The organism is Caballeronia sp. SL1002, assembly GCF_057814995.1.
Window position 1 is genome coordinate 57672 of the sequence record NZ_JBYMUW010000004.1, and the last position, 230686, is coordinate 288357.

Annotated in this window: 193 protein-coding genes, 3 tRNA genes, 3 rRNA genes and 1 riboswitch (2 of these 200 only partly in view); of the genes, 86 read left to right on the forward strand and 113 right to left on the reverse strand. The window is 62.4% G+C overall.

Annotated elements, in window-relative coordinates; translation table 11 throughout:
* Window positions 1-888, reverse strand: partial view of a hydroxylamine reductase gene (gene hcp / locus AC3D25_RS21780; protein WP_488890551.1) — the 5' portion only. The gene continues 765 nt to the left of window position 1, outside the view; only the first 888 of its 1653 coding nucleotides appear in the window; its start codon is at window positions 886-888; its stop codon lies off the left edge, out of view.
* A 242-nt stretch (window positions 889-1130) separates the two neighbouring features.
* Window positions 1131-2708: a type VI secretion system protein TssA gene (gene tssA, locus AC3D25_RS21785; protein WP_488890552.1), complete on the reverse strand. Its 1578-nt coding sequence runs from the start codon at window positions 2706-2708 to the stop codon at window positions 1131-1133.
* A 272-nt stretch (window positions 2709-2980) separates the two neighbouring features.
* Here tssA and tssB point away from each other — a divergent pair, with 272 nt between their 5' ends.
* From tssB to AC3D25_RS21820, 7 genes are all read left to right on the forward strand, one after another.
* The gene (tssB, locus tag AC3D25_RS21790; protein ID WP_488890553.1) at window positions 2981-3487 is read left to right on the forward strand and encodes a type VI secretion system contractile sheath small subunit; all 507 of its coding nucleotides are present in this window, start codon (window positions 2981-2983) and stop codon (window positions 3485-3487) included.
* Window positions 3488-3516: 29 nt separating this feature from the next.
* The gene (gene tssC / locus AC3D25_RS21795) at window positions 3517-5064 is read left to right on the forward strand and encodes a type VI secretion system contractile sheath large subunit (RefSeq protein WP_488890554.1); all 1548 of its coding nucleotides are present in this window, start codon (window positions 3517-3519) and stop codon (window positions 5062-5064) included.
* Window positions 5065-5246: 182 nt separating this feature from the next.
* Window positions 5247-5900, forward strand: a complete 654-nt coding sequence (locus AC3D25_RS21800) for a DotU/TssL family secretion system protein (protein WP_488890555.1) — start codon at window positions 5247-5249, stop codon at window positions 5898-5900.
* Window positions 5901-5935: 35 nt separating this feature from the next.
* Window positions 5936-7630, forward strand: coding sequence for an OmpA family protein (locus tag AC3D25_RS21805; RefSeq protein WP_488890556.1), 1695 nt, complete (start codon window positions 5936-5938; stop codon window positions 7628-7630).
* Between the two features lie 12 nt (window positions 7631-7642).
* Window positions 7643-8128 carry an Hcp family type VI secretion system effector gene (locus AC3D25_RS21810; protein ID WP_488890557.1) on the forward strand — a complete coding sequence of 162 codons (486 nt, stop codon included), beginning with the start codon at window positions 7643-7645 and terminating at the stop codon, window positions 8126-8128.
* Between the two features lie 109 nt (window positions 8129-8237).
* Complete coding sequence (tssH, locus tag AC3D25_RS21815; RefSeq protein ID WP_488890558.1) at window positions 8238-10934, forward strand: type VI secretion system ATPase TssH; 2697 nt, start codon at window positions 8238-8240, stop codon at window positions 10932-10934.
* Between the two features lie 204 nt (window positions 10935-11138).
* On the forward strand, window positions 11139-11885 hold the full coding sequence (locus AC3D25_RS21820) for a glucose 1-dehydrogenase (RefSeq protein ID WP_488890559.1): 747 nt from the start codon (window positions 11139-11141) through the stop codon (window positions 11883-11885).
* A gap of 64 nt (window positions 11886-11949) precedes the next feature.
* Here the strand turns inward: AC3D25_RS21820 and AC3D25_RS21825 are convergent, their stop codons facing one another.
* From AC3D25_RS21825 to AC3D25_RS21835, 3 genes are all read right to left on the reverse strand, one after another.
* Window positions 11950-12564 (reverse strand): LysE family translocator, encoded by a 615-nt coding sequence (locus AC3D25_RS21825; RefSeq protein ID WP_488890560.1) that lies wholly within the window; start codon window positions 12562-12564, stop codon window positions 11950-11952.
* Window positions 12565-12680: 116 nt separating this feature from the next.
* Window positions 12681-13403 (reverse strand): DUF899 family protein, encoded by a 723-nt coding sequence (locus tag AC3D25_RS21830; protein ID WP_488890561.1) that lies wholly within the window; start codon window positions 13401-13403, stop codon window positions 12681-12683.
* A gap of 26 nt (window positions 13404-13429) precedes the next feature.
* Window positions 13430-14089 (reverse strand): glutathione S-transferase family protein, encoded by a 660-nt coding sequence (locus tag AC3D25_RS21835; RefSeq protein WP_488890562.1) that lies wholly within the window; start codon window positions 14087-14089, stop codon window positions 13430-13432.
* A gap of 208 nt (window positions 14090-14297) precedes the next feature.
* Between AC3D25_RS21835 and AC3D25_RS21840 the strand changes: the two genes are divergently transcribed.
* Entirely contained in the window at window positions 14298-14477 is a 180-nt protein-coding gene (locus tag AC3D25_RS21840; protein ID WP_488890563.1) for a CsbD family protein, read from the forward strand.
* A gap of 227 nt (window positions 14478-14704) precedes the next feature.
* On the opposite strand, the gene AC3D25_RS21845 is transcribed toward AC3D25_RS21840, so the two are convergent.
* A complete protein-coding gene (locus AC3D25_RS21845; RefSeq protein ID WP_488890564.1) occupies window positions 14705-16702 on the reverse strand; it encodes an acyl CoA:acetate/3-ketoacid CoA transferase in 1998 nt (665 codons plus the stop codon).
* Between the two features lie 255 nt (window positions 16703-16957).
* On the opposite strand from AC3D25_RS21845, the gene AC3D25_RS21850 reads away from it, so the two are divergent.
* From AC3D25_RS21850 to AC3D25_RS21880, 7 genes are all read left to right on the forward strand, one after another.
* The gene (locus AC3D25_RS21850) at window positions 16958-18811 is read left to right on the forward strand and encodes an alpha-amylase family glycosyl hydrolase (protein ID WP_488890565.1); all 1854 of its coding nucleotides are present in this window, start codon (window positions 16958-16960) and stop codon (window positions 18809-18811) included.
* Window positions 18812-19151: 340 nt separating this feature from the next.
* Complete coding sequence (locus AC3D25_RS21855; protein WP_488890566.1) at window positions 19152-20657, forward strand: carbohydrate porin; 1506 nt, start codon at window positions 19152-19154, stop codon at window positions 20655-20657.
* Window positions 20658-20695: 38 nt separating this feature from the next.
* Window positions 20696-21817: a YncE family protein gene (locus tag AC3D25_RS21860; protein WP_488890567.1), complete on the forward strand. Its 1122-nt coding sequence runs from the start codon at window positions 20696-20698 to the stop codon at window positions 21815-21817.
* A 42-nt stretch (window positions 21818-21859) separates the two neighbouring features.
* Complete coding sequence (gene efeB, locus AC3D25_RS21865; RefSeq protein WP_488890568.1) at window positions 21860-23149, forward strand: iron uptake transporter deferrochelatase/peroxidase subunit; 1290 nt, start codon at window positions 21860-21862, stop codon at window positions 23147-23149.
* A gap of 56 nt (window positions 23150-23205) precedes the next feature.
* Window positions 23206-24240 (forward strand): iron ABC transporter substrate-binding protein, encoded by a 1035-nt coding sequence (locus tag AC3D25_RS21870; RefSeq protein ID WP_488890569.1) that lies wholly within the window; start codon window positions 23206-23208, stop codon window positions 24238-24240.
* Window positions 24241-25872 (forward strand): ABC transporter permease, encoded by a 1632-nt coding sequence (locus tag AC3D25_RS21875; protein ID WP_488890570.1) that lies wholly within the window; start codon window positions 24241-24243, stop codon window positions 25870-25872.
* Complete coding sequence (locus AC3D25_RS21880) at window positions 25865-26911, forward strand: ABC transporter ATP-binding protein (RefSeq protein WP_488890571.1); 1047 nt, start codon at window positions 25865-25867, stop codon at window positions 26909-26911. The genes AC3D25_RS21875 and AC3D25_RS21880 overlap by 8 nt, the downstream gene beginning before the upstream one ends.
* 785 nt (window positions 26912-27696) lie before the next feature.
* Here the strand turns inward: AC3D25_RS21880 and AC3D25_RS21885 are convergent.
* The 3 genes from AC3D25_RS21885 to AC3D25_RS21895 all read right to left on the reverse strand — a co-directional run bounded on the left by AC3D25_RS21885 (window position 27697) and on the right by AC3D25_RS21895 (window position 32189).
* The gene (locus AC3D25_RS21885) at window positions 27697-29274 is read right to left on the reverse strand and encodes a toxin-antitoxin system YwqK family antitoxin (protein ID WP_488890572.1); all 1578 of its coding nucleotides are present in this window, start codon (window positions 29272-29274) and stop codon (window positions 27697-27699) included.
* 77 nt (window positions 29275-29351) lie between these two features.
* Window positions 29352-30098, reverse strand: a complete 747-nt coding sequence (locus AC3D25_RS21890) for a hypothetical protein (RefSeq protein ID WP_488890573.1) — start codon at window positions 30096-30098, stop codon at window positions 29352-29354.
* A 1251-nt stretch (window positions 30099-31349) separates the two neighbouring features.
* Window positions 31350-32189: an aldo/keto reductase gene (locus tag AC3D25_RS21895; RefSeq protein WP_488890574.1), complete on the reverse strand. Its 840-nt coding sequence runs from the start codon at window positions 32187-32189 to the stop codon at window positions 31350-31352.
* A gap of 129 nt (window positions 32190-32318) precedes the next feature.
* On the opposite strand from AC3D25_RS21895, the gene AC3D25_RS21900 reads away from it, so the two are divergent.
* The 3 genes from AC3D25_RS21900 (at window position 32319) to AC3D25_RS21910 (ending at window position 35348) form a co-directional block, all read left to right on the forward strand.
* Window positions 32319-33200 carry a LysR family transcriptional regulator gene (locus AC3D25_RS21900; protein WP_488891053.1) on the forward strand — a complete coding sequence of 294 codons (882 nt, stop codon included), beginning with the start codon at window positions 32319-32321 and terminating at the stop codon, window positions 33198-33200.
* A gap of 98 nt (window positions 33201-33298) precedes the next feature.
* Window positions 33299-33925 carry a glutathione transferase GstA gene (gene gstA / locus AC3D25_RS21905; RefSeq protein ID WP_488890575.1) on the forward strand — a complete coding sequence of 209 codons (627 nt, stop codon included), beginning with the start codon at window positions 33299-33301 and terminating at the stop codon, window positions 33923-33925.
* A gap of 316 nt (window positions 33926-34241) precedes the next feature.
* Complete coding sequence (locus AC3D25_RS21910) at window positions 34242-35348, forward strand: porin (RefSeq protein WP_488890576.1); 1107 nt, start codon at window positions 34242-34244, stop codon at window positions 35346-35348.
* A 14-nt stretch (window positions 35349-35362) separates the two neighbouring features.
* Here the strand turns inward: AC3D25_RS21910 and AC3D25_RS21915 are convergent, their stop codons facing one another.
* The 17 genes from AC3D25_RS21915 to AC3D25_RS21995 all read right to left on the reverse strand — a co-directional run bounded on the left by AC3D25_RS21915 (window position 35363) and on the right by AC3D25_RS21995 (window position 55377).
* Window positions 35363-36082 carry an oxygen-binding di-iron domain-containing protein gene (locus AC3D25_RS21915; protein ID WP_488890577.1) on the reverse strand — a complete coding sequence of 240 codons (720 nt, stop codon included), beginning with the start codon at window positions 36080-36082 and terminating at the stop codon, window positions 35363-35365.
* Complete coding sequence (locus tag AC3D25_RS21920; protein ID WP_488890578.1) at window positions 36079-36714, reverse strand: DUF6875 domain-containing protein; 636 nt, start codon at window positions 36712-36714, stop codon at window positions 36079-36081. The genes AC3D25_RS21915 and AC3D25_RS21920 overlap by 4 nt, the downstream gene beginning before the upstream one ends.
* Before the next feature lie 94 nt (window positions 36715-36808).
* Window positions 36809-37825: an ATP-grasp fold amidoligase family protein gene (locus AC3D25_RS21925; RefSeq protein ID WP_488890579.1), complete on the reverse strand. Its 1017-nt coding sequence runs from the start codon at window positions 37823-37825 to the stop codon at window positions 36809-36811.
* Between the two features lie 969 nt (window positions 37826-38794).
* Window positions 38795-39109, reverse strand: a complete 315-nt coding sequence (locus tag AC3D25_RS21930; protein ID WP_488890580.1) for an H-NS histone family protein — start codon at window positions 39107-39109, stop codon at window positions 38795-38797.
* Window positions 39110-39377: 268 nt separating this feature from the next.
* On the reverse strand, window positions 39378-40307 hold the full coding sequence (gene rbsK / locus AC3D25_RS21935) for a ribokinase (RefSeq protein WP_488890581.1): 930 nt from the start codon (window positions 40305-40307) through the stop codon (window positions 39378-39380).
* A 123-nt stretch (window positions 40308-40430) separates the two neighbouring features.
* Window positions 40431-41090 carry an HAD-IA family hydrolase gene (locus AC3D25_RS21940; protein ID WP_488890582.1) on the reverse strand — a complete coding sequence of 220 codons (660 nt, stop codon included), beginning with the start codon at window positions 41088-41090 and terminating at the stop codon, window positions 40431-40433.
* A 34-nt stretch (window positions 41091-41124) separates the two neighbouring features.
* Window positions 41125-41919 carry a DeoR/GlpR family DNA-binding transcription regulator gene (locus tag AC3D25_RS21945; protein ID WP_488890583.1) on the reverse strand — a complete coding sequence of 265 codons (795 nt, stop codon included), beginning with the start codon at window positions 41917-41919 and terminating at the stop codon, window positions 41125-41127.
* A gap of 123 nt (window positions 41920-42042) precedes the next feature.
* The gene (araD, locus tag AC3D25_RS21950) at window positions 42043-42732 is read right to left on the reverse strand and encodes an L-ribulose-5-phosphate 4-epimerase AraD (RefSeq protein WP_488890584.1); all 690 of its coding nucleotides are present in this window, start codon (window positions 42730-42732) and stop codon (window positions 42043-42045) included.
* A gap of 7 nt (window positions 42733-42739) precedes the next feature.
* On the reverse strand, window positions 42740-44431 hold the full coding sequence (locus AC3D25_RS21955) for a ribulokinase (protein WP_488890585.1): 1692 nt from the start codon (window positions 44429-44431) through the stop codon (window positions 42740-42742).
* Between the two features lies 1 nt (window position 44432).
* A complete protein-coding gene (locus AC3D25_RS21960) occupies window positions 44433-45467 on the reverse strand; it encodes an ABC transporter permease subunit (RefSeq protein ID WP_488890586.1) in 1035 nt (344 codons plus the stop codon).
* Window positions 45460-46986, reverse strand: coding sequence for a sugar ABC transporter ATP-binding protein (locus AC3D25_RS21965; RefSeq protein ID WP_488890587.1), 1527 nt, complete (start codon window positions 46984-46986; stop codon window positions 45460-45462). The genes AC3D25_RS21960 and AC3D25_RS21965 overlap by 8 nt, the downstream gene beginning before the upstream one ends.
* An 89-nt stretch (window positions 46987-47075) precedes the next feature.
* A complete protein-coding gene (locus AC3D25_RS21970) occupies window positions 47076-48017 on the reverse strand; it encodes an ABC transporter substrate-binding protein (protein WP_488890588.1) in 942 nt (313 codons plus the stop codon).
* A gap of 1309 nt (window positions 48018-49326) precedes the next feature.
* On the reverse strand, window positions 49327-50367 hold the full coding sequence (locus AC3D25_RS21975; RefSeq protein ID WP_488890589.1) for a substrate-binding domain-containing protein: 1041 nt from the start codon (window positions 50365-50367) through the stop codon (window positions 49327-49329).
* A 14-nt stretch (window positions 50368-50381) separates the two neighbouring features.
* Window positions 50382-51602 (reverse strand): SfnB family sulfur acquisition oxidoreductase, encoded by a 1221-nt coding sequence (locus tag AC3D25_RS21980; protein WP_488890590.1) that lies wholly within the window; start codon window positions 51600-51602, stop codon window positions 50382-50384.
* 1 nt (window position 51603) lies between these two features.
* Complete coding sequence (locus AC3D25_RS21985) at window positions 51604-52839, reverse strand: SfnB family sulfur acquisition oxidoreductase (protein WP_488890591.1); 1236 nt, start codon at window positions 52837-52839, stop codon at window positions 51604-51606.
* 31 nt (window positions 52840-52870) lie between these two features.
* Complete coding sequence (locus tag AC3D25_RS21990; protein WP_488890592.1) at window positions 52871-53905, reverse strand: ABC transporter permease; 1035 nt, start codon at window positions 53903-53905, stop codon at window positions 52871-52873.
* Window positions 53902-55377, reverse strand: a complete 1476-nt coding sequence (locus AC3D25_RS21995; RefSeq protein WP_488890593.1) for a sugar ABC transporter ATP-binding protein — start codon at window positions 55375-55377, stop codon at window positions 53902-53904. Before AC3D25_RS21995 ends, AC3D25_RS21990 begins: the two co-directional genes overlap by 4 nt.
* Window positions 55378-55684: 307 nt before the next feature.
* On the opposite strand from AC3D25_RS21995, the gene AC3D25_RS22000 reads away from it, so the two are divergent.
* The 4 genes from AC3D25_RS22000 (at window position 55685) to AC3D25_RS22015 (ending at window position 59156) form a co-directional block, all read left to right on the forward strand.
* Complete coding sequence (locus tag AC3D25_RS22000) at window positions 55685-57100, forward strand: LLM class flavin-dependent oxidoreductase (RefSeq protein ID WP_488890594.1); 1416 nt, start codon at window positions 55685-55687, stop codon at window positions 57098-57100.
* 327 nt (window positions 57101-57427) lie between these two features.
* Entirely contained in the window at window positions 57428-57952 is a 525-nt protein-coding gene (locus tag AC3D25_RS22005; RefSeq protein WP_488890595.1) for an RrF2 family transcriptional regulator, read from the forward strand.
* Between the two features lie 18 nt (window positions 57953-57970).
* Entirely contained in the window at window positions 57971-58639 is a 669-nt protein-coding gene (locus AC3D25_RS22010; RefSeq protein ID WP_488890596.1) for an FMN-dependent NADH-azoreductase, read from the forward strand.
* A gap of 70 nt (window positions 58640-58709) precedes the next feature.
* Complete coding sequence (locus AC3D25_RS22015) at window positions 58710-59156, forward strand: cupin domain-containing protein (protein WP_488890597.1); 447 nt, start codon at window positions 58710-58712, stop codon at window positions 59154-59156.
* Window positions 59157-59177: 21 nt separating this feature from the next.
* Here the strand turns inward: AC3D25_RS22015 and AC3D25_RS22020 are convergent, their stop codons facing one another.
* The 11 genes from AC3D25_RS22020 to AC3D25_RS22070 form a co-directional block, all read right to left on the reverse strand.
* Complete coding sequence (locus AC3D25_RS22020) at window positions 59178-59363, reverse strand: hypothetical protein (protein WP_488890598.1); 186 nt, start codon at window positions 59361-59363, stop codon at window positions 59178-59180.
* 235 nt (window positions 59364-59598) lie between these two features.
* Entirely contained in the window at window positions 59599-59979 is a 381-nt protein-coding gene (locus AC3D25_RS22025; protein ID WP_488890599.1) for a phosphopantetheine adenylyltransferase, read from the reverse strand.
* Between the two features lie 109 nt (window positions 59980-60088).
* On the reverse strand, window positions 60089-61207 hold the full coding sequence (locus AC3D25_RS22030) for an acyl-CoA dehydrogenase family protein (protein ID WP_488890600.1): 1119 nt from the start codon (window positions 61205-61207) through the stop codon (window positions 60089-60091).
* A 17-nt stretch (window positions 61208-61224) separates the two neighbouring features.
* Complete coding sequence (locus AC3D25_RS22035; protein ID WP_488890601.1) at window positions 61225-62565, reverse strand: NAD(P)/FAD-dependent oxidoreductase; 1341 nt, start codon at window positions 62563-62565, stop codon at window positions 61225-61227.
* Window positions 62566-63603, reverse strand: a complete 1038-nt coding sequence (locus tag AC3D25_RS22040; protein ID WP_488890602.1) for a DUF2156 domain-containing protein — start codon at window positions 63601-63603, stop codon at window positions 62566-62568.
* On the reverse strand, window positions 63593-64066 hold the full coding sequence (locus AC3D25_RS22045; protein WP_488890603.1) for a hypothetical protein: 474 nt from the start codon (window positions 64064-64066) through the stop codon (window positions 63593-63595). The genes AC3D25_RS22040 and AC3D25_RS22045 overlap by 11 nt, the downstream gene beginning before the upstream one ends.
* A gap of 10 nt (window positions 64067-64076) precedes the next feature.
* A complete protein-coding gene (locus AC3D25_RS22050; protein ID WP_488890604.1) occupies window positions 64077-64880 on the reverse strand; it encodes a glutathione S-transferase family protein in 804 nt (267 codons plus the stop codon).
* A gap of 26 nt (window positions 64881-64906) precedes the next feature.
* On the reverse strand, window positions 64907-65551 hold the full coding sequence (locus AC3D25_RS22055; RefSeq protein ID WP_488890605.1) for a methyltransferase family protein: 645 nt from the start codon (window positions 65549-65551) through the stop codon (window positions 64907-64909).
* A 16-nt stretch (window positions 65552-65567) separates the two neighbouring features.
* Window positions 65568-66836: a cytochrome P450 gene (locus AC3D25_RS22060; RefSeq protein WP_488890606.1), complete on the reverse strand. Its 1269-nt coding sequence runs from the start codon at window positions 66834-66836 to the stop codon at window positions 65568-65570.
* 53 nt (window positions 66837-66889) lie between these two features.
* Window positions 66890-68710: a fatty acyl-AMP ligase gene (locus tag AC3D25_RS22065; RefSeq protein ID WP_488890607.1), complete on the reverse strand. Its 1821-nt coding sequence runs from the start codon at window positions 68708-68710 to the stop codon at window positions 66890-66892.
* 29 nt (window positions 68711-68739) lie between these two features.
* Window positions 68740-71571 (reverse strand): aminotransferase class III-fold pyridoxal phosphate-dependent enzyme, encoded by a 2832-nt coding sequence (locus AC3D25_RS22070; RefSeq protein ID WP_488890608.1) that lies wholly within the window; start codon window positions 71569-71571, stop codon window positions 68740-68742.
* Between the two features lie 708 nt (window positions 71572-72279).
* Here AC3D25_RS22070 and AC3D25_RS22075 point away from each other — a divergent pair.
* Complete coding sequence (locus AC3D25_RS22075) at window positions 72280-74442, forward strand: hybrid sensor histidine kinase/response regulator (protein WP_488890609.1); 2163 nt, start codon at window positions 72280-72282, stop codon at window positions 74440-74442.
* On the opposite strand, the gene AC3D25_RS22080 is transcribed toward AC3D25_RS22075, so the two are convergent.
* Entirely contained in the window at window positions 74439-75455 is a 1017-nt protein-coding gene (locus AC3D25_RS22080) for a S1C family serine protease (RefSeq protein WP_488890610.1), read from the reverse strand. The two genes, AC3D25_RS22075 and AC3D25_RS22080, sit on opposite strands and share 4 nt — an antisense overlap.
* A 192-nt stretch (window positions 75456-75647) precedes the next feature.
* Between AC3D25_RS22080 and AC3D25_RS22085 the strand changes: the two genes are divergently transcribed.
* Entirely contained in the window at window positions 75648-75887 is a 240-nt protein-coding gene (locus tag AC3D25_RS22085; RefSeq protein ID WP_488890611.1) for a hypothetical protein, read from the forward strand.
* A 47-nt stretch (window positions 75888-75934) separates the two neighbouring features.
* Window positions 75935-76090, forward strand: coding sequence for a hypothetical protein (locus AC3D25_RS22090; protein ID WP_488890612.1), 156 nt, complete (start codon window positions 75935-75937; stop codon window positions 76088-76090).
* Window positions 76091-76106: 16 nt separating this feature from the next.
* On the opposite strand, the gene AC3D25_RS22095 is transcribed toward AC3D25_RS22090, so the two are convergent.
* The 7 genes from AC3D25_RS22095 to cyoA all read right to left on the reverse strand — a co-directional run bounded on the left by AC3D25_RS22095 (window position 76107) and on the right by cyoA (window position 84644).
* The gene (locus tag AC3D25_RS22095) at window positions 76107-77348 is read right to left on the reverse strand and encodes a lipocalin-like domain-containing protein (protein WP_488890613.1); all 1242 of its coding nucleotides are present in this window, start codon (window positions 77346-77348) and stop codon (window positions 76107-76109) included.
* A complete protein-coding gene (locus tag AC3D25_RS22100; protein ID WP_488890614.1) occupies window positions 77348-79918 on the reverse strand; it encodes an ABC transporter permease in 2571 nt (856 codons plus the stop codon). The genes AC3D25_RS22095 and AC3D25_RS22100 overlap by 1 nt, the downstream gene beginning before the upstream one ends.
* Window positions 79911-80591 carry an ABC transporter ATP-binding protein gene (locus AC3D25_RS22105; RefSeq protein ID WP_488890615.1) on the reverse strand — a complete coding sequence of 227 codons (681 nt, stop codon included), beginning with the start codon at window positions 80589-80591 and terminating at the stop codon, window positions 79911-79913. Before AC3D25_RS22105 ends, AC3D25_RS22100 begins: the two co-directional genes overlap by 8 nt.
* Window positions 80592-80795: 204 nt before the next feature.
* Window positions 80796-81143 (reverse strand): cytochrome o ubiquinol oxidase subunit IV, encoded by a 348-nt coding sequence (gene cyoD / locus AC3D25_RS22110; RefSeq protein WP_488890616.1) that lies wholly within the window; start codon window positions 81141-81143, stop codon window positions 80796-80798.
* 1 nt (window position 81144) lies between these two features.
* A complete protein-coding gene (gene cyoC / locus AC3D25_RS22115) occupies window positions 81145-81762 on the reverse strand; it encodes a cytochrome o ubiquinol oxidase subunit III (RefSeq protein WP_488890617.1) in 618 nt (205 codons plus the stop codon).
* Window positions 81762-83753: a cytochrome o ubiquinol oxidase subunit I gene (gene cyoB, locus AC3D25_RS22120; protein ID WP_488890618.1), complete on the reverse strand. Its 1992-nt coding sequence runs from the start codon at window positions 83751-83753 to the stop codon at window positions 81762-81764. Before cyoB ends, cyoC begins: the two co-directional genes overlap by 1 nt.
* Before the next feature lie 3 nt (window positions 83754-83756).
* Window positions 83757-84644, reverse strand: a complete 888-nt coding sequence (cyoA, locus tag AC3D25_RS22125; RefSeq protein ID WP_488890619.1) for a ubiquinol oxidase subunit II — start codon at window positions 84642-84644, stop codon at window positions 83757-83759.
* Between the two features lie 400 nt (window positions 84645-85044).
* Between cyoA and AC3D25_RS22130 the strand changes: the two genes are divergently transcribed.
* Window positions 85045-86637, forward strand: a complete 1593-nt coding sequence (locus AC3D25_RS22130) for a sensor domain-containing diguanylate cyclase (RefSeq protein ID WP_488890620.1) — start codon at window positions 85045-85047, stop codon at window positions 86635-86637.
* Window positions 86638-87309: 672 nt separating this feature from the next.
* Here the strand turns inward: AC3D25_RS22130 and AC3D25_RS22135 are convergent.
* From AC3D25_RS22135 to xylA, 4 genes are all read right to left on the reverse strand, one after another.
* The gene (locus tag AC3D25_RS22135) at window positions 87310-88506 is read right to left on the reverse strand and encodes a sugar ABC transporter permease (RefSeq protein WP_488890621.1); all 1197 of its coding nucleotides are present in this window, start codon (window positions 88504-88506) and stop codon (window positions 87310-87312) included.
* Window positions 88503-90059 (reverse strand): D-xylose ABC transporter ATP-binding protein, encoded by a 1557-nt coding sequence (gene xylG / locus AC3D25_RS22140; protein WP_488890622.1) that lies wholly within the window; start codon window positions 90057-90059, stop codon window positions 88503-88505. The genes AC3D25_RS22135 and xylG overlap by 4 nt, the downstream gene beginning before the upstream one ends.
* Window positions 90060-90123: 64 nt before the next feature.
* Window positions 90124-91152, reverse strand: a complete 1029-nt coding sequence (xylF, locus tag AC3D25_RS22145) for a D-xylose ABC transporter substrate-binding protein (protein WP_488890623.1) — start codon at window positions 91150-91152, stop codon at window positions 90124-90126.
* Window positions 91153-91359: 207 nt separating this feature from the next.
* Complete coding sequence (gene xylA / locus AC3D25_RS22150) at window positions 91360-92694, reverse strand: xylose isomerase (protein ID WP_488890624.1); 1335 nt, start codon at window positions 92692-92694, stop codon at window positions 91360-91362.
* A 265-nt stretch (window positions 92695-92959) separates the two neighbouring features.
* Here xylA and AC3D25_RS22155 point away from each other — a divergent pair, with 265 nt between their 5' ends.
* Together AC3D25_RS22155 and AC3D25_RS22160 are read left to right on the forward strand one after the other, a co-directional pair.
* The gene (locus AC3D25_RS22155; protein WP_488890625.1) at window positions 92960-94186 is read left to right on the forward strand and encodes a XylR family transcriptional regulator; all 1227 of its coding nucleotides are present in this window, start codon (window positions 92960-92962) and stop codon (window positions 94184-94186) included.
* A gap of 18 nt (window positions 94187-94204) precedes the next feature.
* Window positions 94205-95266: an aldose epimerase family protein gene (locus AC3D25_RS22160; RefSeq protein WP_488890626.1), complete on the forward strand. Its 1062-nt coding sequence runs from the start codon at window positions 94205-94207 to the stop codon at window positions 95264-95266.
* 4 nt (window positions 95267-95270) lie between these two features.
* On the opposite strand, the gene rpoD is transcribed toward AC3D25_RS22160, so the two are convergent.
* Together rpoD and AC3D25_RS22170 are read right to left on the reverse strand one after the other, a co-directional pair.
* Window positions 95271-97235: an RNA polymerase sigma factor RpoD gene (gene rpoD, locus AC3D25_RS22165; protein WP_488890627.1), complete on the reverse strand. Its 1965-nt coding sequence runs from the start codon at window positions 97233-97235 to the stop codon at window positions 95271-95273.
* 386 nt (window positions 97236-97621) lie between these two features.
* Window positions 97622-98929 carry an MFS transporter gene (locus AC3D25_RS22170; RefSeq protein WP_488890628.1) on the reverse strand — a complete coding sequence of 436 codons (1308 nt, stop codon included), beginning with the start codon at window positions 98927-98929 and terminating at the stop codon, window positions 97622-97624.
* Between the two features lie 134 nt (window positions 98930-99063).
* Between AC3D25_RS22170 and AC3D25_RS22175 the strand changes: the two genes are divergently transcribed.
* From AC3D25_RS22175 to mdcH, 8 genes are read left to right on the forward strand one after another with little or no spacing between them, the layout of a single operon-like run.
* On the forward strand, window positions 99064-99822 hold the full coding sequence (locus AC3D25_RS22175) for a GntR family transcriptional regulator (RefSeq protein ID WP_488890629.1): 759 nt from the start codon (window positions 99064-99066) through the stop codon (window positions 99820-99822).
* A 9-nt stretch (window positions 99823-99831) separates the two neighbouring features.
* Complete coding sequence (gene mdcA / locus AC3D25_RS22180) at window positions 99832-101511, forward strand: malonate decarboxylase subunit alpha (RefSeq protein ID WP_488890630.1); 1680 nt, start codon at window positions 99832-99834, stop codon at window positions 101509-101511.
* 5 nt (window positions 101512-101516) lie between these two features.
* On the forward strand, window positions 101517-102392 hold the full coding sequence (locus AC3D25_RS22185) for a triphosphoribosyl-dephospho-CoA synthase (protein WP_488890631.1): 876 nt from the start codon (window positions 101517-101519) through the stop codon (window positions 102390-102392).
* 2 nt (window positions 102393-102394) lie between these two features.
* Window positions 102395-102697, forward strand: coding sequence for a malonate decarboxylase subunit delta (locus AC3D25_RS22190; protein WP_488890632.1), 303 nt, complete (start codon window positions 102395-102397; stop codon window positions 102695-102697).
* On the forward strand, window positions 102694-103539 hold the full coding sequence (locus tag AC3D25_RS22195; RefSeq protein WP_488890633.1) for a biotin-independent malonate decarboxylase subunit beta: 846 nt from the start codon (window positions 102694-102696) through the stop codon (window positions 103537-103539). Before AC3D25_RS22190 ends, AC3D25_RS22195 begins: the two co-directional genes overlap by 4 nt.
* Window positions 103536-104357, forward strand: coding sequence for a biotin-independent malonate decarboxylase subunit gamma (gene mdcE, locus AC3D25_RS22200; RefSeq protein ID WP_488890634.1), 822 nt, complete (start codon window positions 103536-103538; stop codon window positions 104355-104357). The genes AC3D25_RS22195 and mdcE overlap by 4 nt, the downstream gene beginning before the upstream one ends.
* Window positions 104354-104980, forward strand: a complete 627-nt coding sequence (locus AC3D25_RS22205; protein WP_488890635.1) for a malonate decarboxylase holo-ACP synthase — start codon at window positions 104354-104356, stop codon at window positions 104978-104980. The genes mdcE and AC3D25_RS22205 overlap by 4 nt, the downstream gene beginning before the upstream one ends.
* Window positions 104977-105903, forward strand: coding sequence for a malonate decarboxylase subunit epsilon (gene mdcH / locus AC3D25_RS22210; protein ID WP_488890636.1), 927 nt, complete (start codon window positions 104977-104979; stop codon window positions 105901-105903). Before AC3D25_RS22205 ends, mdcH begins: the two co-directional genes overlap by 4 nt.
* A gap of 118 nt (window positions 105904-106021) precedes the next feature.
* Here the strand turns inward: mdcH and AC3D25_RS22215 are convergent, their stop codons facing one another.
* Complete coding sequence (locus tag AC3D25_RS22215; RefSeq protein ID WP_488890637.1) at window positions 106022-106348, reverse strand: hypothetical protein; 327 nt, start codon at window positions 106346-106348, stop codon at window positions 106022-106024.
* 354 nt (window positions 106349-106702) lie between these two features.
* Between AC3D25_RS22215 and AC3D25_RS22220 the strand changes: the two genes are divergently transcribed.
* From AC3D25_RS22220 to AC3D25_RS22255, 8 genes are all read left to right on the forward strand, one after another.
* Window positions 106703-107149: a response regulator gene (locus AC3D25_RS22220; RefSeq protein ID WP_488890638.1), complete on the forward strand. Its 447-nt coding sequence runs from the start codon at window positions 106703-106705 to the stop codon at window positions 107147-107149.
* A gap of 277 nt (window positions 107150-107426) precedes the next feature.
* Entirely contained in the window at window positions 107427-110672 is a 3246-nt protein-coding gene (locus AC3D25_RS22225) for a hybrid sensor histidine kinase/response regulator (RefSeq protein WP_488890639.1), read from the forward strand.
* A gap of 104 nt (window positions 110673-110776) precedes the next feature.
* The gene (locus AC3D25_RS22230) at window positions 110777-112315 is read left to right on the forward strand and encodes a methyl-accepting chemotaxis protein (RefSeq protein ID WP_488890640.1); all 1539 of its coding nucleotides are present in this window, start codon (window positions 110777-110779) and stop codon (window positions 112313-112315) included.
* Between the two features lie 73 nt (window positions 112316-112388).
* Window positions 112389-112465 (forward strand) — tRNA-Val (locus AC3D25_RS22235).
* A gap of 223 nt (window positions 112466-112688) precedes the next feature.
* Window positions 112689-113615: a LysR family transcriptional regulator gene (locus AC3D25_RS22240; RefSeq protein WP_488890641.1), complete on the forward strand. Its 927-nt coding sequence runs from the start codon at window positions 112689-112691 to the stop codon at window positions 113613-113615.
* 123 nt (window positions 113616-113738) lie between these two features.
* The gene (locus tag AC3D25_RS22245; protein WP_488890642.1) at window positions 113739-114941 is read left to right on the forward strand and encodes an NAD-dependent formate dehydrogenase; all 1203 of its coding nucleotides are present in this window, start codon (window positions 113739-113741) and stop codon (window positions 114939-114941) included.
* Between the two features lie 71 nt (window positions 114942-115012).
* A complete protein-coding gene (locus AC3D25_RS22250) occupies window positions 115013-115516 on the forward strand; it encodes an HPP family protein (protein ID WP_488890643.1) in 504 nt (167 codons plus the stop codon).
* A 358-nt stretch (window positions 115517-115874) separates the two neighbouring features.
* Window positions 115875-117014, forward strand: a complete 1140-nt coding sequence (locus AC3D25_RS22255; RefSeq protein WP_488888469.1) for an IS481 family transposase — start codon at window positions 115875-115877, stop codon at window positions 117012-117014.
* 535 nt (window positions 117015-117549) lie between these two features.
* Here AC3D25_RS22255 and AC3D25_RS22260 read toward each other — a convergent pair.
* The 5 genes from AC3D25_RS22260 to AC3D25_RS22280 all read right to left on the reverse strand — a co-directional run bounded on the left by AC3D25_RS22260 (window position 117550) and on the right by AC3D25_RS22280 (window position 121376).
* Window positions 117550-118053, reverse strand: a complete 504-nt coding sequence (locus tag AC3D25_RS22260; RefSeq protein ID WP_488890644.1) for a GAF domain-containing protein — start codon at window positions 118051-118053, stop codon at window positions 117550-117552.
* Window positions 118054-118062: 9 nt separating this feature from the next.
* Window positions 118063-118488: a TOBE domain-containing protein gene (locus AC3D25_RS22265; RefSeq protein WP_488890645.1), complete on the reverse strand. Its 426-nt coding sequence runs from the start codon at window positions 118486-118488 to the stop codon at window positions 118063-118065.
* A gap of 70 nt (window positions 118489-118558) precedes the next feature.
* Window positions 118559-118975, reverse strand: coding sequence for a MarR family winged helix-turn-helix transcriptional regulator (locus AC3D25_RS22270; protein WP_488890646.1), 417 nt, complete (start codon window positions 118973-118975; stop codon window positions 118559-118561).
* A 40-nt stretch (window positions 118976-119015) separates the two neighbouring features.
* Window positions 119016-120188: an HPP family protein gene (locus tag AC3D25_RS22275; RefSeq protein ID WP_488890647.1), complete on the reverse strand. Its 1173-nt coding sequence runs from the start codon at window positions 120186-120188 to the stop codon at window positions 119016-119018.
* Between the two features lie 159 nt (window positions 120189-120347).
* Complete coding sequence (locus tag AC3D25_RS22280; protein WP_488890648.1) at window positions 120348-121376, reverse strand: LacI family DNA-binding transcriptional regulator; 1029 nt, start codon at window positions 121374-121376, stop codon at window positions 120348-120350.
* Window positions 121377-121615: 239 nt separating this feature from the next.
* Here AC3D25_RS22280 and AC3D25_RS22285 point away from each other — a divergent pair, with 239 nt between their 5' ends.
* The 7 genes from AC3D25_RS22285 (at window position 121616) to AC3D25_RS22315 (ending at window position 131269) form a co-directional block, all read left to right on the forward strand.
* Window positions 121616-122761, forward strand: coding sequence for an ABC transporter ATP-binding protein (locus AC3D25_RS22285; protein ID WP_488890649.1), 1146 nt, complete (start codon window positions 121616-121618; stop codon window positions 122759-122761).
* An 82-nt stretch (window positions 122762-122843) separates the two neighbouring features.
* Complete coding sequence (locus AC3D25_RS22290; RefSeq protein ID WP_488890650.1) at window positions 122844-124097, forward strand: ABC transporter substrate-binding protein; 1254 nt, start codon at window positions 122844-122846, stop codon at window positions 124095-124097.
* A gap of 83 nt (window positions 124098-124180) precedes the next feature.
* Window positions 124181-125086 (forward strand): carbohydrate ABC transporter permease, encoded by a 906-nt coding sequence (locus AC3D25_RS22295; RefSeq protein WP_488890651.1) that lies wholly within the window; start codon window positions 124181-124183, stop codon window positions 125084-125086.
* An 18-nt stretch (window positions 125087-125104) separates the two neighbouring features.
* Window positions 125105-125956: a carbohydrate ABC transporter permease gene (locus tag AC3D25_RS22300; protein ID WP_488890652.1), complete on the forward strand. Its 852-nt coding sequence runs from the start codon at window positions 125105-125107 to the stop codon at window positions 125954-125956.
* A gap of 29 nt (window positions 125957-125985) precedes the next feature.
* Window positions 125986-127950, forward strand: a complete 1965-nt coding sequence (locus tag AC3D25_RS22305; protein WP_488890653.1) for a beta-galactosidase — start codon at window positions 125986-125988, stop codon at window positions 127948-127950.
* The gene (locus AC3D25_RS22310; RefSeq protein ID WP_488890654.1) at window positions 127935-130400 is read left to right on the forward strand and encodes a beta-galactosidase; all 2466 of its coding nucleotides are present in this window, start codon (window positions 127935-127937) and stop codon (window positions 130398-130400) included. The genes AC3D25_RS22305 and AC3D25_RS22310 overlap by 16 nt, the downstream gene beginning before the upstream one ends.
* Before the next feature lie 97 nt (window positions 130401-130497).
* A riboswitch (FMN riboswitch) is annotated at window positions 130498-130669 on the forward strand.
* Window positions 130670-130762: 93 nt separating this feature from the next.
* The gene (locus tag AC3D25_RS22315) at window positions 130763-131269 is read left to right on the forward strand and encodes a 6,7-dimethyl-8-ribityllumazine synthase (protein ID WP_488890655.1); all 507 of its coding nucleotides are present in this window, start codon (window positions 130763-130765) and stop codon (window positions 131267-131269) included.
* A 52-nt stretch (window positions 131270-131321) separates the two neighbouring features.
* Here AC3D25_RS22315 and AC3D25_RS22320 read toward each other — a convergent pair whose 3' ends face one another.
* The 9 genes from AC3D25_RS22320 to AC3D25_RS22360 form a co-directional block, all read right to left on the reverse strand.
* Window positions 131322-132116 carry a glucose 1-dehydrogenase gene (locus AC3D25_RS22320; protein WP_488890656.1) on the reverse strand — a complete coding sequence of 265 codons (795 nt, stop codon included), beginning with the start codon at window positions 132114-132116 and terminating at the stop codon, window positions 131322-131324.
* A gap of 25 nt (window positions 132117-132141) precedes the next feature.
* Window positions 132142-133620: an FGGY family carbohydrate kinase gene (locus AC3D25_RS22325; RefSeq protein WP_488890657.1), complete on the reverse strand. Its 1479-nt coding sequence runs from the start codon at window positions 133618-133620 to the stop codon at window positions 132142-132144.
* A gap of 34 nt (window positions 133621-133654) precedes the next feature.
* Complete coding sequence (locus tag AC3D25_RS22330; RefSeq protein WP_488890658.1) at window positions 133655-134737, reverse strand: ABC transporter permease; 1083 nt, start codon at window positions 134735-134737, stop codon at window positions 133655-133657.
* A 20-nt stretch (window positions 134738-134757) separates the two neighbouring features.
* Complete coding sequence (locus tag AC3D25_RS22335) at window positions 134758-136278, reverse strand: sugar ABC transporter ATP-binding protein (RefSeq protein WP_488890659.1); 1521 nt, start codon at window positions 136276-136278, stop codon at window positions 134758-134760.
* Window positions 136279-136304: 26 nt separating this feature from the next.
* Complete coding sequence (locus tag AC3D25_RS22340; RefSeq protein ID WP_488890660.1) at window positions 136305-136943, reverse strand: DUF2291 family protein; 639 nt, start codon at window positions 136941-136943, stop codon at window positions 136305-136307.
* 66 nt (window positions 136944-137009) lie between these two features.
* Window positions 137010-137957 carry a D-ribose ABC transporter substrate-binding protein gene (locus AC3D25_RS22345; RefSeq protein ID WP_488890661.1) on the reverse strand — a complete coding sequence of 316 codons (948 nt, stop codon included), beginning with the start codon at window positions 137955-137957 and terminating at the stop codon, window positions 137010-137012.
* Window positions 137958-138023: 66 nt separating this feature from the next.
* On the reverse strand, window positions 138024-138821 hold the full coding sequence (locus AC3D25_RS22350; protein ID WP_488890662.1) for a GolD/DthD family dehydrogenase: 798 nt from the start codon (window positions 138819-138821) through the stop codon (window positions 138024-138026).
* A gap of 43 nt (window positions 138822-138864) precedes the next feature.
* Window positions 138865-139815: a transketolase family protein gene (locus tag AC3D25_RS22355; RefSeq protein WP_488890663.1), complete on the reverse strand. Its 951-nt coding sequence runs from the start codon at window positions 139813-139815 to the stop codon at window positions 138865-138867.
* Window positions 139808-140671, reverse strand: a complete 864-nt coding sequence (locus tag AC3D25_RS22360) for a transketolase (protein ID WP_488890664.1) — start codon at window positions 140669-140671, stop codon at window positions 139808-139810. Before AC3D25_RS22360 ends, AC3D25_RS22355 begins: the two co-directional genes overlap by 8 nt.
* 182 nt (window positions 140672-140853) lie before the next feature.
* Here AC3D25_RS22360 and AC3D25_RS22365 point away from each other — a divergent pair, with 182 nt between their 5' ends.
* The 3 genes from AC3D25_RS22365 to AC3D25_RS22375 all read left to right on the forward strand — a co-directional run bounded on the left by AC3D25_RS22365 (window position 140854) and on the right by AC3D25_RS22375 (window position 144199).
* Window positions 140854-141621 (forward strand): DeoR/GlpR family DNA-binding transcription regulator, encoded by a 768-nt coding sequence (locus AC3D25_RS22365; RefSeq protein ID WP_488890665.1) that lies wholly within the window; start codon window positions 140854-140856, stop codon window positions 141619-141621.
* Window positions 141622-141745: 124 nt separating this feature from the next.
* Window positions 141746-142051: a hypothetical protein gene (locus tag AC3D25_RS22370; RefSeq protein WP_488890666.1), complete on the forward strand. Its 306-nt coding sequence runs from the start codon at window positions 141746-141748 to the stop codon at window positions 142049-142051.
* A 36-nt stretch (window positions 142052-142087) separates the two neighbouring features.
* Complete coding sequence (locus AC3D25_RS22375; RefSeq protein ID WP_488890667.1) at window positions 142088-144199, forward strand: phosphocholine-specific phospholipase C; 2112 nt, start codon at window positions 142088-142090, stop codon at window positions 144197-144199.
* A gap of 87 nt (window positions 144200-144286) precedes the next feature.
* Here the strand turns inward: AC3D25_RS22375 and AC3D25_RS22380 are convergent, their stop codons facing one another.
* The 3 genes from AC3D25_RS22380 to AC3D25_RS22390 all read right to left on the reverse strand — a co-directional run bounded on the left by AC3D25_RS22380 (window position 144287) and on the right by AC3D25_RS22390 (window position 146904).
* Window positions 144287-145627 (reverse strand): type II toxin-antitoxin system HipA family toxin, encoded by a 1341-nt coding sequence (locus tag AC3D25_RS22380; RefSeq protein ID WP_488890668.1) that lies wholly within the window; start codon window positions 145625-145627, stop codon window positions 144287-144289.
* 2 nt (window positions 145628-145629) lie between these two features.
* Window positions 145630-145893, reverse strand: coding sequence for a helix-turn-helix domain-containing protein (locus AC3D25_RS22385; protein ID WP_488890669.1), 264 nt, complete (start codon window positions 145891-145893; stop codon window positions 145630-145632).
* 84 nt (window positions 145894-145977) lie between these two features.
* Window positions 145978-146904, reverse strand: coding sequence for a LysR family transcriptional regulator (locus tag AC3D25_RS22390; protein WP_488890670.1), 927 nt, complete (start codon window positions 146902-146904; stop codon window positions 145978-145980).
* Here AC3D25_RS22390 and AC3D25_RS22395 point away from each other — a divergent pair.
* Window positions 146891-147820: a carboxymuconolactone decarboxylase family protein gene (locus AC3D25_RS22395; RefSeq protein WP_488890671.1), complete on the forward strand. Its 930-nt coding sequence runs from the start codon at window positions 146891-146893 to the stop codon at window positions 147818-147820. The genes AC3D25_RS22390 and AC3D25_RS22395 overlap by 14 nt on opposite strands.
* 210 nt (window positions 147821-148030) lie before the next feature.
* Here AC3D25_RS22395 and cysC read toward each other — a convergent pair whose 3' ends face one another.
* A complete protein-coding gene (gene cysC, locus AC3D25_RS22400; protein ID WP_488890672.1) occupies window positions 148031-148594 on the reverse strand; it encodes an adenylyl-sulfate kinase in 564 nt (187 codons plus the stop codon).
* Between the two features lie 451 nt (window positions 148595-149045).
* Between cysC and AC3D25_RS22405 the strand changes: the two genes are divergently transcribed.
* From AC3D25_RS22405 to AC3D25_RS22415, 3 genes are all read left to right on the forward strand, one after another.
* On the forward strand, window positions 149046-149291 hold the full coding sequence (locus AC3D25_RS22405; protein WP_488890673.1) for a hypothetical protein: 246 nt from the start codon (window positions 149046-149048) through the stop codon (window positions 149289-149291).
* An 82-nt stretch (window positions 149292-149373) separates the two neighbouring features.
* Window positions 149374-150195 carry an NAD-dependent epimerase/dehydratase family protein gene (locus AC3D25_RS22410; protein ID WP_488890674.1) on the forward strand — a complete coding sequence of 274 codons (822 nt, stop codon included), beginning with the start codon at window positions 149374-149376 and terminating at the stop codon, window positions 150193-150195.
* Window positions 150192-151103: an SMP-30/gluconolactonase/LRE family protein gene (locus AC3D25_RS22415; RefSeq protein ID WP_488890675.1), complete on the forward strand. Its 912-nt coding sequence runs from the start codon at window positions 150192-150194 to the stop codon at window positions 151101-151103. The genes AC3D25_RS22410 and AC3D25_RS22415 overlap by 4 nt, the downstream gene beginning before the upstream one ends.
* Before the next feature lie 15 nt (window positions 151104-151118).
* On the opposite strand, the gene AC3D25_RS22420 is transcribed toward AC3D25_RS22415, so the two are convergent.
* From AC3D25_RS22420 to AC3D25_RS22435, 4 genes are all read right to left on the reverse strand, one after another.
* Entirely contained in the window at window positions 151119-152024 is a 906-nt protein-coding gene (locus tag AC3D25_RS22420) for an ABC transporter permease (RefSeq protein WP_488890676.1), read from the reverse strand.
* Between the two features lies 1 nt (window position 152025).
* Window positions 152026-152955 (reverse strand): ABC transporter permease, encoded by a 930-nt coding sequence (locus AC3D25_RS22425; RefSeq protein WP_488890677.1) that lies wholly within the window; start codon window positions 152953-152955, stop codon window positions 152026-152028.
* Between the two features lie 140 nt (window positions 152956-153095).
* Window positions 153096-154433, reverse strand: a complete 1338-nt coding sequence (locus AC3D25_RS22430; RefSeq protein ID WP_488890678.1) for an ABC transporter substrate-binding protein — start codon at window positions 154431-154433, stop codon at window positions 153096-153098.
* Window positions 154434-154485: 52 nt separating this feature from the next.
* Entirely contained in the window at window positions 154486-155544 is a 1059-nt protein-coding gene (locus AC3D25_RS22435) for an ABC transporter ATP-binding protein (RefSeq protein ID WP_488890679.1), read from the reverse strand.
* Window positions 155545-156121: 577 nt separating this feature from the next.
* Here AC3D25_RS22435 and AC3D25_RS22440 point away from each other — a divergent pair.
* The 4 genes from AC3D25_RS22440 (at window position 156122) to AC3D25_RS22455 (ending at window position 158943) form a co-directional block, all read left to right on the forward strand.
* Window positions 156122-157105: a polysaccharide deacetylase family protein gene (locus tag AC3D25_RS22440; RefSeq protein ID WP_488890680.1), complete on the forward strand. Its 984-nt coding sequence runs from the start codon at window positions 156122-156124 to the stop codon at window positions 157103-157105.
* Window positions 157106-157129: 24 nt separating this feature from the next.
* The gene (locus tag AC3D25_RS22445) at window positions 157130-157876 is read left to right on the forward strand and encodes a GntR family transcriptional regulator (RefSeq protein WP_488890681.1); all 747 of its coding nucleotides are present in this window, start codon (window positions 157130-157132) and stop codon (window positions 157874-157876) included.
* Between the two features lie 50 nt (window positions 157877-157926).
* Window positions 157927-158517, forward strand: coding sequence for a flavin reductase family protein (locus AC3D25_RS22450; protein ID WP_488890682.1), 591 nt, complete (start codon window positions 157927-157929; stop codon window positions 158515-158517).
* A 213-nt stretch (window positions 158518-158730) separates the two neighbouring features.
* Window positions 158731-158943, forward strand: a complete 213-nt coding sequence (locus AC3D25_RS22455) for a hypothetical protein (RefSeq protein WP_488890683.1) — start codon at window positions 158731-158733, stop codon at window positions 158941-158943.
* Between the two features lie 791 nt (window positions 158944-159734).
* Here the strand turns inward: AC3D25_RS22455 and AC3D25_RS22460 are convergent.
* The 14 genes from AC3D25_RS22460 to AC3D25_RS22525 form a co-directional block, all read right to left on the reverse strand.
* Window positions 159735-161159: an isoxanthopterin deaminase gene (locus tag AC3D25_RS22460; RefSeq protein ID WP_488890684.1), complete on the reverse strand. Its 1425-nt coding sequence runs from the start codon at window positions 161157-161159 to the stop codon at window positions 159735-159737.
* A 10-nt stretch (window positions 161160-161169) separates the two neighbouring features.
* Complete coding sequence (locus AC3D25_RS22465; protein WP_488891054.1) at window positions 161170-161928, reverse strand: ABC transporter permease; 759 nt, start codon at window positions 161926-161928, stop codon at window positions 161170-161172.
* Window positions 161929-162017: 89 nt separating this feature from the next.
* Window positions 162018-162848, reverse strand: coding sequence for an ABC transporter ATP-binding protein (locus tag AC3D25_RS22470; protein ID WP_488890685.1), 831 nt, complete (start codon window positions 162846-162848; stop codon window positions 162018-162020).
* A 3-nt stretch (window positions 162849-162851) separates the two neighbouring features.
* On the reverse strand, window positions 162852-163886 hold the full coding sequence (locus AC3D25_RS22475) for an aromatic ring-hydroxylating dioxygenase subunit alpha (protein ID WP_488890686.1): 1035 nt from the start codon (window positions 163884-163886) through the stop codon (window positions 162852-162854).
* 45 nt (window positions 163887-163931) lie between these two features.
* Window positions 163932-164912 carry an ABC transporter substrate-binding protein gene (locus AC3D25_RS22480; protein WP_488890687.1) on the reverse strand — a complete coding sequence of 327 codons (981 nt, stop codon included), beginning with the start codon at window positions 164910-164912 and terminating at the stop codon, window positions 163932-163934.
* A 406-nt stretch (window positions 164913-165318) separates the two neighbouring features.
* A complete protein-coding gene (locus tag AC3D25_RS22485) occupies window positions 165319-165603 on the reverse strand; it encodes a cupin domain-containing protein (RefSeq protein WP_488890688.1) in 285 nt (94 codons plus the stop codon).
* A gap of 38 nt (window positions 165604-165641) precedes the next feature.
* Window positions 165642-166823: an amidase gene (locus AC3D25_RS22490; RefSeq protein WP_488890689.1), complete on the reverse strand. Its 1182-nt coding sequence runs from the start codon at window positions 166821-166823 to the stop codon at window positions 165642-165644.
* A 6-nt stretch (window positions 166824-166829) separates the two neighbouring features.
* The gene (locus tag AC3D25_RS22495; protein ID WP_488890690.1) at window positions 166830-167852 is read right to left on the reverse strand and encodes an ABC transporter ATP-binding protein; all 1023 of its coding nucleotides are present in this window, start codon (window positions 167850-167852) and stop codon (window positions 166830-166832) included.
* The gene (locus AC3D25_RS22500; RefSeq protein ID WP_488890691.1) at window positions 167849-168916 is read right to left on the reverse strand and encodes an ABC transporter ATP-binding protein; all 1068 of its coding nucleotides are present in this window, start codon (window positions 168914-168916) and stop codon (window positions 167849-167851) included. Before AC3D25_RS22500 ends, AC3D25_RS22495 begins: the two co-directional genes overlap by 4 nt.
* A complete protein-coding gene (locus AC3D25_RS22505; protein WP_488890692.1) occupies window positions 168916-169812 on the reverse strand; it encodes an ABC transporter permease in 897 nt (298 codons plus the stop codon). The genes AC3D25_RS22500 and AC3D25_RS22505 overlap by 1 nt, the downstream gene beginning before the upstream one ends.
* Before the next feature lie 2 nt (window positions 169813-169814).
* Entirely contained in the window at window positions 169815-170768 is a 954-nt protein-coding gene (locus tag AC3D25_RS22510) for an ABC transporter permease (RefSeq protein WP_488890693.1), read from the reverse strand.
* 46 nt (window positions 170769-170814) lie between these two features.
* Window positions 170815-172470, reverse strand: a complete 1656-nt coding sequence (locus AC3D25_RS22515) for an ABC transporter substrate-binding protein (protein ID WP_488890694.1) — start codon at window positions 172468-172470, stop codon at window positions 170815-170817.
* A gap of 79 nt (window positions 172471-172549) precedes the next feature.
* Entirely contained in the window at window positions 172550-173224 is a 675-nt protein-coding gene (locus tag AC3D25_RS22520; RefSeq protein WP_488890695.1) for a FadR/GntR family transcriptional regulator, read from the reverse strand.
* A gap of 181 nt (window positions 173225-173405) precedes the next feature.
* Window positions 173406-174197: an N-acetylmuramidase domain-containing protein gene (locus AC3D25_RS22525; protein WP_488890696.1), complete on the reverse strand. Its 792-nt coding sequence runs from the start codon at window positions 174195-174197 to the stop codon at window positions 173406-173408.
* A 227-nt stretch (window positions 174198-174424) separates the two neighbouring features.
* Between AC3D25_RS22525 and AC3D25_RS22530 the strand changes: the two genes are divergently transcribed.
* The 4 genes from AC3D25_RS22530 to AC3D25_RS22545 all read left to right on the forward strand — a co-directional run bounded on the left by AC3D25_RS22530 (window position 174425) and on the right by AC3D25_RS22545 (window position 177166).
* Window positions 174425-176389, forward strand: coding sequence for a phosphatase PAP2 family protein (locus tag AC3D25_RS22530; RefSeq protein ID WP_488890697.1), 1965 nt, complete (start codon window positions 174425-174427; stop codon window positions 176387-176389).
* 91 nt (window positions 176390-176480) lie between these two features.
* On the forward strand, window positions 176481-176684 hold the full coding sequence (locus tag AC3D25_RS22535) for a hypothetical protein (RefSeq protein ID WP_488890698.1): 204 nt from the start codon (window positions 176481-176483) through the stop codon (window positions 176682-176684).
* Between the two features lie 75 nt (window positions 176685-176759).
* Window positions 176760-177014, forward strand: coding sequence for a hypothetical protein (locus AC3D25_RS22540; RefSeq protein ID WP_488890699.1), 255 nt, complete (start codon window positions 176760-176762; stop codon window positions 177012-177014).
* A gap of 14 nt (window positions 177015-177028) precedes the next feature.
* Window positions 177029-177166 carry a hypothetical protein gene (locus AC3D25_RS22545; RefSeq protein WP_488890700.1) on the forward strand — a complete coding sequence of 46 codons (138 nt, stop codon included), beginning with the start codon at window positions 177029-177031 and terminating at the stop codon, window positions 177164-177166.
* A gap of 5 nt (window positions 177167-177171) precedes the next feature.
* Here the strand turns inward: AC3D25_RS22545 and oxlT are convergent, their stop codons facing one another.
* From oxlT to AC3D25_RS22560, 3 genes are all read right to left on the reverse strand, one after another.
* A complete protein-coding gene (gene oxlT / locus AC3D25_RS22550) occupies window positions 177172-178458 on the reverse strand; it encodes an oxalate/formate MFS antiporter (protein ID WP_488890701.1) in 1287 nt (428 codons plus the stop codon).
* Window positions 178459-178595: 137 nt separating this feature from the next.
* A complete protein-coding gene (locus tag AC3D25_RS22555; RefSeq protein ID WP_488890702.1) occupies window positions 178596-180215 on the reverse strand; it encodes a gamma-glutamyltransferase family protein in 1620 nt (539 codons plus the stop codon).
* Between the two features lie 166 nt (window positions 180216-180381).
* A complete protein-coding gene (locus tag AC3D25_RS22560) occupies window positions 180382-181167 on the reverse strand; it encodes a GntR family transcriptional regulator (RefSeq protein WP_488890703.1) in 786 nt (261 codons plus the stop codon).
* 121 nt (window positions 181168-181288) lie between these two features.
* Here AC3D25_RS22560 and hpxZ point away from each other — a divergent pair, with 121 nt between their 5' ends.
* Window positions 181289-181666 carry an oxalurate catabolism protein HpxZ gene (gene hpxZ, locus AC3D25_RS22565; protein WP_488890704.1) on the forward strand — a complete coding sequence of 126 codons (378 nt, stop codon included), beginning with the start codon at window positions 181289-181291 and terminating at the stop codon, window positions 181664-181666.
* Between the two features lie 30 nt (window positions 181667-181696).
* On the opposite strand, the gene AC3D25_RS22570 is transcribed toward hpxZ, so the two are convergent.
* The 8 genes from AC3D25_RS22570 to norR form a co-directional block, all read right to left on the reverse strand.
* Complete coding sequence (locus tag AC3D25_RS22570; RefSeq protein WP_488890705.1) at window positions 181697-181957, reverse strand: hypothetical protein; 261 nt, start codon at window positions 181955-181957, stop codon at window positions 181697-181699.
* A gap of 102 nt (window positions 181958-182059) precedes the next feature.
* Complete coding sequence (locus tag AC3D25_RS22575; protein ID WP_488890706.1) at window positions 182060-182860, reverse strand: c-type cytochrome; 801 nt, start codon at window positions 182858-182860, stop codon at window positions 182060-182062.
* Window positions 182857-184482 carry a b(o/a)3-type cytochrome-c oxidase subunit 1 gene (locus tag AC3D25_RS22580; RefSeq protein ID WP_488890707.1) on the reverse strand — a complete coding sequence of 542 codons (1626 nt, stop codon included), beginning with the start codon at window positions 184480-184482 and terminating at the stop codon, window positions 182857-182859. The genes AC3D25_RS22575 and AC3D25_RS22580 overlap by 4 nt, the downstream gene beginning before the upstream one ends.
* Entirely contained in the window at window positions 184472-185047 is a 576-nt protein-coding gene (locus AC3D25_RS22585; protein WP_488890708.1) for a cupredoxin domain-containing protein, read from the reverse strand. The genes AC3D25_RS22580 and AC3D25_RS22585 overlap by 11 nt, the downstream gene beginning before the upstream one ends.
* A gap of 16 nt (window positions 185048-185063) precedes the next feature.
* Window positions 185064-185249, reverse strand: a complete 186-nt coding sequence (locus AC3D25_RS22590) for a hypothetical protein (protein ID WP_488890709.1) — start codon at window positions 185247-185249, stop codon at window positions 185064-185066.
* 15 nt (window positions 185250-185264) lie between these two features.
* Window positions 185265-186500 carry a c-type cytochrome gene (locus tag AC3D25_RS22595; RefSeq protein ID WP_488890710.1) on the reverse strand — a complete coding sequence of 412 codons (1236 nt, stop codon included), beginning with the start codon at window positions 186498-186500 and terminating at the stop codon, window positions 185265-185267.
* Window positions 186501-186549: 49 nt separating this feature from the next.
* Window positions 186550-187227 (reverse strand): c-type cytochrome, encoded by a 678-nt coding sequence (locus AC3D25_RS22600; protein WP_488891055.1) that lies wholly within the window; start codon window positions 187225-187227, stop codon window positions 186550-186552.
* Window positions 187228-187590: 363 nt separating this feature from the next.
* Window positions 187591-189201 (reverse strand): nitric oxide reductase transcriptional regulator NorR, encoded by a 1611-nt coding sequence (gene norR, locus AC3D25_RS22605; RefSeq protein WP_488890711.1) that lies wholly within the window; start codon window positions 189199-189201, stop codon window positions 187591-187593.
* Between the two features lie 119 nt (window positions 189202-189320).
* On the opposite strand from norR, the gene hmpA reads away from it, so the two are divergent.
* Window positions 189321-190502, forward strand: coding sequence for an NO-inducible flavohemoprotein (gene hmpA / locus AC3D25_RS22610; protein WP_488890712.1), 1182 nt, complete (start codon window positions 189321-189323; stop codon window positions 190500-190502).
* Between the two features lie 407 nt (window positions 190503-190909).
* On the opposite strand, the gene AC3D25_RS22615 is transcribed toward hmpA, so the two are convergent.
* The 5 genes from AC3D25_RS22615 to kdgD all read right to left on the reverse strand — a co-directional run bounded on the left by AC3D25_RS22615 (window position 190910) and on the right by kdgD (window position 197151).
* Window positions 190910-192205, reverse strand: a complete 1296-nt coding sequence (locus AC3D25_RS22615) for a replication protein O (RefSeq protein WP_488890713.1) — start codon at window positions 192203-192205, stop codon at window positions 190910-190912.
* A 323-nt stretch (window positions 192206-192528) separates the two neighbouring features.
* Entirely contained in the window at window positions 192529-193386 is an 858-nt protein-coding gene (locus AC3D25_RS22620; protein ID WP_488890714.1) for a ParB/RepB/Spo0J family partition protein, read from the reverse strand.
* A 114-nt stretch (window positions 193387-193500) separates the two neighbouring features.
* Window positions 193501-194679, reverse strand: a complete 1179-nt coding sequence (locus AC3D25_RS22625) for a ParA family protein (protein ID WP_488891056.1) — start codon at window positions 194677-194679, stop codon at window positions 193501-193503.
* Between the two features lie 691 nt (window positions 194680-195370).
* Window positions 195371-196114: a FadR/GntR family transcriptional regulator gene (locus AC3D25_RS22630; RefSeq protein ID WP_488890715.1), complete on the reverse strand. Its 744-nt coding sequence runs from the start codon at window positions 196112-196114 to the stop codon at window positions 195371-195373.
* A gap of 119 nt (window positions 196115-196233) precedes the next feature.
* Window positions 196234-197151: a 5-dehydro-4-deoxyglucarate dehydratase gene (gene kdgD, locus AC3D25_RS22635; protein ID WP_488890716.1), complete on the reverse strand. Its 918-nt coding sequence runs from the start codon at window positions 197149-197151 to the stop codon at window positions 196234-196236.
* Between the two features lie 217 nt (window positions 197152-197368).
* Between kdgD and garD the strand changes: the two genes are divergently transcribed.
* The 7 genes from garD to rrf all read left to right on the forward strand — a co-directional run bounded on the left by garD (window position 197369) and on the right by rrf (window position 205640).
* Window positions 197369-198952 (forward strand): galactarate dehydratase, encoded by a 1584-nt coding sequence (gene garD, locus AC3D25_RS22640; RefSeq protein WP_488890717.1) that lies wholly within the window; start codon window positions 197369-197371, stop codon window positions 198950-198952.
* A gap of 103 nt (window positions 198953-199055) precedes the next feature.
* Window positions 199056-199967, forward strand: coding sequence for a recombination-associated protein RdgC (locus AC3D25_RS22645; protein WP_488890718.1), 912 nt, complete (start codon window positions 199056-199058; stop codon window positions 199965-199967).
* Between the two features lie 340 nt (window positions 199968-200307).
* A 16S ribosomal RNA gene (locus AC3D25_RS22650) occupies window positions 200308-201838 on the forward strand.
* A 61-nt stretch (window positions 201839-201899) separates the two neighbouring features.
* Window positions 201900-201976, forward strand: a tRNA-Ile gene (locus tag AC3D25_RS22655).
* A 53-nt stretch (window positions 201977-202029) separates the two neighbouring features.
* A tRNA-Ala gene (locus AC3D25_RS22660) sits at window positions 202030-202105 on the forward strand.
* A 312-nt stretch (window positions 202106-202417) separates the two neighbouring features.
* A 23S ribosomal RNA gene (locus tag AC3D25_RS22665) occupies window positions 202418-205297 on the forward strand.
* A 230-nt stretch (window positions 205298-205527) separates the two neighbouring features.
* Window positions 205528-205640, forward strand: a 5S ribosomal RNA gene (gene rrf, locus AC3D25_RS22670).
* The 16S, 23S and 5S rRNA genes sit together here with 2 tRNA genes alongside, the layout of an rRNA operon.
* Window positions 205641-205729: 89 nt before the next feature.
* Here rrf and AC3D25_RS22675 read toward each other — a convergent pair.
* The 5 genes from AC3D25_RS22675 to AC3D25_RS22695 all read right to left on the reverse strand — a co-directional run bounded on the left by AC3D25_RS22675 (window position 205730) and on the right by AC3D25_RS22695 (window position 210299).
* Window positions 205730-206473 carry a DnaJ domain-containing protein gene (locus tag AC3D25_RS22675; protein WP_488890719.1) on the reverse strand — a complete coding sequence of 248 codons (744 nt, stop codon included), beginning with the start codon at window positions 206471-206473 and terminating at the stop codon, window positions 205730-205732.
* A 290-nt stretch (window positions 206474-206763) separates the two neighbouring features.
* Entirely contained in the window at window positions 206764-207417 is a 654-nt protein-coding gene (locus AC3D25_RS22680) for an H-NS histone family protein (RefSeq protein ID WP_488890720.1), read from the reverse strand.
* 304 nt (window positions 207418-207721) lie between these two features.
* Complete coding sequence (locus AC3D25_RS22685; protein ID WP_488890721.1) at window positions 207722-209158, reverse strand: AarF/UbiB family protein; 1437 nt, start codon at window positions 209156-209158, stop codon at window positions 207722-207724.
* Window positions 209159-209160: 2 nt separating this feature from the next.
* Window positions 209161-209412, reverse strand: coding sequence for a hypothetical protein (locus AC3D25_RS22690; RefSeq protein WP_488890722.1), 252 nt, complete (start codon window positions 209410-209412; stop codon window positions 209161-209163).
* Window positions 209413-209444: 32 nt separating this feature from the next.
* Window positions 209445-210299: an oxidoreductase gene (locus tag AC3D25_RS22695; RefSeq protein WP_488890723.1), complete on the reverse strand. Its 855-nt coding sequence runs from the start codon at window positions 210297-210299 to the stop codon at window positions 209445-209447.
* Between the two features lie 186 nt (window positions 210300-210485).
* On the opposite strand from AC3D25_RS22695, the gene AC3D25_RS22700 reads away from it, so the two are divergent.
* Window positions 210486-210890 carry a GFA family protein gene (locus tag AC3D25_RS22700; protein ID WP_488890724.1) on the forward strand — a complete coding sequence of 135 codons (405 nt, stop codon included), beginning with the start codon at window positions 210486-210488 and terminating at the stop codon, window positions 210888-210890.
* Window positions 210891-210892: 2 nt separating this feature from the next.
* On the opposite strand, the gene AC3D25_RS22705 is transcribed toward AC3D25_RS22700, so the two are convergent.
* The 3 genes from AC3D25_RS22705 to cobA form a co-directional block, all read right to left on the reverse strand.
* A complete protein-coding gene (locus AC3D25_RS22705; protein ID WP_488890725.1) occupies window positions 210893-212044 on the reverse strand; it encodes a CmpA/NrtA family ABC transporter substrate-binding protein in 1152 nt (383 codons plus the stop codon).
* A 9-nt stretch (window positions 212045-212053) separates the two neighbouring features.
* The gene (locus tag AC3D25_RS22710; protein ID WP_488890726.1) at window positions 212054-212629 is read right to left on the reverse strand and encodes an ANTAR domain-containing response regulator; all 576 of its coding nucleotides are present in this window, start codon (window positions 212627-212629) and stop codon (window positions 212054-212056) included.
* An 87-nt stretch (window positions 212630-212716) separates the two neighbouring features.
* On the reverse strand, window positions 212717-213466 hold the full coding sequence (cobA, locus tag AC3D25_RS22715; protein ID WP_488890727.1) for a uroporphyrinogen-III C-methyltransferase: 750 nt from the start codon (window positions 213464-213466) through the stop codon (window positions 212717-212719).
* Between the two features lie 635 nt (window positions 213467-214101).
* Between cobA and AC3D25_RS22720 the strand changes: the two genes are divergently transcribed.
* The 5 genes from AC3D25_RS22720 to AC3D25_RS22740 all read left to right on the forward strand — a co-directional run bounded on the left by AC3D25_RS22720 (window position 214102) and on the right by AC3D25_RS22740 (window position 223653).
* Window positions 214102-215439, forward strand: coding sequence for an MFS transporter (locus AC3D25_RS22720; protein ID WP_488891057.1), 1338 nt, complete (start codon window positions 214102-214104; stop codon window positions 215437-215439).
* 12 nt (window positions 215440-215451) lie between these two features.
* Window positions 215452-217992 carry a nitrite reductase large subunit NirB gene (nirB, locus tag AC3D25_RS22725; protein ID WP_488890728.1) on the forward strand — a complete coding sequence of 847 codons (2541 nt, stop codon included), beginning with the start codon at window positions 215452-215454 and terminating at the stop codon, window positions 217990-217992.
* Between the two features lie 19 nt (window positions 217993-218011).
* A complete protein-coding gene (nirD, locus tag AC3D25_RS22730) occupies window positions 218012-218359 on the forward strand; it encodes a nitrite reductase small subunit NirD (protein ID WP_488890729.1) in 348 nt (115 codons plus the stop codon).
* A gap of 31 nt (window positions 218360-218390) precedes the next feature.
* The gene (locus tag AC3D25_RS22735) at window positions 218391-222518 is read left to right on the forward strand and encodes a bifunctional nitrate reductase/sulfite reductase flavoprotein subunit alpha (protein ID WP_488890730.1); all 4128 of its coding nucleotides are present in this window, start codon (window positions 218391-218393) and stop codon (window positions 222516-222518) included.
* 148 nt (window positions 222519-222666) lie between these two features.
* Window positions 222667-223653: a LysR family transcriptional regulator gene (locus AC3D25_RS22740; protein ID WP_488890731.1), complete on the forward strand. Its 987-nt coding sequence runs from the start codon at window positions 222667-222669 to the stop codon at window positions 223651-223653.
* Here the strand turns inward: AC3D25_RS22740 and AC3D25_RS22745 are convergent.
* Window positions 223650-224678: a LacI family DNA-binding transcriptional regulator gene (locus tag AC3D25_RS22745; RefSeq protein WP_488890732.1), complete on the reverse strand. Its 1029-nt coding sequence runs from the start codon at window positions 224676-224678 to the stop codon at window positions 223650-223652. The two genes, AC3D25_RS22740 and AC3D25_RS22745, sit on opposite strands and share 4 nt — an antisense overlap.
* A gap of 291 nt (window positions 224679-224969) precedes the next feature.
* Here AC3D25_RS22745 and AC3D25_RS22750 point away from each other — a divergent pair, with 291 nt between their 5' ends.
* The 5 genes from AC3D25_RS22750 to AC3D25_RS22770 all read left to right on the forward strand — a co-directional run.
* Window positions 224970-226115, forward strand: a complete 1146-nt coding sequence (locus AC3D25_RS22750) for an ABC transporter ATP-binding protein (RefSeq protein ID WP_488890733.1) — start codon at window positions 224970-224972, stop codon at window positions 226113-226115.
* 11 nt (window positions 226116-226126) lie between these two features.
* Window positions 226127-228079, forward strand: coding sequence for a beta-galactosidase (locus AC3D25_RS22755; protein WP_488890734.1), 1953 nt, complete (start codon window positions 226127-226129; stop codon window positions 228077-228079).
* Between the two features lie 60 nt (window positions 228080-228139).
* Window positions 228140-229357 (forward strand): ABC transporter substrate-binding protein, encoded by a 1218-nt coding sequence (locus AC3D25_RS22760; RefSeq protein ID WP_488891058.1) that lies wholly within the window; start codon window positions 228140-228142, stop codon window positions 229355-229357.
* A 65-nt stretch (window positions 229358-229422) separates the two neighbouring features.
* On the forward strand, window positions 229423-230349 hold the full coding sequence (locus AC3D25_RS22765) for a carbohydrate ABC transporter permease (RefSeq protein ID WP_488890735.1): 927 nt from the start codon (window positions 229423-229425) through the stop codon (window positions 230347-230349).
* 10 nt (window positions 230350-230359) lie between these two features.
* Window positions 230360-230686: the 5' portion of a carbohydrate ABC transporter permease gene (locus AC3D25_RS22770; protein ID WP_488890736.1), read on the forward strand. 525 nt of this gene lie beyond the right edge of the window; 327 of the gene's 852 nt are visible here — the first part of the coding sequence; it begins with the start codon at window positions 230360-230362; the stop codon falls past the right edge of the window.

The following is a 230686-nucleotide window of genomic DNA, read 5'->3' on the forward strand; positions in this document are numbered from 1 at the left end:
CCAGGCGCCGCCATAGTTGCCCGCCAGATGCGCGTGACGCTTCAGCCCTGGATAACCGTGCGCTGGCAACATTTCGCCATGGGTATAGACGTTGATTCCCGTGCCTTCGGTTTGTTCGAGCAGCGCCTTAAGATCCTTGAGATCATGCCCGGAAATCAGAATGGCCTTTCCCTCGACCGGACCGATATTGACCTCACTCGGCACAGGATTTCCGAACAGCGCAGTTTCACCGCGATCGAGCATTGCCATCACGCGATAATTGAGCCGGCCCACTTCCATCGTCTGTTCGAGCAACGCTTCCGCGTCGCTCTGCCTGCCGGCGAACCAGACCATTTTTTCGTGGAACTCGGCGGCGATCGCCTCGTCACGCTGACCGAGCACATGCGCGTGCTCCATGTAGGCGGCAGCGCCCTTGAGTCCGTAAAGGCCAAGCAGCCGCAGACCGTGCAAGTCTTCGCCGTCGTCTGCGAGATGGCGGTTGAGCGCCCACTCCGCAGCCTGAAATTCCAGTTCGTCGGTCGTATCGGCGAGTTCGATCGCGGCTTGAGGCAAGGCAACGCTCGCCGCGGGATCGATCGCGCGGCAGCGTCGCGCCATATCTTCACGCAGACGCACCGCCTCGCGCGCATACCCGACGATGCGCGGGGTATCGAAATTGACATTGGTCAGCGTCGCGAAGAAGGCGCGCGGGACGAAGGCGTCGATGGCGGGATCGACGATGTCTAGCGCCCGCGCGCGCACGGCCCATGCCGACACGCCTTGCAGCACCGCGATCAGCAAGTCTTGTTGATCGGCCGTCTCGGCAGTCTTCCCGCATACGCCTCGCGAAAAGGAGCAGCCCTTGCCGCTCGCGGCTTGCATCGTTTGTTCGCATTGAATGCAGTACATGGCACGTGCCTCGTTAGTTAGCGTGTGGGACAAAAATTAAGCGACGAGCCAAGATAAGATACTTTCCGCACGCATGTATTCGGTTATTCGACGGCCTTTTGATCTCCCGCATTTTTCTGCAGATTCGAAGTCGTCAAGGCTTCGTGCCGAACAAGTAGCCAAACGAAATTCAATCTCTGCACGCTCAACGTATATATCAGCAAGCGTTTTACGAGCCTCGCTCAGACAGCGTGACTCCATCCTTAAACGAACATCACGGCGCGCGCCGGATCGATCGTAGTCAGTTCGCCCGCCAAAGCCTCGATACGCTGGGCGAGCGCGGGTTTATCGGCGTCCTTGCGATTCATGCGCACCTTCAAAAGCCGCGACAAATGCTGCTTCGCATCGAACGCCAGCGACGGCTCCCAGAGCGCGAGCTTGAACCGCCGGGCGTCGGCGTCGAGCGTCGAAAGCAGATACAACGCCATATCCGGACGATCCGCACGCTCGGCCACGCGCGCCATCACCAGTTGCCGCACGAAGCGTTCTCGCTCACCATCCTGCACAGGCAGGCGCTGGATCCATGTGAAGGCCGCGTCGAGCCCTTGCTGCGAGGCAAGCTCCGCTGCCTGCGCCTCGGTTTCCGCCCAGTCCGTGTTCGCCGATATCGCCGCGACCGGCGCAACCGTCTCGCCCCGCTCGATATCGCGCACCGTCGCATATCGGGCGATCCAGTCAAGCGTGGCGTCGTCCGCGAACGGCGAACCGTCGGAGAATCCGAGGTGTTCCAGACCGGACAGCCGTTCGAGCATCAGCGCACAGTCGGTTGCAACGAGATCGCGCACACGCGCGTACTCGCCGCCCGCCTGCTCCTGCGCGGTGAACGCGTAGTGCTGCAAGTCGAGCCAAAAGTGGTTCGCGCCCTCAGCGAAGGCCGCTTCGACGCGATCCAGCAATTCGGGCCAATGTTTTTGCAACACGAGCCGCTTCAACTGCGCGCGCAATTCAGCGCGCGGCGGCACGAGCCGCGTCTTCCCGCCTGCGTCGCAGGGCGGAACTTCGGTCAGCGTGTCCCAGCGAACGCATCGCATCAATCGATATGCCGCCAGATAACCTTGCGGTTCCGAACGCAGAAACTGCGCCATCTGACGCGCGCGCTCTAGCAGTTCGCGCGCGGAAGACACTTCGGTTGCGGGCGGCAACGCCGATCCGGAAAGTGCGGCGCTCGCAGCGGATTCGGGCGGCGCGCGCTCCGACGCTTGCGGCACTTCGACACGTCCTTCGAAACGGCGAAACAGCGGATCGAGCTCGGGCCGCGCGGCTTCCGGCCAAAGCGCAGTGCGCTTGCTGATCAACGCGAGCGCCGACAGCGTGCGTTCCAGCAAGCCCTCCGATAACCCTTGCACACGGTCGAGCCGATCAGCAAACGTGCTGCCAGCAAGCCATTCGAGCGCGACCTTGCGCGTTTCGACACGCGCGGGCAACAAGGTCTCACCAAAACGGTCGATCAATGCCGACAGCAATTCAAATCCCGCCGCCACGCCTTCCGCGCCGTCGCGGCGCATGCGTCCATATATGTAGTAGACCGCGACGCGCGCGTCCTTCGCCGTGTGTTTCAGCAGCCGCTCGGCCGTGTCGACAATCAGGCTGTCGTTCACGTCGGACAGCTTGGCGACCTCTTCTTTGATCGCCAGGAAATCGTCGTCGTAGCCTGGGTCCAAGCCGGCGGCCGCTCCGTCGCCGATGGGCGCGAGCCACGACTCCCAGTACGACTGAGTCGAACGGGCGAGATCGGACGGCGCGCGCGTGCCGAACAGTGCGTTAAGAAGATTGCCGAACATTGAATCGTCGCCTCCTGTGTCTGGTGACGGCATAATTTTCGCGCGGCGCATGGAAACCGCGGGCCAAACGCGCCGGTTCGTGAAGGCATACAAGTATCGAACATAGCCGCTTTGCGCCTCTCGATTTCAACTGAATTGTCAAATGTCGAAATATATTTCGTACTCCGTATTTCTAGGAAGTTTCGTAGATTCGTGGATTGTCTGGCCGTGATACTTATTAGGGCGAGATGAGCTTTATCACCCCCATACCTAAAAGACCGAAGGAACCGAAGATGGCAGAGAGCTTTCAAAACGAAGTGCCCAAAGCGCGCATCAATATCAAACTCGACCTGCACACCGGCGGTGCGCAGAAGAAGGTCGAACTGCCGCTGAAGCTTCTGGTAATGGGCGACTACAGCAACGGCCAGGATTCCCGCGCGCTCGCCGAACGCGCCAAGGTCGACATCAACAAGAACAACTTCAATTCGGTGCTCGCGGACTACAACCCGAAAGCCAAAATCGCGGTCGAAAACACACTGGCGGGCGACGGTACGGAACTGCCCATCGACCTCGACTTCAAGTCCATGGACGACTTCCGGCCCGACGTCGTCGCGAGCAAAGTGCCGGAACTTCGTGCCCTGATGGCCGCGCGCAATCTTCTGCGCGATCTGCGCTCGAACCTTCTCGACAACGCCACGTTCCGTCGCGAACTCGAAAAAATCCTCAAGGATCCGGCCATGACCGAGCGTCTGCGCGCTGATCTGAACGGCATCGTCCAGACCGCCACTTCCGCTCAATAAGCTCCGTCCACCTTCGAGGAATCGCCCAAATGGCCAAGAACGAAACCCGTGCCCACGAGTCGGCAGCGGCAGATACAGTCGTGCTGGATGCACCCGGCAAAAGCGTGTACGCGTCGCTTTGCGAGAAGATCAATTTGACGCCTGTGACGTCAACGCGCCCCTTCGACTCCTTCCAGAACGCCGATTCCCTGTCCGAGTCGTCGCTAGACGAACGCGTCGCGCAGGCGATGAACGTGTTTCTGAAGATGATCAAAGAGTCGTCGCAGCAAGTCGAGCGGCTTGACAAGAACCTGCTCGATTTCCACATGGAGCGACTCGATCTTCAGATCAGCACGCAGCTCGACGCGATCATGCATAACGATACGTTCCAGCAGATCGAATCGGCATGGCGCGGCCTGAAATTTCTGGTCGATCGTACCGACTTCCGCAAGAACGTCCGGATCGAGGTGCTGGACGTCTCGAAGGACGCGCTGCGACAGGATTTCGAAGACACGCCGGAAATCATTCAAAGCGGTCTTTATCTCCATACGTACATCCAGGAATACGACACCCCGGGCGGCCAGCCGATCGGCTCGATCATCTCGAACTATGAGTTCGACCGTGGCGCGCAGGACATTGCACTGCTTCGCAACATTTCCAAGGTTTCGGCCGCCGCGCACATGCCGTTCATCGGCTCCGTGTCGCCGAAGTTCTTCGGCAAGGACTCCATGGAAGAGGTCGCGAGCATTCGCGACATCGGCAACTATTTCGATCGCGCCGAATACCTCAAATGGAAGAGCTTCCGGGAATCCGACGACGCGCGCTATATCGGCCTGACGCTGCCGCGCTTCCTGGCCCGTCTTCCTTATGGCCCGGAAACGGTTCCCGTGCGCGCGTTCAACTACACGGAAGCGGTCAAGGGTCCGGATCACGACCGTTACCTGTGGGCCAACGCGTCGTTCGCGTTTGCGGCCAACATGGTGAAGAGCTTCACCGATAACGGCTGGTGCGTCCAGATTCGCGGTCCGCAAGCGGGCGGCCTGGTGCCAGACCTGCCCATCCATCTCTACGACCTTGGTACAGGCAATCAGGCAAAGATTCCGACCGAAGTGCTGATTCCGGAAACGCGTGAGTTCGAGTTCGCCAATCTCGGTTTCATTCCGCTGTCGTACTACAAGAATCACGATTTCGCCTGCTTCTTCTCGGCGCATTCGGCGCAGCGGCCGGCGCTGTACGACACCAAGGAAGCGACCGCGAACAGCAGGGTCAACGCGCGTCTGCCGTACATCTTCCTGCTCTCGCGCATCGCTCACTACCTGAAACTTATCCAGCGCGAGAACATCGGTACGACGAAGGACCGGCGCCTGCTAGAACTGGAACTCAACGCGTGGATCAAGACGCTCGTCACCGAGATGACCGACCCCGGCGATGAATTGCAAGCATCACATCCGCTGCGCGAGGCCAAAGTCATCGTGGAGGATATCGAGGACAACCCCGGTTTCTTCCGCGTGAAGCTCTTCATCGTGCCGCATTTTCAGATTGAAGGAATGGATATGAACCTTTCGCTCGTCTCACAGATGCCGAAGGCCAAGAACTAAAGCGGTACGGCAGCGCGGCGACTCAACGTTCACCGCGCAGCCGGGCATTCAATGGAGAGCGCGGCGCGAGCGGCGTAGTCCGCGCACAGAGCCATCACGATGAAAACAGCAACACCGCAGTGGAATGCCGATACGGCGTTCACTCCCGGCGCATCGCCAGAACTGAACCCGGCGCGGCCAACATGAGTGCCAGCGTGAGTCTTTTGCCGGTTGCGTTGCGCGACACGGCGCTGACCGTGGCGACGCTCGCGGACGAAGCCATGCCAATCGAGTTCGCGTCGTTTCGCTCGAAGTGCGATCAACAAGTCGAGCGTCTGCGCAACGAACTGGATGCCGCAGGCCACGCGCCGGATGTTGTCGAGGACGCGCTGTACGCACAATGCGCGTTGCTGGACGAAACGGCGTTGCATCGCCTGCAAGGAACCGACCGCGACGCGTGGGAACGCGAGCCGTTACAGGTGCGCCAGTTTCACACCCACGACGCGGGTGAGGAACTGATTAAGAGGATCGAGAAGCGGCTGGCCGACACTCAGCCAGCGCCTGCCCTGATGAGTATCTTTGCCGCGGTACTAGGTCTGGGCTTCACGGGCAAATTCGTCCTGAACGGCGCGGACGCGCGCGACACGCTAGTGCGTTCGATCGATCAACAACTGGGCGTCGACGCTGATCGCGACATTGCGAGCACGGTGCTGATCGCCGAGGCGCCGGCCCGCCGCCGTTGGTTCGGCCACGTGTCACCGATCGCCTTGGTTGCGATTGCAGGCGTCGTCGCCGCTGCGGTTTATATCGCGCTCGAACAGTGGTTGACCGCTGCTATCGCCCGGCTCGCGAACTAATGGGACGAGACTTGAACGGGTACCCGCACCGGACGATGATCGTCGGAATCGCCGCGTTATCGCTGGTCTGGATCACCCTCTTTTCGCCCTGGCCGTTCGGTTGGGACGTGGCCTGCGCCGTATGTCTGGTGGTAGCCGCGGCTATCGGAATCGCGATCGCAACGCGGCGGTTGCGCGCCCGGCGCGAAGCCACGAGCCTTGTGCTGCAAGCGCTCGACGGCGCGCTCGCGACGTTGCCCGCCGATATTGCGCGCAATACGCCGCTCGTACTAGTCGGCGGCGCGTCTGAGTCGATCGTCAGTCGTGCGCTTGCGAAGGAACTTGTCCGCATCACGGATACCGCCATCTGGGTTCGCGTGGCGGAGCCGGCACGCCTCATGTATCTCGCCGATGCGCTCAAGCGCTGGCGTGACGGCCAGGGTCCGGACGCGTTTGCGTATCTGCTCGACGCGAATGATGCAGCCGATGCAGCAACGCTTGCCGCGAATATCCGGCAGTGGCGCGCCGCGATCGGTGAGGCAGGGCGCGCTATCGCCTATCCATTGCCGGTGTGCATCGGTGTGTACGAAAACGAAGCGAACCCTACCGCCGACGATTGTCCGTGGTTTGGCATTTCAGGCGCGCGAAAACTCGAAATCAACGCTGTTCCGGCTGTGATCGCGTCACAACTGACACAGTACGTCCGCATGGCCGTGCCTGTCGACCGCGAATTGCGCGCCTACCGCGCGGCGCGGCTCGATGCGCTTGCGCGTTGGGCCGGTACTGCCGTTCTTCCGTACTTCACCCGCGTGCAGAACGCCGCGCGGCCCGTTGAAATCGCCGCATTCGGCGTGACGGCGCTCGAAGGCGCGGTCATGCCGGACACGCTTCTTGCGAGATTTATCGCGGAGACGACCGGACTCGGACGGCCGGCCGCGTCAAACCCGGCAAGCGCCACGCCTGGACGCGCGCCACTGCCCGATCCATTGATTCGCGGCATCGCCCCGCAGCCCGTGCGTCGAACATTGCCGCGCGCACTCGCCCACGGCTTCGTCTGGCTCGCGGCGTTCTTTTGTGCGGCGTGCGCGGCATCGGCGTGGCAGAACCAAAAACTCGTCGGGCGGATAAGGGCGCACATGTCGGACTATCGCGCCATCCAGCCCGCGCACGATGCAGCGCGGCTCGACGCGCTGACGATCGTGAAGCGAGATCGCGACGAACTCGACCGTTACGCGCGCATCGGCGTGCCGCCGCGACTCGGTTTGGGCTTTTATCGCGGGGCCGCGTTGCTGCCGGTCGCCAACGCGCTGATCGCCAGTTACGAACCGCCGCCGCCCGATCCGTCGACTATCGAACTCAGCAGCCTGTCGCTCTTCCAGAGCGGCCGCGCGGTGCTGAGTGCGGGCTCGAACCGCGTGCTGGTTGGCGCGCTCGACATGATCAAGGCGCACCCCGACAAGCGCGTGCTGATCGCGGGACACACGGACTCATCCGGCAGTCGCGCGAGCAATCTCGCGCTGTCGGAGGCCCGCGCCGCGTCGGTGCGCGACTGGCTCGCGGATGCGTCGGGCATCCCGCCCTCGCACTTCGCCATTCAGGGCTATGGCGACACTCGCCCTAAAGCCGGCAACGACACGGAAGCGAGCCGCGCGTTGAATCGGCGCGTCGAGATCACGCTCGTTCCCGACTGCCGCGACGATCAGCAAGACAGTGTCACCCCAAAGGGCCACACGGCCTGTTCATTCAACTAGAAGGAGAAAAAAATGGCAATTCCGGCATACATGTGGATCAAGGACGACGGCGGCGCGGACATCAAGGGTTCGGTCACCGTCACCGGCCGTGAAGGCAGTGTCGAAGTGGTCGCGTTCGATCATGGCGTCAACATTCCGACCGACAACAACACCGGGAAGCTCACGGGCACGCGCGTACACAAGCCCGTCAAGTTCACGAAGGAAACCGACGCGGCGACGCCGTATCTGTACAAAGCCGTGACGAGCGGCCAGACGCTCAAGTCGATCGAACTCAAGTGGTACAAGATCGACGACGCCGGCAAGGAAAAGGAATATTTCAACACGATGCTCGACAACGTCAAGGTCGTGGCCGTGACGCCCAAGATGCTCGACATCAAAAACCCGGCCTACGAGAAGCACAACCACCTCGAAGAAATCGAACTGCGCTACGAGAAGATCACGTGGTCGTACAAAGACGGCAACATCATCCATACCGATAGCTGGAACGAGCGCGCTTAAGCGCTTCAGCGCCTTAGTCGCCGATACCGCGAACGCTTGCGCATCGGCTGGGCGCACGAATCCGCAGCACGCGGGTTCGTGCGTTTTTCAATTTTTCTTCGCCCACTCCATGACCGCTCGTGACCTTTCGCCATTCCTGCGCCGCCTGAACGATCACTGCGCCCGCGCGCTCGCCGACGCGGCGAGCCTGTGCGAAACGCGCGCGCATCGCGAAATCGAGATCGAGCATTGGCTGATCAAGCTGCTTGAACTCGGCGAAGGCGATCTCGTCACCATCGTGCGGCGTTACGAACTCGATACCGACGCGATCTGGAACGGCCTTCTTGCCGCGATCGACCGGCTGCCGCACGAACTGCGCGCGAAGCCTTCGCTTTCGCAACGCCTCGGCGCGCTGCTCGAAGCCGCGTGGCTGCGCGCGTCGCTCGAGAACACCTCGGCCGGGATCGAGCCGAAAATCCGTTCGGCGCACGTGCTCGCAGCACTCGCCGATACGCCCCATCTCCTTCGCGCGCCCGGCGCATGGCAGCTGCTCTCGGTTTCCTCGGTCCAGATCGAGCGATTGACGCCGGAACTGGACCGCGTGTCGGTCGAAGCACCCGGTCAAACGGCCGAAGCGCCGGCAAGCGACGAGGAAAACCGCCCAGCGGTGCCGGGCCAGCCCGAATCGGCGGCATTGCAACGGTTCACCATCGACATCACGCAAAAAGCGCGCGACGGCAAGATCGATCCGGTCTTCGGACGCGACGTGGAAATCCGCCAGATGGTCGATATCCTCGCGCGGCGGCGCAAAAATAATCCCATCCTGGTCGGCGAGCCGGGCGTCGGTAAGACGGCGCTGGTCGAAGGGCTGGCGCTCAGGATCGTCGAGGGCGACGTGCCCTCGGCCATTCGCGACGTAAGCGTTCTCACGCTGGATCTCGGCCTGCTGCAAGCCGGCGCAGGCGTCAAAGGCGAGTTCGAGCAGCGCTTGAAGAACGTGATCGAGGCAGTGCAGCAATCGGCCACGCCCATTCTGCTGTTCATCGACGAGGCGCACACGCTGATCGGCGCGGGCAACACGGCGGGCGGCGCGGATGCGGCCAATCTGCTGAAGCCGGCGCTCGCGCGCGGCGAACTGCGTACGATTGCCGCGACGACGTGGTCGGAATACAAGCAATACTTCGAGCGAGACGCTGCGCTCGAACGGCGCTTTCAGATGGTCAAGGTCGACGAACCGGACGATGCCGGCGCGTGTTTGATGCTTCGCGGCCTGAAGGATCGCTACGCGCAGCATCACGGCGTACACATTACCGACGCGGCCATTGTCGCCGCCGTGCGTTTGTCGCGACGGTATCTGACGGGCCGGCAATTGCCGGACAAGGCCGTCGATCTTCTCGACACGGCGGCGGCGCGGGTGAACATGAGCATCGACGCAACGCCTGTGTCCATCACCACGCGCCGCGCCGAGCAGGCGGCGCTGGCGGTCGAGCGCACGGCGCTGACACAGGACGAGGGCGCGACGTCGGTGAGATCGGAAGACCGGCTGGCCGCCATCGACACGCGTCTTGCCGTGCTGAAACTCGAACTGGATCAACTCGAAGCGGCGTTGGCCGAGCAAAGAGAAGCGGCGCGCACTCTATTCGCGCGGCGCACGCAATGGCGCGAAGCCAGGGACGAAGCGGCCCAGCGCGCCCTGCTCCCGTCGATCAAACGGGCCCACGACGCGTTGACGCGCGACGGCCAGGACGCGCTGATCCACGCGGAAGTGGACGAATCCACGATTGCAGGCGTGATCGCGGACTGGACGGGCGTGCCGGTCGGCAGCCTGCTCTCCGACGAACTCGCCACTTTGCTCGAACTGGAATCGCGGCTCGGACGGATCGTGGTCGGTCAGGAAGACGCGCTCGAAGCGCTGGGCAAGAGCTTGCGCGCGGCCAAGGCGGGCCTCAAATCCGACGAAGCGCCGCTCGGCGTGTTCTTGCTGGTCGGACCGTCCGGTGTCGGCAAGACCGAGACGGCGCGTGCGCTCGCGGATCTCATGTTCGGCGGCGAGCGCTCGCTCGTTACCATCAATCTGTCCGAGTATCAGGAAGCGCACACGGTGTCGCAACTGAAAGGCTCGCCGCCCGGCTATGTCGGTTATGGACAGGGCGGCGTGCTGACCGAGGCGGTGCGGCAGCGTCCGTACTCGGTGACCCTGCTCGACGAAGTCGAGAAGGCGCATCGCGATGTGCTGAACTTGTTCTATCAGGTCTTCGATCGCGGCTTCATGCGCGATGGCGAAGGACGCATCGTCGATTTCCGGAACACCGTGATCCTGATGACGTCGAATCTCGGCAGCGAGCAGATCATGGCGGTCACCGACCTCGCCGAAAATACCGCGAGCGAGAGAGGAGATGCGCTTGAACCGGCCGCCGACGACGTTCCAAGCAGCGCGCTGATGGAAGCCATCCGCCCGCAACTCGTCGCGCACTTCCAGCCCGCACTCCTCGCGCGTTTTCAGACCGTCGTGTACCGGCCGCTATCGAGCGAAGCGCTGGCCCGCATCGTGAAAATGAAGCTCGACAAGGTGGCGCGGCGAATCAACGCGAAATTCGGCGTGCCGCTCATCTGCGACAACGCGCTGATTGAGGAACTTGTCCGCGCTTGCCGCCTGCCCGATTCCGGCGCGCGCAATATCGACAGTCTGCTCGATCAGCAAATCCTGCCCGTGCTTTCGCGCGAGTTGCTCGTGCGCGTGGCCGCCGAACAAGGATTGCACGCGATCCGATTGTCGTATTCCGACGCCGACGGTATCTCGGTCGACTTCGACGCGGCCATCGGCTGATCTTCACGACGCGAGCGCTCAGGACGTCTTCTGCATTCGCTTACAAGATTGCTCCGGGGATTATTCGGATTTGCCGTTGAGTCTGTTTGTTCTCAGCACCTTTTTCCCGCGCGCCGGGTTGCGTAGATTGGCTCGTGTTGGACGCGACGCTTGATCGATGGCGCCGCTCCTCGCTCAACACGACATCACTCAAAGGAAACGGTCATGGACAAGCTCAAAGGTAAAGTCGCCGTCGTCACTGGCGCATCGAAAGGTATCGGCGCGGCAATTGCGAAGGCGCTCGCGGCACAAGGCGCGTCGGTCGTCGTGAATTATGCGAGCAGCCGCTCGGGCGCCGACGCCGTGGTTTCGGCGATTCAGGCGGAAGGCGGGAAAGCCGTCGCGGTCGGCGGCGACGTCTCGCAAGCTGCGGACGCGAAAGGCATTATCGATACCGCGATCGAAACGTATGGACGCCTCGACATTCTGGTGAACAACTCGGGCGTGTACGAGTTCTCGAATATCGAAGACATTACGGAAGCGCATTTTCACCGCCACTTCAACGTGAACGTGCTCGGCCTCCTGCTCACCACGCAAGCTGCCGTGCCGCATCTTAGCGAAGGCGCGAGCATCATCAATATCGGCTCGGTCGTGAGCCGTATCACGCCGCCCGGCAGCGCCGTGTACACGGGCACCAAAGGCGCGGTCGATGCGATCACCGGCGTGCTTTCGCGTGAACTCGGCCCGCGCCAGATTCGCGTGAACGGCATCAATCCGGGCATGGTCGTGACCGAAGGTACGCAGGGTGCGGGCTTTATCGGCTCGGATTTCGATACCGCGACCGTCGCCCAGACGCCGCTCGGCCGGCTAGGCCAGCCGCGCGATATCGCGGACATCGCCGTGTTCCTGGCCTCCGACGACGCCCGCTGGCTAACCGGCGAGCAACTTCTGGCCGGTGGTGGTCTGCGCTAAAACGCGCTTGGCGATCCACGAAAAACGGGCGCGAAAGCGCCCGTTTTTTCATGCTGGCAAAACCTTAGCGAATCAGTTGTCGAATGCCCAGACCGACAATCGCCACGCCGCATACGCGGTCAATCCACTTTTTGAATCGGCGATAGCCCGAGGCCATCGTCGCCTGCGACAAAATCAGCGCAACAAAACCGTACCAGCCGCCAGCGGTGATCGCGACCATTCCAAGCATCGCCGAGAATGTTTCGAACGAAACGTGCGCTGGCGTGGCGGCCGAGAATATCGCCGCGAAAAACGCGATGGATTTCGGGTTCGAGATATTCGTCGCGACGCCTTGTAAAAACGCGGACCGCGAGCGCACCGGATTCATGCCGCCATCGCCTTCGCTTATATCGCGCGCCTTGACGATCAAGCGCAAGCCGAACCAGAACAGATAAGCCGCGCCCGCAATCTTCACGGCAAGCGCGAGCCACGGAAAAACGGCGAACACGATCCCGATGCCCAGGATCGCGCAAGTGGCCCAGAACAGGCTGACCACGACAATTCCCGCGACGAGCGCCAGCGCGTCCGAGCGTGTTCCGGACGCGGCTTTGTGCGCGACGGCGACGAAATTCGGGCCGGGGATCATCACGCCCGCCACGTACACGGAGAAAACAGCCACCACAGCAGACGAATCGATCATTCCGGAAACCGTAGAAAGGAAATCGCAAGAGTGTCCGACGCATCGGCCGGACGGCGGACTTCATTCTAGCGGCTTCGTCGATTCCTCGCGGGTCGGCGCCGGGTCGGAAAGCACGCTCAATTCCGGTATTCGAGCTTCGGATACCAGTTCGTTCCGCGACCTTCCGGTGTCATGTCGAGAATCGTCCAGATCGGCATCAAGTCGGGTGCGCCGCGCGGATCCTGTCCCGGATCGGCGGTGGCGAACGTCATCTCACCGCCGTAGAAATGGCGGATCGTGCCGTCGCGGCGCGTGAAGACGTTCAGCGCCGGGTCGTCGGTCTCGCCCTCGCCCTCGCCCTCGCCGATTGCGCGATAGTCGCGGCTGTAGCGCCCGTCGAGGTCGGAATACAGCGTGAGGCCGCGCCAGCCGCGCTCCTTCTTGAACGCGACGAGACGCTCGATGGGCGAGCGCGCCACGACCGCGAGCGACACGCGCTGCCCGACATCGACGGCTTCGCCGTCCCACGCGCTCAAGAGCGACGTACACATCGGGCACGGCCGTTCGCGTTGCGGGCCGAACATGAAACTGTAGACGACGAGCGTGTCTTTATCGCCGAAGAGCGCGGCGAAATCGGCCGGTCCCGCTTCGCCCTGAAAGCGATAATCCGCAACCACCTCGCCGCCCGGCGGCAACGCGCGGCGCTGTTCGGCGACGCGCTCGATATGCCGCCGAAGTTCGATTTCCTCGACAAGCAGCGCATTGCGCGCGCGCCGGTAAGCGTCGCTTTCGTTTGGATAACTCAACGCATTGCGCTTGACGAGTTCGGCGGCAGGCGTGAGAGCGGGAGCTTGCGGCATGATGAGTCTCCTTCTGGGAAAGTGAATCAATCGCGATCGGGCGCGCCGAGCGGGAACAGCGGCCGGTACGGGCGCGCTTCATCGACCGCCCGGACAACCGATGGCCGCGCCAGCAAGCGCTGCCGGAACGCAATCACATGCGAAAACGCGGCATCGATCCGATGCACCCAGTCGGCGTAGAAAAGGAACGGCGCGGCGGCGCAATCGGCGAGACTGAACGCATCGCCCGCCGCCCATTGCCGATCCGCCATCGTGGTGTCGAGCCACGCATACGCCGTGTCGAGCATCGCGCGCGCGTCGGCGACACCGAGCGCGTCGCGTTCGGCTTCCGGCCGCATGCTGTCATAAACGATCTTTTGCACCGGCGTCGAAATGTAGTTGTCGAAGAAGCGGTCCATGCCGCGCACTTCGATCGCGGCGCGCGGATCCTCAGGCAGGAGCCGCACCGGCCCCGCGTGATACAGCCCGAGATGCTCGACGATAATCGTCGCCTCGGTCACGGTGCGCTCGCCGTCCACGAGTACGGGAAAACGCCTGATAGGCCATCGCGCCGCGAATTCCCGCAACGCGTCCGGATTGTCTTCCGACAACATGCGCCACTCGAATGGCGTGCCGTTCTCATAAAGCGCGATCAGCACTTTCTGCGAGTAAGCGGAAATCGGATGGGCATAGAGCTTGAGCGTCATCGTCGGCTACCTGTAAATGCCTGGGTTTCACTGACGACGAACATAAGACGATGAAATCGACATCGCGTAACTAAAAATGCGCGGAATAATCGCGTCGCCTGCTTTCGGGGACAATTCGCACGCCGCCGCAACACGGGCAGGCCCGCATTTTGCATTGAATGAGATGCGGCCGACCTGGCCCACACAACCCGATAAGCGGAGGTTTGCGATGAACAAGGATCAAGTCAAGGGAACTGGTGAAAAGGTTAAGGGCAAGCTGAACGAAGTCGTCGGCAGCGCGACCGGCGACAAGGCTCAAGAAGCCAAAGGCCAACTACAGCAAGGCGCCGGCGAAGTCCGCAAGCAGGTTGGCGACACCAAGGAACAGATCAAGAAAAGCCAGCCGTAAATCGGCCGGGTATCCTGACAACGCAGGGACTGAATAAGTAGTAGCGAGCGCCGGCATTTGCCGGCGCTTTTTCGTGGTCGATCGGTAAAAGCGTTTCGGCCTTGGCGCGCGTCCGTAAGTAATTTCCACTCGACGCGGAACGTCTGTTTCGGCCCTTCCATGAATAAAATCGCGCGGCGTTGTAGCAGTTACACGCGATGCGCGCGATTCATCTGTTGAACCAAATCTCAGAGACGCGCACGCTCGTGCGCCTCGGCTTCCTCAGGACTTTCATAGATATACGGCGCGACGCTTCGCCGCTGAAGCGCCGCGCCCAACTTCATGCGCAGGAAACTGCTGGTTGTGTAGCGCGTGACATCGGCATAGAAGCGTGAGACGAGCGCCGCGACCATCGCGGAGTAATCGTCGAGGACTTCGGGCCGGATCGAAAAATTGTCGTAATTGACCACCGCGTGCGGGCGCGCCGCGCGGCCCGCCAGCTTCGCCTCGACCTCGTGGCGGATCGCGTCGACGTCGTCGAGTGTCGCAACTTCGTGTCCTTCGAAATTGATGAACAGAATATTCTGCACGGCATCGTAGCTAAACCGCTCGCTCAGCTTCAGGCGCAGCAACACGCTGCGCAATCCCATCGGGCCGGGCACGAAAATGCGCTCATCCATCAGGCGCGGCGGCGATTTGATGATGGGCATGAAGCTCATCTGCGCGACGATATCGCGCTCGACATCGATCCCCGGCGCAACCTCCCTCAATTCGAGGCCCGCCGGCGTCAGCGCAAACACGCAGCGCTCGGTGATGTACAGCACCGGCTGGCCGCGCTCGCTCGCATAACGGCCGCTGAACGTGCGATGCTCGACCGCCTCCACGAACTTCCGGCACGTCCCTTCGCGAAGCACTTTGAGCCGTCCATCCTGAATCAGGACATCCAGATTTCCCGCGTTGAAAGTGCCGACAAAGACCACCTTCTTGGCACTCTGGCTGATGTTGATAAAGCCGCCCGCGCCCGCGAGTTTCGGCCCGAACTTGCTGACGTTCAGATTGCCTTCGCGGTCGGCCTGCGCCAGACCGAGAAACGCGATATCGAGGCCGCCGCCGTCGTAGAAATCGAACTGGTAGGGTTGGTCGATGATGGCTTGGGTGTTGGACGCCGCGCCGAAATTCAGCCCGCCCGCCGGAATGCCGCCGATCACGCCCGGCTCGGTCGTCATCGTGAAAAGGTCGATCACCTGCTCCTCGTTAGCGACGCTCGCGATGCCTTCCGGCATGCCGATCCCCAGATTCACCACGCTATTCGCCATCAATTCGAAAGCGGCGCGTCGGGCGATCACCTTGCGTTCGTTCAACGCCATCCCCGCTACCGAACTCGCCGCCACGCGCAATTCGCTGGAAAACGCGGCACTGTACGGCTCGGCGAACGTCTGCCAGTGGTTCTCGGGCTTCGCCAGAACCACGCAATCCACCATGATTCCGGGTATCTTCACCTGACGCGGATTGAGCGTATTCGTTTCCGCGATCCGCTCGACCTGCGCGATCACGATACCGCCGGAATTGCGCGCGGCCATCGCTATCGCGAGCGCTTCGAGCGTTAGCGCCTCTTTCTCCATCGTGATGTTGCCGCTCGCGTCGGCCGTCGTGCCGCGCACGATCGCCACGTCGATCGGCAGCGTCTTGTAGAGCAGGCAATCCGCGCCGTCGATGGAAACGAGGCTCACCAGATCCTCGGTCGTGCGCGCGTTGAGCTTGCCGCCGCCGTGACGCGGATCGACGAACGTGCCAAGCCCAACGGTCGATAAGTGGCCCGGCCGGTGCGCGGCGATATCGCGGAACAACTGCGAAATCACGCCTTGCGGCAAGTTGTACGCTTCAATCGATCCGTCCATCGCGAGACGCTGCAAACCGGGCACGAGTCCCCAATGCCCGCCGATCACCCGCCGCACCAGACCCTCGTGCGCGAGGTGATTCAGCCCGCGCGACTTGCCGTCGCCCTGTCCGCCCGCGTACACGAGCGTCAGGTCGCGGGGATAATCCGCTGCGGAATCCTTCGACTCCAGGAACAATTGTTCGAGCGCGATCGCGATTTCTTCCGCGAACCCGATGCCGACGAAGCCGCCTGTCGCGAGCGTGTTGCCCGGCCGGATCAACCGGACCGCTTCTCGCGCGCTGACGATTTTGCCGCGTGCCGCGCCGCGCGCGGACGTGGGGAACGGATATTGAAACCCTGCGCTCATGGTGTCTCCAGTCCGCGTCTCGAGTCGCGCGATCGCGATGTGTCTGTCTCGCGCATTTCGGCTAGCTTCCACGTAAGCAATCGCTGCGTCTAGTGGGACAAACGGCACGCATCGCCTAAAGTAAGCCGGTACTTCAGGCGCATGGCGGCAGCGTTTGAAGAAACGCCGCACGACAACCGTCTTGCTTATCGAGCGCCGCGCCGCCGCACCGCTTCGGTCCCGGTATGCGTCCACGCGTCGACCTGGAGTGTCCCCATGATCCTGCTGGACGAAGTCGGCGCTCATCCCGAGCGCGGAGCGGCGAACGCGTGGACCGTGCGTTTCGGCATCTACTTGCCGGGCATCACGTTCGACAAAGGCTACCGGGTGAAGCTCCATGTAATTCACGAGAGCGATCAATTCGTCCGCGGCATCGAACCGCGCAGTTTCTGGATGAACTGGACCGGCGGCTCCGAAAACGATCTCTGGACCGTCACGATTCCCGTCGATCGCGATCCCGCGCCGAGTCACTTCGGCAGCGACGGACGCTATCTGTATCGCTATCAATTGATCGGACGCGACGGCAATTCGATTGCCGCATGGTTCGCCGACCCGTTCGCGCGCGAGACCGGACTCGGCACGCTTTCGGTCGTCACGCTCGACGCCGGCGCGCAACCGTTCGCGTGGACCGACGCCGCGTTCGTCACGCCCGAGATCGACCGGATGGTGGTGTATGAAGTCAACGTGCGCGAGTTCAACGAGAACTTCGACGGACTGGCGTTGCAACTCGATTACATCGCGGGACTCGGTGTGAACGTGCTCGAACTCATGCCGGTGTCGAACGTGAAGGAAGAAGTGGAATGGGGCTACACGCCGCTCGATTACTTCGCTCCGGACGAGCGTCTGGGCGGCCCGATCGGCCTCAAGCGTCTGGTCGATGCCGCGCACCAGCGGGGGATCGCCGTGATTCTGGATTCCGTTTATGCGCACACGCATCCCGAGTTCGCCTACAACGTCGTGTATGCGGATTCGGGCGAGCCGAACCCGATGCTCGGGCGCTTCGAAGGCGAATTCTTCGCGGACTGGGCCGGCACCGACTATCGCAAGCAATTCACGCGCGACTACTTTTTCCAGTTGAATGTGTTCTTGCTGGACGAATATCACCTCGATGGTTTTCGCTACGACTTCGTGCCGGGCATGTACGACGGCCCGACCGGATCAGGCTACGCGGATCTTGTCTACGAGACTTATCAGCATTCGCGAACCATCGCGCGCTTTCAAGCCGATAACGCAAGCCGCATCATTCAATGCGCCGAACATCTGCCGGACCCGATCGGCATCCTCTCGAAAACGTATTCGAGTTGCGCATGGCAAAACGCGATGATGGATCTGGCGAACGGAATCGCGCATGGCGGCGGCGTCGCCGAACAGTTCGCGCATCAACTGGATCCGGAATTCCTCGGCTATCCCAACCAGCACGCGTCGAATGGCGACGTCTTTCCGGTCGCGCCGTTTCAGTATGTCGAAACGCACGATCATCCGCGCTTCATCACGCAATTCGGCGCGTCGAATGAAATCGATTTGCTCGGCCAGCACTTCGGCGATCGCAGCCGCTATTACAAGGTTCAGCCGTTCGTCATCGCGCTGTATGCCGGCAAAGGCATTCCGATGCTCTGGCACGGGCAGGAATTCGCGGAAAACTGGGGCCTTCCGGACAGCGGACTCGGGCGCAATCTTCTGGCGCGTCCGCTCCATTGGGAATACTTCTACGACGACGCCGGCCACGCGCTCGTACGGCTTTACCGCAAGATGGGCACCTTGCGCCGCACGCTTCGCGCGCTCGGGAGCCGCGGCTTTTTCTTCTATTACGCCGACCCGGATCATCTGCGGCAGAGCGTGATCGCGTTCCGGCGGCGCGCCGATCCGAACGGCGGCCAGGCCGCCGAGGACGTGCTGATCGCGATCAACTTCTCGGACACGAACGCCACGATATGGCTGCCGTTTCCGCAAGCCGGGCAATGGGCCGAATTGATCGAAGGAACGCAAGGGCCGATAACCGTCACTGCGTCCGATCAATGGATCGGCATCGCGGTGCCGTCCAATTACGGCGTGGTGCTCAAGCTCGTTTGAGAACTCGTCTAGGACGCGCCGGAAGCGGCTACGCGGCATCGCGTCCGCGGGCGTTTTCGCCGTCACCCATCGCATCATTTAAGCGCGCTATCCACAGAATTACCTTACGCCGCCCCGACGAATAAGCGCGCCCATCCTCCATTTTGTTTCCTCTCCGAAAGCATTGAAAAATCAGGCAGTAATGCAAATGCGAATCGTTCTTATTTGTGTTGACCCCGGCACTTTGCGTGAGTACGATTTCATCGCCGGTGGGACATGAACATTGCCCGTCGCGTCTGAAGAAAGTCTCAAGAAGAAAGCGATCGCACGATGCGTTCGCTGACAAAAACAAAGGATTCTGATGAAGCCCGCCCTGTTCATTTTTCGCGGATCGCACGGGCATTCGCTCGCCGCGCCGGCGCAACGGCGCCGGCCCGCGCGGCATCGCGCTTGGCTCAATACGAGCGTGGCGTGTCTCGCGCTCGCGTCGTCTGCGACCTTCGCCGCATCGGCCAATCCCGACGCCACGCCCTCCGACGCACCGGAAGCCGACCTGAACATTCAGGCGCAACCGGCCGGCCAGTGGACCGGCGTGTGGACACGCTCCACCTTGCTCGGCGACATGGGCGGCGTGCGCCCTTGGCTCGGCAAATACGGTGTGACGCTGCAAGCCACCGAAACCTCCGAGTATCTCGGCAACGTGCGCGGCGGTTTGAAAACAGGCGCGACCTACGACGGTCTCACGACGGTCACGTTGGGTGTCGATACGCAAAAGGCGTTCAGTCTGCCGGGCGGCACGTTCAACGTGAGCATGCTGCAGATCCACGGCCGCAATCTCAGCGAGCACAATCTCGGCACGCTGAACACGGCGAGCGGGATCGCGACCGATGCATCCACGCGTCTCTGGGAACTCTGGTATCAGCAGTCGTTCCTGAACAAGCGCGTGGATATCAAGGTCGGGCAACAAAGTATCGACCAGGAATTCATGGTCAGCCAGTACGCGGCCACGTTCATCGGCACGATGTTCGGCTGGCCGGGTCTGCCGTCCTACGACATGCCGTCGGGCGGTCCGGCGTATCCGCTGTCCGCGCTCGGCGCGCGGGTTCGCGGACAGATCACGCCGACGTTGACGGCGCTCGCCGGCGTCTACGACGGCGATCCGCTCGGCAACAATCCCGACAACATGAGCGGCACGAACTTCAACCTGCATAACGGCGCGTTGTGGATCGGCGAGTTGCAGTACGCGATCAACCAGCCGTCCGACGGCGATATGGTCGGGATGCCGCAGAACGGTTTGCCGGGCACCTACAAGGTCGGCTTCTGGTACAACACCGGCAGTTTCGACGATCAGCGTTACGACGCATCGGGCCTCTCGCTCAGCAACGCCAACGCGGGCGCACCGCAATCGCATCGCGGCAATTACAGCTTCTACGCGGTCGCCGACCAGATGGTGTGGCGCCCGGACCCGGACGAATCGCGCAGTGTCGGCGTGTTCGCGCGCGTGATGGGCGCGCCGGGCGACCGCAATCTGGTCAGCGTGAGCGCGAACGTCGGCGTGGTGATGAAGGCGCCGTTCGCGGGCCGCGACAACGACAGCGTCGGCCTCGGCGTGGCGTACATCAAGGTCGGCAATCACGTTCACGACCTCGACCTCGACAACCGCGCGATCACCCCGTCGCCCTACGGCGTGCGCACCAGTGAAACGATGCTGGAAGCGACGTACCAGTATCAGGTCACGCCGTGGTGGATCGTCCAGGGCGACATGCAATACACGTTCAACGCGGGCGCCGGCCAGAATCCGAACGACCCGACGCAAGCGCTGCGCAATACGTTCGTGATCGGCGTGCGCACCAACATCACTTTCTGAGCGGCGTTCGCGTCAAGCGCACGGACCGGGTTATTTCAATGAAACAGATCAAGGCAGGAATCGCAATCGCGGCGCTGGCGGCACTCTTCGGAAGTGCCGCGGCGCACGCGGAGCCGCAGGGTTTCCTCGAAACGCTGCACCGTCACACCACGCTCATCAACACGGTCCCCGACAACGGCGACCAGAACCCCTACGCGCTCGTCGTCGCGCCGGCGTCGGCGGGCACGATCAAGCAGGGCGATGTGCTGATCGGCAACTTCAACAACGCCGCGAACCTGCAGGGCACCGGCAGCACGATCGTGAACTACCACCCGGACACGAAGCAGATGTCCACGTTCGCCACCGTCCCGCGCGATCTCAAGGGATGCCCGGGCGGAATCGGCCTGTCCACGGCGATGACCATGCTCAAGTCGGGCTGGGTGATCGTCGGCAGCACGCCGAGCAACGACGGCACGACCACCACGAAGGGCGCGGGCTGCCTGATCGTGCTGGATTCGAACGGCAAGGTGGCATCGACGATTGTGGGCGAGAACATCAACGACCCGTGGGGCAACATGGCGGTCGTCGACAACGGCGACCACGCGACGCTCTTCATCAGCATGGCGGGCTTCGGTGTCGGCGGCGCGGACGGCAATCCGCCTGTGTTCAAGCAAGCCACGGTGCTGCGTCTCGACCTCGATGTTCCCCAAGGTCAGCCGCCCGTCGTGAAGCAGCAGACGGTGATCGGCAGCAACTTCGGCGCGCAGGCCGACAAGGGCGTGTTCCTCGTCGGACCGACCGGACTCGCGCTCTCGAACGACCAGAAGCTGCTGTATGTATCGGATGCAATCGGCAACCGCGTGACGGAAATCGACGAACCGATGACGCGCGACACGAGCGCGGGCACCGGCCGCCAGTTGACCGCCGACGGCCTGCTGCATCGGCCGCTCGCGATGGTCACCGCGCCCAACGGTCATTTGCTCGTCACGAACGCGCTGAACGGTCAGGTGGTCGAAATCGACCCGCAGACGGGCAAGCAGATCTACGCGCGCTGGATCGATACCGACAAGGCGCAGTCGCCGCCCGGCAACGGCGACCTGTTCGGTATCGCGATGACGCCGGAAGGCGACGGTTTCTATTACGTGCAGGACGATGTCAACACGCTCGTGCTCGCGAAGTAGGCAAGAAGGGCAAGACAGGCGAGACAGGCAAGAGGCAACACCATGACCCACGATCAAGATCCACCGCGCCGGCGCTTTCTGAAGGCCGGCATCGCGGCGGGCGCGACGCTCGGCACGGCGCACGCCGCGCAAGCGGCGCAGACGGCGAAGGCTGCGCTCGTCAAGAACACGCCCGCGTTCATCGACCCGCAGCAGGTGGTCGAGCCGTTTTTCGGCACGCATCAGGGCGGGATCGTGACGCCGCAGCAGAGTCACACGTATATCGCCGTGCTCGATCTCGTGACCGAGAAGCGCGACGATCTCATCGGACTTCTGCACGCGTGGACCGAGGCTTCGGCGCGGCTCGCGCGAGGTGAAACGGCCAAGCCGCTTCCCACCGACGACAAATCCGCGCCCGATTCCGCCGACGTGCTCGGCATGGGCGCAGCGGGCCTGACCATCACGTTCGGGTTTGGGCCGGGCGTCTTCACGTCGGCGGGCAAAGACCGCTATGGCGTGGCGCAGCGCCGCCCCGCCGCGCTGGTCGATCTCCCGCGCTTCAACGGCGACCAGTTGATCCCGCAGAAAACCGGCGGCGACATCCTGATCCAGGCCTGCGCCAACGACGCGCAGGTCGCCTTTCATGCCGTGCGCCAGCTCGTGCGCATGGGTTACGGCGCGGCGCAGGTGCGCTGGGGACAGGCCGGTTTCCTGTCGGGTCCGCGCGGGCAGACGCCGCGCAACCTGATGGGCTTCAAGGACGGCACCAACAACCCGCAGACCTCGCAAGCGCCGCTGATGAACAAGTTCGTCTGGGCGACCGGCCCCGACGCGCCCTGGATGCATGGCGGGACCTACACGGTCGTGCGGCGGATCCGCATCACGCTTGAACACTGGGACAACATGGAGCGCGGGTTCCAGGAGCAGGTCATGGGCCGCGAGAAGTACAGCGGCGCGCCGATCGGCAAGGAGAACGAGTTCGATCCGGTCGATCTCGACGCGGTCGATCACGACGGCAATCCGCAGATTCCCGACAACTCGCACGTCCGGCTCTCGAATCAGGCGTCGAACAACGGCGCGCAAATTTTGCGTCGCTCGTATTCGTACAACGACGGCACCGACTTTTATATCGAACGCTGGCCGCCGTGGCGTCAGGAAATCGAGTATGACGCCGGGCTGCTCTTCATCGCGCATCAGAGCGATCCGCGCACGGGCTTCATTCCGATCAACGACCGCCTTGCCAAGTTCGACATGATGAACCAGTTCACGACGCATATCGGCAGCGGCGTGTTCGCGTGCCCGCCGGGCGCGGCCGAGGGCTCGTTCATCGGCGCGGGATTGTTCCAGGCTTAAAGAAACGGACGCCGGCGAAAAGCGGGCGTTCACGAAGACTCAAGGGAATCATTCAAATGAAAAACACGCGATTCACCCCGCCGCTGCGCCTTCTCGCGCAGCTTTGCAGCGTCGCCGTCGTGACCACGGCCGCCGCGCTGCCGCTCGATTCGAGCGCCGCGACGCTCACGCTCTACAACGCGCAGCACGAACAACTCGTCGATATGCTGGCGAAGGATTTCGAGAAATCAAGCGGCGTCTCGGTCAAGGTGCGCAACGGCGAAGGCCCGGCGATGGCCGCGCAGCTCGTCGCGGAAGGCCCGGCTTCGCCCGCCGATGTCTACTTCACTGAGAACTCGCCTGAACTGATGCTGCTTGCCGAAAAGGGCATGCTGGCGAAAACCGATCCGAAGACGCTCGCCGAAATCCCGACGCGCTACAACGCGCCGCAGGGCGACTGGGTCGGCGTGGTCGCGCGTGAAAACGTGCTGGTCTACAACACGAAGAAGCTCGATGCCGCGCAATTGCCGGCCTCGCTGCTCGATCTGGCGAAGCCGGAATGGAAGGGCCGCGTCGGCATCGCCCCGAGCGACGGCGACTTCCTGCCGGTGGTCTCCGCCGTGATCGCGATGAAGGGCGACGCCGAAGCACTGACGTGGCTCAAGGGCCTCAAGACCAACGCGCAAATTTTCGACGACGACGAAGGCGTGGTCGCCGCCGTCAATCGGGGCGGCGTGGCGACGGGCGTGGTGAACAACTACTACTGGGCGCGCCTGCATGTGCAACTCGGCGACAGCGCGACGCGCAGCGCGATCTATCACTTCGGTCATGGCGATGTCGGCGCGCTCGTGAACGTGTCGGGCGCGGCCGTGCTGAAGTCGAGCAAGAATCAGGACGTCGGCCAGCAGTTCCTCGCGTATCTCGTGAGCGACCGCGCGCAGCAACTGATGGCGAAGAGCCGTATCGGCTATGAATATCCGCTGCGCGCCGGCGTCTCGCCCGATCCGCTGCTCAAGCCGTTCGATCAGTTGAGCCCGCCCGCGCTGACCGTCGAACAACTCGGCGACGACAGCAAAGCAGCCAAGCTCATGCGTCAGGCCGGCCTGCTATAAATGTCCGATGTCGTGAAGGCCGCCGCGGCATCTTCTAGCCGCCCGGCGGCGCCAGGCAGGAAGCGCACGCCGCGCGGCCTCTTCGCGGGCGCGGCGCTCGCCGCGCTGCTCGTGTTGCTGCCGCTCGCCTTCACGCTGTATCGCGCGGTCATGTTCGGCTGGGACGATGCAGTCGAACTGATCTTCCGGCCGCTGGTCGGCGAACTGCTCGTCAATACGCTCGAAATCACGCTCGCCGCGACGCTCGCGTCGGCGTTGATCGGCACGGCAACGGCGTGGTTCGTCGAGCGCACGCGGCTGCCCGGCCGGCGACTTTGGGCCGGACTTACCGTCGCGCCGCTCGCGATGCCCGCGTTCATCACGAGTTATGCGTGGGTCTCGCTGAGCCTCGATCTGCAGGACTTCGAAGGCGCGCTCCTCGTCATCACCACCGCGTATTTTCCGCTCGTCTATCTGCCCGTGGCGGCCGCGCTCCGCAACATGGATCCCGCGCTCGAAGAAAGCGCACGCTCACTCGGATGCGGCCGGTTCGCGGTGTTCATTCGCGTCGTGCTGCCGCAATTGCGGCCAGCGCTCTTCGGCGGAATGCTGCTCGTCGCGCTCGGCGTGTTGTCCGAATTCGGCGCGTTCACGCTGCTGGGCTTTCGCACCTTCACGACGCAGATTTACGCCGAATTCCGCACGAGTTTCGACAGCAGCGGCGCGTCGGTGCTCGCGTGTCTTCTGATCGCGTTGTGTCTGCTGTGTCTTGCGCTCGAAATGCGCGTGCGGGGCGCGGCGCGCTACGAACGCATCGATCGCGGCACGCGCCGCGCCGCGTTGCGCTACGAACTCGGCCCGTGGCGATGGGTGATCGTCGCGGCGTTCGCGGCCTTGAGTATCGTGACGCTGGGCGTGCCGGTCGGCATGATCGGCTTCTGGCTCACGCAAAGCGGCGCAGCGGCCGTGACGCCCGCCGAGGTCTCGCCCGAACTGCTGCTTTCCTCGACGCTCGCGTCGCTTGGCTACGGATTCGTCGCGGCCATCGTGACGACCCTGCTCTGCGTGCCGCTCGCGTTTTTGCTCGTGCGCTTTCCGAGCCGCCTCGCGACGTCGTTCGAACGGATCGTGTTCATCGCGCAGGGCTTGCCGAGCCTCGTCGTCGCGCTTGCCATCGTCTCGCTCGCCGTGCATGCGTTGCAGCCGCTTTATCAAAGCGCGGCGCTCCTGGTCGTGGCGTACGCGATCCTGTTCATGCCGCTCGCGCTCGTCAGCGTGCGCGCCGCTTTCACGCAGGCCCAGCCGCGGCTCGAAGAGACCGCGCGCTCGCTCGGCCTGAGCTGGCGCGAGACGACGCGGCGCGTGCTGCTGCCGCTCGCCGGACCCGGTTTCGGCGCGGCGGCCACGATGGTCTTCATTTCGGTCGCAACCGAACTCAATTCAACCTTGCTGCTTTCGCCGATCGGCACGCGCACGCTCGCGACGCAAGTCTGGAGCGATACGTCCACCCTCGCTTTTGCCGCCGCCGCGCCGTATGCGGCGCTGCTTGTCGGCATCTCGCTCGGCGCGTCGGGGCTGCTGTTCGCGCTGCTCGGCAAATCGGCGGTGCTAGGTTCGCGCTTGGCACCGACTGGACAACAACACAATGAGTGAACTACGCGTCAGCGGACTGGCGAAATCGTTCGATGGGCATCCGGTGCTGCACGGTATCGATTTGTCGGTGGCGCGCAATTCGCTCCTTGCGCTGCTCGGTCCGTCCGGCAGCGGCAAGACCACGCTGTTGCGTCTGCTATGCGGCTTCGAGCGCGCCGACGCGGGCACGATCGAGATCGACGGGCGGCGGATCGCGGGCGATGGCCTGCATGTTCCGTCGGAACAGCGGCGCATCGGCTATGTGCCGCAGGAAGGCGCGCTGTTTCCGCATCTTTCGGTCGCCGATAACATCGTCTTCGGCTTGCCGCGTGCGCAACGCCGGGCGCGCTATCGCGTGGATGAATTGCTGGAACTCGTCGGGCTGCCGGCTTCATTCGGCGATCGCGCGCCGCAGGCCCTTTCCGGCGGTCAGCAGCAGCGCGTGGCGCTTGCACGCGCGCTTGCGCCCGCGCCGACACTTGTCATGCTCGACGAGCCGTTTTCCTCGCTCGATGCCGCGTTGCGTATCGAAACGCGGCAGGCCGTCGCGAATGCGCTCGAAGCCGCGGGCGCGACGGCGGTGCTCGTCACACACGATCAGGCCGAGGCGCTTTCGATGGGCCACGAGGTCGCGGTGTTGTGGCAGGGACGGCTGGTGCAGACGGCGACGCCCGAGGCGATTTATCGGCGGCCGGCGACGGCTGCGCTGGCATCGTTTGTCGGCGATGCGGTCTTGCTCCCGGGCGTGGCGATGGGTCGCGAAGTGGACTGCGAGATGGGACGGTTGGCGTTGCCGGATGGTGCGGTGACGGGCGACGTGGACGTGATGATTCGGCCCGAGCAGATTCGCGTTTTACGCGGCGGCGAGAGGGACGATGGACTACGGGCTGTTGTCGAGGACGTGACGTTTTTTGGGCACGATGCCAGTGTGGGACTCAGGCTTGAGGCGAGTGAGCGGGCTGTGCGTGTGAGGCTTACCGGGTACGGGTTGCCGCGCGTGGGAGAGCGGGTTTCGGTGCGGGTTGAGGGGGACGTGGTTGTTTATCGGCGCGCGGGGTGAGGGGTTGCTTGGTTGGCGCTCGTGTGAACTTGCCTCGCCTTTTCCCTGCTAGCGATGCTTCTTTCTTGCCCGATCGCACATCCCGCATGCGCTGCGCTCGATCGTCGTCGTTCTGGCTTAGCGGAACGCGGCCGTTGAGGTTCGCTTCGAACTCTACCCATGTTTCCTTGGCAACAACCGAACCCCTGGGCGGATAGGCGCTTCCACTGTGAACGCGTGGGTGCCGTGCAGTCGCACCCAATGGCAACGATCCGGCCCGCACGATGCAGTCGATGCAACGGACCGCGCCTTTCGGCAGGCGCCATTTCTCACGAACATAGAGCATTGTTATGAGGCATTTTGCCCGGGACCTTTGCTTTCATCGCAACAGATTCGACATTGCACGAATCCGTACGACTGTCGTGGCCTGCTGCGACGTCGCCTTGCACCAGCCGAAGGCCTTTGTGAAACCATCGGCTGTGCGCGCATAAAGCTAGATCAGATCTGGAAACTCCACCCAGTGTTGGCTAGGCCGGGGATATAAATACTGTCGTGCTGAATAAGGGCTCCGTTCCCGGTGTATTGGGACTGCCCCGTCGAGTGACCCTGCGGATCGTAGTTGTTGGAAAAGTAGGTGCCGTCATTGTTGTACTTGAACTGGGTGAAACCAGTCAGATTGCCGAGTAAATTATAGCGGTCGGCCTCAATCTCACGACCGATACCGTCAAAAAAGTCGTGCTCAGCGAGGCTGTTCGATGAGTATCGGTAGTAGTCGTGGATGATGTTGTTCGAACCAAATGCCCCGATCAGTTCCTGCGCCCCACTGAAAGTGTGTGAAACGTAGCTGTTGTCAAGATTGAAATCGAACTCCTGTTTCGGCGTGCCGTTTGGATTGTAAAAGATATCCTGCGATTTAAAGCCGCTGGCGGTAAAGGCTGCGTATTCGGTAATCTGCCCATTGGTGCCAAACAGCGCCGCGATCTGTGAGCAATCGGCGTTAAATACGTGTGAAGCGTAGCTGCCGTCCAGATTGAAGTCGAGCAACTTGGTAGCCTTTCCATCCGCACCGAGATAAGTATCCTGCACCTGGGACCCGTAGATGTTGAACGCGAGCCGTCGGCACCGAAGTCGTACTTCGTGTAGCTGTTGTCGAGCTTGAAGTCGTATTCCTGTGTGGCCTTGCCGTTAGTGTAGAAGATGTCCTGCGTCTTGAAGCCGCTAGTGTTGAACTTGGCGTACTCGGTCATCTGGCCGTTCGCGCCGTACAACGTCGCTGTCAGCGAACCATCCAGGGCGAAGTCGTACTTCGTGTAGCTGTTGTCGAGCTTGAAGTCGTATTCCTGCGTGGCCTTGCCGTTGACGTAAAAGATGTCCTGCGTCTTGAAGCCGCTCGCGTTGAACTTTGCGTATTCGGTCATCTGGCCGTTCGCGCCGTACACACTGGCAGTCTGCGAACCGTCGGCGCTGAAATCGTACTCGGTATAGCTATTGTCCAGGTTGAAGTTGTACTGCTGCGTGGCCTTGCCATTCAAGCCGTAAAATACGTCCTGCGTTTTGAAACCCGTGTAGTCGAACTTCGCCTGTTCCGTAAGCTGACCGTTGGAGCCGAACAAGGTTGTCGTAACGGCGCCATTCAGTGATATGTCGCCGTTGATCATCAGCCATGTCCCATTCAACAAGGGAACGGCTTTCGTATCAACCGAGCACACAAGCTGGCCATTGACGGTGTTTTCCGTGTACGTGATCATTGGCCCCTGGAGCTTGTTCCAGTCGACGTTCCGCGGATCCATGCCGCAGTGACTGACGATCCACCAGTCGGCGTAGTACTCGGTGTAGGTCAGATACTGGGCGATGGACGGGTGGAGCGTGCCATAGAACTGGCCCGCTGCATCGACCGGTGCGGAGCCGGGCGCGGCGAGCCTCTGAGCCGCGGCGGAGCCAAATAACACACTGTCGACATTGATTCCCATCGACAGCACAAGCTGATTCAGCTGCTGCGTGAGTACGCTGTTTCCATCGGAGTGCATGTGCCCGGCCGCCCCGCCAGTCAGGCCTAACTGGGCGGCCACGATGTATTCGGAGACCAACGCTACGCCTTCGTCCGAAAGTCCGTTCGCAATGGCCAGGTCTGGATTCGTTGCGTTAACCTTGTCTCCAGTACCGCCGGGCAGCATGGCGTGTCCGAGTTCATGCGCCAGCGTGGTGGCGAAAACGTCCGGCGATTCGCTCCATGAAGGATCGAAGGTGATTGCCCTGTCACCTGGATCAGTGCTAACTCCACTGCCAGGAATGCCTTGCTTGAACTGCCATCGATCGGCGTGACCGAACGCATTTAGTTCACCCGCAAAAAAAATCGGAACGGGCCGCAGCTGCCACGATTGCATTATATTGTGCCGTATTGAGTCCAAACCCATCGGCTAATTTATTCAGCGTTTCTTGCGTAAGAGTTACAGTCATTATTTCAGCCTTTTTTATTTTTATTTTTCTTCGAATTCAACAAGGATATTGGAAAGCTCGCCAGCTGGATTAAAATGAATCGTGATGGTTTTTTTGTTTTATCGTCAGCCTGCTGGTATTTCCATTGCTCATTTCCATGAGGCGCGGTTGCGGGAATAACTCTACTGTGCGGAGACGGCATAGCTTGGACATAGACAAACGTTGCCCGGAATATCCGCGTGATCTCATCGAAATCCGGCCCGCCTTCACGCAACCCAAAATTTATGCCGGCTGTAGTCAGTCCGGATTTGTAAATAGTTTTTCCGGCAATCAGTTGAGCGCTCGCCACGAGATTATTCGTGCCCGGTATCTTCACCCATGGGAATATCGATAAGAAATGACTTGATATAACGGAGACTCGACGATCCTCATTTTTTTCATCGGTCCTGGTGATACCCGTGTCTTCCAGGTTGAACGCATCTCTCAAGCTGGCTTCGGTATAAAAGTCGTCGTTCAGCAGGAGGTCGTGATCAAAAATAAACTTGAGATTCTTGACGAATTCAACAGGGGTTTTCGGTCGGTGTATGATTTGGTTCACCTCTTCGTCCAACCGCTGATAAACAGGCGGCGCGATCGGTGCGTTGGCCGATTGGGCATATTTCAGGCTGCTCGACATTGCTGTCGGCATTTCCGCCGGATCAATTTGTTGCGCAAAACTCACGTTGCTTGCCACTGTGGCAGTCACCACCGCAGCTGTTGTTACGGCTTTCATCGGTATTATTCCTCGAAAAGACAGCATTGAACGAACAGCCGAATCCCGAAGTTTTTTCGGTACGCGCAGGCTGCCTAAAAAACATATATAAACTATTTTCAGTTGATAATCCCAATCGGCAGAGCCGCTTTTAGAGTTACCGCATTCATTTCGCCCGATGAGATGCCTGAATTAGTCCTTTCAGTCAACCAGCCCAGTCGTTATTTCCAGTTTTCCGACCTAGGCGTACTCACATCAACGCGCCTGCAGTGGCTGTCCCCACCGAGTGCAGTCGCCCAGTAGCGCGTCAGTCGATGTAATAAACACGACCGATTTACTGCCGTTAATATGCTTCCTTTCTTGATCTCGCATCGAATCTTGAAACGCTGCCCTTGCTCCCGTGCCGACGACCGCGCATCTCGGGAGATCGGACGTGATCTAGATGGATCGCCATGTGGTGTTCGCAGATGAGTGAATCCAGAACCGTTCCGAATGCCGTATGTGGCCTCGGCTTGCGGGGTGTTACTACGGGACGGCTCGAACCGCCAATGACCGTTGCTACCGGACTAAACGAGTAGCTCCTGATATTGGCAAAAATCGCTCCCCTATCGGCAACGACGGCCATATCATTTATTTCCGTTCTCTGTTTTTGAAAAATCCGAATCTGAAAAGACATCCATTAGCGATAAAACTGAAATACGCTCTGTTTCCCTAATTTTTTTAGTATTTCTGTAAGAAAATTCCCGAGAAGATACATGCGGATTGACATATCGATCAACTTCGCCGAATACATCGATTAGATCGTCCGGCTTAACAAAGATCACATCTGGTCGACCTTTAACGGTGCACATGCCGTGAGCAAGGTTATGCCCGATAAAAGCAAGGAAAGGAAGACTGCTTTCATTTCATACCAGGCCACCGATCGGCAGGGCGAACTCAACAGGAGGGGCGGTCTGGATATCACGTGGCACCTATTAATTTACTTGCGGAGTACCAGATGCATTTCCGGCGGAGATGCAGGCAGCGTGTATTTCAGGCTGCTCATCATTGCCGGCTGTACTTCCGGCGAATCGATTGGTTGGTACGACTTAGGCTGCTTACAAACGTAGCCTGTGCGTCTGGCTGATCCGCCGAGTATGTCGTTGAAGTATGAAGAATTGTAAAACTGCAGAACGTAAGTCCTGCCCGCGACAGGGGCAGTGCTAATAGACTGACACGAAAGCTAGTTCTTAAGGATCGCTAACGACAAAGAACGCCCGTCAGCACCCCGGCTCAATGTCCACACCGATCCGCATCGAGCATCCCCGGATCCGGCCGATCCAGCCCATTCAACGCGTCCATCTCATCATCACCCAGCGTGAACCCAAAAACATCGAGATTCTCAGCCTGCCGAGCCGGATCGGCGGACTTGGGCGTCGGCACGAATCCCGACTGCGTGTGCCAGCGCAGCACCACCTGCGTCGGCGTGCGCCCGTGGCGCGCGGCCATCTCAACGATCGCCGGGTCGTTCAGCATGTCGCTGCCGCGCCCGAGCGGGCTCCACGTATTGGTCACGATCCCCTTCGCGCGATGAATCGAAACGATGTCGCCGCGCAGGTGATACGGGTCGAGCTGGATCTGGTTGACGTGCGGCACGATGCCCGTGTCGAACAGCCGCTGCAAGTGCGCCGGCTTGAAGTTCGACGCACCGATAGCACGCACCAGTCCGGCGTCCAGCAGACGCTGAAGGCCGTGGAACGCATCGACATAACGATCCTGATCCGGATTCGGCCAATGCACGAGCAGCAGGTCGAGATAGTCGAAACCGAGCCGCTTGAGACTCGCCTCGCAAGCCTCGCGCGCGCCCTCGATACTGTGCCACTCGCGGTTGAATTTGCTCGTCACGAAGATCTCGGCGCGGCTCACGCTCGACTTGCGGATGCCCTCGCCCACGCCCTGCTCGTTCTTGTAGTTCTCGGCCGTATCGATCAGACGGTAGCCCGCGTCAAGCGCATTCGCGACCGCGACAGCCGATTGCGCATCGTTCATCGGCCAGGTGCCGAGGCCGAGTTGCGGCATCTCGACGCCGTTTGCAAGGGTCACAGTGGGTGCGGGTTTGACGGTAAGTGTCATGTCGGAGGAGTCGTGAGTGGAAGTCTCGACTATCGTACCGTGACGCGCCCCGCTCCGCTCGCACGCGGACGCGTCGCGTCGTAAAATCGGCATCCGATCCACGAAAGCCAAGCGCGGTATTCCGACGTGATGAATCTCATGCACTGGCGGCTGCTCGTCGCCGTCGCCGACTTGAGCAGCGTCTCGAAGGCCGCTGAACGTTGCGGCATCACGCAGTCCGGCGCAAGCCAGGCGATCGCGCAAATGGAGGAGACGCTCGGCCTCCAGTTGCTCGTGCGCGACCGCCGCGAAACGACGCCGACCGCCATCGGCGGCCAGATCGTGGCGCGCGCCCGCGCGATGCTGCGCGAACTCGAAGGCATCCGCGAACTCGCCGGTCAATCCAAAAGCTTGCGCGGCCGGCTGGCGGTGGCGAGCTTCCCCTCGGTGTTTGCGTCGCTGCTGCCCGCCTTCCTGCGCTCCTTTGCGCGCCTTCATCCGGAGATCGATGTCATTCCGCTCGAGGGCACCGACGAAGAAGTCGAAGCATGGCTTGCGGCGGGCGCGGTCGATATCGGCGTTGTGCTGAATCCCGCACCGGTGCGCTCCGCGATGATGCTCGGACGCGACGCCTGGGTCGCGGTCGTGCCGGAACGCCATCCCTTCGCGCAGCGGCCGCGCGCCGCGAAACTCGGGCTGGCCGAACTTGCGAAGGAACCGTTCGTGCTCGCCACGGGCGGTTGCCGGTCGCATGGCCGGCTGCTGATGGAAGACGCGGGTCTCGCGCTCACCGACATCCGCATCACCGTGCGGGACTGGCCGACCGCGTTCGCGCTGATCCGCGATGGAATGGGCGTTTCGCTGGTGCCCGAATCGACGCTGCCGGATGACAGGCAAGGCATGCGCGTAATTGCGCTTGAATGTCCGCACTATCGCGAATTCGGGCTCGTGTGTTCCAGCGCGGGCAGCGAATCGAAACCGGCGCAGGCATTTCTCGATCTGATAAAGAAATCACCTGCCTTCGGGTATTAACGCGCCTGATGCCGTATTGCTGAAATTCTAATTTCCCTTGTGCGATGGAAGCGCTGAAAATCGCGTTCACCGATCACGCCGTCCCAAGGAAAAGCTTGATGAAACTCTATTACGCGCCGAATGCGTGCTCACTCGCACCGCACATCGTGCTTCGCGAACTCGGCCTGTCTTTCGAATTAATCCGTGTCGATAATCGGACCAAGCGAACCGCCGATGACCGCAGTTTTTACGATGTCACGCCCAAAGGCTACGTCGCCGCGCTTCTGCTGGATAACGGTTCGGTTCTGACCGAAGGACCCGCCATCATTCAATATCTCGCCGATCTGAAACCCGAAGCCGGCCTTGCGCCGATCAACGGCACGTGGGAGCGCGTGCGCTTACAGGAATGGCTGAATTTCATTTCGTCGGAAATTCACGCCGGAAGCGCACCGCTATTCAGCGCGGACATTCCCGATTCAATCAAAGCCTTATTCCGGGACAAACTCTGCAAGCGTCTCGATTTTATCGCCGATGCGTTGCGCGAACGGCCTTTCCTGCTCGGCGAAGCGTTTAGCGTGGCCGACGCCTATCTCTACACGGTGCTGACGTGGATGAGCGGCTTTTCGATCGACCTCGGCAATTGGCCGTCGCTTTCCACTTTCATGGAGCGAGTCGGCTTTCGGCCATCGGTCGCGGCGGCGCTGAGCGCGGAAACAACGTCACGCGCGGTTGACGCGCCGCACTAGATCGCACCGAAAGCGTTCACGATTTCTTCGATCGTTTCGCGATCCGGCCGAACCTGCGAATGGCCGGTCAGTGACATGTCGAATAGCTTTCATTCGGCGCGCGCCTCTTTGCGCAATGAATTCTTTGCGCTTGCGAGAATCTTTTAATCGATAATAGAATGAAATTGTGTGAATAAAGAGCGCCGTCGCGCGAAAGAAATACTCGTTATTCCGTCTTGTCCCGCGACATGTCCGTGACTTACCGGAAGTGATTGAATTGCATTAGGGCATCGAAGCCTGAACACCTGCGTGCATAACCACTGCGGATGGGAAAGCGATGAAACTCGGCATCACAATGGCCGCCTGGCTCATGGCGGCGAGTCCGGCGATCTATGCGCAAACCAGCGTCACGCTATACGGCCGTCTCGATGGCGGTGTCGAATATCTGAATCACATCGCGAACGCGAATGGCGGGAGTTCATCGCGATGGAGCGCCGAAGGCGGCGACTGGGGCACCAGCATGCTGGGCTTCAAAGGCACCGAAGATCTTGGCGGCGGCCTCTCCGCACTCTTCAATCTCGAAACCGGCTTGCAGGTCATGAACGGCACGACGAGCGGCGGCAAGATGTTCTCGCGCCGCGCGTTCGTCGGCGTCAATGACGAACGCTGGGGACAACTTCAGGCGGGCCGCAATCTTTTCATCGACAGCGACGGCGTCTGGGCATTCGATCCTTTCGTGCAACAGGCCGTGTCGTCCGCGTCGCTCGTTCGCGGGCGGAACTGGCAGCAAACCAGCAACAACGTCGAATATCACAGCCCGGTAATCGGCGGCTTCGACGTGCAAGGCCAGTACGCATTCGGCAACCAGGCGGGCGGCTTCAACAACGGCCCGGCCGACGACTTCGGCCGCTCCGACGGCATCATGCTGTCCTATCATTCGCCGCTCTTCGACGTGCGCGGCATCTACGACGAACTGCGCGACTCCAACGGCCGCTTCAGCAACATCTTCACGAGTTCGCGCGAGTTCTTCGTCGGCGCGAACGTGCGGGTCGAAAAGTTCACGTTCCAGGGCGCGTACACGCACTATGCGGCGCCCGACACACCGGCCGGCATCGCCGATACCGCCGACCACTATTGGCTCGGTGCGACCTATCAGGCAAGCACGCGCTGGGCGCTGACCGCTGCGGGGTTCTATATCAAGGTCGGCGACGGCGGCGCGGACACGACGCACGACCCGAGCGGCCACGCGATGCTGTACGCGCTCGGCACCACCTACAACCTCAGCAAGCGGACCTTCCTGTACGGCACTGTCGCGTATGTGCGCAACAGCCAGAACGCCACATTCTCGCTATTCGCGACGCCGCGCGGCTCGGATTCGAGCACCAGCCCGCTTGCCGGCGAATCGCAAACGGGCGCGTATGTCGGTGTCCTGCATCAGTTCTAGCGGGGCTTCTGAATTTATTCAGCCAGCGATTTGAACCGGTTAGCCTCGCTGTATTCCGTCAAGCCATTGACCGTCGCGGCGATATCGTGGTCGATCGAAGGTCCGTGCATCGGGAAGATCCGGTCGATCTCGTATTTCTGAATTTTCTTCAGCGCCGAGTAAAGATAGTCGAGCGAAGGCAGATAGCCGGATTTTTCGATCGAAGAAATCATGCCGTCCAGCGCGTTTCCCGATCCTTCGACCGGGCCATAACTCATGAACACGTCCGACGAAAAAAGCGCCTTTAAGCGTGGCACGTAGACCACTAACGAGTCCCATTGATGGACGTGCTTCGTGAAGATCGGCACGATGACTTCGCCGTTTATCGTCACCGGCACTTCATCCTTGAATATCTTCGTTTTGACCGAAAAAATATCCGCGAGCGCGTGCGCGCAAATCGGATGCGCGTAAGCAACTAGCCCCGGACTATTCGACGCGAAGTCGGGAAGCGCGCCCATCTCATCGGCTTCGAAGTGCGGGGCGATCACGCTCTTGACGGACGCAATGTCGATATCGACGCTTTCGAGATTCGCCTTCAATTGCGCGAAGTCCGCCCTCATGCCGGTCGCGACGCACAGGAAGCTGCCGTTGGGCGACTTCACGAAGAACTGGCAGAACGCGAGGTTCAGCTTGTCGATATAGATGCTGTTCCGGTAGACATCGTCAGACAGTTTTTCGATTTTCGAAGCAGTCATGTTTGGGTCTCCCTGGTCGTTTCGAAATGACGAAGCGCAATTTCTCCACGCCTGCCGAACCGTTGCAGATAGGCGCGGACGAAGTTTTCGTCATCGTACAGAAAGGCGATGTCCGTTGGCACCATATTTCGGATGGCAAGCAACGGCACCGGCGCCTGCAGCGGACGAAACGACTTGCTCCACAATCCCGGCTCCTGACAATCCGGGAAAAACTGGCCGAGCATGAAATGCTGTTCGACAAATTTCGGCTTAAGTTGCCGTTGCACGATCTCCACCGCCTCTGCCGCATTGTCGAGTTCGGTCGGGACGATAATCCGCGACTTATAAATATCCCCGCTTGCAGCGTCTTGTCGAAAATCTTCTAAGTGCCTTTCAATTTCTTTAGCCAAAGCGGCGGCGCTTAAGGACGTGTTCTTAAAGAAATCGATGGATCGCTTCGACACCGCTGCGCGCGCAAAGGGACACACGTCGCCCGCCCGTCCGACTTCCGGGTTAGGCGCGCATAGAAATACTTCGATCCAATCAATGACCTTTTTAAAGCGCGGATCTTTAGCCGCTTCTTCAAGTGAAAGACGCTCTGACTCTGATGGCCTGGTTACCATGATCAGCCCCGATCGACGTAAATGGATCAACTAGAAAAGCCCTGCGCGAGAGCGCACGAAGCCCGGCGCCCGCACTGACAATACGGGGCCTAGCCAAACGTAGTGGCGGAGAACGCCGGTTGGTTTAACGGTCGTCCATCTGCTTGATGAGCTGCCCCCATTCACGGTCGTAGCGTTCTGGTGAAATGCGCGCGAGTCCGGCTCCCGGCGTGAACGTCAATTCGCCAAAGAAGATTTCATCGTCGGGCGCGTAGAGATCCACGCGAACGTAACCCAGACCATCGGCAAGCTGGCTAGCGATACGGACCACTTCGTCCCAGTTCGGCAAGCGCGGCGCGGCGACGTGGCTACAGGGATAACCGCCCAGCTCAATGTCCATGCGATTCCATTGCGGATCGTAGAAATCGTGCCGTGGTGAGCCAAAGCGGTCCGAAATTACGCCGGTATAAACAAGCGGGCCGTCCGGTCCTCGTCCGAAGATGTTCAACTTGAAATCCGGTGGTATTTTTCCGCTTCGATCAAGCAACAATTTCTCGAAGAAAATCCGGCGCTCGATCGGCTCGTAATGCCGTTCGCGCGTCGCACGATAGAAATCCTTGGAGAGCCATTCGTCGGCAAGCTGACTGAGCCGCTCGAACGACGTATCCGCCTTGTTCCAGACAACTTCGACAAAGCCACACCCGTGGTTCGCCTTCATGACGAACGATGACGGAAGCGCATCGAACACCTCGCGCGTAAAGACATCCGGAGCGGCAATCAACGGAATCAAGTGCTTCTCGCCGATTTTGCTTTTTACATAGTCCCGAACCAGCAGCTTGTCGGTCAAAGCCGTCCATTTCGGATCCGGATACAAGCAGCGGTGGAGAACGATTTCATTGAAGGTGGAAGGATTCTTGAGATTCGGAAATCGCCCGACCCTTCTCCAATGCAACAGCACCAGCAAAATTCGATCCGGCAGCATCCGCCTCATGCCGCGATTCAGCCTGGCGATGAACGCCTTGCCAAATCCAACCGGAACCTTCTTCGATGCGCTAGCCGATCCCTCGGTAACGCTTGCCCCCGAGCGGCTAGTCCGAACCCCGGACGCGAGCCCTCCTTGTGGCGACCTTGCGCCGTCGCTAGTGCCCACCGGAGTCGTCATTTAATTTTCTCCTTGCAAGTCTGGAAGCCGGGGTCGTCTCTGCTAAGCCGAGCGTCGATAACGGACCTTCTCTGTTTCGCCGTTAAAAGGCGTCTCGATCAGGGCCGCGAGTACTGTGAGGCTGGAGCGAACGTGGATAGCTAAGAGGCGGCTCGCGCTAATCAATTCGCAGCACGCATGCGCGTTTTGAATATAGGCCAGCGTCCCGAGTGTTTGAAAACAAGGAATTCTTGGATCCTTATTAGGCAGCGGTATCCTGTCTAAAAGGAGTCAAGCGCTCTCCGTCAACCGGCCGTAAGGCAAGCTTTGGTCCCAGCGAACGGAAGAGTTTGCCTAAGCGAGTTTCTTGAGTCTTACCTGAACTTACCTGGCCTTTCCTGGTTTCATTTCCTTAGTCCTTCCTTAGCTTTCCGTTCGTCCCGCGTCCTCATGCCTAACATGTGGTGCGGATTGTTTCATCAGTTCTATGTGCCGAGAGTGGCTTAGCGAACGAACGGAGACAAAGATTTAAGCCGCAAATGAAAAAGATGTGTCCAGGTCTTGCTTGAGTAAATCCACTAAAAGAACGCTGCGAATCGGCTAGTCAATCTTGACCGAGCTTTGGCATCCGCTAGCGCTAGGGGCGGTAAATAGAGCCGCACGCTTGATGAGTCAGGGCCTTTCGTTTTGGAGAGAAGCGAGCCCAAGCGAGTGTCTTTCAAAATGCCGTCATGTTCCCGATACGACGCTTTGGCACTCATGCCAAGCGAGTCGCAAAAGCGATCGCGGAACGGAGTCACCGCGTCGCATCTGAACGCTATGCGGCGTAGAAACCGCGCTTTGCCTCGCGCGGCCTGTTCAACTTGGGGATTGATCGCGAACGAGCGTTCGCTGAGATAAGTCGATGAACGACGAAAACGCGGAGCGCAGACGCGCTTATGCAAAGTGAACGCTTGAACAAGCGTTCACCGCAATTAAACCAAGCCGCGTTTAAGCCCGAAACAGCGAAGGCTGAACGAGAAACTCGTCGCGATTCTTTTCCGCGATCCAGTGCGGCGCGCGACCGCGGCCGCTCCATGTCGCACCGGTCGCCGGATCGCGGTATTTGGCGGAAGGCAAAGCCTTCGGGCGTTCGGGCACGTTGGAACCCATCAATTCCTGCAGCGAGATTTTATATTCCCGCATTTTCGTCACGATATCGCGCAGTACGCGATCGGCTTCCTGCTGACGGGCGGTTTCCAGTTGTTGCTCAAGTTGTTCGTGGCGAACGAGCAATTCTTTCAGAGTGGGCGATGTGGATTGCATGTCTTTATGTTTATCGACTTGGCAATGCGACGTGTTTCATCTCAATGGATGAATGCGTCGCCCAAGTCTGATCGAGGTTCAGTAGATTGAAACCGGGGATAGTCGATACCGCTATTGAATGCCGGGGAAAACCCGAACAGTCGAAGTTTCATCGATCAAACGCATTATTCGCGGATCAATGTTGCAGCAGCATACTCCCAAAACACACGCTGCTCAAAAAAACGGCACCGTGAAGCGAGGCCGCGTGTTTCGGCGGCCTCGTAAAAGATCACGCCGAAAGCTCGTGCAAATAAGGAATCGACGGCTGCGCGCCTGCGCGCGTTACCGACAGCGCGGCGGCCGATTGCCCGAACGCGAGCGCCTCGCTGTGACTGCGGCCCGCCGCGAGCGCCGCCGCGAACCCACCGACAAACGTATCGCCCGCCGCCGTGGTATCGACCGCCGTGACGCGCTGCGCGGGAAGAAATTCGGCCGCGCCGTCGCCCTCGGCGAAGCGCGCGAGCACGCCGCGCGAACCCAGCGTGACGATAACGTGGCGTACGCCCGCCTGATGCAGCAGATCGGCGGCGCGTTTGGCGTCGTCGATGGACTCGACTTCGATGCCCGCCAGCGTCGCCGCCTCGATCTCGTTGGCGACGAGATAATCGATCGAAGCGAGCCACGCGCCGGGCAACGGCCCCGTGACGGGCGCGGGATTGAGCACGACCGGCTTGCCGAGACGGCGCGCGGCGAAGAGCGTCGCTTCCACGGCGGCGGCCGGCACTTCCATCTGGCACACGACGATTTTCGCCGCCGCGAGCAGCGCTTCGTTCTGCGCGACGAATTCCGGCGTCACCTCGCCGTTGCTGCCCGCGACGATCACGATGGCGTTCTGGCTTGCGTCGTCCACGACGATCATCGCGATACCGCTCGTCGTGGACGCGCTCGTCGCGACACCCGAGCAATCGATGCCTTCCGCTTCCAGCCCCGCGCGCAGCCGCGTGCCGTTCTCGTCACGGCCGAGACAGCCCACCAGCGCAACGCTCGCGCCGAGGCGCGCCGCCGCGACCGCCTGATTGCCACCCTTGCCGCCCGGCACCGTGCTGAATCCCCGGCCCGTGAGCGTCTCGCCCGGTTTCGGCAGACGCGGCGCGCGCACGACGAGATCCATATTGATACTGCCTACCACCACCACGCTCGCTGCCGGATTCTGTGCCATCGTTTTGAACGGGCGTGCGCGTCGGGCCGAAGACCCGCCGCAGACGCCGCATAAGTGTCAGGAAGCGCTCATGGTATGCATTTCCACCCGCGGACGCCATCGGAAGCGCTACGGACGGGCGCTTCAGGCCACTTTCAGCACGATGTCGTCGCCGTCGAGCGTGGCCGTGATCGAGCGCAGATCGTCGAGATACACCTGCTCGCCGAGCTTGCCCGCCGTCAGCGTCGACGCAATCGCGATCACCCGCGCACCCGCCGCCAGTCCCGCCGCGATGCCGGCAGGCGCGTCCTCGAACACGACACAGCGTTCCGGCGCGATCGAAAGCCCGCGCGCGCCGAGCAGGAAACCATCGGGCGCGGGCTTGCCGCGCTGCACGTCCTCGGCGCTCACGAGCAGCCCGGGCATCGGCAATCCGGCTGCCTTGATGCGGTTCCGCGCAAGCACGCGGTCGGCGGACGTCACGACGGCCCAGCGGTCCGGGGGCAGCGAGCGCAGAAACGCGCCAGCGCCCGGAATTTCGATCACGCCGTCCGTGTCGTCGCGTTCGCGCTGCATCAGCGCTTCTGCGTCAGCTTCGATATCCGCGCCCGGCGGCGCGAGCGCGCGCATCGAATCGATCGTTCGGCGGCCCTGCGTTTCGCGCAGCACGTGTTCGGTGTCGAGACCGTAGCGGTTCGCCCAGTCCGTGTACGCGCGGACCATCGGCGCGTGCGAATTGAGCAGCGTGCCGTCCATGTCGAACAGCAAGGCGGCAACGCGGAATTCAGTATTTTTCAGCAGCATGGCAGGAGCGTACCAGGTCGAAGTGAACGGGATTTCAAGCGGCGATCTGCACATCGACGCCAGCCGCGCGAGCGGCGGCGCGCGCGGCGTCGGGAAGGTCGGTGTCGGTGACCCACACCGGCACGCGCGCGAACGGCACGATCACGGAAAAGCCGCGATGGCCCCATTTCGCGCTGTCGACGATGGCGCAAACTTGCCGGCTCTGCGCGATGGCAGCGTGTTTAAGTTGTGTTTCCAACTGGTTCGAGTTGGTCCAGCCCGCGCTCTCGTCGATCCCGCGCGCGCCCATGAAAAACAGGTCGAAATGCGATTGCGCGATCTGCCCGAGCGCGACCGGCCCGACTGTCGACAAGCCATTGTGATAAAGCTCGCCACCGATCAAATGCACGCTGAACGCCGGATGCCCGGACAATTCGATCGCGATGTTGATACCGTGCGTCGCGATCGACAACTGGTTCACGCCGGGCAAACCCGTCTTGATCGCGAGCGCGAGTTCCATCGACGTCGTACCCGAATCCAGATAGATCGCCATGCCATCGCGGATCAGGCCGGCCGCATGCCGCCCGATGCGCTGCTTCTGCGTCTGTCCTTCGCGCGCACGGAGCGGGTACTCGACTTCCGGATCGACCAGCACCGCGCCGCCGTGAACGCGCTTGAGCAGGCCCTGTTCTTCGAGCGTTCGCAGATCGCGCCGCACCGTCATTTCCGAGAGCGAAAACTGCCGCGCGAGATCGCTCACGCGGCACTGCCCGCCGCTCGACAGCGTCGCAAGAATCAATTCACGCCGATGATCCGCAAGGGCGCCGTCCGGCAGGTTCTTCATTGGCATGGCATTTCCGTTCGACTGTCTGCCCGGACGCGTTGCTTCGAAAAAGCCGTCCGGTTCGGCCGCATTTCACCGGCCGCCGCGCATTCTAAACCGCCGGAATCGCGACGGGCGCAACGAACCGCGTCAAGACTGTCCGTAGTACGCGCCCGCGCCGTGTTTGCGCAGGTAGTGCTTTGCGATGAGCGTGTCCTTGATCGGCGGCGCGCTGGGGTTGATGGCGCGCGTGAGGTACGCCATCTGCGCGATTTCCTCCAGCACGCGGCTGTTGTAGACCGCCTTCTGCGCCGTCTTGCCCCACGTGAACGGACCGTGGCACGCGACCACGATCATCTCGATCTCGTGATGATCCAGCCCGCGCAGCCGCTCGACGATCTGCACGCCCGTCTCGACTTCGTAATCGCGCTCGATCGCGGCGTCGCTCATCGGCTCGGTCACGGGAATGGGCGATGTGAGATGGTCCGCGTGCGTCGTGCCGAACACCGGAATCTCGCGGCACGCCTGCGCCCACGCGACCGCGTACATCGAATGCGAGTGACAGATGCCGCCGATATCGCCGAACGCGCGATAAAGCACCGCGTGCGTCTGCGTATCCGACGAAGGGCGGCCCGCGCCTTCCACGACGCGCCCATCGAGATCGACGATCACCATCGATTCGACGCCGAGCGACTCGTAAGGCACGCCGCTCGGCTTGATCGCGAAGACGCCCGCCTGCGCGTCGAACGCACTGACATTGCCGAAGGTGTAGATTGCGAGACCCTGCTTCGGGATCTCCAGATTCGCTTCGTAGGCTTCGCGTTTCAGTTCGGTGTACATGGTTCGGTCAGTGAGTGCTGGGATGCGCTTCAGAGGTCGCCAGGCGCTCGATCAGCGCACCATATTCCCGATACTGGCGATAGAGCCGGTCGTAGATGACAACCGCTTCGGGGTCGGGCGTGTACGTCGTTTCGAAGCCGGAACCCATGTGACGCTGCGCCGTTTCGACGCTGTCGTGCAGGCCGGCCGCAACCGCCGCGAACATCGCCGCGCCGAGGGCCACGGCCTGATCGGACTGCGCCACGCGAATGTCGAGACCGAACACGTTCGCGACGATCTGCATGTTCAGTGGTGACTTCTTCGCCACGCCGCCGACCGCAATCACCTCGTCGATCCGGATGCCTTCCTCGCGAAATCGTTCGACGATCGCGCGCGCGCCGAACGCGGTCGCCTCGATCAGCGTGCGATAGATTTTCGGTGCGTCGCTGCCGAGCGTGAGGCCAAATAGCGCGCCGCGCAGCGTTTGATCGGCGAACGGCGTGCGGCGTCCGTTCAGCCAGTCCACCGCGACCATGCCGGTTTCCGATGGACTTTCGAGCGCGGCCTGCCGCTCCAGTTCCGGAAGAATCCGATGCATGATCTCGTCGCGCTGGCGCTCGGCGTCGGGCGTGTCGCCGAGCAACGCAAGCGGCCACGCGAGCAATTGACGAAACCACGCGTAGACATCGCCGAAAGCGGACTGTCCGGCTTCCATGCCCGTCATCCCGTCGATCACCGAGCCTTCCACCTGTCCGCAGATGCCGTTCACGACGCGGCCGTCCACATCGGCAGCGGGCGCCATCAAAATGTCGCAGGTGGACGTGCCCATCACCTTGACGAGCGAGTACGGCCGGATGCCCGCGCCGACCGCGCCCATGTGCGCGTCGAACGCGCCCACGCCGACCACCACGTCGGTACTCAAACCCAACGCTTCCGCCCACTCGGGCGTGAGCGTGCCAGCGGCGTTATCGGCCGTATAGGTTTCGCGATACAGCCGCTCGCGCATGCCTGCCAGCAGCGGATCGAGCCGCACCAGAAAGTCCTCGCTCGGCAGGCCGTCGAACGATTCGTGCCACATCGCCTTGTGGCCCGCCGCGCAACGGCTGCGTTTCATCACGCCGGGCGCGGTCGTGCCGGTCAAGAGCGCAGGCATCCAGTCGCAATGTTCGACCCAGCTATGGACGCTTTCGCGCACGACTGGATCGACGCGAAGGACGTGCAGCATGTTCGCCCAGAACCATTCGGCGGAATACGTGCCGCCCACGTAGCGCGTGAAATCCGTGCCGGCCCACCCGTGTGCGAGCGCGTTGATTTCATCGGCCTCGCGCACGGCCGTGTGATCTTTCCATAGCACGAACATCGCGTTCGGATTCTCGCGGAACGGCTCGGTCAATGCGAGCGGCGTGCCGTCGCGATCCACCGCCACCGAGGTCGAACCGGTCGTATCGATGGAAAGACCGCGCACGTTTCGGCGCACCTCGTCCGGCGCGCTTGCGAGCGCTGTGCGCGTGGCGCGCGTCAATGCGTCGATGTAGTCCTGCGGATGTTGACGGAACGCATTGCGATCCGGCTGGCAATAAAGGCCCGCTTTCCAGCGTGGATAGAACTCCACCGCGCTTGCCACCTGAGTGCCGGTCATCGCGTCGACGATCAGCGTGCGGCACGAATCCGTGCCGAAATCCACGCCGATCACGAAAGCGGATTGGTCGAGTGCGCTCATATCAGTTCATCGACCCTTTCTGACGCCATTTGTCGAGGATCACCGCGAGCACGATCACCGCGCCCTTCGCGACGTATTGCCAGAACGAAGAAAGCCCGAGGATGGTCAGCCCGTTATTCATCACGCCGATAATCAGCGCGCCCACGACCGTTCCCCAGATCGTACCGACGCCGCCCATCAGGCTCGTGCCGCCGAGCACGACCGCCGCGATGGCGTCAAGCTCATAGCCGCTGCCCCAGTTGCCGTTCGCGCCGTACAGACGGCTCGCCGACATCGCGCCCGCCAGTCCCGCGAAAAGTCCGCTGATCGAATAGACGAAAAGCAAGACGAGGCTCACGCGGATACCCGTCAGCCGCGCCGCCTGCGGACTGCCGCCGACCGAATAAATATGCAGTCCCAGCACGGTTTTCTTGAGAATGACCCACGACACCAGCACGACGCCGACCGCGATCCAGATCAGCCACGGCACATGCAGGAAGTCGCTATTGCCGATCCATTCGAAGCTAGGAATGTCGTTGTTCAATACCGTCGTGCCATCGGCGAGCAGGTATGCCGCGCCGCGAAACGCCGTCATCGTGCCGAGCGTGACGACGAACGCGTTGATGTTCAGGAACGCGACCATCGCGCCATTGAACGCGCCCATCAGGAGACCCGACGCGACGAACATGGGGATCGACCAGCCGGCCATGTGGCCCATCAGCGAGACCTGCATGCCGAGCACGGCGGACACCGCGAGCATGGAGCCGACCGACAAATCGATGCCCGCCGTGAGGATCACGAAGGTCATGCCGGCCGCGAGCACGAGGTTGATCGCGACCTGGCGCAAGATGTTCATCGTGTTGTCGGCGGTCGCGAAATTCGACGACCCGTCCGCGCTGTAATACACCGTCAGCCCGTAAAACACGATGTAAAGCACGATCAGCACGGGCAACATGCCGAGCCGCTGCAATAGCAGATCGGCAATGAGGCTCTTCTTTTTCGGCCCGGGCGCCGCCGGTTCGGAATCGGCGCGCGTCTGCACTTTAGTTTCAGCCATGGTTGACTTTGTCCTTTGCTTCGACGGCATCTGTGTCGGTGGCGAAATGCATGATGTTTTCCTGGGTGATATCCGCGCCGCTCAGTTCGCCCGTGATCGCGCCTTCGCGCATCACGAGCACGCGGTCGCAGAGGCCGACCACTTCCGGCAGTTCGCTCGAAATCACGATCACGCCGACGCCCGATTCCGCGAGCGCGTTGATGATGTGGTAAATCTCGCTCTTCGCGCCGATGTCGACGCCGCGCGTGGGTTCATCGAGTATCAGCACTTTCGGCTTGATCTCAAGCCAGCGCGCGAGCAGCACTTTCTGCTGGTTGCCGCCCGACAGCCGCCCGACGATCACGTCCGGGTTCGCCACCTTCACGTTCAGTTGCTTGACCGACTTCCCCGCGATGGTTTTGAGCGCGCCGTGATTCACCATGCCGAGACGGCTGTTGCGGCCCGCCACGTTCAGCGTCGCGTTCGTCAGCACCGACAGTTGCAGAAAAAGCCCGAGCCCTTTGCGGTCTTCCGGCACATAGCCGATCCCGAGCGCGATCGCCGCGCGCGGATTCGGCGTCTGCACCGTCTTGCCTTCGAGCAGGATCGTGCCCGACGCTTTCGGGTCCGCGCCGAACAGAAGGCGCGCGAGTTCCGTGCGCCCCGCGCCGACCAGTCCCGCAAAGCCGAGAATTTCGCCGCGCCCAACCGAAAACGAAGCGGGCCGAATTTTCTCGCCCGAGAGATCGCGCACTTCGAGGACCGGTTCGCGCGCGAGTCCTGCTTCGCGCTTGTGCTGATAAAAATCGGCGAGCGAACGGCCGACCATCATCTGCACGACGCGGCCGGAATCCAGCGTGTCGTGCGACAGTTCGCCGACATACGTGCCGTCGCGAAGCACCGTCACGCGGTCCGCGAGCGCGTGAACTTCGGCCATCCGATGACTGATGTAGATGATCGCCAGACCTTCATCGCGCAAACGCCGCACGACGGTAAAGAGATGCTCGGTTTCGCGGTCGGAGAGCGCGGCCGTCGGCTCGTCCATGATGAGCACGCGTCCCTTGTGGATCAGCGCGCGCGCTATCTCGACCTGCTGCTGCTCCGCAATCGACAGGCGTCCCGCGCGATCCGTCGCGCGAAAACCCGCGCCGAGCTGGCGCAACACTTCACTGGTTTCGCGTCGCATCAGCGCGTGGTCGACGAAACCGAAACGCGTGCGCGGCTCGCTGCCCATGAAAACGTTTTCGGCCACCGACAGGTTCGGCGCGATAGCGAGTTCCTGATAAATCAGATTGATGCCGGCCGCGCGGCTGGACGCGGGATCGCGCAGACGCACCGGCATGCCGTCGATGCGGATTTCCCCGCGATCCGGCGAATACACGCCCGACAAAATTTTCATCAGCGTGCTTTTGCCCGCGCCGTTCTCGCCCATCAGCGCATGAATTTCGCCGCGATGGACGTTGAGGCTCATTCCGGACAACGCACGCGTCGCACCGAACGACTTGTCGATGCCGACCATTTGCAGAATCGCACTCGCCATGACTTTTCCAGGAGCGCGCGCACGACGGCGGGCCGCCGTGCGCTTGTGGGTATGACCGTACTTGGCTAGCAGCCTGCTTACATAGCGGCCTAGTTACGCACCCAGCCCTGATACGTCGCGACGTTCGCGCGCGTGATCGGCGGCGTTTCGAGCAGCTTCACCTTTTGCGCGGGCGGCTTGCCGTTGAGCAATCCGTAAGCGATTTCCACGCCTTCGGTCGCCATGCGGTGCGGGTCCTGCGCGGGCGTGACGGCGAACAGCGCCTTCGGATTTTTCAGCTCCTTCTCGCCGTCCGGCGCGCCATCGACACCGCCGATCAGCTTCACGTCCGTGCGCTTCGCCTGACGAATCGCGAGTTCTGCGCCGATCGCGGTCGGATCGTTGATACCGAACACCGCGTCGATCTTCGGGAATGCCGTGAGCAGGTTCGACATGCTGGTCAGCCCGCCGTCGCGGCTGCCGCCGGCGTTCTGGTTGTCGGAGAGAATCTTGATGCCGGGGTTCTTGGCGAACTCGGACTTGCAGCCGGTGACGCGGTCGATGATGGACGACACCGGCGGCCCGTTCACGATCACCACGTTGCCCTTGCCGCCCAATTGTTCGGCGATGTACTTGCAGGACTGCGCGCCGGCCATCGTGTTGTCGGACATGACGGTGGCGTCCGCGCCCTCGGCCGCCACGTCCACCGCGACCACGATGATCCCGGCCTTCTGCGCCTTCTTCACGGCGGGCGCGATGCCTTTCGAATCGGCCGCGCCGAGGATGATCACGTCCACCTTGTTCGCGATGAAATTCTCGATCTGGCCGACCTGCGTGTTCAGGTCGTACTTCGCCGATACAACCGTCACTTTCGCGTTCGGATTGATCTTGTGCGCCTCGTTGGTCGCGCTCTGGCCGATCGCGACGAAGAACGGATTCGCCAGGTCGCCGACGGTCACGCCGACCGATTTCAGCGGCTTGTCGGCCGCCTGAGCGCTCGACGCGAGTGCCAGCAGTGAGCAAGCCGCGAGCGATACGAGGGTCTTCTTCATTTTGTCTCTCTCCGATAAGGAACAGCGTTTAATGACGTGTCGTGGGTGTCGTGGTGCGCGCCTAAAAACCGAACATAATCAAACATTCTCGGACAATAATAAACATAGTCGAACGGGTTGGGAAGTGTTTTTGATGGCGCGGCGCAGCAGCGCGGGTGGCGTGCGGGGCACGGGTGGCGTGCGGGGCACGGGTGGCGTGCGGGGCACGGGGTTCGGTAGGAGGAATGGACGCGGGTGTAGTGCGCTTTGCGCGTGGCTTGAGCTTGGCATGGTTATGCCGCCCGGTCGCGTCGAGCTTTCTTGGAACTTGCTTCGTGTAGGTTTATTAGCTTGCCGCTATACGCGGCAGCGGTCACTTTCTTTGGCTAGCAGCAAAGAAAGTAACCAAAGAAAGCAGCACGGGATTGGGCGCCGTTGGGCGGCTTGGGGTTTGGTTGTTGCTTTGGTTGTTTAGCGCTTTCTGGGAACCTGCTTTCGTGTAGGTCTATTAGCACGCCGCTATGCGCGGCAGCAGTCACTTTCTTTGCTGCTGCAAAGAAAGTAACCAAAGAAAGCAGCACGGGGTTCGGCGCCGTGGGGCGGCTTGAGCGTGGGCGGGGTAAACCGTCTGATGCTCGGGCGCCTTCTGGGAACTTGCTTTCATGTAGGTTTATTAGCACGCCGCTATGCGCGGCGGCAGTCACTTTCTTTGCTGCTGCAAAGAAAGTAACCAAAGAAAGCAGCTTATCCTCCTAAGTGTCCACCTCGAATAGCCTTGCGGATAGGCACGCAAGCTGACTATGGCAACTCGCATTCGTTAGTATTGGCACAGCATCTGTTAGTTCCGTCCTCGCTGCGCTCGGACGACGGGCATATCTAACAACCAGCGGTCGGTTCGGTTCGGATCGGGTCGGGTCGGATCGGGTCGGATCGGATCGGATCGGTTTGGTTTGGTTTGGTTTGGTTGGTTTGGATTGTTTGGTTATGCCTTTCCGGCAGGCACTTCGTGCCTGCCGGGATGGATGAGCGGCTCCACTCTGTCTTGTTGTGCGATGGCCGAATCAGCTTGCGCACCACTCCGGGTTACGGTTCGTGGTGGACACTTAGACGGACAAGCTGCTTTCTTTGGTTACTTTCTTTGCAGCAGCAAAGAAAGTGACTGCTGCCGCGCATAGCGGCGTGCTAATAAACCGACACGAAAGCAAGTTCACAAGAAGCGCGTGCAAACAAAAGCAAACGAGCGCCAGCAAGCAAAAGCCCTGCAAGTTCCCAACAAGCGCCCGCAAACCCCACCCCAACCCCACCCCACCCCACCCCAAGCGCCAGCGCCCTACTCAAGTCCAGCAGAAATCCAACTAGCCTGCACCACGTCAACCTGATTGAACGCCTTGAACTTCTGCCCAAGCTCCGCCACCGTGCGAATATTGTTCTTAACAAGATCGTCGCGAGTAATCAGAGCCGGCTTGATCTCGATCCGGTGCCCCGGGTCCTGGTTCGCCACCAGCAACGCCGCCGCCCGCACCGACACCGCGCCCACCACCGCTGGATTCGTCGCCGCCGTCGCGACCCACGGACTATCGGGCGCGCGGATCGCCTCGATATCGGCGGTGGAAATGTCCGCGCTGTAGATACGCAATTTCGAAGCGTTCCCCGCTTCTTCAGCCGCCAGCTTCGCGCCGCGCGCGAACTCGTCGTAGGGGGCGAAAACCACGCGCACGTCCGGATGCGCTCGATAAGCCGCCGCCGCCTGATTCGCGACCGACTGCGCAATCGGGTTATCGACGGTGCCGAAGCGCGCCGATTCCTTGACCTTCGGATGGTCGCGCTTGAACGCTTGCCACACCGCGTCGCGCCGGTCGAGCGGCGCAAAGCCCGCGACGTAGACATACGCCGCCAAGAACGCGTCGCCGTTATCCTTCACCGCCTGATTCAACAGCAGCGTCGCGAGATCGTGATCGCTCTGCTCGATCTGCGGGACCTTCGGGTTAGCGAGATCGACATCGAATGCGACCACTTTGATGCCCTTGTCGAGCGCGGTTTGCACGACATCTTTCAGCGATTCGGGCAGGCCGTGATTGACGATGATCGCCGCGACGCCCAGATTGATGGCCTGCTGAATCTGATCGCGCTGCTGCGTTGCGTCCTGACGTCCCTCGTAAATGCGAAGATCGATGCCGAGCGCCTTGGCCTGCTTCTGCGCGCCGGCCTCGTAGGCCTGGAAGAAGTCGCCGGTCGAAAGATAGTTGACCAGCGCAATCTTCACGCCGCCTTTATCGAACGGCGCGGGCGCACCCGGCAATCCGCCCGCGTGGGCCTGAATCGCGGCGGCGAGCAACGTCATGGCGATGACTCGCCGGATCGGTTTAAGCATGGTGCGGTCCCTTTTCAAAGCGCGCCATGACGTGGCGGCAACGTGTCGTTGAGGTAATAGTCGCCCACCGCGATGTACTTCCATCGCACCGGATCGTGCAGCGTATGCGTGCGCGCATTGCGCCAGTGGCGGTCGAGATTGTGTTCGGCAAGCGTCGCCTGCGTGCCCGCCAGTTCGATCAGCCGTGACGACGCGGACAGCGCAATCTCGGTCGTGGCCGCGCGCGCTTCGGCCACCGCAATCGACGCTGCCGCGACGGTGTTCGCGTCCGAACGCGCGACCGCACGATCGACGGCACGCCCCGCGCGATCCACAAGCGCTTCCGCTGCGTGAAGATGCAACGCGAGCTTGCCGTAGATCTCCAGCGTCAGCGGATCGTCTGCGGCACGCGCGACGTTCGAATCGATCCACGGCCGCGAACGCTGCGTGACGAACGCGCGGGCATCGGCGAACGCGGCGCGCGCGATGCCGAGATCGACGGCTGCGTGGATCAACTGACCGATCGGTCCGACCGTGGTGGCCCGGTCCTTGAACGCCGATCCATACGGCAATACTGCCGACGCCGGCACGGTCACGCCGTCAAGCACGGTTGAGCCGCTGCCTGTCGTGCGCTGGCCGAAGCCCGACCAGTCGTCGATCACGCTCAAGCCCTCGCGGTCCGCTGGAATGAACGCGACGTGCAGGGTGTCGTCCTCGGCGCGGCAGACGGTCGGAATCCACTGCGCGAACAGCGCGCCCGTGGAGTAGAACTTGCGGCCGTCGATACGAAACGCGCTGCCCTGCGCGCGAATCGTGGTCTTGTAGTCCGCAACGGTCTTCGTGCCCGTCTCCGACAACGCGTTCCCGAAGCGATCGCCTTCCAGCGCGCGTTCGAAGAAAAACGCCTTCTGTTCGGCGTTTCCGTTCACACGCAGCACGTCGAGCATGAAGAAATGGTTCTGCGGAATCTGTCCGAGCGCGGGATCGGCTTCGGCCACGATCGCGATGGTTTCCGCGAGCGTCGAATATGAAACCGCTGCGCCGCCGTACTCTCGCGGCACTGCGATTCCCCACAGTCCGCTCGACGAGTAGTCGTCGATTTCGTCGTAGGGCAGCCGCCGCAATCGGTCGCGCTCGGATGCACCCGGCGCGATTCGTGCGGCGAATTCGCGCGCGATGCCGAGCGCTTCGGCGTCGTCGCGAATACGCGTCGCGTTCTCGGCGACGGGCGCCGCCGTGTAGGTTGCGTTCGTCATGTCAGTTCCAGGGATGGCGAGCCGGCTTGACGCCATTGAGGTAGTAATTCCCCACGAGGTGATATTTCCAGCGCACCGGATCGTGCAGCGTATGCGTGCGCGCGTTGCGCCAGTGGCGGTCGAGGTTGTGCGCGGCAAGCGTCGATTGCGTTCCGGCAAGCTCGAACAGCTTTTCGCTTGCGAGCAACGCAATCTCGGTGGTGAGCACTTTCGCTTCGCCGACGGCGACGGACGCCTTTGCAACGTCCTCTTCGCTCGGCGGCTCGCTCTGCGTCGCGATGCGGTCGAGCGTCGCCGCCGCACGATCGAGCAACGCCTCGGCCGCGTGCAACTGAATATGCAGATTGCCGATTTCCCGCACGACGAGCGGGTCGTCGCTCGCGCGCTCCACGCCGCTGTCGATCCACGGACGCGACCGCTCGCGGACGAACTTCAGCGTATCCGCGATAGCTGCCTGCGCGATGCCCGCGTCGATCGCGGCCTGGATGATCTGCGAGATGGGACCGTTGAGCGTCGGCACATCGGACACGCGATACGCGGGGAATACATGCGACGCGGGCACACTCACGCGATTCGCGATGACTGTGCCGCTCGCCGTGGTGCGCTGCCCGAAACCCGACCAGTCGTCGATCACCTGCAGGCCCGCTGTGTCCTTCGGAATATAGGCGAGCCAGCTTCTCTTGTCGTCATCGAGACCGAGCACCGGCACGTAGTCCGCGAACAGCGCGCCCGTCGAATAAAACTTCGTGCCTTCCACGAGATAGTCCGCGCCGTGCCGCGTGACACGCGTTCTCAGGTCGAGCACGTTCTTCGTGCCCTTCTCCGAGAAGCCGTTGCCGAAGCGCTTGCCCTTCACGATTTCGCCGAAGAAATAGCGCTTCTGCGCTTCGCTGCCGGTCAGTGCGATCACGTCCACCAGTCCGAGATGGTTCTGAGGCAACTGAGCGAGCGAGGGATCGGCCGCCGCGATGATCTTGACGACTTCCGCCAGCGTTCGATACGTAACGCCCGCGCCGCCGTGCTCCTTCGGGACGGTGATCGCCCAAAGTCCCGACTGCGAGAACCAGTCGATTTCCTCGAAGGGCAAGCGCCGTTCGCGATCGCGAACGCTGGCGTCTTGGGCGAGTCTCTCGGCCAGTTCATGCGCGACGCTCAGGGCTTCGGCATCGTCGCGGATCACATGGGCGTCGGGACGCACGGCCGCGGCCTCGGCTTGTTTTTCGATGAGTGCTGACATGCGTTTCCTCGGTTGTAGTGATGGAGCGGCGCTATCGCGGCGCGGTCTTGCCGATACTGAACGTGAACGCAAGCGCCCCGACCAGCAACGCGCCCTTGATGAAATCCTGCATGTAGTAAGGCGCATTGAGCATCGTGAGACCGTTGAGCAGCACGCCCACGAACACCGCCCCCACGACCGTGCCGAGCACGCTCGGACGCTTCACGCCCCACACCGCATAGCCGATCAGCGACGCCGCGACGGCATCGAGCAGCAGCGAATGTCCCGCGCCGACATCGCCCCGGCCGACACGCGCCGCGATCAGCGCGCCGCCGAGCGCCGCGATCGCGCCGGAAGCGACATAGGCCGCCGTCCGGTACCGCGCGGTCGGCGCGCCTGCGAGCCGCGCGGCCGTCTCGTTGCCGCCGGTCGCATAGATCACGCGGCCCCAGCGCGTCAGTTCCATGACCGCGAAAGCAAGCACCGTCACCACCGCAAGCACGATCACGGGCGCGGGGACCAAATCGAGCCAGCGCGCGCGGCCGAGCGCCAGGAACGCGGCGGGAAACGAACCGTCCGCCTCGCTGCCGTCGGGCAGAATCGTGCCGGTGGCAAGCGAGCGGCCGCCGGTCGGAATCAATTGCAAGCCCGCGAGAAGAAAGAGCGTGCCGAGTGTCGCGAGTTGATCGGGTACGCGCAGACGTGTGATCAGCAAGCCGTTCAGAAGTCCCGCGCCGATGCCGAGCGCGAGACACGCGGCAAGCGCCGCGAGCGTGCTGCCGTGCCACGCCACCAGCACGTAAGCAGCCGCCATTTGCGCCGATGCCGCCGTGCTTCCCACCGACAAATCGAACCCGCCGACCGCAAGCGTGATCGTCACGCCGACACCGAGCAAAGCGACGATCGCGGTCGCCTGCAAGATGCTGAAGAGATTGGCGACGCTCAGAAATGCCGGTTCGCGCCACGTAAAACCCGCGCAGAGCAGCACGAGCACGATCAGAATGCCGCCGCGTTCGAGCGACTTTCTGATACTGGCGCGGCCTGTCGAGGGTAAGCGCAATTCTTTGGGTGTAGCGAGCGTCTTCATAGGGCAATGTCGTTGGAGTTATCGATACCGAGACGGTCGAAATGCAGCACGCGATCCGCAACTTCGAGTGCTTCTTCAAGATCGCTGAGGAACACCACGGTCACGCGGTCCGCTGCGTTAGCCCGCAACATATCGACGATTTCAGCGCGCGCGCCCGCATCCACGCCCTGAAACGGCTCGTCGAGCAGCAGCATGCGAGCCGGTTCGGCGTGCCAGCGCGCCAGCACGACCTTCTGCTGATTTCCGCCGGACAAATTGATCAGCCGGTCATCGGGTCCATTGCAGCGGATCGAAAAGCGGCGGATCGATTCCCGCGCCGCGCGCCGTTCGCGTGCGCGATCGATGCGACCGGCGCGGAACCATCGCGAGAGAAATGGAAAGCTCAGCGTGCCCTCGATCGATGCGAACGGCACGCTGTCCGGAAAGAGCGATGTGGCCCAACGGTCTTCGCCGGCGAGGAACACGCCCGCGCGCACCGAAGCCGCCGCCGAGCGTGGACGCCACCTTGCGCCGTTCAATGTCATCGTTCCGGACGCGGCCCGCTCGACGCCATAGAGCGTGCGCGCAAGGCGCGATTTGCCGCCGCCCACCGGTCCCGTGATCGCGACGATCTCGCCGCATCCCGCAGAAAAATTGATCGGCGGGCTGTCGTCGAAGAGGCGCAGATCGCGTGCGTCGAAGCCCTGCTCCGCTTGCTTCGAAGCCGGCGCGCCGGCTTCGCGATGCGCGGGCAATGCACGGCCGATCATCGTTTCGATCGCCGCGTCGAAATTCACTGGCGGCGCGAGATCGGCGACGCGTTTTCCGTCGCGAATCACGACCACGCGGTCCGCCATGCGCTTGAGATCGCCCAGCCGATGCGAGACCAGCAGCATCGCGACACCTTCCGCGCGCAACGTATCCAGTGCCGTGAAAAGACGCTCTGCTTCGCTGGCGGAGAGACTGGCCGTCGGCTCGTCGAGAATGAGTAGCGACGGTTGCGTGGCGAGCACGCGTGCAAGCGTAATCAGTTGCCGCGTGGCGAACGATACGCTTGCCAGCGGCGCGCGCACGTCGATATCGAGCCCGATACGCGCACACATCGCGTGCGCTTCCCTGTAGCGCATCGCGGGCGTCACGAGCCAGCGCGAGGACGGACTGCTGAAACGGTCGAGCAGAAGATTGTCGGCAACCGAAAGCGTGGGCACGACCGCGTCCGCCACGATCTGATGCATGGTCGCCACGCCGCGCGCCTTGGCGTCCTGCGGCGCGCCGGGCGAATACGGTTCGCCGTCGAGCGTGAGCGTGCCCGAATCCCCGCGATAGACGCCGCTCAGAATCTTCACGATGGTCGATTTTCCTGCGCCGTTCGCGCCCATCAGCGCGACGACTTCGCCACGGTGGATGGAGAGATCGAAACGGTCGAGCGCGACGGTCGGTCCGAAACGCTTGGACACCGAGCGTGCGACAAGGACAGGCGCGGGCACGCTCATCGAACCCGTCCTTCGCCGAAACGAATTTCCATCGCTCACCATCCTCTCGATTCACACGCGGGTTAAAGGCCGACAGTGCGTTATACGGAGATGCAGAAGCGCGCGCAAAGAACGAATTTTCGTTTGAATATCACAGACGCAGGGTTCCTGCGCTCCATGTCGATGCAACGTCGGAATCGCAGTTTCAGCGACAGGCCGCTGCGTAACGAAAACGAATATGCAAAGCTGAAAACCTTGGAGCGGCGCGCGCGACGAACGGCTAAATTGCGTGGCAATCGAAACAGCATTGCGCGACGGGACCTTGACCATGAGTAAAACCATTCACTTCAACGCGTTCGAGATGAATTGCGTCGGCCATCAGTCGCCCGGTTTGTGGTCGCATCCGCGCGACCGGTCGTCACAGTACAAAGACCTCGAATACTGGACCGATCTGGCAAAGATTCTGGAGCGCGGTTTCTTCGACGGCATTTTCATCGCGGACGTGATCGGCTATTACGACGTTTATCGCGGCAGCAACTACCACGCGCTCCATCAGGCGGCGCAGATACCGGTGAACGACCCGCTGCAACTCGCCGCGCCCATCGCGATGGTGACGGAGCATCTGGGCATCGGCATTACCGCCTCGACGACGTTCGAGCATCCGTACACATTCGCGCGCCGCTTATCGACGGCCGATCACCACACCAAAGGACGCGTCGGCTGGAACATCGTGACTTCGTATCTGGAAAGCGGCGCGATGAACATCAGCGAGTCGGGCTTGCGCAAGCACGCGGACCGATACGATGTCGCCGCCGAATATATCGAGGTGCTGTACAAGCTTTTCGAAGGAAGCTGGGAAGCCGATGCCGTGGTGCGCGACCGAACCAATCGTGTCTTCACGCGTCCGGAGAAAGTGCATGAGATCGGCCATCGAGGGAAATACTTCGACGTCCCCGGCTATCACCTGTGCGAGCCTTCGCCGCAACGCACGCCGGTGTTGTATCAGGCGGGTGCCTCCGGCTCGGGCAAGCGCTTCGCCGCGCAACATGCCGAATGCGTGTTCGTCGCGGCGCCGACGCGCGAGATATTGAAATCGTATGTGAGCGACGTGCGGCGCCAGGCCGACGAAGCGGGCCGCGATTCATCGAAGCTGCTGATCTATAACCTCGTCACCGTTATCGTCGATGAAACCGACGCGAAGGCGCAGGCGAAGTTCGAGGAGTATCGGCGCTACACGTCTTACGACGGGTCGCTTGTCTTCATGTCCGGCTGGACCGGGGTGGATTTCGGCCAGTACGCGCCGACCGATCTCGTCAAAAAAGTCGAGACCAACGCGATCGTCTCGGCTATCGAGCATCTTGCCGGCGGCGCGAAATCCTGGACGATCGAAGAGTTGGCGGCGTGGGGCGGGATCGGCGGAATGGGACCGGTGTTCGTCGGTTCGGCTGAGACCGTGGCCGATATTCTGCAGACGTGGATCGAGGAGACCGGCGCAGACGGCTTCAACCTCGCCTATGCGGTCGCGCACGAAACCTTCGAGGATATCGTCGCGTATCTCGTCCCCGAACTCCAGCGGCGCGGTGTGTATCGCACGCAATATGCGGCCGGGACTTTACGCGAAAAGCTCTTCGGCGACGGGCCGCTTTTGCCGGCGAGCCACCCCGGCGCACGCTATCGGGATATCGAAGCGTTCAAACGGGAAGATGCCGAAAAGCACGCCGAAAAGCAGGCGCTGAGCGTCTGAGCCCGATCGGGTTATTTCGTCTCGCTGCAGATCCGTCCGCGCGACGGATCTGCGTCCACGCCGCGCGCCCGTGTTTGCGCGCGGATCGCTGGCCGCTTCACATTCTTTGCTAGCCGCGACCGCCATCTCGGCTTATCGCCGGCATTGACGGACCGTCGCGCCTTTCTTTTACTTCCCAATAAAATCCGCCGACAAACGTCACACGTTTGGGCGCGATGACCCATCGATTCCGCGCGCGAAATGCATTGCTTAAAAAACGGGCACTTGCGCGTCGTCCAAAAATCCTTTAAATTCCGAACTACGATACATCGAGTCGGAGTTAAAGAAATGGCACACATCAGCGCGGGCGTCGAATACGGGCTGCACTGCCTGCTGCATCTCGCCACGCCAGCGGACACTTCCCGCGAGGCCAGCGCCAAGGATCTCGCCGAGTTGCAGGGCGTTCCCGCCGAGTATGTCGCCAAGTTGTTCACCAAGTTATCGCGCGCCGGAATCGTCGTCGCGACCGAAGGCGTGCGCGGCGGTTTCAAGCTCGCCCGCCCGGCGAGCGCAATCAGCGTGCTGGACGTGGTCAATGCAATCGACGGTGAAAAAGCGCTGTTCGAGTGCCGCGAGATTCGCGCGAACTGTGCCGTGTTCGACGAGACGCCGCCCGCGTGGGCCACGCGCGGTACCTGCTCGATTCACGCGGTCATGCTCTCTGCCGAAAAGCGCATGAACGAAGCGCTCGCGGCTCAAAGTTTGCACGATCTCGCCACCCGAACCGCCGACAAAGCGCCGGCCGCGTACGGCAAACAAGTGGTGAAGTGGCTCGATCATCGTTCGTCGCGCCGTCGCGGCGAACTTCGCTAATCACTGAAGGAGAAGCACATGAAGGTGTTGCATGTCGATGCGAGCGCGAAGCGCGAGCGATCGAATTCCCGCGCGCTGAGCCGGTTTTTTATCGAACGGCTGCGCGATGAAGGCGTGCCCGTCGAGATCGATTATCTCGACGTCACGGTCGATACCCCGCCGCACGTGACCGAGGCGTTCGCCATCGCGACCTACACGCCGGCGCAGGAACGCACGCCCGCGATGAAGGCGACGCTCGCCGGGTCGGACGCATTGTGCCGCCGGCTGCTCGATGCCGACGCGCTCGTCTTCGCCATGCCGATGTACAACTGGTCGATGCCTTCCGCGTTCAAGGCTTTCATCGATAACATCACGCGTACCGACCTCACTTACGTGAATACCGCGGACGGGCGCATAGTCGGGCAACTCGGACGCCAGAAGGTGCTGTTCATCACCAGTCGCGGCGCGGATCTGCGGCCCGGCACACCGTTCGCCTCGATGGACGCGTTGACGCCTTCGCTCAAGGCGGCCTTCGGTTTTATCGGCGTCGAGCATCCGACCTTCGTCGATGCGCAGCCGTTGCAGTTCTCGGATCAGCAAGCGCGCGCCGATGCGCTCGACCGCGCGCATCGCGATCTCGCGGCAGTGGCGAGTCAGTGGAGCGGCGAATACGCGCTGGATCGACGCGAAGAAGACGCGGTCTCGTAGCACGCGACGTTATGCGTTTCGAAACCTTCGCGCTGTTAATTTCGTTTTACTAATTTTAGGGAGCTTCACCATGAACGTCCGTTCCGTCATCGCAGTCAAGATCGCAGCCGCTTTTGCCGTGACCGCAATTTCGCTCGCTGCCGCGCCGCAAGCCGCGCACGCGGCCGACGCAACACCGGTCAGGGAATCCATCGCGCCCGCGTTCGCGGAAGCCTTGCCCAACGTTCCGGGCAAGACCATCACGGCGCTGGTGGTCGACTATCCGCCGGCGGGCAAATCGATACCGCATCGGCACGGCCAGTCGTTCGTGATCGGCTACGTACTGTCGGGCGCGATCCGCAGCGGCATCAACGGCGGCGAGGCGCACGTGTACCACGCGGGCGAGCACTGGACCGAGAATCCGGGCGTGCATCACACGGTCAGCGAGAACGCGAGCGACACGGAACCGGCCAAGCTCCTCGCGATCTTCGTCGCGGATACGAAGGACACGAAGCTGGTCGAATTCGACAAGAAGTGACCGGTGAGGCGTCAACCGGAATTAACCGGCCTCGCCAACTTCGGCCGGATCGGGCGGCTTCGGCAGATCGCGCCCGCGATCGGGCGGCGCGGGTTCGCTCGCCCCGTCCTTTTGCTCGTCGGTCAGGCGACGATCGGCGGTATTGGGATCGTCGGGCGTTTGCTTCGGCGGCGTGGGAACGGCGGATTCCGGTGCTTGATCGTTCATGGCGCGACTCCGTTTCGTGGTGAATGGGTGACTGTAAGCACGACGCGCGCCTGAACCGGCATCCTCGGAAAAGTGTGTAATAACGCACGCTCGTTCGAGAGTAGGTCGCCGTTGAAGATCGAGCGATCGGCGCAATCGGCGGACGATACTTGAAACCGAATAACGGCATATTCGCCAGTCGAGAATCGACGGCCTTTCGTCATGCGGCTAGTGCGCGCCCGCCGCGTAATACCGTTCACCCGGAAACGTTTTGCCACCACAAAATCGCCGCGCCCGTGGCGAGTATCGAAAGCGCAACGATATCCACGCTGACCACCCGCGCGATCTCCGCGTTGTTTTGGCCGCCTGCGCGCGCAAGCCAGATAAACGAACTCAGGCTGATAAAAGCCGCGACGAACGCCAGCGTACGAAACGCAGGGGTGAACGCCGAATAAACGAGAAACGCGCCTAGCATGCCGAACAACACGGCACGATGACGCAACAAAATCTGCACATTGGGCTCGTCCGCCGCGATGCCGTAGAGCCGCGCCAGTTGCGCCGCGCCGAGCACGCCCGACACCGGCAAAAGATGAATCGCGCCGACGATGATGAGCGACGCTGCGATCAGGCTATTCATGTTCCCTCTGTCAATGTGGGCGACGCTCCGCCACGGTTCTCCGCAACGGGCGTCTGCTTGAAACGGAGTGACGACCTTTTAGGACGCGTCCGGCTTCGCATCGTCGCTTTCAGCCTTTCAGCCAGTCCGCCAGCATCGGTTCGGCGGCCTTGCGGCTCATCGGATGGAACGCGAGGCATCGGCTTCCGGCAAGTAACGTCATCATCTCGGCGTTCTCGATGAACGCGAGGCCGCCCGCGAGTTCGGCTGCCTGCATCGCGCATCGCGCGATGACGCGTTGAACCGCGAAACGGACCATGAGCACGCGCGCAAGGAGCCCCTGGTCGGGCGGCGATGTCTCCATCATGTGAACGGCGCCGTCGAGCGCGGCCTGCGCGCATTCGATCTCGCCGCCGAGTGCCGCGCGCTCGCCCGGATCGACGCGCTCGTCGCGCACTACACGCTCCGCCATGGCGCTCGCCACACCGAGATAGCTCGCCGTCGCGACGATCTCGAACCAGCCCATGCCCTGCACCTCCGCGCTCGCGACGAGCTCGGCCGTCTCGCGGTCGTCCTCAGAGGCCAGCAGCAACTGGTCGGACGTGACGCGCACGTTGTCGAAGCACAACTCGTGGTTATCGGCGGCGGCGAGCAGAGGGATGCGCCAGAATTCCCGCCGCGACACCCCTTGCTGCTGTGCAGGCAGGATCGCCAGCCCGGTGTGTTTCACCGAGCCGGCGCCTTGCAGCGCGACGCCGACCGTGATGATGTCCATGCTGTGCGCCATCGTGCATGGCTTTTTGCGGCCATTGAGCCGGAAGCCCTCTCCATCGGGCGTGAGGTAGACGGTGGAGTCGAGGATACCCGCGCCACGGCGGCCTTCGGCGAACGCCGAGGCGACGAGCATTCCGTCCATCGCGACGTTACGCAGCATCTGGGCGCACGACGGCACGAATGGGGCTAGCGGACTGCAAAAGCTGACCGTGAAGTTGTGCATGGTCAACATCAGCGCCATCGAAGGCGCGCGCGCGCCAATCGCGCGCTGAATGCGGATCCCCTCATACGGCGAGATGCCCTCTCCGCCGAAAGCCTCGGGCACCCAAAGCCGCGGCAGCCGGTGTTGCCGAATGAGCGCCTTCAGCGCCAGAGGGTCTTTCGACTCCATTGCCGTCAAGCCCTGTCGCGCGAGTTCGGCGTCGAGGCCGGGTGCATATCGTTCCAGTATCGAGCGCGAATCGTTCATGAACATAATAGTGTTGTCCTTACTCAAGAGGTCAGTCGGCTCGCGCGTTCAAGCCACGCGAGGTACAGCGGAAGAAAAATGCGTGTCAAAGGTTCGGGCAAGCCCGGCGCGTGGCGCCGAATCCAGGGTCGGGGCGGCAGCGGAACGATCCCCGTCAACATGCCCGCGAGATCCCGGCCCATCGCAAGCGAAAGCGCGACACCATGACCGTTCGACGCACCGATATGCCAGTGGCGGTGCTCGTCGTCGAGCGGCCCGACGATCGGCCACTCGTCGAGCGTGCATCCGAACTTGCCTTGCCAGACCGCGTCAGCGGTCACTGCATGCAGCGTCGGCAGAAAAATCCTCAGTTGTTCAATGAGATTCCGGCCGGCCAAAAGCAGGTCTCTTTCGGTCAGAGCGTTTCGCCCATAACGGTAGCTTCCGCCGATCAGCAGCCTGCCATCGGGCAACGGACGCAGGAAATTGAAGGCTGGGCGGGCATCGAACAGTCCCTGACCCTGACGCCACCCAATGGCCGCGCGCTCATCCGGGGTGAGCACGCGCGTCACTGCGGCGCAAGCCGAGACCGGAATGACAGCGTGACGGAAAAGCCCGAGTTGCCCGACGCGCCCGTCTACCGCCAGCACGACTCGCGACGCGCTCGCCCGAACGGAATCCACCTCGAAAGCGCCGCCGCGCCGGTCAAAACGAGTCACGCGGGCATGCTCGAAGACGCGCACACCAAGATTCAGTGCCGTGCGCTTCAATCCGATACAGAGACGCCCGGGATTCAGCAACGAGGCCGGGAACGTCAGCGCGTTGAATATGCGGCTGGAATCCGGCAGAGCTGCCCGTGCGTCGCTCGTACTGACGAGCGGCACGTTAAACCCGAGCGACCGGTATGCTTCGGCGTGTCTTTCGAGCTTGCGCGCGTCGCGCTCCCTCAGCGCAACCTGCCACTGACCGCACGAATCCAGATCGCAATCGATCCCGTGCTCGCTCGCTAACTTCGCGCCGAAATCCACCGCATCGAGCGAATATTGGTACGCAAGCCGCGCCGCGTCTTCGCCGAGCGAGCGTATTTGAGCGTCGATCGCCGGACCCATCCGTGGCGCACATTGCCCCGAATTCAGCCCGCTCGCGCCGTATCCGATGCGTCCCGCTTCGAACAACACGACGTCGAGCCGCGGCGATATCTTCCTGAGGTGAATCGCCGTCGACAAACCCGCGAGCCCTCCGCCGATGACCGCCACATCGCAACGAACAGGCTCGTGTGGGGGCGGACATGGCTCGTCGACGGGAACGGGAAGCCATATTGTCGATGGCTGCATCGCTTTGGATACCGAACTACATGAGATGAACTGAAGCATGACGGGCATCATTCAGATAGAGCGCGTCAACCGAAGAAACTGCCACAGCCCGCTTAACGTCCCGCCGGGCTGAAACGCGACGTACTCGGGCAAGACGACATCGGGCACCCACTTCATCTTGTACTGCAACTGCGTTTCTGCCGGATAGATGAAGCTGCCGTGCGCCGCCAGTTGCGCGAAGCCCCACGCTGTCATGCGATGCCATGAACCCGGCAGTTCGTGCTCGGGCGCGAGCGACGTCAGCGGCGTGAAGCCGAAGTTCAGCATCGGCGCGCCTTCGGCCTTGAAAATCTCGATCGCGCGGCTGTTGATCAACTCCATGACGCCAGCCGGCGCATCCGGCATCCGGCGGCTCAGGTCGTGCATCCAGCCTGCATAACGGCCGAAACTCGCGGTATAGAGGATGTAGGCCACCGGAACGCGCTCCCGCAAGGCGACGAAAATTCGTCTCAGCGAACGGTCGAGCGCATCGAGTTCGCCCGTCTCGCCGACAAGGAATTCGAGTTCGTGCGTGCCCTTTTCCTTAAGCCACTGACGGTCGATCGCCTCGATCGCGTCGCGGACGCCGGGATCGAGCGCGACATCCGTGCCGAGTTCCGCCACGTCGATCCCGCTGCGGCGCGCACGCGATATCTTGTTGCGCAGCTTGATGAAACGCGTACCCGCGAGACCGAATTTCGCGAGCGTGACGCCGTATGACGCGCCGATCTGATTGACGCGAAAGCCGCGGCGGGCGAACCGTTCGGCATCGTCGCGCAGCATCTGCACCGCCACGACTTGCCTGCGCTCGCTGGCCGCCCAGGCAAGAAAGAGGTCGAGCAATGCGTCGGCCTGTCCCGCCGCCGCCGTGATGCCCGCGACCATCACGAGATGGCGGCGACCCGCCGGCCGGTACGCGATGAAACCTTCGATCCCGTCCGCGCTGAAGCGCAAGGTGTCGCGGTTGATCGCGAGAAGCGCCGACGGATGATCGGCATACGCGCGCAGGACGCGGAAAACATCGTCGCTGGCCGGGTTCGCGAGTTCGGTCCGCCCGGCATCACGACGCATCCTGCCCTCCCGTTACCCGCGACGAACGCAGATAGTTCGCCCGGAACCGCGCGAATTCCGGGTCGGCTGCGGGCTCGAAGCTCACGCCGAACGGCTTGAGGAAGTTGCCGAAGAGCGAGCGGTCGCCGAACAAATGAATCGGGATCGCGAGAAGCGCCCACTCGGGCCGCACGAACCACGTCCACAAGGCCGCCACCAGCACCGCGCACAGCGGGCTATGCATCGTGTTGTACAGCACGTAGTAAGCCGGGCTCAGCGGCCGGCCCCGCGCGCGCCGGAACGCTATTGCGCCGGGAAAGTATCCGATGACGTCGATGTAGGCGAACAGCAGCACGAACACAGGCCATCGGACAGCATCGCGATGCATCACCAGCAGGCCGATGCAGATCGCCAGCCCGGCCAGGTTTTCAAGCCGAAGCAAGCGGTAGGTGGCAGGCGTCTCGAACAGGTTCTTCTGGTCCATCGTTCCCCCGTCAGGCGGTCTGCGCGATCAATCGGCTGAGCGTGGGATGCGCCGCAGCCGAGAGGCTCGTCAGGAGGTTCTGGGTTGTGGCGTCGACATAGCGGACCAGCGCCGGCTGCATCGACGGACGCGTCAGCATGCGCAGGTACCACGAGCGCAAGTGCGGCGTGCCCTCGAACGTCATGAGGTCGCCGAGGCCCAGGTGCTCCGCGCGCATCACGTACGGCAGCACGGCGATATCCGCGAGGCTGAAAGCAGGGCCGGCAAGCCACGCGTGGGAATCCACCAGATGCGATTCCATGCGCTGAAAAAAGCCGCGATGCCGTTCGATGCAATCGGCAATCTCCGGCGCGTCGAGGCCGTTTTCAAGGACGCTCGAACGCCATGCGCGGACGGCGGGATCGGGAATGGCCTGCAACAGGGCGCGCAGGATTTCTGGCGGCTGCTCGTTGAGCATCGGCCGCGCGAATACCGCATAGGTGAGCATGCCCGACGCGTGGTGCAGGTCCCGCTCGACGCACTGATTCCACAGCCGCGCAGTATGGCGATCGATGGCGGATGCGGGCATGAGCGGGAACTGCGGCACGGTCTCGTCGATGTACTCGCAGATCGGCCACGACTCGGCGAATACCTGTCCGTCGTGTTCGAGCACCGGCACCTCGGCACGCGGATTCAGATGCCGGAAGGTTTCGAGACAATGCTCGCCGGCCAGCAGATCGACGATATGGTCGTTCCAGCCAAGATGCTTTTCCGCGAGCGTGATGCACACCTTTTGCGAGGCGACTGAAAACGGCGAATGGTGGAGAGTCAACATGGAAAGCTCACTTTTGGATTGGGGATTTACCAGACGAGCGGAACGAACCGCTTGACACGCCGGCAGTAGATTTCGTATTGATCGCCGAACGTCTGCAACATCAGACCTTCCTCGTAACGGATGCGCCGCACGAATGCCACGATCAGCAGCACGCCCGCCAGCGTGGCGGCGACGGGTGCATGCATGGCGAGGAGCATGCCGACGTAGAGCAGCCACGCGCCCGTGTAGCTCGGGTGGCGCACGAGAGCGTAGGGTCCTGTCGAAATCACCTGCTGCCCGCTCTGCACGCGCACGTGCCAGGTGAAGAAGCGACCGAGTTTCGCCACCGCCCAGGCGCGCAGCAGAGCGCCGGCGAAGGCCGTGCAGATCGCGCCGGTCGCCAGCACATCCCAGCCCATGCTGGCCGGATAGCGCCAGACGACACACTCCGCTACGCCAGCGAGCAGCGTCAGATAGACGGTCCAGACGAGTTGCCTCGCGGTGCCGCGATCTTCGGGCGGCGCATCGCGGTCGAGCGGGTTGTAGGCGGGCTGCGTGATCGACGCCAGCAGACCTGCGCCCACCATCACCCAAAGTTTCGAGAAGGCGAGTGCGCCCGGCTGAAACAGGTAGGCCGGCAAAATGAACACAACGAGCGCGGCGATCAGTCCAGTCAATGATTTCCGGATCATTTTCGATGGCTCCGTGTCACGCGGTCGCGGGCAGCGAACGCAAGCCGCGAAACACGACCGTGCCGGGCAGCCGTTGGGGATCGTCGATAGCAGGCTTCAGATTCGGCAAGCGGTCGAACATCGTTTCGAGCGCCACGGCCGTTTCGACTTCGGCCAGTTGCGCGCCGAGACAAAAGTGCGGGCCACCCCCGAACGACAGCGGATAGCTGTTCCTTCGCGTGATATCGAAGCGATCTGCCTCGGGCCACGCTTCGGAATCGCGATTCGCAGACGCCACGATGCAGAGAATCGTTTCGCCAGCCTTGATGGCGGCGCCGCCCACGTCGACGTCGCAACGCGCCTGACGCGGCGTCATCTGAACGGCAGAGTCGTAGCGCACCATCTCGGTCACCGCATCGGGCAACAGCGCGCGGTCTTTCTTCAGCGCGCGGAGTTGATCCGGATGCCGATACAGCGCAAGCAGGCCATTACCGATCGTGTTGACCGTGGTCTCCTGGCCTGCCACGAACATCATCCGCAGGTTGTCGATGGTCTCGGGCCGGGTCAGCCGCCCTTCCGCTTCGCTCGCGATCAGAAGCGACGTGAGATCGTCGCCCGGTTCGCGTCGCCGTAAATCGATCAGCCACTCGAAGTAATCGCGCGACTGCTCGACCGCCTGGTTCTGCTCGAACAGTTCGATCGGACTCAGCGGCGCGGGTTCGAGCGCGCGCGAACCATTGGCCGTGCGCTGGCGGAATTTCGGCCAGTCTTCTTTCGGCACGCCGATCATCTGACAGATGACCGCGCTTGGAAGCGGAAAGGCGAGATCGAGCATGACATCGAACGACGCCTTCTTGAGCGCCGCATCGATAAGTTCGTTCATCACCGATTGCACGAAGGGCCGCATCTCATCGACACGCTTATGCGAGAAGGCGCGCGCAACGAGACTGCGCAACCGGAGATGCTCGTCGCCGTCCTTCATGACCATCATGTTGCGGGCGGACGAATAGACCGGCTGATCGAGAATCGCAGGACCGAGCCGCTCGGCCATGTTCTCGAAGTAAAAGTAGCCTCGTCCGAAATGCGCGTCCTTCAGCATGTATGCCACTTCGCGATGCCCGCTCGCGATCCACACACCGTGCGGCGACCGGTACATCGGCGCATTGGCGCGCAGTTCCGCGTAGACGCGGTACGGATTGTTGACGTGTTCCGGATGCGGAATGAGCGGATCGAACGACGGCAGGAACGACGCCACGGACGACTCCGCGATGGCGTCACGGGAGTAGCGAATGTTGGAACTTGACATGATGAACTCCGGAAATTGCGGGACGGTTCAGGCGGACGGTTCAAGCGGACGGCTCAAGCGTACGGCTCAAGCGGACGCGCCGATTCAGCGGGCGCGGTTTCGCGCAGGGCGGGGTTTTTCCATTGGGCGATTACAGCGAGCCTTCCTTCGAGAAAGCTCGACCGGCAAGGCCGGCGCGCGAGCTTGCCGCTCGTCGTCTTGGGAATCGTGCCGCTCTCGATCAGCACGAGCGCACCCGGCAGCACGCCGTGCCGCGCGTAGATCGCCTCGCGCATGCGGGCGAAAATTTCAGCCGCGCGTTCGTCCTCGCGTTTGCCGATCTCCTGCACGAACACGAGTTGCTCTTCGTCGCCGACGGTGACCGAAAACGCGATTCCACACGACGGGCGGATAGCTTCATGGCAGAGATCGACCGTGCGTTCGATATCGTGCGGATAGTGATTGACGCCGCGAACGATGATCAGGTCTTTAAGACGCCCGCTCACGTACAGTTCCCCGTCGCGCAGGAACCCAAGGTCGCCGGTGCGAAGGTATTGCGCGTCGCGACCGCTCACGCAGGCATGGAAGGCCGCGACCGTGTCCGCTTCGCGCCGCCAGTAACCCGCCGCGACCGAAGGACCGGCGACCAGGATTTCTCCGACACGGTTATCGGTTAGCGCGAGCCCGGTATCCGGGTCGACGATGACCAGATCGAAGCCCTCCGCCACGTCGCCGCAACTGACCATCGGGAGCGCAGGCGCGGTATCACCGGGCGATACTGCGCGCAGATCGTGTGAATACGCGGCTTCGTCGATCAACAAGGTCCGTGGCGCCTCGTCTCTTCGCTTGCCTGTCACGAACAGCGTCGTCTCGGCCATGCCGTAGCATGGGTAAAACGCCTCACGCGGGAAGCCGACGCCGCCGAAGCGCCGCGAAAATCGATCGAGCGTAGCGGCCCGCACCGGCTCGGCGCCCGAATACGCGAGCGCCCAACTCGACAGGTCGAGCGCATTCAGATCGTCGTCCGCTATCTTTTGGACACAGAGTTCATACGCGAAATTGGGCGCGCCGCTGACAGTGCAGCGCCGCCTGGAAATCTCCCTGAGCCATCGATCGGGCCGGCGCAAGAAGGCCGCAGGCGCCATGAAACTGACCGGGACGCCCGCGCAATACGACCCGAGTAACGCACCCATCAACCCCATGTCGTGATAAGGCGGCAACCACGTCAGATGGTGATCGTCAGGGCGAAACTGCAAGTGAAGGGCGATGGCCCGCACGTTGTGCAACAAGTTGCCGTGCGTCACCATGACGCCTTTGGGCGTACCCGTCGATCCCGAGGTGTACTGGAGGATCGCAAGCGCGTCGCGGTCGGATCGCGGTTCGCGCCACGACATTTCGAGCGAGTCGAGTCCGGCATCGGTCGCAAGCCAGCGCAGCCGTGCAAGCGGTGGCAGCAGTTCGGTCTCGTCGCCGAGTTCTTCGAGCGTGAGACGGGTGGTCAGCGCCGCGGTTGCCGCGCAATCTTCCGCAACGGCCGCGAGCCGGTCGCGCAAGCGCGGATTGAGCGGCGGATAAGCCGGCACGGCCACCATCCCGGCGTACAGGCAACCGAAAAGTGCGCACAGATAATCGAGACCGGCGGGATAAAGCAGCAGCACCCTGTCGCCCGGCTTGCCGCGCGCCTGCAACAGAGCGGCGATCTGCCTCGCGCGGAGGTCGAGCGTCTCATGGTCGATCGGCATGTCCACCGGTTTCGGACCCGAATAATCGATGAACGTGAACGGATGGCTTTGGGGCGTGCGTGCAGCGTGTCCTCGCACTACTTCGACAAGATTCCTGCTCTCATAGGGCCACGCATCGACGCGCAGGGCGAGCGGCTTGGTTGAAACGGACATTTGAAAGGCTTCCTGGAGGTGGAATGTCGTCATGCGAATACGTCCGCCGCTTCGACGAAGCGCGTGAGTCGTGCATCGGTGAGCGGCTTGCCGAAACTTTGCAGTCCGGCGAGCGCGAAGCCGTGCTTGCGCGCGAGTGCCTGCTGAGCCGATATCTCGCCGACGTCCAGCGTATTGCCGATGCTCGTGTTTTCAAAACGGCCTTCCAGCGCGAGAAGCATGGTTTCCGCCATGCACGCGTAGGAGGTTCCGTCGACAAGGCCATACGGGCCGACGCGCGGCTTACCCGGCAGCGCGATGACGCCGCCGTCGATCACCAGCACGTCAGGACGGCGTTCGACGATCGATTCGTGTACGGAACGGGGGCGCGAGATGTCGCAAACGATCGTCCCGGCCCGCCACATATCGGCCTTCACCGCGTCGCCCGGAAAGCTCGTCGCGGTGACGGCGACATCTACGGCGCTGATCGCGCTGCTGTTGCCGGTCAGCACGAGCGCCCCGCATTGTTCCAGCGCCCCGATAAGTGCTGCGGTGTCGACTTCATGCTGCGCAATCTCTTTGATCCGCTGCGCGAGCGAGCCGGGCAGGAAGGGTTCCGTGCAAGGCGCGAGTGCCTGCTCGACAATCGCCTTCGCCACGCCGGCGAGGCGCGCGCGGCCGATGGATGCCTCGTGCGCGGGATTGCCAATCAGGATGAGCCGGGCGGCCCGTCGCGAGAGAAGCACCGCCATGCACGATCCGATGGCTCCGGCCGCGCCGACGATGCCGACGCCGCTCGAATCCCATCGACGATCCATGCGGCGCATCATGAAATCGAGCGCATCGAGACCGGATACGACGGTGTATGAATTGCCGGAAGTCAGGGCAACGTCTGCGTTCAGCAGTTGCGCTCCGCCGCCGCTCACGATCGATGTGTACGCGCCCAGCCCGACGATGCGAGCGCCACGCGCCCGGCCGAGCTCGATGCCCTTGTTCAACACGGCGAGGGCCTCGCGCTGCGAAAGACTGCGCAGTTGCTCCGAAGTGTGCGGAATCATGATGAAGTCGCCGCGCGCACACGTCCCCGTGGCCGATTCGATTTGCATCGTGGAGCCTACGACGGGGTCCATCAGGCCGTCCATGCTGCCGGCGAATTCGACGAGTTCGTCCGGTGCCAGCATCGCGAGACTCGGGTCGTAGTCGGCGTAGCTTTGCGCGTCGAGCGGATGGAGCAGGAACGCAAAACGGCGCGCGTCGCCCGCCGCTGGCTTTGGCGAAATCGCCACGGGCAACCGTGTCGATGCGGGCGGCAAATCTTTGACCGGCCGCCGCCGAAGGATCGCTCGATACAGCTTTCCCGTATCGTATTCAGCCAGCACGTCCATCGCGCGGCCGATAGCGTCCGCCGCCAGGTCGCACTGCTCACGCGTCGCGTTCAGCGGCGGCTGTACACGCAGCACGTCGCCCTGGTTCAACGTGGGCGCGACGCGAACGCCCTCGGCGTTGAGCAGATAGCTCGCGACGAATTGCGCCAGCTCCTTTTGTTGCGCTGCCAGTCCGAGGAAACGCTCTTGCTTGAGCGGCTCGGACGCAAGGCGAATGCCCAGCATGAATCCCTGACCGCAGATCTCGGAGATCAGCAAAGGATGACGTTCCCGTATCTTCTCAAGTCGTCCCTTCAGGTACGCGCCTTCCGTTTTGACATGACACAGCAGTTCGCCGCCGTTCCTCGTCAACAGATCGAGCGTGGCGAGTCCCACGCGCGCGCCGAGTGCGTTGCCCGCGAAAGTCGACGAATGCTTGAGCGCCATTTTTTCGCTGTACGCCGCGTCCGTGCAAAGCGTGGCTGCGACGGGCACGACGCCACCGCCCAGCGTCTTAGATACCAGCAGGATATCGGGCCGCACGCCCTCGTTCTCGCAAACGAACATCGCGCCGGTGCGCCCTAGCCCCGTCTGGATCTCATCGACGACGAGAAGCACGCCATGATGCCGGCACACTGTCTCGACATCGCGCAGGTAACCGGAAGGAGGCACCCGCACGCCGCCTTCGCCCTGAATCGGCTCGACGACGAACGCCGCGTACTGCGCAGCCTGGCCGGCGTGCGGCGCAAGCGCGGACTCCAGCGCCTCGATGCTCGCGTATTCGATGTGATCGAAACCCGGCAAAGGAAGGCCGAAGTGCGTCTGATAGTCGAGCTTGCCCGTTGCCGACAGTGCGCCGAACGTCTTGCCATGAAACCCGTTTTTCGTGGACAGAATGCGCGTTCGGCCGGTCGCGTGGCGTGCCATCTTCAGCGCTGCTTCGACGGCCTCAGCCCCGCTATTGGAAAACGTCACGTAGCGCAGTCCGGGCGGCGCAAGTTCGATAAGGCGTTGCGCGAGCATACCCGCCGACTTCAGGAACGAAGGCTGCGCAAAGATCGGCTCGGCGTCGTCGCGCAACCGCTCGACCGCACTCCAGATTTCAGCCGGATGGTGCCCGAACGGGACCGCGCCGTACTGCGACAGGAAGTCGAGATACTGACGCCCGTCCTCGTCGTACAGGTAAGCGCCTTCGGCTCGCACAAACGTGCGGTCGATTTTGAGTTGCGCAAGCTTGGCGGCGAGATAGGGATTAACGTATTTCTCGAATGGCCGGCCGGTATCGTCCGTTGACGGCCCGCTCGATTGCAGTTCGACGAGCGCTTCGCATAATTGCGCTGAATCGGCAATGCGTTCCAGGAAATTCACTGGAATCGACAGGCCAAGCCATCCCTCCAGCGCTGAAACGAGTTCCGCTCCCGACAGGGAATCGATTCCCAGGTCGGCGAGACTTGACGCGTTGCCATTCCATTCGATATTTAAACTGGCCCGGACATACTCGACCAACCACTTCGCCACTTCTTCTCGTGTTCTTAACACGCTCAACCCCGCTGGATATTACCGCCTTATAGGAACATCCGATCCAGGAACAAGCGCCTTTTTCTGCGCACGGCCTCTCGAATGATTCTCTTTCTCTGCGCCTGTCTCCGGTCTCTCGGTCCGGAAACTTTATTGAAGATACGTATCTTTTATTTCGCATACCGAATCATCTGAGGAAGTCTATTCTGTGTCCGAATATTTGAAACGATGGCAAGTTGACGCACCGCCGAAAATCGACCTTCAATAAACGAATATCCGGTCTACATTATTTCCTTGCACGATCAGTTAATGGAACTTAGTTCCGGGTTTCAGAAAAAGCGAAACTTCAACGAGATCGTCAGATTGTTTGCGACCCGATGAAATCGACTTGTGTTTATCGGCAGAGACGGTCTTGGCCGGGTGCGATTTCGGCGAGGAGGAACGGCGGATCGAACGCCCAGCGCGCGCCTCTCGGATACGCGACGCCTTTCTGGCAGAATGCCGTTCGTTCGGCATGCTGATATGACGATTGGACAAGCCGTTTTTCGGTCGCAAGGATAATCTGCACCGGAGTCCCGGTCTCGTGGCGCGCTGAAGCAGCCAAGCGACCGATACATTCGTCATATCTAAGGTAAATTGAACACGAAACGGCCGGCTATGACACGGCCGTTCACCTGTCTGGACACACGCGCATATAAAGGTTGTCAAATGGGGCCAGCAGACGAAGTGTCGCTCGACTTACCGCCGCCGAGCCGCAATTTCGCGATGATGCGAAAGACGCTGCTCGTGCTGCTGGTGACGTCGGTAGTGGTGCCTATCGCCTGTCTTTTCGGTTACGGGTATTACGACTACCAGCGGCGCATGAACGACGCGGGCGATGTCGTGGACCGCCTCACGCGGGCGTCCGCGGAACAGGCGATGAAAGTGCTCGACCTGAACGCCGAACTCTCCTCGCGCGTGCTCGACCTGCTCGGCCGCAGCAACGACGCGCAGATCACGGCGCGCCAAGGGCCGATTCACGAGCGCCTGCAGGAAATCGTCGCGGCCATCCCGCAGATCGAGGCGATCAACGTGTTCGGCAGCGACGGCGCGATGCTGGCGAGCAGCCGGTATTCGCCGGTGCCCAACCTCTCCGCCGCCGACCGCGATTTCTTCAAGTTTGCCCGGGACCTGCGCCCGGCGACGTACATTTCGCTCCCCGTTCGCGGCAAGCTTTCCGGCACGGACGTCTTTTCGACCAATATCGGCCGAAGCGCGCACAGCGGCGTGTTTCTCGGCGTGCTGTCGGTGGAATTGCGCAAGGCGTATTTCACGGCGTTCTACCGCGAACTGACCGGCGGCGAGCCGTCGGAAGCCGTGGGTCTGTATCGGCGGGACGGCGGACTGCTCGCGCGCTATCCGGCATTCGGGCCCAACTTCGTCGCGACGGCGAACGCGGACATCGAGGCCGCCATCGCCCGCAACGACCACGGCGGGCAGCTCAGGTTCACCTCCAGTGCGGACGGCCTCGAGCGGCTGCTCGCCTATCGCCGCGTCGACGATTACCCGCTCTACACCACTTCCGGCATTCAGATCGCCGCGATCACGGCCAAATGGCGGCATAACCTGGGCGTGATCGCCGCGATCATTTCGGTGCCGTGCATCGCGGTGTGGATCGTCGTGCTGCTCGCGCTGCGGCGTCTTCGCGACGAACAGGCGGCGTGGGAACAATGGCGCGTCGAGATCGGCAAGCGTCTGTCGGCGGAAGCGTCGAACCGTCAGCTTCGGCGCATGGGCGCGCTCGGCAACCTCGTCGCGAACGTCGCGCACGATTTCAACAATTTGCTGATGGTGGTGAATGCGAACGTCGAGCTGGCGCGCCGCAAGCGCTACGACAATCTCGAAAAGGAAGTGCTGGCGGTGAAGCATGCGGCGTCGGCGGCGCAGGGACTCGCGCGCCGCCTGATGAGCGTGGCGCGCAAGCAGCCGCTCAAGAGCGAGCCGCTCAAACCCGGCGTATGGCTACGCGATGTCGCGGAACTCGTCCGAACGTCGATCGGCGAGGAAATTACGCTATCGGTGCGGATCGTCGACGATACCAGCATCATCATGGTCGATCCCGCCGAGCTGGAATTCGCCGCGCTGAATCTCGCGATCAACGCGAAAGACGCTATGCCGCGCGGCGGCACGCTCTTGCTGAAATGCGAGGCGGTGCGATTCCAGACGCCGTACGCCGGCCTCTCCGCGGGCGACTACGTGCTGCTGTCGTTCACCGACAACGGCGAAGGCATGAGCGAAGCCGTCGCCCGGCGCGCGTTCGAACCGCTCTACACGACGAAAATCAAAGGCGCGGGCACCGGCCTCGGTCTGGCGCAAGTGCAGACGACCTGCGAGCAGGCAGGCGGCATCGCGCAAATCGAAAGCACGGTTGGCGTCGGCACGACCGTGCGCCTCTACCTGCCGCGCTACGACGGCGACGAGGAACTCGCGCCCGCCGCCGCGCCCGAAACGTCGCCCGCCGACGACGACGTGATTCCCGGCAACACGTCCGTGCTGCTCGTGGAAGACAACGAAAGCGTGGCCGCGGGTATCGCGGCGGTGCTGGAAGTGCTCGGCTGCACGGTGCATCACGAATTGACCGCCGACAGCGCGCTCGACCTGCTGACCGGAGAACGTCGTTTCGACCTCGTGCTCTCGGACATTCAGATGCCCGGCAAGCTCAACGGACTGGATCTGGCCGAAACGATCCGCCACGCGTGGCCGGCCCAACGCGTCGCGCTGATGACCGGTTACGCCGAGGAACTGGAGCGCGCGCGCCGCGTGGGTATCGTGATTCTCGCCAAACCGTTCGATATCAACGAGTTGCGCGCGATGATCGAAACGCGCTCCTAGGCCGTCTGCTCGACCGGCACCACGATCACGTCCAGCTTTTGCGTATTGCGCAGCAGCGTGACGGTCACGTCGCGCTCGATCCGCGTGGCATCCAGCGTGCGTTGCAACGCGTCGACGCTATCCACGGCAATGCCGTCGATCGCAACCAGCGTGTCGTCGCGCCGGATGCCGGCCTGGTGCGCCGGACTGCCGCTCACGACTTCCACCACCTGCACGCCGCTTTCCGCCGATAACCCGAAGTAGCGCTGAACGCGCCGCGCCACGCTGCGCGTGGTGCCCGCCACGCCGATATACGCGCGGCGCACGCGTCCATACGCGAAGATCTGCATGATCGCCCATTTGGCCGTGTCGATCGCCGTGGCGAAGCAGATGGCTTGCGCGCCCGGAATGATCGCGGTATTCACGCCGATCACTTCGCCCGCCGAATTGATCAGCGGACCGCCGGAATTGCCCGGATTGAGCGCCGCGTCGGTCTGGATCACGTCGTAAATCATGCGGCCCGAACGCGCGCGCAACGAGCGGCCGAGCGCGGATACCACGCCGGTCGTGACCGTCTGCTGAAGGCCGAGCGGGCTGCCCACCGCAATCGCAATCTGCCCGGCGCGCACTTTCGCGGAATCGCCGAGCGTCACGTGCGGCAACGGTTCCGCCGAGCCGATGCGCAGCACGGCGAGGTCGCTATCCGGATCGTCGCCGACGAGATCCGCGTCGAACGTGCCGCCGTCCGCCAGCGTCACGCGGATTCGCGACGCCTGATGCACGACGTGGCTATTCGTCAGCAGATAGCCGTCGGGCGTGAACAAAAAACCCGAGCCACTGCCGCCGCCCGGCTTGCCGTCGGGACGTCGCCGCTCCACCTCGATAAACGCCACGGCTTGCCGGACGCGCTCCAGCGCGCCGATCACCGTGCGCGAGTAGGCGTCGAGCAGCGGGCCGTCATCGAGCAGATTCGGCTGGCCCATTTCGGGCGTCGCGCCCGAGAGATCGTCGATAAAGCGTGGTCGGTTTCCCATGTCGAGCTCCGCGAACGTGTGAGGTTCGAGATGCAGGCTCGCAAGGGCGTTTTCAAGTGGTCCGGCAGCGCCTCGGGGCGGCGTTTCGTCATGCCCGGTGAATTAGGCAGGAAATCCCGTTTTGTTCGTCGAATCGGAAAGTGCGGGGCGGCAGCACACTTCAATCACGCCATCCCAACCAGGAACACCGCCATGTACCGGATCATCGACGAAGCCCCCGAAACCGCCCGCGAGCTTTCCCTCCACGAACTTACGCGCGCGCTTCAACAGGCCTCCGACGACGTTCTTCGTTTCGCGGGCGAGACGCACGCCGCGACGAGCCGCCACGATGAACCGCGCGCACGCGACGCCTTCGACTCGCTTCAGAAACAGCACGCGCTTGCCGAAAACCTGATTGAACGGCTGCTGGCGCTACCCGCCTCGCGCGCCTGACAACACCCGACACTCACTTTTCGCTGAAACCTGCGCTGGAGTTTGACATGAGCACCTTGACCGTATTTCTCTGCATTTGGGCCTTCGTCGCGTTCTGCACGATTCTCGTGATCCGCGGCGCGACTTCGCAGTTCGCCACGCTCGACACACGCGATGCGCTGAACATGAACGATTTCGCGGGCTTCATTCCGGCGGAGAAGTAAGAGAATAAGGCAGGTCTCAACGCGGCGCGCCGCCCAGCTCCAGCGCCTTGTTGTATCCCGTCAGTTCCAGATAACCCTGACCGGCCAGTTTGCCGTCGCGGCTCAACCTGACCGCGCCTTCCCAGTAGACGGCGCCGGTCGATTGCCGCGAATCGAGTTCCTGATCGTCCATCAGGGGATCGAGATGCCAGATCGTGGCGCCCGTCCGGACCGTCGCCGCCACCGGATAGGACGTTCCGGTGCGAGGCGAACGCCACGTGCGCACCGTCGTGAAATCGACCTGCGATGGCCCGAAGTTCGTTACATCCCCGTGCGGCCCGCGCAGCACGGCGTGCGCCCAGACCGCGCCGCCGTTGCGGCCGCGCACCTTGAACGCCATCAGCGCGGAGCCATCGGCGAGATTCGCGCCGAGCCAGTCCCAGCCGAGCGCGTCGGCGCTGAGCACGGTGCTCGACCATTCATGATCGAGCCACGCCGCGCCGCTCACCGGCGTGTCCATCGCGGCAATGACTTCTTTACCTGCGCCCGCCGCGCGCCGCACCGTGCCGGTCACGCGCAATTGCGGCTCGCTGTAGTAATAGCTCGCCTGCGCCGTATCCGGCCCTTTGCGCGAGTATCCGCCGTCGCCCTGGATGAGCGGCGGTTCTGTCGGCGTGAGGGAAAGATGGAGCGCGAAACCGGCGGCGTCGATGGTCGCTTCGTAGTGGCCGTCGGCGGCGCGCACCATTCGCCAGCCGTCGATTTTCGCGTCCGTGTTGCCTTCCGCTGCGTAAGCCAGACCGAAACCCTGCCGGCCGATTTTTTGATCGTGCGCGAGCCGTCCCGCCGCTGGATCGCTGAGCGCGGCATGCGCGATGATCAATTGCGCTGGCGCGAACGCGCTCGGATCGGCCGCGTCGTGACCGGTCGCCGAGCGGAAGAACGTGATCTGGAAACCGAGCGGCGCGCCGTCGGGCCGGGTGAGCCAGCCGGTTGCGTACCACCACTCGGTGCGATACGCCGGATGCGCGCCGGTATCCTGCGGCCATGCGATCGGCCGGCCGGGCACGACGGCGGCGAATTTCGGCTCGGCGGTCGCGTTCGTTGCGTTTGTTGCGTTTGTTGCGTCTGTTGCGTTTGTTGCGTTTGTTGCGTTCGTTGCGTTCCTTGCGTTCGTTGCGTTCGTTGCGTTCGTTGCGCTCGTTGCGCTCGTTGCGTTCGTTGCGTTCGTCGCCGCAAAAGCCGCCAGCACTGCCACCGCTTTGATCCATCGCCGCATCACCAGTCCTCCTTGACGGCCCGCACCGCGTCCAGCGTCACGGCTTTGCGCCCCGCCACCACGGCGGTCGCACACGATGACACGAGCATCACGAACGCCACCGTCGCCAATACCGGCCACGGTACGTGCAGCGACATGCTCCAGTGGAACGACTGCGGATTCACGACGAACACCAGAATCAAGCTGATCGCGAAACCGAGCGCGAAACCCATCGCGATACCGAGCGCGGTCAGCGCGCCGCCCTCCTTCGCCAGAATCGCGAGAATCTGGCCGCGCGTAACGCCGACATGCCGCAGCATCCCGAACTCGCGCGTGCGCGCGAGCGTCTGCGCCGAAAACGTCGCGGCGACGCCGAACAGTCCGATCACGATCGCCACCGCTTCCAGCACATACGTCACGGCAAAACTGCGGTCGAAAATGGTCAGCGTGCGCGCGCGAATTTCGCCCGGCTGCGCGAATTCGAGCGCCGCGCCGAACGGCAACGCGCGCAGCGTCTCGCTCACGCTGTCCGCGCTGCTTTGGCTCGCGACGCTGACCGCGACATCGGTGGCGCTTTCATCGCCGGTCAGCCGCCGATAATCCGCGAGACGAAGCTGGATCGCGCCCGTCTGCCGCACGTAATCGCGCCACACGCCCGCGACGACGAACGTCGGCTGCCCCGCGCCGACCGGCAATTGCACTCTTTGCCCGAGCCGGTATCCATACAGATCGACCATCGCCTCCGAGACCCAGATGGGCGTCTCGCCGCGCTGCCACGCGGTCGGCGGCAATACTGCGCCGGTCATCTGCAGCGTCGCGCCCGGATTCATCGCGTCGATTTCGCGCGCGAGCAGCGCGACGGGCGGGCGCGCCGGATCGAGCGTCAGGCGCGAGGTGCGCGTGAACGCCGCGCGCGCCACGCCCGGCGCGGCGGCCAATTGCTTTTGCTGGTCGAGACGCAGGCCGCCCGTGTCGCCGTTCGGCGCGGCGCGGACGTAGAGATCGGCGGACAGCAGATGCATCAGCCATTCATCGACGGACACGCGGAAGCTCGCCACCATGATCGCCATCGCGACGATCAGCGCGAAACTCGACAACACGCCGCCCATCGCGATGGACGCCTGTCCCGGCGCGTTCGCGAGCCGCGCGAGTGCGAGCGTGGTGGTGGCACGCGCGCGACGCCGACGCTCACGCCGTGTGTAAAAGCGGCTGATCGAGGAAAACAGCAGCGCGGTCAGGCGCGGCATCAGCGCAATCCCGCCGATCAACAGCAACGCGACGGCGAGATAGCCGGGAATCGGAATATCGAAAAGTGGCGGCGTCGCGGTGAGCAACGCCGCGGCGGCGAGGCAGCCGAGCGCGGGCCAGGGTGTCGAAAGCCGCGCGAGCGCGCTTTCCTCGCCGCCCGCCTTGAGCGCGGAAGCGGGCCGCGCGCGCGACGCTTCGAGCGCGGGCGCGAGGCTCCCAAGCGCCGACACGCCGATCCCCAGCACCAAAAACACCGCCGTCGCGAGCGGTTCGAAGCCGACTTGCGGCTGCACGCCCGGAAAATAGCCGCCGCCCAGATCGCTGCCGAAAAATTTCAGCGCGATGCTCGCCATCGCGTAACCGAGCGCGAGCCCGCTCGCCGCGCCGATCACGCCGAGCATCGCGCCTTCGAGCAGCACTTGCCCAAGCAGCCGCCGGCGCGTCACGCCGATCACGCGCAGCATCGCGAATTGCGCGCGGCGGCGGACGACGGCCAGCGCCTGCGTCGAAAAGACCAGAAACGCGCCGGTGAACAGCGCGACGAGCGCCAGCACGTTCATGTTGATACGGTAGGCGCGCGACAATCGGTCGGTGCGGTTTTCGTCGTCGTGGATTTCGGAGACTACGAGCGCCGGGCCGATGCGCGCCGCCAGATCGCGCCGGAACGCGTCCCGGTCCACGCCGCGTTCGAGCAGCAAGTCCACGCGCGACAACTTGCCCACCGCGCCGAAACGCCATTGCGCGGCGGCGATATCCATCACGGCGAGACGCTGACCGGGACGCGTCCGAACGATCCCGCCCGCCACCCGAAGCCGCACCGCCGACGTGCCGCTCTGCAACGTGACCGATTGGCCCGGCACGGTCGAGAGCCAATGCTGCGCGGCGGTCGAGAGAAAGATGGCGTCGGCGGCGAGCGTGTCGTAGGGATGCGCTGCCGAGGGCACGCCGGTCAGTTCGGGCGTCGCGCGGCTCGCCTTGAACACGTCCGTCCCGAGCACCTTCAACGAGGTCGTCCGGCCCGGCACCGTGACGTCGAGATCGAGCACCGGACTCGCCAGCGCGACACCCGGCAGCGCCGCGAGCCGGGGATACCAGCTTTCGTCGAAGCTTGGCTGCGCGCCGCGCACCTGAAGATCCGCCTCGCCCGACAGGCTTTTTGCCGCCGCCGAAAACTCGTTGAACGCCGCGCCGTTGATCAACTGCACGGCGTAGCCGAGCGCCACGCCAAGCGCGATCGTGACGATGGCGACCACGGCGCGCGCGCGATGGCTGCGCAGTTCCGAGAACAGCAGCCAGCGCGCGAGCAAACGCCCGCCTGCGACGCGATTCGACGGCTTAAGCATCGGTGTGCAATGCGCCGTCGCGCAACACCAACGTGCGATCCGCAATGGCGGCCGCCGCTTCCGAATGCGTGACCATGATCGCCGCCGCGTCGTTCGCCTTGATTTCGGCGCGGAACAGCGTGAGCACGTCGTGCGCGGTGTCGGGATCGAGATTACCGGTGGGTTCGTCGGCGAGAATCAGCTTCGGCCGATGCACCAGCGCCCGCGCGATCGCCACGCGCTGCAATTCGCCGCCGGAAAGCTGGCGCGGAAAATCGTCGCCGCGCCCTTTCAGGCCGACCGCCGCGAGCAGATCGAGCGCGGACGATGGCGCAAGGTTGTTCAACAGCAGCGGCAACGCGACGTTCTGCGCGAGCGTCAGATGCGGCAAAACATGAAACGCCTGGAACACGAACCCGAGTTTTTCGCGACGCAGACGCGTGGCGTCGTCGTCCGAAAGGCGCGAAATCGGCGCACCGTCGATCAGCACATCGCCGCTATCGGCCGTGTCCAGTCCCGCGATCAGATTGAGCAGCGTGGATTTGCCGACGCCGGATTCGCCCATCACCGCAACGAACTCGCCCGGCGCGAGCGAGAAATCGAGTTGCGCGAGCACGATGCGTCCCGCGCCATAAGTCTTGCTGAGACCGCGGCATTCGAGCGCGGGCGCGACGCCATCTTCGCGAAAGTTCATTGAGTGCGGCTGGTCGGAGACACGTGGAAACGCGCGCTTCTCATGCGTGCAGCAGGCGCGCGGCGACGAACGCCGTATCTTAACGGGCAATGCGAAGCGGTGCTGGCGGGGCGGTTTTGAAGCGTCGGCGAGAGAGCCGAGCTGGGCGATAAGCAGATCGCCGGCCGTGACGCGATGTCACGGCCGGACAAAGTTAAAGCAGGTTCAACGCGACATCATGTTCATGCTGACGTTGTGCATGACCCAGACCGTGCCGCCGATCAGGATCACCGCCGTCATCACGGTAAAGCCGAACGCCATCACGTTCCACTTCTGCTGCGACGACGCGTTCATGTGCAGGAAACACACGAGATGCACGACGATCTGCACGAGCGCGAGCACGGCGATCACCGGCACGGCGGTGCTCGCCGGCATCCCGTGTCCCATCACGATAAAGAACGACGCCGCCGTGAGAATGACCGACAGCACGAAGCCGATGACATACGAGCCGATGCTGCCGTGACTCGCGCCGGAATGTGCAAGCTCTGCACGATGTGTATTGGAGTTCGACATTTCAGGCCACGCTCGCCAGATAGACAAAGGTAAACACGCAGATCCACACGACATCCAGGAAGTGCCAGAAGAGGCTCAGGCACGTCAGGCGCCGCAAGCTCGTTTCCGAAATTTCAGGCTTGCTCAGAATCTGGAACGCCAGCACGGCCATCCAGACCAGACCGAGCGAGACGTGCAGCCCGTGCGTGCCGACCAGCGTGAAGAACGACGAAAGAAACGCGCTGCGATCCGGCCCGTTGCCTTCCGCGATCAACCCGGCGAACTCGCGCACTTCGAGGCCGATAAACGCGGCGCCCAGCACGAATGTCACCACGAGCCAGAACAGCAGCGACGTCTTGTTGCCCTTCTGCGCGCCGAGCATCCCGAAGCCGAACGTGATGCTGCTGACGAGCAGGATCGCGGTTTCGATCGCGACGCCCTTGATCTCGAACAGGTCCTTCGCCGTCGCGCCGCCCGCGAACTGGTGACTCATCACCGCGAACACGGCGAACAGCGCCGCGAAGATCACGCAGTCGGTCATCAGGTAGAGCCAGAATCCGAACACGCTATGCGATTCGGGATGGTGGTGCTCCGCGTGGTCGTCGTCCGCGAGATTCAGCGGAATGGTTTTCTGCAGCATTACTTGACCTCCAGTGCAATCGACGCGTGCGTGCGCGATTCCTCGATCATCCGCACCGTGTCCGCCGGGATGAAATAGCCTTGATCGTCGCGGTTCGCGTACAGCACAGCCGTCACGAAGATGCCGACCAGCCCGACGATTGCGAGCCACCAGATGTGCCAGATTCCCGCGAATCCGAGCACGAGGCTGAACAGTCCGATGAACATGCCCGCGCTCGTATTCGACGGCATGTGAATGTCCTCGTACTTGACCGGCGCGCCGACGCGGCCCGTTTCCTTCATGTGAGCGAACGCGTCGAGTTCATGGACGTGCGGAATCACGGCGAAGTTGTACACGGCGGGCGGCGAACTCGTCGCCCATTCCAGCGTGCGGCCATTCCACGGATCGCCGGTGATGTCGCGATTGCCCGGCAGATCGCGGTCGCGAACACTGACGTAAAGCTGCGCCAGTTGATGTCCCACGCCGATCGCGATCAGCACCGCACCGCCCGCGGCGACCAGCAGCCAAGGATGCCATGCCGGATTGTCGTAGTGGTTCAGGCGGCGCGTCATACCCATGAAGCCGAGCACGTAAAGCGGCAGGAACGCGAAGCAGAAACCGACCAGCCAGAACCAGAACGCCCGCTTGCCGAGCTTTTCGTTCAGCTTGAAACCGAACGCCTTCGGGAACCAGAAGTGGAAACCCGCCAGATAGCCGAACAGCACGCCACCGATAATCACGTTATGGAAGTGCGCGATCAGGAACAGGCTGTTATGCAGCACGAAGTCCGCGCCGGGAATCGCCATCATCACGCCGGTCATGCCGCCGATGGTGAACGTCACCATGAAGCCGATCGTCCAGAGAATCGGCGCGCTGAATTCGAGGCGGCCCTTGTAGATCGTGAACAGCCAGTTGAAGATCTTCACGCCGGTCGGGATCGCGATCACCATCGTCATGATGCCAAAGAACGAATTCACGTTCGCGCCCGAGCCCATCGTGAAGAAGTGGTGCAGCCAGACGACGAACGACAGCACCATGATCGAGCAGGTCGCGTAGACCATCGTGGTGTAACCGAACAGCGGCTTCTTCGCGTAGGTCGAGACGACCTCGGAGAAGATGCCGAACGCGGGCAGCACCAGGATGTAGACCTCCGGATGCCCCCACGCCCAAATCAGGTTCAGGTACAGCATCGGGTTGCCGCCGGCGGTGTTCGTGAAGAAGTGCATGCCGAGATAACGGTCGAGGCCGAGCAACGCGAGCGTCACGGTCAGGATCGGGAACGACGCCATGATGAGCACGTTCGAGCAGAGCGCGGTCCACGTGAACACGGGCATCTTCATCCAGGTCATGCCGGGCGCGCGCATCTTCACGATGGTCACGAAGAAGTTGATACCCGTGAGCAGCGTGCCGACACCGGAAAGCTGGAGACTCCACAAGTAATAATCGACGCCGACGCCGGGACTGAATTGCAATTCCGATAAAGGCGGATAAGCCAGCCAGCCGGTTTGCGCGAATTCGCCGATCACGAGCGACATGTTGATCAGGATCGCGCTGACCGCCGTCATCCAGAAACTCAGCGAGTTAATGAACGGAAATGCGACGTCGCGCGCGCCGATTTGCAGCGGCACGACGATATTAAACAGACCGACCATGAACGCCATCGCCATGAAGAAAATCATGATGACGCCGTGCGCGGTAAAAATCTGGTCGTAATGGTGCGGCGGCAGATAACCGGGGCCGTGAAAAGCGACCGCCAATTGCGTGCGCATCATGATGGCGTCGGCGAAACCGCGCACCAGCATGACGAACGCAATGACGATATACATCACGCCGATTCTTTTGTGATCGACGCTCGTCAGCCATTCACTCCACAAATAGCCCCATTTCTTGAAATAGGTCAGCGAGATCAGAACCGCCAGCGCCACGACCACCATCAGCGCGCCCGCGCCCATGATGATCGGCTCGTGAAACGGAATATCCGCCCAGCTCAGCTTGCCTAATAGGTTGTCCACGTTTTACCCCTTCGTGTCGCAACGTGGGTCTGCCATGCTGCGAACATTCCCGTTGTTGTACTTTGCAATAATGTTGTTGAAGAGCGCCGGATCGACGCGCGAGAAGTACTGGACCGGCGCCTTCTCGCTCGGCGCGGATACGCCGCCGTAGACGTTCGCATCGAGTTGCTCCGGCGACGCCTTGACTTCCTTCACCCATGCGTCGAAGTCTTCATTCGACGCGGCGACCGCGCGAAATTTCATATCGGAAAATCCTTTCCCGCTAAAATTCGCCGACATGCCCGCATAATCGCCCGCTTCATCGGCGATTAAATGAAGTTTGGTTTGCATGCCCGCCATTGCGTATATTTGACCGCCGAGTTGCGGAATGAAAAACGAATTCATCACGGAATCGGAAGTAATGCGGAAATTAACCGGCGTTCCAACTGGAAACTCCAGTTTATTAACCGAAGCAATACCGAGATCCGGATAAATAAACAGCCATTTCCAGTCGAGCGCGACGACTTCCACGTTGATCGGCTTGACGCTCGATTCAAGCGGCTTATACGGATCGAGCTCGTGCGTGGTTTTCCAGGTAAGAATGGCGAGATACAGGATAATCAGACTCGGCACGAGCCATACGACAATCTCGATCTTCGTCGAATGCGCCCATTTCGGCAGGTACACCGCCGCCTTGTTCGACGCGCGATAGCGCCATGCGAACAGCAGCGTGAGCGCGATCACCGGAACCACGACAAGCAACATCGCGACCGTCGATTCGATGATCAACGATTTTTCGGCGATGCCGATTTTGCCCTTGGGATTCAATACATCCAGATCGCAGCCGGAAAGAAGCAAAGCCGGATATAGCGCCAAATAATTACGAAACCGTGAGAAGGTTCTTACATTCATTCCATATGCCCCGTGGTCGGTATACCTGTCTCCGTCCGATTTTATTTTTGTGATCGGTGGCGAAGGGTAGCGTAATCGCTAAAGTTTATTAAGCACCAAACCGGTAATAATCATTCGCAAATGGGCATCTGAGACTTAATGACGCAGTTTTTCTTTCGTTTGATTATCTGAAACTTTACAAACTTGTTCTGGCTCAAGACATTGTGAAAAAACCTTCGAATCAGGGCGCGCCGCGCAGGACGTCAAAGCGGGGAATTAGCCGAGAACTAGGCCCGTGTTCGGCGGTTTGAAAACGGGCGTCGCCGAGCATCATCAAAGTCCAGTCGCGCCTCGACCGCTGCGACCGCACAAGGCGCGGCGTCCCTTCCCCCGGAGGCTTCGCGCGAAGGCTCAGGATTCCATGGAACCGACCCAGACACATCAGAGACGACGCTCACCGCCTATCTGGTCCGACGCCACACCGGCTCGCGCCCAGCGGCGGCGCGCGCGTCTGCACAAGCTGAGCGGGGCGGTATCGCGCAACCCGCGGCTGGTCGGGATTGCCGGAACAGCCGTCGCGCTGCTGATGATCGCGTTGTCGCTCGCGAGCCTGTATCAGGGCCGCGCCGACGCAATCGCTCACGCGCAGCTGACCTCGGTGAATCTCGTTTCCATTATCAGCAACGACATCGGGCGCAGCGTCGCGCTCTACGACCTGTCGCTGCAGGCCGTGGCTGAAGGCGCGGAAAATCCGATGCTGATGGCGCTGCCCTCGTCGCTGCGCCGTCAGTTCCTCTTCGACCGGGCGACGACCGCGTCGCATCTCGGCGGCGCGTATCTGCTGGATGAGCACGGCCATGTCGTCGCGGAAAACGACCGCGACGTGCCGCAGATCGGCGATTTCGGCGACCGCGATTATTTCACCGTCCACGCGGCGAGTCCCAACGTCGGGCTCTTTATCTCGCGCCCGTTCCGCTCGCGGCTGCGCGGCGGGAGCTTGTCGATCGGCCTCAGCCGCCGCGTCAATGCGCCTGACGGCAGCTTCGCGGGCGTCGCCATCCTTGCCGTTCCCGTCGGCTATTTCAATACTGTGCTCTCGAAGATCGAGACCGGGCCGCACGGATCGGTTTTCATCGTGATGCGCGACGGCACCATGCTTGCGCGCAAGCCGTTCAGCGAAGGCGACGCTGGCATGAACGTCGCGGGATCGTCGACGTTCAGGAACATGGCGAACGATCCATCGGGCAGCTACACGGCCGTTTCGCCGCTCGACCACGTGCGACGCATCTACACGTTTGCGCGGATTCCCAACACGCCGTTCGTCGCCGTCGTGGCGCCGGCCGAGGAAGACACGATCAGCGCGTGGCGGGCGCGCAGCGTGGTAGTGGGCACGCTGACGATTCTGCTCGGCTTGAGTTTCGTCGGCATTTCGTGGGTGCTCGCCTTCTCGCTGCGGGAGCGCACGAAAGCGCAGGCCGAACTGGTGCGGCTGGCGGGCACGGACGCGCTGACCGGCCTGAACAATCGTCGCGTGCTGGACAGCAAGCTCGCGGAGGAATGGAACCGCGCGCGACGTAACGGCACGTACCTGTCGGTGCTTTTCGTCGATGTGGACCGGTTCAAATCCTATAACGACACCTACGGACACAACCTCGGCGACGAGACGCTCGCGATGGTCGCGGACTGTATCGAGTCGGCCATCCGACGACCGAACGACGTCCCCGCCCGTTACGGCGGCGAGGAATTCGTCGTGTTGCTGCCGGAGACGGCGGGCGGCGCGGCGATGAAGGTAGCGGCCGCACTGCGCGCACGCGTCGAGAGCATGGCTATCGAGCATCGCGGAAGCGCGGCGGGCGTGATTACGGTGAGTATCGGCTGCGCGACCGCTTCGCCGCGCAGTGGTGGCGACGCGCTTGGACTGCTCGATTGCGCCGATGCCGCGCTTTATAAAGCGAAGGAAGGTGGGCGGAATCGGATTGAGTCGGCGGCTTGCGGGGAGATGGCGATCGGGTGAGAGTCGCTGGCGCTTTGGGGTTTGGGGTTTGCTGGCGCTCTTTGCTTTTGTTTGCCTGCGCTTCTTGGGAACTTGTATTCGTGTGCGTTTATTAGCGATGCCCCTGTCCGGGGCGGGACTCACTTTCTTTGCTGCTGCAAAGAAAGTAAGCAAAGAAAGCAGCTTATCCATCTAAGTGTCCACCACACATAACCTCGCGGATAGGCGCGCAGGCTGATTCGACTAACTCGCAGTTCAGGGTGTTGGCACAGCACTTGTCAGGTCCATCCTCACTACGCTCGGACGATGGGCATATCTAACAACAGCGGTTGGTTTGGTTTGGTTTGTGGGTTATGCCGTTCCGTCAGGCACTTCGTGCCTGACGGGATGGATGAGCGGTGCCACTCTGTTGTGTGGTGCGATGGCCGAATCGGCTTGCGCACCACTCCCGGTTACGGTTCGTGGTGGACACTTAGACGGTCACGCTGCTTTCTTTGCTTACTTTCTTTGCAGCAGCAAAGAAAGTAAGTCCCGCCCCGGACAGGGGCATCGCTAATAAACGCACACGAAAGCAAGTTCAAAAGAAGCCCAGGCAAACAAAAGCGAGGGGCGCCAGCAAACAAAACCAGTGCAAGTTCTCAGAAAGCCCACGCAAACAAAACCCACCCCAAGCGCCAGCAAAACCAAACCCGTTCATCGCTGATTCGATCCAGAAACCACATCGATCCACACAGCCAAAACCAGAATCCCGCCCTTAACGATCATCTGCCAGTAAGAATCGACATCGAGCATCGACATGCCGTTGTCCAGACTCGCCATCACGAGCGCGCCGATCAGCGCGCCGTACACGGTGCCGGACCCGCCACGCATCGACGTCCCGCCGATAAAGCACGCCGCGATCGCATCGAGTTCCCCCATCGAGCCCGCCGAAGGCGATCCCGCCGCAAGCCGCGCGGTATTCACGAGCCCCCCGAACGCGCACATCAGTCCCATCAACGCGAAGATCGCGAGCTTCACCCGATTGGTGTTCACCCCCGACAGCCGCGTCGCTTCCAGATTCGATCCGACCGCGTAAATGCGGCGCCCAAACACGGTTTGCGTCGCGATGTAAGTGAAGACGCCGAGCAAGCCGAGCAACACGAGCACGGGCACCGGAATGCCGCCGTACCGGTTCAGCGTCGCGACAAAAGCCAGCAAAATCACGCCCGCCGCCACGATCTTCGTCGCGTCCTGCCAAAGCGGGACGACAGGCAACGAATAGCGCTGCCGGCTCTGCCGCTGGCGCACCGTGAGCGCGGCGAGCAGCAGGAACAGCACGACGGCAAGCGTGTCGCCCGCGACGCGCGGCAAATATCCCTGCCCGACGAACACGAGGTTATCGGACACCGGCGCGATCGTCGATCCACCCGTCACGCCGAGCAACACGCCGCGATACGCGAGCATCCCGCCTAGTCCCACGATGAACGATGGCACGCGCAGATACGTCGACCACCAGCCATTGAACAATCCGACGGCAACGCCGAGCACCATGACCGTCGGTACGGTCGCGGCGAGCGGCCAGTGGTACGTCACGTCGAGTATCGCCGCGACGCCGCCGAGCAGGCCCAAGAGCGACCCCACCGACAAATCGATCTCGCCCGCGATGATGACGAACACCATGCCGCACGCGAGCATGCCGGTGATCGACATCTGGCGCAGCAGGTTGGACAGGTTGCGCGGCGTGACGAACGCGCCATCGGTGAGAAAGGAAAAGAATAGCCAGATGAGCGCCACCGCCAAAAGCAACGCGAGCAGTTTGTATCGTGTGAAAAGCTGCTTTACGCGCTGCCCGGATGAATGCGATGCACCGCGCTTGGCGGACTTCGGCGCGGAAGTGAGATCGGGAGTCATGCGACGCTCGCTGAAATAGGTTGGTCACTGAGATCGGCGCCGATCGCGGCGCTCAGGATGTGCTCTTGCGTCAGGCCCTCATTGATGAAATCACCGCGCAGCTGCCCTTCGCCGATCACCAGCACGCGGTCGCTCACGCCGAGCACTTCGGCCAGTTCCGACGACACTACGACGATCGACATGCCGCGCCGTGCAAGCGCAAACATGAGCTTGTAGATTTCGAATTTGGCACCGACGTCCACGCCGCGCGTGGGTTCGTCGAGAATCAGCACATCGGGGTCGGTCAGCAGCATGCGCGTGAGCACGGCCTTCTGCTGATTGCCGCCGGACAGGCCCGATATCGACAGCATCGGATGCGCGGCGCGCACCGATAAACGCTTCATCTCGGTATGGATGGTGTCGAGTTCCGCGGCGGAATCGATACGGCCGCCTTTCGCGAAGCGCGCGAGGACCGCGAGCGTGATGTTCTGGCCCACGCCCAGTTGCGGCACGATGCCGTGCCGCTTACGGTCCTCGGGCACCATGCCGATGCCGGCCGCGATCGCATCGGACGGCGTGTTGATCTTGAGCTGCTTTCCGTTCATCCAGACTTCGGCTTCGCTCAGACCCGGATACGCACCGAAAACGGCCTGCATCAACTCGGTACGCCCCGCGCCGACCAAACCCGCCACGCCCAGAATCTCGCCTTTACGCAGCGCAAAAGACACGTTGTCCACGCGCTTTCGATGCGGGTTCGTCACATCGAAGCAAGTCACGTTGCGCGCCTCGAAAATGACTTCGCCGATCTCATGCGGCTCGCGCGGAAAGAGATTCGTGATCTCGCGCCCGACCATCATCGAGATGATACGGTCGGTGCTGAGTTGCTTCATCGGCTGCGTGGCGACGTGCTTGCCGTCGCGGATCACCGTGATCGTGTCGCAGACGGCTTCGACTTCATCGAGCTTGTGCGAGATATAGACGCACGCCACGCCGCGCTTTTTCAGATCGCGGACGATATCGAGCAGGATGCGAATTTCAGACGCCGTCAGCGACGAAGAAGGCTCATCGAGAATCAGCAGCTTCGCGCGCTTGTTCAGCGCCTTGGCGATCTCGATGAGTTGCTGATGGCCGCCGCCGTAGTTCATCACCGGCTGGGCCACGTTGATACCGTCGATATTGAGGCTCTTCAGCAGTTCGTCGGCGCGCTGATACATGGCCGCATAGTTCATGCGTCCGCCGCTCAACGTAATCTCGTTGCCTAGAAAAATGTTCTCGGCCACCGACAGTTGCGGCACCAGCATCAACTCCTGATGAATGATGACGATGCCGGCGCGTTCGGTATCGCGGATATTCCCGGCAAGTAGCGGCTTGCCTTCCCACAGTATTTCGCCGTCCCATGTGCCATGAGGATAGACGCCGGACAGCACCTTCATCAGCGTGGATTTTCCCGCGCCGTTTTCGCCGCACAAGCCGACACATTCGCCGGGCGCGACGACCAGATCGATCCCGTCGAGCGCGTTCACCCCGGCGAACGACTTCGTGATGCCGTGCATCTCCAGCAGTGATTGCGCCATGCGTGATGTCCCCGATCCATACGCTAAACGCGGACGCCGCAGCCGCGCCGTCCGCGCGCGACGCTTAGTTTCCAGCCAGTTGGGCCGGGGTATAGAAGCCATCCTTGATGACGACATCGACGTTACTTTTGGTGAGCAGCGTCGGCTGGAGCAACACGGTTTCGACCTGTTTCTTGCCGTTGTCGTACTTGGCGTTGAACGCGGGCTTGACGCCCTTCGCGAGATCGACGGACAGCTTGGCAGCCTCGCCCGCGATCAGTTTGAGCGGCTTGTAAACCGTCATGGTCTGCGTGCCGGACACGAGCCGCTTGACCGCCGCGAGGTCCGCGTCCTGACCGGACACCGGCACCTTGCCCGCCATCTTCTGCGCAGCGAGCGCCTGGATCGCGCCGCCTGCCGTGCCGTCGTTCGACGCGACGATCGCGTCGATCTTGTTGTTGTTCGCGGTGAGCGCGTCCTCGGTGATCCGCAACGCGGTCGCGGCGCTCCACTCCGGCACCCACTGCTGCCCGACGATCTTCACGTCCCCGCGATCCACCGCCGGCTTGAGCACTTTCATCTGCCCTTCGCGCAGCATCTTGGCGTTGTTGTCGGTCGGCGCGCCGCCCAGCAGGAAGTAGTTGCCCTTCGGCTGCGCGTCGAACACGCCCTGCGCCTGCAGCTCACCGACCTTTTCGTTGTCGAAGGAAATATAGGCATCGACGTCGGCATCCAGAATCAGCCGGTCATACGATACGACCTTGATGCCTGCCTTGTGCGCTTCGGCCACCACATTGCCGAGCGTCTTCGAATTGAACGGTACGATCACGATCACATCCACACCCCGCGAGATCAGATTCTCGATCTGAGAAATCTGGCGGGCTTCATTGGCATCGGCCGACTGCACCGAGACTTTGGCGCCGAGCTTGGTCGCTGCCGCCACAAAATAATCGCGATCGCGCGACCACCGCTCGACACGCAAATCGTCGATGCAGAAACCAATTTCGGGCTTGTCCTTGCTCGCATGCGCGAGCGTCGACACCATGCTCATGCTGGCGAACATCGCTCCGCAGACGAGCGTACTCACTACCGAGCGGCGCATTGCAGATTTCATGTCTCACTCCATTTTATGGTGACGGCCTGTGTGCTCCTCGATACGCGAGAGTCGGAGCGCCGCCGGGACCTTCGGATGCGCCGCGGATTCGAGTCCGCGGTCTTTTTTTAACTTACTGGGTTAGCTGCATTTTTTACTAGCGTGTGCTGCGCGCACGCTAGACGCAATTGCGAAATCGACCGGATTCGCTAGCGATTTTTACGGCCTTCAACTGTTCTCCCAACGCGGTCCATAGATCGCCTGATTGACGATATTCTCCAGCCGCTCCTGCTGTCCGCTTACATGCCGAGGCGCAATATTGCGCGACGCGGCATCGTCCGCGAGCGATTCGAGCGAATAACCGCCGCTTAGCACCTTGCGTCCGAAATCGGTTTCCCAACCTTCGTAGCGCCGCGCCTTGAACGCGCCGAGCCGATCGTTTTCCACGAGCGATGCCGCACGTTCGAGCGCAATCGCAATCGCATCGATAGCGCCGATATGGCCGTGAAAAAGGTCTTCCGGATCGATGCTCTGCCGCCGCACCTTGGAATCGAAGTTCATGCCGCCCGTGCTGAAGCCGCCGTTGCGCAGAATCTCGTACAACGCCAGCGTCAGTTCTTCCACGCTGTTCGGAAACTGGTCCGTGTCCCAGCCGTTTTGTTGATCGCCGCGATTCGCGTCGATACTGCCGAACACGCCGAGCGCGATGGCGGTCGCAATTTCGTGATGGAATGAATGGCCCGCGAGCGTGGCGTGATTCGCTTCGATATTCACGCGAATCTCGTCCTGCAAACCGAACTGCACCAGAAAGCCGTGGACGGTCGCGACGTCGTAGTCGTATTGATGCTTGGTCGGCTCCTGCGGCTTCGGCTCGATCAGGAGCGCGCCCTTGAAGCCGATCTTGTGCTTATGCTCGACCACCATCGAAAGAAAACGGCCCAACTGGTCGCGCTCGCGCTTGAGGTCGGTATTGAGCAGCGTGTCGTAACCTTCGCGGCCACCCCACAGCACGTAGTTCTCGCCGCCCAGCCGCTGGGTCGCTTCGAGCGCCTGCTGCACTTGCGTCGCGGCGAACGCGAACACGTCGGGATTCGGATTGGTCGCGGCGCCGGCGGCATAGCGCGGATGCGAAAACAGATTGGCGGTGCCCCACAGCAACTTCACGCCGGTGGCGTCCTGCTGCTTCGCGAGGTAATCGGTCATCGACTTGAAGTTGTTCACGTAATCCCTGATGCCGTCGCCTTCGGGCGCGACGTCGGTATCGTGGAAGGTGTAGAACGGCGTGCCGAGCTTCGAGAAGAACTGGAACGCGGCGTCGGCTTTCAGTTGCGCGAGTTCCAGCGCATTGCCGGGTTGCTGCCACGGACGCCCGAACGTGCCGGAGCCGAACATGTCGACGCCCGGCCACACGAACGTGTGCCAGTAACATACGGCGAGGCGCAGATGATCTTCCATGCGTTTGCCGAGCACAAGCCGGTCGGGATCGTAATGACGATACGCAAACGGGCTCTCGGACTGCGGACCTTCGTAACGCACTGCGGGAATGTGATCGAAGTAGGACATGCGCGTCTCCGTTTTAATGTGACGCCATGCTGCCAGTTCGGGTCGCGAACGTGCAATTGCGAAATCCGCCAGCGACGATGGTGATTCTTGGCTTTCGTGCAAGCCGCCTCACAGCCGCACGCGCTTGCGGCCTAGAATAAGCAAGCTGCTTAAAACAAGGCCTGAAGCGAAGACTTAGTTAATGTCTGGCCGCCGGTCAGAACCTTGGGCCAAATCCCAAATCTGGAGACAACGAAGCCTTCGCGGTTTCGTTCAGAGAGAGTCGATGACAAGACCAACCGTCACGCAACCTTCACATCGGATCGCGCTGCTGTTCAACGCGAACAAGGTGTATGACCGCGGGATCATCACGGGTATCGGCAAGTACCTGCTGTCGACGCGCGTCGCTTGGGACCTTTTTCTCGAAGAGGATTTCCGCGCGCGACTGACGGGTATCGAGCGCTTCGAGGGCGACGGCATCATCGCGGACTTCGACGACCCCGCCGTATGCGAAGCGCTCGATCATTGTCCATTGCCGGTGGTCGCGGTGGGTTCGTCCTACGAGAATGCCGCCTGCTATCCCGTCAATCATCCCTACATCGCCACCGATAACGCCAAGCTCGTTTCGCTCGCCTATACGCATTTGATCGGCGCGGGCTTGCAGCGTTTCGCGCTCTACAGCCTGCCGGAGTCGCCGGAGAATCGCTGGGCACAGGAACGCGAACTCGCATTCAAGGCGTTGATCGCGGCGGACGGACTCGACGCCGAAATTCATCGCGGCCATCCGACCAGCGCGCCGGTCTGGAACCAGGCGAGCGCGCAGCTGCGTTCGTGGCTGGAGAGCTTGCCGAAGCCGGTCGGGGTGATCGCGGTGACCGATGCGCGCGCGCGGCATTTGCTCCAGGCGTGCCTGATGTCCGGTATCGCCGTGCCGGAGCAGGTGGCGATCATCGGTATCGACAACGATCCGCTGACGCGATCGCTCACGCGCATTCCGTTGTCGTCGGTCATTCAGGGCACCGAGGAAATGGGCCGCACGGCGGCGCATTTGCTTCATCAAATGCTGGGCGGCGCGCGTTTCGGCGGACGCAGAATTCTGGTGCCGCCGGTCGGTATCAACGTGCTCGAATCGACGCGCCATCAGCCCGTCTCCAGCCCGCACGTGATGCGCGCGCGGCACTATATTCGCCAGTACGGCTGTCAGGGCATCAAGACGGAACAGGTTGCGGATTACGTCGGCGTGTCGCGCTCGTCGCTCGAAGATCACTTCCGCCGCGAACTCGGCTGTACGGTGCATCAGGAGATTCTGCGGCACAAGCTCGAGATCGCGAAGGATCTGCTCGCGCGGCACGACCTTTCGAGCGTCGAGGTCGCGATCCGCTGCGGCTTTACGTCGGTGCAGTACATGTATGCCGTTTTCCGCCGCGAACTCGATTGCACGCCACGCGAGTATCAGGACCGCGTGCGTCCGCCGCTAGCGTCCGTCTCCGCGCAGGACGGCGCGGCTATTTAATTCCCGAAGCTCATCGACATGCACAGCACCGCACGCCACGCACACATCGCCACGCAACGCTGGGGCAACCTGCCCGACGGCGAACCCGCGCGCCTCTTCACGCTGCGCAACGCGCAAGGCATGCGTGTGAACATCAGCGATCTCGGCGCCACGCTCGTGTCATGGCACGCGCCGGATCGCGAAGGCAGGCTCGCCGATGTGCTCCTCGGCCACGACACGCCCGCCGATTATCTGGCCGCGCGCGCGTATTGCGGTGGCACGATCGGGCGCTGGGCGAACCGGATCGCGGGCGCGCGTTTCACGCTCGACGGCGTGACGTATCCGCTCGACCGCAACGAAGGCGCGAACCTGTTGCACGGTGGCGCGAGCGGTTTTCATCGGGCGGTGTGGCACGTCGATGAGGAGGATGGCGTGCTCGTGATGACGCATGAATCGCCTGAAGGGGACGCGGGTTTTCCGGGCGCGCTGATGTGTACGGTGCGTTATTCGCTCGACGACGACGGCGCACTCACAATCGACTACGACGCCGTCTGCGATGCGCCGACGCCGGTCAATCTCACGAATCACGCGTACTTCAATTTATCGGGCGATACGAACGCGGACGCCGACGATATCCGCGGCCACGTCATCGCGATTCATGCGGACACGTTCTTCGAAGTGGATGACGAAATGATTCCGATCACGCGCGCGGGCGTCGCGGGCAATGCATTCGATTTTCGAACGGGCGCGCCCATCGGCGCGCGGCTGGATTGGCCGAACGCGCAATTATCGCGTGCGGGAGGCTTCGACCACTGCTACGTGCTGCGCGGCGACGGGCACCCCGCCGCGACCGTCTACGAGCCCGGCAGCGGGCGCGAGTTGACCGTATCGACGAACGCGCCCGGTTTGCAGTTTTACAGTGGGAATCGCCTGGAAGGCGTGATGGGCCGCAACGGCCGGTCGTATCGACGGCATGCTGGGCTGTGTCTGGAAGCGGGCGGTTTCCCGAACCAGATCAATATGCCCGACGCCGGTAGCGCCGTCCTGCGGCCGGGAGAACACTACCGGCAGACGACGCGCTACAGGCTCGGGCTGCGCTGAAGGATTAACGGTCGCCGAGGAAAGCGACCAGACGGTCCGCGCGGCTCGGATGACGAAGCTTCTTCATCGCCTTGCTTTCGATCTGGCGAATGCGCTCACGCGTCACATCGAACTGCTTGCCGACTTCTTCCAGCGTGTAATCGGTGGACATGTCGATGCCGAAACGCATTCTCAGCACCTTCGCCTCGCGCGGCGTCAGATCTTCCAGCACGTTCTGCACGGTTGCGCGCAGGCTTGCCTGAAGCGCGGCTTCGGCCGGCGACACGGTGTCGCCGTCGGCGATCATGTCGCCCAGGCTCATGTCGCCGTCTTCGCCCACCGGCGTTTCCATCGAGACCGGTTCCTTCGCGATCTTCATGATCTTCTGGATCTTGTCCTCGGGCATTTCCATGCGCGCGGCGAGCGTAGCGGCGTCCGCTTCCTTGCCCGTGCGCTGCAGGATTTCACGCGAGATACGATTCAGCTTGTTGATCGTTTCGATCATGTGCACCGGCACGCGGATGGTCCGCGCCTGATCGGCGATTGCGCGCGTCACGGCCTGACGCACCCACCACGTCGCGTAGGTCGAGAACTTCCAGCCGCGACGGTATTCGAACTTGTCCACCGCCTTCATCAGGCCGATATTGCCTTCCTGAATCAAGTCGAGGAACTGCAGCCCGCGGTTCACATACTTCTTCGCGATCGAAATCACGAGACGCAAATTCGCTTTCGTCATGTCGTGCTTGGCCTGGCGCATCTGGCGCTCGGCGGTCAGCATCTGACGATTGACGGACTTCAGTTCCGGCAGCGGCAGCACAGCGCGCACGCGAATATCGATCAGCTTTTGCTGATGCGCTTCGAGGTCCGGCAGCGCACGGCCGATGGCGTCGCTATACGGCTTCGATTCGGCGGCGAGGCCACGGCCCCATTCCAGATCCGTCTCGTTGCCCGGGAAGCGCTTGACGAACTCGTCGCGCGGCATGCCGCAACGCTCGACCATCAATTGCAGAATCTGGCGCTCGACGACACGCACGTCTTCCACCATCGCGTGGACGTCGGCGCACAGGCGCTCGATCATCTTCGCGGTGAAGCGGATGGCGCGCAATTGCTCGCGCACTTCGTTCTGCGCCGCGAGGAACCCGGCCGACTCGACCCCGCCCGCCGTGTAGGCGAGGCGCATCACTTCGAATTGCTCGGCAACGCTCGCAAAACGCGTCAGGCAGTCTTCCTTCAGCTTGGCAAGATTGGCTTCGTTGGCGGCCGATGCGTTGTCGTCGGCGTTGTCGTCGCCACTGTCGTCGCTCGCGGAGTCGTCCTCGGCGGCGGGCGTGTCGTCTTCGGCGGCGGGGGTACCCTCTTCGCCCAGACCGTCGTCGATCACGCCGTCGACCAGTTCGTCGATCCGCATTTCGTCGTTCGAGACGCGCTCGGCCAGTTCAAGAATGGTCGCGATGGTCGACGGGCACGCGGCGATGGCTTGCACCATGTTCGCGAGACCTTCCTCGATCCGCATCGCGATTTCGACTTCTTCCTTGCGCGTAAGCAGCGTGGCCGAGCTCATTTCGCGCATGTACATGCGCACGGGGTCGGTCGTGCGGCCGAACTCGGAATCGACCGTGGACAGCGCGACTTCGGCTTCTTCGTCGGCCTGGTCGTCGGCCGTGCCGGCTGCGCCGTCGCGCAGAAGCAGCGCGTCGGCGTCGGGCGTCTGCTCGTAAATGGTCACGCCCATTTCGGCGAACGTCCGGACGATGCTTTCCATCGCCGCCGTATCGGCAAAATTGCCCTGCAGGTGATCGCTGATGTCGGCGTGCGTCAAATAGCCGCGCTCGCGACCCAGCTGGATCAGTTCGCGCAGCTGCTGACGGCGCTCGCCCGCTTCGAGGGCGGAATCAACCGGAATCGCGGGCAGTGCGCCCTTGCCAGCCTGCCGTTTCCCGGCCGTCGTTGTTCCCGTGTCCTTCACCGCTCGATTTGCGCCGCTTGCCATACTGCTGCTCCCTGACTGAATGCTTCTGTACCGTCGCCTGGACGAAGGCGCGTGCCATGCCATCGCCGACAAACCGACGTGGCTGTCATATGGCGCTGGTGCATTGGATGATGGATTTGGCCGGGGCAACCGTCGCGTGTTTTGCCTGAGGTTGCCGGGTCCGTGAACTTCGCACGCTCGTCCGAGCGAAAGGGCGACATTCTACATTGTTGGGGCGTCGCTGCCGCATTCGTGTGCAAATACTTCCGCCGATTTTGTCGACTAAAAAATCGGGACAGCCGTTGTGCTGGTCAAACGCGGAAAAATCAGACCGTTAGTTGCGAATTAAGTTAATAAAAATAACCGCATCGCACCATTTCAGTGCGATGCGGTTATTCGGGCGAAGGCTAATCCGGTAATTCTTGCCCTTTGGTTTCCGGCGCGAATGGGATCACCACGAGTCCGACCAGGAAAGCGACTGCCGTCAACGCGATCGGCACGCCGAGCGTCTTCATGTGCAGCACCATCGCGCCGATCCCGAAGTTGACGATCGCGCCGAAGAATCGCCCGACCGACGTACAGAACGCGAAAGCCGTTGCGCGCACGCGCGTCTCGAACTGCTCGGGCAACCACAGGCTGAACAGCGCGAAATTGCCGCCGAAAAAGCCCAGCACGACGAGCAGCGAGATGAACGGCACCAGTCCGTTCGGCAGATAGAACGCCCAGCCGAACGCAAGCGCGATCGACGCCGCCATGCCGACGAAATAGACCGCGAGGGTTTTCCTGCGGCCGATCCGTTCGGCCATCGGCGGCAGGGCGAGACAACCGGCGATCGTGCCGATCGACAGCAGTCCGGTGGCAATCGACGCCATGCGGGCCGCATCCGGCTTCGTCATGCCCGCGCGCGTGGCGAGCTGGATCACCGCCGACGGTTCATACACCGCGCCCGCCCACAGCCCGATGATCGCGACCGTCAGCAGCGTCGCCGCGACGATCGTGCGCCGTTTATATTGCGGCGAGAAAATCGAGCGCAGCGGGCTCGCCTGCTTGACGGCGCCCGCCTCGGCCTTCTGCCACTTGGCGGTTTCCTTCACGCGCATGAGCACCGCAATGGACACGACCACCGGCAGCACGCCGACGAGAAACATCGCGCGCCAGCCGAAGGTCGCGCCGATCGTGTAATTCAGCGCCGCCGCGAGGAAAAAGCCCGCGTAGTAGCCGGTCTGCAGATAACCCGCGCCCATCTTGCGGCGATCCTCGGGCCAAGCCTCGGCCACATAAGTGCCCGCCAGCGCCCATTCCCCGCCGATCCCCACGCCCGCCAGGAACCGGTAGATCGCGAGCGCCCAGACCGAATTCGCGGTCGCCGCGAGGCCGGTGAAGATCGCGAAAGTGAAGATGGTCGCGGCGAGCACCTTGGTGCGGCCGAAGCGGTCGGCGAGCGGCCCCCAGATAAACGACAAGCCCCATCCGACCAGAAACAGCGCGAACAATATCGATCCGGCCAGCCCCACATTCGCGGGCGTCGCGGCGTAGCCCGATTTGGGCAGCAACTCGGTCAGCGCCGGGGCGAGCACGAGCGCATAGATGAACGAATCCATGCCGTCGAGCGTCCAGCCCGCCCACGCGCCCCAGAAGCCGACGATCTGCGAGCGGTTGAGCGGCGTGCGCGACGGTCGCGCGGCGGGTAATGAATGGTCCAGCGAGGTGGGCATGTGGATCTCCATGTCGAAGGGCGCTGTAGGGTTAGCACCGGTTCGGATTGCTCAAACGATCACTGAAATATGACGTCGTTTTATATATAATATTTGAACCAACACGGCCGACAAGCCCGCACTTCTACCTACCCATGGCTATCCATCCTGCTGGACTTCCCGCTGCACCGCCGTTTCGCAACGCGCAATTCGAGCCGCGCCAGAGCACGTCGCGCTATATCGCCGATGCGTTGCGCGTGGCGATCGTCGAAGGCGCGCTGCTTCCGGGCGAGCCGTTGCGGCAGGACGCCATCGCGCGGCAGTTCTCGGTCAGCGCCATTCCGGTGCGCGAAGCTTTCAGACAGCTTGAGAGCGAAGGCTGGGTGACGACCGAGCCGAATCGCGGTGTGTCGGTGAGCCTGCAATCCGCCGACGAAGCGCGCGAGATCTACGAAATTCGCGCGTCGCTCGAAAGTCTCGCGGTCGGCATCGCGATCGCGTATCACACGCCAGAGACGCTCGCGCTATGCCGCACGTTGCGCGACGCGGCCGCGAGCGAGCCGGACCCGGCGCTGTACGTGGTGCGCAACGAGCAATTTCACATGAGTCTCTACGCGCCGGCGGACCGGCCGCGGCTGATGGAGTTGATCGGCGCGATGCATCGGCGCGGCGAGCGTTATCTGCGGCTCAAGTTCGGCATGCCGAGTTTCAAGGGACAGTCGGACGCCGAGCACGAGGCGATTCTCGATGCCATTTGCGCGCGCGATATCGAAGCCGCGCAAACGCTCGTCGCGCGCCATTTGCTGGCAACCGGCGAATTGATCTACAGTTTTCTTTCCGACGCGCAGACCATCGCGCCGTCCACGCAGCCACAGAAGCGCCGGCGCAAGCCCGCGCCCTCTACCGAAAAGTGAAGGCCGCCGATGAACGCACCGAATGCACCGATCGCAACCACGCCGACGCCGCGCCAGTGGAACACCCGGGCGCTCGAAAAATCCCGTCGTTTGAAGGCCATCGAACCGTGGCTCGATGAGCGGATTCTGAAGACGGAGCGCATCGTCGATGCGTTGCATGCGTTGATCGCGCCGGGCGACCGCGTGGCGCTCGAAGGCAACAATCAGAAGCAGGCCGATTTCCTCTCCCGCGCATTCGCGAAGCTCGATCCCTCGCGCGTCCACGATATCCATCTGCTGATTTCGAGCATCAGCCGGCCCGAGCATCTCGCGCTGTTCGAGCGCGGGATCGCGCGCCGCGTCGACTTCTCGTTCGCCGGTCCGCAGAGTCTGCGCGTCGCACAATTGCTTGAAGACGGGCTGCTCGAAATCGGCGCGATCTATACGTATATCGAGTTGTACGCGCGCATGTTCATCGACCTCACGCCGCAGGTCGCGCTCGTCTGCGCGGTGCAGGCCGACCGTCACGGCAACCTCTACACGGGCGCGAATACCGAGGACACGCCGACCATCGTCGAGGCAACCGCGTTCCGTCACGGGATCGTGGTGGCGCAAGTGAACGAGATCGTCGACGAACTCCCGCGCGTGGATATTCCCGCGTCGTGGGTCGATGTCGTCGTCGCGGCCGACAAGCCGTTCGCGGTCGAGCCGCTGTTCACGCGCGATCCGAGGCACATCGGCGAATTGCAGATCCTCATGGCGATGATGACCATTCGCGGCATCTACGAACGCTATGGCGTCAAGACGCTGAATCACGGTATCGGTTTCGATACGGCCGCGATCGAACTGCTTCTGCCGACGTATGGCGAATCGCTCGGACTGAAGGGAAAAATCTGCACGAACTGGGCGCTCAATCCGCATCCGACGCTGATTCCAGCCATCGAAAGCGGCTGGGTGGATAGCGTGCATTGTTTCGGCAGCGAAGTCGGCATGGAGGACTACATCGCCGCGCGCTCCGACGTGTTCTTCACCGGCCGCGACGGCAGCCTGCGTTCGAACCGCGTGTTGTGCCAGCTTGCGGGCCAGTACGGCGTGGATCTTTTCATCGGCTCGACCTTGCAGATGGACGCCGACGCGAATTCCTCCACGGTGACGCTCGGGCGGCTCGCCGGTTTCGGCGGCGCGCCGAACATGGGACACGACCCGCGCGGACGGCGTCATTCGAGCGAAGCGTGGCTTAAGTTGTTGAAGCGCGACGGTCCGAATCCGTCGATTGCACGCGGCCATAAACTCGTCGTGCAGACGGCCGAAACGTTCAAGAAAGGCGGCGAACCGACCATCGTCGATGCACTCGACGCCATCGCCGTAGGTGAAAAAAGCGGCATGCCGATCGCGCCGGTGATGATCTACGGCGACGACGTCAGCCACGTTGTCACCGAAGAAGGGATTGCGTATCTGCATGCGGCGGAAGGCGTGGACGAACGGCGCGCGGCGCTCGCGGCGGTCGCGGGCGTGACGCCGGTCGGCATGCGCGCGAAGCCCGAGAAAACGGAGGAATTGCGGCGGCGTGGCGTCGTCGCGTTTCCCGAAGATCTCGGCGTGCGGCGCGGCGAAGCGAAGCGAAGCTTGCTCGCGGCGCGCAGTATCGACGATCTCGTTGCGTGGTCGGGCGGGCTGTACGCGCCGCCCGCGAAATTTCGTAGCTGGTGAACGCCGTGGCGCTCCCGCTCCTTTTTTCGCGCACGGACGATGCCCCGGCGAGTGCGGCGGCCATCGCGGATTGCGCGACGCAGGCGCTGATCGACGAAGCGTGTCTCACGCCGAAACCCGCACTCGTCGATCAGCGTGGAAGCGGCGCGCATCGCGACCTCGATCTCGATACGATGCTCCGCTCGGCGCGCTCGCTCCAGCCGGCCTTTCTCGCCCTCGCCCGCGCCGCGCGCAACCAAGTGCCTTCACAGGCTTTGCGCGAGCGCTTGGCGCGCATCGGCCGCGACGGCGAAACTGCGATGCTGCGCGCAACCAACGGCAGCAACGCGCATCGCGGAGCGATATGGATCGTCGGCTTGCTGTGCGCTGCCGCCGCGATGCATCCAGCGCACGAGAGCGCGCGAATCGGTGAAACGGCCGCGCAAATTGCGCGATTCGACGACCGCTTCGCGCCGACCAACACAACATCGAGCCACGGCGCGCGCGTATTCAAACGCTATGGTTTTGCAGGCGCGCGGGGCGAGGCGCGCAACGGTTTCCCGCACTTGATCGAAATCGGCTTGCCCGCGCTGCATCGGGCACGGCGCGACGGTCTCAATGAACAACATGCGCGCATCGATACGCTGCTCGCCATCGTCGCGAAACTCGACGACACCTGCCTCATTCATCGCGGCGGCATCAACGCGCTGCGTGCCGCGCAACACGGCGCCGCGCACGTGCTGGCGCTCGGCGGAATTGCGTCGAAGGCGGGACGCGCGGCCTTCGACACGCTCGATCGCACTTTGCTAATGCTGAATGCTTCGCCGGGCGGCGCGGCCGATCTGCTCGCCGCCACGCTTTTTCTCGACACGCTGCCCGCTCATTCCGACGCGAAAGGATAGCCATGGAAACGCTCCGTTACGAATACCCCGCGACCCGAGAGGTCAGGCAACGCGCTCATGTCGGCGTGGTCGGCTCGGGCGACCTGGAAGTACTTTTGTCGCCGTCGGAAACGCCACGCGCCGAGGTCGTCATCCGGACCAGCGTAGACGGTTACGAGCATGTCTGGAAAAGTGTGCTCGACCGCTTTTTCGCGCGCTACGATGCCGCCGCGCGCCTCGAACTGAACGACTTCGGCGCGACGCCGGGCGTCGTCATGCTGCGTCTCGCGGAAGCGGTCGAAGCGAGCGAAGGAGACGCGAAATGAACGCTCACGACAGCTTCATCGCGCGTCACAGCTTTATCGAAATGAACGCGCGCGAGCGGGCGCGCGCACTGCTCGATCCCGGCACGTTTCGCGAATTGCTCGGACCGTTCGACCACCTCGAATCGCCGTGGCTCGCGATGCAGGATGTCGTCTGTCAGTCGGACGACGGCGTCGTGCTTGCGCGCGGAACGATCGGCGGGAAGCCCGCTGTAATCGTCGCGATCGAGCCGGCGTTTCAAGGCGGCAGCATCGGGGAAGTCTCGGGCACCAAGATCGCCGCCGCGCTCGAAATGGCCGCACTCGAATTCGAAGCGGGCCGCGCGATTCGTCCGGTTGTGCTGTTCGAAACGGGCGGCGTGCGTCTGCAGGAAGCGAACCTCGGGCTTGCGGTGATCGCGGAAATTCACGCCGCGATTGTCGCGCTGCGCCGCCATGTGCCGGTGGTCGGCGTGATCGGCGGCATGGTCGGCTGCTTCGGCGGCATGTCGCTCGCGGCCGCGCTCTGCACCGAACTCGTCGTGACGCGTCAGGCGCGGCTCGGCATGAACGGACCGGAAGTGATCGAACAGGAAGCGGGCATCGACGAACTCGACTCCGGCGACCGCAAGCTCATCTGGTCGATGATCGGCGGAGAGCAGCGCGTGGCGGTCGGACTGGCCGATACGCTGGTGGAAGACGACAGCCAGCAGGTTCGCGATGCGATCGTCGCCGCGTTCGAACGCGGCGTGCCGCGCGAACATCGCAGCGAGCGAGTCGAGCATTATCTGCAACGCCTCGCGCGCGTCGATCCGGCCGCGATCGATCCCGCGACATTGCGCCAACTCTGGCAGGGAGACACATGATGAGTGCAGCGCTTACCCGCGGACAAATCTGGTTCGACGCGTTGACGCAAGGCGATTCCGCAGCGTCAGGCGGCCCGATCCGCGCCGCCGACGCCACGCTTGGCGGCAACCCGGCGCGCTTTCTCGCCGTGGTTCCCGATCCGCGCAACCGCTTTCCCCGCGCGACCGATAACGTCGTCGGCCTCGAACAAGGGTGGCTGCTCGCGCGCGCCGTGCGTGAGACGCTCGAACAGGATCGCGCAGCGCCGATCAAGCGTCCGCTGGTTGCGATTGTCGATGTGAAGAGCCAGGCGTACGGCCGGCGCGAGGAACTGCTGGGCGTACATCTGGCCTGCGCGGCAGCCGCCGATGCGTACGCCAGCGCGCGCCTCGCGGGTCATCCGGTGATCGCGCTGATCGTCGGTCCGGCGATGTCCGGTGCGTATCTCGCGCACGGCTATCAGGCGAACCGGATCGTGGCGCTCGACGCGCCCGGCACCGCTGTTCACGCGATGGGCAAGGAAGCGGCCGCGCGTGTGACGCGGCGCACGGTCGAGAGCCTGGATGCGCTCGGCGAGCGCGTGACGCCGATGTCGTATCGCATGAGCGCGTATGCAAAGCTCGGATTGCTGCATGAATTGATCGAAGGCGTCGATGCCGACGCACCCTCGCCCGCCGATCTCGAACGCGTTACGACGTCCCTCGTCGCCGCCATCGACGATGCGCGGCGCGGGCCACCCGATCTCTCGAATCGGCTGGCGTCGGCGGCGGCGCGAGAGACGCGCGCGGGGTCGATTGAAGTGAGACGGCGGCTTGCCGAGCAATGGAACGCGCCTTGAAACCGCATGACGTGCTGCGGATCGAACGCGGCGCGGCGTTTGGCGTGGAAGCCCCGGCGTGGGTCGCGAACGCGCTTGCGCGCGCGCCGTTCGTCGTCGTGCGTCGTGCGGCCTCGCTGAACGGTGCGATTGCCGTGGGTGTGCGCGGCACGTCGCGCGGCGAACGATTCGGCTCGTGGATCGATCCGGGTCTGGTCCGCGAAGTGATCGCGCCCGAATCGCTCGCACGGCACGTGGCGAGGAACGACCGCGCATCGTTGCCCGCGTTCGCCTTGTTCGCCGCAGTGCGCGCCACGCTCGACGCCACCACTTTTGGGTGGGGACCGGGCGGCAGCGTGGGCTTCGAACTGGCAAGCGGCGTCGATACGGTCACGCCATCGAGCGACCTCGATGTGATCTTGCGGGCCTCAAACGCGCTGCCGCACGCACACGCAAGCGAACTCCTCGATGCCCTTTTGCAGCACGCGTCCGACGCCGATGCGCGTATCGACGTGCAGGTTCAAACGCGCGACGCCGCTTTCTCCCTCGCGGAATTCGTCCGGACTGGCGGCCGCGTGATGTTGCGCGACGCGGCTGGCCCGAGGCTCGTCGATAACCCTTGGCATGCGCAAACGCCTCTATGATCGCCTTCCTTTTCCCCGGCCAGGGCGCGCAAACGGCGGGCTTCCTGCACACGCTCGGCGGCGAAAAATCGCATCCGTGCATCCAGTCCACATTGCATGAAGCCTCAGAGGTACTCGCGCGCGACGTGCTGGAACTCGATACCGAAACGGCGCTTGAATCGACGGTTGCCGTGCAGGTATCGCTCTTGATCGCGGGCGTCGCGGCGGCCCGCGCGCTGCGCGATGAAGGCATCGAACCGGATGCCGTCGCGGGACTTTCGGTCGGCGCGTATGGCGCGGCCGTCGTCGCCGGATCGATTGCGTTCGCCGATGCACTGCGCCTCGTCCAGTTGCGCGCCGAGTTGATGGAGCGCGCGTATCCGCGCGGTTACGGCATGCTCGCGATCGTCGGATTCAACGAGCGGGAAGTCGAGGCGTCAATACATGAAGCGGGCGGCGGCGCGTATATCGGCAACCTCAACGGGCCGCGCCAGATCGTCGTGTCCGGTAGCGACGCGGCGCTTGCGAACCTGCAACGCGTTGCCGTCGAGCGTGGTGCGCGACGCGCCGAGCGGTTGGCGGTCAGCGTGCCTTCGCACTGCGTTCTCCTCGACGAAGCCGCGAAGCCGCTAGAGCGCGCTGCGCAAGACATCGCGTTCGCCGATCCTTCCATTCCGTACATCGGCAACAAGGGCGCGCGTCCGCTGAGAAAGGCCGAAGCGATCCGCGACGACCTCGCGACCAACATGCGCTATCCCGTCCGGTGGCACGACGCGACGGTCGTGCTTGGGGAACTCGGGGCGAAGGTCATGCTGGAGTTGCCGCCCGGCCGCGTGCTGACGCAACTGGCCGAAGACGCGCTGGAGAATGTCGCGGCCATCGCGATGGAGGGCACGCCGGTCAGCGCGACCGCGGCGCGCGTCCGTTCGAGGATCGTGGGATAAAACGGCGGTATTTAACGGCGGTATCTAACGGCGGTATCTAACGGCGGTATCTAACGGCGGTATTTTATTTGCGTCGCGGGAAACGTTCGCCGGTTGGCGTCCGGGGTGTATCGAGAATTCAGGCAAGTTCGAACGGCGGGCGCGGAAGCGGGTCGCCATTCACGAATGCGGTCGCGCTGCGAACGGCAAAATCGAATGCGGCTTGTTTATTCGCGAAACGTCCGAGAATGCCTAGAGAAGTGGATTCGCCGTCCTCTTCCAAAATGCACGCCCGTGCGGTAAATGCGCGACCTTCGCGCGTCACCGATGGCTGAATCGCGGCACCGCTGTGGTAAATGACCATTGCATTTCTCTCTGGTTTATATCGATTAGCCGCGACTTTAATGCGAAATAAATAATCGGAGAATAAATAGTAGAAAATGTTACCGTTGCACAGTGATTGCATAATACATACTAAATGCCGCTCCGGCGCAATCTTCTTTGCTGCGTCGCCGCTCGAAGCCTTTCCAGTAAAGGCACGCTCGACATCACGCGATGTTTAGTTGCGTTGTAACAGCGAGCAAAAATGTCCGTTCCCATTTGCCGCCGCGCGTTGAATCGATATTCCGTTCTTCGGATTAGCGCCATCGATTCCGGGCAATCCGGAACATACGAATCGCGCGAATCGCGCGAATCGCACGAATCCAATCCGCCTTTCGTTTCGTATACACCGGCGACAAGAGCGTATTGAACGATCGCGTCGGCCGGGTAATTCCTTTGTACCCGGTTTCACCGGAAGCGCTAACAGTGCGTGGCTAAAGTGACTAAACGCCCACTCATCAATACCGAGCACGAGTTCGCTTGTTGGGATTTTCAGGAGAATCCGCGACCCACCCCGAAGCCGCGCGTCGTCGTGGTTCACCAGGACAAGTCGATCGGTGAATCGCTCGCGCTGCTTCTTGCGCGCGAGGGTTACGAGGCCGTTCACACCGAGGCGATCACCAAGGCGCGCATCTTCGTCAGCCGCTGGAAGCCGCACGCGATTTTGCTGGATACGCGGCTCGACGCCGTGTCCCACTACAGCTTCGCGCGGCAACTGCGCGCCGACGAAACGTCCCGCGAACTCATGCTCCTTGCAATGAGCAATATCTGGCCGTCCGATTCCGTGCCCGCCATGCGGCAGGCAGGGTTCAACGCGCATTGCCGGCGGCCGTGTTCGCTCTGGCGCGTCGTGGACGCGCTCGACGCGTGGTTCAAGCAAGCGTAGCGAAAAACCTGCCGGCCGAATGCTTGCAGTCGGCTTCTACCGCCCGCGCGGCGACGTTATAACCCGGTAATCCCGCCCGTTTCCACGGATCATTCGTGCGCCTGCTCCGGTAGAAAACGCCGTGCGGGACCGCCCGGTAGGCGCGACTGCTGCAGGCGCGTTCGATACAGCCTGGAAACCGCGTTTTCCTCTTTCGGACCCATAAACTGAATGGGTAAAATCTTGGCCGCACCCGCGACTCTCCACCGCTTCGACCGGCACCCAACGCACGCTCGCCATGAACGACCAATCCGTGAACACCCGCCCCAGTCTCGAGTTTCTCGCCGGAGGCGGCGAAATTGCGAAAATCATCGAATCGAGAGACTGGTCGAAGACGCAGGTCGGGCCGATCGGCGCGTGGTCGCCGACGCTCAAGAACACCGTCTCGCTGATCCTGCAGTCGCCGGTTCCCATCGTGACGCTCTGGCACGAAGACGGCGTGATGATCTACAACGACGCCTACTCGGTGTTCGCGGGCGGACGTCATCCGCAATTGCTGGGATCGAAAGTGCGCGAGGGCTGGCCCGAAGTCGCGGACTTCAACGATAACGTCATGAAGGTCGGCCTCGCGGGCGGCACCTTGCGCTACGAGGACCAGCAGCTCGAACTCTTCCGCAGCGGCGTGGGCGAACAGGTCTGGATGAACCTCGACTACTCGCCGATCCTTGATCACGACGGCCTGCCCATCGGCGTCATGGCGATTGTCGTGGAGACGACCGCCAAGGTGCGCGCGGAGCGCTGGCTGAGCGGCGAGCGCGAGCGGCTGCACCGCATGTTCGCGCAGGCGCCCGGCTTCATGGCGATGATGTCGGGGCCGGAGCACGTGTTCGAACTGATGAACGAGGCGTTCACGGAACTCGTCGGCGATCGTGCGCTGATGGGCCGGCCGGTGCGCGAAGTGCTGCCGGAACTCGGCGATCAGGGCTTTTTCGACATCCTCGATCAGGTCTACACGAGCGGCAAACCGTTCTCGGGCGCGGCGCAGTCGATCGTCCTGAACCGCTTGCCCAACGCGCCCGCCGAGCAGCGCTTCGTCGATTTCGTCTATCAGCCGGTGCGCAACGAAGCGGGACAGGTCATCAGTATTTTCGTGCAGGGCACGGATGTTACGGACCGGCTGCTGGCGGAGCGCGCCGTGCACACGAGCGAGGCGAAGTTCCGCAGCTTCGCGCAGGCGATGCCGAATCAGGTCTGGGCCGCCGAGCGCAACGGCCACCTCGACTGGTTCAACGATCAGGTCTACAGCTACAGCGGCGCAGCGTACGGCACGCTCGACGGCGACGGCTGGGCCGCGATCATTCATCCGGACGACCTCGCGGCCGCGGCCGAGCAATGGCGCGATGCCGTCGCGGCCGGCTCCACTTACGACTGTCAGTTCCGGATCCGGCGCGCGGACGGCGCGTATCGCTGGCACCTTGCCCGCGCGCTGCCTATCCACGATGGCGCCGGGGAAATCCTGAGCTGGATCGGCACGAGCACGGACATCGACGATCAGAAATCCACCGCGCGTGCGCTGGAACGTCTGAACAACGCGCTTGAACAGCAGGTTTCGGAAAGCGTCGCGGATCGCGAGCGGATGTGGCGTCTGTCCACCGACATCATGCTCGTCGCCGATTTCGACACGAATATCGTCGCCGTGAATCCAGCGTGGACGCAACTGCTCGGCTGGGACGAAACGCGGCTGCTCGGCCGCTCGTTCATGGACTTCGTGCATCCCGACGACCGCGTGAGCACGCTCGCGGAAACCGGCGGACTGAGCCAGGGCGTGCGGACGTTCAAGTTCGTCAACCGCTATCGGCGGCATGACGGCAGCTACGTGACGCTGTCGTGGAAGGCCGTGCCGGACGAGCGCTTCATTCACGCGGTCGGGCGCGACATCACGGCGGACCGCGAAGCCGCGGAAGCGCTGCGGCGCACCGAACTCGCGCTGCAACAATCGCAAAAGATGGAGACGATCGGCAAGCTCACGGGCGGTGTCGCGCACGACTTCAACAACCTGCTGCAAGTGATTTCCGGCAACCTGCAACTGCTCGCATCGGATGTAGGCGGCAATGCGCGCGCGGAACGCCGTTTGTCGAATGCGCTTGCGGGCGTGAATCGCGGCGCGAAGCTCGCGAGCCAGCTTCTTGCATTCGGACGGCGGCAGGCGCTCGAACCGAAATCGGTCAGGATCGGACGGCTGATCGGCGGTATGGAGGACCTCCTGCGCCGTAGTCTCGGCGAAGCCATCGAGATCGAAACGGTGGTCTCGGGCAGCTTGTGGAACACCTTCGTCGATCCGGGGCAAGTGGAAAATGCCATCCTCAACCTCGCGATCAACGCGCGCGACGCGATGGACGGCGTCGGGCGGCTGACACTCGAAGTCGGCAACGCCTTCCTCGACGACACCTACGCGCGCGAGCACGCTGAAGTCGCGGCGGGCCAGTACGTGGTGCTCGCCGTCACCGATACCGGTTGCGGCATGACGGCCGACGTGCTCGCGCAGGCATGCGAACCGTTCTTCTCGACCAAGCCCGAAGGCAAGGGAACCGGCCTCGGCCTCTCGATGGTCTACGGCTTCGTCAAGCAGTCGGGCGGCCACGTGAAGATCTACAGCGAGCCGGGTCACGGCACGACCGTCAAACTCTATTTGCCGCGCACGCACGACGTGGAAGACGTGAACGTCGTGCCCGAAGCGGGGTCCATCGTCGGCGGCGCGGAGACGATTCTTGTCGCTGAGGACGACGAGCAGGTGCGCACGATCGTGGTCGAAATGCTGACCGAACTCGGCTATCGCGTGCTGAAGGCGAACGACGCGGCGAGCGCGCTCGCCATTATCGACAGCGGCATGCCGATCGACCTGCTGTTCACCGATGTGGTGATGCCCGGCCCGCTCCGTAGCCCCGAACTCGCGCGCAAGGCGCGCGAACGCCTGCCGAATATCGCGGTGCTGTTCACGTCCGGTTACACGGAGAACTCGATTGTCCACGGCGGCCGGCTGGACACCGGCGTGGAACTGCTCGGCAAGCCCTACACCCGCGAAGCGCTGGCCCGCAAGATTCGCCATGTCCTGTCGAACGAGCGGCAGCGCGCCGCCGTTTCCGCGCCGCGCGCGTACCTCGTGTCGGCAGCGCACGCAGTGACGCCGAAGGAAACTGCCGCCGCGCCGCGCCTCAGCATTCTGTATGTCGAGGACGACGACCTGATCCGCGCCAACACCGCTGAACTGCTGGAGGCGCTTGGGCACAGCGTGCATGCGACCGGCGACGGCCAGACTGCGCTCGATCTGCTCGAACACCTGTCCGTCGATGTCCTGCTGACCGACGTGAATCTTCCCGGCATCTCCGGCGAGACGCTCGCGACGCGCGCACGCGCTGCGCGGCCGGATCTGCGGGTCGTATTTGCGTCGGGCGAGAACCACGTCTCCTCGGTCGCCGGGGCGCTGACGCTGCTCAAGCCCTACAATTTGAAGGCGCTCGAAGCCATGCTGAAACTCGTGAAATAGCGCGACAGCGACGCGGATCACGCATTACCGCGGCTTTCCTAGCCTCAAGTTCGCCGTGCAGGGTGCCGTTAAGTAGACTTCAGTTCTACTAGACCGCACTCCTGATGAAGATATCCACCAAACTGGTCGTGCTCGTCGCGACCGCCCTGCTCGGGGTCGCCTGTGTCGTCGCGACCGCGCTTTACTCGCTGGATACTTCGCTTGTCGAAAGCCGCCGCAGTCAGATCGTCAATCTTCTGACAAAAGCGGAACATCTCGTTCAGTACTATCACGGGCTTGAAACCAGCGGCGCGATGTCGCGCGACGATGCACAAAAGGCCGCGAAAATGGCCCTTTCGCAACTCAACGCCGATTCGAAAAGCTACTACTGGGCGACCACGAGCGACAGCATCAACCTCGTGCATCCGAATGCGAGCCTTGTCGGTACGAAGACGAGCGGAAACCGCACGACCAGTGGCCTGACCGACACGCAGGCGTATCAGCAAGGGCTCGCCAACGGCCACTTCGCGCTGGTGGACGTGCTCATCAAGCGCGGGCAAAACGCGCCGCTTGAAGCGAAACTGCAAGGCGTGGTCGCGATTCCCGACTGGGGCTGGTGGATCGGCACGGGCTTCTTCTACGACGACATCAACGCCACGTTCTGGCGCCTCGCCACGACCCTGCTCGCGATCTCGCTGGCGATTTTCGTCGCGGTGGGCGCGCTCGCGTGGACCATGACGCGCAGCGTACGTCGCGCGCTGGGCGGCGAACCGGCGGATGCCGCCGCGTTCGCGGCTCAGATCGCCGATGGCAATTTGATGGCCGAGGTGAAGATCGGTCCGAAAGACCAGTCGAGCCTCCTGTTCGCACTGAGCCAGATGAGGACGAAATTGCGCGGCGTGGTGGAAGATATTCAGCAATCGAGCGAGTCCATCGCATCCGGTTCCGGACAGATCGCGCAGGGCAATACCGACCTGTCGCAACGCACGGAAGAGCAGGCCGCGTCGCTTCAGGAAACGGCGGCGAGCATGGAGCAGCTCACCGCAACGGTCAAGCAGAACGCCGACAACGCGCGCCAGGCGAGCGAACTCGCGCAACTGGCCTCGCAAGCAACCGAGCGCGGCGGCGCGGCCGTCGATGAAGTGGTCGGCACGATGCAGCACATCGCCGATGAATCGCGGCGCATCGGGCAGATCATCAGCGTGATCGAAGGAATTGCGTTCCAGACCAATATTCTGGCGCTGAACGCGGCGGTCGAAGCGGCGCGCGCGGGCGACGAAGGCCGTGGCTTCGCGGTGGTCGCGGGCGAAGTGCGGACGCTCGCGCAACGGAGCGCCACGGCGGCGAAGGACATCAAGGAGTTGATCGGATCGTCGGTGACGAAGGTGGACGACGGCACCGGCCAGGTGGCGGTTGCGGGCGAACGCATGCGCGAAATCGTGCAGTCGATCAAGCGCGTGAGCGACATCATGGGCGAAATCGCGGCGGCGTCGATCGAGCAGAGCACCGGCATCGAGCAGGTCAATCAGGCGGTCTCGCAAATGGACGAGGTGACGCAGCAGAACGCGGCGCTCGTGGAAGAAGCGGCAGCGGCGGCGGCCTCGCTCGACGAACAGGCGGAACGTTTGCGCGATGCGGTCAAGGTGTTCCGCATCGCCGGATGATTCAGGCGTTTTCGCGCTCTCGATATTTGGGCTTGTCTTGCCGGCGCGGAATCTCTATAATTCGCGCCTCAGTAGGCTCGTAGCTCAGCTGGTTAGAGCACCACCTTGACATGGTGGGGGTCGTTGGTTCGAGTCCAATCGAGCCTACCAACGCACAAAAGCAGTCGTTCGACCAAGATAAGCCGCATGATTTCATGCGGCTTTTTCTTTGCGTCTGCCGTTTGCCGCTCTCGTCTTTACCGCACGTTCCGCACGGTAGCCGTTCACACCCCAAAGATTCCCCCGATAGACGCACCGCAGGTCTCTCGCTATATTCGCAAAGATATAGCGCGCGAGAACGTTGTGTCGCGCAACGCGAAAAACGGGGCGATTCATGTTCATCCGTCAGCTCGAATATCTCGTCACGCTCGCCCGGGAAAAACACTTCGCCCGCGCCGCCGAGGCGTGTCATGTGTCGCAGCCCGCGCTTTCATCGGCGATCCGCACGCTCGAAGCGGAACTCGGGCTGACTATCGTCGATCGGGGCCGACGCTTCGTCGGCTTTACCGAAGAAGGCGAGCGCGTGCTCGGCTGGGCGCGGCAGACGCTCGCATCGCTACAGAACATGCGGCACGACGCATCCGCTGCGCAGGTGCGGTTGATCGGTACGTTGCGCGTCGGCGCGATCCCGACCGTCATGCCGGTCACCTCGCGCATTTTCGCGGCTTGCATGAGCGAGCATCCGCAGATCCGCTACGAAGTGCGCTCGCTGAGTTCGGACGCGATTCATCGCCAGTTGGACGAGCTCGAACTCGATGTCGGCCTGACGTATCTCGACGGCCACGTTCAGGCAGGTTTCAGCGTCATGCCGCTCTACGCCGAGCGCTATATCCTGCTCGCACCAACGAAACCCGACGCGCCGCCCGGCGAAACCACGCAGCGCTGGAGCACGCTCGGCGATTTGCCGTTCGGTCTTCTGCCGCCCGCGATGCAAAACCGGCAGGTCATCAACGCGGCGTTTCGCCGTGAGAACGTTCAGCCGACCGTCGTGCTCGAAACCGATTCGCTGCTTGCGCTCCACGCTCACGTTCGTCACGCGGGTCTGTTCAGTGTCATGCCGCACAGCTTGCTGAGCGTTTTTCCCAACGGCGGCGATGTTCGCGCGTCGCGGCTTTCGCCGGAACTGACGCGCAGCATCGGCCTGATCGCGCGTGACCGCAACACGCTCTCGCCGCTCGTCTCGGCGATGTGGCGCTGCGCCGAAAAGCTCGATCTCCAAAGCGAGTTCGACGCGCTGCTTCCCAGCGCAGCCACGCGCTGATAAGACACGGTTATCACCCGATTCCTCCAAACGATTGGACCCGCCGCGCGAGCTTCGAGACACTGGTTCCCGTCGAGACACATCGACGTCAACCTAATCGAACGAAAGTGGAGCGAGACAGCTATGGCCAAGGTTCTTTGCGTTTTGTACGACGACCCCGTCACCGGCATGCCGAAGAAATATGCGCGTGACGACGTCCCCGCCATCACCCAGTATCACGACGGACAAACCACACCGACCCCGAAAGCAATCGACTTCCAGCCGGGCGAATTGCTGGGAAGCGTATCGGGCGAACTCGGCCTGCGCAAGTTTCTCGAATCGCAAGGCCACACGCTGGTCGTCACATCCGATAAGGACGGCCCCAACTCCACGTTCGAGCGCGAACTGGCGGACGCCGAAGTGGTCATCTCGCAGCCGTTCTGGCCCGCGTACCTGACGGCGGAACGCATCGCCCGCGCGCCGAAACTCAAGCTCGCGCTGACGGCCGGCATCGGCTCGGATCACGTCGATCTGCAAGCGGCAATGGAGCGCGGCATCACGGTGGCCGAGGTCACGTTCTGCAACAGCATCAGCGTGGCCGAACACGTCGTCATGATGATTCTCGGCCTCGTGCGCAATTACCTGCCGTCGCACGAGTGGGTCAAGAAGGGCGGCTGGAATATCGCGGATTGCGTCGAGCGCGCCTACGACCTCGAAGGCATGAACGTGGGCACGGTTGCGGCCGGGCGGATCGGCGCGGCCGTGCTGCGGCGCCTGAAACCATTCGACGTCAAGCTGCATTACACCGACCGGCATCGCCTGCCGGAACATGTCGAACGTGAACTCAACGCGACTTGGCATCCGGACGCTGAATCGATGGCGCGCGTGTGCGACGTGGTGACGATCAACTGTCCGCTGCATCCGGAAACCGAGCGTCTCTTCGACGAAAAGATGATCGCCAAGATGAAGCGCGGCGCGTACATCATCAACACGGCGCGCGGCAAGATCGTGGATCGCGATGCCGTCGTCCGCGCGCTGGAATCGGGACAACTCGCGGGTTACGCGGGCGATGTGTGGTTCCCGCAACCCGCGCCGAAGGATCATCCGTGGCGCACGATGCCGAATCAGGGCATGACGCCGCATATTTCCGGCACGACGCTCTCGGCGCAGGCGCGCTACGCCGCCGGCACGCGCGAAATCCTGGAGAGCTGGTTCGCGAACGAACCGATCCGCGACGAATATCTGATCGTCGATGGCGGCAAGCTCGCGGGCGTCGGCGCGCATTCGTATAGCGCGGGCAACGCGACGACCGGCTCAGAGGAAGCGGCGCGCTTCAAGGTCGCTTAGGACCGTTGCCAATGTGGCCGCGTGTTCAGCGTACGCGGCCACGCCGTTTTATTCGCCGAGAAACGATAAAAATGCAAAACGACATGGCAAACGCCGCGCCATCGGCATCGATGGCGCGCGTGAAGGAAGCCGCATTCGGCTTTTCCGGTGGTGCAATCGCGATCGGACTGCTGGCGGGACTTGCCCAGTTGACGGAGAGTCCGCTGGTGATCGCACCGTTTGGCGCGTCGTGCGTCCTGCTGTTCGCTGCGCCCGAAAGTCCGTTTGCGCAGCCGCGCAATCTCGTGCTCGGACACGTGCTCGCCGCGCTGGTCGGCATGGCGGTCTTCGCGCTGTTCGGCGCGGGCGTCTGGCAGATGGCGCTCGCGGTCGGCACGGCGATCGGCGCGATGCAACTGGCGCGTTGCGTGCATCCGCCGGCGGGCGCGGACCCGCTCGTCATCATGCTCGCGGGTGGTGTATCGCCGGGATTTCTGTTCGTTCCGGTGCTCGCGGGTGTGGTGCTTTTGATGCTGGTCGCGCTGGTTTTCAATAACGTGACGCGGCGCGAGCGCTGGCCGGGACGCTGGTCGTAGGGGCCCGGTTTGGTTTGGCTTGCGCCGTTGGTTTGGTTTGCTTGCGCCGTTGGTTTGGTTTGCTTGCGCCGTTGCTTTCGTTTGCTTGCGCCGTTGCTTTTGTTTGCCTGCGCCGTTGCTTTTGTTTGCCTGCGCCGTTGCTTTTGTTTGCCTGCGCCGTTGCTTTTGTTTGCCTGCGCCGTTGCTTTTGTTTGCCTGCGCTTCCTGGAAACTTGTATCCGTGTGCGTTTATTAGCTCTGCCCCTGTCCGGGGCGGGACTCACTTTCTTTGCTGCTGTGTACAGACCGGAGACATAGCTGACAGGTGTACGGAGACATGGTTGACACTTTCGGGTAATCGAACGCCCGAAATCCTCCCATGCCCTGGAACGTAAAAGACACCATGAGTCTCCGACAGGAATTCGTTCAACTCGCCACCCAACGGAGCGTGCCGTTCAGCGAGTTGTGCCGACGTTTCAACGTCAGCCGCCAGACCGGCTACAAGTGGCTTGCCCGCCACTCGACGCAAGGCCTTGAAGGTCTCGTCGATCGCTCGCGTCGTCCGCACGACAGTCCCGCGCGCTCATCCGATGAGATCGTCGCCGTCGTGCTCGACCTGCGCCGCGAGTACGGCTGGGGCGGACGCAAGATCGAGCGTCGTCTGCAAGATCTCGGCCACGCCAATGTGCCCGCACCCTCCACGATCACCGAGATCCTGCGCCGTCACGACCTGCTCCACGCGCCTGAGGACAGACCGCAGCGGCCCTGGCAGCGCTTCGAGCACGAGCATCCGAATGCGCTGTGGCAGATGGATTTCAAGGGCGATTTCCCGACCCTGGAGGGTGGCCGCTGTGCGCCGCTGACGGTGCTCGACGATCACTCGCGCTTTAACATCGTGCTCGCCGCCTGCGGCCGGACAACCACGGAAGTCGTGCAGACCGAGCTCGAGCGGGCGTTTCGCTGCTATGGGCTACCGTCACGCATCAATACCGATAACGGTGCGCCTTGGGGCTCCCCGAGTGCGCCGGGCCAGTTGACCGAGCTTGCGGTGTGGCTGATCAGACTGGGTATTCACGTGAGCTACAGCCGACCGTATCATCCTCAGACGAATGGCAAGGATGAGCGATTTCATCGGTCGCTGAAAGCTGAAGTGCTGGCGCGGCACGTGTTCACGACCCACGCCCACGTGCAGCAGGAGTTGGAACGCTGGCGACAGGTGTACAACACGCAACGCCCGCATGAGGCGCTGGACCTGGCGACGCCGGTGAGCCGCTACCAGCCCAGCCCGCGAGCGATGCCCGAGCATCTGCCAGAACCGCAATACGGGCCTGCCGATGAAGTGCTGCGGGTCAATTCAAATGGCCTGGTGCGTTTCAGAGGCGAGGCGCTGCGTCTGTCGACTGCGCTCAAAGGGCTGTACGTGGCCGCACGTCCAAAGCACGACGAAGACGGCGTAATTGAGTTCTGGTTTGCCCATCAACGCATTGCAAAACTTGACCTGAAAGCAGCAAAACCCTGAACATCAGGTGTCAACGATGTCCTCGTACATGTGTCAACTATGTCTCCGGTCCGTACACTGCTGCAAAGAAAGTAAGCAAAGAAAGCAGCGTGACCGTCTAAGTGTCCACCACGAACCGTTTCCCGGAGTGGTGCGCAAGCTGATTCGGTCATCGCACCGCACTACGGAGTGGAGCCGCTCATTCATCCCGGCAGGCACAAAGTGCCTGCCGGTAAGGTATAGCCGAGAAACCAAACCAACCGACCGCCGTTGTTATATGCCGGTCGTCCGAGCGCAGCGAGGACGGAACTGACGAGTGCTGTGCCAATTCGAATGAATGCGCGCTGACCGAATCAGCCTGCGCGCCTATCCGGCTGGTTATTCGAGGTGGACACTTAGACGGATAAGCTGCTTTCTTTGGTTACTTTCTTTGCAGCAGCAAAGAAAGTGACTGCCGCCGCGCATAGCGGCGTGCTAATAGACCGACACGAACGCAAGTTCACAAGAAGCACGCGCAAACAAAAGCAGAGCGCCAGCAAACCCAAACCACAGTCCGCTAGGGCTTCGCCGGTTCCCACGCAAGCTCAAGGAACAGCGCGCAGAGCGCTTCCATGCCCCGCGCGTCGTCCGCATCGAAACGTCCGATGTTCGGGCTGTCCACGTCCCACACGCCGACCAGACTGCCATCGCGGGCAATCAGCGGAACGACGATCTCCGACTGCGACGCCGAATCGCACGCAATGTGGCCAGGGAACTCGTGGACGTCGTGTACGACCTGCGTCCGGCGCGTTTCGGCCGCCGTGCCGCAGACGCCTTTTCCGAGCGCGATACGCACGCACGCCGGCTTGCCCTGAAACGGTCCGACGACAAGCTCGGCGCCGTCGAAGAAATAGAAGCCCGACCAGTTCAGCCCGGACAGCGCGTGATACACGAGCGACGAAAAATTCGCGGCATTGGCGGTCCGGTCCCGCTCGCCTTCCATCAGCGAGCGCGCCTGGCCGAGCAGCGTTTCGTACTGCTCGGCCTTCGAGCCGTCTGTCGTTTGCACGGTGAAAGACATGGTATGCGCTCAGTCCACGCCGATAATCACGCTCGACGCCTTGAAAATAGCCGATGCGGATTTTCCAGCCGCGAGCGCGAGCCGTTCGACGCTCTCGTTCGTGACGATCGCCGCGATCTTCGCGCCGCCTTGCGCTTCGATAATCACTTCGCTATTGACCGCGCCCTTCGTCACCGACGAAACCGTACCCGCGAAGCAGTTGCGCGCCGAGACCTGACCCGCGCCGACATCCACCATCACGAGCACCGACGAAGCCTTGACCAGCGCAAACGCGGGCTTGCCCGCCGCAAGGCCGAGCGACGCCGCGCTGCCGTGCGTGATGATGGCGACGATTTCGAGGCCATCGTTTGCGCGCAGCACGATTTCGTCGTTTACGGCGCCTGCCGTCACTGTCACGACTTCTCCGGCAAACTGGTTACGAGCGCTGGTTTTCATCTTATCTCCTGGTCTGGGTTGAATCTGGCTGTCTCGCCGTCTGGCGAGATCGAACCACTATTCTACGCAGTTAGTCGAGGTCGATCTGCGGCACGCTGAACGCACCTTCCAGCGAACGCAATTCCGCGCGATGCAGTTCCGCGAGCCGCAGCAAAACCTGTTCGCCAGCCGGTTCCAGATGAATATCGACCTGACGCCGGTCGGTCTCGCTCGGCTGCCGGCGCACGAGTTTCAGCGCCTCGCATCGCGTAATGAGCGCGACGACGCCGTGATGCTGCGCCTGCAGACGTTCCGCCAGTTCGCCGACCGATGCCCACTCGCGCCCCGGAAAACCCTTGATATGCAGCAGCAGCAGATACTGCAAAGGCGTGATGCCTTCGCCCTGCGCCGCCTTTTCGGAGAACCGCTCGAATCGCCGCATCTGATAGCGGAATTCCGAGAGTTGTTCGAATCCGGTTTTGGCGAGTTCGCGCACGCGATGTTTCATCGTGGTCCTGTGAGGGAAAAGGAAAGCCGGTCGCGCGCACTCACGACGCGCGTTCGGCGTCGGCATGCGCCTGTTTATACAGCCCCAAAATCAGATCGGCTTGCGTAATCATCCCGGCGATCCGCCCCCGCGAATCGACCACCGGAATATGGTGATGCCCGGATGCGGCGAAGATCGGCACGAGTTCGGCTATCGACATGGACACGGTGACGGTTTCGACATGCGTGGACATGACCGACGCCACCGTTCGCGCCCCGCGGCCAGGCATCGCGAACCAGCGTTCGAGGCGCGCGGACAGCGCGCGCAGGCCGCCTGCCGCGAGCACCTTGGCCGTATCGGCGCGCGTCACGATGCCGACCACGCCGCCGCGCTCGTCGATCACCGGCAGCGCCTTGATGTTGTGCCGCCGCAGCGTCGTCGCGGCATCGGCGACGAGCGTGTTGCGCGTCACCGATATCGCCGGGCGCGACATGATGTCCTTGCAATTCAGTCCGCTGAACGTGCGTACATACGCCTGCAACTGGATATCGCGCAGCAGTAGTTCGAGGTCGTCGGGATTCACGTCCAGCAGTTCATTGCGACGTCCGAGCACGGTTTCGAGATCGGCGCGCGTGAAGCCGGGGCTGGTCGCGGCCGGCCGCTCGCCCGCTTCTTTGTCGGCGGAACGCGCGGCGTGCGGATAACGATGACCGGTCGCGGCGTGAAAGACGATCGCCAGGCCAAGCAGCGCGAACGATTGCGCCGCGACCGGCATGAGCACGAAACCGAAGCCGAGTGCATGCACGGCTGGGCCGCCGAGCACCGCGGTCAACGCGACCGCGCCCGATGGCGGATGCACGCAGCGCAGCGCGAACATCGCGCCGACGGAAAACGCGACGGCGAGCGGCGCGGCATCCAGCGGGTTCGGAATCCAGCGCGCGCACGCCACGCCGACGATCGCGGAGACGATATTGCCGCCGATGATCGACCACGGCTGCGCGAGCGGACTCGCGGGCACGGCGAACAGCAGCACGGCGGAAGCACCCATCGGCGCGATCAGATACGGAATCGGCCCGACATCGCCGACAAAGAGATGCATCACTCCGCCGGTGAACGAAATGCCGAGCAGCGCGCCGAGACACGAGCGCAGCCGCTCAGGCCATCGGATGGAAACGGGAAGCGGAGCGAAGCGGGACAGCCAGCGGGTCAAGTTGTATCGAGGGTAGCGAAGCATGTATGCGAATGTCTCCCGGCAGGACGGCGCTCGATGCCACGCGGCGCGGAATGCCCGGTTTTCAGGTCACATTCCCTCGCCGTCCTTTTTTGAAATTTGTATGCGATTGTGACATATTTTTGGGAGATAACCGATTGCCGAAGCGTCCCGCCGACGCCCTCAGCCGCCAGGACGCCGAGTAGATTGCCGCACGACCAGCTTGGGTTCTGGAACCTGAACGAGCGGCGGCACACCGTTTTCCGCGTCCGATTGCGGCGACTGAATCAGCCGGATCAGCAAATCCACCGACAGTTCGGCGATGGCCGTCGTGTTGATCGCGACCGTGGTCAGCGCAGGTGTTACCTGATGCGCGAGCTGGATATCGGTAATGCCCACGACCGAGACGTCGTGCGGCACGCGCCGGCCAAGCGTCGTCAGCGCCTGGATCGCGCCGATCGCGAGCAGATCGTTGGTCGCGAGGATCGCGGTGAGGTGCGGCGTGCGCGCCATCAACTGCATGCACGCAGCGTAGCCCGCGTCGATCGAATCGCGTATTTGCAGCACGGCGGCGTTGTCCGGTTCGAGGCCCGCGTCGCGCATGGCGTTGCGAAAGCCCGTGGCGCGCGCGTCCTGCAAACCGCCGCAGCCATCGCCCACCAGCATGCCGATCTCGCGATGCCCAAGTTCCAGCAAATGCCCCGCCGCGAGCGCACCGGCGCGCGCGAAATCCACCGCGACGCACGGCAGCGCGGGCGGCGCTTCGGGATGCTCCCAGAGGCTCAGCACAATCGGCGCGCCGACCGCCGCCGTTTCGCACAGTTCGTTGATCGCGATGTCCGTGTTCAGCACGAGCACGCCGTCGGCAAGCGTTCCAGCGATCTGCGTGAGATAGGCGCGGCCGATTTCGGCGTCGTCGTCGGTATTGCAGACCATCAGGAAAAAGCCCGCGCGCCGCGCCGCGCGTTCGGCGGCGAGCACGAACTCGGGATAGAACGGATTTGCGATATTCGAGAGCATCAGCGCGAGCGTGGACGAGCGCCCTTCCGCGAGCGCGCGCGCGTTCAGATTCGGCCGGTAACCCAGCTCGCGGATCGCGCGCAACACGCGCTCGGCGGTTTCCGGACGGACTTTGTCGCGGTTGCGCAGCACATTCGATACGGTCGCAGCCGTCACCTGCGCGCGCCGCGCGACTTCGCTCAGGGTGACCATTGATTGGAGGATTTCACGTTGTTTTTTTCGAGGGGACGGTTTATCCCAAATTTAGGGAGTCGCAACCAAATGTTGCATCGTGCGGTGCGCGTTGCTAACTTCCGTTAAAACAACCAGGAGACAAGCCAACATGAATTCAAACACCGTATCCAGATTTAAGCGCTTAAATCGCGTAGACGCAAGAGTTTGCCGCTCTTTTTTGCCGCAAAATTTAAGCGCTTAAATCGCGAGGGCGAACCATGTCGGCCATCAGTCTCTCCCGCATCGAGAAATCGTTCGGGCACCACGCGCCGGTGATCCGGCAACTGGATCTCGATATCGCGGAACATGAATTCTGTGTCTTCCTCGGACCTTCCGGATGCGGCAAGTCCACGCTCCTGCGGATCATCGCGGGCCTTGAAGACCCAAGCGCAGGCGAATTGCGGATCGGCGGACGGCCGATGAACACCGTGCCCGCCGCCGAGCGCGGCGTCGCGATGGTGTTCCAGAGCTATGCGCTCTTTCCGCACATGACGGTGTTCGAGAACATGGCGTTCGGGCTGCGGCTCGCCAAGACGCCGAAGGATGTGATCGAGCGGAAGGTGCGCGACGCCGCCGCCATTCTTCAACTCGACGCCCTGCTCGACCGTCATCCGAAAGCGCTGTCCGGCGGTCAGCGGCAGCGTGTCGCGATCGGCCGCGCGATCGTGCGCGAACCCGGCGTGTTTCTCTTCGACGAACCGCTCTCCAATCTCGACGCCGCGTTGCGCGGCCAGACCCGGATCGAAATCGCGCGGCTGCATCAGCGTTTCGCAAAAGCGAGCGTGGTGTACGTCACGCACGATCAGGTGGAGGCGATGACGCTCGCCGACAAGATCGTGCTGCTGCACGCGGGCGCCGACACCGCGAAGCACGGCAGCATCGCGCAGACCGGCGCGCCGCTCGATCTTTATCATCATCCGCGCTCGCGTTTTGTCGCCGGATTCATCGGCTCGCCGCGCATGAATTTTCTCGATGCCACCGTGGAATCGGTCGAGCCGGGCCGCGTCGCCGTCACGCTCGCGCAAAGCCGCGAACGGCTGGTCGCGAACGTCGATGGCGCGCGGCTCAAGCGCGGCGAGAAAGTGACATTGGGCGTGCGTCCCGAGCATATCGGCACGGTTTCAGAAACGGATATGCCCACGCTGCGCTGTGTCGCGACGCTCGCCGAGCGGCTCGGCGAGCACACGTATATCCATGCCGAGTACGACGGCGGCGTGATCGTCGCGAAGGCGCCGGGCGATGTATCGACGCGGCCGGGCGAGCGCATCGCGTTGCGAATTGCGCCGAACGTCTGCCACATTTTCGACGCCGACGGCATTGCGATGTCCCGCACCGTCGATACCACGGCATTGCAGGCTGCTTGAAAAACCCACGCCGGACATAGATCCGGCGGAATCGCCGTCCGTATGATGCGGCCGGCCACCAACGTAGTTCAGGAGACAGAAGATGAACGCAAAACGCTTTCGCAATTTTCCCCGTGTCTGCGCCGCGCTCGCGGTAACGGCCACGCTCTGGACGAGCGCCGCCGTCGATGCGGCCACGCTCAGCGTCAACGTGTCGGCGCGCGGCAACCAGCGCTCGACGTGGCAGGACGCCTTCGACAAATTCAAGAAGGCCAATCCCGACGTCGATCTGAAAGTGACCTACATCACCGAGGAAGCATACAAGGTGCAGATGGGCGGCTGGCTCGCGACCGACGCGCCCGACGTTGTCTCGTGGCATGACGGCGAGCGCATGGCGTACTACGCCGAGCGCGGCCTGCTCGAAGACCTCTCGCCCGACTGGACCAAGAACGGCTGGGGCGACCAGTATGCGTCGGTGAAGGAAGCATCTACGTACAAGGGCAAACAGTACGCCGCGCCGCTCGGCTACGACGCGTATGGATTCTTCTATCGACGCGATCTGTTCGAGAAGGCGGGCGTGAAGGGCGAGCCGAAAACGTGGGACGAATTCCTCGATGCGTGCAAGAAGCTGAAGGCATCGGGCGTCGCGCCGATCGCAGTCGCCGCGCGCGATAGCTGGACGCTCGCCGCGTGGTTCGATTATCTCGATCTGCGCATCAACGGCAACGCGTTCCACCAGAAGCTGATGGCGGGCGAAGTGCCGTACACCGACGCGCGCGTGAAGAAGGTGTACGTGGCGTGGAAAACGCTGATGGATCAGCACTACTACATCGACAACGCGCTCGCCTACGACCTCGATTCCATCGCCCCGTTCCTCGCCAACGGCAAGGCTTCGATGATGCTGATGGGCACGTTCTTCTCGGCAAGCATTCCTGCGTCGATCAAGGCGCAGACCGGCTTCTTCCGCTTCCCGGTGATCGACGCGAGCGTGCCGATGGCCGAAGACGGCCCGGTCAACGTGCTGCTGATTCCGGCGAAGGCGAAGAACAAGGCCGACGCGCGCCGCCTGCTCGCCTTCATGGAAACGCCGCAGATCAACGCCGATCTGGCGCGCGGCTGGGGACAGTTGCCGTCGAACAGCAAGGCAGCGGAACCGGACGATCCCATCTCGAAGGTCGGCTTCCAGACGCTCGCAAGTACGACGGGCGGTATCGCGCAGTTCTATGACCGCGACATGACCAAGGAAATGGCCGACGAAGGCATGAAAGCGATGCAGCAGTTCTATAGCGATCCGTCGCAACTCGACGCACTGCTCGCGCGCCTCGAAACGACACGCAAGCGCATCTACAAGAAGTAAGTACCGCAAGTCCGGCCGGTTCGCGGCCGCAGAAGTACGCGCCGCCGCGAACCCGTTCCAAGCCCATCGACGAGGCTCTTCCCATGTCTGTCACCGCAGCCCGCCCCTTGCCGGCGGCGCAGGGCCGGCGCACGCCTAAAACTGTGCGCCGGCAGCATCGCGCGGCATTTTTCTTTCTTCTGCCCGCGTGTCTGCTGTTCGGCTTATGCGTCGTTTATCCGATCGTGAGCAGTATTTCGCTGAGTTTCTACGACTGGGACGGCATGACGCCGAAGCGCTTCGTCGGCCTCGCGAATTACGTCGAACTGTTCCATGCGGACGTGTTCTACACCGCGCTCAAAAACAATCTGATCTGGCTCGGGTTCTTCCTGCTCGCGCCGCCGCTAGGTCTCGCATTCGCGCTTTACCTGAACCAGCAGATCAAGGGCATGCGGCTCGTGAAGTCGCTGTTCTTCGCGCCGTTCGTGCTGTCGGGCGTGGTCGTCGGTCTCGTCTTTAGCTGGTTCTACGATCCCACGTTCGGGCTTCTGCGCGTGATTCTCGGCCACGGCGTGCCGGTTCTCGGCGATGCCAAGACCGTCACCTTCGGCATCGTATTCGCTGCGCTGTGGCCGCAAACGCCCTATTGCATGGTGCTTTATTTGACCGGCCTCACGTCGATCAACCCCGAGGTCGTGGAAGCCGCGCGCATGGAAGGCGCGAAAGGCGTCCGGCTGCTCTGGCACGTCATCCTGCCGCAGTTGCGCCCAGCCACTTTCATGGCGGTCGTGCTCACGGTGATCGGCGCGCTGCGCAGTTTCGACCTGATTGCGGTGATGAGCGGCGGCGGTCCGTTCGATAGCTCAACCGTGCTCGCCTATTACATGTACGACCAGGCCATCAAGTATTACCGCGAAGGTTATTCGGCGGCGATTGCCGTCGTGCTGTTCGCCATCATGCTCGTCTACATCGTGTTCCATCTGCGCCGCATGCTGCGCGAAGAACGCTGAAATTTCAGGGAGACACACATGTACCCGCTTCCCGTCGAACGATGGTCGCCGCTGAACCGCGCGCTCTACAAAGCATCGCTGCCGATCGCGCTGTTCATCTGGCTCCTGCCGATGCTCGCCGTCCTCGTCACGTCCATCCGCTCGTCGGAGGAACTCACGCAGGGCGAATACTGGACCTGGCCGAAGCATTTCGCGCTCTGGGACAACTACGGCTCGGCGCTGACGCAAACGCCGATGCTCCATTACTTCGCCAACAGCGTGCTCATCACGGTGCCGTCGGTGCTCGGCGCGATCCTGCTCGCATCGATGGCGGGCTTCGCGCTCGCCACCTACAAGTTTCGCGGCAATACGGCTGTGCTCTTCGCGTTTGTCGCGGGCAATTTCGTGCCGGTGCAGATCCTGATGATTCCGGTGCGCGACATGGCGCTCAAGGTCGGCCTCTTCAATACGGTCTGGGCGCTGGTGATTTTTCACGTCTCATTTCAGACAGGTTTCTGCACGCTCTTCCTGCGCAACTTCATCAAGCAGTTGCCGTTCGAACTGATCGAAGCGGCGCGCGTGGAAGGCGCGAGCGAATGGACGGTGTATCTGCGTATCGTGCTGCCGCTGATCCGCCCCGCGCTCGCCGCGCTCGGCATTCTCGTGTTCACGTTCGTATGGAACGACTACTTCTGGGCGCTCTGCCTCACGCAAGGCGACGAGGCCGCGCCGATCACCGTAGGCGTCGCCGCGCTCAAGGGCCAGTGGACGACCGCCTGGAATCTGGTCGCGGCGGGTTCGGTGCTCGCCGCGCTGCCGTCCGTGCTGATGTTCTTCGCGATGCAAAAGCACTTCGTCGCGGGCCTTACGTTCGGCGCCAGCAAAGGCTGACGCCTCACCTCATAAAGAGAGACTTTGTCATGCAGATTGGTGTTTGCTATTACCCGGAACAATGGCCCCGCTCGATGTGGGCGGACGACGCGCGGCGCATGGTCGAACTCGGCATCACGCATGTGCGGATCGCGGAATTCGCGTGGAGTCGCATGGAGCCGCGCGCGGGCGAGTACGACTGGTCGTGGCTCGACGAAGCCGTCGCCGTGCTCGCCGATGCGGGCCTCAAGCTGATTCTCGGCACGCCCACGGCGTCGCCGCCGAAGTGGCTGATCGACGCGTATCCGGATGTGTTGCCGGTTCGCGCCGACGGCACGCGCTGGAACTTCGGCTCGCGCCGCCATTACGATATTTCGAGCGCGCGGTATCGCGAGGAATGCGTGCGGATCGTGACGCAGATGGCCGAGCGCTATGGGCGGCATCCGTCGGTGATCGCGTGGCAGACCGATAACGAACTGGGTTGCCATGAAACCGTCCCGAGCTATTCCAGCGCGGCGCGCGAAAGATTCCATGCGTGGCTTGCGAAGCGTTACGAGACGATCGACGCGCTCAACACTGCGTGGGGTAACGTGTTCTGGAGCATGGAGTACGCAGCGTTCGACTCCATCGAATTGCCGAACCTCACGCCGACCGACGCGAACCCGATTCATCTGCTCGACTTCCGCCGCTTCATGTCCGATGAGGTCGCGAGTTTTCATCGCGAACAGACCGACGTGTTGCGCCGTTTTGCGCCGGACGCCGACGTGCTGCACAACTTCATGGGCTTCTTCACGACCTTCGATCACTACGATTTCGCCGCCGATAAACAAATCGACGTGGCCGCGTGGGACAGCTATCCGATCGCGCGCACCGAGGTGATCGCGCTGCCCGACGAGGACAAGGCCCGCTATGCGCGCACGGGCCATCCGGATGTGTCGGCGTTCGATCACGACCGTTATCGCGCAATCGGTCATGGCCGCTTCTGGGTGATGGAACAGGAAGCGGGACCGGTGAACTGGGCGCCCTACAATCCGGTTCCCGCCGCTGGCATGGTGCGTCTGTGGGCGTTCGAGGCGTTCGCGCATGGTGCCGAACTCATATCGTATTTCCGCTGGCGGCAATGTCCGTATGCGCAGGAACAAATGCATTCGGGCCTGAATCTGCCGAACAACGAACTCTCGCCGGGCGGCTTGGAAGTCGCGCGCGCGGCGAAGGAAATCGCGGAATCGCCAGTGCTGTCGGTGCTGACCGCGCCGCCGCGCGCGCAAGTCGCGCTCGTGTTCGATTACGAAACGCAATGGATGTTCGAGATTCAGCGGCATGGCCGTGACTTCGATTATCAGACGCTCGCGTTTGCGTACTACCGCGCGCTGCGCGAACTGTCGATCGACGTGGATATCGTGTCGGCGCGCGCCGATCTGTCGCAATACAAGCTCGTTGTCGTGCCGAGTCTTGCGGTGATCGACGCGGCCTTTGCCGAAACGATCGAGCGTTCGACGGCGCAATGGCTCTTCGGACCGCGCAGTGGATCGAAGACCAAAGACTTCGCCATTCCCGCCGATCTCGCCCCCGGCGCGCTGCAACGCGTGCTGCCTGCGCAAGTGCTCGAAGTCGAATCGCTGCGCCCGACGCTCAAGCCTGTCACGTCGGTTGGCGGTGTCGAGGGAATCGCGCTGCACTGGCGCGAGCATCTGCGCACGAACGACGATACGAAGACCCTCGCGCGTTTCGAAGACGGCTGGCCTGCGCTCGTTCAGCACGGCCGCGTGCGTTACGTCGCGGCATGGCTCGATCAGCCGCTGACACGTGCTCTCGTCGAACAAGCCGCGCGCGATGCGGGCCTGTCTGTCGCCGTGCTGCCCGAAGGCGTTCGCCTGCAACAGCGCGGCGACGTCACCTTCGCGTTCAACTTCGGCGCGCAAGCGGTGAACGCGCCCGCGCCCGCGAACGCGCGCTTCGTGCTCGGCGGCCCCGAACTCGGCCCAGCCGATGTCTGCGCATGGGTGAACGCGTGAAGGCGCTCGCCGGGGTCGCATTCGCTATGGCATCGGCGCTCGCGGCCACCAACGCGAGCGCGCAAGACACGCCGCGCACGCTGAGCGTCGATGCGAGCACGCCCGCCGCCGCGCCGCGCACCGGTTTTCTTCGCATGGGCACGAGCCGCGCGCCCGACGGCCGCACGATCGGCGTGAACAGCCGCTATCTCACGCGCGACGGCAAGCCGTGGCTGCCCGTCATGGGCGAATTCCACTACAGCCGCGTACCCGAAAACGAATGGGACGACGAGCTCGCGAAGGTAAAAGCGGCGGGCGTGGATATCGTCGCGACTTACGTGATCTGGAGCCATCACGAACGCGAGGCGGGACACTTCGACTGGCAGGGCCGCCGCGATCTACGACGCTTCGTGCAGGCGGCGGCGCGTCACGGCCTTCTCGTCTTCGTGCGGATCGGTCCGTGGGCGCATGGTGAAGTACGCTTCGGCGGCACGCCCGAATGGATCGCGCAGCAGATGCCCACGCGCGCCGACGATCCCGATTATCTCGGCTACGTGCAGCGCTTTTATACGCAGATCGCCGCGCAACTCGCAGGCGAGTTGTGGAAGGACGGCGGTCCGGTGATCGGCGTGCAACTGGAAAACGAGTACAACCTGACGGGGCCGCAGCAGGGCGCGGCGCATATCGCGACGCTCAAGCGGCTCGCGCTCGGCGCGGGTCTCGATACGCCGCTCTACACCGTGACGGGCTGGGATAACGCCGTCTTTCCGCACCGTGAGGTGACGCCGGTGTTCGGCGGATATCCGGACTTGCCATGGGGGACGACGCCCGCGATGTCGCCGCCTAGCGAGGTCTATGCGTTCCGCTTTACGACGCGCGTCGGCGGCGATCTGGGCGCGCAGACGCAGGGCGGCGCAACCGGCGACGCCGATGCTGTCGTCGATGAAACGCCGTTCCTCGGCGCGGAATACGGCGGCGGTCTGCCGACCATGTATCGCCGCCGTCCCGTGCTCGATCCCGACGATATTGCCGCGATGCTGCCGGTTCAACTCGGCTCCGGCGTGAACCTCTACGGTTACTACATGTTCCATGGCGGCCGCAATCCGCCGGGCGACATGCACGGACAGGAATCGACGGCAAGCGGCGGCTGGAACGATCTGCCTATTCTGAATTACGACTTTCAAGCGCCATTCGGTGCCAATGGCGAAGCGCACGCGGTGCTCGGCGAGTTGCGTCCGATGCACGCGTTCCTGAGCGAATGGGGCACGCTGCTCGCGTCGTATCCGGTGCATCGGCCCGATGTGATTCCGCATCACGCCGATGACCTCGCGACCCCGCGCTTCGCCGTCCGCTCAGATGGCGAGCGCGGCTTCCTGTTCTTCAACAATCATGTCCGCCAACATCCGGCGAACGCGCAGAACGGCGTGCGTTTCGCGGTGAAGCTCGCGCATCGCACGATAACGCTGCCGTCCAAACCGGTCGATATCGCGTCGGGCGCTTACTTCGTGTGGCCCATCGCGATGTCGCTCGGCGGCGTCGAGTTACGCTATGCGACGGCGCAGCCTTTCACGCGCTTGGGCTCGCCGGACGGCGACGTGTACGTGTTTCGCGCGGTCGATGGCATTCCGGCCGAGTTCGCATTCGAAGCGAACACCGTGCGGACGATTGCAACATCGCAGGACGCAACCATCGATGGCGCGCGCGTGATCCGCGTGAACGCGGGCGAGTCGCGGGTCGTGACGGCGGCGGACGGCAAGCGCGTGACGCTTGTCGTGCTAGCCGAACACGACGCCGAGCGCGTCACCGTGCTGCCCTTCGACGGCGTGCGGCGGCTCGTCAAAAGCGATGCGGCGCTGTTCGAATCGAATGGGGAGATCGTGCTGAGATCGATCGACGATGCGACGCCCCGCATCGGTTTCTATCCGCCGCTCGACCACGCGCCGCACGCGAACCTGCCGCTCACCGACGAAGCCCGCGACGGCCTGTTCCAGTCCTTCGCCGCGCACGCTCGCGCCCGGCAAATCGAGCCTGTGGTCACCCGCTTGCGCGAAGCGCGCGAAGTGCCGCCCGTCGCGCGCGGCGGCCCGGCGAACGCCGCGATCGAACCGACGCCGGAGACCTTCGGCAAATCGGCCGCGTGGCAAATCGCGATTCCGGCCGATGCGCTGGACAGCTTGAGCAACGCGTATCTCTCGATTCGCTATACCGGCGACATCGCGCGCGCGTTCTCGGGCACGACGCTTATCGACGACGACTTCTTTACTGGCCTGCCCTGGCAAATCGGCCTGCGCAACGTGAGCTTCGATCCGAAGCTGCCTGTCACGCTCACCGTGCTGCCGTTGCGCCGCGATGCGCCCGTGTATCTCGACGCGCGGTACGACCCGCGCCCCACGATGAAATCCGATCAGGCCGCGAGCCTGGAACGCGTGACGATCGTGCCGGAATACGAGGTGAGGATCGCGCCCCGCTGAGTTCAACGAAAGCGGCGTATGCGTTGCACCACGCAATCGCACACCAGCCCGAGCGGATTCGCAGAAATCATGCTAATTTACGATCCGTTCGATATGAACAAGTTCTCGGGGCGGGGTGAAACTCCCCACCGGCGGTAATCGTGTCCAGTTTGCGGCACGTAGCCCGCGAGCGCTCCGCGATGACATCGGAAACACGGTCATCGCGGAGGTCAGCAGACCCGGTGTGATCCCGGGGCCGACGGTCATAGTCCGGATGAAAGAGAACGGGTCGGTGTTTGCACGGCGTTCAAGCCATTGGCGCGAGCGTGCGCGTGCATCGCCGTCCTTCGCCCTGTTCACACAAACAGGCTGGGCTTTAAATCATGACTCAATCCACTTCTCTCGATACTTCCATCACGGCCACGACGCCCTCGAAACCGCGCGCGCGCATTGCATTCGTGCAGGCATGCTGGCACCGCGATATCGTCGATCAATGCAAGACCTCGTTCCTCGATGCCATCCAGGCGCAAGGCTATAGCCGCGACGACGTCGATCTCTACGAAGTCGCCGGTGCATTCGAAATTCCGCTGCACGCCAAGCTGCTCGCGCAGCGTGGCGACTACGCGGCGATCGTCGCGGCGGCGCTCGTGGTGGATGGCGGGATCTACCGGCACGAATTCGTCGCGCATGCGGTGATCGACGGACTGATGCGCGTGCAACTCGATACCGGCACGCCCGTATTGTCGGCGGTCCTCACGCCGCATCACTTCCATGCGGGCGAGGAACACGTGAAGTTCTTTCGCGAGCACTTCGTCGTGAAGGGCGTCGAAGCGGCCACCGCGTGCGCCGATACCATTCGCAAGGTCGCGGCACTGGCAAAAGTGAAATAAACGATGGGTTGAAGAAAAGGGCGCCCTGTCCATGACGTGGCGCCCTTTTGCTTTACGACATGAACATGCCGCCGTCCACGTTGACCGTTTGTCCGGTGATGTACGAGGCGTCGTCGGAGGCGAGGAACGCCACCAGTCCCGCGACGTCCGCGCCCGTTCCGGCGCGGCCCATTGGAATGTTCTTCACCCATTCCGCCATCAGTTCGCCCGGTTTGTAGTCGCCGAGCAGCTTGCCCCACGCTTCGTCGTTATACGACCACATGTCGGTGGTGATGATGCCCGGACAGAACGCGTTCACGGTGATGCCCGTCGGCGCGAGTTCTTTCGCGAGACTCTGCGTGATGCCGAGCACGCCGAACTTGCTCGCTGCATAGTGCGGCGTGTAGACGAAGCCCTGCCGCGCCTGACCCGACGCCGTGTTGATGAGACGTCCCGCCTTGCCCGCGCGCAACATGCGCCCCGCTGCTTCCTGACAGCACAGGAACACGCCCTTCGTGTTCACCGCGAGCACCTTGTCCCAGTCGGCTTCGGTCAGGTCCGGCAGCTTCGCAATCGTGATGACGCCCGCGTTCTGCACGGAGATATCGACCTCGCCGAGCTTGGCCGCTACTTCTTCGTAAAGCGCCTGGACTTGCGCCTTGTCGGTGACGTCGGTCTCGATGCCTATCGCGTCGTAACCCTTCTCGCGCAATTGCGCGGCCGCGTCGTGCACACTCTTTTCGTTCGCCGACACGCACACTTTCGCGCCTTCCTGCGCGAAGCGTTCCGCAATGCCGAGACCGATCCCGCGGCTGCCGCCCGTCACCACGACGACCTTGTTTTCAAACCGTTTCACTGCGTTGCCCACGTTCGTTTCTCCTGAAAAGACTGCTTCAAAGCCGTTCGATCCAGCGCAGCCATTGCGCATGATTGCTCGCTGCGAGCTCAACGCCCGCGCCCGGCTCCACGCGCCGCGAAACCGCACGCTCCGGACTCTCGTGCTCGCTTGCGTCGAGCGTATCGATCAGGCCCAGTTGCAACGCGCCCAGCGCCGCCGCGCCCGCAGCCGATATTTCACTGACGGCGAGCGTGCTGACCGGACGGTCCAGCGTGTCCGCGAGGTACTGCAGCAAGAACGGCCGCTGCACGAGGCCGCCGTCCAGAAACAGTTCGATCAGCGGCACGCCTGCTGCCTGCTCCATCACGGTGATCACGTCCTTGATCTGGTACACGATCGATTCGTACGCCGCGCGCGCGACGTGCTGCCATGAATTCGAAAAATCGAGGCCGACGATCTGCGCGCCGCCCGGATATTTCCAGTGCGGACAGCCGATGCCGGAAAACGCGGGGATCAGAAATACGCCACCGTTGTCGTACTCGGTGAAAGCTTGCTCGGCGGCGGCGAAGGTATCGAAGAGACCGAGCTTTTCCTTAAGGAACGCGGGCGTCGAACCCGCGCTGATGATGATGCCTTCCATTGCATAGTCCACGCGCCGATCGGTCGCGAAACAGAGCGTCGAGATGAGTCCGTGCGCGGGCGGCTGCGGCGTCGCGCCGACGTTCATCATCAGCGACGAACCCGTGCCCATGGTCGCTTTCGCGAGACCGGGCTTGAGGCATCCTTCGCCGACCGCCGCCGCGTGCGAATCGCCGATCATCGCGACCACCGGCAGTGGTTTAGCGAGCAAGCCGCCGAAATCGGTCGCGCCGAAATCGGACGCCGACGGGCGCAATTCCGGCAGACGCAGACCATTCAGTCCGAACGCGGCGATCAGTTCGCGATCCCATTCGAGCGTGTGCAAGTTCAGCAGCATCGTGCGCGACGCGTTCGTGTAATCCGTCCGATACGCGGCGCCCTGCGTCAGCCGATAGAGCAGCCAGCTATCGACCGTGCCGAAGAATGCGGATTCATCGGCGATATGCGCGCGCACGCGCTCGTCGTTCTCGTTGAGCCAGATGAGCTTGGTGCCGGAGAAATACGGATCGATCAACAGGCCTGTCTTTTCCGCAATTACCTTCGCCATGCCCGCTTCCCGCAAACGCGCGCAGATACCGAGCGAACGCTGGCATTGCCACGAAACGGCGGGGACGATCGGCTGGCCGTCCGCGTTCCACAGCACGACCGTCTCGCGCTGGCTCGAAATGCCCACGCCCGCGAGTTCGCTTGCGTCGCCCTCGTAGCGTTCGAGACATTCGGCCACGGCGTCGAGCACCGACCGATACAGCGCGTTCGCGTCCTGCTCGACGAAGCCCGCGCGCGGATGCGTGCACGGCACGGCCGCGAAGCCGCGTGAATGAACGTTGCCGGCTGCGTCGAAGATGAGCGCCTTGGTGCCGCTCGTGCCCTGATCTATCGCCAGAATGGTGTACATGAGGTTTCCGTATGCGTATTCGAGCGCGGTGCGGTCAGGCCGTGAGCGCGACCATGCGCGACTGCAGGCGCTGCTGCAATTGATCGATCACGACCGCGAAGATGATGACGAGTCCCTTGATGACCATCTGCCAGAAATCGCTGATACCGCACATCACCATGCCGTCGCCCAGAATGCTGATCACGCACGCGCCCACCACCGATCCGAACACCGTGCCCCGGCCGCCCATCAGCGCCGTGCCGCCGAGCACGACCGCCGCGATCGCGTTCAACTCGAAGGTCTGGCCGGTGAGCGGGTGCGCCGTCTGCAACTGCGCGGTGATCACAAGGCCGACGAGCGCCGCGCAGAATCCCGAGAACATGTAGACGAAAAGCTTCACGCGATTCGTGCGGATACCCGAGAAGCGCGCCGCCTGCTCGTTGCCTCCGATTGCATAGATGCGGCGTCCGAGCGGCGTCTTGCGCGCGACGAAAATGGTCACGGCGGCCAGCACGATCAAAATCCAGACCGGCATCGAGAGGCCGAGGATCGTGCCGTTACCGATGAATTCGAAGCCCGTGTTGCCGAGCGCCGGATTGCCTTCGAGGTCTGCATAAGTGCTGCCGTTATTCACCAGAAGCGCCGCGCCGCGAATCACGTACAACATGCCGAGCGTCGCGATGAACGGCGCGACGTTGAGCATCGTGATGAGATAGCCGTTGATCGCGCCGATCAGCGCGCCGATCACGCACGCGATCAACGCGACGCCGAACGGGCTGAAGAACACGATGTTGTGCCCGATCTTCACGCCTTCGAGCAGCAGATAACCCGCCGCCATGCCGCTGATACCGACGATCGACCCTACCGATAAATCGATGCCGCCTGTCAAAATCACGAGCGTCATGCCGATGGAAAGGATCGCGACGACCGTGACGTGCTTCGCCATGATCAGCATGTTGCCGGTCGAGAGGAAGTTGTCGGTGGCAAGCGAGAACACGATCACGATCGCGAAAAGCGCGATGAAGATACGCAGCTTCAGGATGCTTACCGTGATGCGCGACGCGACGTAGGCCGCGTGCCGGTTGGGTTTGACTGTCATCGGCGGGAGCGAGGAATCGGTGCTGTTCGGTGTCGTCATGGTGTCTGCCTCATCTCGCCTCAAACCACGGCCGTCGCGGGCGTCGAGGCCCGCACGATCCGTTCGCTGTCGAACTGGGCGCGCTCCATGATCGCGGTGAGCTTGCCGCTCGCCATCACGAAGACGCGGTTGGAAACGGCCATTGCCTCGTCGAGTTCCGAGGTCGCGTAGACCACCGCGATACCCGACTGCGCGAGCAGGCTGATGGTCTTGTAGACATCTTCTTTCGCGCCGACGTCGATGCCGCGCGTCGGCTCGTCCATCAGCAACACTTTCGGCGACGTGAGCAGCGCCTTGCCGATCACCACTTTCTGCATGTTGCCGCCGGAGAGCGAGGTGATCGGTGCATCGACCGAGGACGCCTTGATCGCGAGCCGCTTGACGATATCGTTCGCGGCCGTCAGTTGCGCAACCCGCCCCAACGCGCCGAACGAAAAGCGGCGCGTGAACTTGCCGAGACTCGACAAGGTCATGTTTTCGAGAATGGTCATCAGTTGCACCATGCCCTGCTTCTGGCGGTCTTCCGGGACGAGCGCGATACCCGCGTCGATCCGCTGCGGAATCGAGCGTCCGTCGATCCGCTTGCCCGCCAGTTCCACTTCACCAAGCGCAAGCGGCTGTGCACCGAGCAGCGCTTCGAGCAACTCCGTGCGGCCCGCGCCCATCAGCCCGTAAATGCCGACCACTTCGCCCGCACGCACGGAGAACGACACGTGATCGACCGCGTAGATGCCGTTCGAACGCTTGAGCGCCAGATCCTTTACCTTCAGCACTTCCTGGCCGAGCGCATGTTGCTCGAAGGCGAAGCGCTTCTTCGACGAGCCGACCATCGCCTCGATGATCCACGGAATGTCGATATTCGCAATCTCGTCCTCAGCCACTAGACGTCCGTTGCGAAGCACCGTGATGCAGTCGCCGATCGCCATGATCTCCTCCAGCCGATGCGAGATATAGATCACGGTGACGCCCTGCTCCTTCAACTGGCGAATGATCTTGAAGAGAATTTCCACTTCGGTCTTGGAGAGCGCGGAAGTCGGCTCGTCCATGATGAGCACCTTGATGTGCTTCGACAGCGCCTTCGCGATCTCCACTAGCTGCTGCTGTCCGACATACAGATTGCCGAGCCGCGTGCGCGGATCGAGCGGAATCTGAAGACGTTCGAGCAGCACTTTCGCCTGATGATTCTCGGCCTTCGTCCGGATCACGCCTGAACTCGTCAGTTCGTTGCCCGCATAGATATTCTCGGCGACGGTCATCTCGGGAAAGAGGTTTAGCTCCTGAAAGATGATGCCCACGCCGCAACGTTCAGCGCTGCGCACATCGGTGATATGCACATGCTTTTCGTCGATCCAGATCTCGCCCGCGCTCGCCACTTCCGCGCCCGCCAGCAGTTTCATCAGCGTGGATTTACCCGCGCCGTTCTCGCCGATCAGCACGTTCACCTTGCCGCGCTGCACCTTGTAATTCACGTCGATCAGCGCGGCCGTGCCGGGATAGGTTTTCGACAGCCCGCGCGTCTCGATGACGTGTACGGGGTTCATGGTTCGCGGTGTGTTCTGCACGGCGTTCATTTCCAGGCCACCGGGATCGCGCGGATTTCGCCTGTCGGTTCGCTCCAACTGCTGTACACCGCCGCCACATCCACCGGGTCGCCTACTTTCAGCTTGAGCGACTGATGCACGCGCGCAACCACCAGCTTGTTGAGTTCCTGCCCGAACGCGGCGAATTTGGTCTGGTCGTCGAAGTCGCTGTATTTCACGCCGGGAAAGCCGTCGCGCACGCCGGTGCCGACCACCACCGGCCCGGTCTGCAGCACGATATCCACCGGCGCGCCGTTCGCGGCCTGCGAGAGTTCGACGTAGGCCTTGCCGACCCGCGATGAATCGTCGATACGCGTCACCTTGCCCTGCACGCGAATCCAGAAATTGCACGGAAACGCGGTGCTCTGCCGGAAGCCGTACTGCTTGCACGCGTTGTCGAAATTCTCGGTAAGCGCGCCGACCACCTGGGCCGCCGGTTTGGCGCTCTTGTCCGCGTAGGGAATCAGCTGGTCGGTGAAAATCTTCGTGGCGTCGGGGCCGTGATGCTGACCCTGGCTGCGAATCGCCGCCAATTCGGTATCCGTCACGACATGGCACGCGCCGAGCGCGAACGCGATGCCGGTCAACGCAAGCACCACGCGCGCGGCGGGAATCGGATGAATCATGGCTTCCTCACTTGAATCGACTGCTTGCGAGTGCAGCGCCGCCGCACTCGCCCAACGACGCGCCGCCTACTTCGTGTAGTAGAAGTCCTTGACCTTCGAGGCGTTGTCTTTCGTGATCAGGATGCCGCGGAACAACTGGCGTTCCGGCTCGCCGGTCTTTCCGGTGTTGATGTACTTGTCGAGCAGATCCACACCGTGAATCGCGATACCTTGCGCCTGCAGCATCACCGTCGCCTTGAGCTTGCCCGCGAGGATGGAATCGCGCTCGTCGTTACTGCCGTCGATCCCCATCACCACCACGTCCTTGCGTCCCGCCGATTCGAGCGACGCAATCGCGCCCAGCGCAACCGGTCCGTTGCCGGAGATCACGCCCTTGATCTTCGAATGTTCCTGCAGGATCGAATCCATCGCCTGCTTGCCCGGCAGGAGGGCGCCCTTCGCATCCTGACGCGCGACCATCTTCAGGTCAGGATATTGGTCGAGCACCTGATGGAACGCTTGCGAACGCGTGACGCAATTCTTGTCCGCGAGATTGCAGGTCAGTTCGACATATTCGCCCTTTTCGCCGATCGTCTCGACAAAGCGCTGCGCCACTTCGGTCCCGGCCTGCAAGTTGTTGTGGCTCAACTGCGCGATGGCGATGCCGTCTTTGGGAATCTCGCGGTTGATGAGCACCACCGGCACTTTCTTTTCCTGCGCGCCGCGCACGGTCGCGACGCTGCTGTTCGAATCGGCGTTGTCGAGCACGATGCCCTTCACGCCCTTGCCGATCACGATGTTCACGAGTTCGTTCTGCTTGTTCACGTCCTCGCCGTGCGACAGCACGATGGTGTCGTAGCCGAGCTTTTTCGCTTCGGTCTCGGCGCCTTTCGCTTCGGCGGCGTAGTACGGGTTATCGAGTGCGTTCACGAGAATCGCAATCGTGCCCTTGCTCGCGGCATTCGCGTTCAGAGGCGCCGTCAGCGCGGCAATCGAGGCGGCCACGGCCGCGGACACTGCAAGCTTTTTCCACATGTTGTTGTCTCCTGATTCACTTCTTTCGGATGGTGCGGTCTTGAGCCGCCTGAATGCATTGGTGTGTCAGCAGATCGTGTAGCCGCCGTCGATCATGATGTCCGCGCCGGTGATCATGTCCGCGCCGTTCGAGAGCAGGAACAAGATGGCCGCCGCGATTTCGTCGGTGTAGGCGAAGCGCCCGACGGGGATCGTCTTCTTCATCGCCTCGCCCTTCTCGCCTTCCCACGCGGCCGCGCCCATCGGCGTGAGCACGACAGTGGGCGAAACCGTATTGACCGTGATGCCGCGCCCGGCCCATTCCTTCGCGAGCACCTTGGTCATGCCGATCAACCCGGCCTTCGCCGACGTATAGGCGCAATGCTGGTCGATTGCGACGGTCGCCGCCTGCGACGCGATGTTCACGATCTTGCCGCCGTGCCCGCTTGCGAGCACGAGCCGCGCGAAATGCTTGGCGCACAGAAACGGACCGGTGAGATTCACGCCGATCTGCCGCTGCCATTCGTCGAAACCGATATCCTCGGCGCGCGTGAGCGTGATGCAGCCCGCTGCGTTGACGAGCAGATGCAAGTCGCCGAAATGCGCGTGCGCCGCCTTGATCGCTGCTTCGACTTCCGCTTCGTTCGTCACGTCGCACGAGAACGCCGCCGCGTTTTGCGCGCCGAGTTCGTCGATAGCCGCCGGGACGCGCGCTTCCTCGAAATGCGGATAGAGAATCGCCACCTTCGCGCCCTTGCCGATCAGCGCGGCATTGGTCGCCATCGCGATACCGCCGAGACCGCCCGTCACCACGGCGATCTTGCCGTCGAGCCGGAAGTCGAAATCGACGCCGTGACGCAGCGACATGTCGTATTGAATGCCCATTCGTGTCTCCGTTGTGCTGCTTTTAGCGATTGACGTTTGCGCTCTAGCGCTCGGCCGTGCGATGCGCTCGCACGCTCGCCGCGATACCCGCCGCGTCGATTCCGTAATGCCGGCGAATGCCCTTGCGCGTGCCGTAATGCGCGAACTCGCCTTCGGTGATGCCGAGCATCGTGAGCGGCCGCGACAAGCGCCGGCGTGCCATCAAAACGGCCACCGTCGCGCCGATCCCGCCGTGCAGCGAATGTTCTTCCACCGTCACGATGGCATCGTGACGTTCGATGATCGCGGCGAGCGCGTCGTGATCGAGCGGCCTCAACGACGACAAATTCACGAGCGTCGGATTGATGCCGTCCTCGGCCTGCAGCGTTTCGCACGCATCGAGCGCCTCGCCGACCACCGAGCCGAGCGCGATCACCGCCACGCCGCGACCTTCGATCAGCACATCGGGGCGGCCCGGCTCGAACTTGTAGTGCGCGTCGTGGACGATCGGGAACTTGGCGTTGTCGAGGCGGATATAAACGGGCCCTTCCATCGACGCCGCGTACTCCACCATCTGCGCGGTCTCGACTTCATCGCACGGCGCGAAAATCTGCACGGTGCCGAAGCCGCTCATCACCGAGATATCGTCGATGGCGTGGTGCGTGGACGCGAGCGGTCCATAGGCGACGCCCGCGTTCAGGCCGAGCATCTTCACATTGGTCGCGCTGTAGCAGATGTCGTTCTTCACCTGCTCGTTCGCGCGGCCGACCAGAAAAGGCGCTGCGTTGGCCGTGAAAACCGTGTGGCCGCCGAGCGCGAGACCCGCCGCCATGCCGACCATGTTCTGTTCGGCGATGCCCACGTTCACCACGCGTTCGGGAAACGCGCTCATGTACGCGCCGATTTTCGAAGTGGAAGTGGAATCGGCCACCATCACGATGATGTCCCGACCGGCCGCAGTCATGCGGTTGATCGCGCCTACCGCGCCGTCGCGCAAATCGCCGTACTCACGCATTCTCGAGCTCCAGCAAAGCCTGCTTCAATTGGTCGTCGTCGGGGAACTTGTGATGCCAGGCAGGCACGTTCTCCATGAACGAAACGCCGCGCCCCTTGATCGTGCTGGCGATCAGCACCTTGGGCTTCGGATTCGTGTGGTCCAGGCTTTCGATTAGTTTCCAAATTGCATCGACATCGTTTCCATTGACGTCGTGAACCTCGAAACCGAAAGCGCGAAACTTTTCATCGAGCGGATCGAGATCCATGATGTTGTGCGTGAAATCGGCCAGTTGCAGCCGATTCCGATCCACGATCACCACGAGGTTCGACAACTCGAAATGCGCGGCCGCCATGGCCGCTTCCCAGTTCGAGCCTTCTTCGAGTTCGCCGTCGCCGGTCAGCACGAAGACGCGTCCCGCCGAGCCTTTGCCCGCTGCTGCATGACGCTGTTTCGCCATCGCGAGGCCTGCCGCGATCGGCAGTCCGTGGCCGAGACCGCCCGTGTTCACGGTGACCCAACCCGGCAGTTTCTGTTTGACCGGGTGGCCGGGCAAACGCGAATCGTCCTTTAAATACGTGAGCAACTCGGGCGCATCGAGCCAACCGAGTTCGGCGAAGCACGCGTAGAGACCGCCCACGCCGTGACCTTTGCTCAGGATGAACTCGTCGTGCCACGCGACCGATTTGTCGGCGTTCACGTCGTAGCGCATCACATGGAAATACAGCGCGGCGAGGATGTCGGCTTCGGACATGTCGCCACCGGTATGGCCGCTTTTCGCCGCGGAATTCATCACGCAGATCTTCTTGCGGATCTCTTGCGCACGCCGGTGCAACGGCACGCCGGACTGCCTGAACGGGTTTTGCGGGTTTTCCATTGACCGGTTCCTCTCACTTCCTCTTTGCTTGGCTTTTAGTTTCGTTTTCTTTCTTTAGAAAGTCAACGCCAAGTTTGCAAGGAAAGGGAAAACACCGAGTAACGCAAATCCCACCGACGATTGAGGCACAATAGACGGGTCGCGCGCACAGTGCGCGCGCGGGCTTCGCAAGGAAAGTGGAAATGGATCAGCGGACTAGAACAGAAAAAATACTGGAAATGGTGGAGGCCATGAAGCTGGTCAAGTTGTCCGAGCTTTCTAGCGAATTCGGCGTCTCCATGCCCACCATCCGCAAGGACATCGACGAATTGCAAAAAAGCGGGCGTGTCGAACGGGTACACGGCAACGTGCGGCTCAGACCGGCGCACTCGGATTCGCTTCAGCGGAGCTTCGACGCGGGCGTCCTGCCGAGCAGCCCGGAGAAAGCGTTGATCGGCGCGAAGGCCGCGAGCTTTATCGCGAACGGGGATTCCGTCATTCTCGATTGCGGCGCGACAGCGACGGAACTGGCGCGCAACCTGAGCGGGCGCGAGAACCTGCGGATCGTCACCAACGCGCTGAACATCGCGATCCTGCTCGGCGCCGAGCCGTCGAACCGCGTCATGCTGACGGGCGGCATCTTCAAGGCGGAGACGATTGCCGTGTCGGGCGAGAAGGCGTCCACGTTCTTCGAAGGCATGTTCGTCGACAAGCTGTTTCTCGCGGCGGGCGGCGTCTCGGTCGAATCGGGTATTTCGTATCCGGACTTCATCGATCTGCACGTGAAGCGCGCGATGATCGACGCGGCCGGCTCGGTCTATCTGCTCGCCGATTCGAAGAAGTTCGGCAAGCGCGAGTTCGCCGCGTTCGGCGCGATGGACAAGATCGACTTCCTGATTACCGACACCGGTCTCGACCCCAAGTTCGCCGCGTGGCTGACGGAAAAGGGCATCGAAATCATCTACGCCTGAGACCGCTGGCGCATTCTTTCGCCAAGGTCACATTTCTTACACAGGTAACACCTATTCTTAGCCCCCAACGCGTCAAGGGATCCGGGCTGGGTCCAATCGTGCGTTCAGGACTTCGGAGAATCAGGTGTTCCCCATCTCTATCGAGCGCCCGCTAAAACAGCGGGTACGCCGCTGCTGCATCTGCGTGCTGGTGCTGGCCGTCTGCGCAAACGTTGCCGCTTGCAGCGACGACAGCCCGCCTGACACCCCTTCGTCCGCACGCAACGACGCCCCCGAGGTGCAGTCGCCCCAAGCCGTGAGTTCGCTGCAAAGCTGGGCGCAGCAAGCCACGGCAGGCAGCGGCTCGGCCCACGCCGCCATCCGTAGTTCGCCGCCTTCGTCCCCCGCTTCCGATGCGCTCGCGCCGCCGGTCATCCATACCGTCGAGTGATGCGCTTGTCTTTTCCCCACAGGTGCCATTGAAAACATGACAACGAAAAGTCGACGTGAATTCCTGCGTGCAGCCGCTCAGGCGGCCGGTGCCGCGACCGCGCTCAACGTGATGCCGGCGGGTATCCGCCAGGCGCTCGCGATCCCTGCGCACAACCGCCACGGCTCGATCGAGGACGTCGAGCATATCGTGGTGCTGATGCAGGAAAACCGCTCATTCGATCACTACTTCGGTACGCTGCGCGGCGTGCGCGGTTTCGGCGATACGCGCGCGGTCACGCTGCCGAACGGCAAGCCGGTGTTCAACCAGCCGCTCGCGGCGGGCGCGGGCGAAGTGCTGCCGTTCCGTCCGAGCGCGCCGGATCTCGGCCTGCAATTCCTCGAAGATTTGCCGCACGACTGGACGAGCGGACTCGGCGCGTTCAATGGCGGACGCTACGATCAATGGGTGCCGTACAAAGGCACCACGACAATGGCGTACCTCACGCGCAACGACATCCCGTTCCACTACACGCTCGCCGACGCCTTCACGATCTGCGACGCTTATCACTGCTCGATCAACACATCCACCGATCCGAACCGCTATTACATGTGGACGGGCTACGTCGGCAACGACGGCACCGGCGGCGGCCCGGTGATCGACAATGCCGAAGCAGGCTACGGCTGGTCGACGTATCCCGAAGTTCTGGAGCGCGCGGGGATATCGTGGAAGGTGTATCAGGACGTCGGCGAAGGGCTCGACGCCAAGCATTTCTGGGGCTGGACGTCGGACCCGTTCATCGGCAATTACGGCGATACGTCGTTGCTCTATTTCAAGCAGTATCAGAACGCGCAGCCGGGCAGTCCGCTGTACGAGAAAGCGCTGCGCGGCACGAACGCGCTGGCGGGCGACGGTTATTTCGACATCCTCAAGCGCGACGTCGCGAACAACACGCTGCCGCAAGTTTCGTGGATCGTCGCGCCCGAGGCGTTTTCCGAGCATCCGAACTGGCCGGCGAACTACGGCGCGTGGTACGTCGATCAGGTGCTGCAAATCCTCACGTCGAATCCGGAAGTCTGGTGCAAGACCGCGGTGTTCATCAATTACGACGAGAACGACGGCTTCTTCGATCACCTCGTGCCGCCGTTCGCGGCGGGATCGAAGGCGACCGGAAAATCGACCGTCGATACCACCGGCGAAATTTTCGGCGGTAACGCGCAGTACGCGCCGGGCACGTTCGGGCTCGGCGCACGCGTGCCGATGCTCGTGGTGTCGCCGTGGTCGAAGGGCGGCTGGGTATGCTCGGAAACGTTCGATCACACGTCGGTGATCCGCTTTATCGAGAAGCGCTTCGGACACGGGCGCAATGTGACCGAGACGAACATTTCGCCGTGGCGCCGCGCGATTTGCGGCGATCTGACGTCCGCGTTCGACTTCCGCAATCCGAACGAGGCGCTGCCCGCCCTGCCGTCCACGACCGGCTACGTTCCCGCCGACAAGAACCGTCACAACAGCTACGCGCCGCTGCCGCCCGCCGTGCAGGCCGTGCCGAAACAGGAACCCGGCGTGCGACGCGCGCGAGCGCTGCCTTACGAGTTTTTCGTGCGGACCCACGCAAGCGAACACGATAAGCAGCTCGAAATGGACTTCGTGAACACGGGTGACGCGGGCGCGGCGTTCCTGGTCTACCGCGCGAACAGCACGGACGCGCCGCGCAGTTATACCGTCGAAGCGGGCAAGCGCTTGTCCGACCGTTTGCCGTTCAATCTCGACGGCACGTTCGATTTCACCGTTCACGGGCCCAACGGTTTCTTGCGGCGTATCGCGGGCAAGCCGCAAAAACAAGGCTGGTTCGACGACGACCACGCGGTGCCGCATGTCGCCGAAGGCTACGACGTCGCCAACGGCAACCTGCAACTGCGCCTGAAGAATCTCGGCACGGCGCGCTGCGAGTTCACCATCGTGAACGTCTACGATCCCGACAAGACGATCAAGCGGCGCGTGCGCGGCGGCGACACCGAGGAGGTCTATCTCGACTTGCGAAGCGCGCATGGCTGGTACGACATCACCGTCACCGTGAATACGGATGCGGCGTTTGTCCATCGGCTGGCGGGACACGTGGAAACGGGCCGCGATAGCGCAAGCGATCCGGCGCTGGGTGCGCGATAAGCGAGCTTGGGCTTTACCCGTGAGATGAAAAGCGGCCCTTCGGGGCCGCTTATTTATTGCGCCATACCGGTCCAACGTGCCGAAGGGTTAATCGCGCGGCATAGATTCGAGCAACGCCGCCGACCTTCGCAGACCCGCGAAAATCCGCTCCGCGACGCTCTCGGGAAAATCCGCCGGCAAGTCCGACGCCACCGTATCGATCACGCCCGGCGTCGCCGCGATCACGCGCTGGATCAGCGGTTCAGCGTCCGCGCCGTAGAAGCAGCGCTGCGCGGTCGCGTTGAAGTGCCGGCGCTGAATGTCCTTGAGCAGATAGTGTTTGCTCTTGCCCGTCACGGCCATCGCCAGCTTGGTCTTGAACCACGACCACTGGTTCGCGCCGCCGCCCTCGACCGGCCAGATCGACATGACATCGTAAAGCGGCGTCATGCGGTATCGGCCGCCCGCGAGCAACTGGATGCTGAAATTCTTCGCGTGACCGTCGGGTGCGGCCAGCATCCAGAACAGGATTTGCGCGGCGAGCAGCGTTTCGATATCGCGCTCAGCCGCTTCCGAACCGCGCAGAATGAGCGCGAGATCGGCGATGCCCGGCCCGCCGTCCGCCTCGTATTTACGCAGCGGCGAAAGCCCAAGCGCCTGACAGAAATCTTCTTGCGGCAAGCGCAAAATACGCGGGGCGCCGGGGTCCGGCCGCCGGTCGAAACGTTCGACGCACAGCACGGTCTGCGCGCCGAACCGTTCGATCCGGCTCGCCGCGACCGGCAATCCATAAGCCTTCAGCAGTTCGAGACAGAGCCATTCGTTTTCGACCGATGTCGTCAGATCGGCGCGCTTATTGCCGACAAGTCCGAGCGGCAACTTGAGGATATGCGTGGTGGGCGTCGCGCCGTGCGGACGCATCCACTGGCCGTCGTGATACAGCAGCGCGGTCTTTTCCTGCGCGCCCGCGAGCGAAATGCGGAAGTCGTCCTCGTCCTCTTGCGAACCGAACGCGGCCCGGCTCACCGAGCGCTGCAGCAGCGCCTCGATGTCGGCATCGGACACCGGCGTACCGTCGATCCGTTCCGCGCCCACCGGCGATTCGTCCTCCGCGAGCAACTGCACGGCGCCCACGCAATCCCGCCCGATTGCCTGCAGGAGATCGAATGGATCGGCGCTCGGCGTCCGGAATTTGCTCGCGATGCGCTTGCGAATGGCGTCGCTGTCCGGCAGCAGATTGTCGAAATAGTTGAGGACGCGCTCGCCTCTGAGCGGCGCGTCGTGCGGACCGAACGGCAGCGAGAGCGAGAGCGGACGGCCGACGGACGAGTGCATCCAGTCGGCGTCGTAAGCGAGTTCCATCGCGCTCCGCGCGGGCAGCCGCCATTCGCCGACGCGAACGCCGTTGGCCCAGACGGAGAGCGCGCGTCCATGCGACCGGCGTCCCATGGCTACCACGGCGCGGCGTCGGACGCCGGCGTTTGCGGGTCGGCTTCGCCCGGCTTGGTTTGCACGACGAGTTCGAGCTTGTAGGCGGCGCAGAGCGCAAGCAACTGATCCGCGCGGATGCTCGCCGGGTTTAGCTCCATCGCGGAAATGCGCGCCTGACTCACGCCGACCCGCGCCGCCGCTGCGGACTGCGTGAGTCCGGCGGCGCGGCGGGCGGCGGCCAGGATGTGACCGAGTTGATCGGGCGTGGAAAGAAGCTGGTTCATCACGGCTTACTCGTCGGGCGAATATTTTGATATTACTTGTTTTACGAGTAAATCGCAAATACTTGTTTTACGCGTAAATGTCGACTACTTGTCATGCGAGTAATTTTTCAGGCTCTTGCCGTAGTGCGAACGCAAGACCTCCACGAGTCGTTGCAGCAACGGATTTTGTGCGTCGGGCAAGTATGCGATCGCCGACTCGATCCGAAACTCCGCCTCTTCGCGAAGACGCCGGTAGATCACGCCGTCGCGTGCAATGGACATGAGCGACGACGGGATCAACGCGATGCCCTCGCCCCCGGCGATCAGACTCAGCAGCACATGGTGATCGGCCGGTTCCGGCACGCGTCGCGAATTGAAGCCGTGTTTGCGGAACAGCCGCTCATAGTGATCGTAGTAGCTCGGATTGATTCGTCGCTGCGGCCAAAACAGCGCGTCATGGCCGAGTTCGAGCAGCGAAATGCGCCTGCGCTTTCGCAACGCGTGCCCTTCGGGCAGCGCAACGACCAGTGGGTCATCGAACAGACTTTCGACGCAAAGACCTTCCGTAGCGGATGGCAAGCCGATCAGCGCGGCATCGAGTAAGCCGCGGCGTAGATCCCGTATCGAATGCTGCGAATACTGGCGCTTTTGCGTCAGGCGTAATCCCGGATCCTTGGCTTTCAGCGCGGGTTCGATCCACGCGAACAACGCGGCATCGAGCACGGTCGTAATGCCAAGTCTGAGTTCGGGACGATGGTCGGCGACGTGTTGAGCGATCCGTTCGAACGCGTTGTCGGCTGAAGCGAGGAGCGCACGGGCTTCTGTCAGCAGGTACGTCCCGGCGGAAGTGATCCGCATACCGCCGTCGCCCCGCTCGAACAATCTCGCACCGACGAGCGCCTCGAGCGCCTGAATCTGCCGCGTCAGCGGCGGTTGCGTGATGAACAGACGCTCGGCTGCGCGTCTGAAGCCCTGCTCTTCCGCAACGGCAACGAAATAGCGGAGTTGCCAAAGCTCGATGGACTGGCGCATCGCTCATCCCGATTTGCGTTGTGATACTCAAAGGGTATCACTCCGAAGGCATTGGCGCGACGTTCGGGACATCTCTATCTTGCAGACATCGGCCGCGACACGCGACGCTAACTGGAGCATAAAGATGCATGACGCCGAATCGACTTTGGCACTTGGTCGCCAATTTCTCAAAGCAATCGAACAAACCGACGAACCGTCGATCACGGAAACGTTGAAAGACATCGCGCCCGATCTTGCGCGAATGACGATCAGCTTCGCTTACGGCGAAATCTATTCGCGCCCGGCGCTCGACTTGCGGCAACGCCAGTTCGTCACTGTCGCCGCGCTCGCCGCGATGAGTGGCGCGGAGCCGCAACTGCGCTTTCACATCGCAGGCGCGCTGAACGCGGGCTGTTCGCCGCGCGGCGTCATCGAGTTGATGATTCATCTTGTGGTCTACGCAGGCTTTCCTGCTGCGCTCAATGGTATTGCAGCCGCCAGAGCGGTGTTCAGCCAAAAGCAGGTGGACGTTGCGCCCGTATCGGTTACGCCCGGCACGGCGCGTTACGAAGACGGCATCGCGGGATTGCGTGCCATCGATGGCGTGATCGGCGAGCGCGTGATTGAATCCCTGAGCGATATCGCGCCCGACCTCGGGCGGTTCATCGTCGAATTCGCGTTTGGCGACGTGTACTCACGCGAGGGTCTCGATCTCGTTCAACGCGAATTGATTACCGTGGCGGCGTTATCCGCGATGGGCTCCGCGACGCCGCAATTGAAAGTCCACATGCATGGCTTTCTCAACGTCGGCGGAACGCGGGAGCAACTCGTCGAAGCGGTCACCCAGATTGCTGTATATGCCGGCTTTCCACGCGCTATCAATGCAGCAATTGCGGCGAAAGAGGTGTTGAGCGATCGTGATACCGAAGCGCGGTGAAAGAAAGCCCTGGCAGTCGGTCCCGGTTCGAAAACAGAAATTAGAACTTCGTCGACAACCGCGCCATAAACCGCCGCGCGCCCCGCCGGAAAAATTCCGTCCAGCCGGGCAACCGGAACGCTCGATCCCGCGTTTTTAAACAATGCGATGCGAATCGGGCATGCTGTTTTGCGCAGGAAATCGGGACGGTCCGGCATGGCGGACCCTTGGTCAGATGCGCGCTCGCGCGTAGTCGAGCAGTCCGCACGCACATGCCTCGACGCCGCGCGTCATCGTATCGATGACGAGATCCGGGCGCGCCGGCACTTCGTAAGGCGAGCTCAGACCGGTGAAATCGGCGATCTTCCCTGCAGCAGCCTGCCGATAAAGTCCCTTTACATCGCGCTGGCTGCACACTGAAAAATTCGCGGTCAAGAAAATCTCGAAAAAGCGCGAACCGATAATCCGTCGCGCGTTCTGTCGATCCGCTTCAAACGGCGACACGAGCGCAACGAAGGTCACGACGCCCGCGTTCGCGCACAGCACCGCGACTTCCGCCGCGCGCCGCACATTTTCCGCGCGGTCTTTCGCACTAAATCCGAGGTCCGAACTCAGTCCGTCGCGCAAGACATCGCCGTCGATCACGATGCTCCGTGCCCCTTCCCGCGACAAGCGCTCGCCGACAAGGCCGGCCAGGGTCGATTTTCCAGCGCCGGACAGACCTGTAAGCCAAAAAACGGGCGCGGCTGTTGCAACGGTGGCAACCCGGGTTAGTTGATCGGATACGGCACTCATACGGCCTCGGCAGGAGTGATTAAAAAGCAGGCAAACGTTTGCGCGGGACGATTTCCGCGCGTTCTCTGCTCTTAATTATATCGAGACGATTTGCATTTCCGAAAAACAGGTAAGCGCTGAAAAACAATATTCCTGCCCTTGGGCCCGGCCAACGGCAGAAACTTGATACGACGTCTGACAACTAAAAACCACCGCTTCACGCGTTAATTCTCCATTCATTCCTCATTCTGGATAAAGCAAGCCCCCAATAGGCTAAAGCTTAGCCGATCTTTATCTCGTAAACCCGCATCTCGCCGATATTGAAAGCGGAAGTCATCTGACATACGATGCCGTCTAAGCGGACAACACGTAATGCTTGGTAACCGATCCGCGCTGATCGTGATTTCGACGGCGGGCGTTGTGCCTTGGCGGCTTCGCGCACCACACCTTGTCGGTCACGGTCATTTTTTCGATGTCCGCCGACCTGTTCCCGCGCCGTGAAGTGGCAACCGTCACGGGCCTCGCGAGTTTTTCCGCCGGGGCCGGCAACCTGAGCTTCACGCTCGCGATCGGCGCGCTCGTCGCGACCATCGTCTACGCGCCGTTCTTCGTCGCGCTGGGCTTCGGCGATCTGATCGGCGTGGTGCTGTTGTGGACGCTCGTGCGGCCGGCGCTCGTGAGCCGCCGCGCCGAGATCGCGCAGCCGGCGAACGCGTAGCCGCTAACATATGGATGCAGGCGATAAGGCCGGCGCGCGCGCCGGCCTTATCGTGATTTGAAAACGCTAGAAGGAAGACCACATGAACGACCACGCCAAACCTTTTCACCGCCTGCTGATTACCGGCGCGGCCGGCAATCTCGGCCAGCAACTGCGCGGCGCGCTCGCGGCCTGGGCCGATATCGTCCGCGTGAGCGACCTCGCGCCGATCCAACCGAGCGGCCCGCACGAAGAAGCCGTGCAGGCCGATCTCGCGGATCGCGACGCGGTCCACGCGCTGCTCGAAGGCGTCGATGCGGTCGTCCATCTCGGCGGAATCTCCGTGGAAGCGCCATTCGACGACCTGTTGCAAGCGAACATTCTCGGTCTCTACAACCTCTACAGCGCGGCGCAAAAGCAGGGCGTGACGCGCATCGTCTACGCCAGTTCGAATCACGCGGTGGGCTTCCATCCGGTGACCTCCGTCCTCGGCACGGATTGCGAGATGCGTCCGGACAGCCTGTATGGCGTGAGCAAGTGCTTCGGCGAATCGCTCTCGCGCTATTACTTCGACCGCTTCGGTCTGGAAACCGTGTGTCTGCGGATCGGCTCGTCGTTCGACAAGCCGCGCAATCCGCGCATGCTCGTCACGTACCTGAGCTTCCGCGATTTCATCGAACTCGTGCGCTGCTCGCTCTTCACGAATCGCGTCGGGCACGCCATCGTCTATGGCGTTTCGGACAATCCGGTGAAATGGGTCGATAACACGAACGCGGCGTTTCTCGGTTTTCGTCCGCAGGACAGTTCCGCCGAATTCACGCATCTGTTCCCGCCGAGCGCGCCGGATTCGAATCTCGACGATCCCACGCAGCGCTTTCAGGGCGGACCGTTCGTGCTCGCCGGACCGATGGAGCCGCGTCGATGAGCGCCCCGTTTGCAAGCGGCGTCGAGCGGCTCGAAGCAGCGGGAACGGCGCCGTGCGAAGTGGGCGAAAGCCCGGTCTGGCGCGAGGCCGAACAGGCGTTGTACTGGGTCGATATTCCCGCGCGATCCATCATCCGGTTCGCGATCGAAACGGGCCGCCGCGATGCGTGGCGCTTGCCGGAAAAAGTGGCGTGCATCGCATTCGATCGCAACGGCACGGTGCTCGCGGGCTGCGAAAACGGCCTCTTCGCGGTGACGCTTTCGGATGCACCGGACGCGACCGTGAAGAAGCTCGCCGCGCCGGATTTCCCATTCCCGGATATGCGCTTCAACGACGGCCGCTGCGACCGTCAAGGCCGCTTCTGGTCCGGCACGATGGTGCAGGACATGGCCGCCGCGAACCCGGCGGGCGCGCTGTATCGCTTCGACGCAAACGGCACGCTGTCCGCGCCGGTCGTCGATGGACTCATCACGCAGAACGGGCTCGCGTGGTCGCCGGATGGGGCGACGATGTACTTGTCGGATTCGCATCCGACGCGCCGGCTCGTCTGGGCCTTCGACTACGACATCGCGACCGGCGAGCCGCGTAATCGCCGCGTGTTCGCGGACCTGAACCAGTTTGCGGGACGCCCCGACGGCGCGGCGGTCGACGCCGACGGCTGCTACTGGACTTGCGCGAACGACGCCGGCCGCCTGCTGCGCTTCACGCCCGAAGGCCGTCTCGATCGCGAGATCGCGCTGCCCGTGACGAAGCCCGCGATGTGTGCGTTCGGCGGACGCGAGATGGACACGCTCTTCGTCACGTCGATCATCCCGGCGAACGGCGCGAACGAACACGACGGACATGTGTTCGCGGTGCGTCCGGGCGTGCGCGGTCTGGTCGAAGCCGCGTACGCGGGCGTGCTTTGAAACTCGCGTTGAAGCTTACTTCGCCGCCGCCCGCGCGCGGCGGCGGGTGAGCCACTGCACCACCAGCAATCCCACGATCATCACCGTCAGCGAGAGCGCGGTGGTCATCGTGCCCAGCGCGTAGATCACCGGCGTCGTCACCGACGTGGTCAAGCCCTGAAGTTCGAGCGGCAACGTGTTCTGGTCGCCGATAGCCTGCGACGTCCGCGCTATTTCATCCCACGAAAGCGTAAAGCCAAACATGCCCACGCCGATCACCGAAGGTCCGATGATCGGCAGCACGACATGTTTGAAGCTCTGCCAAGGAGACGCGCCAAGATCGCGCGCGGCTTCTTCGTAAGCCGGATTGAAGCGGTTGAACACCGCGAACATCACGAGCAAACCGAACGGCAGCGTCCACGTCATGTGTGCGCCGAGCGCCGACGTGTAGAGACCCATCGAGGTCGAGTAGCTGTCGGCGAAGGACTGGAAACCCCATGCGTTGGCGAGAAACTTCACGCCGTTGTCGAGCAGCCGGAAGGTCAGGCCAATACCCAGCGACACGATGATCGACGGCATGATGAGACTTGCAACGGATACGTAAAACACGGCTGTATCGCCGCGAAAACGCTTTCTGAACGCCAGCCCCGCCGCGACCGAAAACACCACGGTCAGCACCGTGACGACCGCCGCGAGCCGCACGGAACGTCCGAACGCGGCCCAGATATCGATCTCGCCGATCCCTTGCCGCAACACCGCGAACCAATGCAGCGAGACGCCGCGCATCGGGAACGTGAGGCCGCCTTCAGGGCCTTGAAACGACAGGATGAAGATGGTGATGACCGGGCCGTAGAGGAACAGCACGAAGAGCGCGAAGAGCGCGGCGAGCCAGTAGAAACTCGCCGGACGGCGCTCGCGGTGTTTGAGTCGGATCGCTGACATCTCAAAGCTCCTTGCGGATATCGACGACACGGGTCAGCGCCCACACGATCATCAGCACGACCGCGAGCAGGATGATCGCGTTGGCGGCGGCGGCGGGAAATTGCAGATAACCGGTCTGCACCTGAATGATCTTGCCGACCGACGCGATCTGCTGGCCGCCCATCACGCCGACGGTCAGAAAATCGCCCATCACGATCGTCACCACGAAAATAGAGCCGATCACGATGCCCGTTTTGGAAAGCGGCAGCACGACGTCGCGAATCACTTGCCAACCGCTCGCGCCCGCATCGCGCGCGGCTTCCAGCAGCGAACGGTCGATACGCATCATCGCGTTGAAGATCGGCACGATCATGAAGAACGTGAACAGGTGGACGAAGGCGAGCACGACCGAGAAGTTCGAATAAAGCAGCCATTCGAGCGGCCTGTCGATCAGATGCGCCGCGAGCAAAGTCTGGTTCACGAGGCCGTTGCGGCCGAGGAGCGGCATCCACGAAATCATGCGGATCACGTTCGATGTCCAGAACGGAATCGTGCAAAGCAGGAACAGCACGGTCTGCATGCCCGTCGTGCGGATATGGAACGCGAGGAAATAAGCAATCGTGAATCCGAGCAAGAGCGTAATCGCCCAGACGAGCACGCAGAACTTGAGCGTGGACCAGTACGTCTTGAACGTGACGCACATATCGGTCATCGACGAACAGCCGTCGAAGATCGCCGCGTAGTTCTTGAACGTGAATGCCGGGATGATCTGGTACTCGTTGAAGTCCCAGAAACTCACGATCAGCGTAATCACGAGCGGCACGAGAAAGAACAGCACGAAGGTCAGCGTGAGCGGCGTGGCCTGCAGCCAGGCCGCCGCGCGATAGCGCTTGACCCTTGCCGCGCTCGCAGGCGCAGCAGGCGGTTGCGTGGGAAGCTCGATGGATGCCATTGGCTATACCGGTTAAAAACACTTCTGCGGCGAACGCGCGACCTGCCGCGCGTTCGCCGCGTGCGTTGCATGGCCGCGAATCAGGCTGAGAATCCGGCTGAAAATCCGGCTGCTAATCAGGCTGCTAATCAGGCTGCTAATCAGGCCGCGATGAACTCGTTCCACTTCTGGACCATGTAGATGTTCTCGTCCATCACTGCGTTCCAGCACGCGATCGCGCCCATGCGCTGGGTGTACGAGCCACCGTCGCGAACCGCGCCGGCCTTCTCCAGAAGCTGACCGTCCGGCGCCTTGATGTCCTGCGCCGCGGCCTTCCCTTCGATCCAGTAATCCCACTCGTACGGCTGCATATGCGACTTGGCCGTGTCCAGCACGCCTGCGTAATAGCCCTGACGCATCAGATACGCACCCGCCCAGCCGTCCTGGAACCAGTTGACGAACTCATATGCCGCGTCGAGCTTGCGGCCCTGCAGCGAACGCGGCAGACCGAAGCCCGACGCCCACGAGCGATAACCTTCCTTGAGCGGCTGGAACGTACACGCGACACCCATCGTGCGCACCTTCGTGACCGCCGGCGACCACATCGACTGGATCACCACTTCGCCCGAGGCCATCAGGTTCACGCTCTCGTTGAAGTCTTTCCAGAACGCGCGGAACTGGCCCGCCCGCTTCGCCTCGATCAGCACCTTGATCGTGTGATCGATCTCGGCGCGCGTCATGTTGCCCTTGTCGCCGTACTTGAATTTGCCGCTCGCCTCGATCGCCATCGCCGAGTCCATGATGCCGATCGCCGGAATGTTCAGCAGCGCAGCCTTGCCCTTGAACTCCGGATTGAGCAGTTCGGCCCAGCTGTTGATCGGACGCTTGATGAGGTCGGGACGGATGCCGAGCGTGTCGGCGTTGTAGGTGGTCGGGATCAGCGTCATCCATTCGGTCGGCGTGGCCGAGAACTCCGTGGAGCGCGCGCCCGTCAGGAACATGACCTTCTTCGGCGCGGTGCCCTGATCGCCGATCTTCTTGCCGTTGATCTCGCCGCGCGTGAGCACGGGCGTGATCTTGTCGGCGTGCTTGATCTTCTTCACGTCCATGCCCGCGAGCGTGCCGGCCGGGATCAGTTTCTTAAGCGAAAAGTATTCCGTATCGACGATATCGAAGGAGTTCGGCTGCGTGATGATGCGCTTGGCGACGTCGTCGGTCGTGACCGGGATGTACTGAATCTCGATACCTGTGTCTTCCTTGAACTTCTTCGCGATGTCCGCGCTTTGATTGACTGCCGTGCCGAGATAGCGCAGCGTGATCTTTTCCTGTGCATGCACGTAAGGGAATCCCGCGATACCGGCCACCGCCACCGCGCCCTTCAGAAAGCCGCGCCGCGATACCGCACGGCTCTCGGCGAGGTCCGCGGCGGCATCGACCGCGGCGCTCGCCGTGCTCTGGATCTGGCTCGCGCCCGACGGCTTTTCGTCCTGCTCGTTCATTGCAATCTCCCTCAGTTGAAGTTGTCGTTCAGTGCAACGGAAAGCGGCGCCGTCATGCGGCGAGTGCGTGCGCGTCCTTCTCGTTCCACCAGACCACGACGCGCGATTCCGGCCCGAGCTTGTGCGGGTCGTAGTCGCCGTCGGGCAAGAGCGAAACCAGTTCCGGCGAGCCGTCGAGCGGCGCGAGCGTCATGCGCAGATGCGTGCCCTGATACTCGGCGTCGCGGACCGTGCACGGAATGCCGCCGATCCGGCTGAAGCCGCCGTCGCTCGACGCCGCCTGAACGGGCGTGACGCCGTGCGGCGCGATACGCAGATGGTCGGCGCGCACGGTGAACGCGCGGCCGTTCGCTTCGAGCACGTTGTGACCGCCGAGAAAGCGCGCGACGAATTCGGTGCGCGGCCGGTTGAACACTTCATGCGGTGGCCCGCTCTGCTCGATTCGCCCGTGGCTCATCACGACCACCATGTCGGCCAGCGCCATCGCCTCCTCCTGCGAGTGCGTGACGTGCACGAAGGTGATGCCGAGTTCCTTCTGCCAGCGCTTGAGTTCGGCGCGCATCTGCACGCGCAGGAAAGGATCGAGTGCGGAGAGCGGTTCGTCGAGCAGCAGGCAGCGCGGCTCGTTCAGGAGCGCGCGAGCGAGCGCGACGCGCTGCTGCTGGCCGCCCGACAATTGCGACGGCTTGCGTTCCGCGTAAGCGCTCATCGCGACGAGGTCGAGCAATTCCCCCGCGCGCTTGCGCCGTGCTTCCTTCGCGACGCCGCGCATCTTGAGACTGAACGCCACGTTGTCGAGCGCCGACAGATGCGGGAACAGCGCATAGCTCTGGAACACCATCGCCGTGCCGCGCTCGGCGGGCGCTTCGCGCGTCACGTTGCGATTGGCGATGAGGATGTCGCCTTCGCTGACCGTCTCGTGACCCGCGATCATGCGCAGCGTCGAGGTCTTGCCGCATCCCGATGGCCCGAGCAGACAGCAGTACTGTCCGCCCGGAATGCGCAGGTCGATCGAATCGACGGCGAGCGCGTTGCCGTATTGCTTCGAGACGTGAACCAGTTCGATATCGGCGGCCGTGGTGTGGATCACGCTGGCAGTAGTCTGGCTCATGTACACAGGTCCTTGAGGCGGATTAAGCCCCTTCAACTTCGCATCGATGGCGCGTGGACAAGACCATTGCGGTTCATAAGCGTCGCAATGGACGGACAGCTTGCGTTTAGCGGTATGTCCTGCCTAATGCAAGACACATGCCATTTTTCTTTTCTCAAAGGACAAGCTGCTGGCGCGCGGTGTATTCGCACCGATCACAATGACCTCACCGTTTCGTTGACGATTCGCAACGCGAATCGTCAACGCTTCACGACAGCGCGCACAGCACAAGAGCAGGGCACGCAAAAGCCAAGTTGGGGCACCCGTAGCGCCTGATGCGGCCTGCGAGACATAAAGTGGCCTACGTCCCCCGCTTTCATTGCTTGCGGCGTCGCCGTCAGCGAGAAAATCCAGTGCCGAAGCCAGGACGACTTGGCGCGTAACTTGCAAACGATTCGACGAGCAGATCGTTAGCGATCGGATCACCGCGCGTTGCACGAACACAGTGCGCTTTCGAGCCAGCGCGGGGCACGAGCCGCCAAAACGGAACACACGCGGCGGCTCACCCCTGACAGGTCACTCAAACAGTCACTCGCTCATGAACGACATGAAAGTCCCAGCGGTCCCGACTGACAACGCATTCGCCGCGCTCGCGACGCACGGCCGCTTTCCGTATCGGCCCATCACCGATACCGACGCATACCGCTGGCCCGGCGAGACGAGTCTTGCCGTCTACCTCGGCTTCAACATCGAACATTTCGCTTTCGGCGAAGGGCTTGGCGCGGCGCTTGGGCCCATCTCGCCGCAACCCGACGTGCTCAACTACAGCTGGCGCGAGTACGGCAATCGCGTGGGCGTCTGGCGCTGCCTGGAACTGTTCGATCAGTTGGCGATGCCGGCGGGCGTGCTCATCAATACCGCGCTTTACGACCATTGCCCCGACGTGATCGACGCCTGCCTCGCGCGCGGCGACGAACTGATCGGCCACGGCCACACGAACGCGCGCCGCCAGAGCGATCTCGATGAAGACGGCGAACGCGCGTTGCTGCTCCACTGCCGCGAACGGATTGCCGCACATGCGGGTACGCCGCCTGCCGGCTGGCTCTCGCCGTGGATTTCCGAATCGCGTCTGACGCCCGACTTGCTGGCTGAAACCGGTTATCGCTATACGCTCAACTGGTGTCACGACGACCGCCCGGTACGCATGGCGACGCGCGGCGGGCCGCTCTGGTCGATACCGTATCCGCAGGAACTCAACGACCTGCCGATGATGGTCGGACGTCATCTCGACGGCGCGGCGTTCGCCGATATGATCATCGACCAGTTCGACGAAATGCGCGAACAGGCGACGCGCGGCCGTCATCCGCAAGCGTTGGTGATGGGCATCGCACTGCATCCGTATCTGGTCGGGCAACCGTATCGGCTACGTCATTTGCGGCGCGCGCTCGCGCATATCGCGGCGGCGCAAGCGAGCGGCGACGTGTGGCTCACCACGCCCGGTGCGATCGCGCAGCATATGGATGCCATGGAGCTGGCGGGCAAGGTCTCGCCAGCGCCTTTTGCCGCGCAAGCAGCAATCTAACCAGCGCGCCGACCGCACACGGACATGGCCTCCAGACCGCTCGCCAAACCCGCGATTCAACGGCGGCCGCATCGGCAGGAAGCGCCTCGCGAATCCTCGCAGGACGTTGACGCGCGTATCTATCAGGCGATTTTCGATGGCGTGCTGAATCATCGCCTGACGCCCGGCACGAAGCTGCCGGAGCCGGAACTGTGCCAGTTGTTCGGTGTGGGACGGGCTGTCGTGCGACGCGTGCTGGAGAAGCTGGCCTACGATGGAATCGTCGCATTGCGGCCGAACCGGGGCGCCGTGATCGCAGAGCCGACCCCCGAGGAAACGCGCGAGATCTTCGCGGCGCGCCGCGCGATGGAGCGCATGCTCGTCGAACTGGCGGTCGAACACGCGAGCGCCGCCGATATCGCGGCGCTCCGGCGTCAACTCGCCGACGAGCATCAGGCGATGCATCGCTTCGATCAGCCTTCGTGGGCCAGGCTCGCGAGCGACTTCCATCTGCGGATCGCGGCGCTCGCACACAACGCGATCCTGCAGCGCTACCTCACGGAACTCGTCTCGCGATGCTCGCTGATCGTCGGTGTGTACGAGCCGCCGGGCAACGCGCCGTGCGAACATGACGAGCACGCGGCGATCGTGGATTGCATAGAGGCACGCGACGCGCAGGGCGCGATTGCGCGGATGGAGGCGCATCTGCGCGAGCTTGAGGAGCGGATTGAAACGTCGCGCATGCTGGGCGAAAAGAGTCTCGCGCACCTGCTCGGGATAGCACGGTCTTGACCGGTTAAACGGCGTCGTTCGTGACCGTCCGACCACACTCAGAGGCAATCATGGAAATCGACTTCGACGCGATCACCGAATACCAGCGCTACAAACTGATGGCGAGCCTTATCGTCCCGCGCCCGATCGCACTTGTCACGACGTTGAGCGAAAACGGCACCGTGAACGCCGCGCCGTTTTCGATGTTCAACATGCTGGGCGAGGAGCCGCCTATCGTGATGATCAGCATCAACCGGCTTGCCGACGGCACGCTCAAGGACACCGCCGTGAACATTGCGCAGCGCCGCGAGTTCGTCGTGCATCTGAGCGACGAAGCCATGGCCGAAAAGATGCATCGATGCGGAGAACGTTTGCCGCCGGATGTGAGCGAACTCGCAGCGGTCGGATTGACGCCTGTGCCGAGCACGCATGTCGCGCCGCCGCGCATCGAGGAAGCGCCGGTCGCGTTCGAATGTACCTTGTGGGAGACGCTCGAAACGACGAGCCGTCATATCTTTATTGGGCGTGTTCACCGGTTGCACGCACGCGACGAACTTATCGACCTCGACACCTGGCGCGTGCGACTTCAGCATTACTTTCCGGTCGGCCGCTTCGGCGCGAGTGACTACGTCACGACGCGCGACCGCTTCACGATCGGTTGAGCGCCGCGCTCGACGATCTCAGCATTGTCCGGATAAAATCCACCCGCGCCGTGTCCGGCTGAACGCGGCGTGTCCGCGTGCGTGCGGGATGCGTGCGGTGCGAAGACTTACCCTGACTTACGAACCCGAATCCGGCTTGCGTTATCGGCCGATCATGTTGTTTGAACAAATACGGTAAGTGCCTGGACCCAAGGACTGATGCAGCAATTCTTTATGACACGCCGCGGCGCACTTGCCCTTCTGCTCGACGCGCGCCGCCGATGGGGGAAGGATATGGAGGGCCAGCGCGTGTACGAAGCGGGTTCAGCGCTCGACTCTATCGACGCCATCAATCGGCTGATTCTCGATGTGCGGGCTTATCGTACGCATGAGTTTTCGCTTGCGTTTCCGCTCGCGGCTGACGTGGTTATTTCTTCACGGGGTTAGGGTTTGCTGGCGCGGGTTGGGTTTGTTTGCTAGCGGTGTTTGGGAAGGTGCACTGGTTTAGTTTGCTCGCGCCGGTTGGTTTCTTTTGCTTGCGCTCGCTGGGAACTTACATTCGTGTAGGTTTATTAGCTCTGCCCCTGTCCGGGGCGGGACTCACTTTCTTTGCTGCTGCAAAGAAAGTAAGCAAAGAAAGCAGCGTGACCTACTAAGTGTCCACCACGAACCGCAACCGGGAGTGGCGCGCAAGCGGATTCGGTCATCGCACCACACAACAGAGTGGAGCCGCTCATCCATCCCGGCAGGCACGAAGTGCCTGCCGGAACGGCACAACAAAAAACCAAACCGAGCGCTGGTTGTAGGTGTGGCCATCGTCCGAGCGCAGCGAGGATGGAACTGACAGATGCTGTGCCAATACCGACGAATGCGAGTTGTCATAGTCAGCCTGCGCGCCTATCCGCTCGGTTATTCGTAGTGGACACATAGGCGGATAAGCTGCTTTCTTTGGTTACTTTCTTTGCAGCAGCAAAGAAAGTGACTGCTGCCGCGCATAGCGGCGTGCTAATAGACCTACACGAAAGCAAGTTCAAAAGAAGCGGCCGAACATCAGACGGTGTAACCCACCCACCCACCCTCAAGCCGCCCCACGGCGCCGAATCCCGTGTTGCAGCTAGCCAAAGAAAGTGACTACTGCCGAGCATAGCGGCGTGCTGCTAAACCTACACGAAAGCAGGTTCACAGAGAGCACAGGCAAACAAAAGCCACGGGCGCCAGCAACCCCAAACCCTGTCCGCTCAAGCGGCCTCACTGAGCATAGCCCGAACCGCCCCGATCGCCTCCCGCTGCAACTCCCGCAAATCAACCCCCTCAATCTGATCATCATCAACCACCCGCCGCCCGGCGGAAAATAGCGCCGCCAACGAAGGCCGCCCACCCGACGCAACCGGCCCAATCGCCGGATCGTGCAGCCCAAAATACCGCGGATCGTCCAGCCGATAAACCGCGATATCCGCCGAATACCCCGGCGCAATCCGCCCAACCTCCGGCAACCCGAGCACCTCAGCACCGCCCGCCGTGCCCCAGTGCACGACATCCTCGACACTCGCCGCATCCGCGCCGCCCTCGAAGCTGCCGCCCCGAAACGTCGGCCGCGCTTCCATGCCGCGCCGCGCGCGCTGTGCGAGCCACGCCATGTGCACCTCGGAAATCATGTCGGCCGCTTCGTTCGACGCGGCGCCATCCACGCCGATCGACACCGGCACGCCCGCATCGGCCATCTCGCGAACCGGACAGATTCCGCTACCAAGCCGTCCGTTCGACTGCGGACAATGCGCGACACCGGTCCGCGTCTGTGCGAGCAACGCAAGTTCGTCGGCGTCGACTTTCACCAGATGCGCGTACCACGTGTCGCTGCCAAGCCAGTCGTTGTCGCCGCAAAAACCCACCGGCGAGCGCGCGTACATCGCGTGGGCGCTGTCCTGATAGCTCACCGTCTCCGACAAATGACTATGCAATCGAAGCCCGAGCTTGCGCGCCGCCGCCGCCGTCTCGCGCATCTCGTGCGGGGAAATCGAGTAGAGAACTGTAGTGGGCGCGACGACTACGCGGCGCATCGAACGCGCCGATGCATCGTGATACTTCCACGCGAGCCGCTCGATATCGGCGACATACGCATCCAGCGATTCGGGACGCAGCGCCGTCGGCAACTCCGCTTCGAGCTGACGCGTCCGGGTCGCGCCGCCGCGCAGCAAGACGAAGCGCAGGCCCAGTTTCTCGGCTTCTTCGAAGAGGATCGCCGAGCTGTCGAACGGCATGCCGGGATAGTAGACATAGTTGTGATCGGCCACCGTCGTGCAGCCCGAACGCATCAACTCGATCATGCCAATCCGCGCCGCAAGCCTGAAGCGCGTTTCGTCGAAGAGTGCGCGAAAGCGATACGGCGTCGCGGCAAGCCACGGCGTCAGCGACGCGTTCAGCCCGCCCGGATCGCCCTTCAAAAGCGACTGAAACAGATGATGGTGTGTATTGACCCACGCCGGATACACCACGCAATCGGTCGCGTCGACGATGGTTTCGCCCTCGCGCGGCGTCAGTGCGCCGATCGCCTCGATGGTCTCTCCTTCGATGCGGATATCGGGACCGGCCAGGCGCGCGGGCTGGTCCGCGCTGCCCTTGCCGCCCGACATGATGGCCGCCGCGTTTCGAATCAGGATGCTCATTTAATCGCTCTCACAGTTCGCTTTCGTGCCAGCCGCGCAAGCCGATGCGCGAGACCCACACCGTGATGCCGAACAGCACCACGCCCGTCACGGTAATCAGAAAAAGGGCCGCGAAAAGCCGCGGAATGTTCAACTGGAAACCCGCCTGCAAAATCTGGTAAGCGAGCCCCGCGCCGCTGCCGCCCGTCCCCGCGACGAACTCCGCCACCACCGCGCCGATCAGCGATAGACCGCTCGAAATACGCAAGCCACCGAAGAAATACGGCAGCGCGCTCGGAATCCGCAGGCGCACGAGCGTCTGCCAGCGCGTCGCGCGATTGATGCGAAACAGGTTGATAAGACCGGGGTTCACGCTGCGCAACCCGAGCGCTGTATTGGAGATGATCGGGAACAAGGCAACCAGCATCGCGCAGATCACGAGCGCGACCGTCGTATCCTTCACCCAGATGATGATGAGCGGCGCGATCGCGACAATCGGCGTGACCTGCAGCAAGATTGCATACGGAAAGAAGCTCGCCTCGATCAGCGGACTCTGCACGAACAGCAGCGCGATAACAACGCCGAGCACGGTCGCCAGCGCAAACGCGAGCAGCGTGATCTTGAGCGTGGCCATCAGGCTGACCAGCAGCATCGGGCCGTCCTTCACGAGTTGCAATGCGATGTCGTGCGGCGCGGGCACCAGATACACCGGCACCTTGAAGAACGCGCACCAGCCTTCCCACAACAGCAACATCAGCGCACCGACTATCCACGGCGCGGCGGTCTTCATGGCGCCCGGCCGGCCGAGCAAGGGCAAGCGTTTCGCGGCGATGGCGGGCTTCACGCGATCGGTCCGTGAAGCAAGGGACTGGCTCGTCATCATTGCACTCCTGCTTCGTTGAGAGACGACGCACGATGGGCGTCGGTAATCAGGTCGGACAAGGTCTTGCAGTGCGCCATGAACGACGGCGACACGCGATACGCATCGTCGCGTTCAGCAGGACCGTCGATCGGCACTTCCGCGATGATGCGCCCCGGCCGCGCCTGCATCACCACCACGCGCTCCGACAAATACACCGACTCGTAAATGCTATGCGTGACGAACACGACCGTCATGCCGCGCTTCTTCCACAGCGCGCGCAGATCGCTGTCGAGCTTGTTGCGCGTGAATTCGTCGAGCGCGCCGAACGGTTCGTCGAGCAGTAGCAAATCCGGCTCGGTGACGAGCGCGCGCGCAAGCGACGCACGCATCTGCATGCCGCCGCTCAACTCACGCGGACGCACGCCGCCGAACTTCGCGAGCCCGACGTTCGCAAGCGCGTCCGCCACGCGCGCATCCGCTTCGCGGCGCGGCACGTGAGCGAGATCGAGCGGCAAACGCACGTTATCCGCGATACTCGCCCACGGCATCAGTGTCGCTTCCTGAAACACCATCGACATGCGCCGTCCCTTCGATCCGACCGTCTCGAACGGCTGATTCCACCAGCGCATGTGTCCATGCGTCGGCGTTTCGATGCCTGCAAACATTTTGAGCAGCGTGCTTTTTCCGCAGCCCGACGGCCCGAGCAGCGAGACGAATTCGCCAGGCGCGATCGCGAGACGCACGTCTTCGAGCGCGACCGTGCCGTTCGCGTAGATCTTGTCGACGCGCTGCACCGAAAGCGCGGCGTCGGCGTGAGATGCAGCAGGAAAGGATGCCGGGGCGTTCATGCTTCAGTCCTCCGTTGCGATACGAAATACTTCTTTCTCGCCGTGCGTTTCCAGCAGTTTCAGCAACTTGCGGCGCATCAGCAGTCCGGGCTGGTCCGACGTCATGTGGCATTCCTGCTGGCGTCGCACGTCGATACACGCGTCGTAGTCCGTCGCTTCGAGAATTCCGCGGTCTTCATCGGTAATCGGACGGTCCCAGTCGATCAGTTCCTGCGTCGAACACGCTTCCTCGCTGTCGTTCCGATAGAGCCATTGCACGAGCATCATCGTTTTATCGTCGATAGGCGTCGCGCAGTTGTAGATGATGTGATGCACGCCGCTTGCCGGATACATGCAGCCGAAACGCCGCGAAAACGGCATGAACCAGCGATTCACGAGATGCCGCTCGGTGACGTCGTCGGTCGTGCCGGTAATGCGGAAGCTCGCCTCAGGATTGCGGATCGGCACGTGCGTCTCGGCTTCGAAACCCCACTCGTTCGGCCGGAATTCGTACTTCGACGGCTTCGGGCTATTGAAGAGACCGAAGTTCGATTTATGCACGAAGCTGAAGTGCGAGTTGTCGAACGAGTTCTCCATCATGCGAAGCGGGCTCGTATTCCACTGCTCGTAGAACTGCAGGATGCGCCGATAGCCCGGCGCCGTTTCTTCCGGAAATTCGGGGATCGGCTGCAACGGATCGTCGAGCGCGACCCACGCGTAGCCATAGCGTTCCTCGCAGCGGAACGACTGCACGATCGCCCGCGACGGAATCTCGCCGCCGTCGTTCTGCGGAATCTTCACGCACTGTCCGCTGCAGTCGTAGGTCCAGCCGTGATAGCCGCACGCGATGTTGCCGTCGTCGTCCACGTAACCTTTCGACAGCTTCGCGGTGCGATGGCAGCAACGGTCGCGCAGCGCATGCGGCTTGCCGCCCGCGCCCTTCCACAGGACGATCGCCTCGCCGAGCAGCGTGAACGGCTTGGGGCCGTCGTCGAGTTGCGACATCGGCATGATCGCGTACCAGAAGCGGCGCAAAACCTTTTGACGTGTAACCAGCATGTGAATCTACTCCTCGTAACCGGTGAAGTTAGGTCGATGCGCGGCTCAGGGCATGACCTTGGCGTTCTGGATGTACTGCAGCGTGTAGGCGCTCTTGTAGTCCGTGCTCGCCTTCAGCAGCTTCGCGCCGACCATGTAGTCGTAGGTCTTCTTCCAGCGCGCGTCCGTCATCGCGCCGATACCGAGCGCCGATGCATCGCCGCCCGTCACGAGCTTCAGTTTTTTCAGCTGATCGACGCCGAACGCGAGTTGCGCATCGGTCATCTCGGGGTTGTCTTTCTTGATCAGCGCGTTGCCGGGCGCGGGATCGGCGAGGTAGCTTTTCCAGCCTTCCATCGACGCCTTCACGAAGCGCGCGGTCACGTCCGGCTTATCCGTGAGCGTCTTGCGCATGCCGACGATGGTCGTGTTGTACGGCGGATAACCCGCATCGGCGAAAAGGAAGAAGTGGCTCTTCACATGCGCCTGCTCGGCCTGATAGGTCTCGGACGACGGATACGCCTGCATCGCCACGTTAGGATCGACGAAGAACGGCTGAAGATTGAACGTGTACGGGCGCGTCTGCGCATCGCTGTAGCCGTACTTTTCCTTCAGCCACGGCCACCAGCTCGTGCGGCCCGATCCCGCCACGAGGATGGTCTTGCCCTTCAGGTCCGCGAGACTTTTAACGTCGTCGTGGACGAGCATGCCTTGCGGATCGAACTGGAACGACGCCGCGACGGTCGTCACCGGAATGCCGGCTTCCACGCTCGACAGCACCTGAAAGTCGTAGCCGAGGATGAAGTCCGCCTGGCCGCCCACCAGCAGTTGCATTCCGTTCACTTGCGGGCCGCCCATCTTGATGGTGACGTCGAGGCCCGCTTTCTTGTAGAGGCCGGTCGCGACCGCCTGATAGAAGCCGCCGTGTTCCGCTTGCGCGTACCAGCTCGTCAGGACCGTGACGTGGTCGTCGGCGTGAGCGGACGCGGCGAGCACGATGCCGGAACCCAGGGTTAAAACGTTAAGCAAGCGACGCAGGACACGCATGGAACGCCTCGTAGAGTAAGCATGAAGTTAGAACGAGGACGTTTGAACGAAGGCCGCACGCAATGAAAAACGCACGACGGACAGGACCTATATGACGCACAACAAAAGGTGAATTCGGGGCAACCGCATGCACGCATCTTGTTGGCGAGATCGGACGATCCCGTTCAAACGCCGACGTTCGTCGACGTGGGCGCGCGATGCGCCCCAAGAGCAATGCCCCACGCCCGCTGAATGTGCCGGACGCTAGCCGCTTCTACTCTGCTTATTTTATTAGCGAGTTCCGTGCCATGGCGCGAAGCCCGTCACGACGGATGAGCGGCCGGAATTTTTACCATCGCGGCGTGCACGGCGCACGTCCGTGAAGCACGGCAGGCACCTTGGCAGTGCATTGGCTGAGCGCGGCCGCTCAGCGGATTTCTATTTCGATAAACACGACCTCATGCGCACTCGCGTTCACCACGTTGTGCTCGACGCCTTTCAAGCCGGCATAGCTCTGTCCCGCCCGCAATACCGACACGCGATTACCTGTCTTCGTTTCGAGCAGGAGTTCGCCATCGGTCTGCGGCACGACGATGTAGTCGTGTCCGTGAATGTGCCAGCCGGTTTCGGAACCGGGCGCGAACCGCCACTCGGTCACGATGGCCCGCTCGTTCGACACTTGTCGCGTGGGGACCGCGGGTTGTCTTGTCATGCGTCGTTACTCCTTGCGTAAATATAAAACGCGCCAGTTCAGGCGACCAACGCGCGTCCGAGTTCGATCAACGCGCGATCGCTGCCCGGCGGGCCGATCAGCGAAAAGCCGAGCGGCACGCCGTCGATTTGCATCAGCGGCAAGGATAACTGCGGACAGCCGGCCAGTCCCGCGACGCACAGCATGTTGATCGACTGGTTGCGGTAGGACTCGAGCATGTCCTCGGTGTCGGTGAGAAGCGGCGCGACGCCGGGCATGGTCGGCATGAGGATCACGCGGCGTCCGTCGAGCAGCTTCAGCAAGCTCGTGCGGAACGCGTCGCGCACGCTTTCGTGCTCGTCGTTCTGCGCGGTCGTGATCGTGCGGGACCATTCGAAACGCTCGCGCACGCCCGGGCCGAGCTGGAAATCGTAGCGTTCGATGTTCTCGCCGTGACTGCGCCACGCCTGGAAACCCTGCATGAAACGGAACGCCCAGAACAGGTCGTCGGTCGAGGGCGACATGATATTCGCGCGCTCGCTCGCGCCGAACTTTGCGCGCACGCGTTCGAGCGTTGCCGCGAACGCCGCCGCGACCGGCGCGGACAACAGCGCCATCGCTTCGTTCGGCAGTATGACGTCGGGTATGGCGGGAAGCGTAGCGGTATCGTCGCCGAGCAGCACGTTGCCGACGCGCGCGAATGTATCGATGTCGCGCGCGAACCAGCCGCAGGTATCGAAACCGGGCGCGAGCGGCATGCAGCCTTCGAGACTCACGCTCGCGTGCGTCGGCCGCAAGCCGATCAGACCGCAATGGCTCGCGGGCGCGCGCACGGAGCCGCCGGTGTCGGTGCCGAGCGCAAAGTCGCACAAGGCGTTCGACACCGCCGCCGCCGACCCGGAACTCGACCCGCCGCACACGCGCTCTGGCGCCGCGCCATTGCGCGGCACGCCGAAGTGCAGGTTCTTGCCGTTCATCGAGAACGCGAGTTCTTCCGTATAGGTTTTGCCGGCGAACACCGCGCCCGCCGCGAGCAGCGCATCGACCACCGGCGCGTGCGCCGTCTTGATGCCCGACATCGCGAGCATGTGCGGGTTGCCGCAACCGGTCGGATAACCGGCGACATCGAAGATATCCTTCACGCCGAAGGTCAGACCGGCGAGCGGGCCGGTCGCGGCGTTCGGCACGGGTGCGTCGGGAAAGGGAACGAAGGCGCGGGACGAAGCGAAGTCTGGATTCATAGGGCGTCAGTGTGCGGGAACGGGATCGGTGGGAACGGGCAGTGTCGCGATTTCATCCACTCGGATGCAGCGCGCCGAGTGCGCCGCACCGACCGCGCGCTCCTCGGGCTGCGTCTCGCGGCAACGGTCGATAGCATGCGGGCAGCGCGGAGCGAACGCGCAGCCGGGCGGCAGCGTGGACAGATCGGGCGGCGCACCGCCGATCGTCGCAAGGCGCGCGCCCTTCTCCATCGCGCCGTGTGTGCGGCCGCGCAAGAGCGCGATGGTGTACGGATGGCGCGGTTCGGTCAGCAGCGCGATAGCCGGCCCCTGTTCGACGATCCGCCCCGCGTACATCACCGCGATCCGGTCGGCCACTTCCGTCGCCGCGCCGATATCGTGCGTGACGAATACGATCGACAGATTCAACTCCTGCTGAAGCTCGCGCAGCAGCAGCAGGATCTGAATCTGGACGGTCGCGTCGAGTGCGGTGGTCGGCTCGTCGGCGAGCAGGACGCGCGGTTCGCACGACAACGCAAGCGCGATCATCGCGCGTTGCCGCATGCCGCCCGACATCTCGTGAGGATACGCGTCAAGCCGCCGCTCGGGACTCGGAATGCGTACCTTTTCGAACAGCGCGAGCGCGCGCTTCCTCGCCTCGCGCTTCGATACGCGCTGATGCCGGCGCACCATCTCGACGATCTGCGCGCCGAGCGTGTAGACCGGATCGAGCGCGAGCAGCGGCTCCTGGAAGATCATCGAAACGACCTTGCCGCGCAGCGCCGAAAGCGCACCGCGCGACAGCGTCAGCACGTCGCGTCCTTCGACGCTCAGACCGCCTTCTATGCGCGTCGTCTTCTCGGAATGCAGCCGCATGATCGAGCGCAGCGTGACGCTTTTGCCCGATCCCGATTCGCCGAGCAGCGCGACGACTTCGCCGCGCGCAACGTCGAGATCGACGCCGTTCACCGCATGCACCGTGCGCCCGTCGCGCACGAACCGTACTTTCAGATCGCGCAGGCTGATGCTTGATTCCGGCGTGGCGCTCATGGGTTCACCTCTTCGATGGCAGTCACTGCGCGGCCCGGCACGTAGCCGCTCGCCGGCTCGTATTCGAGGCAAGTCACCTGACCCTCGCCCACGCGCGTGATCGCCGGTTTGCGCACACGGCACACGTCCTGCGCTTGCGGACAGCGCGTGTGGAAGCGGCATCCGCTCGGTGGATCGATGGGATTCGGTGGATCGCCGAAAAGCGGCGCGACCGTCGTGCGGCGCGTCGGATCGACGCTCGGCATGGAGTTGAGCAACGCGCGCGTGTATGGATGCAGCGCGCGAGCGAATACGGCGTCGGCTTGACCAATCTCCACGATCTCGCCGAGATACATCACGACCACGCGGTCCGACATATAGCGCACGACGTTCAAATCGTGGCTGATGAACACATACGTCAGGCCGAACTCCGCCTTGAGATCGGCCAGCAGATTCAGCACCTGCGCCTCGACGGATTTATCGAGCGCGGACACCGCCTCGTCGAGGATCACGAGGCGCGGCTCAAGCGCGAGCGCCCGCGCGATATTCACGCGCTGACGCTGCCCGCCCGACAGCTCATGCGGATAACGTCCCGCGAAACGCACCGGATCGAGCCCGACGCGCGCCAGCAGATCGCGCCCGCGCGCAATCGCGCTGCGCTGCGAAACGCCGTGTACGGTCGCGCCGAACGCGATCGAATCCTCGATCGTCATGCGCGGATTGAGCGAGGAGAAACTGTCCTGAAACACCATCTGAACCTGACGGCGAAACTGGCGCAACGGCAGCGCGCGCGAGCCGACCGTCTCGCCGTCGAAGATCAGTTCGCCGCTATCCTGCGTGAGCAATTGCATCAGCACGCGCGCCATCGTCGATTTCCCGCAGCCCGACTCGCCGACCACGCCGAGCGTCTCGCCCTTGCGAATCTCGAACGAGATGCCGTCCACGGCGCGCACCACGCGGCGCGCGTCCTTCGTGAACGGCAGGCCCTTGTTGCCGAGTGGAAAGTGCCGCACCACGTCGCGCACGCTGAGAAGCGGCTGCGCCGGTCCGCCTATGTCGCGTTCGTCGTCGAATGCCGTCGCCATCACTTGATCTCCATCGCGGCGCGCAGGCCATCGGACAACACGTTGAACGCGATCGACGTCGCGAAGATGAACACGCCGGGCAGCGCGGCGAGCCACGGCTGGGTGTAAATGGCCGTGCGCAGCGTGTTGAGCATCAGGCCCCACTCGGGGTTTGGCGGCGTCACGCCGAGGCCGAGGAACGAGAGACCGGAGGCGAGGATCATCGAGACTGAAATGAGGCTGGTCGAGAATACGAAGATCGGTCCGATCACGTTGCCGAGCACGTGGACGCGCACGATGGTGAACGCACTCGCGCCCGAGGCGCGCGCGGCATCGACGTAATCGCTCCGGCGCACTTGCGTGGTTACGCTTTCCGCAATCCGCGCAATCTGCGGAATGAACACGACGGTCAGCGACACCAGCGCATTGCCGATGCCCGTGCCGAGCGCGCCCGACAACGCGATGGCGAGCAGCACCGAGGGAAACGCGTACAGCACGTCGATGGTGCGCATCACGAGTGCATTGACGACGCCGCCCGCGTAGCCTGCCGTCACGCCGATCGCGCCGCCGAGTCCGAACGCGAGCAGCACGGGCGTGACGCCCATGAAGAGCGAGAGCCGCGCGCCGAGAATCAGCCGCGAGAACATGTCGCGGCCGAGTTCGTCCGTGCCGAGCAGATGGCCGGGCGTGCCGAGCGGCTTGAGGCGGCTGAACATCGAGGCGGCGAACGGATCGGCGGGCATGAGGAGCGGCGCGGCCACGGCCATCGTGAGAAACACGAGGATCACGGCGGCGCCGAACATGGCTTGCGGGTTGCGCACGAGACGGCGCAGCACGTTCGCGCCGTGGCCGCGCGAGCGCAGCGGCGCGGCGGCGGACGTGGCGGTTTCACCGCCAGCGGAGATAGTCGTAGTCATGGTCAGCCTCTTTCGATGCGTGGATCGAAGACGGTTTGAAGAATATCGACCAGCAGATTCAGGACGACAAAAAAGAGCGCGAGAATCAGGATCGTGCCCTGCAAGAGCGGCAGATCGCGCTGAAAGATCGCGGCGTTGAGCAGGAAACCCGTACCGGGCCACGAGAACACCGTCTCGATCAAAATCGATCCGCCGAGCAGATAGCCGAGTTGCAGGCCCATCACGGCGAGCGCGGTCGGGGCGCAGTTCTTCAGCACATGTCGGAACAGCGCGTGCTCGCTCAATCCGCGCGCCCGCAAGCCCACCATGAATTCCTGCGAAAGCGTGTCGGCGACGAGCGCCCGCACCGTGCGCGCAATGATGCCCATCGGGATGAACGACATGGTGACGGCGGGTAGGATCAGATACTGGAAATGCGTCCAGTCCCACGCCCAGTCCGCCGATCCATCCGGGCCCGCGCCGGTCGCGGGCAGCCACATCAGCTTGGCCGAGAACACGATCACGAGCACCATGCCAAGCCAGTAATGCGGCACGCTCACGCCGGTCACGGAAATGAGCGAAGCCAGCCGGTCGATCCACGTGCCGCGCATATAACCCGCCACGAAGCCGAACAGCGAGCCGAACGCGAAGCCGATTATCGTGGCGAGCGCGGCGATCATCATCGTGTTGCCAACCGCCTTGAAGACCTCGCCGGCAACCGGACGGCCTGTCGCGATAGACGTGCCGAGATCGCCGTGCAGCGCGCGCCAGACCCAGCTCGTGAACTGCACCGGCAATGGCCGGTTGAAGCCGTAGAGTTCCATCAACTGTTTCTGGAGGTCCGCCGAGGCGTCCGGCGGCAGGATCGAAACGAGCGGATCGCCGGGCGCGATATGGACCAGCATGAAGCAGATGAACGCCACGCCCAGCATGATCGGCAATGCGTACAGCGCGCGCCGCAGAAGGTAGGAAAGCATGATGAAGTCCCGTGCCGCCCGCAACGAATGCGGACGGCGGTTCAGATCAGTTGATGGACATGGTGGCGATGTCGATGAACCAGCTCTTCGGCTGCACCACGCCATGCACCTTCGCCGCGATGGCGCGCGGGCCGGTGTCGTGCGCGATCCAGATGAACGGCGCGTCATCGACGATCTCGCCGTGCAGCTGTGCGAGCAATGCGTCACGCTGCTTGGCGTCGAAGGTCGTGCGCGCCTGCTGGATCAATGCGTCGATCTTCGGGTTGCTGTAGTAGCCCCAGTTGTTCGAGACCGGCGGGAACGCCTTCGTGCTCGTGAAGCGCACCATCGCGAAGAACGGGTCCATCGAGGCGAAGCTCACGTTGGTCGCGTTCGCGCCGTGCGCCGACGGATCCTTCGCGCCGAGCCGCCAGTTCGTGTAGAGCGTGTTCCACTCCACGACGTCGAAGGTGACGTCGAAGAAGCAGCCCTTCAGGTTCTGCTGCACGAACTCGTTCATCGGCAACGGCTGCATCTGGCCGGAACCCGATGCCGAAATCTGCACCTTCACCTTGAGCGGTTTGGCGGCCGAATAGCCCGCCTCGGTCATCAGCTTGCGAGCCGCGTCCGGGTCGTACTTGATCTTGAAGTTCGGATTGCCGCGCCACGGATCGCCCGGTTCGAAGGTGCCGGTCGCCTCGCTCATCTGGCCGCCGAGCAACTCCTTGAGCGCCGTGCGGTTCACGCAGAGATTCGCGGCATAACGCACGCGCTTGTCGAGCCACGGCGAGCCCGGCAGAAACGACACCTGCCACGGCCAGACATGCGGCTGCGGATTCGAATAGATCTTGAAGCCGCGCGACTTGATCGCGTCCATCGAATCCGGCGCGGGCGCCTCGATCCAGTCCACCTGACCCGACAGCAGCGCCGCCGTGCGCGTGTTCGCCTCGGGCAGCGGCAGCAACACGACACGGTCGATCTTCGGACGGCGCGCCGGGTCCCAGTACTCCGTGTTCTTCACCATTTCGAGCCGTTCGCGCGGTACGAAACGCGCCATCTTGAACGGGCCGGTGCCCGATGCATCGGCGGCGAAGGCAATCCACGCCTGCTTGTCGCGCTCGGCGGCATCCGTCGCCGAAGCGGGCACGGCCGCGAGCTTCTTCGCCCATTGCGCGGGGGACGCCATGTACAGGTTCGCGAGGTTGATCGGCAGGAACGAGTCCGGTTCGGACGTGGTGAGTTCCACCGTGAGATCGTCGATCTTCTTCGCCGAGCGCAATGTCGGCATGCGCGAGGCGGTCACGCCGACCTGGCTCGGGTCGAAGTTCGGCGCGGTCTTGTCGAGCACCTTGTTCACGTTCCAGACCACGGCGTCGGCATTGAACGCCGATCCATCGTGAAACTTCACGCCCGGACGCAGCTTGAAAATCCATTTCGTGTGGTCTTTCGGGTCGACTTGCCACGACGTCGCGAGATCCGGGATCAGTTCGCTCGGGCCTTTCTCGTGGCTCAGGTCCCATTGCGTGAGAGCGTCGTACATCGTGATGCCGGTGAAGCGATTGCCTTCGTAACCTTGATCGGGCTGGCCGAGCGTGCGCGGAATATCGCCCGCCGTCATGCCGATCTTCAAAGTCTTTTCCTGCGCCGATGCGCTCGCGGGCAACATCGCGCCAATGGCCAGCGCGCAGCTCAAGGTCAGCAAACTCGATTTGATTATGCTCATGCCAGTACGGTCCTCGACGGGGGTTGATCTTGGGTGAATCGGTCGAAAAGTGCCTTTAATTAAGGGCTTTTGCTGAAATTCAGGGAATCGTGAAGGCGACGCCCGCGCGTTCGGCCGCACCGCGCAAATGGCGTTGCATCGCGTTGTGCGCATCCTTCGCGTGACCGCCGACGATCGCGGCAACGATCAGTTCGTGTTCCTCGAACGCCTCGATGAGGCGCGGCGTATTCGCAAGCGGAAAGCGCTGACTGCGTCCGATCCGGTCTTCGAACGAACGCGAAATCTGCATGAGAATGTCGTTGCCGGAGAATGCCGCGATGGCCTGATGAAACGCGAGATCGCAACTCGCGGCATCGAGCAGATCGTTCTTCGAGAGCGCGTCGTGGAAGCGCGTTTGAAGACCTCGCAGGACCGTTGCAGCGTCGGCGCCCGTGACGCGCGCGGCGAGCGCGGCGGCGGACGGCTCGACGATGTAGCGCAACTGCATGGTCTGTTCGGCGCTGTGGCTGGGGTCGACGATCTGGCTATCGCGGATATCACGCTCACCCGGATGCGCGACGAACGTGCCCTTGCCCGGCACGGAGCGCACGAACCCGAGCGTCGTCAGCACCGATACCGCCTCGCGCAGCGCGCCCCGGCTCACGCCGAGTTGTTCCGCGAGTTCGCGCTGGCCCGGCAGCACGTCGCCGGGCGCATACGTTCCAGAGAGAATTCGTTGCTGCAAGGTTTGGGCAACGAAGTTCGGCATGCTCATTCACGCACTCCTACCGGTAGGACCGGTCGTACTTATGCGCGAATCGTGCCAGGATTAACTAGATGTTTAAAAACAAGGTGTTAGGGGTTTGGAGCGTCGAGGTCGGCTAGGGTTTGCACCTAGCCGAGGCGCTCGGAATGGTGCGGCGCACGGTTTGCGGGCGCTGCGATGGGTCTCAGGATCAAACCGGCAACGCCCCAACCACCGCCTGAAGCCGCTCAAAAGTAGCATCGTCGAGAACGGTCGTGGTAGGCAGCTTCTGCTTCGCCTGAAACAGATTCATAGCATCGCGCGTGCGATTTCCCAGCACGCCATCCACCTGCCCCGGCGCAAATCCAAGAAAGGTCAAATCGTTCTGCGCAGCGCGTACCCGCAAGTCCGGCGTCCCACCAAACGCGTACGACTGATACGCCGCACGTAGCCGCGCATCGTAATTGTTGATCGCGAAATTCGCGCCGTTATAGATGCGCGCGAAGTTGGTCCAGTCGCGTGCGCGCAGCGCGCCGATCGCGCCGCCCGCAGCCATTTCTCCCGCCGCGCATAAAAGCTGCTCGCTCTCCGACACGCTCATCCGCTGCGCCATGTTTTCGGCGCTCGTGGATTGCGTCTGCTTGAAGTTGAAACCCATCGTCTGGCCGAGTCCCCACGACGTGCTTTGCAACGCCGCGTCGCGATTCAGTGCGATCGCGGCATCGAGCCGGTCGTACTGATGCGCGCCGGTCGGCCCGTAATTGCCGGGCGTGCGGCTGCTGATATCGGGATGATCGGCGTCGAATTCGTGATTCGTCAGGCGGCTGAATACGTGGCGCTCGTAAAGAATTTTCGGACGCCGGTCCGTGAAGAATCCCACGCCGGAAGTTTCCACCGCGAGCACCGCCCACAACTCGGATGCCCCGACCTTCAGCACGTCTAGCGCTGCGGCGAGTCCATCGCTGTCGAGCGCGGTTCCATGTCCCTTGAACTCAGTCTGCACGATCGTCTCCTTGAAAAGGCGGATGGCCGGCATCGCGACGGTCGCGAAAATGCGTGCAAGTGCCGTGGCGATGCCTTTAAGAAGATCGAATCGGAGCCGTGTTTTTTGAAAGCGCGCACGCAAGCCGCCGCAGCGCATCCGTCAGCTTTTTGGGCAAGGTAACGAAAGCTTCATGTTCCGTCCCTAGACTGCGCGCTTCCTCCCCACGCACTACAGGACTCGCCCGGATGTCTTCGCCTGACTCGTTCTTCCTTCGTTCCCTCGTCGCGGCGTCGTCCGCCGCCTTCCTGCTCGCGGCCTGCGGCGGCCACTCGGGCGACAGCGCCGATACCTCTAGAGTCACCTCGATCCCCGCGCCACCCGCCGATCCGGGCTTCGTCGATAGCGCGCCGGTTCTTTCGAGCGTGGCCGCCTTCGTCGATAACGCCGCGACCAACCAGCGCGGCGACGCCCGCTACGCGACGCTCGATACGAACGCCGGCGTGCGCGTGCTGGCCGGTTTCCGGACGCTGTGGCAACCGCTCACGGATATCGTCGATGCAGGCGTCACCGCGCCCGCATCCGGCGCGTTTCCGGCTGTCGTGGCATCGACGTGGACGGGTTTGCCGAACGACGGTACGCCCGGCGGCACCGCGCTGAACCCGACCGTGCTCGCGGCAAACGTGCAATACGTGGTCAACGCCACCACGGCGCGCACGGCGGCGCAAGCCGAAGCCGCGTACTACGACGACCGGCGCAACAAAGGCTATAGCGTGTCGGACGGCATGGGCCCGCTCACCAGCGTATGGCGCACGGCCGCGCAGCAATCCACCAGCATCACGACCATTCCCGCCGACGCCACCACCACGCTCTACAACGATTCCGGCACGAACACGGGCGTGGGCAGCGCGACCAACACGCAGTTCGGATCGGTCGTCGATCTGATCAATACGATGGGCAACAACGGTTCGACCGAACCGGCCAAGCGCTTCTATAAATACGCGCGGCCGTTCCGCTGGAGCACGAGCGTAGTCGTCGCGCCGACGCTCGTGCCCGCCGAAAGCTCGACGCCCGCGACCGATGGCGGCTTCCCGAGCGGCCACTCGGCCGAGGCGATGCGCGATGCGCTCGCGATGGCCTATATCCTGCCCGAGCGTTACCAGGAGATGCTGAGCCGAGGGCTCGAACTCGGCGAGAACCGCATTCTGGCGGGCATGCATTCGCCGCTCGACGTGATCGGCGGGCGCATTCTGGGTGAAGCAGTCGTGGCCGCGAACCTCGCTGACACCGCCAACGCGACGCTCAAGCAAACCGCCGTCGCGCAGGCGCACACCGCGCTTTACACGTTGACCGGCACGACCGCCGACACCTTCCGCGCCTACGCCGTGTCGGGCACGACCGCGACCGACCGTTTCGCCGATCACGCGACGAACGCCGCCAACTACACGCGCCGTCTGACGTTCGGCTTCGGCGCAATCGCCGCATCGACGTCGCCCGCCGTGGTGCCGAAAAGCGCCGAGGTGCTGCTCGAAACGCGCTTGCCGTACTTGAGCGCGGACCAGCGCCGCGTGGTGCTGAAAACCACCGCGCTGGCATCGGGCTTCCCGGTCCTCGACGACGCCGAAGGCTGGGGCCGTCTGAATCTCTTCGCCGCCGCCGATGGTTACGGCGCTTTCGCGGGGAACGTGGCGGTTGCGATGGACGCGTCGCTCGGCGGCTTCAACGCCACCGACACCTGGCGCAACGACATCACCGGCACCGGCAAGTTGACGCTGACCGGGACCGGCGCGCTGCGTCTCGCGGGCGCAAACACGTACAGCGGCGGCTCGGAAGTGCAAGGCGGCACGCTCGCGGCCGATTCGGCCAAGGCATTCGGCACGGGCGACGTGTACGTCAGCGCCGGGACGGTCGCGGTAAACGCGGCGTCGCGCGCGGTGATCGGCGGGAAGTTCACGCAACTCGCGAGCGGCACGCTGGAACTGGATCGCGGCAACGGCGATCAGGGCTTGCTCGCCGTTGCCGGCCAGACGACGCTCGTCGGCGGCACGCTGCATGTGAAGTTCGCCTCGGGTTACACGCCGAAGGTGGGCGACACGATCGATCTGATCGATTGCAGCAGCCTGCAAGGCCGGTTCGGCACGGTCACGGTGGACGGGTTCAAGGCGACGGCGACTTATAGCTCATCGGGCGTGAAGATCCATATCGACGCGTAAACACAACAGGAAGATGACGCGGTGCAGCATTGAACTAGGGGAAAACCCTTGGTATTGGTTATAATCCTTTTTAACAAAGGACATTCCCGCCATGCCGCATCGCTTCCCTATCCTCGAACGCATCGCGTTCGCGCTGTTTCTGTTCTCCGCCGTCGCGGATGCGACTTTTATCGGCTATCAGAAAAGCCCGGATTTCCGCGACAACCTCCAGGAAATCGCGCGTCTGAGCGCTCAAGCGTGGACCGATTACCCCGCGCTGAGCGGTGATCCGTGGATGCCGCTCGGCCTCAGCTGATTCAGACGCGTCCGAGTCCACCACTCGGGCGCGTAACTTGCTGAACGCTTTGTCCCGTCATACGAATTATCGACAATGCGCCGTTTCCTCGCCCTTATCCTGACCTTCGCCGCTCTCACGAGCGCATCGTTCGCCGCCACGCGCGACGAACAGACCAAAGCCTGCAAAGGCGACGCGCTGCATTTTTGCGCCACCGACATCCCCGACGAACAAAAGATCACCGCCTGTATGAAGCAGCATTACGCGGAACTCAGCCCGCAATGCCAGGCGATGTTCAAGGGGCCGCCGCATCATGGCGCGCGCGCGAAGCAACCCGCGAAGCCGCAATAAGCGAGGTGGCCGGCGTGCTTTACATCGCGTGGCAACACTTTCAGCCGACCGAATTCCTGTCGATGCTCGGCTCCGCGCTCGGCGTGTTCGCGGGACTCGCGCTTCCGTTCGGCATGGCACGCTCGACGCATCGCCTTGCCGCGAAGCGCTGACCCGGTCAGCGAGCGCGAGCGAGATAACGTGCGCGCAGCGGCTTGAGCAGCGCGATTGCGAGCACGGCCGTGAGAATGTCGAGCGTGATCGCGGTGCCGAATACCGGCACCCAGCTACCGGCTTTCTGGTGCATCAGCGAGGCGAGCGGACCGCCGAAAATCGAGCCGATGCCTTGCGAGATATAAAGCCAGCCGTAGTTTTCGGTTGCGTGGCGCGTACCGAAAGTGTCGGTAAGCGTGGACGGAAACAGCGAAAAAATCTCGCCCCAGCCGAAGAACACGACGCCCGAGAGCAGCACGAACAACACGGCGTTATCGCGCGTCAGCAGCCACAGCGCCATTGCCACGCCTTCCAGCGCGAACGCGAAGCACATCGTGTTTTCACGGCCCACGCGGTCCGATACCCAGCCGAACAACGGGCGCGTCAGTCCGTTCGTGAAGCGGTCGATGGTCAGCGCGAGCGGCAACGCCGCCATGCCGAACACGAGCACCTTGGTCACGCCGAAGTCGGCGGCGAAGGTCGCCATTTGCGAGGTGACCATGAGGCCGGACGTGGACATCATCGTCATCATCGCGAACATGAGCCAGAAGATCGGCGTCCTGAGCACCTGCGCGGGACGCATGTCGCGCGCGCCGGATGCGTGAACCGAACCCGCAGCCGATGCAGCGGCGAGCGCGGGCGGCGTGCGCAAGCCTTGCGACGCGATAAAGCCGACGACCGCGAACACGATGCCGTAAATCCACAAGGTCGCATCGACCCCGCGCGATTGCAGCGATGCCGCGATCGGGAACGTCGTGACGATCGCGCCCATGCCGTAGCCCGCCGCGACCGCGCCGGCCGCGAAGCCGCGACGATCCGGAAACCAGCGCACCATCAACCCGACCACGCCGACATACACGATCCCTGTGCCGAGCCCGCCGACGAGCCCATACGTGAGATAGAGCATCGACGTCGTGGTTGCCTGCGATGCAAGCACCCAGCTCAAGCCCGACATGACCGTGCCGATGGAAATGAGCGTACGCGGCCCGAACCGGTCGATGAGCTTGCCCTGAAACGGCGAGAAGAACGTCTGCAAAATGATGAGCAGTGAAAACGTGACCTGCAGTTCAGGCAGCGGCACGCCGAGCTTGGCCGAGAGCGGCTTGGTCATCAGCGTCCACACATATTGCGGGCTGGAAATCGCCATCATGCAGACGAGGCCGAGGCCCAATTGCAGCCAGCGGCTGCGCGCGGTGACGGTCGACGCACCCGCGCCCGCCGGATCGTTGAGTGTCTGCGAAGGTGTGGTCATCGGAATTCTCCAATCGTGATGCTGCGTGATTGCGTGGTCGTGAGTTTTAAAAACTTATGGATGCACGCCGCCCTCCGGCTGTGCGCGATGCGCAGCCGGATTGCGAGGTACGAGGTAAACCGAGGTGTCTTGTGGCGCTACCAGCCTGCTGCCGCGCCGTCGCTGCGCGGATCGTGGCCGGCTTCCAGAAGCCCGTCCGGATGCCGCACGATCGCACCCGCGTGGCCCATCGCTTCGTCGTAGGCACCGAGCGTTTCGACGTCATGGCCGAGCGCGCGCAGCGCTTCCACCGTGGCCGCCGGGAAACGCGCTTCGAGCTTCAGCGAATCGGTCGTCTGGCCCCACGTGCGGCCGAGCAGCCAGCGCGGCGCGTCGATCGCGGCCTGCGGATTCCAGCCGAACGTCGCGATCCGCGAAAACACCGCGCTTTGCGATTGCGGCTGCCCGTCGCCGCCCATGTTTCCGTAGACCATCGTGCGGCCGTCGGCAAAACGCGCGAGCGCCGGATTGAGCGTGTGAAACGGGCGACGTCCCGGCATCAGCGGATTGCGCGACAGCGGATCGAGCGAGAAACTGCAGCCGCGGTTTTGCCAGTTGATACCCGAGGCGGGCAAGACGATGCCGCTGCCGAACTCGTGATAAATGCTCTGGATAAAGCTGACCGCCACGCCATCACCGTCGATCACGCCCATCCAGACCGTGTCGCCCGGCCCGCGCCCTTTGCCCCACGGCGCAGCGGCGATCATCGAGACTTGGCGCGCCATTGCGTCGAGCGCGGCGGGATCGAGTTGCGTGACCGGATCGATCTGCATGTGATCGGGGTCGGTGATGTGTTCGTCGCGCACTTTGAACGCGAGTTTGGTCGCCTCGACGCAGGCATGCACGAACTCGGGACCGAGCGGGTCCATGCCGCTATCGAGCAGCCGGTCGAGCACGCCGAGAATCAATAGCGAGACGAGTCCTTGCGTCGGCGGCGGCATGTTGTAGACCGTGCCGAGCGAATGCGTGAGCGCAAGCGGCGTGCGCAGGCGCGCTTCGTGACGTTCGAGATCGGCAAGCGCGAGCGGCGTGCCGAGCGCTTCAAGATCGCCCGCGATACTGCGCGCGAGGTCACCGCGATAGAAATCGTCGAGACCGGCGTCGGCGAGATGCTGCAACGTCGCGGCGAGACGCGGCGCGACGAAGCGCTCACCGGTTGCCGGGATGCGCGGCGCGTCGGCGCTGCCGAGATACGTTTCTGCGAATCCCGCGACGTTTTCGAGTTCCTCGCGCTTCGATGCAATGCACATCGACTGGCTTCGCGTGACCGGACAACCGTGCGTTGCGTAATGGATGGCGTCTTCGAGAAGCCGCGACACCGGCAGCTTTCCGCCGAGTGCGTCGCGCGAAACCGCGAGCGCGCGCGACCAACCGGACACGGTGCCCGCCACCGTATTCGCCGCGAGCGGCCCGCGCGTCGGGATCGCGCTCATGCCGAGCGAGCGGTACAAATCGGCGTTCGCGTTAAGGGCCGCGCCACCGCACGCCTCGATGCCGATCGGCGCTTCGCCCGGGCGCGAAACCAGCCAGAAGCCGTCGCCGCCGATGCTGTTCATGTGCGGATACACCACCGCGATGGTCGCGGCGGCCGCGACCATTGCCTCCACCGCGTTGCCGCCGTCGCGCAACACGGCAAGCGCGCTTTGCGACGCCAGCGCATGTGGCGCAACGGCCATGCCGCGCGCGCCGCGCGTCGGGTTCAATGTGGGCGCGCTCATCGCGCTCCGCCTATATTGCATTGCATCGCGTCAATCCTTTTGCTTGTATACATGAACGTCGACAACGCGAGAACCATGCCAGCAAACGCTGAAAAGATTCAAGCAGCTTAAGAACCCACACTGGAAAAGACTGCGGCGCTTCCAGCCGCGCCCGCCGCCGATAAAGCTAAACCGTGCGACGCTGCTTCGGTGGTGCGTACGGCGCGCTATCCGGCCCCAACGCGGTGCGCGCGCTCTGCAGACGGTGCATGGTGAGCTTGCGCACTTCCGCGTGACTGCCCTCGATATGGCGCGACACCCGTTCGAGACTGCGCGAAAGCTTGCGCGCGCGGAGGGCGTCGAGAATAGCGGCGTGCTCTTCGTAGGTCTCGTCCAGACAATCGCCGTAGACAAGATCGAGCCGCCGCACTACGCGGATCCGGTCGGTCACGCGCTGCATCGCGCTCGTCAGTTCTTCGTTATCCGCCGCTCGCACCAGCGCGTGATGAAACGCTTCGTCGAGTGCCGCGACTTCGCGGCCGTCGCGCGAGCGCTTCTTGCGCGGCACTTTCCAGACGCGTTCGAGCGCACCCAGCAGATCGTCGAAGGCGGGACGCGACGCGTTGCTTGCCGTGCAGAGTTTGCGCACCGCGAAGGTTTCGATCAGTTCGCGCATTTCGTAGAGATCGTCGAAACGCTTGATGTCGATCGGCACGACTTCCCAGCCGCCGCGCACATAGCCCTGCATCAGGCCATCGCTCTGGAGCCGTTGCAGCGCTTCGCGGGCGGGCGTGCGCGACACATCGAAGCGTTCGGCGACACTGCCTTCGGTCAGCTTGTCGCCGGGCAGCAGACGCAGATCGAAGATATCTTCGCGCAGGCGCAGATACACGTGATCCGCGCGCGACGACGCCCGGGCGAGGGCGGGCGCGGGATCGATTTCGAGAAAGGGGGCGATGAGGGTATCGGACATGGCGGTTTAGCTTATCAACAAACCGCGCGCGGAAAAAATCCGTTCGGCTGATTTGTTTCGCTTGGCTGCACGCTCGACGCCGAGCAGGTATCGTCGAGTCTGAACACACTCAGAATCCGCCATGCTCATCAACGATCCCGCTACCTACGCCGCCGTCGAAGCCGCCTTCGACGCCTATGAAACCGCGCTCACGACGAACGACGTGCCCGCGCTCGATACGTTGTTCTGGGTCAGCCCGCACACGCTGCGCTACGGCGCGACCGAAAATCTGCAGGGTTACGATGCGATCCGCGAATTCCGCGCGCAGCGGCCGGGAAAGGGACTGTCGCGCACGATCGTCGATCGGTCGATCACGACCTTCGGCACGGACTTCGCCGTCGCGAACATCACGTTCAGGCGCGCGAGCGAGCCGCGCATCGGGCGGCAATCGCAGACATGGGCGAAGATCGACGGCGAGTGGCGCGTGGTGGCCGCGCACGTCAGCTGGATGGATGAATGAAGGCGCGGCGCGCCCTCGGTTTCCTTCGGGTCAATTGCGGGCGTAGCTATCGCCAACACGGCCGCCGCCCGTAATCAGGCAATTCGACAGGAAAACTTCGGCCTGGCTGCCGGAACCGGCAACCGAAAAGCCTTTCTCCACCGCGATCGCGCGGACACGGTCGGCGCCTTGCGCGCAGCTTAGGGACGTCTTCATCGACGTCCGCTCGCCCGCCTGCACCCGCACTACGGCCTGATTGGCGATGAGCAGCGCGACCATCAGCGCCGCGCAAACATTGAAGGCCTTTTTCATGGATTGTCTCCTTTTGAAGAAGACTATCCCGATCCCGCCGATTTTGGACTTGGGTATTTCCCGGTTATCCGCTACCCGACTTGATTTTTCGCAGAAATCCACTCACCGCGCTGGCGTCCCCGCATAAAACGCCGCCGCCGCGTCGATTTCCTCATCCGTCATATTCCGCGCGATGTTGCGCATCTGCCCGCTGATATCGTTATGCCGCGCGCCCGAGGCGAACGCGCGCAACTGCATTTTTGTGTACGCGGCGGGCAGACCGTCGAGCCACGGGCTGCCCGCCTTGTTGTCGATGCCGCCGTGACACGACGCGCAAGGCGCGATGTTGCGCATCGGCGCGCCGTGCATGACCACCGACGGCGCGGCGGCCGCATCGACGGCACGCTGCGCCACCGGTTGCGGCAAATACGCGTAGTAAGTCGCGAGATCGCGCATTTCGACATCGGTGAGATGCGCGGCCATCGGCGACATGACCGCGTTACGCCGCGCGCCGCTCTGATAATCGAGCAACTGCTTGTAGATCACGACTGCATACTGTCCGGCGAGGTTCGGCGTGTTCGCGTCGCTCATGCCGCGCTCGCCGTGGCACATCGTGCAACGCATCGCGAGCGTCGCGCCACGTCCGATCGACGTCCGGCTCGCATTCGACAGCAGTTGCGGCGTGACTTCGACGGCGCTCGTGCGCACAGTCGAGACGAGCGGCGTCCCGGCGAGCCACGATTGCGGCACGCCGGCGGCACTGCATATCGCATTCCAGATGCCCTGAAACGGCGCGTCGCTTTGCGCCGATGGCAGCCACACGAATCCGATCAGCGCGCCGCACACGGCAACCGCGACTGTCGCGCCGACGCTCGTCGCGAACCAGCGGTTGCGGAAGGTGAACAGGCGTTCTTCTTCGTTCATCGCGGTGCTCCCATCGGCACGGCGGGCACGGAGGTGTCCTGGCGCGTGACCAACTGCGCGATCGGATAGCCGTAGTTGACGAGCGTCAAGCCGATCATCAGCGCAAGCCACAAGCCGAAGCTGTTCAACGCGACGGGCAAGGTTTTCGGCACATGCACCGCCGTGCTGAATCGGTATTCAGTGAGCACGACGCCCGGGCCGCGATGCGCGCGGATCAGCACGATGAAAAACAGCACGGCGGAAATCACGAGAATGAACCCGCCGATCGCGGAAATGACCACCGACATCGCCTGCGCCGCGATCTCGGGATCGGTGTAATCGTAGAACGCCATGCGTCGCGGCATGCCGAGAATGCCCGCGTAGTGCCACGGGAACGTCAGCACGATCATGCCGATGAACCACAGCCACAACTGCGCGCGCATGAGTTTGAGGCTCGTCATCGCGCGGCCGGTCAGATGCGGCCACAAATCGTAGGCGATCGCGAAGTACATGATGACGATCGCGCCCGCGAAGATCAGGTGGAAATGGCCGGTGATCCATTGCGTGTTGTGGATCGTCGAGTCGAGCTGGTAGCTCATGTTGATGAGCCCGCCCGCTCCGCCGAAGCCGAGCATCACGAACGAGAACGCGACCGCGAGCATGAGCGGGTTGTCCCACGGCAGCGCGCGAATCCAGCCGAACGCGCCCTTCCCGCCTCTGAGGCGCGCGGCGATCTCGACCGACGCGCAAATGGTGAACACAGTCAGAAGCGTCGGCACGGCGACGAGCGCGGTGAACACCGAGTGCATGAACTTGAATCCGGAGCCGACTTGCGGATCGGCGAAAAGATGGTGAATGCCGATCGGCATCGACACCACAAGGAACAGGATGAACGAGATACGCGCCATCGAATCGCTATAAAGGCGCCCGCCGATCGCGCGCGGGATGATCGTGTAATACGCGATATACGCGGGCATCAGCCAGAAATAGACGATGGCGTGCAGCGTCCACGAGAAGAACACGCGGGCCAGGCCGGCGTCGATGGTGGTCTTGAGTCCGAGCGCCACCGGCAGGATCTGGAAGAGGATTTCGAGCGCCGCGCCCACCGCCGTCCAGCCCCACAAATATGCGCCCGCCACCGTCGCGAACATGGCGAGCGGGACCGGTTTGCCGGGATTCGCGCGCTTCCAGGCGGTCATGTTCACGGACATCAGCGCGACCCAGATCCACGATCCCACCACCACGAGCACGACGCCGATGTAGTAAAACGCGTTGCCGATCATCGGCGGGTAGAACGTGTACAGGACCGACGCGAGACCCATCGCCACTGGAATCATGGCCGTAACCGAGCCGACGGCCACCAGAATGAAACCGGCCCACGCCCAGCGCGGCCCGATCAGGTTCTGCTTCAACGCGAGCTCGGACACCGCGTAACCGAAACCCATCGCGATGAGCGTCGGGAAAACATAGCCCATCGCGGAGCCGTGCGCCGTGACCGAGCGGTAATAGAGTTCGGGATTCTGCAGCCACGGATGCAGCGGGCTGCGCACGTACATCTGCCATGCGCCGAGCAGCAGCGCGACGCCGAAGGCGATGAACGCCAGCCAGAAATGCGCGAGAACGAGACGCTTGCTATTTAACACAACTGAGTCTCCGCGAGTTCGCCGGCAACTGCGCCGCCATCCGCATGAATTCCGCGCGGTCGATCACCTTGACGTGCGCCCACATGCCCTGATGCCCGGTGCCGCAGTATTCGTGACACGGCATCAGATGGTCGCCCGGGCGCGTGAAGGTGCTCTTGAACGTGGACACGTAGCCCGGTTCCAGCATCGAATTGATATTCGTGTTCGTGATGAGAAAGCCGTGCACGACGTCGGCGCTCGTCGCGCGGAAGGTGATGGGCGTATCGGCGGGAACCAGCAGGCATTGCGGCGTGAACGAGTACTGCTGCGCCACGATCCGCACCGTCACCGAACCGTCCGTTTCCACCGCGCTGCCGAGGTTCGCTTCGACGAATTCGCCGGCCACGTTGAGCGACTCCGGCCGCACGGTTTCCACGCGCGAAGGCGGCATCGACGCCCAGTGCAGGCCCGTATAAATCACCATCGCGACGGTGGAGAAGACGAGCAGCGTGACGACGATCGCCCAGCGCCGCTCGACTTTTTCGGCGACTCCGGCGGAATCGTGCTTGTGCGGAGTGGAATTCATCGACGTTCGGGCCGGTTCATTGGATCACGCCGCGAGGCAGAAAGACGAAGAAGTAGAACGCGTACCAGAGCGCGAACACGATGGCGGTCGCCGTGCTTGCGAGTGCGAGCGCGCCACGCGGACCGTTCGTGACGATATCCTCGACCGCCTCGTCCTCGCGCGCTTCGGCGTCGGTGCGGCTTTCGCCGGATGGCTGGCTCATCGTATCCTCGTGTGCTCAATAAAGCGGCGCGGACCGCAGTTCGTTCACTTCCTTCACCGACACCGGCGCGCCGTGATTTCCCCACGCGGTGCGGATATACGTGACGACGGCGGCGACTTCAACGTCCGAGAGCGACTGCGCGAACGGCGGCATGCCGTAAGGCATCGGATTCTTCTTCGTGCCGGGCGCGTAGCCGCCATTGAGCACCATGCGGATCGGGTTCACAGCGGAATTCATCACGATCGACTGATTGTTCGCGAGCGGCGGGAAGTGCGGCAGCTTGCCCTGCCCTTCGGCCGCGTGGCACAGCGCGCACTGCGCGTCGTAGATTTTCTTGCCGAGCGGACTCAGGTTGTTCTTCTGCTCGGTGACGGCGGCGTCCGCCGTGGCGATCTTCTCGCCCGAGCGCGCGGGCAGCGCCTTCAGATAAACGGCCATCGCGCGAACGTCTTCCTCGGTCAGATATTGCAGGCTGTCGTAGACGACTTCCGCCATCGGGCCGTACACGGCGCCGCGATTCGACACGCCGGAATGCAGCAGATCGACGATATCCTCGATGCTCCAGTTGCCGAGCCCCGCTTCCTTATTCGACGTGAGCGACGGCGCGTACCAGTTCTGCACGGGAATCAGGCCGCCTTCGAAGGTCTTCCAGGGCGAGTTTCCGCCGAGCGCGTTGATCGCGGTGTGACACATCGTGCAATGGCCGAGACCTTCCACCAGATAAGCGCCGCGGTTCCATTCCGCCGATTGCGTCGAATCCGGCTTGTATTCGCCCTGCCGCAAAAACAACGTGCGCCAGCCGATCAACAGCGAACGCTGATTGAACGGAAAACGCAACTGATGCGCGCGGTTCGGCACATCGACCGGCGGCGTCGACTGCAGATACGCGTAGATCGCGTCCGAATCCGCGCGGGTCACTTTCGTGTACGACGCGAACGGCATCACCGGATACAGCAGCGTGCCGTCACGCGACTTCCCCGTGTGCATCATGTTGTAGAACTCGGTCGCGGTCCACGCGCCTATGCCGTTCTTCTTGTCCGACGAAATATTCGGCGCGTAGAGCGTGCCGAACGGTGTCTCCATCGGCCGCGTTCCGCCGAACAGCTTGCCGGCCGGCATCGTGTGACACGCGATGCAATCGCCCGCGCGCGCGAGATATTCGCCCCGGGCGAGCAGCGCGGCGTCGGCGCTGGCGGGCGTCTGCGCGTTCACACCTGTCGACATCAAACTCGCGGCGCTGCAAGCGATCATTGCTGCAAACGCCTTGAGGGACCGGAGACTGAGCACGTCGAATCCTCGACTAGTTGGCAACGCTGCCGCACGCGAGCGGCATCTTGAGCGAACCCGCCGCGGCCGGCGCGGGGTTGGCGGGCGCGGGCAGCGACGCGAGATACGCGGCGATGGCCGTGATGTCGCGCTCGCCGAGACGGGTTGCGACCTGCTTCATGCAATCGGGCGCAACCGTGCTGCGCGTGCCGTAACGCCACGCGCCCAACTGCGCGCTGAGGTAATCGGAGTGAAGACCGAGCAAGCCGGGGATCGCCGGTTCCATGCCGGTCAGCGCGGCGCCGTGGCATGCCGCGCAGGCGGGAATCTGACGCGACGAATCGCCCTTCTCCACTAGCGATTTGCCGAGCGCTAGCGTGGCTGCATCCGCCTTCACGGGGCGCGCGGGCGGAAACGGAGGATGCTCGGCGGCGAAGTAATCGGCGATCTGCTTGAGATACGGATCGGGCAGATACGCAAGCAGATAGTTCATCGGCGGATACTTGCGCCGGCCGTCGCGGAATGCGAGCAACTGATTGTAGAGATAGCCGGCGGGCTTGCCGGACAGGCGCGGGAAGTAGTCGTTGTCCGTGCCTTCGCCGTGCGCGCCGTGACACGCGGCGCAGCCCAGCACGCGGGCCTGCATGGTGTCGGGAGCGCGCGCGGCCTCGTCGCCCGCGGCAAAAGCCGGATGACTGAGCGACACGAACAGCGCGACCGTGAATAGACCCCTGCGTATGCCCACCGTGTCCTCGTCTGACTTTTTATCGAACGGAGCGGTTCAACCTGGAGCACTGCTTAAAGCCTGATTGGTTCGGCCTGTGCCTTCTCGCCCATCAGCCGAGTTTGAAGCTTAATGCACACAAATGGATTTGCCGAATTTTTAAACGTCGCCGGGCAGTCTGGAATCGCAAATTTCGGCATTGCAGAGGCGCTTTTTGGTGACGCGCGCGACGCCGATGAAACAATGCGGACGATCTTTTTAGTACGCGCCACAATCGCATTTCGTGTCGATCAGGCCGCGCGCTTTACGCAACCGATACCATTTTCGGAGCATTTGGTGTGCGCATTCTTTTCACTTGAGGCCCAGCCGTTTCGCCAGCCGGTTCAGATTCGCCCGATCCATCCCGAGTTCGCGGGCCGACGCCGCCCAGTTCTGCCCGTGGCGAGCCAGCGTTTCGAGCAGCAAATTACGTTCGAACGACGCCACCGCGCCGCGAAAATCTTGTCCCGCGAGCGCGAGCGCCGGTGCGGAAGCCGGTGAGTTCGCGGAGCCGGTGGCGGAGTCGGAGAGCCGGAGATCGTCGGCCGTGAGTGTGACGATCTTCGGTCTATCGCGTCCCGGCCTTTCACGATGTGCCGCGAGCGCCTTCAACGCGCTTCGCCCGATCAGATGCTCCAGTTCGCGCACGTTTCCGGGCCAGCGGTAATCGAGCAGCGCCGTTTGGGCATCGGCGGAAAGCCGGAGGCTCATCAGACCGAGCCGCGCGCGGTTCTCTTCGAGGAAAAATCCCGCCAGCAGCAAAACGTCGTGCGCGCGCTCGCGCAGCGGCGGCACGCGTAGCGGATAAACACTCAGCCGGTGATAAAAATCCGCGCGGAAACGTCCGGCGCGCACTTCCTCGGCGAGATCGCGGTTCGTCGCCGCGATAAGGCGGACATCCACCCGATGATCGCTATCCGAGCCGATCCGCTGCAACTGCCCGTTCTGAAGCACGCGCAGCAATTTGGCCTGCACGGCGAGCGGCAATTCGCCGACTTCATCGAGGAAAAGCGTGCCGCCGTCGGCCAACTCGAACTTGCCCCGACGGTCGGCGGATGCGCCCGAAAACGCGCCGCGCACATGCCCGAACAGTTCGCTTTCCACGAGCGTATCGGGTAACGCCGCGCAGTTCAGGCTGATGAGCGGCTTGGCCGAGCGCGCCGACAACGCGTGAATCGCGTTCGCGACGAGTTCCTTGCCGACGCCCGTTTCGCCGGTGATCAACACCGTGAGATCGCTCGCGGCGACCGTCTCGATTTCCTCGATCATCCGCCGGTGCGGCGCGCTGCTCCCGATCATTTCCCGGCGGCTTTGTCCGCTCGCCTGCCGATAAGCCTCCGCGCGACGCCGCGCTTCTTCGCCCGTGCGCGCGAGCGTGTCGATACGCTCGACGACGCTCACGGTCGCCGCCGCGAGACTCACAAACGCGGCGAGCGACGGCATGTCGATACTGTCGAAGCGCGCGGGATCGAGTGCGTCGAGCGTCAGAAGTCCCCACGGACGCCCGCCGATCACGAGCGGACAGCCCAGGCAATCGTGAACTTCGAGTTCACCCGCAACGTGCTGGACCAAGCCATCGTAGGGGTCGGGCAACTCGGAATCGGCGGCGAAACGCGTCGGGCCTTCGTGGGACAGCAACTGCGCGAAGCGCGGATGATCGGCCACGCGAAACCGCCGACCGAGCGTGTCGCTGCTCAATCCGTCGATCGCGAGCGGGACCAGCGTATCGCCCTCCAGTTTGAGCAGCGCGGTCGCGTCGCTCGGAAACAGCGCGCGCAGACTTTCGAGCAAGCGCCGGTAGCGCTCGGTTTCCGCAAGATCGACCGAAAGGTCCTGCATCAGCGGAATGAGCGCATCGAGAAGCGTTCTTGCAGTCGTTTTGACTTCATCGTGAGTCGGCTTGACTGCGGTCGAATGGACCATTTCTGAACCTAAGTGTTTGATTTTCGTAGGGTTTAACGTTGGCACGGATCGTGGATAGTAAACCACAACGGCCGCTTAGGCGGTCGATCTTTAATCCACTCAGATCGAGGAACAAAAATATGCTCTCAGCCGAACATCGCGCCATCGTCAAGGCGACCGTGCCGCTGCTCGAAAGCGGCGGCGAAGCGCTGACCACCCATTTCTACAACTTGATGATCAGCGAGTATCCAGAGGTGCGGCCGCTATTCAATCAGGCGCATCAGGCGAGCGGCGCGCAGCAGCGCGCACTCGCCAACGGCGTGCTGGTGTACGCGCGGCACATCGATCAACTCGAACAACTCGGCGGCCTCGTTTCGCAGATCATCAACAAACACGTCGCGCTGAACATCCTGCCGGAACATTATCCGATCGTCGGCGGTTGCCTGCTTCGCTCGATCCGCCAAGTGCTCGGCGCCGAAATAGCGACCGACGCGGTGATCGACGCTTGGGGCGCGGCGTACCAGCAACTCGCCGATATTTTGATGGGACTCGAAGAGAAGATGTACAGCGAGCGCGAATCGGCAATTGGCGGCTGGCGCGGCACGCGGCTCTTCCGCGTCGCACGAAAAGTGGTGGAAAGCGATGAAATCACTTCGTTCTACTTGCGTCCCGATGACGGCGGCGCATTGCTCGCGTTCCATTCGGGGCAGTATATCGGCGTGCGCTTCGTGATCGGCGGCGAGGAAGTTCGGCGCAATTACTCGCTCTCGGCGGCAGCGAACGGGCACGAATACCGCATCAGCGTGAAGCGCGAGCCCAACGGCCTTGTGTCGAATTTTCTGCACGGGCAAATTCACGAAGGCGATGCGATCGAACTCTTCGCGCCCGCCGGCGATTTCAGGCTTGAAGCGAGCGAAAAGCCGCTCGTGCTGATCAGCGGCGGCGTAGGCATCACGCCGACGCTCGCGATGTTGCAATCGGCACTCGATACGAAACGTCCGGTGCATTTCATCCATTCAGCGCGCCATGGCGGCGTTCATGCATTTCGACAGGATATCGAACGATTTGCCGCGCGTCATTCGCAACTGAAGCATTTCTATTGCTACGAGCAACAGCGCGAGGGCGACGCGTCGGCGCACGGTATCGGTTATCTCGACGAGTCGCTTCTCGCGACGTGGATGCCGGAAACGCGCGATGTCGATGTGTATTTTCTGGGACCGCCGAATTTTATGAAGGCTGTCAAAAAGCATCTTAAGGCGCTCGGTGTGCCGGAGGCGCAAAGTCGCTACGAATTCTTTGGTCCTGCTTCAACGCTGGATTGATTCGAGCGCGGTGGGTGGTGGGCAGTGGGCGGTCGCCGGGCGGCGCGGTTTTGTGCGCTCGGCGTGGCGCCTTTTGGCGGTGTGGTGTCGTAGAGGAGAAGTCTGCGAATACCCAGGCTGCAGATTATTAGGATTCCTACTCGGGTATGAGTTGATCGTTGCTGTTCGCTGTCCAGTCGGAATTTCTTGATCGTGTTGCGTTGTCCCTGCACCGTTGCGTGCCCTCCTCTGCCTTGTGCCTATCGCGTTTCGATGCGTCTCGCATAATGCGGAGCGACCGCGACGCGAAATCCCGCGCCGACTTTGAACGACAGCGGATAACTTTTGCGTGAACAGCGTCTTCGCAACGTCCCGCTCTCGGCTAGTGGATTCGTCTGCATACGTTGCGAAAATCTCGCGATTGCCGATCACGAACCTGTCACTAGGCCAGTCACGCTTACGCCCGCACATGAAGCGCGGAGCAGGCGTTTCATGTCGTTCAGGCGTTGGTCGATCACCTGCGTCCGAACAGGCTTCTGCGAACGCAGGTCGGCGAGTTCGCGCGGTTGGAGCGACGCACCGTGGCTTTCGCGCAGCGATTGAAAGGCTTGTCTCCGCTCGGGCGTTGCCGGGACAAGGCGTGCCTCAGCGAGAGCGCGAACGAATTCGGGCGCCCACTTGCCAGCGGCGATTCGCGATCGTGTCTCGCGGGCGTCGTGAACGATAGCGCTTTCACCATCGTCGGCAATCTCGAACGATCGCGTGTTGTGTGTATCGAAAAATTGCTGCCCCGCGCAGGCTTGGATTGTTGCAAGCACGGCCTCAGCTTCCAATTTCGATCGATCCTGCTCGGCGCGAGTTACAGCGCGGGAGCGCACTTGGTGCGAAAAATCGACGGGGGTGCGCAGGAGCGCGCGCAGATAACTGATCGGCCGTTTGGCGCGTTGAAGATGTTCCCAGGTTGCTTCCACGACATCCGAGAGTCGCTGTGCGTGCGTGCTCGCTTCACGCATTAATTTAAAAATCAGGAATTCATGAAAACCCAATCCCAACAGGCGGCTGAGATCCGCGGGAAGTCGACCTGGTTGTCTCTTTTGAATCCTTGGGTATAGATCTTTATATATAGCACCGTCTGCCACGCTGGCAGACGGTGCGGCCAAAGAACCGGCTTGGGAAGATGCTGCGCTCGGATGCGCGTCCATAGTGGAAGAAACGCCGGCCAACTTGGCGCCAGCATCCGCAGCTTCCGAAGACACGTTTTCGACGAGCCCAAGGAGCGTGGCGGCTGTCACGGTCAAATGCAAGTACGCACGGCCGAACAGACCCGCCTCACCGTGGCGTCGCTGTGGTGCGCGTGTGATGAGGCCCGCTGCATCGAGATCATCGACGCTGCGGTAGAACGTGCGCATCGACTGCATCGCTCGCCCAGTCAATAACTCCCGTCGCGCGAAAATAGCCGCGTAGGGTCGATTGGCGTCGACGGTGCGCGCGAGTGCTGCCAGTAACGCACGGGCGCGTGCTGGCAACGTCGAAACGTGATTTGCGCGATGAGCGGCCCGAAAGATCACCCAGGGCAGATTGGTTCGATCACACTCGAATTCTTCGCGAGCGGTGTGATCGGAATCTGTGTTGACGGCGGTGTTCGAGTCGATGTCAGATTGGCGGTCTGACGCGACAGGGCGATGACGTTCCTCGCCAGCAACGGAAAGTTGCGCGATAAGCATAGTTCAAGCGTCCATTTTCGGAAAATGGAGAGCAAATGCTTGACTGCCGATCGCTATTCGCTACACTTCGAGGTGTGCACTCGTGACCCGATTGGCGTCGGGAAGCGTAACGGGCAAACGACAGTTAAGCCCGATATTCAAAAGCCTTCGGTTGGCGCCGAAGGCTTTTGTCTTTCTGAAGCGGTTAAGCGCTCATTTCGACCTCGTCGTTCCTAAGTCATTGATTTATAAGGGAACTCTAGTAGAGCTTTGCTAAGTTCCGCCGATAAGAAATTCTAAGTCGTTGAATTTAAAAGAAAATCTGGTAGGCCCGGATTTTCGTCTTACTCATTCGGATTGTTCTTTAGATTCCCGTCGATAAACTCAGAGATCTTTCGCGCCCATTCTTCCGCGAGCGCCGCTTCGCTGTCGTAAAACCGCACGCCGACGACGCCGTTGCGCGCTGTGATCTCGCAAACCTTCTTCCGCCCCGATTTGATCACTGTCGTGCTCGGCGCTGCAGCGCGAGGTTTCTCGGTTGCTAGCGCCACGGCCTTGTCCTGGGTAAAGGCTTCGTCGTCTATCAAGCGACGGATCGCTTCGGTCACTTTCTCCGATTTACCCGCCTCAGCCAACGCTGCGAGCTTCTGCGCGGCGTTCGAGCCAAGTCGCTCCGGGCGCTCGGCCAGCGCGGCCTTGGCCGCGTCCGGAAGCGCTTCGAACGAAAAAATTCGGGTGACATGGCTCTTGCTCAATCCGGCGCTTTCTGAAATCTCCGCGCGCGAAAGGCCCGTAATTTCTTGAAGACGTTTGAAATTCCAGTATTTCTCGAAGTCCGTGAGAGACGGCGAAAGCAAGTTCGAGAAGAACGCGGCGAACTCGATCTCGGCGTCGTCGATGGACGCGACGTTCGCGCGGATCGTCTTTCGACCCAGTTCGCGATACGCTGCGACCCGGTTGTGTCCAGCGACAATCTCAAAACGATCGTTCGGCAAAGCGCGCACGAGAATTGGCGTTGCTAATGCGTGTTGCGCGAGATTGTTCTTCAATTCCTGAAACTGCTCGGCCGTCAACTTTCGCCGTCGGCCGTTAATTTCGACCAATGCATCAAGGTTGACTTCGAGCGCCGCCTTTTCTTCGAGCTGAGTCTCCAGTTCCTTGATTCGAGCCTGCGCCGAGTTAATCCGGTTTTGGGCGTCCATCAGCCGTCCTGGCGATGTGCGCGCCTCGTTCGATCCGAACGCGGGCGGATTCGCGTCCGCGGGCTTGGTCCCCACGTTCGCGGTCTTTGCAAGCAATCTATCGCCGATACCCATTTAAGCCTCCGCCTTGTTCCACGCGCGGACGAACTGCGCGTCGAGATGTTCGGCCAACCGATCGAGCGGTTCCTTGAAGCGGTTGTAGGCCGCCGTGCTCCCATCGGGCTTCGACAGGTCATACACGGTAGACAACTGCGCCGACGCGCCCTTCGGCACTGTCGATTCGGGAATTTCGAACGGCAACACGCGGTCGCCGTATGCTTTCTGAAGCCAGCCTCGAACTACTCGCGACACGTCGTCGGATTTGGCTTTGGTCAGAACCACGTTGACGAAGTCGAAACGTTTGTGCTCAAGCACGCCCGGCAACTTTTTCGCGATATCCGCGAACAGATGCCAGAACTGAGTGGAGCTGGCAAAGTCGAGCGCCTCGGGCGGGCAGGGGAGCAAGATGGCATCCGAAGCGAGGAGAGCGTTGATCGTCAGATAACTAAGCGCGGGCGGCGTGTCGATGACGATGACGTCATAGTCCGACGCGAGTGGCGTCAGCCCTTTTTGAACGATTTCCCAGAACGCGAACGTGCTGTCGTTCAGCACCTTCGCCGGAATCTCGAACTCGGCGTCGAACAGCGACGACGATGCGGGAATCAGATCGAGGTTATGCCAGTATGTCTTCTGGACCGCGTAATGGAGCGTCTGCTGGTCACCGTAGATCAACGGGAGGAGGGTCTGGTCGTCGGTAATTTCCGCGTCGGGCGCCCATCCGCACAGCTGCGTGGTGGTGCCTTGCGGATCGCAGTCTATTACAAGAACCTTACGACCAAGAAGTGTCAGCGCTTGGGCGGCAGACACGGCAGTCGTGGTTTTTGCCACGCCACCTTTGAAGTTCGCGACGGTTACAATACGACCGCGCCGGCCCTCCGGTCGACGCCCGCGCTCCGAAGTGCCCTGAACCCAAGTCAGCGTCTCTTCGAGCGTAAAGACCTTGCTGCGACCCGCGCCTTTCGACGTTCCGGGCGGCAGATCGCCTTTCGTAGTCAGATATTGGAAGCGTTGCTTGTCCAGACCGCAGAGCGTAGCTACCTGGGCGCTCGTAAACGTCGGCGCGCTCTTTCGCGGATACGGCTCCAGCATCGCATCGCGAATCTGATTAAGGATGTCGGTGGCTTGCGCAGCCACCCCTAAGAGCGTTTCGATCGAAACTGACTGGTCGACTTCAGGAAGCCGAGTGCTCAACATTGAATTCGCTGTCACAGGCATGCCCAGGTAAGCTGAAATTATTCGGTTTGTGTGAAAGGTGTTGCCAACCGAAGAATAAACGGCCAACCGGTAAACCTCAAGTAAACTCTTAAGATCCGAATCAATGAAATCCACGGATTTCGGTCACTTTTGCAGATGTATCAGGCTGCAAAGAGCTGGATTTAGGGTTTCGTTCGTATTTTCGTTTTCGCCGCACCGTTTCTGCACGACGGCTACCGTGCGATAACGCAATAGACCGTGAAACATTCCGCAAAACCTTAGACTGCCCAGAAACTCATATAAACATTGGCTCTAGAGACTTTTTCAGGGATTGTTCCACGCAAAAACTGCTTAGTTACTGCGGAGCGCCGCAAAAATATCGATTTCGGAAGCTATCCGCGCGTTTGTGAGTGGTCAATTCATCATTCGTATCGATAAAAGCTGGGACTGTAGCGAACGATACAAAGAGATACTCAACAGATATTCATTCACACGCGGCCAAGTGACAAAAGACCGTCTCTTGCAACTAACGGTCAAACGTTCCGGCGCCTTGATATGTCCACTGTCTATCGCGAAGGACTTCTATAGACAAGCATTCACCCCGTCGCCGCTTCATCGTTATCCATCAAGCCAAAAAAAACGGCCGATAAATCGGCCGTCACTCCACATCCAGCTTCAACGCCCGCTCCGTTCACCCATTCTGCTCCGCCACCTGATTCGCGCGACGCAGACGCTCCCGGCTGTTCGACAAATGCATCCGCATGGCCGCCCGCGCGCCGTCGGCATCATGTCGCGTGATTGCATCGAGGATGCTCTCGTGTTCCAGATTCACGAGCGCGACATAGGCTTTCGGATCCGCGTGCGCAATCCCCGCGGAGTCGATGCGGTTGCGCGGAATCAGCGCGCTGCCCATTTGCGTCAGGATATCGACGAAGTAGCGATTGCCCGTCGCCCGCGCGACCGAAATGTGAAATTGCAAATCGGCCGCGACACTGTCGCCGCCTTTGCGGCTCGTCGCCTCAATGGCGTTCAGCGCGGCGCGCATGTGCGCGAGATCTTCCGGCTGCGCGCGCTGGGCGGCGAGTCCGGCCGATTCCGTTTCCAGGCTGATGCGCAATTCGAGCACTGACAGCACGTCGCGCAACGTGGTGGCGGGCACCATGTCGATGCCGAGCCGCTCGCGGCGCGGTTCGAGCACGAAACTGCCGATACCGTGCCGCGTCTCGATCACTTCGCCCGCCTGCAATCGCGAAATACCTTCGCGCACGACCGTGCGGCTGACGCCGAGCGCGATCATCAGTTTGGATTCGGTGGGAAGTTTGTCGCCGGGTTTGAGTGCTTCCGACGCGATCTGCTCGTTCACGTAATCCACGACGGACTCCGCGAGATTGCGAGCGCGACGCGGCAGAGCGAGAGAGGGTGGGGTGGCGGACATCGGAGACGCTCCTCGATCGGGTGATTTCGACAAAAACGTGTTACCGCATTATAACGTTGTCTGACGACCGGCCCGACCGAGAATTCATGCGGGAGGCGCGGGGCGCGCCTCCGTGAGTCTTACTGCGCGCCGAGCTTCTTGATGAGCACATCGAGTTGCGCCATTTCGTCTTCCGTCAGATCGGTCAACGGCGCGCGCACCGGACCGGCGCTATGGCCGACGAGCGTCGCGCCCGCTTTCACGATACTCACCGCATAACCCGCGCGGCGATTGCGGATCTTCAGATACGGCAGGAAGAATTCGTCGATCAATCGTCCCGTCGTCGCGTGATCTTCGGCGGCGATCGCGCGATAGAACTCCATCGCGGTCTTCGGGATGAAGTTGAACACCGCCGACGAATACACCGGCACGCCGAGCGCCTTGTACGCGGCGGCATAGACTTCAGCCGTCGGCAGGCCGCCAAGATAAGAGAAGCGATCGCCGAGACGACGGCGAATCGTCACCATGTTCTCGATCTCGCCGACGCCGTCCTTGAAACCAATCAGGTTCGGGCACGAATCGGCGAGACGTTCGAGCATGTCGGCGTTGAGCTTCGAATTGGCGCGGTTATAGATAATCACGCCGATATTCGGCACCGCCTTGCAAACCTGCTCGGCGTGATCGGCGATGCCTTCTTGCGACGCTTCGGTCAAATAATGCGGCATCAGCAGAACGCCGTTCGCACCAAGACGTTCGGCTTCCTTCGCATACTCGATCGCCACGCGCGTCGGGCCGCCCGCGCCCGCGAGAATCGGCACTTTGCCTTTGCAGGTTTCGGTCGCGGTGCGGATCACGTTCGTGTAATCGCTTTTTGTCAGCGAGAAAAATTCGCCCGTGCCGCCCGCCGCGAAGAGCGCCGTTGCGCCATACGGCGCGAGCCATTCGAGACGCTCGGCGTAGGTATCGGCGCGGAAATCGCCTTGAGCGTCGAAGTCGGTGATCGGGAAAGACAGCAGACCTTCCGATACGATTTGCTTGAGTTCTTGCGGTGTCGTCATGATTGGAGCATCCGGATTAACAATGGGAAAGACCAGTTCAGTGCTTATACGTCATCGTACAACATAGAAACGCGTCGATCAACCGCCCAAAGCCTTGTATCGCGGAGTTTCAGGGTAAATACCGAAATTTCGGATCAAGCGAAGCGTTGTAGGATGACGTATGATTTCACATGCGTCGCGCACCTGCGTCGCCACAGACCGATTCAGGACAGAATTCATGGAACAGTCTCCGCTTTACATTCGCGTCCATCCGAATGACAACGTCGCCATCGTCGTGAACGACGGCGGGTTGTCGGAAGGCGCCGTCTTCTCCGATGGCATCGTGCTCCGCGAGCGCGTACCGCAAGGTCACAAGGTTGCGCTCGCCGATCTCGCCGAGGGCGACGAAGTGATCCGCTATAACGTGGTGATCGGCTATGCGCTCAAACCGCTGCCGAAGGGAAGCTGGATCAACGAGCACGTGATCCGCATGCCGAGCCCGCCCGGACTCGTCGATCTGCCGATCGCCACGGTCAAGCCGCCGGTCATGGAACCGCTCGAAGGATTCACGTTCGAGGGTTATCGCAATGCGGACGGATCGGTCGGCTCGCGCAACATCCTCGCCATCACGACAACCGTCCAGTGCGTGGCCGACGTGGTCGAGCACGCGGTCAAGCGCATCAAGTCCGAACTCCTGCCGCGCTATCCGAATGTGGACGACGTCGTCGGACTCGGCCACACCTATGGATGCGGCGTGGCGATCGACGCGCCGGACGCGATGGTCCCGATCCGCACCGTGCGCAATATCAGCCTGAACCCGAATTTCGGCGGCGAAGTAATGATGGTGAGCCTCGGCTGCGAGAAATTGCAGCCGGAACGGCTGATGCCGCCCGGCACGATCCCGATCGCCAACGCATCGGACGATGTCGCGGATATCGGCAATGTCGAAGGCAATAGCAACGGCGACGTCGTCGTGCTGCAAGACGAAGCGCACGTCGGCTTTCAGTCGATGATCGTCTCCATCATGAAGATGGCCGAAGGGCACCTCGCGCGGCTGAACAACCGCCGGCGCGAGACGTGTCCCGCGTCGGATCTGGTGATCGGCGTGCAGTGCGGCGGCAGCGACGCGTTTTCGGGACTCACGGCGAATCCGGCGGTCGGTTACGCGACCGACCTGCTGGTGCGCGCGGGCGCGACCGTGATGTTCTCGGAAGTGACCGAGGTACGCGACGGCGTGGATCAACTGACCAGCCGCGCCGCGAACGCCGATGTCGCGCAGGCGATCATCCGCGAAATGCAGTGGTACGACGATTATCTGAAGCGCGGCGGCGCCGACCGCAGCGCGAACACGACGCCGGGCAACAAGAAGGGCGGATTGTCGAACATCGTCGAAAAGGCGATGGGGTCGATCATAAAATCCGGCAACTCGGCCATTTCAGGCGTGATCTCGCCGGGCGAGAAAGTGCGGCAGAAGGGCTTGATCTACGCGGCTACGCCGGCGAGCGATTTCATCTGCGGCACGCTGCAGCTCGCGGCGGGCATCAATTTGCACGTCTTCACGACCGGACGCGGCACGCCGTATAGCCTCGCCGAAGTGCCGGTCATCAAGATGGCGACGCGTTCTGATCTCGCGCGCCGCTGGCACGATTTGATGGATATCGACGCCGGCCGTATCGCCACGGGCGAAGCGAGTATCGAGGATGTCGGCTGGGAATTGTTTCGCCTGATGCTCGAGGTCGCGAGCGGGCGCCGCCAGACGTGCGCCGAAAAACTGAAGCTGCACAACGCGCTCGTATTGTTCAATCCGGCGCCGGTGACCTGATGAGATTCGGTCGGCGCGTCGCACGATTGCCGTGCGCCGCGCCGGTTTTGGTCACATCCGTATTCGGGCTCGGATAGAATGACGCGCTTTTGCGTGCTCGCCCATGTGGTTCAAAAACCTCCAGCTTCATCGACTGCCCGCGCCGTGGGCCGTGACTCCCGAACAAATCGAAAAGTGGCTTGCGCCGCACGCGTTCCAGCCGGGCAACAGCGTCGACATGCAAAGCCACGGTTGGGCTTCGCCGCGTGATAACGGCGCGCTCGTTCACGCACTCAATCGCCAGTTGCTACTTGTTTTCCGTGCCGAGAAAAAGTTGCTGCCCGCGTCGGTCGTCACGCAGGTGACGAAAGCGCGCGCGCTCGAACTCGAAGATCAGCAGGGCTTCAAGCCCGGCCGCAAGCAGATGCGCGAACTCAAGGAGCAAGTGACCGACGAGCTTTTGCCGCGCGCATTCAGCATCCGGCGCGACACGCGCGTGTGGATCGATACGCAAAACGGCTGGCTCGCGATCGACGCGGCGTCGCCGACCGTCGCCGACGAAGTTCGCGGACTGCTCGTGAAATCGATCGATCGTTTGCCGCTCGGCACCTTGCGCGTCGCGCGCGCGCCGGTGTCGGCGATGACCGACTGGCTTTTGTCCGGCGACGCGCCTGCGGGCTTCACGCTCGACCAGGACACGGAACTGCGCTCGTCGGGCGAGGGCAACGCGACGGTGCGTTACGTCGGCCAGTCGCTCGAAACCGACGACGTGCGACGCCACATCGAGTCGGGCAAGCAGTGCATGCGGCTCGCGATGACCTGGGATGATCGCGTGTCGTTCGTGCTGACGCCGTCGTTGACGCTCAAGCGCGTGACGCCGCTCGACGTCATCAAGGAAGCCGCCGATCCGACTGCGCAAGGCGACGACGAACGCTTCGACTCGGACTTCACGCTGATGACGGCAGAGCTCACGCGCATGTTTTCCGACCTGGCCGATGCGCTCGGCGGCGAGTTGACGGACGCCGCGGCGGCCTGATATTGCGCTTCGTTTTCGGTCATTCGCCGGCCTCGAAAAGTTTTTTGAGAAAAGCGCTTGACCGAATGAAAACGGGTCTTCATAATTCGCCTCCTTCCTGAAGCGGAAGACGCGAAAAGCGAAGCAGCTCTAGCGAATGTTCTTTAAAAACTAACAGCCGATAAGTGTGGGCGCTTGATCGCGACGTTGGACCGGATTTTCGGATCTGGTTTGAAGCGAAAGTATCAAGTCTCACACTAGTATTAAGGTAGGTTTTGAGTATCGAAAGATAAGCAGGATCTGTCAGTACGTTGAGTGAGCGACCGGTTCTTAATTGAACCGAAAAACAGTAACAGGCATTGAACTGAAGAGTTTGATCCTGGCTCAGATTGAACGCTGGCGGCATGCCTTACACATGCAAGTCGAACGGCAGCACGGGAGTAATCCTGGTGGCGAGTGGCGAACGGGTGAGTAATACATCGGAACGTGTCCTGTAGTGGGGGATAGCCCGGCGAAAGCCGGATTAATACCGCATACGATCTACGGAAGAAAGCGGGGGATCTTCGGACCTCGCGCTATAGGGGCGGCCGATGGCAGATTAGCTAGTTGGTGGGGTAAAGGCCTACCAAGGCGACGATCTGTAGCTGGTCTGAGAGGACGACCAGCCACACTGGGACTGAGACACGGCCCAGACTCCTACGGGAGGCAGCAGTGGGGAATTTTGGACAATGGGCGAAAGCCTGATCCAGCAATGCCGCGTGTGTGAAGAAGGCCTTCGGGTTGTAAAGCACTTTTGTCCGGAAAGAAAACCTCTTGGATAATACCTGAGGGGGATGACGGTACCGGAAGAATAAGCACCGGCTAACTACGTGCCAGCAGCCGCGGTAATACGTAGGGTGCGAGCGTTAATCGGAATTACTGGGCGTAAAGCGTGCGCAGGCGGTTCGTTAAGACAGATGTGAAATCCCCGGGCTTAACCTGGGAACTGCATTTGTGACTGGCGAGCTAGAGTATGGCAGAGGGGGGTAGAATTCCACGTGTAGCAGTGAAATGCGTAGAGATGTGGAGGAATACCGATGGCGAAGGCAGCCCCCTGGGCCAATACTGACGCTCATGCACGAAAGCGTGGGGAGCAAACAGGATTAGATACCCTGGTAGTCCACGCCCTAAACGATGTCAACTAGTTGTTGGGGATTCATTTCCTTAGTAACGTAGCTAACGCGTGAAGTTGACCGCCTGGGGAGTACGGTCGCAAGATTAAAACTCAAAGGAATTGACGGGGACCCGCACAAGCGGTGGATGATGTGGATTAATTCGATGCAACGCGAAAAACCTTACCTACCCTTGACATGGTCGGAACCCTGGTGAGAGCTAGGGGTGCTCGAAAGAGAACCGATACACAGGTGCTGCATGGCTGTCGTCAGCTCGTGTCGTGAGATGTTGGGTTAAGTCCCGCAACGAGCGCAACCCTTGTCCTTAGTTGCTACGCAAGAGCACTCTAAGGAGACTGCCGGTGACAAACCGGAGGAAGGTGGGGATGACGTCAAGTCCTCATGGCCCTTATGGGTAGGGCTTCACACGTCATACAATGGTCGGAACAGAGGGTCGCTAAGCCGCGAGGTGGAGCCAATCCCAGAAAACCGATCGTAGTCCGGATCGCAGTCTGCAACTCGACTGCGTGAAGCTGGAATCGCTAGTAATCGCGGATCAGCATGCCGCGGTGAATACGTTCCCGGGTCTTGTACACACCGCCCGTCACACCATGGGAGTGGGTTTTACCAGAAGTGGCTAGTCTAACCGCAAGGAGGACGGTCACCACGGTAGGATTCATGACTGGGGTGAAGTCGTAACAAGGTAGCCGTATCGGAAGGTGCGGCTGGATCACCTCCTTTCTCGAGCTCAAGACGTCAACGTTGAGCGCTCACGCTTATCGGCTGTAAGAAGACAGGCTAAGGGTCTGTAGCTCAGTTGGTTAGAGCACCGTCTTGATAAGGCGGGGGTCGTTGGTTCGAATCCAACCAGACCCACCATGACACGCGAAACGCAATGCGTGTTGTGCGGACCCTCAAGCGACATGGTAATAGGGGGATTAGCTCAGCTGGGAGAGCACCTGCTTTGCAAGCAGGGGGTCGTCGGTTCGATCCCGTCATCCTCCACCAATCTTCAATGCACAGGGTTTGCCATTCGGGTGAATGGTTTTGAATCTTGTGCATTGGCGATTGAGCCAGTCAGAGGATATTAATTATTTAATATCGGCTGCACGTTCTTTAACAATCTGGAAGAAGTAGTAAAGAGATTCACGAAAGCATACTTAGAGATGGGTGTGTGAGTAGGTGGATCAGGGTTGTGATTGTATCAAAGTATGAAAAGGTAATCGAAAGATTGCTTTGGAATACGGCGCAACACGAATACTCAACCTATGGCGTTGTGGCGAAGTTCCCTACGGGGACACGGAGACACACTCGTTATAGGGTCAAGCGAACAAGTGCATGTGGTGGATGCCTTGGCGATCACAGGCGATGAAGGACGCGGTAGCCTGCGAAAAGCTACGGGGAGCTGGCAAACGAGCTTTGATCCGTAGATGTCCGAATGGGGAAACCCACTCCTAATGGAGTATCCATGACTGAATACATAGGTCATGCGAAGCGAACGCGGTGAACTGAAACATCTAAGTAACCGCAGGAAAAGAAATCAACCGAGATTCCCAGAGTAGTGGCGAGCGAAATGGGATCAGCCTGTACTCTTTATCTTCATTGTTAGTCGAAGGCTCTGGAAAGTGCCGCCATAGCAGGTGATAGCCCTGTAGACGAAAACAGCGAGGAAGAACTAGGTGTACGACAAGTAGGGCGGGACACGTGAAATCCTGTCTGAAGATGGGGGGACCATCCTCCAAGGCTAAATACTCGTGATCGACCGATAGTGAACCAGTACCGTGAGGGAAAGGCGAAAAGAACCCCGGGAGGGGAGTGAAATAGATCCTGAAACCGCATGCATACAAACAGTCGGAGCCTCGTAAGGGGTGACGGCGTACCTTTTGTATAATGGGTCAGCGACTTACGTTCAGTAGCAAGCTTAACTGATTAAGGCAGGCGTAGCGAAAGCGAGTCCGAATAGGGCGTTCAGTTGCTGGGCGTAGACCCGAAACCAAGTGATCTATCCATGGCCAGGTTGAAGGTGCGGTAACACGTACTGGAGGACCGAACCCACTAACGTTGAAAAGTTAGGGGATGAGCTGTGGATAGGGGTGAAAGGCTAAACAAACTTGGAAATAGCTGGTTCTCTCCGAAAACTATTTAGGTAGTGCCTCGTGTATCACCTTCGGGGGTAGAGCACTGTCATGGTTGTGGGGTCCATTGCGGATTACTACGCCATAGCAAACTCCGAATACCGAAGAGTGCAATCACGGGAGACAGACATCGGGTGCTAACGTCCGGTGTCAAGAGGGAAACAACCCAGACCGCCAGCTAAGGTCCCAAAGATTGGCTAAGTGGGAAACGAAGTGGGAAGGCTAAAACAGTCAGGAGGTTGGCTTAGAAGCAGCCATCCTTTAAAGAAAGCGTAATAGCTCACTGATCGAGTCGTCCTGCGCGGAAGATGTAACGGGGCTCAAGCCAGTCACCGAAGCTGCGGATGCATATTTATATGCATGGTAGGAGAGCGTTCCGTAAGCCTGCGAAGGTGCATTGAAAAGTGCGCTGGAGGTATCGGAAGTGCGAATGCTGACATGAGTAGCGATAAAGGGGGTGAAAAGCCCCCTCGCCGTAAGCCCAAGGTTTCCTACGCAACGTTCATCGGCGTAGGGTGAGTCGGCCCCTAAGGCGAGGCAGAAATGCGTAGCTGATGGGAAGCAGGTTAATATTCCTGCACCATTGTTAGATGCGATGGGGGGACGGATCGCGGAAGGTTGTCCGGGTGTTGGAAGTCCCGGTCCTTGCATTGGAGAAGGCGCTTAGGCAAATCCGGGCGCGGAATTCAAGGGTGTGAGGCCATTCACTTAGGTGAAGAAGCAATCGGAAGTGGTTCCAAGAAAAGCCTCTAAGCTTCAGTCTAACAAGACCGTACCGCAAACCGACACAGGTGGGCGAGATGAGTATTCTAAGGCGCTTGAGAGAACTCGGGAGAAGGAACTCGGCAAATTGGTACCGTAACTTCGGGATAAGGTACGCCCTTGTAGCTTGACTGGCCTGCGCCAGGAGGGTGAGAGGGTTGCAATAAACTGGTGGCTGCGACTGTTTAATAAAAACACAGCACTCTGCAAACACGAAAGTGGACGTATAGGGTGTGACGCCTGCCCGGTGCCGGAAGATTAAATGATGGGGTGCAAGCTCTTGATTGAAGTCCCGGTAAACGGCGGCCGTAACTATAACGGTCCTAAGGTAGCGAAATTCCTTGTCGGGTAAGTTCCGACCTGCACGAATGGCGTAACGATGGCCACACTGTCTCCTCCCGAGACTCAGCGAAGTTGAAGTGTTTGTGATGATGCAATCTCCCCGCGGCTAGACGGAAAGACCCCATGAACCTTTACTGTAGCTTTGCATTGGACTTTGAACCGATCTGTGTAGGATAGGTGGGAGGCTATGAAACCGGAACGCTAGTTTCGGTGGAGCCGTCCTTGAAATACCACCCTGGTTTGTTTGAGGTTCTAACCTTGGCCCGTGATCCGGGTCGGGGACAGTGCATGGTAGGCAGTTTGACTGGGGCGGTCTCCTCCCAAAGTGTAACGGAGGAGTACGAAGGTACGCTAGGTACGGTCGGAAATCGTGCTGATAGTGCAATGGCATAAGCGTGCTTAACTGCGAGACCGACAAGTCGAGCAGGTGCGAAAGCAGGTCATAGTGATCCGGTGGTTCTGTATGGAAGGGCCATCGCTCAACGGATAAAAGGTACTCTGGGGATAACAGGCTGATACCGCCCAAGAGTTCATATCGACGGCGGTGTTTGGCACCTCGATGTCGGCTCATCTCATCCTGGGGCTGTAGCCGGTCCCAAGGGTATGGCTGTTCGCCATTTAAAGAGGTACGTGAGCTGGGTTTAAAACGTCGTGAGACAGTTTGGTCCCTATCTGCCGTGGGCGTTGGATATTTGAAGGGGGCTGCTCCTAGTACGAGAGGACCGGAGTGGACGAACCTCTGGTGTACCGGTTGTCACGCCAGTGGCATCGCCGGGTAGCTATGTTCGGAAGAGATAACCGCTGAAAGCATCTAAGCGGGAAACTCGCCTTAAGATGAGATATCCCTGGGGCTTCGAGCCCCTTGAAGGGTCGTTCTAGACCAGGACGTTGATAGGTCAGGTGTGGAAGTGCAGTAATGCATTAAGCTAACTGATACTAATTGCCCGTAAGGCTTGATCCTATAACCAGTGTGTTTTACGTCATGAGTGAGTCCTGTAGCGCTTACTCAGGACCACCCCCGAAGGGGGTACGTCATGCACACCCAGGTTGAGATTAAGTGTTGTGCCCAATACAAGCACAGCCCAAGTAACACCAGTAACACCGAACGCGTTTAACCTGCGCAGTTCGACTACTTCTTCCCAGATTGGTTGTGGACGTTTCTCCCAAGAAACGACGCAACAACAAGTCATGCCTGATGACCATAGCGAGTCGGTACCACCCCTTCCCATCCCGAACAGGACCGTGAAACGACTCTACGCCGATGATAGTGCGGGTTCCCGTGTGAAAGTAGGTAATCGTCAGGCTCCTTATGCAGTATCGCCTAAACCCCACCCCGAAAAGGTGGGGTTTTTGCGTTTCAGTGCGCGTCTAAACCAGAGCGCCCGCGACGCCTTTACCGCGAAGAGTTAATCGCGATTTCGAATGCGTTGGACGTCTCGCGCAAACCCGCCCATGACGCCGGCAAAGATCCCGACCAGCGTACCGCGCGCAAAACGGCCTCGTCCCATTGTCCGTTCTCGCTCGATCGAGCGAGTCGCGCCGACAACAATTCTCCCGACGACGAATAGCGCACGCTGACAACCGTCTCCAGCCCCTTAGGCGCACCCATCAAGACAGCGTTCGCGCGCACACGGTCCTTCAGATGTTCGATGGCAGCCGCATTCTCATCCGATGAAATCTGCACGCGATCGGACACGCGACTGCTCGATCGCGCCATCCCCACGTCGGCGGAAAGCTCATCGGAGGGAGGTGCTGCGGGCACGGGAACCGGTGCGAAATGGATCGCGAGGATCAACATCGTGATTAGCCCGGCAATCGTCGAACTTCCCGACACGCGCGACGATCGACTGGCGTGAGTGCGTCGCCGGGAACCGGAAATCGTGCTCTCGCGATAATCGCCGGACTGCGCTTCGTATGACATAGCAGCATCGCCAGCGAGCGACCGATCGTAAGCGCGGCGTCGAATGGAATCGCCGAGAATCGCATACGCGGCGTTGAGCGCGCACATCACGTGCGTCGCGTCGGGGCTTGCGTTTCGGTCGGGATGATAGCGTTGACTGAGCGCGCGATAAGCGGCCTTGATGACCTCGGGCGGTGCGTCGCGGGCGACTTGCAGATCGTCGTAGTGAGTTTGCATTGTCAGTCTCGGCGCGGTGAACGCGCGAATCGCGTGTGCGAGCTGGCAATCGACGGGACGTGCGAATGCCGTTAAACGAACTAACGGCACTTTTGGGAAAAGCTTGAGTGCGCCGTGCGGCGCGAGAGAACTAAGGAGACGAAGCGGGATCAGGCGAACCCGATCTCCCTTGCAATGATCGAAGCGTGTGCGCTCAGGCGCAGCGGCGACAAGAAGAAGTTGAGAGCCGCTCGACGTTGAGGCTGCGGAGCGGCCCGAACATCGAGCGAGCGAATAGGTCGGCTAATTGCTTAAGCCGAAACCGAACCGGCTTCCGGCGCACTCGATTCGGCGCGGACTTCCGCTCCCGGCACAACCGCCTTCTTAGTGGCTACCTTCTTGGCGACCTTCGCTGTCGCCTTCTTTGCAGTCGCCTTCTTCGCGGCTGCCTTCTTTGCAACGACCTTCTTCGCAACGACCTTCTTTGCAGCCACTTTCTTCACGGCGGCTGCCTTCTTCGCGGGCGCTTTTTTCACTGCGGCGGTTTTCTTCGCCGCCGTCTTCTTGGTTGCGGCCTTCGCGGAGTCCGCAGAGCTTTCGACGGCATTCGCGTCGATCAAGAACTTCGTGCGGTCGCGCACATCCTTGATCCACGCCGGCGGACGAGCCCAGCCACTCCACGTTTCGCCGGTCTTCGGGTTGCGATACTTGGCGGGCAACTTACCTTTGGCTTCCGAAACCTTAGCGTCTTTGCGTTTGGTCGCGGGCAGCGCGGCGGTCTTTGCCGGACGACCAACCCGCTTTTTGTCAGCCTTATGCGATTCGATATCCGCCGTCGTGAGGCCATGCTTTTCCATCAGCGAACGAATGTCATTCAGAACCGCTTGAGCTTGACGGGCGATCATTGCCTCGGCCTGCGCCTGCAACTTCTTCATCTTTACCTGGATTTGTTCGAGCGTCGGCATTTTGGCCTCCTTAAGGGGAACTGACCGCACTATGCCATGGGCCTCTCTGATTGGCGAGTGGCGTTTTTAAGCCTGAAGTTTGCTAAGACACGTAATGCACGATTAATACGGCTAATCGAAAGAGTTGAAAACCATTTGTCGAGGCTAACGCTCCCGCTAACAACGTTGCGACAGCGCGATTGCCTCAATCATTATTCGTATGCCTCATTCTTTTTGCATCAATGGCTTAGCGAAGTAATGCGCAGGTTACCCACAGCGCTATCCACGGTTTCTGTGGATAAGCCGGGACTAGCAAACCAAGGGATCAGCGAATATTCCGGCTGCCCGCGCGCTGTTCAGTTGCGAGCCAGTCGGCTAGCAGATTCGGCACGCGCGGCAACGCATGCGGCCAGTGGACGATCTCTTTGGCGAGCTGAGCGACGACGCCATGCCGGCCGAATTGATCGGCGGCCAGACGCCCGATCACTTTGCGCGCGATCCGCGATACATCGATGCCCGGCGCAAGCTCTCGCGCCATGCTTTCGATCCGTTCGACCGAGCGTGAGAGCAACGCCGCGCGCGATGCGATGCCGGCGTGCGCGTCGCTATTCGCGTGTTCGAGCGTACCGTTCGCCAGCGCGCCGAACAGATCGGCGACGGGCGCGGTCCGCGCAGTCGACGATGCCGCAAAGCGTTCGGCCTCACGCCGGTACGTCGCCTCGACCTTCACCACACGGTGCGCTTCGGCGTCGGCGGAACGGCCGTGTTCCATATGCTCGCGCGCGGCCGCCTTGTGATCGCCGCGAAAAAGCGCATCCGATGCCAGCACGAGAAAGTCGCGCTCATGCGCCGCGAAGAACGCAACCGGTGTATCGGCGTCGAGCACGATCCGTCCCAGTGTCGCCGGCTCGATACTGACTCGCGCGCCGGTTGCATCGAGTCCCGCGTGATAGACGCCCGCACTCATCGCCATTTCGAAAAACGCTTCGATCAAAGTCGCGATCAGATCGGCCTGCACGAGGCCGTGCGCGCTTAGCGCGGCTTCGTCGGCTAGCCGCACGCCAGAAATTGCGCGTGTCGTCAGTACGGTGTCGTTACAGAAATCCCAAAGCACTTCGGCCACGACCAAGCGGTTGTCCTCGCGTAGCTTGTAGCGCAAATAGCTTTGGTCCGCCGCACGTTGCCGCAAGTCGAGCATCGCGCCGATCGACACCGACGCGCGTTCCACCAAGGCAGCGACATGCAGCGCGCGTGCGTGAATCGAATATCGCTCGGCTAAGCGCGCGGCCTTGAGCGCGAGTTCGAGATCGTCGGTGAGATGGCTGCGCGTCTTGCCGTTAATGAGCGTGACACGAACGGGCGTCTTGCCGATGCGCGCCGTGTGCGTCTGTTCAGCGATCCCGCAACGCAGCGGCGTGTCGCTTAACGCGTCGATCGTGGCTAAAGCGGGCAAAGCCGTTTGCAGCGTGCGGCGAAATTCGTCCGCTGAATGCGGCGCCGATAGCGATGTGTACTCGTCGAGCGCGACGCGAACGGCGGTCTCCGCTAAGGCAGGATGCCGCTCGACCGCGCGCGACGCCTGATCCATCACGGCCGACAAATGCAGCAGGATCGGCGCGCGTGCAAGCGATGCGGGGTCTGCGGCGCTCCGATGCGTGCCGATGGCGCGTAGCACGCGCCGCGAAGCGGTATCGCCTGCGTCGATGCGACTCTCACGCGCAAAGCTTGCGGCGAGACGCCAATAAGTCGCCAAGCGTCGCATGTTCATTGCCTTGGCGGCTGGCCCGTCGTTTTATCGTTGCCGGGGTTCGCCGGTTGCGAATTCGACCGGTTCGGATCGCTTGCGTTGTCGCGGCTGGACGGGTCCTTTTGTTTCGACACCGTGCCTTCTTGCGAACGATTGACGCTCTCGGTCTGCAACAACTTCTTCGTCCGGTCGTTCAATTCCGCGTGGCTTACTGATGGAAGCCAGCACGCGCAAAGAAGCACGCCTGCGCCTAAAGTCTGCTTGTTCATCGTCGTCTCCAGGCGCGGTACGTGCCGCACTTTTATTTCGCGGTGTCCGGGAAGTCGGCACCCAGCGTGGTCGATTCCCAAGTATCGAAATCGTTTCGCAACGTCTCCAGCTTCTTGCGCGCGAGTTCGAGCGCGGTCTTGCCGAGCAAGAGGCGCAGCGGTGGCGTGTCGGACAGCGCGGCGTCGATAATCGCCTGCGCCGCGCGCACCGGATCGCCCGCCTGATTGCCGCTGCGCGCCGCTGTCTGACGCCGCCGCTCGCCGGCGGTTGCGTCGTAATCGTCGATACGTGTGGCCGATTCCTTAATGGACGGCCCCGCCCAGTTCGTGCGGAACGGTCCCGGTTCGACGATCATCACGTCGATCCCGAGCGGCTTCACTTCCTGCGCAAGCGATTCCGACAGGCCTTCCACTGCGTACTTCGTGCCGTGATAGTAGCCGGTTGCGGCAAAGCTCGCGATTCCGCCAATGGACGAAACGTTGACGATAAGGCCGCTGCGCTGTTCACGCATGAGCGGCAGCACGGCCTTTGTCGCATCGATAAGACCGAACACGTTGGTCTCGAACATCGCGCGGACGGCGTCGTCCTCGCCTTCCTCGATCGCGGCGAGATAGCCGTAGCCCGCGTTATTGACGAGCGCATCGATACGTCCGAACCGCTCGTGCGCTTTCTTCACCACCTCGTCGATCTGCTCGCGGCGCGTCACGTCGAGCGGCAGCGCAAGCGCGCTGTCTTCGTGGCCGGCGACAATATCCGCCACCTTCGATACATCGCGCGCCGTGACGACGGCACGCCATCCGCGTTCGAGCACGAGCCGGGCAAGTTCACGGCCGAAGCCGGTCGAGCAACCGGTAATCAGCCAGACGGGTTTATCGCGATTCATCATCTTGAGCACCTTTCATGGAGGAAAGTGAAACTGCGAGCAACGGGCATACCTGTCGAACAAGAAAGTGAAACTGCGAGCAACGGACATACCTGTCGAACGGCTGACGCGGCAATATTCCATCGCGCATGAGCGCACGACGCCGGGAAATGGCACATTAAGAGGGTACTTCAATCGACAGAAAATGCCATGACTGAACCGATCACGACGCATCTCGGTAGTTGCCATTGCGGCGCGGTGCGTTTCGCGATCACCGCGCGCATCGAGGAATTGACGACCTGCGACTGCTCGCTTTGCGCGAAGAAGAACGCGCTGATGACGAAGGTGCATGAAAGCCAGTTGACGATCGTGCAAGGCAGCGAATGTCTAACGTGCTACGAATGGAATACGCGGCGCGCGAAGCATTATTTCTGCTCGCGCTGCGGGATCTACACGTTTCATCGGAAGCGCGCCGCGCCGGATCATTTCGGCGTCAACGTGCGCTGCCTCGATCACTTCGATCCATCCACCGTGCCGGTACGCATGACACCGGGCGCGTGCATGTCGGTGGTCGATGAGAACCCGCGCGAGGAATGGCCGGGTCCGCGCGAATGAAATCAGGCGCGCATCGCGAGCGATTCGAGGTAGGCGGAGGGATCGCTGCCGTCCCATCTCGCGCCGCCGTAAAGACGGTCGGCGCGGATAGCGGGCGCGAGCGGAACGCCGACCGCGGCGGCGGCCTCGGCGTAAAGCTCGGTCTGGTTGATGCCGGCGGCTGTCGCGGCGTCGCCATCGTCGTTGCCGCGCAGCATGCCCCAACGGCGGAATTGCGTCAGGAACCAGAGTCCATCCGACGGTCGCGGATAATTCACCGCGCCGTCGTCGAAAAATTTGACCGGAAGCGGCGGCGCTGAAAGATGCGCGGAATCGTAAAGTCCAACGAGACGCGGCTCGATCAGCGAGCGCTCCACACCGATCAACTCAGGCGCAGCGAGCCAGCCAGCAATATCGCGGCGATGCTCGGTGCTATCGAGCCAGCGGCACGCTTCGAGCAGCGTCGCGACGAGCGCGCGCGCGGTATTGGGATACAGCGCCGTGAAGTCGCGCCGGCTCGCGAGCACCTTCTCCGGATGATCCGGCCAGATTTCGCTGGTCAACGCGACGGTGCGGCCCGCGCCCTGCGATTCGGCGACCGCATTCCACGGCTCGCCCGCGCAAAAGCCGTCGAGCTGACCGGACGCCAGCGCCTCGACCATCTGCGGCGGCGGAATCACGACGCTCCTGATATCGCGCAGCGGATGCACGTTTTGCGCCGCGAGCCAGTAATACAGCCACATCGCGTGCGTGCCGGTCGGGAACGTCTGCGCGAAAACCGGCGGACGTCCGAGCGCGGCGAGCGTCTCGCGCAGATTGCCGGTCGTTTGCAACGCATCGGCGAGTTCGTTGGAAAGCGTAATGGCCTGGCCGTTGCGGTTCAGGACCATCAAGACCGCCATCTCCGCCCGCGGTCCGCCGATACCGAGTTGCACGCCATACGGCAGCCCGTAAAGCGCATGCGCCGCGTCGATTTCGCCTGACAGCAGCTTGTCGCGCACCGCCGCCCACGAAGGCTGACGGCACAATTCCAGCGTGATGCCGTGGGCATGTCCGAGTTCGAGCATGCTCGCGACGGCCAGCGGCGCGGCATCGCTCAACGCGACGAAGCCGAGCCGCACATGCGTGCGCTCGGGGCGGGCGGTGTCGAGTGGAGCGGGATACGGCGTGTTCATGTCGTGCGGTTATCCGATTAGATCAGCCATCGCGATCAGCTGGCGCGCCACCTCGGCGACTTTCAAACCTTCGTTCATCGCGCGTTTGCGCAACGTCGCATAAGCGTCCTGTTCGGTCATCTTGCGCCGGTCCATCAGAAGCCGCTTCGCGCGATCGACGACCTTCCGGTCGGCCAGTTCACCTTCAACGTCGGCAAGACGCTTGCGCAACTGCGCTTCGTGCGCGAACCGCGCGAGCGCGACTTCGAGAATAGGCGCGAGCCGTTCAGCCGCCAGCCCTTCCACCAGATACGCCGTCACGCCCGCGCCGACCGCCGCGCGGATGAACTGGTGATCGGCGTCGTTGCTGAACATCAGCACGGGGCGCGGCGCGGTCTGGTTCATCACCGCGAGCTGTTCGAGCGTGTCGCGCGAAGGCGATTCCGCGTCGATGATCACGACGTCCGGCCGCTGTTCCTCCACAACGCGCGGAAGTTCTGCAGGCGCGGCCACTTCCGCGAGCATGTCGTAGCCGAGGCGCGCGAGCGCCTGACGCAGATCGCCGATGGGCTTGTCGGTATCGGTGACAAGAAGCACGCGAAGCATGAAGTGGACGCCCGTGAATTTACGCCGACGCGCGGCCGGAAGGCGCGCGCGGCATGACTGAAAGTATATCGGCGCGGGCGAGTTGCTTCATGCGGCTCGTGCGCCGGAGACTTCATGAGCAAATTCACGCGCCTCGCCAATCGCATTGCCGATCAGGATCACCGCCGGACTGCCGAGGCCCGCGCGCGCGGCATCGTCGGCGATGTGCGCGAGCGTGCCGAGAACGCGCCGCTCTTCGGGCGTGCCGGCCCATTGCACGACGGCCGCTGGCGTGGTCGCCGGCAGCGCGGCGAGCAACGCGCCGCACAAACGCTCGATCCGGCTCATGCCCATGTAGATCGCGAGCGTCGTGCCGCTCGCGGCGAGCGCGGCCCAGTCGGGATCGCTGTGATCCTGCGCGTGCGCCGTGACGAACGTGACGCCCTGGCAATGGTCGCGATGGGTCAGCGAAATGCCGAGGCTGTTGGCCGCCGCGAATCCCGACGAGATACCGTTGACGATCGCCACCTCGATGCCCGCGTCGCGCAGATAAGTCATCTCCTCGCCCGCGCGGCCGAAAAGCAGCGCATCGCCGCCTTTGACGCGCACGACGTGCAGCCCTTGTTGCGCGTATCGGCGCATCAGACGCTGAATGAACGCTTGCGGCGTCGAGCGGCATCCGCCGCGTTTGCCCACGCGAATCACGCGCGCGTTCGGTGCGAGCGTCACGATGTCCGCGTTCGCGAGATCGTCGAGCAGCACGATATCCGCGATGGCCAGCGCTTTCGCGGCCCGGATCGTCAGCAGATCCAGATCGCCGGGACCTGCGCTGAGAAGAGTGACTTTTCCGGTTGTCATCGTGATGTCCTGTTTCCTGAAGGGCGGCTGCGTAATCGAGGTCTTGCAGTTCGCGAAGGACACGCAAAAACGGCGTCCGCTCGTATCTGCACGAGGGGACGCCGTTGTCCTGGATTGCTAATTCGGTAATGAACGCGCCGACGCCATTGCCAGGCACGCACGACCCTAAACGCAAAATCCGGACCACGCGATAAAGGTCGTTTTCGCCAGGTCGGCGCACTGCGCGTGTGCGAAATCGCGCAACGCATGCACGATTCTGGCGCGATGCGCATCGCGTTCGTGCAATCCGATAAAAATACATCGCGATCCTAACGAATAAATTGATTCACCGGACGAAGACCCGTTCGCACGGCGTTAGTGCCGCGTCGCACCATCGTCGTGCTGGCGCGCATCAAAAAGCGACGCGCGCTCGGCTCGGGAAAATCGGCCGAGCACGCGGAGATCCTTACGCAGCAAGCGTTACCCGGAATACGCCGCGCATGGCATGGGGCTTGCCTTAATAGCCGTGCGAGCCAACGGCGGCTCGACGGAATTCGAGCAGCTTCATATCGGCAGTATGGACAACGGCGTCCCCGGACATGGTCATTCGATCACGTTCGCGGGACGCCTTTTTGTTTTCTGGACCCCGCAAAATGATCGAAAACAAGGCTACCCGCATCGACCTGTTCAGTCTGCGCACCGCGCCGATGCGCGCGTTTCATCTGACCTGGATGGCGTTCTTCGTCTGTTTCTTCGCCTGGTTCGCGTGCGCGCCGCTCATGCCGCTCATCAAGCGCGAATTTCATCTCTCGGCCGATCAGGTCGCGAACATCAATATCGCGGCAGTCGCGATCACCATTCTCGTGCGGCTGATCGTCGGGCCGCTTTGCGATCGCTTCGGGCCGCGCAAGGTGTATTGCGCGCTGCTGGTCGCGGGCGCGTTTCCGCTCTTCGGCGCGGCGCTGTCGCATAGCTACGAAAGCTTTCTGCTGTGCCGTCTCGGGATCGGCGCGGTCGGCGCGAGCTTCGTGATTACGCAGTACCACACGAGCGTCATGTTCGCGCCGAATGTCGTCGGCACGGCCAACGCGGCGAGCGCGGGCTGGGGCAATGCGGGCGCGGGCGCGGCGCAGGCGCTCGTGCCGCTGATGCTGGCCGCGATCGTCGCGTTCGGCGTGACGGAACCGTCGGCGTGGCGTCTCACGCTCGTCGCGCCGGGTCTCGCGATGCCGCTGATGGCGATCCTTTACTGGCGCTTCACGCAAGATTGCCCGCAAGGCAATTATGCGGAACTGCGCGCACAAGGCATCACCGTCGATGGCGGCAAGAAAGGCGGCTGGGCGAGCTTTCGCGCGGCATGCGCGAACTATCGCGTGTGGATGCTGTTCGTGACCTACGCGGCGTGTTTCGGCGTGGAAGTGTTCATCCACAACATCGCGGCGATCTACTACGTCGATCACTTCAAGCTTTCGCTGGCGTCGGCGGGCATGGCGGCGGGCAGTTTCGGCCTGCTCGCGCTGTTCGCCCGCGCGCTCGGCGGCTGGCTCTCCGACAAAGCCGCCGCGCGCCGCGGACTCGACATCCGCGCGACGCTGCTCTTCGCGATGATCGCGGGCGAAGGCCTCGGTCTCGTGTGGTTTTCACATGCGGAAAGCGTCGCGCTCGCAGTGGTCGCGATGCTGACGTTCGGCCTTTTCACCCACATGGCGTGCGGCGCGACTTACGCGCTCGTACCGTTCATCGACCGCAAGGCGCTTGGCGGCGTCGCCGGGATTATCGGCGCGGGCGGCAATGTCGGCGCGGTCGCGGCGGGCTTCTTGATGAAAGGCGTGGGCAGCGTTCAGCAGACGCTTTCGCTGCTCGGCGTGCTGGTCACGGTATCGGCGGTCTGCGCGCTGGCCGTGCGCTTCAGCGCGGAGCACAAGGAACGCGAGGCCGCCTTGCGCGATCAGGCGCTGGGCATCGGCCGCAGTGTCGCTAACGTCGCTAATTAAAGGAGTTCAGTCATGAAGATCGTCGTTATCGGCCACGGCATGGTGGGCCACAAATTTCTCGAAAGCCTGGCAGAAGGGCGCACCGAGCCGCTCGACGTCACGGTGCTCTGCGAAGAGCCGCGTCCGGCCTACGACCGCGTGCATCTGTCGGAATTTTTCGCGGGCAAGTCGGCGGACGATCTGTCGCTCGTCGAAGCGGGATTCTTCGAGCGCGAAAACGTTCTGCTGAAACTCAACGCAAAAGCGGTCGCCATCGATCGCGCCGCACACACGGTAGCGGTTTCCACCGGCGAAGTGCTGTCCTACGACAAGCTCGTGCTCGCGACCGGTTCGTATCCGTTCGTGCCGCCGGTCCCGGGCCACGACCGCGAGCGCTGTTTCGTCTACCGCACGATCGAAGATCTCGTCGCGATGAAGGCGTGCGGCGCGCTGTCGAAGACGGGCACGGTGATCGGCGGCGGCTTGCTCGGGCTGGAATGCGCGAAGGCGCTGCGCGACATGGGGCTTGAAACGCATGTCGTGGAATTCGCGCCGCGCCTGATGGCGGTGCAGGTGGACGACGGCGGCGCACGCATGCTGCGCACGAAGATCGAGGCGCTCGGCGTGACGGTCCACACGCATAAGAACACGCTGGAAATCGCAGATGGCGAGACCGCCGCGAACCGCATGCAGTTCGCGGACGGCACGCATCTCGATACCGACATGATCGTGTTTTCCGCGGGCATTCGTCCCCGTGACGAAATCGCGCGCGCGGCCGGGCTCGAAGTGGGCGCGCGAGGCGGGATCGTGATCGACAACGCATGCCGCACGAGCGACGCCGATATCTACGCGATCGGCGAGTGCGCGCTCTGGAGCGGACAAGTGTTCGGACTGGTTGCGCCGGGCTACGACATGGCGCGCGTCGCGGCGAAGCAGATTCTCGGCGGCGAAAGCGCGTTCCTGGGCGCGGATATGAGCACGAAGTTGAAGCTCATGGGCGTGGACGTGGCGAGTCTCGGCGATCCGCACGGCAAGACGCCGGAAAGCCGCACGTACCAGTTCAGCGACGACGGCAAGCAGATCTACAAGAAACTGGTGGTGTCGGGATGCGGCAAGTTTCTGCTCGGCGGTGTGCTGGTAGGCGACGCGAACGAATACGGCACGCTGCTCCAGATGATGCTGAACCGTATCGAGTTGCCTGCATCGCCGGAATTTCTCATTTTGCCGCAAGCCGACGGCTCGGCGAAGCCCGCGCTCGGTGTCGAAGCGCTGCCGGCCGCCGCGCAGATCTGCTCGTGCAACGATGTGTCGAAGGCGCAGATTTGCGAGGCCGTGTGCGCGGGCGCGACGACCATCGGCGCGATCAAGACCGCGTGCAAGGCGGGCAGTTCCTGCGGCGGTTGCGTGCCGCTCGTCACGCAAGTGATGAAAGCGGAGATGAAGAAGCAAGGCCTTGCGGTGAATAACCACTTGTGCGAACACTTCGCGTATTCGCGGCAGGAGCTTTATCACATCGTGCGCGTGGAGGGCGTGAAGACTTTCGGCGCGCTGCTCGCGAAACATGGCAACGGTTTGGGCTGCGATATCTGCAAGCCGGCGGTCGCGGGCATTCTGGCTTCGTGCTGGAACGAATTCGTGCTGAAGAAAGAGCACGCGTCGCTGCAGGATTCCAACGACTACTTCCTCGCCAACATCCAGCGCGACGGCACGTATTCGGTCGTGCCGCGCATGGCCGGCGGCGAAGTCACGCCGGATGGATTGATCGCGGTCGGACAGGTCGCGAAGAAGTACGGCCTCTACACCAAGATCACCGGCGGCCAGCGCGTGGACATGTTCGGCGCGCGCGCGGAGCAATTGCCGCTCATCTGGGAAGAACTGATCGCGGCGGGATTCGAATCCGGCCATGCCTACGGGAAAGCGCTGCGCACCGTGAAGTCGTGCGTCGGATCGACGTGGTGCCGTTTTGGCGTGGGCGATTCCGTCGGCCTCGCGGTCGAACTGGAGAACCGCTACAAGGGCTTGCGCACGCCGCACAAGATCAAGTTCGGCGTATCGGGCTGCACGCGCGAATGTGCGGAAGCGCAGGGCAAAGACGTCGGCGTGATCGCCACCGAAACGGGCTGGAACCTATACGTGTGCGGCAACGGCGGCATGAAGCCGCGCCACGCGGAACTGCTCGCGTCGAATCTGGATCACGCGACGCTCGTGCGGTTGATCGACCGTTTCCTGATGTTCTATGTCCGCACCGCCGACCGGCTGCAACGCACGAGCGTGTGGCGCGACAACCTCGAAGGCGGGCTTGCCTATCTGCAGGATGTCGTGGTGAACGACCGCCTAAGCATCGCGAGTGAACTGGAAACCGAGATGCAGCAGGTAGTGGACAGCTACGAATGCGAGTGGAAAAAGGCCGTGACCGATCCCGAAACGCGCAAGCGTTTCCGCCACTTCGTGAATAGCGAGAAGGGCGACGAGAACGTGACGTTCGTCGAGGAACGCGGCCAGATTCGTCCGGCCACGCTTGATGAGCGCCAGTCGATGCGCGCGCCGATCATGCTCGCCGTCGAGACCGTCTGACCTTTTCCCGGAGACCACCATGACCCAGCAATGCGCCGATGAAGCATGGACCCGAGTGTGCGCACTCGGCGATATCGTCCCGAATACCGGCGTCTGCGCGCTCGTCGATGGACGCCAGGTGGCCGTATTCCACGTGATCGCCGGCGAAAGCCGCGTGTTCGCCATCGCCAACTACGATCCGAACTCGAACGCCGCCGTCCTTTCGCGCGGGCTTGTCGGCAATCTGGGGGAGCGGATCGTCGTTGCGTCGCCGATCTACAAGCAGCACTTCGACTTGCGCACCGGCGAGTGCCTCGAAGCGCCGGCGCATTCGGTCGATACCTTCGCGACCCGCGTCGAGGATGGCTTCGTCTGGATCGCGGCTTGACCGCGTGCACGCTACGAGAGGCGAACGGCGCATGACGGAGAAAACGGTCAAGAGCGTGTGCCCGTATTGCGGCGTCGGCTGCGGCATGGTGTTGCACGTCGAGAACGAGCGGGTCGTGAAGATTTCGGGCGACCGCGAGCATCCGGCGAATTTCGGGCGGCTCTGCACCAAGGGATCGTCGGCGCACGTCGCGTTGCGCCAGTCCGGACGGCTCGAACGCGCGTTCGTCCGGCGTGAGCGCGGCTGCGATCTGACGCCGTTGCCGATGTCGCAAGCCATCGCCGATGCCGCCCGCCGCCTGCGCGCGACGATCGACACGCACGGCCCGGATGCGCTCGCGTTCTACGTTTCCGGGCAGATGTCGATTGAAGCGCAGTACCTCGTCAACAAGCTCGCGAAGGGCTTCGTTCGCACGCGGCATATCGAGTCGAATTCGCGGCTCTGCATGGCGAGCGCGGGCAGCGGCTACAAGCTGTCGCTCGGCGCGGATGGCCCGCCGGGCTCGTACGAGGATATCGATCGAGCCGATGTGTTCCTCGTCACCGGCGCGAACATGGCGGACTGCCATCCGATCCTGTTCCTGCGCGTGATGGACCGCGTGAAGGCGGGCGCGAAGCTGATCGTCGTCGATCCGCGCCGCAACGCCACCGCCGACAAGGCGAGCCTCTTCATGCAGATTCGGCCCGGCACCGATCTCGCGCTGCTCAACGGCCTGCTTTATCTGATCCATGAAAACGGTCACACGAACGCGGATTTCATCGCGGAATCGACCGAAGGCTGGGACGCGATGCCCGCGTTTCTCAGCGATTACACGCCCGACAAGGTCGCCGCCATCACCGGCATTCCCGAAGCGGACATTCGACGCGCGGCGCAGTGGATCGGCGAGGCGCCGGAATGGATGAGCTGCTGGACGATGGGCCTGAACCAGAGCACGCACGGCACCTGGAACACGAACGCCATCTGCAACCTGCACCTCGCGACGGGCCGGATCTGCCGCCCGGGCAGCGGCCCGTTCTCGCTGACGGGCCAGCCCAACGCGATGGGCGGCCGCGAGATGGGCTACATGGGACCGGGCTTGCCGGGACAGCGCTCGGCGCTGGTTGCGGCCGACCGCGAGTTTGTCGAAGCGTTGTGGCAGGTCCCGGCGGGCACGATCCGCGCGGACGGCGGAGCGGGCACCGTGGACATGTTCGCGCGCATGGCGGCGGGCGATATCAAGGCGTGCTGGATCATCTGCACGAATCCGGCGGCGAGCGTCGCGAATCGGCAGAACGCGATTGCCGGTTTGCAGGCGGCCGAACTGGTGATCGCGCAGGACGCGTTCCTCGATACCGAGACCAACCGCTACGCCGATATCCTCTTGCCCGGCGCGTTGTGGGCCGAGGGCGAAGGCGTGATGATCAACTCCGAGCGCAACATGACGCTCATGCAAAAAGCCATCGATCCACCCGGCGACGCGATGCCCGACTGGCAGATCATCGCGCGCGTGGCGGCAGAAATGGGCTACGCGGACGCATTCGATTACGCGTGCGCCGAAGACGTGTTCGCGGAAATCGCGCGCTTTTCGAACCCGAACACCGGCTACGATCTGCGCGGCGCGAGCCACGCGCGTTTGCGTGAAACGCCGCTGCAATGGCCGTGTCCGCCGTCGCAATCGGGCGACCGCAATCCGGTGCGCTATCTCAACGACGGCGTGAGCCAGCCGCTGTTGATCGCGCCGGGCGGCACGCGTCCCAGGCTCGTATTTCCGACGCCGACCGGACGCGCCGTCTTCTTCGCGCGTCCGCACGTCGCGGCGAGCGAAATGCCGGACGGCGAATTTCCCATCGTGCTGAATACGGGCCGTTTGCAGCATCAGTGGCACACCATGACCAAGACCGGCAAGGTCGCCATGCTGAACAAGCTGAATCCCGCGCCGTTCGTCGAACTGCATCCCGAAGATGCCGCCGCGCTCGGCATTTCAGCGGGCGACAGCGCCGAAATCCGCTCGCGCCGGGGCCGCGCGGTGCTGCCTGCCGTCGTGACGGATCGCGTGAATGCAGGCACCTGCTTCGCGCCGATGCACTGGAACGACGTGTTCGGCGAAGACCTTTGCGTGAACGCCGTCACGAACGACGCCGTGGACCCGGTTTCGCAGCAGCCCGAGTTCAAGTTCTGCGCGGTCGCGTTGACGCGCGTGGCGGCGGCGGTCGCAGCGCCCGAAACCGCGCCCGGCACGGCGCCTCTTCAGGAAACAGACATGCCGCATATCGACGCCCTCGCGCGCCTGCTCGACCTGGGCGATTTCACGCCGCCGCGTCTCAGCGATGCGGAACGGCTTTACGTGGGCGGGTTTATCGGCGGGTTGCGCTCGGCGGAAGGCGCGCGTGCCGATGGCGTGCCAGTCCTGCCGCCCGGCGCGCCGCTCGCGCCCGCCGCACGGATGTGGATCGACGGTACGCTTGCCGGGCTTTATAGCCGCGCGTTTCCCCAAAGTACGCCTGCGCTGAAGGAACCCGAATCCGCCGAATCGAACGCGCTGCGGATCGTCCACGCACGGCCGAAAGTCACGTTGCTGTGGGCTTCGCAGACAGGCAATATCGAGTCGCTGACCGAGGATTACGCCACGCAATTGATGCAATCCGGCTTCGAGATCCGCACCGCCGCGATGGCCGATTTCGACGTCTCCGCGCTCGCGAAGTCGCAATACGTATTGCTGATGTCGAGCACCTTCGGCGACGGCGATCCACCCGACAACGGCGTCGAATTCTGGCGCGCGTTGTCGGCGGTGAGCGCGCCGCGTCTCGAAGGCGTGCGCTTTTCCGTGCTCGCGTTCGGCGACCCCAACTACGACGATTTCTGCGCGCACGGCCGCAAGCTCGATACGCGCTTCGCGGAACTCGGCGCGGTGCGGCTGACGCCGCGCGTCGATTGCGATACCGACTTCCAGCGCGCCGCCGATGCATGGCTCGCGCGCGTCGTCGAGCGGATCGACGCGGCGGACGCCGAACTCCACGCCATTCCCGAAGGCGGCATGATTCCCGGCGGCGTGCCCGGCAGCGCGCCGACCAAGGCGCATCCCGCGTCCGCGCGGCTGGTCGCGAATCAGCGCCTTAACCAGTCCGGCGCGAACAAGGACACGCGCTACGTCGCGTTCTCGACCGGCGATTCCGCGCTCGAATACGAGGCGGGCGACGCGCTTGGCGTCTGGCCGACCAACTGTGCGTCGCTGGTGGATGAACTGATCGACCTCACCGGCGCGCGCGCCGATGAAGCGGTGAGCGTGGCGGGCGTCGGTGAAATGCGTCTGCGCGATGCACTCGGCAAGCATTTCGAAATCGCGCGGCCGAGCCATGAGGCGCTCATGCTGATTGCCGGACGCAGCGCGAACCCGGCGTTGCAATCGCTGCTCGGCGACGCGCGCAAGGCCGATCTGAAGCACTGGCTGTGGGGCCAGCAACTCGCCGACGTACTACACGAATTCCCCGCCGCGCTGTCCGCGACGGAACTGGTCGGCGCGCTCAAACGCATGCAGCCCCGGCTTTATTCGATCGCGTCCAGTCCGAAGGCGCACGCGGGCGAGGTGCATCTGACGGTCGCCGCCGTGCGTTATAGCAACGGGCGTCGGGAGCGCAAAGGCGTTTCGTCGACGTTCCTTGCGGACCGCGCGGATGACCTTGCCGTCCCGGTTTTCGTTCAGAAATCGGCGCATTTCCGGCCGCCGCGCAACGGCGATACACCGATGATCATGGTCGGTCCAGGCACCGGCGTCGCGCCGTTTCGCGGCTTTCTGCATGAACGGCTCGCGCGCGGCGACACGGGCCGCAACTGGCTTTTTTTCGGCGAACAGCACGCGGCGACGGACTTCTACTATCGCGACGAATTCGAAACGATGCGCGCGAGAGGACTTCTGACGCGGCTCGACGCGGCGTTTTCCCGCGATCAGGCCGACAAGGTCTACGTGCAGGACCGGATGCGCGAATACGGCGCGCAACTCTGGGCGTGGCTCGACGAAGGCGCGCACTTTTACGTGTGCGGCGACGCGAGCCGGATGGCGAAAGACGTCGACGCTGCGTTGCGAGCAGTGGTCGCGCAGCACGGCGGCATGAAGGACGAAGACGCCGCCGACTACGTGAGCCGTCTCGCCCGCGACAAGCGCTACGTTCGCGACGTGTATTGAGCGATAGCCGCGCGAATTCCCCGAAATGAAACGTTCGCGCCGACTAAAACACGCAGCGAAGTGAAGCCAATCCGCGCACGCCATCGACCAACCTGGAGACCTATACTTAGACCGCCGAGCACCATTCCTCGTATCGAAAGGAACCGCCATGGAACTGAACGCGCTGTCGGATTTCGACGCCATCGTCCGCAATGGCGGCTTCGGCGCTGCCAGCCGCGCGACCGGCCGCCCGAAGGCGACGCTTTCGCGGCACGTTTCGCAACTGGAGCGGGATCTCGGCGTGCAATTGTTGCGGCGCGCCGGCTCCGTGGTCGAGCCGACCGAAGAGGGCGCGTTTCTTTACGCGCACGTCGCGCGCTTGCTGGCCGATCTCCAGGACGTCACCGACGCAGTGAGCAAATACTCGCAGAATCCCGCCGGCCGGCTGCGGGTCAGCGTTCCCGCCTTGTTTGCGTACGAAGCGGTCGGGCGCATCAGCGCGATGTTCATCGCGCAATACCCGGAAGTGCAGTTGCAGGTGGTCACCGAAGATCGCCAGGTCGATTGCATTGCGGGCGACTACGACGTGGTGATCCGCGCGAATCCGACGCCCGATCCAGCGCTGGTCGGCCGGTGCGTGCTTCATGACGCGCTCGTGATGGTCGCCGCGCCGTCGCTCAAGAAGCCGCCCGTCGACGGTTCGGAAGCCGTGCCGGTTCCGGCCATCGTTTTATTATCGACGCCGGACGACAAGGTCTGGCGCGTGCGCGATGCTCACGAGGAACGTGCGTTCCGGCCGCAAGCCGTGGCGCGGTTCTCGTCCATCTCGATGCTCTACGATGCCGTACTCGCGGGCGCGGGCGCGACCGTATTGCCATCGCGCCGCGCGCGGGATGCGATCGCCGATGGCGTGCTCGCGAACTGGGGAACCATGACCGACCTCAGCATGGACGTGTGGGCGCTGTATTCCGCCCGCCGGCAATCGAATCCGCGTATCGGCGTATTCGTGGATTTTCTGGTGGCGCATTTCGCCCGAGAGGCGCCGCCGCTGACGTCGCAATCGGAGTCGCAATCGGAGCCGCAATCGGGGCCGCAATCGGGGCCGCAATCGGAGCCGCAGCCGCAGGCGCAGCCGCAGGCCACGAGCGCCGCCTAGCTGCGAATGCGCGCGGTCGAGGCGCGCGCGACGAGCGTGGGCGCGGGCGCGACGACCATCGGCGGCGCACTGTCGCCCGCCGCGCGATGCGGATATTCGATCAGATCGCGCAGCAAATCCACGGCCATTTCAGCGGCACGATCGGTCGGCACGGCGACCGTCGAGAGTGCCGGACGCGATTCGCGCGCGAGCTGAATATCGGTGATGCCGATCACGGAAAGGTCGTCGGGCACGCGCAGATTCATGTCGGCGGCGGCGTAGATCGCGCCGAGCGCAGGCAGGTCGTTGGTCCCGAAAATCGCCGTCAGGTCCGGATAGGCGCGCAGCAATTCCCCCGCGCCTTCGTAGCCGCCCTGAATCGAATCGCGCGTAAAACGGGCCTCGGCGGGAGCGTGAGGCACGCCCGCCGCTTTTAGCGTCGCGCAAAAACCTTCATAACGCGCGGCCTGGACGCCGTGCCGCTCACTGCCGATCACCACGCCGATCCGCCGATGGCCGAGATCGAGCAGATGCTGCGCGGCGAGCGTTCCCGCCGCGTAAAAATCGACGGCTACACAAGGCATGCCGGGCGGCTCGCCGGGGCGTTCCCACATGCACAGCACGACCGGCGTGCCGCGTGCTTCGGTCTTGCGCAGATCGTCGAAATCGAGATTCGCGTTCATCACGAGCACGCCCTCGGAAAGCGTGCCGGCGATCTGCTCCAGATACGCGCGGCCGATCACCGGATCTTCGTTCGTATTGCAGACGATCAAAAAGCGCCCGCCCTCGCGCGCGGCCCGCTCGGCCGCGAGCGCGAACTCGGGATAAAAAGGGTTCGCGATGCTCGACACCATCAGCGCGATGGTCGGCGCGCGGCCTTCGGCGAGCGCGCGCGCGGTCAGATGCGGCCGGTAGCCGAGCGATTCGACCGCGGCGAGCACGCGCGCGCGCGTCGCCGCGCCGACCTTCCCGCGTTGGCGCAGGACGTTCGACACAGTGGCGGGCGTCACGCCAGCAAGGCGGGCGACTTCGGCGAGCGTGGTCATGTTCTCAGGGTTAATACGGAGGCGATCTGCGCCTAAGTTCGGCGAACTGTGCCGAGCCTGTCGCTATCGTGCAACTTCGGACGCGCGTGACCACAGTTTGGGATTGCATCCCGCCATTTGCTAAACACCGTTCTCCAGCGCTAAATTCCGTCAAAGCATTCGAAAAACATGAACGGAGACAGCCAGGCAAAACGATCTTTTCTCGCAAGATCGTTTTTTTGTCGGGTGGAAGGTTAAGCGCTTAACCTCAAGCGCGCCTCCAGTCTCCGGACAGATATCGGAGATGTCGGCATGGCGAGCATTTCACTTCGTTCCGTCCAGAAAGCGTATGGCGATCACACGCCGGTTATCCGCGATGTGGACCTCGAAATCGGCGAGCACGAGTTCTGCGTTTTCCTGGGTCCGTCGGGTTGCGGCAAGTCCACGCTGCTGCGGATGATCGCGGGGCTTGAGGACATTACCGAAGGCGATCTTTATATCGGGGGCAAGCTCGTGAACGAGGTGCCGGCGGCGCAACGCGGCGTGGCGATGGTGTTCCAGAGTTACGCGCTGTTTCCGCACATGACCGTGTACGAGAACATGGCGTTCGGCCTCACGCTCGCCAAGACGCCGAAGGATGAAATCGAGCGGAAGGTCAAGGAAGCCGCGCGCATCCTGCAATTGGAGCCGCTGCTCGACCGTCGTCCGAAAGCGCTGTCAGGCGGGCAACGGCAACGCGTGGCGATCGGCCGCGCGATCGTGCGCAGTCCGGGCGTTTTTCTCTTCGACGAACCGCTCTCCAATCTCGACGCTACCCTGCGCGGCCAGACGCGCGTGGAAATCGCGCGTCTGCACAAGCAATTCGACAAAGCCAGCGTCGTCTACGTGACGCACGACCAGATCGAAGCGATGACGCTCGCCGACAAGATCGTGCTGCTGCACGCCGGCGCGGATACCGCGAAATACGGCAGCATCGCGCAGATCGGCGCGCCGCTCGATTTGTATCACCGGCCGAAAAGCCGCTTCGTCGCGGGATTTATCGGCTCGCCGCGCATGAATTTCCTGCCGGGACGCGTCGCGAAGACGAGCGCGGGCCGCGTAACGGTCACGCTCGATCAAACCGGCGAAACGATTGAAACCCGTCTTGCCGGCGACGCGTTGAGTGCCGGTCAGCCGGTCACGCTCGGCATCCGGCCGGAGCATCTGGAACCGGCGTTCACCGCCGCGCCCGACGCGCAGCAAATCACGCGCACGGTGTCGCTCGTCGAACAACTCGGCGAGCACAGCTACCTGCATCTCGAACAGCCGGGCGGCGCGGTGCTGATCGCCAAGGCGCCCGGCGACCGCACGCCGCGCCAGGGCGAGCGCCTCGCGTTCAACCTGCCCGCCGCGTCGTGTCATCTTTTCACCGAAGACGGCTTCGCAGTCGCTTCGCCGTCCGTTGCACAACTTGCGTAGGAGCGCACCGCATGCACCTTGGAGTCTGCTATTACCCGGAACACTGGCCTGAAGCGATGTGGCGCGACGACGCCGCGCGCATGAAGGCGCTCGGTATCGAACGTGTGCGGATCGCGGAGTTCGCGTGGAGCCGGATCGAGCCGAGCCCCGGCGAATACCAGTGGGACTGGCTGGATCGCGCGATCGATGTGCTGGCCGACGCGGGTCTGAAGGTGGTCATGTGCACGCCGACCGCGACGCCGCCGAAGTGGTTGATCGACCGTCATCCGGACATTCTGCCGGTGGGCGCCGATGGCCGGCCGCGTGCGTTCGGCTCGCGCCGTCACTACGATTTTTCATCGCCGTCGTATTACGAGGCATCGAAGAAAATCTGCACGGCCATCGCCGCGCGATACGGCCAGCATCCGGCCGTGGCCTTCTGGCAAACCGACAACGAATTCGGCTGCCATCACACCGTGGTCAGCTATTCGCCGGCCGCCGCCGCGCGTTTTCGCGAGTGGCTGAAGGCGCGTTACGGCACGGTCGATGCGCTGAATACCGCGTGGGGCACGGTGTTCTGGAGCATGGAATACCGCAGCTTCGACGAGATCGACCCGCCCGTCGCCACCGTCACCGAGGCGCATCCGTCGCATCGGCTCGACTACCGCCGTTTCGCCTCCGATGAAGTCGTGCGCTTCAATCGCATGCAGACCGAGATCATCCGCGCGCATTCGCCGGGTCGTCCGGTCGCGCATAACTTCATGCAGTTGTTCACCGAGTTCGATCACTACAAGGTCGCCGCCGATCTCGATATCGCCGCGTGGGACAGCTATCCGCTCGGCGCGCTGGAAGAACAATGGTTCGATCCGTCGATCAAGGCGAAATGGCTGCGCACCGGGCATCCGGATTTCGCGTCGTTTAATCACGATGTGTATCGCGGCATGTCGAAGCAGCCATTCTGGGTGATGGAGCAGCAACCCGGCCCGGTCAACTGGGCGCTGTGGAATCCGGCGCCGCTGCCGGGCATGGTGCGGCTGTGGAGCTGGGAAGCGTTCGCGCACGGCGCGGGTTGCGTGTCGTATTTCCGCTGGCGTCAGGCGCCGTTCGCGCAGGAACAGATGCATGCGGGGCTGAACACGCCCGATAACCGGCTGGATATCGGCGGGTCGGAGGCGGAGCAGACGGCGCGCGAGATCGCGCAAGTGCTCGCCGCCGACAACGCCGACGCCATCGCGCCCGTCGCGGCGAAGGTCGCGCTCGTCTTCGATTACGAAGCGAAGTGGCTGTTCGAGATTCATCCGCAGGGCGCGGATTTTCACTATCCGCGTTTCGCTTACGAGTACTACAGCGCGCTGCGCAGCCTCGGCCTCGATGTGGATATCGTGCCGGTCACGGCGCCGCTCGACGGTTACAAGATGATCGTCGTGCCGCCGCTGCCGGTGCTGCCCGATGGTTTCGCCGAGCGGCTCGCCGCAAGCGGCGCGCAGGTGGTGATCGGTCCGCGCACGGGATCGAAGACGGAAAACCTCACGATTCCCGCGAATCTGCCGCCGGGACCGCTCGCAAGCGCATTGCCAATCCGCGTCTGGCGCGTCGAGTCGATGCGGCCCAACGTGACCGTGGCGGTCGGCGATGGCGGGCAGGCGCGGCACTGGCGCGACTTCATCGAGGCAGGCGAGGGCGTGCAGGTGCAGGCGTCGTTCGAGGACGGCCACGCGGCCATCGTGCGGCACGGCGCGTTCCACTACTGCGCAAGCCTCTTCGACGAAGCGTTCACGCAAGACGTCTTCGCCCGCGTCGCGGAGGAGGCGGAACTCGACGTGCTGCGTCTCGGCGAAGGCGTGCGCGTCAGTCGGCGCGGTGCGCTGACGTACGTGTTCAACTACGCTGAAACGCCGTACACGATCCCCGCGAAGGGCGCGCGTTTTATCGTGGGGCAGGAGGAAGTTGGACCGCAGGGCATCGCGATTTATCGCGAGCAATGACATGACACAACACTCATCAATGAGGAGACACGCATGAAGATTGCAATTCGCAACGGGCTGATGTGCGCCGCCGTAGCGGCCGCGTTCGCCACGGCGGGACTGGCGCAGGCCGGCACGCTGAACGTGAACGTCGCGTTCAAGGGCGCAAGCCAGCGCGCGGTGTGGCAACAGACAATCGACGAATTCAAGAAGGCGCATCCGGATATCGACGTGAAGGTTTCGTTCGTCGATGAAGAAGCCTACAAGGTGCAATTGCCCGGCTGGCTTTCGACCATCGCGCCCGATATCGTGACGTGGCACAACGGCGAGCGCATGGCGTACTACGCGAAGCGCGGCCTGTTCGAGGACCTGACGAACGACTGGAACAAGAACGACTGGAACACGATGTACGCATCGACGAAGGAAGCGTCTTCGTACAACGGCAAGCAATACGCGGCGCCGACCGTGTACTACTCGTGGGGCATGTTCTATCGCAAGGATCTGTTCACGAAAGCGGGCATTTCCGGCGAGCCGAAGACATGGCCCGAATTCCTCGATGCATGCAAGAAGCTGAAAGCAGCGGGTATCGCGCCGGTGGCCGTTGCGGGCCGCGACGCGTGGACGCTCGCGGGCTGGTTCGATTATCTCGATCTGCGCATCAACGGCAACGCTTTCCACCAGAAGCTGATGGCGGGCGAAGTGCCGTACACCGACGCACGCGTGAAGAAGGTCTATACCGCGTGGAAGGAACTGATCGACGCGGGCGTGTTTATCGACAACTCGCTCTCCTACGATCTCGACGCCGTGCAGCCGTTCCTGTTCCAGGGCAAGGCCGCGATGATGCTGATGGGCACGTTCATCACGGCGGGCTTCCCGGCGAACATCAAGCCGCAGATGGGCTATTTCCAGTTCCCGATCATCGACGCGAAGGTGCCGACGGCGGAAGACGGCCCGGTCGAATCGATGCATATTCCTTCGAAGGCGAAGAACAAGGCCGACGCGCACACGTTCCTCGCGTTCATGGAAACGCCGGATATCAGCGCGCAGCTCGCGAAGGGTCTCGGCTCGCTGCCGGCTAACGCCAAGTCGCCGGAACCGGAAGATCCGATTTCGAAGATCGGCTTCCAGATCCTGTCGAATACGAAGGGCGGCATTGCGCAGTTCTACGACCGCGACATGACGAAGGAAATGGCGGACGAAGGCATGAAGGGCATGCAGCAGTTCATCTCCGATCCGACCAAGCTCGATGCGATCCTTGCGCAACTCGAAACGACGCGCAAGCGGATCTACAAGAAGTAGCATCCTCGTTTGACACGGCGCGTGACCTTCCCGGTCGCGCGCCGTGGTATCCCGGAGAGTCCGTCATGCAGTCCGTCCGAAGTGAGCGCCCCGACGCGCTCGGCGCCGCGGCACCGAAAGCGAAGCGCCGCCGCATCTCCTCGACCGCGCGCCAGCAGCGGCTGGCCGCGTTCCTCTTTCTCGCGCCCGCCTGCATCATGGTCGCGATCTACGTGGTTTATCCGATCCTCTCCAGCATCACGCTGAGTTTCTACAACTGGGACGGGATGTCGGAGAAGACCTTCGCGGGTCTCTCGAACTACGTCGAATTGTTTCAGGCGCCGACCTTCTACACCGCGCTCAAGAACAACGTGCTGTGGCTCGTGCTGTTCCTGCTCGCACCGCCGATGGGCCTCGCCGTCGCGCTGTATTTGAACCAGGCAGTGGCCGGCATCCGGCTCGTGAAGTCGCTGTTCTTCGCGCCGTTCGTGCTGTCGGGCGTGGTGGTCGGCCTGATGTTTTCGTGGTTCTACGATCCCACGTTCGGCTTGCTCAAGGTGATTCTGGGCCACGGCGTGCCGGTGCTCGGCGATGCGCGCTACGTGACCTTCGGCATCATCTTCGCGGCGCTGTGGCCGCAAACCGCGTATTGCATGATTCTCTATCTGACCGGGCTGACCTCGCTGAACGCCGAGCAGATCGAGGCGGCGCGCATGGAAGGCGCGAAAGGCTGGACGATGCTCTGGCACGTCGTGCTGCCGCAACTGCGGCCGACCACGTTCATGGCGATCGTCGTGACGATCATCGGCGCGCTGCGCAGTTTCGACCTGATTGCCGTGATGAGCGGCGGCGGGCCGTTCGAGAGTTCGACCGTGCTCGCGTATTACATGTACGACCAGGCTATCAAGTACTACCGCATCGGCTATTCCGCCGCGATTGCCGTGGTGTTGTTCGCCATCATGCTGGTCTATATCGTCTTCCACCTGCGCCGCATGTTGCGCACCGAGCAATAAGGAGCGCGCCATGTTTCCCACGCCAGTTGCAAAATGGAAACCCGCGAATCGCGCGCTGTACAAGCTCAGCTTGCCGATCGCGCTCTTGATCTGGCTGCTGCCGCTGATCGCGGTGATGGTCACGTCGATCCGCTCATCCGATGAACTCGTCGAGGGCAATTACTGGGGCTGGCCGCGCCATTTTTCGCTGATCGCAAATTACAGCGACGCGCTCACCACCTCGCCGATGCTGCATTATTTCTGGAACAGTGTGCTCATCACCGTGCCCGCCGTGATCGGCTCGATCACGCTCGCGGCCATGGCGGGTTTCGCGCTCGCGATCTACACGTTTCGCGGC

Excerpts from the sequence above, each read along its gene's own strand:
- AC3D25_RS21940 (WP_488890582.1), bottom strand. The coding sequence starts at position 41,090 with ATGCTGCTGAAAAATACTGAATTCCGCGTTGCCGCCTTGCTGTTCGAC.
- AC3D25_RS22260 (WP_488890644.1), bottom strand. The coding sequence starts at position 118,053 with ATGTCTTTCACCGTGCAAACGACAGACGGCTCGAAGGCCGAGCAGTAC.
- AC3D25_RS22065 (WP_488890607.1), bottom strand. The coding sequence starts at position 68,710 with ATGTCCGTTTCAACCAAGCCGCTCGCCCTGCGCGTCGATGCGTGGCCC.
- AC3D25_RS21810 (WP_488890557.1), top strand. The coding sequence starts at position 7,643 with ATGGCAATTCCGGCATACATGTGGATCAAGGACGACGGCGGCGCGGAC.
- mdcE (WP_488890634.1), top strand. The coding sequence starts at position 103,536 with ATGATGAGTGCAGCGCTTACCCGCGGACAAATCTGGTTCGACGCGTTG.
- xylA (WP_488890624.1), bottom strand. The coding sequence starts at position 92,694 with ATGTCCTACTTCGATCACATTCCCGCAGTGCGTTACGAAGGTCCGCAG.
- AC3D25_RS22520 (WP_488890695.1), bottom strand. The coding sequence starts at position 173,224 with ATGAGCATGCCGAACTTCGTTGCCCAAACCTTGCAGCAACGAATTCTC.
- AC3D25_RS21880 (WP_488890571.1), top strand. The coding sequence starts at position 25,865 with ATGAGTGAACTACGCGTCAGCGGACTGGCGAAATCGTTCGATGGGCAT.
- gstA (WP_488890575.1), top strand. The coding sequence starts at position 33,299 with ATGAAACTCTATTACGCGCCGAATGCGTGCTCACTCGCACCGCACATC.
- oxlT (WP_488890701.1), bottom strand. The coding sequence starts at position 178,458 with ATGACCACACCTTCGCAGACACTCAACGATCCGGCGGGCGCGGGTGCG.
- AC3D25_RS22100 (WP_488890614.1), bottom strand. The coding sequence starts at position 79,918 with ATGCTTAAGCCGTCGAATCGCGTCGCAGGCGGGCGTTTGCTCGCGCGC.
- AC3D25_RS22480 (WP_488890687.1), bottom strand. The coding sequence starts at position 164,912 with ATGCGTGTCCTGCGTCGCTTGCTTAACGTTTTAACCCTGGGTTCCGGC.
- AC3D25_RS21915 (WP_488890577.1), bottom strand. The coding sequence starts at position 36,082 with ATGACTGCTTCGAAAATCGAAAAACTGTCTGACGATGTCTACCGGAAC.
- AC3D25_RS22250 (WP_488890643.1), top strand. The coding sequence starts at position 115,013 with ATGCAAAACGACATGGCAAACGCCGCGCCATCGGCATCGATGGCGCGC.
- AC3D25_RS21910 (WP_488890576.1), top strand. The coding sequence starts at position 34,242 with ATGAAACTCGGCATCACAATGGCCGCCTGGCTCATGGCGGCGAGTCCG.
- AC3D25_RS22590 (WP_488890709.1), bottom strand. The coding sequence starts at position 185,249 with ATGAGCCAGCCATCCGGCGAAAGCCGCACCGACGCCGAAGCGCGCGAG.
- AC3D25_RS22615 (WP_488890713.1), bottom strand. The coding sequence starts at position 192,205 with ATGCTTATCGCGCAACTTTCCGTTGCTGGCGAGGAACGTCATCGCCCT.
- AC3D25_RS22505 (WP_488890692.1), bottom strand. The coding sequence starts at position 169,812 with ATGACTACGACTATCTCCGCTGGCGGTGAAACCGCCACGTCCGCCGCC.
- AC3D25_RS22740 (WP_488890731.1), top strand. The coding sequence starts at position 222,667 with ATGGAACTGAACGCGCTGTCGGATTTCGACGCCATCGTCCGCAATGGC.
- AC3D25_RS22275 (WP_488890647.1), bottom strand. The coding sequence starts at position 120,188 with ATGCTTCGCTACCCTCGATACAACTTGACCCGCTGGCTGTCCCGCTTC.
- garD (WP_488890717.1), top strand. The coding sequence starts at position 197,369 with ATGGAACAGTCTCCGCTTTACATTCGCGTCCATCCGAATGACAACGTC.
- AC3D25_RS22010 (WP_488890596.1), top strand. The coding sequence starts at position 57,971 with ATGAAGGTGTTGCATGTCGATGCGAGCGCGAAGCGCGAGCGATCGAAT.
- AC3D25_RS22160 (WP_488890626.1), top strand. The coding sequence starts at position 94,205 with ATGCACAGCACCGCACGCCACGCACACATCGCCACGCAACGCTGGGGC.
- AC3D25_RS22240 (WP_488890641.1), top strand. The coding sequence starts at position 112,689 with ATGTTCATCCGTCAGCTCGAATATCTCGTCACGCTCGCCCGGGAAAAA.
- AC3D25_RS22625 (WP_488891056.1), bottom strand. The coding sequence starts at position 194,679 with ATGTTGAGCACTCGGCTTCCTGAAGTCGACCAGTCAGTTTCGATCGAA.
- AC3D25_RS21800 (WP_488890555.1), top strand. The coding sequence starts at position 5,247 with ATGAGTGCCAGCGTGAGTCTTTTGCCGGTTGCGTTGCGCGACACGGCG.
- AC3D25_RS22135 (WP_488890621.1), bottom strand. The coding sequence starts at position 88,506 with ATGACTCCCGATCTCACTTCCGCGCCGAAGTCCGCCAAGCGCGGTGCA.
- AC3D25_RS22090 (WP_488890612.1), top strand. The coding sequence starts at position 75,935 with ATGAGCACCTTGACCGTATTTCTCTGCATTTGGGCCTTCGTCGCGTTC.
- AC3D25_RS22420 (WP_488890676.1), bottom strand. The coding sequence starts at position 152,024 with ATGTCAGCGATCCGACTCAAACACCGCGAGCGCCGTCCGGCGAGTTTC.
- AC3D25_RS22085 (WP_488890611.1), top strand. The coding sequence starts at position 75,648 with ATGTACCGGATCATCGACGAAGCCCCCGAAACCGCCCGCGAGCTTTCC.
- AC3D25_RS21875 (WP_488890570.1), top strand. The coding sequence starts at position 24,241 with ATGTCCGATGTCGTGAAGGCCGCCGCGGCATCTTCTAGCCGCCCGGCG.
- AC3D25_RS22025 (WP_488890599.1), bottom strand. The coding sequence starts at position 59,979 with ATGAATAGCCTGATCGCAGCGTCGCTCATCATCGTCGGCGCGATTCAT.
- AC3D25_RS22555 (WP_488890702.1), bottom strand. The coding sequence starts at position 180,215 with ATGAGCGCGCCCACATTGAACCCGACGCGCGGCGCGCGCGGCATGGCC.
- AC3D25_RS22750 (WP_488890733.1), top strand. The coding sequence starts at position 224,970 with ATGGCGAGCATTTCACTTCGTTCCGTCCAGAAAGCGTATGGCGATCAC.
- AC3D25_RS22385 (WP_488890669.1), bottom strand. The coding sequence starts at position 145,893 with ATGAACCAGCTTCTTTCCACGCCCGATCAACTCGGTCACATCCTGGCC.
- AC3D25_RS22435 (WP_488890679.1), bottom strand. The coding sequence starts at position 155,544 with ATGAGCCAGACTACTGCCAGCGTGATCCACACCACGGCCGCCGATATC.
- AC3D25_RS21960 (WP_488890586.1), bottom strand. The coding sequence starts at position 45,467 with ATGGCTGAAACTAAAGTGCAGACGCGCGCCGATTCCGAACCGGCGGCG.
- AC3D25_RS22515 (WP_488890694.1), bottom strand. The coding sequence starts at position 172,470 with ATGAGCATAATCAAATCGAGTTTGCTGACCTTGAGCTGCGCGCTGGCC.
- AC3D25_RS22570 (WP_488890705.1), bottom strand. The coding sequence starts at position 181,957 with ATGAAAAAGGCCTTCAATGTTTGCGCGGCGCTGATGGTCGCGCTGCTC.
- AC3D25_RS22710 (WP_488890726.1), bottom strand. The coding sequence starts at position 212,629 with ATGCTTCGCGTGCTTCTTGTCACCGATACCGACAAGCCCATCGGCGAT.
- tssB (WP_488890553.1), top strand. The coding sequence starts at position 2,981 with ATGGCAGAGAGCTTTCAAAACGAAGTGCCCAAAGCGCGCATCAATATC.
- AC3D25_RS22755 (WP_488890734.1), top strand. The coding sequence starts at position 226,127 with ATGCACCTTGGAGTCTGCTATTACCCGGAACACTGGCCTGAAGCGATG.
- AC3D25_RS22280 (WP_488890648.1), bottom strand. The coding sequence starts at position 121,376 with ATGGTCACCCTGAGCGAAGTCGCGCGGCGCGCGCAGGTGACGGCTGCG.
- AC3D25_RS21840 (WP_488890563.1), top strand. The coding sequence starts at position 14,298 with ATGAACAAGGATCAAGTCAAGGGAACTGGTGAAAAGGTTAAGGGCAAG.
- AC3D25_RS21965 (WP_488890587.1), bottom strand. The coding sequence starts at position 46,986 with ATGGCGAGTGCGATTCTGCAAATGGTCGGCATCGACAAGTCGTTCGGT.
- AC3D25_RS22170 (WP_488890628.1), bottom strand. The coding sequence starts at position 98,929 with ATGCCCACCTCGCTGGACCATTCATTACCCGCCGCGCGACCGTCGCGC.
- nirD (WP_488890729.1), top strand. The coding sequence starts at position 218,012 with ATGACCCAGCAATGCGCCGATGAAGCATGGACCCGAGTGTGCGCACTC.
- AC3D25_RS21825 (WP_488890560.1), bottom strand. The coding sequence starts at position 12,564 with ATGATCGATTCGTCTGCTGTGGTGGCTGTTTTCTCCGTGTACGTGGCG.
- AC3D25_RS22440 (WP_488890680.1), top strand. The coding sequence starts at position 156,122 with ATGAACGACATGAAAGTCCCAGCGGTCCCGACTGACAACGCATTCGCC.
- cysC (WP_488890672.1), bottom strand. The coding sequence starts at position 148,594 with ATGAGTGCCGTATCCGATCAACTAACCCGGGTTGCCACCGTTGCAACA.
- AC3D25_RS21980 (WP_488890590.1), bottom strand. The coding sequence starts at position 51,602 with ATGACGAACGCAACCTACACGGCGGCGCCCGTCGCCGAGAACGCGACG.
- AC3D25_RS22285 (WP_488890649.1), top strand. The coding sequence starts at position 121,616 with ATGTCGGCCATCAGTCTCTCCCGCATCGAGAAATCGTTCGGGCACCAC.
- AC3D25_RS21945 (WP_488890583.1), bottom strand. The coding sequence starts at position 41,919 with ATGCCAATGAAGAACCTGCCGGACGGCGCCCTTGCGGATCATCGGCGT.
- AC3D25_RS22245 (WP_488890642.1), top strand. The coding sequence starts at position 113,739 with ATGGCCAAGGTTCTTTGCGTTTTGTACGACGACCCCGTCACCGGCATG.
- AC3D25_RS22430 (WP_488890678.1), bottom strand. The coding sequence starts at position 154,433 with ATGAACGAGCAGGACGAAAAGCCGTCGGGCGCGAGCCAGATCCAGAGC.
- AC3D25_RS22395 (WP_488890671.1), top strand. The coding sequence starts at position 146,891 with ATGGACTGGCGCATCGCTCATCCCGATTTGCGTTGTGATACTCAAAGG.
- AC3D25_RS22630 (WP_488890715.1), bottom strand. The coding sequence starts at position 196,114 with ATGTCCGCCACCCCACCCTCTCTCGCTCTGCCGCGTCGCGCTCGCAAT.
- AC3D25_RS22265 (WP_488890645.1), bottom strand. The coding sequence starts at position 118,488 with ATGAAAACCAGCGCTCGTAACCAGTTTGCCGGAGAAGTCGTGACAGTG.
- tssC (WP_488890554.1), top strand. The coding sequence starts at position 3,517 with ATGGCCAAGAACGAAACCCGTGCCCACGAGTCGGCAGCGGCAGATACA.
- AC3D25_RS21870 (WP_488890569.1), top strand. The coding sequence starts at position 23,206 with ATGAAAAACACGCGATTCACCCCGCCGCTGCGCCTTCTCGCGCAGCTT.
- AC3D25_RS22375 (WP_488890667.1), top strand. The coding sequence starts at position 142,088 with ATGACAACGAAAAGTCGACGTGAATTCCTGCGTGCAGCCGCTCAGGCG.
- AC3D25_RS22300 (WP_488890652.1), top strand. The coding sequence starts at position 125,105 with ATGTACCCGCTTCCCGTCGAACGATGGTCGCCGCTGAACCGCGCGCTC.
- AC3D25_RS22560 (WP_488890703.1), bottom strand. The coding sequence starts at position 181,167 with ATGTCCGATACCCTCATCGCCCCCTTTCTCGAAATCGATCCCGCGCCC.
- AC3D25_RS21845 (WP_488890564.1), bottom strand. The coding sequence starts at position 16,702 with ATGAGCGCAGGGTTTCAATATCCGTTCCCCACGTCCGCGCGCGGCGCG.
- AC3D25_RS22335 (WP_488890659.1), bottom strand. The coding sequence starts at position 136,278 with ATGAACCCCGTACACGTCATCGAGACGCGCGGGCTGTCGAAAACCTAT.
- rpoD (WP_488890627.1), bottom strand. The coding sequence starts at position 97,235 with ATGGCAAGCGGCGCAAATCGAGCGGTGAAGGACACGGGAACAACGACG.
- AC3D25_RS22270 (WP_488890646.1), bottom strand. The coding sequence starts at position 118,975 with ATGAAACATCGCGTGCGCGAACTCGCCAAAACCGGATTCGAACAACTC.
- hpxZ (WP_488890704.1), top strand. The coding sequence starts at position 181,289 with ATGCTCATCAACGATCCCGCTACCTACGCCGCCGTCGAAGCCGCCTTC.
- AC3D25_RS22225 (WP_488890639.1), top strand. The coding sequence starts at position 107,427 with ATGAACGACCAATCCGTGAACACCCGCCCCAGTCTCGAGTTTCTCGCC.
- AC3D25_RS22060 (WP_488890606.1), bottom strand. The coding sequence starts at position 66,836 with ATGTCAAGTTCCAACATTCGCTACTCCCGTGACGCCATCGCGGAGTCG.
- AC3D25_RS21885 (WP_488890572.1), bottom strand. The coding sequence starts at position 29,274 with ATGCAATCGTGGCAGCTGCGGCCCGTTCCGATTTTTTTTGCGGGTGAA.
- AC3D25_RS22620 (WP_488890714.1), bottom strand. The coding sequence starts at position 193,386 with ATGGACGCCCAAAACCGGATTAACTCGGCGCAGGCTCGAATCAAGGAA.
- AC3D25_RS22380 (WP_488890668.1), bottom strand. The coding sequence starts at position 145,627 with ATGGGACGCCGGTCGCATGGACGCGCGCTCTCCGTCTGGGCCAACGGC.
- AC3D25_RS22705 (WP_488890725.1), bottom strand. The coding sequence starts at position 212,044 with ATGAACACGCCGTATCCCGCTCCACTCGACACCGCCCGCCCCGAGCGC.
- AC3D25_RS22425 (WP_488890677.1), bottom strand. The coding sequence starts at position 152,955 with ATGGCATCCATCGAGCTTCCCACGCAACCGCCTGCTGCGCCTGCGAGC.
- AC3D25_RS22685 (WP_488890721.1), bottom strand. The coding sequence starts at position 209,158 with ATGCGACGCTTGGCGACTTATTGGCGTCTCGCCGCAAGCTTTGCGCGT.
- AC3D25_RS22645 (WP_488890718.1), top strand. The coding sequence starts at position 199,056 with ATGTGGTTCAAAAACCTCCAGCTTCATCGACTGCCCGCGCCGTGGGCC.
- AC3D25_RS22465 (WP_488891054.1), bottom strand. The coding sequence starts at position 161,928 with ATGAAGACCGCCGCGCCGTGGATAGTCGGTGCGCTGATGTTGCTGTTG.
- AC3D25_RS22035 (WP_488890601.1), bottom strand. The coding sequence starts at position 62,565 with ATGATGCCCGTCATGCTTCAGTTCATCTCATGTAGTTCGGTATCCAAA.
- AC3D25_RS22575 (WP_488890706.1), bottom strand. The coding sequence starts at position 182,860 with ATGAACGAAGAAGAACGCCTGTTCACCTTCCGCAACCGCTGGTTCGCG.
- AC3D25_RS22295 (WP_488890651.1), top strand. The coding sequence starts at position 124,181 with ATGTCTGTCACCGCAGCCCGCCCCTTGCCGGCGGCGCAGGGCCGGCGC.
- cyoA (WP_488890619.1), bottom strand. The coding sequence starts at position 84,644 with ATGAATGTAAGAACCTTCTCACGGTTTCGTAATTATTTGGCGCTATAT.
- cobA (WP_488890727.1), bottom strand. The coding sequence starts at position 213,466 with ATGACAACCGGAAAAGTCACTCTTCTCAGCGCAGGTCCCGGCGATCTG.
- xylG (WP_488890622.1), bottom strand. The coding sequence starts at position 90,059 with ATGGCGCAATCACTGCTGGAGATGCACGGCATCACGAAGTCGTTCGCC.
- AC3D25_RS22255 (WP_488888469.1), top strand. The coding sequence starts at position 115,875 with ATGCCCTGGAACGTAAAAGACACCATGAGTCTCCGACAGGAATTCGTT.
- AC3D25_RS22310 (WP_488890654.1), top strand. The coding sequence starts at position 127,935 with ATGGGTGAACGCGTGAAGGCGCTCGCCGGGGTCGCATTCGCTATGGCA.
- AC3D25_RS22000 (WP_488890594.1), top strand. The coding sequence starts at position 55,685 with ATGAGTAAAACCATTCACTTCAACGCGTTCGAGATGAATTGCGTCGGC.
- araD (WP_488890584.1), bottom strand. The coding sequence starts at position 42,732 with ATGTACACCGAACTGAAACGCGAAGCCTACGAAGCGAATCTGGAGATC.
- AC3D25_RS22765 (WP_488890735.1), top strand. The coding sequence starts at position 229,423 with ATGCAGTCCGTCCGAAGTGAGCGCCCCGACGCGCTCGGCGCCGCGGCA.
- AC3D25_RS22340 (WP_488890660.1), bottom strand. The coding sequence starts at position 136,943 with ATGATTCATCCGATTCCCGCCGCGCGCGTGGTGCTTGCGTTGACCGGC.
- AC3D25_RS22075 (WP_488890609.1), top strand. The coding sequence starts at position 72,280 with ATGGGGCCAGCAGACGAAGTGTCGCTCGACTTACCGCCGCCGAGCCGC.
- AC3D25_RS22490 (WP_488890689.1), bottom strand. The coding sequence starts at position 166,823 with ATGAATCCAGACTTCGCTTCGTCCCGCGCCTTCGTTCCCTTTCCCGAC.
- efeB (WP_488890568.1), top strand. The coding sequence starts at position 21,860 with ATGACCCACGATCAAGATCCACCGCGCCGGCGCTTTCTGAAGGCCGGC.
- AC3D25_RS22675 (WP_488890719.1), bottom strand. The coding sequence starts at position 206,473 with ATGCAAACTCACTACGACGATCTGCAAGTCGCCCGCGACGCACCGCCC.
- tssA (WP_488890552.1), bottom strand. The coding sequence starts at position 2,708 with ATGTTCGGCAATCTTCTTAACGCACTGTTCGGCACGCGCGCGCCGTCC.
- AC3D25_RS21860 (WP_488890567.1), top strand. The coding sequence starts at position 20,696 with ATGAAACAGATCAAGGCAGGAATCGCAATCGCGGCGCTGGCGGCACTC.
- AC3D25_RS21995 (WP_488890593.1), bottom strand. The coding sequence starts at position 55,377 with ATGAGCGTGCCCGCGCCTGTCCTTGTCGCACGCTCGGTGTCCAAGCGT.
- kdgD (WP_488890716.1), bottom strand. The coding sequence starts at position 197,151 with ATGACGACACCGCAAGAACTCAAGCAAATCGTATCGGAAGGTCTGCTG.
- AC3D25_RS22315 (WP_488890655.1), top strand. The coding sequence starts at position 130,763 with ATGACTCAATCCACTTCTCTCGATACTTCCATCACGGCCACGACGCCC.
- AC3D25_RS22095 (WP_488890613.1), bottom strand. The coding sequence starts at position 77,348 with ATGCGGCGATGGATCAAAGCGGTGGCAGTGCTGGCGGCTTTTGCGGCG.
- hmpA (WP_488890712.1), top strand. The coding sequence starts at position 189,321 with ATGCTCTCAGCCGAACATCGCGCCATCGTCAAGGCGACCGTGCCGCTG.
- AC3D25_RS21990 (WP_488890592.1), bottom strand. The coding sequence starts at position 53,905 with ATGAAGACGCTCGCTACACCCAAAGAATTGCGCTTACCCTCGACAGGC.
- AC3D25_RS22155 (WP_488890625.1), top strand. The coding sequence starts at position 92,960 with ATGACAAGACCAACCGTCACGCAACCTTCACATCGGATCGCGCTGCTG.
- AC3D25_RS22390 (WP_488890670.1), bottom strand. The coding sequence starts at position 146,904 with ATGCGCCAGTCCATCGAGCTTTGGCAACTCCGCTATTTCGTTGCCGTT.
- AC3D25_RS22230 (WP_488890640.1), top strand. The coding sequence starts at position 110,777 with ATGAAGATATCCACCAAACTGGTCGTGCTCGTCGCGACCGCCCTGCTC.
- AC3D25_RS22030 (WP_488890600.1), bottom strand. The coding sequence starts at position 61,207 with ATGTTCATGAACGATTCGCGCTCGATACTGGAACGATATGCACCCGGC.
- AC3D25_RS22015 (WP_488890597.1), top strand. The coding sequence starts at position 58,710 with ATGAACGTCCGTTCCGTCATCGCAGTCAAGATCGCAGCCGCTTTTGCC.
- AC3D25_RS22045 (WP_488890603.1), bottom strand. The coding sequence starts at position 64,066 with ATGGACCAGAAGAACCTGTTCGAGACGCCTGCCACCTACCGCTTGCTT.
- AC3D25_RS21900 (WP_488891053.1), top strand. The coding sequence starts at position 32,319 with ATGAATCTCATGCACTGGCGGCTGCTCGTCGCCGTCGCCGACTTGAGC.
- AC3D25_RS21820 (WP_488890559.1), top strand. The coding sequence starts at position 11,139 with ATGGACAAGCTCAAAGGTAAAGTCGCCGTCGTCACTGGCGCATCGAAA.
- AC3D25_RS22345 (WP_488890661.1), bottom strand. The coding sequence starts at position 137,957 with ATGTGGAAAAAGCTTGCAGTGTCCGCGGCCGTGGCCGCCTCGATTGCC.
- AC3D25_RS21855 (WP_488890566.1), top strand. The coding sequence starts at position 19,152 with ATGAAGCCCGCCCTGTTCATTTTTCGCGGATCGCACGGGCATTCGCTC.
- AC3D25_RS21985 (WP_488890591.1), bottom strand. The coding sequence starts at position 52,839 with ATGTCAGCACTCATCGAAAAACAAGCCGAGGCCGCGGCCGTGCGTCCC.
- AC3D25_RS21890 (WP_488890573.1), bottom strand. The coding sequence starts at position 30,098 with ATGAAAGCCGTAACAACAGCTGCGGTGGTGACTGCCACAGTGGCAAGC.
- AC3D25_RS22290 (WP_488890650.1), top strand. The coding sequence starts at position 122,844 with ATGAACGCAAAACGCTTTCGCAATTTTCCCCGTGTCTGCGCCGCGCTC.
- cyoD (WP_488890616.1), bottom strand. The coding sequence starts at position 81,143 with ATGTCGAACTCCAATACACATCGTGCAGAGCTTGCACATTCCGGCGCG.
- AC3D25_RS22365 (WP_488890665.1), top strand. The coding sequence starts at position 140,854 with ATGGATCAGCGGACTAGAACAGAAAAAATACTGGAAATGGTGGAGGCC.
- AC3D25_RS22510 (WP_488890693.1), bottom strand. The coding sequence starts at position 170,768 with ATGCTTTCCTACCTTCTGCGGCGCGCGCTGTACGCATTGCCGATCATG.
- AC3D25_RS22080 (WP_488890610.1), bottom strand. The coding sequence starts at position 75,455 with ATGGGAAACCGACCACGCTTTATCGACGATCTCTCGGGCGCGACGCCC.
- AC3D25_RS21895 (WP_488890574.1), bottom strand. The coding sequence starts at position 32,189 with ATGACACTTACCGTCAAACCCGCACCCACTGTGACCCTTGCAAACGGC.
- AC3D25_RS22410 (WP_488890674.1), top strand. The coding sequence starts at position 149,374 with ATGAACGACCACGCCAAACCTTTTCACCGCCTGCTGATTACCGGCGCG.
- nirB (WP_488890728.1), top strand. The coding sequence starts at position 215,452 with ATGAAGATCGTCGTTATCGGCCACGGCATGGTGGGCCACAAATTTCTC.
- AC3D25_RS22595 (WP_488890710.1), bottom strand. The coding sequence starts at position 186,500 with ATGATCGCTTGCAGCGCCGCGAGTTTGATGTCGACAGGTGTGAACGCG.
- AC3D25_RS21850 (WP_488890565.1), top strand. The coding sequence starts at position 16,958 with ATGATCCTGCTGGACGAAGTCGGCGCTCATCCCGAGCGCGGAGCGGCG.
- AC3D25_RS22330 (WP_488890658.1), bottom strand. The coding sequence starts at position 134,737 with ATGACGACACCGAACAGCACCGATTCCTCGCTCCCGCCGATGACAGTC.
- AC3D25_RS21925 (WP_488890579.1), bottom strand. The coding sequence starts at position 37,825 with ATGACGACTCCGGTGGGCACTAGCGACGGCGCAAGGTCGCCACAAGGA.
- AC3D25_RS22700 (WP_488890724.1), top strand. The coding sequence starts at position 210,486 with ATGACTGAACCGATCACGACGCATCTCGGTAGTTGCCATTGCGGCGCG.
- AC3D25_RS22325 (WP_488890657.1), bottom strand. The coding sequence starts at position 133,620 with ATGTACACCATTCTGGCGATAGATCAGGGCACGAGCGGCACCAAGGCG.
- AC3D25_RS22735 (WP_488890730.1), top strand. The coding sequence starts at position 218,391 with ATGACGGAGAAAACGGTCAAGAGCGTGTGCCCGTATTGCGGCGTCGGC.
- AC3D25_RS22485 (WP_488890688.1), bottom strand. The coding sequence starts at position 165,603 with ATGACAAGACAACCCGCGGTCCCCACGCGACAAGTGTCGAACGAGCGG.
- norR (WP_488890711.1), bottom strand. The coding sequence starts at position 189,201 with ATGGTCCATTCGACCGCAGTCAAGCCGACTCACGATGAAGTCAAAACG.
- AC3D25_RS21835 (WP_488890562.1), bottom strand. The coding sequence starts at position 14,089 with ATGACGCTCAAGCTCTATGCCCATCCGATTTCCGCTTACTCGCAGAAA.
- AC3D25_RS22355 (WP_488890663.1), bottom strand. The coding sequence starts at position 139,815 with ATGCGTGAGTACGGCGATTTGCGCGACGGCGCGGTAGGCGCGATCAAC.
- AC3D25_RS22130 (WP_488890620.1), top strand. The coding sequence starts at position 85,045 with ATGGAACCGACCCAGACACATCAGAGACGACGCTCACCGCCTATCTGG.
- AC3D25_RS22470 (WP_488890685.1), bottom strand. The coding sequence starts at position 162,848 with ATGAACGCCCCGGCATCCTTTCCTGCTGCATCTCACGCCGACGCCGCG.
- AC3D25_RS22455 (WP_488890683.1), top strand. The coding sequence starts at position 158,731 with ATGACACGCCGCGGCGCACTTGCCCTTCTGCTCGACGCGCGCCGCCGA.
- AC3D25_RS21970 (WP_488890588.1), bottom strand. The coding sequence starts at position 48,017 with ATGAAGAAGACCCTCGTATCGCTCGCGGCTTGCTCACTGCTGGCACTC.
- AC3D25_RS22460 (WP_488890684.1), bottom strand. The coding sequence starts at position 161,159 with ATGAGCATCCTGATTCGAAACGCGGCGGCCATCATGTCGGGCGGCAAG.
- AC3D25_RS22350 (WP_488890662.1), bottom strand. The coding sequence starts at position 138,821 with ATGGGCATTCAATACGACATGTCGCTGCGTCACGGCGTCGATTTCGAC.
- AC3D25_RS22020 (WP_488890598.1), bottom strand. The coding sequence starts at position 59,363 with ATGAACGATCAAGCACCGGAATCCGCCGTTCCCACGCCGCCGAAGCAA.
- AC3D25_RS22305 (WP_488890653.1), top strand. The coding sequence starts at position 125,986 with ATGCAGATTGGTGTTTGCTATTACCCGGAACAATGGCCCCGCTCGATG.
- AC3D25_RS22530 (WP_488890697.1), top strand. The coding sequence starts at position 174,425 with ATGTCTTCGCCTGACTCGTTCTTCCTTCGTTCCCTCGTCGCGGCGTCG.
- AC3D25_RS22585 (WP_488890708.1), bottom strand. The coding sequence starts at position 185,047 with ATGAATTCCACTCCGCACAAGCACGATTCCGCCGGAGTCGCCGAAAAA.
- AC3D25_RS22055 (WP_488890605.1), bottom strand. The coding sequence starts at position 65,551 with ATGATCCGGAAATCATTGACTGGACTGATCGCCGCGCTCGTTGTGTTC.
- AC3D25_RS22500 (WP_488890691.1), bottom strand. The coding sequence starts at position 168,916 with ATGGCGACGGCATTCGACGACGAACGCGACATAGGCGGACCGGCGCAG.
- AC3D25_RS22405 (WP_488890673.1), top strand. The coding sequence starts at position 149,046 with ATGTCCGCCGACCTGTTCCCGCGCCGTGAAGTGGCAACCGTCACGGGC.
- tssH (WP_488890558.1), top strand. The coding sequence starts at position 8,238 with ATGACCGCTCGTGACCTTTCGCCATTCCTGCGCCGCCTGAACGATCAC.
- mdcA (WP_488890630.1), top strand. The coding sequence starts at position 99,832 with ATGAACGCACCGAATGCACCGATCGCAACCACGCCGACGCCGCGCCAG.
- AC3D25_RS22175 (WP_488890629.1), top strand. The coding sequence starts at position 99,064 with ATGGCTATCCATCCTGCTGGACTTCCCGCTGCACCGCCGTTTCGCAAC.
- AC3D25_RS21830 (WP_488890561.1), bottom strand. The coding sequence starts at position 13,403 with ATGCCGCAAGCTCCCGCTCTCACGCCTGCCGCCGAACTCGTCAAGCGC.
- AC3D25_RS21805 (WP_488890556.1), top strand. The coding sequence starts at position 5,936 with ATGATCGTCGGAATCGCCGCGTTATCGCTGGTCTGGATCACCCTCTTT.
- AC3D25_RS22535 (WP_488890698.1), top strand. The coding sequence starts at position 176,481 with ATGCCGCATCGCTTCCCTATCCTCGAACGCATCGCGTTCGCGCTGTTT.
- AC3D25_RS22760 (WP_488891058.1), top strand. The coding sequence starts at position 228,140 with ATGTGCGCCGCCGTAGCGGCCGCGTTCGCCACGGCGGGACTGGCGCAG.
- AC3D25_RS22690 (WP_488890722.1), bottom strand. The coding sequence starts at position 209,412 with ATGAACAAGCAGACTTTAGGCGCAGGCGTGCTTCTTTGCGCGTGCTGG.
- AC3D25_RS22695 (WP_488890723.1), bottom strand. The coding sequence starts at position 210,299 with ATGATGAATCGCGATAAACCCGTCTGGCTGATTACCGGTTGCTCGACC.
- cyoC (WP_488890617.1), bottom strand. The coding sequence starts at position 81,762 with ATGCTGCAGAAAACCATTCCGCTGAATCTCGCGGACGACGACCACGCG.
- rbsK (WP_488890581.1), bottom strand. The coding sequence starts at position 40,307 with ATGGCACAGAATCCGGCAGCGAGCGTGGTGGTGGTAGGCAGTATCAAT.
- AC3D25_RS22190 (WP_488890632.1), top strand. The coding sequence starts at position 102,395 with ATGGAAACGCTCCGTTACGAATACCCCGCGACCCGAGAGGTCAGGCAA.
- xylF (WP_488890623.1), bottom strand. The coding sequence starts at position 91,152 with ATGAAATCTGCAATGCGCCGCTCGGTAGTGAGTACGCTCGTCTGCGGA.
- AC3D25_RS22040 (WP_488890602.1), bottom strand. The coding sequence starts at position 63,603 with ATGCGTCGTGATGCCGGGCGGACCGAACTCGCGAACCCGGCCAGCGAC.
- AC3D25_RS22445 (WP_488890681.1), top strand. The coding sequence starts at position 157,130 with ATGGCCTCCAGACCGCTCGCCAAACCCGCGATTCAACGGCGGCCGCAT.
- AC3D25_RS22005 (WP_488890595.1), top strand. The coding sequence starts at position 57,428 with ATGGCACACATCAGCGCGGGCGTCGAATACGGGCTGCACTGCCTGCTG.
- AC3D25_RS22195 (WP_488890633.1), top strand. The coding sequence starts at position 102,694 with ATGAACGCTCACGACAGCTTCATCGCGCGTCACAGCTTTATCGAAATG.
- AC3D25_RS22105 (WP_488890615.1), bottom strand. The coding sequence starts at position 80,591 with ATGAACTTTCGCGAAGATGGCGTCGCGCCCGCGCTCGAATGCCGCGGT.
- AC3D25_RS22475 (WP_488890686.1), bottom strand. The coding sequence starts at position 163,886 with ATGCTGGTTACACGTCAAAAGGTTTTGCGCCGCTTCTGGTACGCGATC.
- AC3D25_RS22450 (WP_488890682.1), top strand. The coding sequence starts at position 157,927 with ATGGAAATCGACTTCGACGCGATCACCGAATACCAGCGCTACAAACTG.
- mdcH (WP_488890636.1), top strand. The coding sequence starts at position 104,977 with ATGATCGCCTTCCTTTTCCCCGGCCAGGGCGCGCAAACGGCGGGCTTC.
- AC3D25_RS21975 (WP_488890589.1), bottom strand. The coding sequence starts at position 50,367 with ATGCTTAAACCGATCCGGCGAGTCATCGCCATGACGTTGCTCGCCGCC.
- AC3D25_RS22540 (WP_488890699.1), top strand. The coding sequence starts at position 176,760 with ATGCGCCGTTTCCTCGCCCTTATCCTGACCTTCGCCGCTCTCACGAGC.
- AC3D25_RS21930 (WP_488890580.1), bottom strand. The coding sequence starts at position 39,109 with ATGCAATCCACATCGCCCACTCTGAAAGAATTGCTCGTTCGCCACGAA.
- AC3D25_RS22415 (WP_488890675.1), top strand. The coding sequence starts at position 150,192 with ATGAGCGCCCCGTTTGCAAGCGGCGTCGAGCGGCTCGAAGCAGCGGGA.
- AC3D25_RS22495 (WP_488890690.1), bottom strand. The coding sequence starts at position 167,852 with ATGAGCGCCACGCCGGAATCAAGCATCAGCCTGCGCGATCTGAAAGTA.
- AC3D25_RS22745 (WP_488890732.1), bottom strand. The coding sequence starts at position 224,678 with ATGACCACGCTCGCCGAAGTCGCCCGCCTTGCTGGCGTGACGCCCGCC.
- AC3D25_RS21955 (WP_488890585.1), bottom strand. The coding sequence starts at position 44,431 with ATGAGCGCACTCGACCAATCCGCTTTCGTGATCGGCGTGGATTTCGGC.
- AC3D25_RS22215 (WP_488890637.1), bottom strand. The coding sequence starts at position 106,348 with ATGCAATCACTGTGCAACGGTAACATTTTCTACTATTTATTCTCCGAT.
- AC3D25_RS22050 (WP_488890604.1), bottom strand. The coding sequence starts at position 64,880 with ATGTTGACTCTCCACCATTCGCCGTTTTCAGTCGCCTCGCAAAAGGTG.
- AC3D25_RS22680 (WP_488890720.1), bottom strand. The coding sequence starts at position 207,417 with ATGCCGACGCTCGAACAAATCCAGGTAAAGATGAAGAAGTTGCAGGCG.
- AC3D25_RS22360 (WP_488890664.1), bottom strand. The coding sequence starts at position 140,671 with ATGGAAAACCCGCAAAACCCGTTCAGGCAGTCCGGCGTGCCGTTGCAC.